The sequence below is a fragment of the Stenotrophomonas sp. 93052_Sma genome (genome assembly GCF_056481145.1).
The window spans coordinates 1,372,004-1,602,689 of record NZ_CM151134.1 but is presented as its reverse complement, the minus strand read 5'-3'; the positions used below and the strand labels follow the sequence as shown (position 1 = coordinate 1,602,689).

Genomic DNA, 230,686 nt, shown 5'->3' with positions numbered 1-230,686 from the left:
TCATGAAGGAATAGACCTGGCCGCTGACCATGCGTCCGGTGCGTGGGGCGACCGGCTGTGCTGGAGCAGCTGCGGGCGCGGATGAAGGTGTCGGCGCGACCGCTGCCGGCGTTGCGGCGCTGGCGGCAACGGCCACGGGATTGCGTTCGATGCTGGCCACCGTGGTCGGCGTCGGCCTTGGCGCGGCCACCACCGGGCGCGGCGCCGGACGGGTGTCGCGGCTGTAGCTGATGGTGCTGCAGCGCGCACCGGCCACCCGCTTGCTCACATAACTGGTGACGCCGTCAGGGCCCTGGCACTTGTACAGGGTTCCGGCGCTGGCCGGCGCAGCGGTCAGCGCAGCGATGATGATCGCCGTTGTCCCCAGTATCCCCTTCATGGCGGCGAGTGTCCCAGCTTCGCCGGGGCTTGCCAAGCGATGTGGCTCAGCCTGTGACCGACGGCACAGCCAGCACCTGGCCCAGCCCGGCCAGGCGCTGGGCCAGTTCGTCGCGCAGGCCCGGCGGCGTGGTCCACAGCGCCACCGGCACCCGGTCCAGGCTCAGGATCTGCGCCAGCATCATGCCCCGGCTCTCAGCACCCATGCGCAGCAGGCAGTGCTCGGCGCCGTCCGCCTCCAGCACTCCGCACCAGGGCGGAATGCGACCTTCCAGTTCAGCGCGGCTGCCGGCCAGACGGACGATGGCCTGCAGCGCGAACGGGGCCTGGCTGACCGCCTGCCGCACCATCACGTCCGGCGGCGCGGGGGTGCGCCGGTGCATGCCCGGCTCTGCACATTCCCGCACCGTTCCCATCCGGTCCACGCGCAGGGTACGCCAGTCCTGGCGTCCCAGATCCCAGGCCAGCAGGTACCAGCGCCGCCCGTAGTTGACCAGGTGCTGGGCCTCGACCTCGCGCAGGGTGACGGCCTCCTGCGCACTGCGGTATTCGAAGGCCAGCCGTGACGCCTGCCGACAGTACTGGGCCAGCCGCCCGAGCACGCGCGCATCGGTGGACGGAAGATCGGACAGGGTGGCGGTCGCTGCATGCACCTCGCCGGCCTGCTGGCGGCGACGGGTCGGCACCAGCGGGTCGAGCTTGGACAGCAGGCCACGCGCGGTGTCGTCAATGCCGGCGACGGTGGCCGAGGCCGCGCGCAGGGCGATGGCCAGGGTGGTCGCCTCTTCCTCATCCAACAGCATGGGAAGTACGGGTGCCCCTGCCCCCAGCTGGTAGCCGCCGCCAACCCCGGATGAGGCCTGCACCGGATAGCCCAGTTCGCGCAGGCGCTCGATGTCACGACGGATGCTGCGCCGGTCCACGCCCATGCGCTCGGCCAACTCGGCCCCGGACCACTGGCGACGGGCCTGCAGCAGGGCGATCAGGCGCAACAGTCGATGGGCGGTATGGCGCATGAAGGATCGAGGACAGAAGTCGTCCGCAATAGTGCCCCAGGATGAGCTCCAGTTCACCACCCACCGCAAGGAGCAATGCCATGACATCCCGCCAGATCACCCTGTACCACGCCGCCCGTTCACGCTCGAGCGGCGCCGTGGCCCTGCTCGAAGCGCTGGGTGCCGACTACCGCATGCAGGTGCTGGACCTGAAGGCCGGCGCCAACCTGGCCCCGGCCTACCTGGCCATCAACCCGATGGGCAAGGTACCGGCCATCGTCCACAACGGCGCACTGGTGACCGAGCAGGTGGCGATTTACCTGTACCTGGCCGACCTGTACCCGGAAGCCGGGCTGGCCCCGCCGATCGGCGACGCCCTGCGCGGCCCCTACCTGCGCTGGATGGCCTTCTACGGCGCCTGTTTCGAGCCGGCGATGATCGACAAGGCAATGCACCGCGAGCCGCCGCCGCGCCTGATGTCGCCCTACAACGACGCCGAGACCGTGCTGCAGGTGGTCGAGGCCCAGCTGGCGCAGGGGCCGTACCTGCTCGGCGAGAGGATGAGCGCCGCCGACGTGCTGTGGGGCAATGCGCTGGCCTGGACCACCGCCTTCGGCCTGGTGCAGCCGGCGCCGGCAACGGCTGATTACATTGCACGGATGAGTGCGATGACCGCTTTCGACCGTTCGCGGCAGATCGATGCGGAGCTGGCAGCGGCCTGAGGCATGCCGACGGGCGCGGCCGGGCGCTACCGGGGGGGCGGACCCGGAATTCCAGTAGATCCACGCCACGCGTGGATGACCCGCCCGCCGTGCCTGCGGGACGGAAAGCAGCCAGGCATGGCCTGGCTCTACTGGGCCGGCGCGCGCTGGGATGCGGGTAGAATTGCCCGCTTTCCCGCCACCCGAATGGATTAAGCGCCATGACCGGGACGCCAGACGTCTTTCCGCCCGCCACGCCGGGCGGTACCCCGCTCGTTGCCCTGCCCGCCGGTCCGCGCAAGCCCGACCAGGTGAAAGGCAAGCTGTACATCAAGACCCACGGTTGCCAGATGAACGAGTACGACTCGGCCAAGATGGCCGACGTGCTTGCCGCCAGCGATGGGCTGGAACTGACCGACAGCCCGGACGACGCCGACGTCATCCTGGTCAATACCTGCTCCATCCGCGAGAAGGCGCAGGAGAAGGTGTTCAGCCAGCTGGGCGTGTGGAAGGGCCTGAAGAACAAGGGCCGCGAGGTCATCATCGGCGTGGGTGGCTGCGTCGCTTCGCAGGAAGGCGAGGCAATCATCAAGCGCGCCGTTCGTCGACCTGGTGTTCGGCCCGCAGACCCTGCACCGCCTGCCGGAACTGATCCGTGCACGGCGCGAGCAGAAGCGCCCGCAGGTGGACATCAGCTTCCCCGAGATCGAGAAGTTCGACCGCCTGCCGGAACCGCGCGCCGAAGGCGCTTCGGCCTTCGTCTCGATCATGGAAGGCTGTTCCAAGTACTGCTCGTTCTGCGTGGTGCCCTACACCCGCGGTACCGAAGTCAGCCGCCCGTTCGAGGACGTGGTGGTGGAGGTGGCGCAGCTGGCTGCACAGGGCGTGCGTGAGATCAACCTGCTCGGCCAGAACGTCAATGCCTACCGCGGCCCGTATGGCGACGGCGAGTTTGCCGACCTCGGCCTGCTGATCCGCACCATCGCCGAGATCGACGGCGTCGGCCGCATCCGCTTCACCACCTCGCACCCGCTGGAGTTCAGCGATTCGCTGATCGACGCGTTCCGCGACGTGCCGCAGCTGGCCAACTTCCTGCACCTGCCGGTGCAGGCCGGCAGCGACCGCGTACTGTCGGCGATGAAGCGCGGCTACACCGCACTGGAATTCAAGTCGAAGATCCGCAAGCTGCGCGCGGTGCGCCCGGACATCTCGATCAGCTCGGACTTCATCGTCGGCTTCCCCGGCGAGACCGATGCCGATTTCGAGAAGACCATGAAGCTGATCGAGGACATCGGCTTCGACCACAGCTTCTCCTTCATCTATTCGCGCCGCCCGGGCACCCCGGCGGCCGACCTGGAGGACACGATCAGTGATGCCGAAAAGCACGCGCGCCTGTCGCGCCTGCAGGAGCGCATCAATGCGCACGCCGCCGGCATCTCCGAGAAGATGGTCGGTACCGTGCAGACCGTGCTGGTGGAAGGCCCTTCGCGCAAGAACCCGAACGAACTGACCGGCAAGACCGAGAACATGCGTTCGGTGAACTTCCCGGCGCCGGCGCGGTTGATCGGCCAGTTCGTGGACGTGGTGATCACCGAAGCGCTGACCAATTCGCTGCGCGCGCGCGTGGTGGCGGAATAAGGTTAGGGTGTGCCGACCAACGGTCGGCACCCACCGGAGTTGATGCCGGCCAGCGGCCGGCACTACCGGATGGCATGCCTCAATCCAATCGCTTGCGGAAACGCAGGATCGCCAGCGTCATCATCACCACGATGAAGGCCAGCAGCGCCAGTGCATCGTGCCACAGCTCCCACAGCGAGGCGCCGCGCAGCATGATGCCGCGCACCAGGCGCAGGAAGTGGGTCAGCGGCAGCACTTCGGCCAGCCACTGCACCGGCCGTGGCATGCCGGCGAACGGGAACATGAAGCCAGACAGCAGGATCGACGGCAGGAACAGGAACAACGTCATCTGCATCGCCTGGAACTGCGAGCGCGCGCGTTGAGATCAGCAGGCCCAGCGCCAGGTTGGCCAGCACCAGCAGCACCGCGGCCAGATAGATGTCCAGCAGGCTGCCGCGGATCGGCACCTGGAACAGCCAGGTGCCCAGCACCAGTACCAGCGTGGTCTGCAGCAGACCGATGGCCGCATAGGGCAGCACCTTGCCGACCATCAGTTCGCTGCGCGACACCGGTGTGGCGATCAGCAGTTCCATGTTGCCGCGCTCGCGTTCGCGCACCACCGCTACGGCCGTGAACATCACCAGGGTCATGGTCAGGATCACCCCGATCAGGCCCGGCACGATGTTCACCGCCGAACGCCGCTGCGGGTTGTAGAAGCTGGTCACGCTGATCGGACCACCGGCGATGCTGCCTTCGCGCAGCGGCCACGTGTTGCTGGTCGGGCGCGTATCCAGCGGCACCTGTGCCAGCTGGATCGCTGCGCTCTGTACCACGGTGTCGCTGCCGTCGACCAGCACCTGTACCGCCTCGCGTCCATCGAAGCGACGACGCTCGAAGTCGGCCGGCACCACGATGCCGACACTGATTTCGCCACGGCGCAGCGCCTGCATCAGTTGATCGGGCGTGTACGCCTCGCTGCGCGGCGTGATCACGCCGGTGGCGACCATGTCCTGCACCAGCGCGCGTGACGCCGCGCTGTTGGCTTGGTCAGCGACACCGGCGTTGAGATGGCGCAGGTTGAGATTGATCGCGTAGCCGAACAGCAGCAGCTGCATCACCGGAATGCCGACGATCATCGCCAGCGTGATGCGGTCGCGGCGCAGCTGCCGCAGCTCCTTGAGCATGATCGCCCACAGGCGGCGCAGGTTCATGCCGCCGGCTCCCGGCCACGGCCGCGGGTGGCCGCCACGAACACGTCTTCCAGGTTCGGTGCCACCGCCTCGATGCGGGCCTGCGGATCGGCGCTGGCCAGCGCGCCGCAATGCGGCGGCGTCCGCGACATCCTCGCTGCACAATACCCGCAGCTGGGTGCCGATCTGCGCCACGCTCAGCACGCCGGGCAGCTCAGACAGTGCGCGGCTGGCCTGGCGCGGCTGCGTCGAGGTGACCTGCAGCGTGCGGCCGTCCAGCCGTGCACACAGTTCGGCCGGCGTGCCGTCGGCCACCAGTGCGCCACGATCAAGGATCGCCAGCCGGTGGCAGCGCTCGGCCTCGTCCATGTAGTGGGTCGACACCAGCACCGTGGTGCCGGCATCAGCCAGCTCGAACAGGGCTTCCCAGAAATCGCGGCGCGATTCGGGATCGACCGCACTGGTCGGCTCGTCCAGGAACAGCAGTTCGGGCGAATGCACCACGGCACCGGCCAAGGCCAGGCGCTGCTTCTGGCCACCACTGAGCGTGCCACCCAGTTGTGGCTGGCGGTCCTGCAGCCGGTATTGCTGCAGCAGTTCGTCGACCCGCTGCCGGGCCTGTGCGCGCGGCAGGTCCTGGATGGCGGCGAGGAACTCCAGGTTCTCGCGCACCGACAGATCTTCATACAACGAGAAGCGCTGGGTCATGTAGCCGATGCGTCGGCGCAGCGCTTCGGCCTGCTCGGGAACCGCCAACCCCAGCACCTCGATCTGCCCTGCGCTGGGTTCCAGCAGGCCGCACAGCATGCGGATGGTGGTCGACTTGCCGGACCCGTTCGGGCCCAGAAACCCGTATACCTGTCCGCGCGGCACGGTCAGGTCGACGTTGTCCACGGCCAGAAGATCGCCGAAGCGGCGCGTCAGCCCGCGTGCGTGGACCGCGATGTCCTCGCCGGTGTTCAGAAGCGCACCTGCACCGGCAGCCCGGCCGGAAGCTTCTGCATGTCGGCGGCCACATCCACTTCGATCTCGGCCAGATAACTCAGCCGTTCGACGTCATCGCCGGTCAGTGCGTAGTACGGCGTGAACGATGGTTCGCTACGGATCGCACGTACATGCCCCTTCAGCACGGTGTTGCCGCCTTCCAGCTGTATCTGCGCGGCCTGGCCGACCTTCACCTGCAGACGCAGCGGTTGCGGCAGGTAGACGCGCGCATAGGGGCGCTCGCCGACCAGCATCACTGCCAGCGGCGCACCGATCGGTGCCTGGTCACCCTGCCGGTAGGGCAATGCATCGACTACCCCGTCGCGCGGTGCACGCAACTGCAGCTTCTGCAGGTTCACGCTCTGTACCACCTGCTGTGCCCGTGCGGCATCGGCGGCCGCCTGGCCCTGGGCGATATCCTGCACACGGCTGCCGTGCACCCGCTCCAGCCAGGCCTGCTCGGCAGCACGCACGCTGGCTTCGGCATTGCCGGCGGCGGCGCGTGCTCGATCCAGTTCAGCGGCGGCAATCAAGCGCTGCTGGGCCAACGGCTGGACCCGTCGGTAATAGGCACTTGCTTCGGCAGCCTGTGCGCGCAACGCGGCCAGTTGTGCCTTGGCCTGAGCGATCTGCTCCTGGCGTGGGCCGATCTGCAGTTCTTCCAGCTGCGCCTGCGCACGCGCCGTATCAGCCTGCGCTGCGGCGAACTGCGCGTCTCCCCGCGCCGGGTCCAGCTGCATCAGCACGGCCCCGGCCTTGACCTGCTGGCCCTCGCGCACCTCCACCGTGGCGATCACTTCGGCCGCCGGTGCCGGCACCGTGATCCGGTCCCACTCCAGCGTGCCCAGCGCAGTCGGCGTTGACTGCCCACACCCCACCAGCAGGCCGATGCCCGCCAGTCCGATTCCACGCATCCCGTTGCCGATGCCCATGCCATCCCCTCCTGCGACGGCGACACGGTGCCATGTGCCCCGTGCACCCTCAATGATTCCAATCAGCCCTGACGGTTTTTTCACCACGCGTGGGCAAGCCTTTTGCTGCAAGGCTCCGCACCACCTATCCACAGGTTGATTCGGCATCATTCCACAACCGTTGTGGAAATCCGGCACGACCTGGCGCTGTTGCTCGCCGGGCAACGAAACCTGCACTGCCATCACGATGAATGCCCCCCGCGCAGGCCCCCCGTGGCAGTGCTGCCGTAGCGACCGGCGACCATGACGCTTTTTTCACCAGGACCTCATGGGCCTTGTGGCACAAGCAGTGCGAAGGTCTATCCACAGGTTTCCGCGTGCCCCGTCCACACCGGGTGTGGAAAACGCTGTATCGACCGTCTGCTGGCCGTGTGCCCCGCACGCGCGCTACCCTTGTCCTCCCTGAATACACTGCGGTGGAAGGCGTCCGCCCCACCCCAAGCAATGAAAAGCATCGATCATCGAGACTTCACCCTGTCGCCGGAAGACAACGAGCGACTGGCCAACCTGTGCGGCCCCTTCGACGGGCACCTGCGCCAGATCGAGCTGAAGCTCGGCGTGGAGATCGCAAATCGTGGCTTCGTGTTCCGCATCAGCGGCCCCAACGAAGCCATTGTCGAGGCGCAGAAGCTGGTTGAAGCGCTGTACGCCGAAGCCGGCGAAACGACCTTCGACAACCATGCCATCCACCTGCGCCTGGCGCAGGCCAATGTCGAGCAGATCGCCGAGCGCTCCTACGAAGCGCAGGAGGTTGCGATCAAGGTCAAGCGCGGCACGGTGCGCGGCCGCGGCGCCAACCAGGGCCGTTACCTGCACCAGATCGCCACCCACGACATCAACTTCGGCATCGGCCCGGCCGGCACCGGCAAGACTTTCCTGGCCGTGGCCAGCGCGGTCGAGGCCCTGAATGAATCGCGGGTGCAGCGCCTGATCCTGGTGCGCCCGGCGGTGGAGGCCGGCGAGAAGCTGGGCTTCCTGCCCGGCGACCTGAGCCAGAAGGTCGATCCCTACCTGCGACCGCTGTACGACGCCCTGTACGAGATGATGGGCGTGGAAAAGGTGGTCAAGCTGCTGGAGAAGAACGTCATCGAGATCGCGCCGCTGGCCTACATGCGCGGCCGCACGCTCAACGATGCGTTCGTGATCCTGGACGAAGCACAGAACACCACCATCGAGCAGATGAAGATGTTCCTGACCCGCCTCGGCTACGGCTCCACCGCGGTGGTCACCGGTGACCTGACCCAGACCGACCTGCCCAAGCACGTGAAGTCCGGCCTGCGCGACGCCATCGACGTGCTGCGTGAGGTCGAGGGCGTCAGCTTCACCTTCTTCGAATCCCGTGACGTGGTCCGCCACCCGCTGGTCGCGCGCATCGTGAGCGCGTACGACCGCCGCGACCTGCATCAGATCCAACCTGGAGCAACTCCATGACCCGTGGTCCCGTGCGATTGGACGTCGCCGTCAGCTATGCCCTGCCGCGCGCCGGCCTGCCGGCGGCAGTGAGCTTCCGCAAGTGGGTGGCCGCCGCGTTGAAGGGCCGCATCCGCGAGGCCGATCTGGCCATCCGCGTGGTCGATGCCAAGGAAGGACAGTCGTTGAACCGCCATTACCGCGGCAAGGACTACGCCACCAACGTGCTCAGCTTCCCGGCCGAAGTGCCCGAAGGCCTGCCCAAGGGCGTCAAATTCCCGCTGCTGGGTGACCTGGTGATCTGTGCTCCGGTCGTGGCACGGGAGGCCGACGAACAGAGCAAGGCGCTCAATGCCCATTACGCGCATCTGACCGTGCACGGCGTGCTGCACCTGCTCGGCTGGGACCACGAGGACGACAAGGAAGCCGAGGCGATGGAGCAGCTGGAGCGGGAGATCCTGGCCGAGCTGGGCATCGACGATCCATACGCGGGCGAGCGCTGAGCGGGCCGCCGCCCGTCGCCAGGAACACGAGAGGAACAAGGATGACCTCGGGAAACGGCTCAATGATGTTTGTGATCGGCGCCACCTTGTTCGCCATGCTGCTGGTGCTGGGTGCCTATACCGTGCGCCGCGTCGGCGCCCGCGACCCCAGCGGCAGGCACTGGCTGCTGCGCAGCCTGGCCCTGCTCTCGCCCGTGTGCCTGCTGGCCGGGCTGGCGATCGGCATGATCGGCCCGCACCTCAGCGGACGGTTGGAACCGGCCCATCTCCCCGGTCTGCTTGAAACGTCGATGGTGCTGACGCTGGTGGGTGCACTGACCCTTCCGCTCCTGTGGCGGATGATCGTGCACCGCCGCCTGGGCCGCTCCGTGAACGCACTCCCGTTCTTCCACGCCAGCCGTACCTCGCTGCTGGTGCTGTTCGTGCTGGCTGTGATCTACATGAAAGTGGGCAGGACCGCCGCAGCGGAACTGATGCCCTGGCTGACCAGCCCGGGCCTATGGCCGGCGGTGGCGCGCATCGCGGGGCAATCGATGCAGGTCGCCATGCTTGCGGTCGTGCTGACCCTCTCACTGATGGTCGTGCGGCGGGCGATGACTGGTTTCCTGCGCCTTCTCACCGGGCTGTTCAGGCGCTCGCCGGGGCTATGATGGCGGCCCTTCGCCTGCGGAAACCGACCGTGTCACTGCGCTGCTGCCTGCCCCTGCTCTGTGCCCTCGCCGCTCCCTCCGCCTTCGCCACCCGCCTGGACCTGCCGGCCCTGATCGAATGCCGCCAGGGCGTGGCCGAGCAGGCCGCGCTGGCGCCGCTGCTGGCCGATCCGCTGAAGGCCGTGGCCCAGGGCCTGCAACCGCTGCCGCAGGGCAACCAGTTCATGAGCGAGTTCCGGCTGGCCAGCCCGATCACCGTCTTCGGCCAACAGACCGAGCGGGTGGCGGTGGCCGGCGCCAGCATCATGGCGGTGCTCGACCAGGCCGACCCACGCCCGCTGGCCAAACGGCTGGAATTGGAGACCGGCTACGACCAGGACGGCAAGTTCATGGCCGGCCGCGAACTGGTCAGCCGCGACGTGACCGACCCGAAGACCGGCGAGGCCCAGATCGAGTCGATCATCCTCAGCGTCTCCACCGTGGCCTCCCACCCCGGCAAGACCCTGGCCGGCTGCACCTACAGCCTGGACCTGCCCGAGGAGGAGCCGGCCCCGGCCGCCCCAACCCCGGGCACCGGCAGTCACTGACAGGCCGTCACATCCTGCTAGACTTGGGTCAACGCCCGGCCTGCCGGGTGCCTTTTTTCCAGAGATGTCAGAAGACGACAGTAGTAGCTCCCCTGCGGAGCACAGTGAAAAGAAGCGCGGCTGGCTTGAACGCCTGACCTCCGCCTTCTCCGGCGAACCCCATACCCGCGACGAGCTGGTCGCTGTCCTGCACACCGCGCAGGAAGAGGGTCTGATCGCCGCCGATACCCTGAAGATGATGGAAGGCGCCATTTCGGTGGCCGAGCTGACCGTGGGCGACGTGATGATTTCGCGCTCGCAGATGGTCTCGCTGCCGGTTGAAGCGCCCTTCCTGGAACTGATGAAGCAGGTGGTCGAATCCGGCCATTCGCGCTTCCCGGTACACGGCGAGAACAAGGACGACATCCTTGGCATCCTGCTGGCCAAGGACCTGCTGCGCGGCGTGGTTGCCGACAACGGCCCGGCCAACGTGCGCGAGCTGCTGCGCCCGGCGGTGCTGATCCCGGAAGCGAAGAAGCTCAACGTGCTGCTGAAGGAATTCCGCCTGTCGCGCAACCACATGGCCATCGTGGTCGACGAGTACGGCGGTGTCGCCGGCCTGGTCACCATCGAGGACGTGCTGGAACAGATCGTCGGCGAGATCGACGACGAGCATGACGAGGCTGAAGATCCCTCGGCGCAGATCGCCATCCAGTCCGACGGCCAGTACGTGGTCGACGCGCTGACCCCGATCGGCGACTTCAACGAGCGCTTCGGCGCGACGTTCTCCGACGAGGACTACGACACCATCGGCGGCCTGGTCACCGAGGCCGTGGGCCATCTGCCGGAAGTCGGTGACGAGCTGGCGCTGGATCGCTTCATGTTCCGCGTGGCCCGCGCCGATGCGCGCCGGGTACAGGCCTTCCACGTGACCGTGCTGCCGCCGGACGCGCAGGACGACGCTTGAAGCGCCGCGGCCTGATCCTCATGGTGTGGCTGGCACTGTGCGTGCTGGCCATGGCCCTGCCGCTGGCCGCCTTCGCGCAGCCGGTGGCAGCCAGACCTGCCGTACCCGCGACCAACGCTGAAGCCCCTGCCCCGCGCATCGGCGTGGTGACCATGCAGCCGGGCACCGTGTTCTTCGAACGCTTCGGCCACGACGCCATCGTCGTGGTCGATCCGGTCAGCGGCGAGGCAACCTCGTACAACTTCGGCTACTTCGATCCGTCCGAGGACGATTTCATCAGCCGCTTCGCACGCGGCGACATGATGTATTACCTGGTGGCGCTGCCGTTGCAGCAGGACCTGTCCTACTACGACGAGACCGGCCGTGGCGCCAGCGTGCAGTGGCTGGACCTGCGCCCGGACCAGGCGCGTGCGCTGGCCGCCGACCTGGCCGAGCGGGCCAAGCCGGAAAACGCGCGCTACCACTACGATTACTACACCGCCAACTGCGCCACGATGGTGCGCGACACGGTGGACAAGGCATTGGGTGGCGGCCTGCAGTCGCAGCTGTCGGGGCGCTCGCGCGGCAACACCTACCGCAGTGAATCGGTCCGCCTGGCGTCGCCGGCACCGTGGATGTGGCTGGGCTTCGATGTCGGCCTTGGGCCGTTCGCCGACCAGCCGCTGTCGCGCTGGCAGGAAGCCTTCGTGCCGATGCGCCTGGCCGATGCGCTGCGCCAGGCACGCAACAGCGATGGCCGTCCGCTGGTGCAGTCCGAACAGGAACTGCTGCCGCATCGTATCGATCCGGAGCCGAAGGAATTCGCGCGCCGCTGGTGGCCGTGGCTGCTGCTCGGGCTGATCGTGGCCGGCGGCGTGCTGGCGCTGCGCAACCGCCCGCGCCTGCTGGCCGGGCTGGCCCTGCCGTTCTGGCTGCTGTGCGCCCTGTTTGGTGGCGTGCTGGTGTTCCTGTGGGGCTTCAGCATCCACTACGCCGCGTGGGCCAATCGCAACCTGCTGTTGCTTTCGCCGCTGGCCGTGCTGCTGTTGCCGGGTGCAATCGCCCTGCTGCGTCGTCGCGTGCCGGGCCGCATGTTCAGGGTCGTGCTGTGGCTGCTGGCGGTACAGGCGGTGGCCGCGCTGGTACTGCACTGGCTGAGCCTGCAGGCACAGTACAACGTGCAGTGGATCGTGCTGCTGCTGCCCGTCCACGTCGCGCTGGCATGGGTGCTGGGGCGTACTCCTCACTTGTCCAAAACACAGCCCTGACGCACGATGGCGGGCATGTCATTGCCCGCCTCTGCTGCCGCGCCCGCCTCGGCCAACCCCGCCTGCGTCATCAACTGCGTCCACTACGATGACGAGGGCAAACGCCACGACATCACCCTGGATGCCATCAGCGATGTCATTGCCAGTGGCAACGGCTTCGTCTGGGTCGGCCTGTACGACCCCAATGAAGATGTGCTGTTGAAACTGCAGGAAGAGTTCTGCCTGCACGACCTGGCCATCGAGGATGCGCGCAACGCGCACCAGCGGCCCAAGGTCGAGACCTACGGCAATTCGATGTTCGTGGTGGTGACCACCGCGCAGATGGTCGACGAGCGCATCCAGTACGGCGAAACCCATGCCTTCCTCGGCCCGCGCTTCCTGGTGACGGTACGCCATGGCGCGTCGCTGTCCTATGCCCCGGTGCGTGCGCGGGTGGAACGCGAGCCGCAGCTGCTGAAGATGGGCCCGTCGTACTGCCTGTACGCGGTGACCGACTTCGTGGTCGACAACTACCTGCCCATCGTGCACCGCTTCCGCGACACCCTGGAGCTGCTGGAGAAGGACATCTTCGCCGACACCTACAAGCGCAGCACGGTGGTGCGGCTGTACGAGCTCAAGCGCGAGCTGAACAAGATGCGGATGGCGGTGGCGCCGCTGCAGGACGTGCTGGCGCAGCTGCGCCGCTACCAGGGCGAGCTGATCCCCGACGAAGTGAAGCTGTACATCCGCGACGTGCACGACCACGCGGTACGCATCAGCGATGTGATCGACACGCTGCGCGAGATGCTGGGCACCGCGCTGAGCGTGAACCTGTCGCTGGTGACGCTGGCGCAGGGCGAGACGGTCAAGCGCCTGGGCGCATGGGCTGCGCTGCTCGCCGCGCCGACGCTGATCACCAGCTGGTACGGCATGAACTTCAGTCACATGCCGGAGCTGAGCGAACCCTGGTCGTACCCGCTGATGATCGTTGGCGTGGGCGGTGTTTGCGTGGGGCTGTACCGGTTGTTCAAGCGCGCGAAGTGGTTGTAGGGCGTATCGACCAACGGTCGATACCCACCGGACAGGTAGGCCACGACCGTTGGTCGTGGCGCATGACCCGCTTCTGGTAGTGCCGGCCGCTGGCCGGCAACCGGGCAATGCCGGCCAGCGGCCGGCACTACCGTTCGGCATCAAGCCACGTAGACGGTCTTGATGTTCATGAACTCATGGATGCCGTGGTCGGCCAGCTCCCGGCCGAAACCGGACTGTTTGCTGCCGCCGAACGGCAATCGCGCGTCGCTCTTGACGATGGCGTTGACGAACGCGGCACCGCACTCCATGCGCTGGGCGAAACGTTCGCCGCGCACTGGATCGCGCGTCCACACGCTGCCGCCCAGGCCGAAGCGGGTGTCGTTGGCCACGCGCAGTGCCTCGGCCTCGTCAGCGACACGGATCACCGCAGCCACCGGCCCGAACAGCTCCTCGTCGTAGGCCGGCATGCCCGGGCCGACCTGATCGAGCACGGTGGCCGGATAGCCGGCATGTGTACCCGCAATCGGCTCACCACCCAGCAGTACCCGCGCACCCTTGGCCACGCTGGCCTGCACCTGCTTGTGCAGTTCGTCACGCAGATCGGCACGGGCCATCGGCGCCAGCGTGGTACCGCGCTCGTCCGGATCACCGTACTGGCGCTCGCCCGCGGCTTCCACGAAGCGCCGGGTGAACTCATCGGCCACCGCCTCGACCACGATGAAGCGCTTGGCCGCGATGCAGGTCTGCCCGCTGTTGTCGAAGCGCGACTTCACCGCCGCCGCCACGGTCTTGTCGAGGTCGGCATCGTCGAGCACCACGAAGGCATCGCTGCCCCCCAGCTCCATCACCGACTTCTTCAGCTGGCTGCCCGCGTTGGATGCGATCGAGCGCCCTGCCCGCTCGCTGCCGGTCAGCGTCACCGCCTTCACCCGTGCGTCGCGCAGCACCTCAGCCGCCTGGTCGTTGTCGATGTGCAGTACATCGAACACGCCGTCAGGCAGGCCACCGTCACGGCATACCGCCAGGATCAGGTCGGCGCACTGCGGCACGTTGCTGGCGTGTTTGAGCAGGGCCACGTTGCCTGCCATGAACGCCGGGGCGAGGAAACGGAACACCTGCCAGATCGGGAAATTCCACGGCATCACCGCGAACACACAGCCGATCGGCTCGTAGCGCACATAGCTGCGCTGGGCTTCGGTGTCGATCAGCTGCGGCTTGAGATAATCAGCTGCGTGGTCGGCGTAGAACTCGCAGGCCGCCGCGCACTTGTCGACCTCGGCCAGCGCCTCTGCCTTGAGCTTGCCCATCTCGTGGGTCATCGCCTGCTGCAGATCATCGCGGCGCGCACGCAGTTGGCCAGCGATCTGCTTGAGGATCGCCCCCCGCTCCTGCAGCGAGCACTCGGCCCAGCCAGGGAAGGCATCGGCTGCGGCCTGCAGGCGCTGCTCGACGTCGGCAGCACCCATCAGTTCATGGCGGTAGGTCACCTGGCCGGTGGCCGGGTCGACAATCTCGACGGTCATGGGGGATCTCCATCTGGAAGACCCCCATTGTGCGCCGCTGTCCGTGAGCCGGGTGTTGCCGACGCTGTCGACAAACCGTGTGCTCAGCCGTTGTCCTGACGTGCCAACTGCAGGTCGCGCTGGCGCCGCTTCTCGGCGCGGGCATTGATGTACCAGCCGATCACCGCGGCGATCGATACCGCCGACACCAGCAGCGTGGCCAGTGCATTGATCTTCGGGCTGATACCCATGCGCACCGAGGCGAACACCTTCATCGGCAGCGTGGTCGAGCCCGGCGTGGCGACGAAGCTGGCCACCACCACGTCATCCAGCGACAGGGTGAACGCCAGCAGCCAACCGGCCACCAGCGCCGGCGCGATGATCGGCAGGGTGATGCGCCCGAACACGGTCAGCCGGCTCGCGCCCAGGTCCATCGCGGCTTCTTCCAGCGACAGGTCCATTTCCTGCAGGCGCGAGGACACCACCACGGTGACGAAGCACAGGGTGAAGGTGACGTGGGCGATCCAGATGGTGGTCAGGCCACGCGCCGGGAAGCCGGGAATCGCACCCATCGAGGCCAGCAGCGCCATCAGCGAGAAGCCGAGGATCACGTCCGGCATCACCAGCGGCGCGGTCACCAGTGCGCCGAACAGCGGCTTGCCACGGAAGCGCTTGAAGCGCGTCATCACCATCGCCGCCAGCGTGCCCAGCACGGTGGCGGTACAGGCGGTCCAGAACGCCACCACCAGGCTGGTCCACATCGCATCCATCAGCGCGCGGTCGGCGAACAGGTCGCTGTAGGCGCGGGTGGAGAACCCGGCCCAGACCATCGCCAGCCGCGAGCTGTTGAACGAATAGAACATCAACAACAGGATCGGCAGGTACAGGAAGGCGAAGCCGAGCAGCAGCACGCCCAGCCCGAGGCCCTTTGCGCTACGCGGGCTCATGCCTGCTTCCCTTCCAGCAGGCGCTGCTGGGAACGGTTGAACAGCAGGATCGGCACCAGCAGCAACAGGATCATCGCCACCGCCATCGCCGAGGCGCCCGGCCAGTTGCGGTTGTTGAAGAACTCGTTCCACAGCTGGCGGCCGACCATCAGCGTCTCCGAGCCACCCAGCATTTCCGGAATCACGAATTCGCCGATCGCCGGAATCATCACCAGCATGCAGCCGGCGATGATGCCGGCCTTGGACAGCGGCAGGGTGATGCGCAGGAACGCCTGCCACGGCTTGGCACCGAGGTCGTAGGCAGCTTCCAGCAGGCGGTGGTCATGCTTGACCAGGTTGGCGTACAGCGGCAGCACCATGAACGGCAGATAGCAGTAGACGATGCCGATATAGGCGGCGGTCGGGGTGTCGATCAGCTGCAGTTTCGGCAGGCCCATCGACGTCATCAGCGTCTGCAGACCGGTGAACTGCAGGAACTGGTCGAGCAGGCCGTTGCGGTCCAGGATCGCCTTCCATGCATACACGCGGATCAGGAACGAGGTCCACGAAGGCAGCACCACCAGCATCATCGCCACGTTGCGCGCAGCCGGCGACAGGCGCGCGATGGCGTAGGCCATCGGGTAGCCGATCAGCAGGGTCAGGAAGGTCGAGATCGCCGCGATCTTGATCGAGCTCAGGAACGCCTGCGCATAGATCGAATCGCGGAACAGCGCCAGGTAGTTCTCCAGGTTCAGCTTCAGCGAGAAGCCGCCATCGGCGTACTGCAGCAGCCAGGTGTACGGCGGCGAGCCGACCCGGCTGAGCGAGAAGCTGATCATCAGCACGATCAGGAACGGCACTGCGAAGAACAGCAGCAGCCACAGGTACGGAATGCCGATCACCGTGGCACGCAGCCCCGGCAGCCAGCGCTTCAGGCCGGCGACGCTCATGAGGTCAGCACCACGCCGTCGTTGTCGCGCCAGTGCACCCACACGCTGTCACCCCAGGTCAGGCCATCGCTGGCCCAGCGCTGCGAGTTGGCGAAGTTGGCCAGCACCTTGGCACCGCTGGGCAGGCGCACGTGGTAGACCGAGTGGCTGCCGAAGTAGGCAATGTCCTCGATCACGCCCTGCGCCTTGTTGGTGTGCCCTTCCGGCTCGTCCTTGCCGATCATCACCTTCTCCGGGCGCAGCGCGAACGCGACCGGCTGCCCTTCATAGCCGGTGATGCCATGGGCGATGTAGATCGGCGCAGGGAACAGCGGCGAGCGCACGGTCACGTACTCCGGCAGGTCCTCGTCGATCACCCCGTCGAACAGGTTGACCGAACCGATGAACTCGGCGACGAAGCGGTTGGCCGGCTGTTCGTAGACCTCGTCCGGCTTGCCGACCTGCTGGATCCAGCCGGCATCCATCACCGCGATGCGGGTGGCCATGGTCATCGCTTCTTCCTGGTCGTGGGTGACCATCACGCAGGTCACACCCGACGATTCGATGATGCTGACCAGTTCCAGTTGCATCTGCGAGCGCAGTTTCTTGTCCAGCGCGCCCATCGGCTCGTCCAGCAACAGCAGCTTCGGCCCTTTGGCCAGCGACCGCGCCAGCGCCACGCGCTGCTGTTGGCCGCCGGACAGCTGATGCGGCTTGCGCTTGCCCAGGTGGCCCATCTGCACCAGGTCGAGCATCTCGCCGACGCGCTTGCTGATCGCGTCCTTACCCAGGCCATCCTGCTTCAGGCCGAAGGCAATGTTCTGCTCGACCGTCATGTGCGGGAACAGGGCATAGGACTGGAACATCATGTTAACCGGCCGCTGATACGGCGGCAGCGCGTCCAGGCGCTGGCCGTCGAGGGTGATGCTGCCCTTGGTGGGCGTCTCGAAGCCACCCAGGCAGCGCAGCAGGGTCGATTTGCCACTGCCGGAGCCACCGAGCAGGGCAAAGATCTCGCCCTTGCGCACGTCCAGATTGACGTCGTCAACGGCGACGAAACCGTCGAATTCCTTGCGCAGGTCACGAATGGAGAGATAGCCGGGCGCACCGGTCGTGTCGACGACGGTGGCTACCGGCTGGGCTTCAACGGGCATGGGGGCTCCGGGAGCGGGCGGTGGACAGCGGCCGCCATTCTAACGGCCGGGGGGCCCAGGGGATATGACGGCGGCAGGCGGAAGCGGCCGCTGGCCAGCCCCGGGGGCCCTGGGAGTGTCGGTTTTCCCCCGCCATGGTGGCCTGTCCGCGCAAAGGCCCGGGCTCCCCTGGACGACCCTGCGGTCGTCCCGGCCAGACACCACAGGCGACGCCTCGATCTGCAACGTTTTTCAGAACCGGATCTGTTGATGGCCCGGGGCATTCCCCGCGCAATGGCCCGGATCAAGCCCTTGCATGGACCCACCCTGGTGACTTCCCCGGACCGCCCCTCCCCTTTCCCGCCCCGCCTGCCGGGCTCCCTGCCTGCAACGCTGCCGCTGGTCATCATCGGCGCCGGCCAGGCCGGGCTGTCCCTCAGCGCGCTCCTGCAGGAAGCCGGCGTCGAGCATCGCGTGCTGGAGGCCGAAACCGTGGGCGCCAGCTGGCAGCGGCGCTGGGATTCGTTCCAGACCAACACCGCCAACGCGACGATGGCCCTGCACGACCATGCCTATGCGGGCGACGACCCGGAAGGTTTCATGGGGGCCCCCGAGGTGATCCGGCGGCTGCGCGACTATGCCGACGAACGTTCGTTGCCGATCAGCGAAGGTTGTGCGGTTCAGCGGGTCACGCCCGAATCGGGCGGCTATGCCATCGAAACCAGCCACGGATTGATCCGGGCTGGGGCGGTTGTGGTCGCTACCGGCGAATACCGGCGCGCGGATGCCCCGGGTCCCCTTCGCGCCCGCACCGGGTCTGACGGTGCTGCACTCCGGCGACTACCGCAGCCCCCGCCAGCTGCCCGACGGCGGCGTGCTGGTCATCGGCGGTGGCCAGTCCGGCGCGCAGATCGCCCAGGACCTGCGCGACAGCGGTCGCAGCGTGCACTGGTCACTGGCCCAGCGGCATTCGCATACCCGCCGGCTGCGCGGCAAGGACTCGATGACCTGGTGGGACATGGCCGGGCGCATCCACCAGCACGTGAGTGAAGCGGCCGCCGTCCTGGCGGGAGAAGCGGATGCGCTGCGCAAGGCCCGCACCGCCGAGTTCCCGCTGATTTCCGGCAAGGGACGTGCCGGCCTGGGCAGCTCGATCAGCCTGCTGGCGATGCACCGCGCAGGCATCAGGCTGCTGGGCCGGTTGCAGGAATTCAGTGGAAACACCGCCCGCTTTGCCGATGTCCGCCCGCAGCTGCGCACCGCGATCGAGGCGACACGGACCGAATATGCCTATCTCGATTCGCTGGCCAGCGCGTACTACGCCACGCGGCACGAACCGCGCACCGACGATGCCCGCTACATTCCCGAAGAGGTCTATCTGCACTGGGAGCCGGACGCCGCCCCGCGTGAACTGGATCTGCAGGCCGCAGGCATCCGCTCGGTGGTGCTGGCCACCGGCTTCGTCGCCGAATGGCCCTGGCTCGACGTGCAGGGCGTGCTGGACGCACATGGCTACCCCCTCGGCGAGTTCGGTGTTTCTCCGCGGCCGGGGCTGTTCTTCATCGGCATGCACAACCTGCAGCGGATGAGTTCGTCGTTCCTGTGCAACGGCGGTCGCGATGCACGTGACCTGTTGCCGGCGATCCTGCGGCACCTTGACCAGGGCGGCGGTACCGCGCCCGGCCAAGGATGAAGCAATCCGCCGGGCATGGCCCGGCGGCGCCAGACCGGCTTAACGGCCGGTCTTCACCTCGGTCCACAGCCGGGTGTAGAGCTTGTCGGTTTCCGGCGTGTTGATCGAATAGGTGAACATCTTGTCGGCCACGTCGGCCGGCGGGTAGATGGTCGGGTCGGTACGGATCGCCTCATCCACCAGCGGGGTCGCGGTCGGCACCGGGTTGGCGTAGTGGATGAAGTTGGTGTTGGCCGCGGCAACCTTCGGCTGCAGCAGGTAGTTGATGAACGCGTACGCGGCTTCCGGATGCTTGGCATCCTTCGGGATCGCCAGCATGTCGAACCACTGCGGGGCGCCTTCCTTCGGGATCGAGTAGGCCACGTGCACGCCATTGCTGGCTTCCTCGGCGCGGTCGCGGGCCTGGATGATGTCACCCGACCAGCCCACCACCAGGCAGGTACCGCCGTTGGCCAGCGAACCCACGTACTGCGAGGAGTGGAAGTTCTGCACGTACGGGCGGATCGACTTCAGCAGGTCGGCCGCCTTCTGCAGCTCGGCCGGGTCGCCGCTGTGCGGGTCCAGGCCCAGGTAATGCAGCGCGATCGGGATCATGTCCGCCGGCGTGTCCAGGATGGTCACGCCGCAGTCCTTCATCTTGCTGATGTTCTCCGGCTTGAACACCAGGTCCCAGCTGTTGGCGATGTCGGTGCTGCCGCCGAAGCGCTGCTTCAGCATCTCCACGTTGTAGCCGATGCCGGTGGTGCCGATCATGTACGGCACGCCGTACTGGTTGCCCGGGTCCTGGGTGGCGATGCGCTTCATCACCGCCGGATCGAGGTTGGCCAGGTTCGGGATCTTGCTCTTGTCCAGCGGCAGGAACACGCCGGCCTGGATCTGGCGACCGAAGAAGTTCAGGGTCGGCACCACCACGTCGTAGCCGCTGTTGCCTGCCAGCAGCTTGGTCTCGACCATCTCATCACTGTCGAACACATCGTAGGTCACCTTGATGCCGCTCTCCTTCTCGAAGGTCGGGATGGTGTCCTCGGCGATGTAATCGCTGTAGTTGTAGACGTTCAGGACCTGGCTGTCCTGCGCGCCGCCGTTGCCACCGCTGCAGGCGGCGAGCATGGCGGAGGCCAGGCCGAGCGTGAGGATACGCAGCTTCATCGGGTGCTCCAGAATGCGGAAAGGGGGGCCGGCGGGGCCGGCGACGGGTGCCAGCCTACCCCCCGGCGGCGGATTTTTCTATTCCAGATGCTCAGACGTTCAGCAGCAGGAACTCGCGCTCCCACGAGCTGATGACGCGGAAGAAGGTCTCATACTCCTTGCGCTTGACCGAGATGTAGGCGCGGCAGAAGCGCTCGCCCAGCAGCGCCTGCAGCTCGCTGCACTGCTCCAGCCCGTCCAGCGCTTCGCCCAGCGAGCGCGGCAGGTTGTAGCCCAGTTCCTTGGCGCTGCCGGTCACCGGCGCATCCGGTGCCAGCCGCTCGCGGATGCCGAGCAGGCCGCAGGCCAGGGTCGCCGCCATCGCCAGATAGGGATTGGCGTCAGACCCGGCGAAACGGCTTTCCACGCGCATGTTCTCCGGCGTGTCCAGCGGCACACGCAGCCCGCAGGTGCGGTTGTCATAGCCCCAGTGCACGTTGCTCGGCGAGACCTCGCCGAACACCAGCCGGCGATAGGAATTCACGTTCGGCGCAAAGAAGGCCATCGCCTGCGGCACGTACTTCTGCAGGCCGCCCAGGTAGTGGCCGAACACCGGGCTGAACTCGCCCTCGGCATGGGTCTCGCCGGCGAACACGTTGCTGCCATCGCTCACCCGCACCAGGCTCTGGTGGATGTGCATGGCGCTGCCCGGCTCGTTTTCCATCGGCTTGGCCAGGAACGTGGCATACACCCCGTGGCGCATCGCCGCTTCGCGCATGGTGCGCTTGAACAGGAATACCTGGTCGGCCAGGTCCATCGCATCGGCGTGGGTGAAGTTGACCTCCAGCTGTGCCGCGCCGGATTCGTGGATCAGCGTGTCCACGTCCAGCTTCATCGCATCGGCGTAGTCGTACATCAGGTCGAGAATCGGGTCGAATTCGTTGACCGCATCGATCGAGTACGACTGCCGCGCGGTTTCCGGACGCCCGGAGCGGCCGGCCGGTGGCAGCAGCGGGAAGTCCGGGTCGGTGTTCTTCTGCACCAGGAAGAACTCCAGCTCCGGCGCCACCACCGGGCGCAGGCCCAGCTCGGCGTAGGCCGCCAGCACGCGGCGCAGCACGTTGCGCGGTGCCAGCTCGTGCGGCTCACCGCTCTTGGTGTAGCAATCGTGGATGATCTGCGCGGTGGCATCGGCCGCCCACGGCACCATGCGCACCGTGTCCGGATCGGGGCGCAGCATCATGTCCGAGTCCGACGGCGAGGTCAGGTCGTAGTAATCGTCAGGGAACTCGCCGGTGACGGTGGTGGCGAAGATGCCTTCGGGCAGCCGCGTGCCGTAGTCGTGCGAGAACTTGTCAGCCGGAATGATCTTGCCGCGCGCGTTGCCGGTGATGTCCGGCACCAGGCACTCGACCTCGGTGATGCGCCGCTCCTTCAGCCAACGCAGCAGACTGCTTTCCTGCGGTGCGGGGGGCGTAGCCGTCTTGCGCGGGCGCGTTCGGGAACTCATCGGGAATCCAGTCGGTTCTGTTGGTGCTGCCGGCAAGCTTGGCCGAACGCACGGAAAATAGCGTGATAGAACGGCGAATCCATGACACGCCACTCCGGGTGCCACTGTACGCCGAGCACGAAATCATGGTGCAGGCTGCGTGCCGCCTCGACCAGGCCATCATCGGCCACGGCTTCGACCTGCAGCCCCTGCGCCAGACGAGCGATACCCTGCCCGTGTACCGAATTGACCTGCGTCCGGCCACTGCCGCTCCACCGCGCCAACCAGCCATCAGCGGCCAGGGTGACCGTGTGGGCCGGCCCGTACTGCACCTCCACCGGCGCCTGCGGGTCTTCGCGATGGTCGGCCAGACCAGGCACCGCGTGCACCTGCGGATGCAGGCTGCCACCCAGCGCGACGTTCAGTTCCTGGAAGCCGCGACAGATCGCCAGCACCGGCAGGTCCAACGCCAGCGCCTCGCGCAGCAGCGCGAACGCATTGGCATCACGGGCCGGGTCATGCGGATTGCCCGGCCAGCTGCGGCCGCCCTCGTAGTGCTGCGGTTCGATGTTGCTGACCGCGCCGGTCAACAGCAGGCCATCGAGCCCCTGCAGCCAGTGGCCAGCCGGCAAGGGCGGCTGCAGGCTCGGCAGTAGCACCGGGGTCACTTCGGCGGCCTCGGCCAGCGCGCGCACGTACTTCTCGCCGGCCACCGCGAAGCGGTGATGGCCGAGCACGGTGCTGTCGGTGGGCAGGCCCACCCAGGGCAGGCGGCGCATGGGAAAACTCCTTGGCGTGCCGACACGTTACCCGTCGCCCGGCGAACGCGGCAAGTCGTCGCCGTCACACCACGGCCGTCATGCATCGGCGAAACTAAGCGCGTGAACGCTGATCGCCCTCCTCCGCTCCGCCCGTCCGTACTGCGCCCGCAAGGCCTGCGATGAGCGCCGCCTTCCCGCCCAGCTGGTACGCCGCCAGCTTGCCCGAGCCGCCCGCACTTCCCTCGCTGCAGGGGAATGTGCAGGCCGATGTCGCAGTGCTTGGCGCGGGCTACACCGGCCTGACCGCAGCACTGGAACTGGCTACGCGTGGCCAGCGCGTGGTGGTGCTGGACGCGCAGCGGATCGGTTGGGGCGCGTCCGGTCGCAACGGTGGCCAGGCGCTGGTGGGCTATGGCTGCGAGGTGGACGAGCTGGAGCGCCAGCTCGGCCGCGACGATGCGCGCCACCTGTTCGACTGGTCGCGTGACGCGGTGCAGGCGATGCGCACCCGCATCGATCGCCACGGCATCGACTGCCATTGGGTGGAAGGCCATGCCAGCGTCGCCATCCGCGAACGCCATGAGCGTGAACTTCTGGCCAACTGCGAGCACCTGCAGCGCCACTACGACTACCCGATGCAATGGTGGGACCGTGATGCCCTGCGCGCGCAGCTGGACAGCCCGCGCTACCGCGCCGCGATGTTCGATCCGCTCAGCGCGCACCTGCAACCGCTGGCGTATGCACGCGGCCTGGCCGATGCGGCGCGCGGCCGGCGTGGTGATCCACGAGAACTCCGCGGTGACCCGCGTGCAGCGGGGACCACAGCCTTCCCTGCATACCGCTCAGGGCAGCGTGCGCGCTGCGCATCTGGTGGTGGCCGGCAACGCCTGGCTGCAGGGCCTGCTGCCCGAGCTGGAACGGCGGATCATGCCGGTGGGCACCTATATCGGCGCCAGCCAGCCGCTGGGTGCTGAACGCGCCCGGGCGCTGATCGGCAACAACATGGCCGTGGCCGACACCGCATGGGCTCTGGACTACTTCCGCCTCAGCCACGACCACCGGCTGCTGTTCGGCGGCCGCGCCAGCTACTCGGCCCTGCCCCCACCGGGCCTGCGCGGGGTGATGCAACGGCGCATGCACCAGGTGTTCCCACAGCTGGCCGACGTGGCACTGGACCAGGTCTGGGGTGGTTATGTGGACATTACCCGCAACCGCGCCCCGCATTGGGGCCGGCTGGACGGCAACCTGTACTTCGCGCAGGGGTTCTCCGGCCATGGGGTGGCCGCCGCCGGGCTGGCCGGCGAGGTGATCGCCGCCGCCATTGCCGGCCAGAGCGAGCGTCTGGACGTGTTCCAGCGCCTGCGGCATGCGCCCTTCCCCGGTGGCCGGCTGCTGCGCACGCCGCTGCTGGTGGCGGCGATGTCGTGGTACAAGCTGCGGGATGCGTTGTGGTAGCGGGGCCTTCCCCGCCACATAATCGGCGCAGGAGCTGGGGAGCACGTGGATGCAGTGGTGGAAAGACGGCCTGCTGGTGAGGATACGGGTCAGCCCCGAAGGGCTGGCGCTGGCGCTGCTCTATGCCCTCGCCTGCTGGGGTGCGCGCAAGCTGTCACTGGACCAGTTCTTCCTGCCTGCCGGCGTGCGGGTGGCCGCATTGCTGTTGTGCCCGCCCCGTCTTTGGCCCTACCTGCTGATTGGTGAGTACGCCTACTTCGCGCATCTGCGCATCCCCCTGATCAGCAAATACAACCTGACCTGGGTGATCCTCGCCTCGGTGTTCCTGATGCCTGCCGTGATGCTGATCGTGCGCCTGCACCGGAAGCTGCTGGCGCGCACCACGATCCTAGGCGTGATCTCCATTGCGGTATGCGCCGCGACGGTCATCAGCCTGCTCAACCTGGGAATCTCGTACCTGCTCTGGGAACCGTTGCATAACGCGTCATTTGTCACCAACCTGTTGCGCTATGCGCTGGGCGACTTCACCGGCATCCTGATCCTGGCGCCTCTGGCACTGCTGTGGATCCGCCGCGCCGAGGAACAATGGACGGTCCGGTCTGTTGCGGCCACCGTCGGAGCCGTCGGAGCCATGCTGGTCATTGGCCTGCAGGCGACTCCGGTACCTGCCTCGATCACGGCGCCTGGCTCGCTGCAGTTGTTGTTGATCCTGCCTATTCCCGCAATCGCCCTGACCTGCCTGCTGGGATGGCGCGGTGCGGCCATCGGTGTCGCCGCCGTTAACATGATTCTTGGCGTCAGCACCCCCGCCGACCATCCGACGGCATTCGACCCGGCCACTTTCGCTACCCAGCAGGCCATGGCCATCGCCAGCATCGCCCTCCTGCTGCTTGGCGCACGCATCACCCACTTCCAGAACCAGCACCGGTTGCGCGAGGAAGATGGCAGAACGGCCCTGCAGCTCGCACGGAATTCACATCTGGCCAGCGAGATGGACCTGCGTGAGCGCGCGGCCCATCTGCGCCAGTTGGGCGATGGCATGGACCTGTCGCTGAACGAAATGGTGAACTGGCTGCATGCGCAGGGCCATCACGCCGTGGCCGACAGCCTGCGGCATACCTCGGAGGTGCATTCACGCCTGTTCCGGGCCCAGGCCAGCATGATCTATCCCGCCGCCCTGGAACGGCTGGGCTTGTACGTGGCCTTGCAGGCGGGTGGAGTGCGTGAGGCTTGGGGCAATACCCACCGGATCAATCAACCCTGGTTGATGGGCGATCCCTGCGCCCTCAGCCCTGGCTTGCAGCTGGCAGCCTATCGCTCGATCGTCGAGGCAGTGTCCATCCTGCTTGGCAACGAATCCGGTCAACTCACCGTGCGAGCGCGCTGTGGCCGCCTTGGCCGACAGCAAGGAATCTTGCTCGTTGCAGCCATGCTCGATCCACGCCGACGCCTTTCGCAGGCGACGATGATCATGGCCACTGACCAGTTAGCCGGCCGCGTGCTCGCATATCGCGGCACGATTCAATGCCAAGGCAATCGCGTCCGGATCTGCCTCATCGAAGCGGTAAGCGCTCCCCAGACCGGGGCCTACCCGGTTCGTGAAGCCGGTCGGGACAACCCGCTCGACCCGATTGGCCCACCCTCACGGATCTGATACCCAAATCAGAAAACTGCGACGGACTTCACAGCCGCTTGGTGACATCCAATGGCGGCGTGTTCACGGCTGGCGAAAGACCGCCTGACGCCTCCGCCGCCTACGAGATTGCGCCCATCGGCATCAACAGATACTGTCGGGCCTGAAGGATACATTCAGTGTCGCCAGGACTGCGATAACGCGGTACGAGCAAGGGAGGCTTGGGCTTGAGTTGGTTGAAAAGTGGATTTGAACTGAGCTTCCGTATACGACCTGTCGGCCTCGCTCTTGCTGCGCTGTATGCCTTCGCCTGCTGGGGAGCCCGTCACTTCTCCGTTGATCAGTTCTTCCTGCCGGCTGGCATTCGCGTGGCCGCACTGCTGTTGTGTCCGCCCAGGCTCTGGCCGTATCTCATTCTTGGTGAATACGCCTATTTCGCGCCGCTGCGTTATCCAATGATCGAAGAGTACGGGATAAGCTGGGTCATCCTCGGATCGGCGTGTCTGATACCTGCGGTGGCGCTGATCGTCCACCTCCACCGCAAGGCAATGGCATCGACCAGTGAAAGCTGGCTGCTTTCCGTTGCAGCATCCGCAGCACTGGTCGCCAGCGCTCTCAAGCTGGGACTGTCCCACGTGCTTTGGCCGGTCCCGCCAAGCATGCCCTTCTACACGAATGCAGCGCTATTTGTGCTGGGTGACTACATCGCCATCCTGACAGTGGCACCACTTGCATTGCTGTGGCTCCGCCGTCGTGGCGGCTACGACTGGTCTACCTGGCGGCTGCGCCCTACCATCACGGCGCTCAGCGCTCTATGTGCTCTCAGCATTCTCATCGCCACGGCCGGTGCGCGTGATGATGCGGCACGAGCCATATTGCAGCTGTTGATGACCTTGCCCGTAATTGCGCTGACATGCATTCATGGATGGCGAGGTGCTGCTGTGGGCGTACCGCTGATGAACATAATTCTCAGCGTAACCATGCCCAGTACCGGACTACCGGGCTCGTTCGACCAGACAACCTTCTTCACGCAACAGATCATCGCGATCACGGGTACCACCCTCTTGGCTCTGGGCTCACGCATCACTCATCACTATCATCAGCGTGCGCCCACAACGGTTCAGCTACAGGAGCCGCAGACAGTGGTTTTCTCTCGCTCGGCCCACCTGGCCAGTGAGATGGATCTGCGCGAGCGGGCACTGGGCCTGCGCAGGGTAGCCGACGATATTGAAGCAGCCCTTGATGAAACCCTGAAGCTGCTCAGGACACATGGCCAGGAAGGCCCGGCAATCGATCTTCTGCGAACATTTTCCTCACGCTCGCGCAAGTTCCGCGAGCTGACCAGCATGGTCTACCCGACTGAGCTGGAGCACGCTGGGCTCTACGTTGCTCTTCAGGCAGGCGGGCTGAGCGAGGCCTGGGAAGAGACCCACCGAGTGGTCCGCCCCGTACTTCAGGGTGATCCCTGCCAGCTGAGCATGGGTTTACAGCTTGCCGCTTATCGCGTCCTTGCCGAGTCCATGTCTCTGTTGCTCAAGGAAGAACGGGGCCAGATCCAGCTCCGTGCACGTTGCGGACACGTGGGTCAACACAAGGGAATATTGATCACAGCTTCGCTGCTCGATCGCACGAGCACGTTGTCGTCGAGAACTGTCGATCTGGCAATTGAGCGTCTCTCAGCACGTACACAGGCCTACTCTGGCACAGTCAGCTGCCTGGATAACCGGATCCGGATGGTGATGCGTGATACCCACTACGAAATGCAAGGGGACAGCGCGCCGCCGCGAGTGGATGCTCCGATTGACATGCCGGTCAGGTACTGACTCAAAGCCCCGCCAGTTCGCATCAGCAACGGCAGCGAAGCGTACCCGCAGCGGCTCTGGACCACCGCGGGCACTCTACTTGCCATCTACGGTCTTTCACTTTTCGCTGGGGGACGTCTCGACGGACCAGATTGCTCCCTTCCCTTCACCGTGGACAGCCAACGAGAAGTCCGACGCTTGGAACACCAGATGCCTACGCGCCGTCGCCGGCATCGCCAGCCGCTGCGAAGGTAGCGAGACACGGACAGACGAATTTCCGGCCGGCAGTGTCCAGAAAGTGGAATCGATGTTGGCGATGATCAAAACCACTTGGCCCGAAGGATCATTGACCTGGTAGTAGGTCACACCATCGCGCTGAAAGGCATAGACAAACCAAGCCGGATCCAAGCTTAGATTGATGGCGACCGGCTGGCGTTCGCCCAAACCGGCGCTGGCCATCTGGACACCATTGCCCCCCGTTGTACAGCAGGATGCTGAAACCAGCATGGGCATGGATAGCAGAGCTACAGTCGTCGCCGCAACGGAAAATCGGGGAAATCTCACAGGCATCTCCATTTTTGATTGAGTTACTGCATCCGGGTAATTCCGCATTGACCGCGGCAAAAGAGCGCCATGCCACTTCATGCCCGGATAAAATCGTCCGCTGCAAGCGTCAAGGCCGGAGCATCCCCAGCATACCGAGGCCCCCACGGGGGTGCCATCGCACCGACCGGCCCCCGTGTGTATTCTCCATTTTTCCGTTGCACGGCGTGCTATCTGCCGAAGCCGCTGTGCTGTGCTGGGCAGGCCACGCATACGCGGGACCGAGCGTCCCAACCGACCCGGGAGGGTGAAGTGAGCTGGTGGAAGGATGGAATACAGGTAGACGTTCGCTTCCGTCCAGAAGGATTCGCGGTAGCGATCCTATATGCGGCTGCGTGTTTGGTGACGCGGCAACTGTCACTTGACCAGTTCTATCTTCCTGCGGGCGTGCGGATTGCTGCACTTCTGTTGGTACCTGTGCGCCTATGGCCGTACCTTCTGCTTGGCGAATACGCCTATTTCGCACAGATCCGCATGCCAATGGCGACAACCCACGGACTGGCATGGGTCATTCTTGGCTCAATTGGGCTGATGCCTCTGGCAATGCTGATCGTGCGCTTCCATCGCAGACATGTCCCTACCGCGGGCGGATTGTGGCTGCTCTCCCTGTCGTTCTCGGCAGGCATTGCAGTCAGCCTGCTGAACATGGGACTTGCGCGTCTGCTGTGGCCTGGCCCAGACCCGGAAATGATGCTCGAACGGGTGGGACGTACTTTGCTGGGCCAAACCACCGGTATCCTTACGCTTGCCCCACTGGCACTGCTCTGGCTGCGGCGTCACTCCGAACCAGGATGGAGCACCCGCTTCGTTGCTTTCACCGCCACATCCATCACGCTGATCATGGTGCTTGGATTGGCAATGAAGCTGACACCGGCTACGGCCAACACCACCCGTGAGCAACTCGTCCTGATGGCTTCGCTCCCGGCAATCGCACTTGCCTTCCTGCACGGTTGGCGCGGCGCGGCAATCGCAGTGCCGCTACTGAATCTGATCGTGCTCGCATCTACACCAAGCACTGGGCTACCCGCTTCGTTTGACCTCGGAGCCTTCTCTACGCAGCAGAGCCTTTGCGTAATAAGCGTCGCGCTGCTCGCACTGGGATCTGGTATCAGCCACTATCAACGCAAGTACCAAGAGCATGAAGATAGTGGCCGGAACACAGTAAAGCTGGCGCGCCTCGTACCTGGCCGGTGAGCAGGCTCTGCGTTCACGGGCGCTCGAGCTGAAATCAATTGGTGACGGCATGGATATGTCGGTGCAAGGTGTTGTTGACTGGCTCAAGACCCATGGTCACCACGATATCGCGGCAGATCTGGTTCAGACATCTGCAACGCATTCATGGCAATTCCGCCAACAGGCCAGCATGATCTACCCGACTGCAATTGAGCAGATCGGGCTTTACCTCAGCCTGCAAGCCAGCGGCGTACGGGACGGTTGGAACTCCACCGGCCGTATGAATCGACCACAGTTCTCCGGCGACCCCTGCCAGTTGAGCGTGGGTCTGCAACTATCAGCCTATCGCCTACTGATCGATGCAGTGCCGGTCATGCTGAGTCATGAGCCGGGGCAGATACACATCCAGGCACGTTGTGGCCGGCTCGGCCAGCGTCACGGCATCATGTTGAACATCGCACTGTTGGATCGCGATCGTCCACTGACGTCGGCCACCGAAGCTGCACTGATTGATCGGCTCGGCGGACGCCTGATTGCTTACGACGGCGTGCTGCTATGTCGTCACCATCGAATCACGATCATACTCAGCGAATCCCTGCCGTCCCTGGTCCAGGGGGGCAGAGCGCGAAGCAAAGAGTTCGCCTAGCTCCATTCTCCGCGGCATGATGTACGCCGGGCGCTGCATGAGCGGCTAAAGTTACACCCGAAACCGCCGCTATCCGTGCCGAGCCCTCCTTCGTGAGCCACCGCATCATGCCCGTCCTGCCGCAGGCCGCCGTCGATGGCGACCTGGCCGATCCGTTGCCACAGCGGATCCTGCTGGTCGAAAATTCCCGTGCGTTCACCGGCATGCTGCGCGAAGCCATCGAGCAACGCCTGGAACTGCCGGTGGTGATCGCCTCCACCCTGGCCGAGGCCGACCACCTGCTCAGCGAGGGGGGCGGCTGGTTCCTGGTACTGACCGGGCTGGTGCTCGCCGATGGCGACCGCGATGCCGTGGTCGAGTTCTTCCTCAAGCGTGACCTGCCGACCGTGGTGGTCAGCGGCGTGTACGACGAGGACCTGCGCAAGCGCGTGCTGCAGCAGCAGATCATCGACTACGTACTGAAGAACACCCCCGGCAGCATCGACTACCTGGTGTGGCTGGTGCAGCGGCTGGAACGCAACCGCCGCATCGCGGCGCTGGTGGTGGACGATTCACCGTCCGCGCGTGGCTATGCCGCCGCCCTGCTGCGCATGTACGGCCACGAGGTTCACGAAGCGGCCGATGGCAACGAGGGCCTGGCCGCGATCGAGGCGCATCCGGCGATCCGCCTGGCGGTGGTCGACCAGGAGATGCCCGGCATGCAGGGCGTGGAATTCACCCGCCGCCTGCGTACCCTGCGCTCGCGCGACAAGGTGGCGGTGATCGGCATCTCCGGCAACACCGACGCATCGCTGATCCCGCGCTTCCTGAAGAACGGTGCCAACGACTTCCTGCGCAAGCCATTCTCGCGCGAGGAATTCTTCTGCCGTGTCTCGCAGAACGTGGACCAGCTGGAACTGATCGGCACCCTGCAGGACCTGGCCACCCGCGACTTCCTCACCGGCCTGCCCAACCGCCGCTGCTTCCTGGAACAGAGCCAGCGCCAGTTGCCGCAGCTGCAGCTGCATGGCCAGTGCGTGGCGGTGGCGATGATCGACATCGATCACTTCAAGCACATCAACGACACTCACGGCCACGAGGCCGGCGATGATGCGCTGCGCGCGGTGGCCGGTGCGGTGGCCGCGCATGCACGCAGCCAGGACCTGATCGCACGCTTCGGTGGCGAGGAGTTCTGCCTGCTGGTGCCGGACATGGAACAGGACGAAGCACTGCAGTACTTCGAGGAGCTGCGCCAGCGCATCGCCGCACTGGAAGTGGACATTGGCACCGCGACGCTTCGCATGACGGTCAGCATCGGCCTGTGCTGCCTGCGCCCGCAGCGTGATGCGCTGCACCGGCTGATCTCCGAGGCCGACCGCCAGCTGTACCTGGCCAAGGCCGGTGGCCGCAACCGGGTCAGCTGCACCACGGTGGCCAGCCCGCTGCGCCCGCGCGAGCCCGCCCTGCCCTGACCGGCCCGCTTTGATCCAGATCAACGCCGCACCCGCGCGGCGGCTCTACAGTCGGCCCCGACATACGCATGAAGGGGAGCCGGGGATGGCACTACTGGTCTGGCAGGACGATCTGAACATCGGCATCGATGTGATCGACCAACAACACCGCCGCATCATCGAAATGCTCAACCACCTGCACGTGGCCCAGGCCAGCATGCAGCGTGCGGCGGTGGGTGAAGTGATCGACGAGGTGGTGGACTACACCATGTCGCACTTCGCGTTCGAAGAAGAGTTGATGGAAGAAGCGGGCTACCCGTTCTGTGCCGCGCACAAGCGCGTGCATGAGGTCTTCATCAAGCGGGTATCGGAATACCGCATGCGCTTCCAGGCCGGCGAGGACATCAGCGACGAACTGCGCACCATGCTCTCACGCTGGCTGTTCAATCACATACGCGGTGATGACCAGGCCTATGCCGAACAGGTCAAGGCGCACCTGAACCAGTTCGCCCGCGAGCACCAAGGGGGCGGTTGGCTGGGGCGTACGCTCAAGCGCTTCTTTGGTTGAGCCTCAAGGCGCGCCGGTGCAGTGCCACCAGCGCGCACAGGGTCGCCACCGCAGTCAGGCACAGGTAGTAACCCACCGCGACCAGGCCGAAGCGTTCGGCCAGCCAGGTGGCCAGGTACGGCGCCGGTGCCGCGCCAAGGATGCCGGCCAGGTTGAAAGACAGCGACGCGCCGGTATAGCGCACCTCCACCGGGTAGATCTCGGCCAGGAAGGTGCCGCAGGGGCCGTAGGTCAGGCCCATCAGGAACAGGCCCAGGCACAGGAAGCCAGTGACCAGCCACGGGCTGTGCGGCTGGAACAGCGGCGCGAACAGCACACCGAAACCGACGATCAGTACGCTGGCGACGATCATCGTGCGTCGCGTGCCCCAACGGTCGCCATAGCGCGCCGACAGCGGGATACCCAGCGCGAAGAACAGCATGCCCGCCATCTGCATCAGCAGGAACTGCTCGCGGCTGTAGCCCAGCACCGCGGTGCCATGGCCTAGACTGAACACCGTCATCAGGTAGAACAGCACGAAGGTGGCGAACGCGCCCAGAGTGCCCAGCAGCATCGGCACCGGATGGTCACGCAGTACCGTCCACATCGGCAGCCGCACCGGCGCCTTGCGCTCCAGCGCTTTCTTGAAATCGGGCGTCTCGTGGATGTTCAGGCGCACCCACAGGCCGAGGCCGACCAGCAGTGCGCTGGCCACAAACGGGATACGCCAGCCCCACTGCAGGAAGTCGTCCTGGCTCAGGCAGCGGCCGAGCACCAGGAAAATGCCGGCCGACAGCAGGAAGCCGAGCGGCGCACCCAGCTGCGGGAACATGCCGTACCAGGCGCGCTTGCCCGGCGGTGCGTTCTCGGTGGCCAGCAGCACTGCCCCACCCCACTCGCCGCCCAACCCCAGGCCCTGGCCGAAGCGGCACAGCGCCAACAGCGCGGGGGCCCACAGGCCAATCTGCGCGTGGGTCGGCAGCAAACCGATCAGCACCGTGGACAGGCCCATGGTCAGCAGCGCGGCCACCAGCGTGGCCTTGCGACCGATACGGTCACCGAAGTGGCCGAACACTGCCGAGCCCACCGGACGCGCGATGAACGCGACCGCGAAGGTCGCCAGTGACTGCAGCAGCGCCGCCTGTTCGCTGCTGTCCGGGAAGAACAGGTGTGGGAACACCAGCACCGCGGCCGTGGCGTAGATGTAGAAATCGAAGAATTCGATGGTGGTGCCGATCAGGCTGGCCAGCAGGACTCGACTGGGGGAATTCACGGACGGCGCGGCAGCGGTGATCGTCGACATCGGCAACACGGGTAACGGCGGATCGCCCGATTCTGCCACGGGCCGGTGGCCGCACGGGGCGATGGTTTCAGCCGACACCGATGCCAACGGAATTTTTCGGGCCACCCGCTAGGCTGCGCCACCGGTCCCTGCATGGATGCTTTGCCGATGACTGCAGTCGCGCTGTCGTGGTCCGATTCGCCGAAGCTGCCGCGCATGGCGGCATGGCTGATGGTGCTGCTGGTGCATGGGTTGATGGCAGTGTGGCTGCTGGGCAGTGGCAGGATGACGCTGCGCAGCGACGAAGGCGCCAGGATGACGTTGTACTGGCTGCCACCGAAGCAGCCCGTGCCGGCGCAACCGCGCCCGGCGCAGCCCACCGCAGAGGCAGCGCGCCCGGCCGCATCGACAGCGCCACGCCCGCCCCCGGCGGCACCTACGGATGCCAGTACCCCCGCGTTCGAGGAATCGCCTGCAATGGCGCCGCTGATCCTGGGCCTCCCGGCGGGCAGCATCGACGGTGGCGACGGCATCAGCGCTGCGGGTGTCGCTCCGCGCCTTATTGGTCGCCGCGAGATACACCCGGCATTCGCGCCGCGCCGCAATTACTTCCGGATCCGCCGGCAGATGACGCCGGAGCAGATCCTGCATGGCGTAGCGCAACTGCTGGGTTTGTGGCCACCGGGATACATCGTCGATCCGTGCGAGCTGGGCAAGCAGGACATGGACTATTTCCAGAACGCCGTCGAAGAAGCCGACCGCGACATGTTGCGTGTGGCAGTGCTGCAGGTGAGTGCCCGCTGCCGGTAGCTCGACGGCTATATGCTTTATGTAGAGTCGAGATCCTATGTTCGTGGTCAAGCCTGCTGGAAGCAGGCTTGACCCACCTTCAGCATGGCCGGATCGAAGTCCCGGCCGCTTTTGAAGACACCCCAGGCGATCCTGGCCAGCTTTCTGGCCAGGATGTTGAAGACGGCGGTGCTGGGGTGACCGCGTTTTGACAGCTCGTCGTAGAGCGGTTGCCCCTGGCGACACCGCTTGAGCCCCATTGCGGCCATGTAGAGCATCTGGCGCAGCACTGGCGCGCCCTGTTTGGACAGCCGACGCCGTCCCGTTCTGCCGCCAGACTCGTTGGGCCGGGGATCCAGGCCCGTGCAGGCGATCCACGCGTTGGCGTTGGCCAACGGCCAGCGCGTCATGTAGTAAATCAGGTGAGCGGCGACAGCGGGGCCGATACCAGGGATGGTCAACAGGCGCTTGTAGAGCGTGCCATGCTCTCCATCGCGACCCAAGCGCTGCAGTTCGCTTTCCAGCTCGGACAGCGTCCCAGCCAGAGCGCAGAACAGATCTGACAGCTCCCCGGGGGCACTTTTGCTTACCCCGAAGGATTGCTCCAGCCGCGCGCGTGTCTTTACCAGCGTCTGCCGCTTGCGCAGCAAATCGTGCATCTGTTGCTGCTCGTCGGTACGCGGTACGTATTCACGCAGGCGATCGTTCTCCTTCTTCACGTACCGGGCGATCGCTTCGGCGTCCATGGCGTCCGTCTTGCCACGCGAGCCCGTCGCCCGGCCGTAGTGCTTGATCAGACGTGGATTGATCACATAGACAACGTGGCCTGCCTGGCCAGCCATCCGAGCCAACAACTCGTAGTACCGCCCCGTCGCCTCCATGCCAATCCGGCATCGCTGGGGCAAGGTGTTGAGCCACTGGGCTATGCCGGCCCGGGTGTTGGCGATCCTGTCGCCGGCCTTGCGGTCGGCCACTGCCGGTACGAACTCCTTGGAGTCCACGTCCACGCCAATATCGAGAGAATCAGACATTTGTACGGCTCCCAGCTATCTTTAAGGGGCTGGGGTGGTACCGCACCGACGTTAGCTTGCCTACATCGACGATCCCCTTTGGGGGCCGTACGATCCTTTATCGACGTTCGTGTGCGGGATGGGGATCGCTCGACTCGTCTGTCGGCTAGTATCCGCAGATGCATGCTTGACGGTCCCTCCACCCTGGCTCCTACATACCTCGTAGGAGCCGGGAGGAACATACAAGCCATGCTCGACTGCTCTTCGCGAGATGCAGCCGAGCATGGCTCGGCTCTACCGAAGAACGAAAAGCAGTCGAGCAAGGCTCGACTCTACAAATAGCGAACAGCGGTCAAGCAGCCGCGTCGTTACAACTGGATCCAGGTTGCCTTGATCTCGCTGTACTTGTCGAAGGCGTGCAGCGATTTGTCGCGGCCGTTGCCGGACTGCTTGTAACCACCAAACGGTGCGGTCATGTCGCCGCCATCCCAGCCGTTCACCCAGACGCTGCCGGCGCGCAGCTGGCGCGCAACCCGATGCGCGCGGCCCAGATCGCGTGTCCAGAGACCGGCGGCCAGGCCGTAGCGGCTGTCGTTGGCCACGCGCACGGCTTCGGCCTCGTCGTCGAAACCGAGCACCGCCAGCACCGGCCCGAACACTTCCTCGCGTGCCAAGGCCTGCTCCGGGCGCACCTGGTCGAACACCGTGGGCTGCACATAGCTGCCACCCACCTCCACCTCGGCACGATGCCCGCCCAGCAGCAGGCGGGCACCTTCAGCTTCGGCGCGTGCGATATCCCGCATCACCTTGTCCAGATGCGCGGCGTCCACCAGCGCGCCCATCGGCGCGTCGGCGTCCAGCGGATGCTGCGGCTGCATGTGCTGGCCATAAGCAACCACCTGGTGCACGAAATCCTCACGGATCGAGCGCTGCACCAGCAAGCGCGACCCGGCGGTACAGACTTCGCCCTGGTTGAAGAAGATGCCCTGCGCCACGGCCTTGGCCGCCGCGTCCAGATCGGGAGCGTCGGCGAACACCACGTGCGGGCTCTTGCCGCCGCATTCCAGCCAGACCCGCTTGAGGTTGGATCGCCCGGAATACTCCAGCAACTTCGCGCCGGTGGCAGTGGAACCGGTGAACGCCAACACATCCACGTCCATGTGCAGGGCCAGCGGTTCGCCAACGCGCGCCATGGCCCGGCAGCACGTTCAGCACGCCCTCCGGCAGACCCGCCTCGGCGGCCAGCGCCGCCAGCCGCAGCGCACTCAGCGGCGACCGCTCCGAAGGCTTGAGCACCACCGAGTTGCCCATCGCCAGCGCCGGCGCGATCTTCCAACAGGCCATCAGCAACGGGAAATTCCACGGCACGATGGCCCCCACCACGCCCGCGGCTTCGCGGGTGACCAGTCCGAGTTCGTGCGGGCCAGTCGGCGCGATCTCGCCATACAGCTTGTCCACCGCTTCGGCGGTCCAGGTCAGGCACCGCACCACACCGGGCAGGTCGATACGGCGTGCGTCACGCACCGGCTTGCCCATGTCCAGGGTTTCCAGCAGCGCCAGCTCATCGGCGTGCTTCTCCACCAGCGCGGCCAGCGCCAGCAGCACGCGCTTGCGATGCGCCGGGCTCGCCTGCGACCAGTGGCCCGCCTCGAAGCTGCGCCGCGCGGCCAGTACCGCGCGTTCGACATCCTGCGCGTCGCAGTCGGCAACCGCGCCCAGCACGCGACCATCGATCGGGCTGATGCAGTCGAAGCGGGCGCCGCTGGCAGCATCGACATAACGGCCATCGATGAAGGCCTGGCCCGGCGTCGAGAGCTGAAGGGACAGCGCCTGCCAGTGGCTGCGGTCGGGGAAATCGGCCATGGGAAGCTCCAGCGGTCAACGAGCTTTGGTTATACCGGGACCGCCGCGACTCCACCGTGACGCGGCTGCGCTACATTCGTCGCATCGGACCCGATGGAGCTGGCATGAAGCGTCCCGAAAGCGACCTGCACGACCTGGCCACCCAGCGCCCCGAGTCACTGGACGCGTACTGGATGCCGTTCACCGCCAACCGCCAGTACAAGGCCGCGCCGCGCATGCTGGTACGCGCCGAAGGCATGCACTACGAGGACGTCGACGGCCGCCAGATCCTCGACGGCACCGCCGGCCTGTGGTGCTGCAACGCCGGCCACGCCCGCCCGCGCATCGTCGAGGCCATCGTCGAGCAGGCACGCACCCTCGACTATTCGCCGGCCTTCCAGATGGGCTCGCCGCCGGCCTTCGCACTGGCGCAGCGGCTGGCCGCACTGGCGCCTGCCCCGCTCAACCATGTGTTCTTCACCAGCTCCGGTTCCGAGGCGGTGGATACCGCGATGAAGATCGCGCTGGCCTATCACCGCCAGCGTGGCGAGGGCCAGCGCACCCGTTTCATCAGCCGCGAGAAGGCTTACCACGGGGTCGGTTTCGGCGGCATGGCGCTGGGTGGGCTGCCCAACAACCGCAGGGCGTTCGGCCTGCAACTGGGCGGCGTGGACTACCTGCGGCATACCCTGGACCTGCCGCGCAATGCGTTCAGCAAGGGCCTGCCACGCCAGGGCGCGGAACTGGCCGACGACCTGGAGCGACTGATCGCGCTGCATGACGCCTCGACAATCGCCGCCGTATTCGTCGAGCCCATTGCCGGTTCCGCCGGGGTGATCCTGCCCGCGCCCGGCTACCTGCAGCGCCTGCGCGAGCTGTGCGACCACCACGGCATCCTGCTGGTGTTCGACGAGGTCATCACCGGCTTCGGCCGGGTCGGCATGCCCTTCGCCGCGCAGCGCTTCGGAGTCACTCCGGACCTGCTGACCTTCGCCAAGGCGGTCAGCAACGGCGCGGTGCCGCTGGGTGGCGTGCTGGCCAGCGACGCCGTGCATGCAACCCTGATGCAGGCACCGCCACAGGCCATCGAGCTGTTCCACGGCTATACCTACTCGGGGCATCCGCTGGCCTGTGCGGCGGCGCTGGCCACGCTGGAGGTCTATGCCGAGGAGCGCCTGTTCGAGCGTGCCATCGAGCTGGGCGAATACTGGCAGGAACGGCTGCATGCGCTGCAGGGCCTGCCCAACGTGATCGACATCCGCAACTTCGGGCTGGTCGGCGCGGTCGAGCTGGCGCCGCGCCGCGATGCCCCCGGCAGCCGTGGCTACGAGGTATTCCGGCGCTGCTTCCAGGACGGCCGGCTGCTGGTGCGCTGTACCGGTGACATCATCGCGCTGTCGCCACCACTGATCGTGGACAAGGCACAGATCGACCAGATCACCGGCACCCTGGGCGAGATGATCCGGGCCACCGCCTGAGCCCGGGCCGGCGGTGGCGAGCGGGTACAATGGGCGGTTCCGCTCCTGCTCGCTGCCGTGCCCATGGATATCGTCGTCAAAGAAGAACTCAAGGCCTACATCGACCCGCTGACCGCGGACGAACATGACGCGCTGGAGCGCAGCATCCTGGCCGAAGGCTGCCGCGATGCGCTGGTGCTGTGGGGCGATGTGCTGGTCGATGGCCACAACCGTTTCGGCATCTGCCAGAAGCATGGCCTGCCCTTCAATACCGTGCAGAACACCCGCTTCCAGAGCATGGAAGACGTGCACCTGTGGATGATCGAGCAGCACCTGGGCCGCCGCAGCGTGTCCGACTTCCAGCGCGGCGTGCTGGCGCTGCGCAAGCGCGACATCCTGGCCGCCCGCAAGCAGATCGAGCAGGCGCAGCTGCAACGCGAGAGCGACGGCACCGCCGACGTCGCCGAGGATGCCGGCGAGGAGGGCCCGCCGTGGGAACCGGCACCGAAGATCAGCCGCGCCGAGCTGGCCCGCGAGGCCAAGCTGAGCACCAGCCAGGTCGGCATGATCGAACGCATCCACGCCCAGGCCGCGGCCGAGGTGGTGGAAGCGGTGAAGGCCGGCGTGATCTCGATCAGCGCTGCCGCTGCCGTGGCCGACCTGCCGGAAGACGAGCAGCGCGCCGCTGCCGCCGGTGGCAAGGATGAGCTGAAGCAGGCCGCCAAGCGCGTGCGCGAGTCCAAGCGCAAGCCGCGCGCACAGAAGCCGGAAGCAGCCGAGATGGACTTCGAGGAAGCGGACGAAGAGCAGATCGCCAGCCGCGACGCCGAGGTGCTGTCGGCGCTGGAGCAGCTGGGCGAGGATGCCCCGGCGCTGCGCCGCCGCGTGGTCGCGCTGACCCGCGAGAACGACACCCTGCGCGCGCAGCTGGCGGCGTTGCGCAAGCAGCTCGAAGCGCTCTGAACCAACGGGTAGTGCCGGCCGCTGGCCGGCAACCCCATGAACGTTCCGGGTGCGTTGCGGATGCCGGCCAGCGACCGGCACTACCAGATGCTCATGCCGTGCCGGTTAGACTTCCGGCATGACGTCTGCCAACGATCCGCGCCGCGCACAGCTGCGGCGCCTGAAAGCCCTCGCGCTGGGACTGCTGCTGTTGATGCTGGCCGGTTTCGCGGTCAGCCACTGGCAGGGCGAGCGCGGCATCTGGGCCTGGGTCTCGGCCTTCTGCGAAGCAGCGGCCGTAGGCGCACTGGCCGACTGGTTCGCGGTCGTCGCGCTGTTCCGGCGGCCGATGGGCCTGCCGATCCCGCATACGGCAATCATCCCACGCAGCAAGGAACGCATCGGCGACAGCCTGGCCCTGTTCGTGCGCGACCAGTTCCTTGAACCACAGGTCCTCTTGGCAAAGCTGCAGGTATTCGACCCGGCCAGCCGTCTCGGCAGTTGGCTGGCCGACCCTGCACGTTCGCGGATGCTGGCCGACATGGCCCGCGGCTGGGCCCTGCAGGCACTGGACTTCTTCGACGAAACCGCCGTGCGTCGGCAGCTGCACGCCTTCGTGGTGCAGCAGCTGCGGCAGTGGAATGCCGCCGCCACCGCCGGTGAGTTGCTGGCCCTGCTGACCGCCGATGGGCGCCACCAGCGCGTGCTGGACGAGGGCCTGCAGCGCTTGGGGCGCTGGCTGGAGCAGCCGGAAGTGAAGGAGCGCGCCTCGCAGCTGATCGTGCGTTACATCCAGCGCGAGTGGCCGACGCTGTCGAGCACGGTGAACTGGGTCAAGCCGATCGACGAGATCGGCGACAGCCTGGCCGAGCGACTGGCGCGGGCAGTGCTGGAAGAACTGCAGCAGGTACTGGCTGAGCCGCAGCATCCGCTGCGCCAGGACTACGAGACCTGGTTGCAGAACTACGTGCAGCGCCTGCGCGAGGACCCGGCCCTGGCCGAACGCATCGAACAGCTCAAGCAGGAAATGATCGACCACCCGGCCCTGCAGGACTACGTGCAGGGGCTGTGGGCGCGCATCCATGCCAGCCTGCGTGCTGACCTGCAGCGTGAGGATTCAGCGCTGGTCGGCCACCTGCAGCGCAGCCTGGGTTCGCTCGGCGCCAGCCTGCAGGCCGACCCGGCCCTGCGCGACGCGCTCAACCAGCATCTGCTGGAGGGCGCCCAGCGCCTCACCGGCCGCCTGCGCGAAGGCGTGACCACGCATATCGCGCAGACCGTGAAGAGCTGGGACGAACGGCATCTGGTCGAGCAGCTGGAGCTGAGCGTGGGTCGCGACCTGCAGTTCATCCGCTTCAACGGCACCCTGGTGGGTGGCCTGATCGGCCTGCTGCTGCACGCCGCGACGGTGGTGTTCAGGTTCTAGGACCCCATCCGGCAGTCGATCCATGCCCTGCGTGGAGACGGAATTCGTCACGCTTGATTAACGAAATGCGAATGCCTATCATTTGCCGATCGGTTGTACGCTTAGCCAAGCGGGGCACGGAAGCACGCACCCACCCGCCCCTTCGCCCGTGTACATCCCCCGACTACCGGGTCGCCCGCACCAAGCGGGTGGCGCACCGTCGATGGGACTCGCTGGGCGACGTGCGCGAAGCGCATGGCTGCTGTGTCTGCGCATTCCATCGCCTGTTTCGTCCTGCATGGAATCGCACCGATGGCAATGCCGTTGAACCACCCTCATCCCACTCTGCTGGCCCTGGCCGTGACCGCACTGATGATCGCCCCGCTGGCCCACGCCGACGGCACTGCCGATCCTTCCGCGCGCACGCTGGATACGGTCCAGGTCACCGCTGACGGCGATATCGTCGACAGCTATACGGTCAAGCGTGCCAGCACGGCCACCAAGCTCGGCCTGTCGCTGCGCCAGACGCCGCAGTCGATGACCGTGGTCACCCGCCAGCGCCTGGATGACATGGGCCTGTTCTCGCTGTCCGATGTGATGGGCCAGGTCACCGGCGTGGCGGTATCGGTTACCGACAGTGAGCGCATCAACTACGTCTCGCGCGGCTACAACATCACCAATTTCCAGGTCGATGGGATGCTCAACACCTTCGGTGGGTACATCAAGACCAACACCGACAGCGTGATCTATGACCGCATCGAAGTGGTGCGCGGCGCAACCGGCCTGACCACCGGTGCCGGCGATCCCTCGGGCACCATCAACTTCGTGCGCAAGCGTCCTACCGACAGCTTCCAGATGAGCGCCAACCTGACCCTCGGGCGTTGGGGCAACCAGCGCCTGGAGGCCGACCTCGGTGGCCCGGTTGCACTCGACGGCCGCATCCGCGCGCGCGTGGTGGCGGCCAAACAACAGAGTGACTCGTTCCGCGATGTCTACAAGCTGGACAAGGACGTGTTCTACGGCATCGTCCAGGCCGACATTACCGACACGACCCTGCTCGAGGCCGGCTACGAATACCAGTCGCCGCGCACCACTGGCGTGACCTGGGGCGTGGTGCCGTACTGGGGGTCCGATGGCCAGCCCGCCAACCTGCCGCGCTCAACCAACCTGTCCGCCCGCTGGAGCAGTTGGCCGATCATCGAAAAGAGCGCATTCGCACGCCTTGAGCAGCAGTTGGGCAACGGCTGGACCGCCAAGGCCGCCTATACCCGCTCCAAGCGCGAAACCGACGGTGCGGTGTGGTACGGGGCCTCCGGCTACCCGAATGCCGATGGCAGCGGCATCAGCGCCTTCGTCGGCAGCTTCGGCGAGAACGGCGATATGCAGGTGTTCGACTTCAACGTTGGCGGTCCGTTCCGGCTGTTCGGCCGGGAACACGAGCTGGTGCTCGGTTTCGGCCAATCGGTGCGCAAGGGTGAAGTGCCTGCCACCGACACTGCTGCCTACCCGGACAGCTACACCCGTGTACCGGATTGGCATCGCTGGAACGGCGACGTCGCGCCGCTGCAGGTCACCCGCCTGGGCTATCTGGCTTCTGAAGACGAACTGCGCCAGCGCGCGGCCTATCTGGCGACGCGCCTGCAGCTGGCCGATCCGTTGACCGCGGTGCTCGGCGCGCTACGGCAGCTGGGAAACGCGTACCTGGAACTACACCCATGACGCCGCCGGTCGCCTGACCGATACGCGTCGCGGCGGCTACAAGCCGGACGACTCGCTCACTCCGTATGCTGGCTTCATCTACGACTTCAACCGCTACTTCAGCGGCTACGTCAGCTACACCGACATCTTCCAGCCGCAGAACTACCGTGACCGGGACAACAACTACCTCGAACCGGTGGTCGGTGACATGTGGGAGGCCGGCGTCAAGGCCGAGTTCTTCGACGGTCTGCTGAATGCTTCCGCGGCCGTGTTCAAGGGCCACAAGGACAACGTTGCCGAGCTCGATGACTCGGTGCCGGAAAACTCGCTGCCGGGTGGGGTCAGTGCCTACCGCTCCACCGGCAAGGGCAACAAGGTCAAGGGCTGGGAGATCGAAGCACAAGGCAGCCTTGGTGAGAACTGGAACCTGGCGGCCGGCTTCACCCACACCGTCAGCCGCAATGCGCAGGGCGTGCGCCAGAACACCGTCGTCCCGGTCGATCTGTTCCGCCTCAACGCCAGCTGGCGACCGGGCGGTGCTGAAGGCCGCTTCTGGCTGGGCGGTGGCGCCACCTGGCAGAGCGGTATCTGGAGCCTGAGCAACAAGCCGCGTGCGGACTTCCTGACCAGCGGCAAGCGCGACCGCGTGGCAATCGAACAGGGCGACATCTACCTGCTCAACCTGTCGGCGGGCTATCGCTTCAACGAGAACTTCACCGCGCAGGTAAACGTGAACAACCTGCTGGACAAGAAGTATTACAACCGCGTCGGTTTCTATGACGGCGTGTTCTGGGGCGAACCGCGCAATGTGACGATGACACTGCGCTGGAAGCTCTGACCCTCGATGGATGGCACCGGTTCTGCGACCGGTGCCCGGCCACGGATGGCCAACCCCGGCGCGCTGCGGTGCGCCGGTTCCTTTTCACTGAAACCTGCAGGAACGCCGTGGACCGCTCGCCCGCAACCGCCAGCCCCCGCACCTTCTTCTCCAACCCGCGCTGGGGCGTGCTGTCACGCTCGCTGGCGGCGATCTTCGGCGGCTACGCGCTGGCTTCTGTGACCAGCGTGTTCTGCGCGGTGGCGCTGCCCGGCGCACGTGGCCAGACCGTGCTGACCGGCATGCTGCTGGCCATTCTGGTGGCCGCCTGCGCGGCGCTGTGGGCGTTCGCCACGCGCAGTGCGCTGCGTGCGTGGGTCGGCATCCTCGCCCCCACCCTGCTGATGGCAGCTATCGCGCGCATGCTGGGGGCCTGGGCATGAAGAATGGATTCCGCCAGTCGATGGCCTGGCTGCACACCTGGACCGGCCTGCTGGTCGGCTGGCTGCTGCTGCTGATTTTCATGGCCGGCACGGCCAGCTACTACCGCGAGGAAATCAGCCGCTGGATGCGCCCGGAACTGCCCTCCAGCAACGTCAGCATCGATGTGGCCGCGCAGCGTGCCGTGGACTACCTGCAGGCCAACGCTGCGCAGGCCGAGAACTGGTTCGTCACCCTGCCACAACCGCGCAACCCGGCCATGCAGATGTTCTGGCGGCTGCCGCCGGAGCTGGCCGATCCCAGTCGTGGCCGTCGAGGGGGCTTTGGCGATGCCACACTGGACCCGAACACCGGGCAGGCGCTGAAGGCCCGCGAGACCCGCGGCGGTGATTTCTTCTACCGCCTGCATTTCGACCTGCACTACATCCCGGTGCTGTGGGCGCGCTATCTGGTCGGCTTCTGCGCGATGTTCATGCTGGTGGCAATCATCACCGGCGTCATCACCCACAAGAAAATCTTCAAGGACTTCTTCACTTTCCGCAAGGACAAGGGCCTGCGTTCCTGGCTCGATTTCCACAACGTCAGCGCGGTGATGGCCCTGCCCTACCACGCGATGATCACCTACACCGGCATCGTCACGCTGATGATCATGTACCTGCCGTGGGGCGTGAAGGTGGCCTACCCGCAGGACGAGGACAAGTTCTTCAGCGAAGCTTTCGGCGGCATGCCGGAGGTGACCGCACCTGCCGAAGGCCGCGCCACCCCGCTGCCGATCGCGCAGCTGCTGGACAGCGCGCGTGCACACTGGCACGGCGTGGAAGTGGCCGGCTTCACCGTGTCCAACCCGGGCGCGGCCAATGCAGTGATCGACATCCGCCAGCGTGACGGCAAGCGCCTGTCCACCGATACCCCGGCCGTGCGCTACGACATGGTCAACGGCACGCTGCTGGAAGAAACACCGCCTTCCGGTGGCGCCACCGCCACCCGCGGCGTGCTGTACGGCCTGCATCTGGCGCGCTTCGCCGACTGGGGCCTGCGTGCACTGTTCTTCCTGTCCGGACTGGTCGGCTGCCTGATGGTGGCCAGCGGCGTGGTGCTGTGGGCGGTGAAGGAACGGCCCAAGCACGCCAAGAGTGGCCGCACAGGCTTCGGCCTGCGCCTGGTCGATGCGTTGAACATCGGTACCGTGGCCGGCCTGCCGATCGCCTTTGCAGCGTACTTCTGGGGCAACCGCCTGCTGCCGCTGGACATCGCCGAGCGCTCCAGTGCCGAGGCCAACACCTTCTTCTATGCCTGGGGTGCGGCATTGCTGGCCGCCTTCATCTGGCCGAAGCGGATGATGTGGGCCTGGCAGCTGTACCTCGGTGCGGCTGCGTTCGCGCTGGTGCCGGTGGTCAATGCACTGACCACGCATGCGCACCTGGGCAACACCCTGCACAATGGCGACTGGGTGCTGGCTGGCTTTGATCTGTCGATGATCGCGTTCGGCGCGATGCTGGCGCTGTGCGGCTGGCGCATGCAGCGCTGGACACCACCGCTGAGCGCGGCCGAGAAGAAGAAGCGTGCAGCGGCGGCGGCGGCGCCCAAGGCCCCGGTGGACGCTGCAGAAACCGCCGAAGCGGAGGCCAGCGCATGATGCTGCTGGCGTTGACCCTGTCGTTCTCTCCGTTCACCTCGCTGTCGCTGGCGATGGAGAAGCACCAGCACGACCTGCACGGCAAGGCTGCAGCCACCCCGGCACGGCGCACGCAGTGGCGGGTGCTGGGTTGGGTGCTGCTGACGGTAGCGTTCGCATTGTGCGTGGTCGACCACGGCTGGGCCATGGGCCCGGTGCTGTGGCTGGGCGTGATGACCGTGGGCGGCGTGGTGCTGTCGTTCGGGTTGTACCCGTACCGGCCGAAATGGATCGCGCCGCTGGCGATCGCGCTGCCCGTGGCCGGGCTGCTGGTGGCGTTGCTGTAACCGCCATCCACGCATGGCGTGGATCTACTGAACAGCCATCCACGCATGGCGTGGATCTACTGGACAGCCCTCCACGCATGGCGTGGATGTACCGGCCAGATATGGGGAGTGCCGGCCGCTGGCCGGCATCCCATGAACCCTCTGCGGATCTGACAACGTTGCCGGCCAGCGGCCGGCACTACCGGAATTACCCCAACCGCTTCAGTTCCCACGCGCGGTGGATGCGCGCGTTGCGCTCGAAATCCGGGCCGATGGTGCGCGCGGTGATTTCGCGGCACTGGGCGAATTCGGCGATGGCGTTCTCTTCCAGCTTGAAGCGGCGGAAGTTGTTGGAGAAGTACAGCACGCCACCCGGCGCCAGCCGCGCCACCGCCGCGCGCAGCAGCTTCAACTGCTCGCGCTGCACGTCGAAGTCATCGGCGCGTGCGGAGTTGGAGAAGGTCGGCGGATCGCAGAAAATCACGTCGTACTGGCCACGGTCGCCTTCCAGCCAGGCCATCGCATCGGCCTGCACCAGGAGGTGCTGGTTGCCGCCCTGCCCGTTCAACGCCAGGTTGTCGTAGCACCACTGCAGGTAAGTCGCCGAAAGATCGACGCTGGTGGTGCTGGCCGCACCGGCCACGGCGGCCTGCACGCTGGCCACGCCGGTGTAGCAGAACAGGTTGAGGAAACGCTTGCCACGCGCCTGTTCGGCCATCATCCGGCGCAGCGGGCGATGGTCGAGGAACAGGCCGGTGTCCAGGTAGTCGAACAGATTCACCTGCAGCAGCGCGTTGTTCTCGCGCACCACGATGAATTCGTCACGCTGCTCGAAACGGCCGTACTTGCTGCCGCCCTTGCCGCGCTCGCGCGACTTCATCGACACCTGTTCCGGCGGAACGCCGAATACTTCGCGCGGCCGCCAGCAGCTCGTTGCGGCGGCGGCGCACGTCGTTCTCCGGAATCGCCGCCGGTGCGGCGTACTCCTGCACATGCAGGAAGGTACGGCGCTTGCCACCGTCTTCCTCGTAGACATCGATGGCCGCCGCGTACTCCGGCAGATCGGCATCGTAGGCACGGAAGCAGGTGATGTCCTCGCGGGCACGCCAGCTCTTGAACTTCTTCAGGTTCTTGCGCAGGCGGTTGGCCACCATCTGCGCACCTTCGCTCAGCTCGCGCGGCTGCGCCGGGTCACGGCCCGGCACGGCGATCGGGTCGCAGATGATCAGCGCGCATTCCAGCGCACCGTTGAACATCTGGTACTTCTTGCCCGCACGCAGGCCGGTGGCAAAAGCCAGTTCGTCGTTGCCGCACAGCAGGCTGGCGCGCCACTGCGGCACCGCCTTCTGCAGGGCATTGCCGAGTGCGCGGTACAGCGCCGGGTCGGCGGCCAGGCGTTCGTCATACGGCGGGTTGCAGACCACCGCACCGATCTCCTGCTCCGGCGCGGCCAGGTCGGCCACATCGGCGCGGGTGAAGCGGATCGCGTGGGCGACACCGGCCACCTCGGCATTCTCGCGTGCCGCCTGGATCGCGGTCGGGTCGATGTCGCTGCCGTGGATGACCGGCTTCAGCGCGGCCAGGCCAGCCGATTCGCGGTCACGCGCCTCGCTCTGGATGCTCTTCCAGGCGGCCTTGTCGAAGCCCAGCCAGCGGCTCGGCGGCAGGCTGCCGTGGCGCATCAGGCCGGGCGCGACGTCGGCGGCCATCAGCGCGCCTTCGATCAGCAGCGTGCCGCTGCCGCACATCGGGTCCAGCAGGCCGCCACCGGCGGCGTGCAGCCGCGGCCACTGCGCGCAGCAGCAGCGCGGCGGCCAGATTTTCCTTCAGCGGTGCCTCGTGAGCGGCGCCGCGCCAGCCACGGCGATGCAACGGGCCGCCGCCGAGGTCGATCGACAGCGAGGCACGGCCTTTGCGCAGTGACAGGTTGACGCGCACATCCGGCAGGTCGGTGTTGACCGACGGGCGCTCCAGACCTTCATCACGCATGCGGTCGACGATGGCGTCCTTGATCCGCTGCGCGGCAAAGCGGGCATGGGTGATCTTGTCGCCGGACACGTGCGCGTCCACCGCCAGGGTCATCTCCGGCTTGATGTGCTCGTGCCACGGCAGCGCACGCACGCCGTCATACAGGGCCTGCTCGTCCGGGCAGTCGAACTCGTCGATCGGCCACAGCACGCGGCTGGCCAAGCGCGACCACATCACGATCCGCAGCGCCTGCTCCAGTTCGCCCTCGGCGTTGACGCCGGCAATGGTGGCAGTGGCCTTGCCAAGGCCCAGGGCCGACAGTTCATCGGCAAGCAGGTATTCCAGGCCCTTGGCGCAGGAGACAAAAAATTTCACGGGATCGGTTCACAGGTGGTCAGGCACGGCAGGAAGCCGGGCCATTCAAGAAGGAGGGCCGTGGACACGGCCGGCAGGCCCGCGCCGGGGGCGGCGGGGCTGCCATTGTAGTCAATGCGGGCGGGCGCGCCGTGCGCCCGGGCTTCACAGCTGGCGCAGCAGGCGCTCGAAGGCCTGTGCCGAGGCCTCAACGTGGCGTTCCAAGCGGTGGCCATCATCGACCAGCAGCAGCTGTGCCGAACGCGCCTGGGCCCAGGCGATCACTCCAGCGGCCGGCACCACATCGTCATGCCAGGCCTGGACCACGGTGGTCGGCACGGCGGCGGCGTCCAGCGCCGGCATCGGGCCCATGGTGGTCGGCGGCACCATCAGGAACAGGCCGGCCACCGGCACCTGCAGCGAGGCGATGGCAGAGATGTAGGCACCCAGGCTGGAGCCGGCCAGCACCACCGGGCCCTGCTGGGCAGCGATGGCGGTGCGTTCGACCAGGCGGCGCAGGCGGGTCGGCACGTCACCTACGCGGCTGACCTCGCTCATCGCGTCCAGGTCTGTATAGTCCGGGCGCTCATGGGTCCAGCCCAGGCGCTGCGCCACGTCGGCCAGCGCGGTGACCTTGGTCGCCTCCGGGCCGCTCTCGAAGCCATGGGACAGGATGCAGTGGCCGCGGCTCATGCGCATGCTCCGTGGGCGCGGGCCAACGAGGAAAGGGAAGGCAGGTTCATGCCGCAATGCTAGCATCGCCGGATGCCCAACCCGCTCCTGCCCGGCCTGCAACTGCAGCCCCTGCCCTACGAAGACCGTCTGCCACTGCGCGACCCGGCCACGCTGGAGATGGTGGTGATCCACTGCACCGAGCTGCCCGACCTGGCGATGGCCCGCGAGTACGGTGAGCGTGTGCTGTATGACAGCGGCGCCGGCAACAGCGGCCACTTCTACATCGACCGCGATGGCAGCGTGGCGCAGTACGTGGCGCCGGAACGCGTGGCCCACCACGTACGCGGCATGAACGCACACACGCTGGGCATCGAGCTGGTCAACACCGGCCGCTACCCGCACTGGTTCGACAGCCGCCAGCAGGCGATGGACGAGCCCTACACCGAGGCGCAGCTGCAGGCGCTGGAGCAGCTGCTGCAGGCGCTGGTGGTGCGCTATCCGTCGCTGCGGCAGATTGCCGGGCACGACCAGCTGGATCTGGAGCAGGTGCCGGCCAGCGATGACCCGACGCTGATGGTGGCACGCAAGCGTGATCCGGGGCCGTTGTTCCCGTGGGCGCGGATCCTGGCGAAGGTGCCGTTGCAGCCGGTTGGGTGAAGGTTTGGAGGGCTGCGGCCTGCACCTGGAGAAGCAAAGAAGAGAAAAAGAAGAGGGGGTTTCGGGGGGGGGGGGGGGGGGGGGGGGGGGGGGGGGGGGAGCCCCGGGCCCGGCCCAGCCGCTGGCGGCTGGGCGTTCGGGCGCTTGCGAAGCAGTGCTTCGCAAGCAGAGCGCCCTCACCCATGTAAGCTCGGTCGCGCCATCCATGGCGCTCACGCCCCCGCAACCGGACCCACCCCGCCTTCGACAGGTTCTCGCTGCTGTTGGTGGGTGCCGACCGTTGGTCGGCACGGGATCGAATCGATCGGAGGGTGCCTTTGTAGAGTCGAGCCACGCTCGACTGCTCTTTGCGTGCGAATCGGGCACGAGGGGGGTCAGAGCCGTTTTCCGTTGGAAAACGGATCCGACCCCGCGCGGCTCAGGCGCCGCTGGCCACGGGGCGGCTGCTGTCGCTGACCCAGCCGCTCCAGGAATCGGCGTAGATGCGTGCGCCGGACAGACCGGCCGCTTCCATCGCCAGCAACAGGTGGCAGGCGGTCACGCCGGAGCCGCACATCAGCACCACCTGCTGCGGATCACGGTTGCCGATCACGCCCTGCAGTTCGGCGCGCAGTTCCTGTGCATCACGCAGGCGGCCGTCGGCGACGTTCAACGCAAACGGACGGTTGACCGCGCCCGGCACGTGGCCTGCGACCGGGTCCAGCGGCTCCACTTCGCCGCGGAAGCGCTCACCCGCGCGTGCATCGACCAGCCAGCCCGGCGCGTGCTTCAGGCGTGCGCTGATTTCCTCGGCATTGGCGATCTGGGTGGTGTCGAAACGGCCCGGGTAAACCGGCAGCGCGATCACCTCATCCTGCCCCGTCGCCAAGGGATGCCCTGCGCCCTGCCATGCGGCGATGCTACCATCAAGCACGGCCACCTTGCTGTGCCCGATCAGGCGCAGCAGCCACCACAGGCGCGAGGCGGCCATGCTGCCATCGCTGCCGTCGTAGACCACCACCTGGGTGTCGGGACCGATGCCCCACTGGCCCAGTTTCGCGGCGAAGACATCGCTGTCCGGCAGCGGGTGACGGCCGTGGCCGCTGCGGGTCAGATCCGACAGGTCCCGATTGAGGTCGGCATACACCGCGCCCGGAACATGCCCCGCCAGATACTGGCCGTTACCCGCCTGCGGATCGGCCAGCGAGGAACGTGCATCGACCACGCGTACGGCGGTACTGGCAGTAGCACGTGCGTCGACCACGCGAACACCCTCGCCCAATGCAGCGGCCAGGGTGGCGACATCGACCAGGGTGGTCCACGGCGGATCGATCGGCTTCATTGCACTTGCTCCAGGCGGCGACGCAGGTTGTAGAGGATGGCGGCGGTGGCGCCCCAGATGCGCTGGCCGGGCCAGCCATATTCGAGGACGTGGCGGACGCGGCCGCGATGATTGATTTCGACCTGGTGCAGGTTGTCGGCTGCCATCAGGTAATCGAGCGGCACTTCAAACACTTCGGCCACTTCACTGGGCTGTGGCACCGGCACGAAATCCGGATCGACCACGGCCACCACCGGCGTGACCCGGTAGCCGGTGATCGTCACGAAGGGATCGAGATAGCCCAGCGCCTGCACTTGGCCGGGCGCCAATGCGATTTCCTCCTGGCTCTCGCGCAGTGCAGCGGCCAACGCATCGCGGTCATCGGGTTCGGTGCGGCCACCGGGGAAACCGACCTGGCCACCATGGGTACGCAGGGTTTCGGTGCGACGGGTGAGAATGACCTGTGCGCCGTTGGCGCGCGGCACGATGCCGGCCAGTACGGCGGCTTCCACCGGGGGCCCGGGCGGCAGCAGATCGATCAGTTCACTGCGGTTCCAGCCGTCGCCGGCCGGCGGCTCGGCCAGTGGATGCAGCGCGCATCAGGCGCTCGTGATCAGCCAGCGAGCCGCGCAGTGATTGCTGCAGCTGTTCACGCAGAGGTTGCACGCGATGCAGGATGCGGCTGCGTTCCTCGTTGCTCATCGACGACCACCGCGCGATCTCATCGATATGCCGCCCGCAGCCGGTGCATTGCCGGTGCGGATCCAGCGTGCACACTCCGATGCAGGGACTTGCGACAACACGTGCCGTTTTTTCCATTGTTTGCACCCGGCAACAGTAGCGCGATCGGGCTGAATTTGCGCGGGGTCAATATGCAGTGCACGGCAGCGTCGCGATCCGCGCAAACAAAAACGCGCCGGTGGGATCACCGGCGCGTTTCGTTTACCGCTTCGATTTACTTGACGCTGACCAGCTTGATCTCGAACTGCACAGCCACGTTCGGCGGGAACGGGGTGCGCGGGTCGGCACCGTAGGCCTGGTCCGGCGGCAGGGTGACTTCCCACTTCGAGCCAGCCGGCATCTGCAGCAGGGTCTCGCGCATGGCCTTCATTTCGACTTCGCTGACCTTGATCGACGGAATCTGCTGGGCCGGGCGGGCTTCGGTCGGGCGCTGGCCGTACGGGAACGGACCGGCCACTTCCAGCTGCACGGTGCTGGCCTGGGTCGGCTTGGCGCCCTTGCCGGCTTCAATCACCCGGTACTGGACGCCGCTCGGCAGGGACTGCACGCCGGCCTTGGCCTTGTTCGCCGCGATGAACTGATCGCTCTTGGTCTTGTTTTCGGCAGCAGCCTTTTCGTACTCGGCCTTGGCAGCCTGGGCACGGCCCTGCTCGCGCTTCTGGAACGCTTCAACAGCCGGCTTCAGCTGGTCGGCGGTGATCGCCGGCTGCTTCTTGGCGTAGGCGTCCTGCAGACCCTTCACCACCGAGTTGATGTCCAGCTGCTCACCACGACCGGTCAGCTCCGCCAGGTTGTTGCCGTAGTCGTAACCGAAGTAGTAGCTCAGCTTGCCCTTTTCGGACGAGACGTCCTGGGCGAAGGCATTGCCCGTCAGGGCCAGGGCCGCGACGGCGACCGCGATAGAACGCAACTTCATCAAACAGTTCTCCAGGGGTGGTAACTCAGGGACGTTCTGCGCCGCCCTGAGGCGACGGGTTAGGATAACGGGCACAACGTGTAACCGCTACTCACGATGCAGGCTAAGACCCGTCTGCGTTGGCGGAGTTCAATCTCACTTTTTTTTAACGTTTCAGGAGTTTCCCCGTGGCCGATGCCCTGATCGCTGTCGCCGACGACGGCGCCATCCGCACCGTGACCGTCCAGCGCCCGGACAAGCTCAACGCCTTGAATGCCGCGACCCTGCAGGCGCTGACCGAGGCGTTCAGCGCTGCCGCCGCCGACCCGGACGTGCGCGTGGTGGTGCTCACCGGTGCCGGTCCGAAGGCTTTCGTGGCCGGGGCCGACATCGCCGAGATGAACACACTCAGTGCGGTTCAGGGACGTGATTTCTCCCTGCTCGGCCAGGCCCTGATGCGCCAGATCGAGCGCATGCCCAAGCCGGTGATCGCACGCGTGAACGGCTTCGCCCTGGGCGGCGGGCTGGAGCTGGCCATGGCCTGCCACCTGCGCATCGCTGCCGATACGGCCAAGGTCGGGCAGCCGGAGATCAATCTCGGCCTGATTCCCGGCTTCGGCGGCAGCCAGCGCCTGCTGCGCCTGTGCGGCCGCGCCGCCACCCTGGAGCTGTGCCTGCTGGGTGCACCGATCAACGCCGCGCGTGCGCTGGAACTGGGCATCGTCAACGAGGTGGTGCCCGCCGATGCGCTGGACAACCGTGTACAGGACATCGCGCGCCAGCTGGCACGCTCGGCCCCGCTGGCCCTGCGTGGCCTGCTCGACGCGGTACACGTGGGTGGCGAATGCAGCCTGGAGGCTGGGCTGGAGTACGAAAGCGCGCAGTTCGGCCTGCTGTTCGCCACCGAAGACATGCGCGAAGGCACCAGCGCCTTCCTGCAGCGCCGCCCGCCGGCCTTCCAGAACCGCTGACGCCATGGCATCCCGACCCAACCCCGCGCAGCTGTTCGCCCGGGTCCAGGCAGACGATCTCGATGGCGCCCTGCAGGCCGGTCTCATGGACTACGTTGCCCGTGACGGCGACGAACAGCTGCTGCCCGGCCACCCGGACCTTCCACGACGCCTGCAGCAGGCCCAGCAGCAGCTGCACGCGGCCTGGGCCGCACGCGAACGCTACCGTGCCCGTGCCGTGCGCCTGGCGCGCCGCGAGGCCGAACGCGATGCGCGACGCACGCCAGCCCCGGCACCGGACGTGAAGCCCGCCCTGCCCCCGGCGGCCGCCGCGATTCTCGCCCGGGCCAAGGCCCGCGCCACCGGCAAGGAGCAGTAATGGCTACTGCGAAGAAGACCCCGCGCGCCGGCGCGACGCGGTGGCAGCATGCCGCGCGCCGACGTGGTGGAGATGTTCACCCGCCTGCGCGAACTCAATCCGCACCCGAAGACCGAACTGGAGTACAGCTCGCCGTTCGAACTGCTGGTGGCGGTCGCGCTGTCGGCGCAGGCCACCGACGTGGGCGTCAACAAGGCCACGCGCCGCCTGTTCCCGGTGGCCAATACCCCGGCAAAGATCCTCGCGCTTGGCGAGGACGGGCTGAAGCAGTACATCGCCACCATCGGTCTGTTCAACGCCAAGGCGAAGAACGTGATCGCCACCTGCGCGATCCTGCTGGAGAAGCACGGCGGTGAAGTGCCGCGCGATCGCGATGAACTGGAAGCGCTGCCGGGCGTGGGCCGCAAGACCGCCAACGTGGTGCTCAACACTGCGTTCGGTGAGCCGGTGATGGCGGTGGACACGCATATCTTCCGCGTCTCCAACCGTACCGGCCTGGCCCCGGGCAAGAACGTGCGCGAAGTGGAAGACAAACTGGTGAAGGTGATTCCGGCCGAGTTCCTGCTCGACGCGCATCACTGGCTGATCCTGCACGGACGTTATGTGTGCAAGGCGCGCAAGCCGGATTGCCCCGGCTGCGTGATCGCCGACCTGTGCCGGTTCAAGGAAAAGACCACGGCCGAGGCGTGAACGCGTTCGTGGTGTGACAAAACAAGGACGGCGGGCACAGGGCCCGCCGTCTTTGCTTGTAGACAAGAGTGCTTCAGGACATCAGAACGACAGGTCGCCCCAGACGCCGAACTCCTTGGTCTTGTCGTTCTTCTTGTCGCTGGCGTTGGCCAGGTGCGTGTACTTGTACACGGTCGACAGCTTGAGGTTCTTCATGACCGGGAACTCGACGCCGACGTTCCAGTACTTGTCGCTCAGGGTCGGGTCCAGCGTCTTGCTGACGTCGGTGTCATCGTAACGACCGAACACGTTGATGCCGCCGTCGGTGACGCGCACGCTGCCCCAGACCGACCAGCCGCTGGTCTTGTCGGTGGCAACGGTCATCACGTTGTTGAGGTTCTTGGCCTGGAAGTACTCGCCACCGACACGGAAGTCGCTGCTGGCGTAGGCCACCATCGCATTGGCGCGGGTGTAGGTGTTCTCGGCGCTCTGGATGTCGGTTTCCTTGCCCAGCTTGCCACTGTAGCCACCGACGGCAACCACGAAGTTCTCGTTCGGGGTATAGGCCGCGCGGCCTTCCACGTCCATGCCCTTGCTGCGGGTCGGGTTCTTGTAACCGGCGCCGGACACAACCGAGACCGCGTAGTTGAAGTTGTTGCCCAGGTTGCCGAAGCCATGCAGGCCCCAGTCGGACGAGTTGCCGTACTTCAGGCGGTCGGTCAGGGTGTTCTCGACATAACGCATGCCGTAGAACTTCTCGACGTACGGAATCCACGGCATGTCGGCGGCACCGACGCGCAGGTTGAAGGCCGGGTCGAAGCTACCCTGCACGTAGGCCTTCTTGACGAACAGTTCGGTGTTGCCGATGGCCGAGCTGTACTGGAAGTCGGTGGTCAGGTTGGCCGACCAGATGTCGTTGAACTTGTGGTCGACGGTCAGGTAGAAGCGCTTGACGTCCAGACCGGTGCCGCTGGCGGCGGTGTCCTTGCCGTTGCTGGTCTTGTCGATGTTGGTCAGGTCGAAGAACATGCGACCGCCGATCTTGTTGTCATTGACCAGCTTGGCCAGCTTGTCGACGCTGGTCTGGGTCTTCTGTGCACCTTCCAGGGCCTGGGCCTGGGTGATGTTCACTTCGGACTGCGCATCGGACTGTGCCTGCAGCGCCTGCGAATCGTTCTGCAACTGCTGGACCTGGGCCTGCAGCGCAGCGATCTGCGCCTGCAGCTGCTGCAGCTGTGCCTGGGATACGCCCGTGCTGGCGGGAGCTGCGAAGGCGTCGGCGGAAACCAGACCGAGGCTTGCAACGACCGCGGCGGCGAGCAAATGGGAACGCATTTTGGATTTCTCCAGAGGGTTGGAATGGCTTGGGCAGAACGCCACGCCGGCAGGCCGGTCAAGCGTTTTGCGAACATTCCGTTAAAACCATGACAACCGAATGACAATCTGAGCACCAACCACAGATTTCTTCGTGCGGTCATGCGTACGACTCATTTGCCGCCACATGCTTGTCGATCCCTTGCGGCATATGACGTCACGTATCAGCGTCCCGGCCCGGGCCGACCGCCGCGCAGCGATCACCTGCATTGATGGTTTCGTGTGGATGACGCGGCATCACTGCGGAATGCCAGGCGGAAACGGCATTGACGACCACACCGGGCAGGCCATCAGCGACATATAGAACGTGATCGCAACCGGGCTACGTCCGTCTCCGGCGCATTGGTCATCACGTTGCCCGCAGCACTCAGAACCTTCACGCCCCTGGCTGTGCGGGCGCCGGGCAGCGCTGTAACGGTTGCGTCATACAACGGTCCCTGCGCTGTCATCGAACCGTTATGGAATGTGCGCCGGGCGGGTAACCCCGCATCCCAATCAACCCAGGAGCCACCCCGTGATCCACGCCTTCAAGTCGCGCGTTGCCGTTGCCGTCTTCGCTGCGTCGTCCGTGTTCGCCGCCAACGCCGCTGAAATCACCGGCGCGGGCGCCTCGTTCATCTACCCGGTGATGTCGAAGTGGTCGGCCGACTACAACGCTGCCACCAGCAACAAGGTCAACTACCAGTCGATCGGTTCCGGCGGTGGTATCGCCCAGATCAAGGCCAAGACCGTTGATTTCGGCTCCTCCGATGCTCCGCTGAAGCCGGAAGAACTGGCCGCTGCGGGCCTGGCGCAGTTCCCGTCGGTGATCGGCGGCGTGGTGCCGGTCGTCAACGTGGCCGGCATCGCCCCGGGCGCGCTGAAGCTGGACGGCACCGTGCTGGCCAACATCTTCCTGGGCAAGATCAAGACCTGGAACGACCCGGCCATCGCCGCGCTGAACCCGGGCGTGACCCTGCCGAGCGCCAAGATCACCGTCGTGCACCGCTCGGATGGCTCGGGCACCACCTTCAACTTCGTCAACTACCTGTCCAAGGTCAGCCCGGAGTGGAAGAGCTCGGTCGGTGAAGGCACCTCGGTCCAGTGGCCGGCCGGCATCGGCGGCAAGGGCAACGAAGGCGTTGCCGCTTACGTGAAGCAGATCAAGGGCGGCATCGGCTACGTCGAACTGTCCTATGCGCTGCAGAACAAGCTGTCGTACACCGCGATGAAGAATGCCGCCGGCCGCTTCGTGCAGCCGAGCGACGCGTCGTTCGCCGCCGCTGCTGCCAGCGCCGACTGGGCCAGCGCCAAGGACTTCTACCTGGTGATGACCAACGCCCCGGGCGCCGAGTCCTGGCCGATCACCGCCACCAACTTCATCCTGGTGCACAAGAAGCCGAAGAACGCTGCCAACGGCAAGGCCACCCAGGAGTTCTTCCGCTGGGTCTACAAGAGCGGCGATGCCCAGGCCCGCCAGCTGGACTACGTGCCGCTGCCGGACAGCCTGGTCCGCCAGATCGAGACCTACTGGACGCAGAACCTGAAGTAAGCAAGCGCGTTCCCCCGCAGGAACGGGATCGGCGGGTCCTCTCTCCCCCGCCGATCCCACCCCGGGCGCGAGATCCTCGAGATCTCGCGCCTTTCTCGTTTGCGGCGCACGGGCGTGTAGAGTCGAGCTTGCTCGACTGCTCGCGGCGGGCATCAGTCGAGCAAGCTCGACTCTACGAAGGGCCAAAGGCAGTCGAGCAAGCTCGACGCTGCACGGCCAACCGGCGGTCATATCGGTGCGCAGATCCGGGGTCTCCGGGGGTCTCCCGGATCCCGGCCAACCCCGTAAAACCCTTGTCAGAACGTGATCCAGTACACCTCTGTCATGGGCGTAATACGGCTGTAACAAAAACATCATTTCATAGCCGCATCCGCCGACGACGTCGGCTCTACCCCGCTATGGAGTGACCATGAAACTGCACTCGGCCGGCCTTGCCGCCCTTTCCCTGGCCATCGCCCTGGGCCTGTCGGCCTGCGGTGGCGACAAGCAGGCCGCGCAGCAGCCGGCTGCCGACGGTGCCGCCGCCCCGGCCGCTGCCGGTGCCAAGGTGACCGCCGAAGTGTCCGGCGCCGGCGCTTCCTTCATCTTCCCGCTGGTGTCCAAGTGGTCGGCTGACTACAACGCCAGCACCGGGGCCAAGATCAACTACCAGTCGATCGGCTCCGGCGGCGGCATCGCCCAGATCAAGGCCGGCACCGTCGACTTCGGTTCCTCCGACAAGCCGCTGAGCAGCGAAGAGCTGGCCCAGGCTGGCCTGGCCCAGTTCCCGTCGGCCATCGGCGGCGTGGTGCCGGTGGTCAACATTGAAGGCCTGGAAGCCGGCAAGCTGCGCCTGAGCGGCGCCCTGCTGGCCGACATCTTCCTGGGCAAGGTCAAGACCTGGAACGACCCGGCCATCGTCGCCGCCAACCCGGGCGTGAAGCTACCGGACGGCAAGATCACCCTGGTCCACCGTTCGGACGGTTCGGGCACCACCTTCAACTTCTCCAACTACCTGTCCAAGGTCAGCCCGGAATGGAAGAGCAAGGTCGGCGAAGGCACCTCGGTGCAGTGGCCGGACGGCGTCGGTGGCAAGGGCAATGAAGGCGTTGCTTCGTACGTGAAGCAGATCAAGGGCTCGATCGGCTACGTCGAACTGGCCTACGCACTGCAGAACGGCATGCCGTACACCGCCATGCAGAACGCGGCCGGCAACTGGGTCGAGCCGAGCGCGGAAACCTTCGCCGCTGCAGCTGCCAGCGCCGACTGGGCCAGCGCCAAGGACTTCAACCTGGTCATCACCAACGCCCCGGGCGAGCAGGCGTGGCCGATCACCGCCACCAACTTCATGCTGATGCAGAAGCAGCCGAAGGACGCCAAGCGCAACCAGGACACCCTGGCCTTCTTCAAGTGGGCCTTCGAGAACGGCCAGGCCCAGGCCAACGAGCTGCACTACGTGCCGCTGCCGGCCGAACTGGTCAAGCAGATCGAGGCCTACTGGGCGACCGACCTGAAGTGATGGACACGGCGGTGCCCGCCCCGCGCGGGCACCGCTTCTTCCACGCCGTGCCGCCCCGCCCCTTCCTGGCCCTGCCGTCCCCATGAATGCCATCGCCCAGCCTGTAGCCGCCCCGTCCACGCGTGATGCGCGTGATGCCCGCAACGACAAACTGTTCCGATGGGTGCTGGTCGGCACCGTCATCTTCGTCCTGATCGCCCTGGCCTGCGCCGCGCTGTCCATGCTGTGGGGCGGCCGCCATGCCCTGCAGATGCAGGGCCTGAGCTTCTTCTTCTCCGCCGACTGGAATCCGGTCGAAAACAAGTTCGGTGCGCTCGCCCCGATCTACGGCACCCTGGTCACCGCCGTCATCGCGATGGTCATCGCCGTGCCGGTCAGCTTCGGTATCGCCTTCTTCCTCACCGAAGTCGCGCCGCGCTGGCTGCGTGGCCCGGTCGGTACCGCCATCGAACTGCTGGCGGGCATTCCCTCGATCATCTACGGCATGTGGGGCCTGTTCGTGCTGGTGCCGGTGATGACCGAGTACGTCACCCCGTTCCTCAACGAGACCCTGGGCGAATGGCCGATCATCGGCCCGCTGTTCCAGGGCCCGCCGCTGGGCATCGGCATGCTCACCGCCGGTTTCGTGCTGGCCATCATGGTCATTCCGTTCATCTCCTCGGTGATGCGCGAAGTGTTCCTGACCGTACCCACCCGCCTGAAGGAGTCGGCGTACGCGCTGGGCTCCACCAAGTGGGAAGTGAGCTGGGACATCGTGCTGCCCTACACCCGCTCGGCGGTGATCGGTGGCATCTTCCTCGGCCTCGGTCGCGCCCTGGGCGAGACCATGGCCGTGGCCTTCGTGATCGGCAACAGCGTGCGCCTGTCGCCGTCGCTGCTGGAACCGGGCACCACCATCGCCGCGCTGATCGCCAACGATTTCGGCGAAGCCACTGAAACCTACCGCTCGGCCCTGCTGCTGCTCGGCTTCGTCCTCTTCATCGTCACCTTCGTGGTGCTGGCCATCGCCCGCCTGATGCTGATGCGCCTGTCCCGCAAGGAGGGCAACTGATGTCCACCACCGCTGATTCGCTGTACCTGCGCCGTCGCATCGGCAACGTCGTTGCGATCACCGCCTCCTGTGCCACCGCCCTGTTCGGCCTGTTCTTCCTCGGCTGGATCCTGTTCACCCTGGCCTCGAAGGGCCTGGCCGGCATCAACTGGGATCTGTTCACCAAGATGACGCCGCCGCCGATGCAGGAAGGCGGTCTCGCCAACGCATTCTTCGGCAGTGCGGTGATGTGTGCGCTGGCGATCGGCATCGGCACCCCGCTGGGCGTGCTGGCCGGCACCTGGCTGGCCGAGTACGGCAACGCCCGCAAGGCCGGCACCGTGGTCCGCTTCGTCAACGACATCCTGCTGTCGGCCCCGTCCATCGTGCTTGGCCTGTTCGTCTACACGCTGTACGTGATGCAGACCGGCGGCAACTTCTCGGCGTTCGCCGGTGCACTGTCGCTGGCCTTCATCGTGCTGCCGGTGGTGGTGCGCACCACCGACGAGATGCTGCGCCTGGTGCCCTCGCAGATGCGTGAGGCAGCCCTGTCGCTGGGTATCCCGCAGTGGAAGGTGATCGTGCAGGTGCTGTACCGCAGTGCCTCGGCCGGCATCATCACCGGCATCCTGCTGGCGCTGGCCCGCATCTCCGGCGAGACCGCACCGCTGCTGTTCACTGCCTTCGGCAACCAGTACTGGAACAACAACATCTTCCAGCCGATGGCCTCGGTGCCGGTGGTGATGAACCAGTTCGCCGGCAGCCCGTATGAATCCTGGCAGGTGCTGGCCTGGGCCGGTGCCCTGGTGCTGACTGTCTTCGTGTTGCTGGTCAGCCTTGCCGCCCGCGGCATCCTGCTGCGCAACCGTATCTCCCATGACTGACCTTTCCGTGGATAACGCCATGAACGACCTTTCCAACGCCGTGCCGATGCAGCGCATCGCCGTGCCGTCCTCGCACGAGAGCCTGCACACGCCGTCGCCGGTGAAGCTGGCTGCGCGTGGACTGGACTTCTACTACGACAAGTTCCATGCCCTGAAGGGCATCAACCTGGAAATCCCGGAAAAGCGCGTGACCGCGCTGATCGGTCCCTCCGGTTGCGGCAAGTCGACCCTGCTGCGCATCTTCAACCGCATCTACGCGCTGTACCCGAAGCTGGAAGCGCGCGGTGAGGTGCTGCTGGACGGCGAGAACATCCTGTCGCCGAAGTACCCGATGAACCGCCTGCGCAGCAAGGTCGGCATGGTGTTCCAGAAGCCGGTGCCGTTCCCGATGACCATCTTCGAGAACGTGGCCTACGGCATCCGCCACCACGAGAAGCTGAGCAAGGCCGACATGGCCGACCGCGTCGAGCAGGCGCTGCGCCAGGGCGCGCTGTGGGACGAAGTGAAGGACAAGCTGGGGCAGAGCGCACTGGGCCTGTCCGGCGGCCAGCAGCAGCGCCTGTGCATCGCCCGTGCCGTGGCCCTGCGCCCGTCGGTGCTGCTGCTGGACGAACCGACCTCGGCGCTGGACCCGATCTCGACCAGCCGCATCGAGCAGCTGGTGGAAGAGCTCAAGCACGAGTACACCATCGTGATCGTCACCCACAACATGCAGCAGGCCGCCCGCGTGTCCGACTACACCGCCTTCATGTACCTGGGCGACCTGATCGAGCACGACCGCACCGAAGTGATCTTCTCGCAGCCGTCGCAGCGGCAGACCGAGGACTACATCACCGGCCGCTTCGGCTGATCGACGCCGTCCCTTCGCCACATGTCCCAGCCAGGCATGGCCTGGCTCTACCCGGATTGCAGACCATGAATCTTCCCAACGACCACATCGTCAAGAGCTACGACGAAGAGCAGCAGCGCCTGGTGGCCGAAATCGTGCGCATGGGTGAAATGGCCGTCGCCCAGCTCGAAGCGGCGATGGACGTGATCGAGAAGCGCGACGAGAACGCTGCCCATCGCATCATCGCCAACGACGAAGCGATCGATGCGCTGGAACAGCAGATCAGCCACGACGTGATGCGGCTGGCGCTGCGTGGCCCGATGGCGCGCGACCTGCGCGAAATCCTGGCCGGCTTGCGCATTCCGGCCGACATCGAGCGTATCGGTGACTATGCCGCCAACGTCGCCAAGCGCTCGATCGCGCTGGGCAAGGTGCCGCCACTGCCGCAGATCCAGGGCCTGCGTGCGCTGGGCCGCCTGGCCGCGCAGCAGGTCCGCCGTGCCATTGCCGCCTACCGCGACAACGACGCCGACGCCGCACTGGAACTGCGTGAGGACGACGCCCGCCTGGACGCGCAGTACACCGCGCTGTTCCGCGAGCTGCTGACCTACATGATGGAAGACCCGCGCAACATCACTCCGTGCACGCACCTGCTGTTCATGGCCAAGAACCTGGAGCGCGTGGGCGACCACGCCACCAACATCGCCGAGAACGTGTGGTTCCTGGTGCACGGAGAGCAGCCGCTGCCGCCGCGTGAAAAGCGCGACGAGACCTCCAGCACCGGCCAGCCCTGACGCTGCACTGCAACACCGGAGTCGACTCCACGGTGGCCGCTGTCCTGGTGACAGCGGCCCTTTTGTTTTGGGCGTTCCGGCCACCGGTCTCCCCCTCTGTAACAAATCTCACGAAAATTTGAGTTCTTGGCGAGGATTCGTTGAGTAGGATCGCTGCACCATCGATTCACCCCGGGCGCCTGCCCACCACCTAGGAGTAAGACCGATGAGCAGTTCCAACAAGACCCTGTCCCTGCTGACCGCTACGGCCCTGGCCGCCGGCCTGGGCATGACCGCCAGTGCCTCGGCCCTGAGCATGAGCGACCTGGCCCAGGGCTACCTGGTGGCTGGCCAGGCGGCAAAGGCTGCCGATACCAAGCACGCCGAAGGCAAGTGCGGCGCCGACGGCAAGACCGCTGAAGGCAAGTGCGGCGGTGACAAGGGCAAGGCTGCCGAAGGCAAGTGTGGCGAAGGCAAGTGCGGTGCCGACAAGGGCAAGGCTGCTGGTGCAGCCGCTGCCAAGACAGGCGACAAGAAGTCGGCTGAAGGCAAGTGCGGCGAAGGCAAGTGCGGTGGCAAGCACTGACGTCCGCGCCAGCCTCGTCCACCCGCGGTCGCCGCTTCGTGCGGCGGCCGCCGGGTTGGGCCTGCGCCGGGCGCTGCTACAGGACCTGCGTGACGCCCCGGCAGGTGACTTCGACTTCCTCGAATGTGCGCCGGAAAACTGGATCCATGTCGGTGGTCCCGCCGGGGATGCACTGGCCGAACTGGCGCAGCGCCATCCGTTGAGCTGCCACGGCCTGTCGTTGTCGCTGGGCGGCAGCGCGCCGCTGGATACGCAGCTGCTGGAACAGGTCGGCCAGTTCCTGGAAAAGCACCGCGTGCCGCTGTACAGCGAGCACCTGAGCTACTGCAGCGACGACGGTCACCTGTACGACCTGCTGCCGATTCCGTTCACCGACGAAGCGGTGCGCCACACTGCGGCACGCATCGCTCACGTGCAGGATCTGCTGGGCCGCCGCATTGCAGTGGAGAATGTGTCCTATTACCTGGCACCGGAACCGGCGATGGACGAACTGGCCTTCACCAACGCGGTGCTTGCCGAAGCCGACTGCGATCTGCTGCTGGACGTCAACAACGTCTACGTCAATGCCTGCAACCATGGCTACGACGCCGACACTTTCATTGCCGGACTGCCCGCAGAGCGCGTCGTCTGCCTGCACGTGGCCGGGCACCTGGACGAGGCGCCGGACCTGAAGATCGATACCCATGGCAGCGCGGTGATCGACCCGGTCTGGGAGCTGCTGGCGCGTACCTACGCGCGCATCGGCCCACGTCCCACCCTGCTCGAGCGCGATTTCAACTTCCCCCCATACGCCGAGCTGCAGGGCGAACTGCAGACCATCCGCCGCCTGCAGGCGACGCACGGGGGGACTGCACATGACTGACGCTCGTGGCACCCTGCGCGCAGCAGCATGCGTTCACTGCCCATCTGCGCGATCCGCAGGGCGTGCCACCGCCGGCTGGGCTGGAGGCACGCCGGGTCACGGTGTACCAACGGCTGCTGTTCAACAATCTGCTCGGCCTGTTGAGCAACGGCTTCCCGGTCTGCGTGCGCCTGCTCGGCGAGCCCGCCTGGAGCGACCTGGTGCGCCACTACTTCGCCACCCACCGCTGCCAGACACCGCTGTTCACCGAACTGGCCGCCGAATTCGTGCAGTGGCTGCAGGCACAGCCGCAGCTGCCGCACCCGGCGTTGGCCGAACTCGCTCATTACGAGTGGGTGGAGACCGCCCTGTACCAGTTGCAGGCCGAGCCGCTGCCGGCACCCGGCGACATCGATCCGCTGCAGGTACCGCTGCAGCGCTCCACCCTGGCGTGGCCGCTGCTGTACCAGTGGCCGGTGCATCGACTCGGTGCCGAGGATGCGCCAATGCAGCCGCCGGCGGAACCGACCGGCCTGCTGGTCCGCCGCGAGGCCGATGGCGAAGTGCGCTTCGCCGTGCTCAGCCCGCTGGCGGTATACCTGCTGTCCAGCGTCGGCGAACGACCCGGCCTCGATGGACATGCCTATCTGCGGCAATTGGCCGCTGCGAACGGCCTGGCTGAGGAGGCGCTGGCCGGGCCCGGTGCCGCGCTGCTGCAGCAGTTCCTGCAGGCCGGCGTGATCGGCCCGCTCATAGTCCCTGGCTGACGCCCCTTCCCCCACGGAGAACCACCGATGAACCTTCCGACCCTGGCCGCCACGCGTGGCCAGCTGGACCGTCTCGCCCCCTGGTTGGCCCCGCTCGGCCTGCGCCTGCTGCTGGCCTGGGAATACTTCGAATCCGGCCGCGAGAAACTGCGCGGCCAGAACTGGTTCGCCGACCTGCAGGACGCTTTCCCGTTCCCGTTCGACCAGCTGCCGGCCGCGCTGAACTGGCAGCTTGCGACCTGGTTCGAGCTGATTGGCGCGGCCTGCCTACTGGTTGGCTTCGGCACCCGGTTTGCCGCCGCCAGCCTGCTGGTGCTGACCGTAGTGGCCACCTATGCGGTGCATTGGCCGATGGAGTGGAACTCGCTGGCCGACCTCGCCATGGGCTACGCGATCACTGACCAGGGCTTCGGCAACTTCAAGCTGCCGATGCTGTTCATGGCCATGTTGCTGCCGCTGATCTTCACCGGCGCCGGCAGGCTGAGCGTGGATGCGTGGCTGGCGCGGTGGTCTCCCTCGGCCACGCCTGCGCGGCCAGCAGTCCGGTAATCGCCACCCCTGGTCGGCGCACCGTGTGCCAACCAAGGTTGGCACCTACCGGAATCCTGAGCGCGGTGCCCCGGTAGGTGTCGACCTTGGTCGACACACGCCCGCGCAGGGAACGCATGCACCGAGGGCTGGCCGGGCGCTCAGGGTCGCTCTGCTAGAATTCACGCATGACTGACCCCACCCCCGCACCTGCCGCCGCTCCCGATTCCGCAGTCCCCCAGGCGCAGCGCGCGATGTCACAACGCTTCCGCGGCTTCCTGCCGGTGGTGGTGGACGTGGAAACCGGCGGCTTCGACAGCCAGCGCAACGCGCTGCTGGAAATCGCCGCCGTGCCGATCGAGATGGACGAGAACGGCCTGCTCTACCCCGGCCAGACCGCCAGTGCCCACGTGGTGCCGGCCGAGGGCCTGGAGATCGACCCGAAGTCGCTGGAAGTGACCGGCATCATCCTCGACCACCCGTTCCGGCTGGCCAAGGAAGAGAAGGCGGCGCTGGACCACATCTTCAGCCCGGTACGCGCGGCCATGAAGAAGTACGGCTGCCAGCGCGCGATCCTGGTCGGCCACAACGCGCATTTCGACCTCGGCTTCGTCAATGCCGCCGTGGCGCGCACCGGCCACAAGCGCAATCCGTTCCATCCCTTCAGCGTGTTCGACACGGTGACCCTGGCCGGCATCGCCTACGGGCAGACCGTGCTGGCGCGTGCGGCCACGGCCGCCGGGCTGGGCTGGGATGCCAACGAGGCGCACAGCGCGGTGTATGACACCGAGCAGACCGCTCGGTTGTTCTGCACCATCGCAAACGCCTGGCCGCGGTAAGCCAGCCAACGGCGCAACCGCACCCACCACTCACCGGACGGTAGATCCACGCCATGCGTGGATGCGATCAACCAATGCTCGTTCGGTCGCGGCCGTCGCTCTTGGCGCGGTACAACGCGCGATCAGCGCGCTGGTACAGCAGTGCCGGGGTGCGGTCGTCGGCATCCAGCTCCACCAGCCCTGCGCTGAAGGTCACGCGCAGTCCGTCCACGCCGGCCCAGTCGGGGTGGTCATGGAACAGGCCGCGCAGGCGGCGCGCACAGCTGTGCGGCTTCCTCCAGGCGGGTGTCGTTGAGCAGCAGCGCGAACTCTTCGCCACCAGTCCGCGCCGGCAGGTCCGAATCGCGGCTGGCGGCTGCAATCAACCGCGCCACCTGCACCAGCACCGCATCACCGATGCTGTGGCTGTGGCGGTCGTTGACGTCCTTGAAGTGGTCGATATCCAGCACCACCAGGCACAGCGGATGACCGCTGCGCTGCGAACGGGCGAAGTCACGCGCCAGCGTTTCATCGAAGGCACGGCGGTTGGCCAGGCCAGTCAGTGCATCCTCGCGGGCCTGCCGTTCGAATGCCTCGGCCTGGCGTGCGAGGCGCTCGGCCAGTTCGGTCTTTTCCTGGTTCAGCGCCTGCAGGTGCACGGTCTTGGCCTGCAGGTCGAAGGTCGCCTCGTCCACGCGCCGCGCCAGGCGCAGGTTGCTGGCCTTCAGCTGCTGCAGCAGCAGGCGGTACAGCGCCACCAGCCCGGCCAGCAGCAGCAGTCCACCCAGCACCTGCACGCTGCGTCGCTGCCACCAGAACGGCTCCACGGTGAAGCTCCATACCGCTTCCTGCTGGCCCCAGCTGCCGCTCGGATGGGCAGCGGCCACGTGCAGGGTGTAGTCGCCCGGCGGCAGGCCGACGAACTCCACGCTGCGCTGCGGGCCGCGTTCGACCCACCCCGTATCCAGGCCGTCCAACCGCGTGCGGTAGCGGATCCGATCAGACATCAGGTAGCTCAGGCCGACATAACTCACCGCCAAGCGGCGGCCGCCGGGAATGTAGTTGCGGTCCGGGCCTTCCCAATGCACCGGTGCGCCATCCACCTGCACGCTTTCAATCGCTGCCGGCGGTGAAAGACGCTCGCGGAAACGCTGCAGGCGTTGCGGATCGACGGTGCTCAGGCCTCCGGCGGTGACCACCCAGAACGTGCCGTCCTGGCGCAGGATCGCCGATGGCCCGGAGCTGCCGTTGGCCTGCGCATTGGCCATGCCGTCAATCTCGTTGTAGCGCTCCACCACCACCCGGGGTGCGCGGCCATCGGCCACGGCGTTGAGGGTGCCCATGTCGGTGCGCAGCACGCCGCGGTTGCTGCTGATCCACACGTTGCCAAGGCGATCCGGCACCAGTTGGAACACCGCATCCACCGGCATGCCCTGCTCCAGCCCCACCCGTGCAAGCGTGCCGTTGCGCCAGCGGTACAGGCCGCGATCGCTGCTGATCCACATCGCGTCACCCAGCTGATGGAAGCCGAACACGCTGCGGCCACCGCCCATCGGCGCGAGGTCGATCGACTGCACGTGGTCGCCGCGCAGTACGCGGATGCCCTCGATGGTGCCGATCCACAGGTTGCCCTGGTGATCGTGCTCAAGCGCGGTGATCAGGCCGCTGGGCATGCCCGCAACGCTTGATACCTGCACGCGGTCGCCGTCGATGCGGACCACGCCCTTCTGGGTGCCGGCCCAGACCACGCCCTGCGGGTCCACGCTGATCGCGCGGATGTTGCCGCCCGGCATGCCATCGGCGGCGGCATAGTTGTGCCGCAGCCGGCCATCGGGGCCAAGACGGTAGACGCCATCACCGAACGTTCCGACCCACAGGTCACCGTCCGGACCCTGCGCCAGGCTGAGCACCGAAGGTGCCTTGCCGCCGCGGTTGTGCAGCGGCATCGCACGGAAGCGGCCATCAGCAGTCTGCAGGTCGAGGCCGCTGGCACTGCCGACCCACAGCTGGCGATCGCGGTCCTCGAACACGGTGCGCACATAGTCGCCACTGAGGCCATCGCGCTCGGTGTAGCTGCTGAACAGTGTTTCGCGCAGGCGGTACAGGCCACCGTTGGCACCCACCCAGATGCTGCCCTCGGCATCCTCGCGCAGGCTGACCACGCGCCCACCCGGCAGGTTCAGGCCCGCCGGCAGGCGCTCCAGGCCATGCGCTGAGATCCGCAGCAGGCCCTGGTTCTCGGTGCCCAGCCACAGGTCGCCATGGCGATCCTGCAGCATCGAGGTCAGGTGCAGCTGCCCCGGCAGGCGGTGCATCAGCACCAGCTGATCATCCTCCACCCGGTACAGGCGCTCGCCGGCGACGATCCACAGCGCGCCATCCGGAGCGCGGTACGGCCACGACAGGCCACTGCCGGCGCCCAGCCCCCACGCCGCGGGCGCCCGCTTGAGCACCCCGTCGTTGTCGCGCAGCACCAGTCCATCCAACGTGCCGGCCCAGACCCGGTCCTGCGCATCGACCACCAGCTTGGTGAAGCTCATCGCCATCGGCAGGTCGGCGGCCGGAGCCTGGTAGACGATGCCGGTGTCCGGCGTCAGATAGCCGATGCCCTTGCCTTCATACAGCAGCCACAGGCGGCCCTGGCTGTCCATCTGCATGGACTGGATCAGGACCTGCGGGGTATCGGCCTGGTGCTCCCAGACACGCCACTGGCCATCGTTGCCGCGATGGCTGACATTGCCCCGCGAATCACTGATCCACAGCCCACCCTGGCGGTCGACGAACAGCGCGCCGATGCCGTTGTCGCGCAGGCCCGGGCGGGTACTGCGGTCGAACACGGTGAAATCCAACCCGTTGTAACGCACCAGGCCTTCCCAGGTGGCGAACCAGAGGTGGCCTTCGGGGGTCTGCGCGATGTCGCGCAGCGAGTTGTGCGGCAGGCCGTTGCGCGACGTCCATACATCAATGGCGTAGTCGCGCAGTGGCGGAGCCCCCTCCTGCGCTGCCACCGGCAGTGCAAGGGCCAGCAGCAGCCACAGCAGGCCCTGTCGCAGCCATCGACCGATATCTGATCCGCAGCGCTCCACCCAGCGCCCGATGTCCCCCTGTCCGGCCATCAGTGCAGCGGCGGCGGCCAGGCAGGGCTGCCGGGCCTGGCAGCATGCGGGAACTGCCGGGCAGCGCGGGACGGCATGCCGGCGGGGACGGGATGGCTCATCGGGGGGGAACTGGGAAGATGCGCAGATGATAGGCCAAACCCGGCCCACGGCGTCACCATCGCCAGCCGCGAAGGCTCAGCCCGCGCGGCCCGGTGGCGTCACCTGTGCACTGGCCGGCCACTGCACTACCGCCTCCAGCCCGCCTTCGGCGCGGTTGCGCAGCCACAGCCGCGCCCCGTCTTTCTCAGCCAGGGCGCGGGCGATGGTCAGGCCCAGACCGGCGCCACCGGTTTCGCGCGAACGCGAGGTTTCCACCCGCACGAACGGGTCGAACACGGCTTCCAGCTGATCCTCGGCCAGGCCCGGGCCGTCATCGGCCACCACCACGGTGATCGCGCCACCACTACGCTCGACCCGTACCCGCACCCGGTAGGCATACATCACCGCGTTGTCCACCAGATTGGAAAACAGGCGATGCATGGCCAGCGGACGCAACATCAACACCGCTCCGCTGCCACCTTCAAAGACGACATCTCCGCCGCCCTCGGCCGTGTCTTCAACGATGCTCTCCAGCAGCGAATCCAGGTCCAGTGCGGCGCGCTGCTCGGCGCTCTCCGCGCTGCGCGCCAGCTCCAGGCCTTCGCGCACCAACGCCTGCATCGCGGCCAGATCGCCGATCAGGCGCTCGCGCAGCACCTCGTCGCTGACATTCTCCAGGCGCAGGCGCAGCCGGGTCAGCGGGGTCTGCAGGTCATGGGTGATCGCCGCCAGCATCTGCGTGCGCTCGGCCAGGTGCCGCTGCAGGCGATGCTGCATGGCGTTGAAGGCTTCGGCGGCACGCTGCACTTCGCGCGGGCCGCGCAGCGGCAGTGGATCGCGCTGCAGGTCGTCGCCCAGGTCTTCGGCGGCTGCGGCCAGTTCCTGCAGCGGCGCGCTGGCCATGCGCGCGACGATATAGGCCAGCACCGCGATCGCCAGCACCAGCAGGGTCAGGAACCACGGGTCCACGGCGAGGATGCCGTTGTGTGCCACCGCCGGCGAATCCAGCGCCAGCTTCAGCAGCGTGCCGTCGTTGAGGGTCACGTCGACCGCACGGCACTTGGGCGGGATGAACGCCGGATCACGTTCGCGCGGATGCTTGCGATGCCCCGGTGGCGGCGGGGGCAGCAGGTCCTGCAGCTTGGGAATGCAGGAGCGGAACGAAGCGAAGTGCACATGCGCGCGTGCGACCGGGCCGGGCCGGTCATCGAGTACTTCCATCAACGCGGTATCGGCCCGCCCCAGGCGTGCGCCGGGTTGCAGCGCACGTACGCTCGGCCCACCGATTTCGAGCAGGCGCTCGCGCAGTTCGGGGTTGCCGTCGAGCAGGTTGACGTAGCCCTGGAGGCGGTCGGCGATGCGGTTCAGGTTCTGCCGCTCGAACTCCTGCTGGCGTTTGGAGGTAGCCAGCATGGTCGCGCCGATCGCGGCCACGCTCATGCCCAGCAGCAGGATCACGAACAACCGCCCGACCATCGAGGACAGGAAATGGCGCAGGCGCTTCATCGCGGCTTATTCCAGGTTCACCGAGGAGGCCAGTACATAGCCTTCGTTGCGAACGGTCTTGATCAGTCCGTCCGGGCCACCGTCGTCGCCCAGCTTGTTGCGCAGCCGGCTGACCTGCAGATCAATGGCGCGGTCCTGTGCCTCGTAGTTGCGGCCGCTGCTGAGCGCGACCAACTGCTCGCGCGACAGCACCTTGTTGGCGTGGGCGATGAACACCCGCAGCAGGCGGAACTCGGCGCCGGACAGCACCACCACGCGATCGTCCGGATCGACCAGGTGGCGATGCTCCAGATCGAACACCCAGCGCGAGAAGCGCGCACGGCGCACCGCCAGCGGCTCCAGGTTCGCCGGCAGCGCCTCGGTCCGGCGCAGCACGTTGCGTATGCGTGCCAGCAGCTCGCGCGGTTCGAACGGCTTGGCCAGGTAGTCGTCGGCGCCCATTTCCAGGCCCAGCACGCGGTCGATCGGCTCGGCACGCGCGGTCAGCATGATCACCGGTGTGTTCGAGCGCGCGCAGGTCGCGGCACAGGGTCAGGCCATCCTCGCGCGGCAGGTTGAGGTCGAGCACGATCAGGTCCACGTGTTCGCGGTCCAGCAGCTGGCGCATGGCGGTGCCGTCTGCGGCCGTGCTCACCTGGTAGCCGGCCCGGCCGAGCTGTTCGGCCAGCAGGGTGCGGATGTCGTTGTCGTCGTCGACGATCAGCAGTCGATGCATCGTGTTTTCAGTCTCCATGTCGCGATCATCCCGTGTCGGCAGCTGAACCGCATCCGGGGCAATGCGTACCAGTGTATCCACCCATGGGCGGGATACCTGTGGTTACGCGTATTCACCGACAGTGTTACATAGAGACATACCCCGAGGATTGAGCCGCCCATCGCCCGGTCTTCACAATGCCCACCAACGCCGCCACCGCGGCCCCGAGAGTGAAGCCACGACGTGACGTTCCGCCTGCTGCCCGCGACCCGCCGGGGTCGCCTGATACTGATCGCCCTGCTCGCCCTTGCCGTTGCCGCAGCCGCCTGGTGGCTGCTGCGCAAGCCCGCCGCCCCGGCGGTGGCGACCACGCCCGTCAGCCGTGGTGACATCGAGCAGACGGTGGACGCCACCGGCGTGATCGACGCCTACAAGCTGGTCAGCGTCGGTGCCCAGGCCTCGGGCCAGATCATATCGCTGAAGGTGCAGCTGGGCGACACCGTGAAGGAAGGCGACCTGATCGCTGAGATCGATGCCACCACCCAGCAGAACCAGGTGCTCAATGCGCAGGCCTCGCTGGACCAGGTCACCGCCCAGCGCGCCGTGCAGCAGGCCACCCTGCGCCAGGCCGAACTGGAATTCGCGCGCCAGCAGCAGATGCTGGCCGCCGAGGCCACCTCGCGCCAGGAGTACGATGCCGCCGAGGCGCAGCTGAAGACCGCCCGTGCCCAGCTGCAGTCCTACGAGGCGCAGATCAAGGGCCGCGAAACCGAGCTGGGCACCGCCCGCGCCAACCTTGCCTACACCCGCATCACCGCGCCGATGGACGGCACCGTGGTGGCGGTGGTGGCCGAGGAAGGTCGCACCGTGAACGCCAACCAGACCGCACCGACCATCGTCATGCTGGCACGGCTGGACGTGGTCACGGTCAATGCCGAGATCTCCGAAGCCGACGTGGTGAAGATCAAGGCCGGCATGCCGGTGTACTTCACCACGCTGGGCGACCCGGATCGCAAGTACCACGCCACGCTGCGCCAGATCAATCCGGCGCCGGCCTCGATCGCCAACGAGAGTTCGTCCAGTTCCAGCAGCTCGTCCAGTTCCAGCTCCAGCAGCGCGGTGTACTACAACGCGCTGTTCGACGTGGAAAACCCGGATGGCACCCTGCGCATCGACATGACCGCGCAGGTCTCGGTACTGCTGAAGCAGGCCAAGGGCGTGCTGATGGTGCCGGCGGTGGCACTGGGGCCGAAGCGCCGTGGCGACGAGCGCACGGTGCGGGTGCTGGACGACAAGGGCCAGCCGCAGCCGCGCAAGGTCACCGTCGGCATCAACAACGGCGCCTCGGCCGAGATCCTGTCCGGGCTGGAGGAAGGCGAGCGCGTGGTGGTCGGCGAAGCCGGTGCGGCCGGTGCCAGCGCCGGCGGTGGCAACCGTGGCGGCATGCAGATGCGGGTCGGCGGCCCGGGCATGGGGCGCCGATGAGCACGACGGCGCCGCTGCTGCGCCTGCGCGACCTGCGACGCGAATTCCCGGCCGGCGACGATGTGATCGCCGTGCTGCGCGACGTCAACCTCGACATCCACGCCGGTGAGATGGTGGCCATCGTCGGCCAGTCCGGCTCAGGCAAGTCGACGCTGATGAACATCCTCGGCTGCCTCGATCGTCCCACCCGTGGCAGCTACCAGGTGGCCGGCCGCGAAACCGGGAAGATGGAGCCGGACGAGCTGGCCGAACTGCGTCGCGAGCATTTCGGCTTCATCTTCCAGCGCTACCACCTGCTGGGCGACCTCGATGCGCGCGGCAACGTGGAAGTGCCGGCGGTGTACGCCGGCAGCCCCGGCCCGGTGCGCAACGCGCGTGCCGAGCAGCTGCTGCAGCGGCTGGGCCTGAGCGACCGCATGCACCACAAGCCGGGCCAGCTGTCCGGCGGCCAGCAGCAGCGCGTGTCGATCGCACGTGCCCTGATGAACGGCGGCGAGGTGATCCTGGCCGACGAACCGACCGGCGCGCTCGACACGAAATCCGGCGAGGAAGTGATGGCGATCCTCGGCGAGCTGCACGCTGAAGGCCACACCATCATCATCGTCACCCACGACATGAGCGTGGCCGAACACGCGCAGCGCATCATCGAGATCCGCGACGGCGAGATCATCGCCGACCGCGCCAACCCGAATGCACCGACCTACCGCGCGCAGCGCGAGGCCAGCACCGGCGTCGCCCGCGGCAACAGCTGGCGGGCCGCGCGCGACCGCTTCACCGAAGCATTCCGCATGGCGTTGCTGGCGATGAATGCACATCGGCTGCGCACCTTCCTGACCATGCTTGGCATCATCATCGGTATCGCCTCGGTGGTCTCGGTGGTGGCGCTGGGCAACGGCTCGCAGCAGCAGATCCTGCAGAACATCAGCGCGCTCGGCACCAACACCATCGATGTCTACCCCGGCCGTGGTTTCGGCGACATGCGCTCGGCCCGCGTGCAGACGCTCAAAGCCAGTGATGCCGATGCGCTGGCCCGGCAGAGCTACGTCGACAGCTCCACGCCCAGCGTGTCGACCTCGGTCACCGCGCGTTACCGCAACCAGTCCTCCACCGCCCAGGTCAGCGGCGTCGGCGAGCAGTTCTTCCGGGTCAAGGGCGTGACCCTGCTCAGCGGCAGCTTCTTCGATGCCGATGCGGTGAAGGGCCTCGGCCAGGTGGCGGTGATCGACGAGAACACCCAGACCCAGTTCTTCCCCGATGTCGATCCGATCGGCCAGGTGATCCTGCTCGGCAACGTGCCGGCGCGCGTGGTCGGCGTGGCCAAGCGCCAGAGCTTCGGGTTCGGCGGCAGCACCAGCCTGAGCGTGTGGCTGCCGTACACCACGGTGATGTCGCGCATGCTCGGCCAGAGCCACGTGTCCAGCATCACCGTGCGCGTGGACGACGCCACGCCGATGGATGCCGCACAGGAAGCGATCACCCGACTGTTGACCATGCGCCATGGCACCGAGGACTTCTTCCTCAGCAACAGCGCCGAGATCCGCCAGACCATCGAGCAGACCACGCGCACGATGACCCTGCTGATCGGCGCCATCGCCGCCATCGCACTGCTGGTCGGTGGTATCGGTGTGATGAACATCATGCTGGTGTCGGTCACCGAGCGTACCCGCGAGATCGGCGTGCGCATGGCCGTGGGTGCACGGCAGAGTGATATCCGCCAGCAGTTCCTGATCGAGGCGGTGCTGGTCTGCCTGCTTGGCGGCGTGCTCGGCATCGGCCTGGCCCTGCTGCTGGGCTCGATGATCGGGCGCTTCGCCAGCGACTTCCAGGTGCTGTTCTCCACTGCCTCGATCGTTGCCGCGTTCGCCTGCTCGACCCTGATCGGCGTGGCGTTCGGCTTCCTGCCCGCGCGTAACGCCGCGCAGCTCGACCCGGTGGAGGCCCTGGCCCGCGAATGAAGATGATGACCCGACTGCCCTTCCCTGCTCCATCGCGCCTGCTGCTGGCCGGCGCCGTACTGCTCGCCCTGTCCGGCTGCGCGTCGGTGGGCCGCTATCCGGTGCAGGCCCCCGACGTGGCGGCGACTTACGGTCGTGGCGACGCCACCCTCAATGCGCCCGCCGACGATCCGCGCAGCAGCCTGGATACTCCGGGCCGCGACATCCGCCAGGACACCTGGTGGACCGGTTTCGGCGATGAACGTCTCGACCGTCTGGTGGCGCAGGCGCTGGCCGCCAACAGCGATCTTGCCGCCGCTGGCCTGGCCGTGCAGCGTTCGCGCCTGCAGGCCGGCCTGGCCAGCAACGCGCTGTGGCCACAGCCTTCGTCGTCCGGCGTCAGCGGCAATGCCAGCCGCGCCACCGACCAGGCCGACGACTGGCGCCGCAGCTATTCCACCGGCGTCTCGCTGGGCTGGGAAGTGGACCTGTGGGGCCGCCTGCGCACCCAGCGCGACATCGCCCGCTGGGAAGCCGAGGCCAGCGAGGAAGACCGGCAGAACACCGCGCTGCTGGTGATCAGCGACACCATCACCCAGTACTGGACGCTGGCTTACCTCAACCAGTCGATTGCCACCGGCCAGGCCAACCTGGAGCGCCTGGAACGCACCCGCGAACTGGTGCAGGCACGCTTCGACGCCGGTGCGGTATCGCGCCTGGAAGTACGCCAGGCGCTGCAGAACCTGCAGTCGCAGCGGTCTTCGCAGAGCGCACTGGAGCAGCAGCGGGTGGAAGTACGCAACGCACTGACCGTGCTGCTGGACGGCACGCCCTGGCCGCAGCAGGACGAACCGCAGGACCTGCTGGGCGCACGCAGCCCCAGCATCGCAGAGGGCCTGCCGACCGACCTGCTCGGTCGCCGTCCCGACCTGCGCGCGGCCGAACTGCGCCTGCGCAACAGCCTGAAGACCATCAAGGTGACCGCTACCCAGTACTACCCGGCGCTGAGCCTGACCGGCAGCCTTGGCTCCAGTGCAACGTCGCTGGGTGACGTGCTGCGCAACCCGGTGGCCACGCTGGGCGCCGGCCTGTCGCTTCCGTTCCTCAACCTGCAGCGCGCAGCTGGATACCGATATCGCCGGCACCGCCTACCAGATCGCCGCGACCAATTTCCGCAAGACGCTGTATACCGCGCTCTCGGAAGTGGACAACGCGCTGTCGGCACGCGAGCAGCTGGCGCGCCAGGTAGCGGCCTCGCAGGCCTCGTACGACGAAGCGGTGGAAGTGGAACGCGCGCAGGAAGTGCGCTACCGCGTGGGCGCCACCGATCTGCGCACCTGGCTGGAAGCGCAGCAGACCCGGCGCGATGCCGAGCTGTCGCTGGCGCGCGTGCGCCAGGGCCAGCTGAACAACGACGTGACCCTGTTCAAGGCACTGGGCGGCAGCGCGGGGTGAGGCTTTAGGAGCGCCAACCAAGGTTGGCGACTACCCGATAGGTGTCGACCTTGGTCGACACAGCCGCTGCTGCCGATCAACCGCGCTGGCGCACGGCCTCGAACAGGCTGACGCCGGCGGCGACGGAGACGTTCAGGCTCTCGATCTCGCCCGGCATCGGGATCTTGACCAGGCCATCGCAGTTCTCGCGGGTCAGGCGGCGCAGGCCATCGGCTTCGCCGCCCAGCACCAGGGCGATGTTGCCCTTCAGGTCCAGCTGGTACAGCGAGGCGGTGGCTTCGCCGGCCAGGCCGTAGATCCACACGCCCTGCTTCTGCAGGTCCTTCAGGCAGCGCGACAGGTTGGTCACCGCCACCACCGGGATGAGATCGGCGGCACCGGCCGAGGTCTTGCGCACGGTGGCATTGACCGTGGCCGACTTGTCCTTGGGGATGATCACGGCAGTCGCGCCGGCGGCAGCCGCCGAGCGCAGGCAGGCTCCGAGATTGTGCGGGTCCTGCACTTCGTCCAGCACCAGCAGCAGGGCCTTGCCCTCGGCCGCGGTGACCAGGCCTTCCAGCTCGTTCTCGCTGTAGGTGCGGGCGGCGGCATAGCGCGCGGCCACGCCCTGGTGGCGCACCGAACCGCCGACACCGTCCAGCGCCTGGCTGTTCACCTTGCGCACGTCGATGCCCTTGCGGCGGGCGTTTTCCTCGATCTCGGTCAGGCGCGGGTTCTTCGCACCGGCCTCGACCAGCACTTCGCGGACGTTCTCGGCGTCGTTCTCGATGGAGGAGGCGACGGCGTTGACGCCGACAATCCACTGGCTGTTCTTGCTCATGCGGGCGGGGACCGGAAAGGGGGCGGCTATGGTAGAGCATCGGCGCCGACCGCGCTGCGCGCTCGCCGGGCACGGCCCGGCGCTACCCGCCGCTCAGCCTTCGGCGGAGCGGCTGCGCGGCGGCCAGTGCGGGGTGTCGTGGTCGGGGTGCTGGTGGGACACGATGGTGGCCAGGAACTCCAGCGCCGCGATGTCTTCCTCGGTACGCCGCGCCGGCAGGCTGGCCAGGCTGTCGACGAAGGGCAGCTTGCGTTCGACTCCGTACTGGATGGTCGGTGGCAGGCGTTCGGGTTGGTCAAAGGCACCAGCGGCCACGGCAACGCCGTCGGGGGCTTCATAGGTCAACGGGGTACCGCAGTCGGCGCAGAAGCCACGCCGCACCACGTTGGACGACTGGAAATAGCGTGGCTGGCCGCGGGTCCAGCTGAACTGCACGCCGCGCACCGACACCAGCGGCGCGTAATAGGCACCGAAGGCCTTCTGGCACATCCGGCAGTGGCAGATCGAGCTGTCGGTCAGCTCGCCTCGCGCCTGGAAGCGGATCGCGCCGCACTGGCAGCCGCCGCTGTATTCGGGTTGGCCCTGCATGCGATGTCTCCTGGTGGTGCCGGCCGCTGGCCGGCAACCCGTCGGTGCCGAGGGTGCCATGGATGCCGGCCAGCGGCCGGCACTACCACGGTCATCAGTATTTCTCTTTCTTCCGCTTGGCCGGCTTGCCACGCTCGGGCAGCGGCGGCAGGCCATCGCCTTCATCCTCACCCTTGTGCTCGACCAGGCGGAAGTCGATCTTGCGCTCTTCCATGCTGGCCTTCAGCACCAGGATGCGCACGCGATCACCCAGCCGGTAGCTGCTGCCACGGCGCTCGCCGGTCAGCGTCTTGCGGGTCGCGTCGAACTTGTAATAGTCCTGCGGCAGCTGGGTCACATGGACCAGGCCCTGCACCTTCGACTCGTCCAGCTCCACGAACAGGCCGAAGCTGGTCACGCCGCTGATCACGCCATCGAACTGGCCGCCTACGTGCTTTTCCATCCACGCGGCGCGGTAGCGCTCGTCGACCTCGCGCTCGGCCTCATCGGCACGGCGCTCACGCTCGGAGCACTGCAGCGCCAGCGCAGCCATCTCGCGTGCGTTGTAGGTGAACTTGTCCAGCGGCTTGCCGGACAACGCGTGCTTGATCGCGCGGTGCACCAGCAGGTCAGGGTAGCGACGGATCGGCGAGGTGAAGTGCGCGTACGCCTCCAACGCCAGGCCGAAGTGACCGTGATTCTCCGGGCTGTAGATCGCCAGACTCTGGCTGCGCAGCAGCACCGATTCCAGCAACGTGGCATCAGGACGGTCGCGGATCTTCTTCAGCAGCTTGGTGTAATCGCCCGGACGCACCTTGGACCACGGCGGCAGGCTCAGCTTGAACTCCTTGAGGAATTCCAGCAGGTCGGCGTACTTGGTTTCCGGCGGCTTCTCGTGGATGCGGTACGGGGCCGGCACATGGCGCGACAGCAGGTACCTGGCCGCCTCGACGTTGGCCGCGATCATGCATTCCTCGATCAGCTTGTGCGCGTCGTTGCGCACCAGCATGCCGGCCTGGGTGACTTCACCGCGGTTGTCCAGCACGAAGCGCACCTCGCTGCTTTCGAACTCGATGGCGCCGCGCTTGGCACGTGCCTTGGACAGCACCTTGTACAGCTGGTGCAGGCGCTGCACCTGCGGCAGCAGGTCGCCCATCCAGGCCTTGGTATCGGCATCGTCCTCGCCCACCGCCTTCCACACCTGGGTGTAGGTCAGGCGCGCGTGCGAGTTCATCACCGCCTCGTAGAAGCGCGAATGCGTAACCAGGCCGTCGCGGTCGATCTGCATGTCGCAGACAAAGCACATGCGGTCGACCTTCGGCATCAGCGAGCAGATGCCGTTGGACAGCGTCTCCGGCAGCATCGGCACTACGAAGCCCGGGAAGTACACCGAGGTGGCGCGCTTCTGCGCCTCCTCATCCAGCGGCGTGCCGGGGCGCACGTAGTTCGAGACATCGGCGATCGCCACCACCAGGCGGAAACCCTCGGCATTCGGCTCGCAGTAGACCGCGTCGTCGAAGTCCTTGGCATCCTCGCCATCGATGGTGACCAGCGGCGTGCTGCGCAGGTCGACGCGGTCGCCGATCATCGCCGGCTCGACCACCAGCGGCACCGAAGCCGCTTCGTCCAGCACCTCCTGCGGGAACTCGAACGGCAGCTCGTGGCCGTGGATGGCGGTCTCCACCACCAGCGACGCGGTCAGCTTGTCGCCGAGCACGGCGATGATGCGGCCGATCGGCGGACGGCGGCTGTCCGGCGCCTGGGTCAGTTCGCAGACCACCAGCTGGCCATCGCGCGCACCACCGGTCTGGTCCGGCGGCACCTGCACGTTGCGCTGCACGCGCTTGTCGTCGGGCACCACGTAGTTGATGCCCATCTCGATGCTGAAGCGGCCGATCAGGCGGGTCATGCCGCGCTCGAGCACGCGGGCGATGCTGCCTTCGCGACGGCCACGATGGTCGATGCCGGTCACACGGGCCAGCACCTTGTCGCCGTGCATGACCTTGCGCATCTCATACGGCGGCAGGAACAGGTCGTCACCGCCCTCGACCGGGCGCAGGAAACCGAACCCTTCCGGGTTGGCGATCACCACGCCAGTGACCAGGTTCAGGGTCTGGATCGGGGCGAAACCGCCGCGGCGGTTCTGCACCAACTGGCCGTCGCGGACCATGGCACCGAGCCGGCGCGACAGCGCCTCGGCCCGGTCCGGCGCGGTCAGGCCCAGGCGCGCGCCCAGTTCCTCGGCGGTCTGCGGCCCTTCGCAGCGTTCCAGCAGGGCCAGGATGGCCTCGCGGCTGGCGATGGGCTGTTCGTACTTCTCGGCTTCGCGGGCGGCATAGGGATCGTCGATCACCTTGCCGGTCGGCGGCAGCTTGCGGCCCGGGGCCGGGCCCGGAGCGGCGGCATCGGCGCTGCGGACCTTGCGACCACGCGGTGGTGCGCCGCCTTCATTCAATTCGGGGAACCAGCCCGGCAACGGCTTGCCCGGCTTGGTGGTGCGGGCCGTGCCCGCCTTGGCGCCCTTCTTCGGGGCCTGGCTGCGGGAGGTGCTCCCGCCCTTGCTTGGTTTTTTGGTAGTCATCGCCCTACATGGTAGCCGCTGACGGCGTGCAGAACGGGTCAGCGGCTGTCTTGAAGGCCTTGCATGAAAAATATTCAGGAAGTCGTTGACAGCCTGCGGATTCATCTTCACAATTGCGCCTCTGGAACGCCCAGGTGGCGGAATTGGTAGACGCACTAGTTTCAGGTACTAGCGGGTAAAACCGTGGAGGTTCGAGTCCTCTCCTGGGCACCAACGAAAAAACTCCTCGCTTCGGCGGGGATTTTTTTTGCCTGTAGTCCGGCCCTGAGGCTCGACTCTTTCTCCCCCAGGAAGGAACTCCGACCCGGTATCGGCAATGATCTTCACAAGGGTGTTGACACCCCCGTAACAACACCCCATAATCTCGCTCCTCGACGCCCAGGTGGCGGAATTGGTAGACGCACTAGTTTCAGGTACTAGCGGGTAAAACCGTGGAGGTTCGAGTCCTCTCCTGGGCACCACGTCGAGAATGAGAAAAACCCGCGAAAGCGGGTTTTTTCATGCCCGTGATTCGGCATCGCCGCGACCGGCGGCCGGCATCAGAACAGCGGTCGCAGCACCAGCTCCAGCCCGAGCAGCAGCAGGAATCCCAGGAAGCAGACCCGGAACACCCGCGCACTGATGCGCTGCCGGATCACCTGCCCCAGCCACATGCCCAGCAATGCCGGCAGCACCGCCAGCGTACTCAGCCCCAGCTGCTGGATGCCGAATGCGCCGTGCAGCACCAGGCCAGTGGTCAGCGAAATCGTCGACACAGTGAACGCCAGTCCCAGCGCCTGCACCAGCTCCTCGCGCTGCAACCCCAGCGACTGCAGGTACGGCACCGCCGGCATCACGAACACGCCGGTGGCGCCGGTCACCACACCCGACAACGCCCCCACCAGCGGCCCCAGCCATCGCTCGCGCCGCTGCGGCACGCGGAACACCGGCGCAAGCAGGGCATAGGCCGCATAAACCACCAGCGCAACGCCCAGCGCAACACGCGACCAGGTGCGATCGACCCGCACCAGCAGCGCTGCCGAACCCAGCGTCACCACCACCACGGCCAGCATCATCGGCCACAGGCGCCGCACGATGTGGCCCAGTGAGGGGCCGGACAACAGCTGCCACGCATTGGTGACGAAGGTGGGGATGAACAGCATCGATGCCGCCGCCACCGGAGACAGCGCGCCACCGAGCAGACCCATCGCCACTGTCGGCAAGCCCATGCCGGTCACGCCCTTGACCACACCGGCCAGCACGAACACCACCACCAGCAGCACGTAGAAGTACATCGATTCATTCATGCCTTCATTGGATCGGCCGGCCGCTCGGCGCACAATGCGGTCTTCCCGGCCTCGCCTTCGGCTGATCCGAAGGCGCAGGCGTTGCGATGAGGGCATCACATGCGGATGGATATCGCCGACCTGCGCCTGTTCCTGGCCATTGCCGAAGCGGGCAGCATCACGGCCGGTGCCGCGCAGGCAAACCTGGCACTGGGCTCAGCCAGTGAGCGCCTGCGCACGATCGAAGCCGATGCCGGTACCCCGCTGTTGAACCGGCACCCACGCGGCGTCAGCCTGACCGAAGCCGGTGCCGCGCTCGCCCACCATGCACGCTTGATCCTGCAGCAGCAGGCGCAGCTGCGCGGTGAACTGCAGGCGTTCGCGCACGGTGCGCGCGGCACCCTGCATCTGTATGCCAACACCGCAGCACTGACCAACTACCTGCCTTCGCGGCTCGCACCGTGGCTGGCCGAACGCCCGCGCCTGCACGTGGAACTGCTGGAGCGCACCAGCCCTGAAGTCGTGCGTGCGATCAGTGCTGGCCAGGCCGAGGCCGGCATCATCAGCGATGCCGTCGACGCTGCCGGCCTGCAGCAGCATGTGGTCGCCGAAGATCCGCTGGTGATGCTGCTGCCCGAAGACCACCGCTTCGCATCGCGGCGCAGCGTGGCCTTCACCGATGTTGCCGGCGAGACCTTCGTCGCACTGGCCGATGGCAATGCACTGCAGACCTACATCGAGGACCAGGCGCGCGACATCGGGCGGCGCCTGGATGTACGCATCCGCATGAAGACCTTCGAAGGCGTATGCATCATGGTCGGCCACGGCATTGGTGTCGGCATCGTGCCGCGGACCATCGCCCGCCAGCATCGGCGCAGCACGCATACCGTCGCCGTACCGCTCGCCGATGCATGGGCACAGCGCCGCCTGTGCGCCTGTTTTGCCGAATGGGCGCAGTTGTCATCGGCGATGCGCAGCCTGCTGCTTCACCTAGGCGTACAGCCGCAGAAAAAGGTGTGAAATGTTGTTGACACATCTTCTGTCGCTCCCCATAATTCACCTCCTGAGTCGCCCAGGTGGCGGAATTGGTAGACGCACTAGTTTCAGGTACTAGCGGGTAAAACCGTGGAGGTTCGAGTCCTCTCCTGGGCACCATGACTCAAGATGATCAAACCCGCGAAAGCGGGTTTTTTCGTTTCCGGGGTTTGGCGAGCCTGGCATCGCATCTACCGCTGGAACTGTCGTATCTAGCACCACCCGGCAGTCGCCTGCTGCTGCATACCTCCTCCCGGCGCGTCGTTACCAGACCTTGAACGGCCTCCTTTTGGGGCGCATTTCACTTTAGCCGTTCAATTCGTACTTTTCCTAGTCGAGATTTACCCGATTCCTTTTCGGTGGAAGGCAGATTTACAGAAGCCGGTTGCAGGTGTATCGCCACGACCTGACCAGCGCCCTCCCCCTTCCCCAAAGGACGCACCCATGCAGCGCAGCATCATCTGCCCTCACTGCCATACCGGCTCGAACCACGGCGTACGCGTATGCGTGGGATGCCAGGCCGAGGTCCACTACGGCGCATCGAAGGAGGCCGTAATGCTGGTCTTTGTTGCCGCCATCATCTGCGGCGCACTGGTCGGCAGCCGATTGCAGGCCACTGCTGGCTGGCTCACATGCGGCGCCGTACTTGTGGCGGGAATGTGGGCCATCACCCGATTGTTCTGCGATCGGGTGGTGTTCAAGCGCGTCTATCGCACGCGCTGAACCTGCGCCGCGGCACGATCCCAACGGCAGGGCCCGTGCGACCCGCGGTGCACAAACAAAAACCCCGCCTTGCGGCGGGGTCAAAATACAGCACGTGTTTCCAGGGAGTTTCAGTGTCCGCCACCGGCGGCCGCACCTGCGCCTGCGCCAAACGGCGGCTTGGCCAGCCACAGGAACGCGATGATCGCCAGGAAGATCCAGCCCAGCAGGAAGAAGATGTCGTTGAAGCCCATCTGCGATGCCTGATGGTTGATCATGTTGTTCAGTACCGCTGCGCCATGTTGCAGGTCGCCCTGCCCCATCGCTGTCACCTGGTCCTGCATGCCCGGCTGATAGACCGAGATGTGCTCGGTCAGGTCGGCGTGGTGCACCTGGGTGCGCCGCGCCCACAGCCACGTCGTCAGCGACGCCGCGAAGCTGCCGCCCAGCGTACGCAGGAAGGTGGCCAGGCCTGAGCCCGCCGCGATCTCGCGTCCATCCAGGTCCGACAGCAGGATCTGCAGCACCGGCATGAAGAACAGCGCGACGCCGATGCCCATGATCAGCTGCACGCCCGCCACATGGTTGTAGTCCACCTGCAGGTTGAAGTTCGAACGCAGGAAGCTGGTCATCGACAACACAATGAACGCAATCGTAGCCAGCATGCGCATGTCGAAGCGCGATGCATACTTGCCCACGAACGGGGTCATGATCACCGGCAGGATGCCGATCGGCGCCGTCGCCAGGCCCGCCCAGATCGCGGTATAGCCCATGTCACGCTGCAACCACTGCGGAATCAGCAGGGCCACACTGAAGAACGCCGCGTAGGCCACCACCATCGCCAGCGTACCGGCGCGGAAGTTGCGATGCCGGAACAGCTTCAGGTCGACGATCGGATCCTTGTCGGTCAGTTCCCAGATCAGGAACACCGTCAGCGTGACCACGGCCACACACGCCAGCACCACGATCTTCATCGACGAGAACCAGTCCTCGTCGTTGCCCAGGTCGAGCACCAGCTGCAGCGCACCGACACCGATCACCAGGGTGACCAGGCCGACGTAGTCCATCTTCGGCTTCTCGATGTGCTCCGGGCGCCCCTTCAGCTGGTTGCCCACAACGAGCGCAGCGAAGATGCCCAGCGGCACATTGATCAGGAAGATCCATTCCCAGCTGTAGTTGTCGGTGATCCAGCCACCGAGAATCGGGCCGCAGATCGGCGCCACCACCGTGATCATCGCCAGCAGCGCCAGTGCCTGCCCGCGTTTCTCCCGTGGATAGATCGAGACCAGCAACGACTGCGTGATCGGGTACATCGGGCCGGCCACGAAACCCTGCAGCGCACGCGACAGCACCAGCATGCCCATGCTCTGCGCCAGGCCGCACAGCAGCGAGGTGATGACGAAGGCCAGCGTGGCCCAGACGAACAGCTTGCGTTCGCCGAAGCGGCGGCTGAGCCAGCCGGTCAGCGGCAGCGCGATGGCCGTGCTGACCGCGAACGAGGTGATGACCCAGGTCGCCTGCTGCGAACTGGCGCCGAGGTTACCGGCGATGGTCGGCAGCGAGACGTTGGCGATGGTGGTGTCGAGCACCTGCATGAACGACGCCATCGCCAGGCCCACGGTGCACAGGGCGACGCTGGGCGGCAGGAACCCGGAGGCCGCACCCGGCGCCGCCGGGGCACCCGGAGCACCGGGCGCGGCTGGAGCTTGTGCGGACATGGCGACCTCAGCCCACCTTCGCCTGCTGCGGCAGGTTGCCCTGGATGATCGTGTGGATCACCTCGTCGGCATCATGCAGCTGCTTGGCATACACGTCGGTGTCGAACACCGTGCCCTTGGCCGGGGTGCTCGGCAGCACTTCGCCCTTCTGGTCGCGCAGGCTCACTTCAGCCTTCATCGACAGGCCGATGCGCAGCGGATGTTCGGCCAGCTGCTTGGCATCGATGGCGATACGCACCGGCACGCGCTGCACGATCTTGATCCAGTTGCCGCTGGCGTTCTGTGCCGGCAGCAGCGAGAACGCCGAGCCGGTGCCCAGGCCCAGGCTCTGGACGCGGCCCTTGTACTTCACGTCACCGGCGTACAGGTCCGACTTCAGCTCCACTTCCTGGCCCAGGCGCATGTGGCGCAGCTGGGTTTCCTTGAAGTTGGCCTCGACCCACATCTGCTCGGTCGGCACCACCGCCATCAGGGCATTGCCCGGCTGCACGCGCTGGCCAACCTGCACCGAACGACGGGCGACGTAACCGGTGACCGGCGCGACGATGCCGGCGCGGGCATTGTTGAGGAAGGCCTGGCGCAGCTGCGCGGCGGCCGCCTGCACGTCCGGCTGGGTGGCGATCACGGTGTCGTCGACCAGCGCGCGGTTGCGCTCGACGGTCTCGCGCGAACCGGCCACGGCGGCTTCGGCAGCGGCCAGCTCGTCACGGGCATGGGCCAGTTCTTCATTGGAAATGGCGCCGGTGGCGGCCAGATCCTTGCGGCGGGCGAAATCGTCGCGCACGCGCTTCAGGGTCACCTGGCGGGCGTTCAAATCCGCCTGTGCGCCTTCCACGCTGCGGTACAGGCCACGGGTCTGGCGCACGGTCTTGGCCAGGTTGGCTTCGGCCTGCTGCAGCGCCACCGACGTGTCGGACGGGTCCAGCTGCACCAGCAGCTGGCCGCGCTCCACGCGCATGCCGTCATCGGCGTTGATGGCGACCACGGTACCGGCCACCAGCGGGGTGATCTGCACCTGGTTGCCCTGCACGTAGGCGTCGTCGGTCTCTTCGAACCAACGGCCGAACATGAAGTACCACAGCGCCAGTGCGGCAAGCAGCAGCACGACGATCACGAACAGGCCGCGCAGCAGGTTGCCGCGGCGGTTGGGGGCGGCCGGGGCCGCAGTGTCTTGGGTCTGGCTCATGGCGGAAGTCTTCAGGAATGCGAGGAATCGGAATGGGAGGCGATCGGTGCGCGGTCGGCGTCAGAGGGCTGGAAACCACCGCCCAGCGCCTTGCTCAGGCGCACCGAGGTCTGCACCTGCTGCGACTGCAGGCCGGCCAGCTGCTGCTGCGACTGCAGCAGGGTGGACTGCGCGGTCAGCACGTCCAGGTAGCTGCCGATGCCGGCGCGGTAGCGCTGCTGGGCCAGGTCGAAGGCCGAACGTGCGGTATCCACCGCCTGCTGCTGCGAATGCGCCTGCTGTGCCAGCGAACGCACCGCGTTGACCTGGTCGGCCACGTCGCGCAGTGCATCGAGCACGGTCTGGTTGTAGTTGGCCACCGCCAGGTCGTACTGCGCATCGGTGTTGTCCAGGTTGGCGCGCAGCTTGCCGCCTTCGAAGATCGGCAGGCTCAGCGCCGGTCCGATGTAGGCGAAGGTCGAACTGCTTTTCAGCAGATCGCCCACGTTCGGTGCGACGACGCCAGCCAGTGCCGTCAGGTTGAAGCTCGGGTAGAACTTGGTCCTGGCGACCTTGATCTGCTTGTCGGCCGCTTCCACGCGCCAGCGCGCGGCGACGATGTCCGGGCGACGACCCAACAGTTCGCTGGGCAGCACGCCTGGCAGCTGCAGCGCCATCGGATTCAACGCCTGCGGGCGCTGGATCGACAGGCCACGGTCCGGACCCTTGCCGACCAGCGCGGCCAGCGCGGTGCGGGCCGCATCGATGCGCTGCTGCGCGGCCTGCACCTGCTGCTGCGCGGCGGGCACGCGGGCCTCGGCCTGGCGCACCTGCAGATCACTGTCGATGCCGGCGCTGCGGCGTTGGCGGGTCAGTTCCAGCGACTTCTGCGAGCGGCCCAGCTCTTCTTCGGCCACGTCATTGAGCTGCCATGCATACGCCAGGTCGGCATAGGCCTGGGTGATGCCGGTGGACAGGTTCAGGCGTGCAGCCTGGGCTTCGACAGTGGCGGCATGGGCGCCGTCCACGGCCGCTTCCCAGGCAGCGCGCTTGCCGCCCCACAGGTCCACGCCATAGCTGAAATCAAACGCGACCTGGCTGCTGCCAGCGTAATGGCCACCCATCTCGCTGCCGGCCATCGACTCGGGCAAGCGCAGACCGGTATAGCCACCGGACACCGACAGGCTCGGCAGGCGATCGGCACGCGCGGTACCGACCTGCGACTGCGCCTGGCGCAGGCGCGCATCGGCAGCGTCCAGGCTCGGGTGGCCAGCCAGGCCCTCGGCGACCAGCGCGTCCAGCTGCGCATCGCCCAGTGCCTTCCACCAGTCCTGCGCCGGGAAGCCGGTGGCGCTCAGGTCGGTGTCGGCCAGGGTGCGTTCGCTGTGCAGGCTGTCCACGTCGAGCACGTGGCCCTGCGGGTTGAGGCCACGACTGCTGGCGCAGGCGGCCAGGGCCAGGGCCAGCGCTGATACCAGCAGCGCGCCCGGACCGGCGGAGAGTGGATTGCGGGATCGGGTTCATGGGGTCGTCAGGGAATCGCGGATTCGGGTAAGGAGGGACAGCAGCTGCGTGCGCTCGTCGGCGGAAAGATCACGCAGGGCGTAATCCATCACCGCGTCGCCACGCAGCTTCAGCCGCGCCCACAGTGCGCGGCCTTCATCGGTCAGCACGATCTGCAGCGCACGCCGGTCCTGGGCATGCGGTTCGCGGCGGACGCAGCCCAGCGACTCCAGCTTGTCCAGCAGGCGTGTCACCGCACTGGGCACCTGGTCGATGGCCTGGGCCAGCTCGTTGGCCGTGCACGGAGCCATGTTGGAAAGCACCTTCAACCCGATGTAATGGGTGAAGCCGATACCCAGGTCTTCTTCAGCCATGGATGCGTCGAGTTGACGGACCAGGCCGTCGCGCACCTGGCGCAGCAGCAGGCCGAAGCTGGGGGGAGTGGTTGCAGGACAGATCATGGGGGAGCATTCTCTTCCAAAAAAAATATTTCTCAATGGAAATATTCGATCTGGCATCGAATGCTGTGTTGCAGCAGCGGGCTGGATCAACGAAGGCGCCTACCTTAATGATCTGGTCAGGTGGCCCGGTAGTACAATTAAGCCAATGGATGACACATTTCAGCCAGCGGATATGATGAACAAGGCAGAAATCCCCCCTCCCAAGCGGTTGCTGCGCGACGACGCCCTGGATTGGTTCGAGCGCAATGACGGGCCACCGGTTGTCGCCTTCCGCTTCGACAGCCCCTTGGGCCTGGTCCGTGAAGTGGACTGGCACCACCATCGAGCGCGCAGCTGATCTGCGTCGAACGCGGCCTGTTGACCACCCGCACCTCGCACGGAACGTGGTCACTGGCGCCGGGCTCGGCCGGCTGGATGCCGCCGCTGGAGCCGCATACGGTCACCCTCGACGGCCCGCTGCGTGGCTGGGGCATGGCGCTGGCCGCACCGGCCTGCGCCACCCTGCCCGCCGATCCCTGCGTACTGGGCCTGTCCAAGCTGGCGCAGGCGCTGGCCGACCGCATCTGCGAATGGCCGCTGGGCTACGACACCACGCCCGAGCGCCAGCACATCATCGAGGTGCTGCTGGACGAGATCCGTACCGCGCCGCGCCAGCGCATGCACCTGCCGATGCCGCATGACCGGCGCCTGCTGAAGATCGCCTCGCAGCTGCTGGCCGACCCGTCCGACGAGCGCAGCCTGGCCGAATGGGCGCACTGGGCCGGGCTGTCGCCGCGCAGCCTGACCCGCCACTTCCGCGACGAGACCACGCTCAGCTTCGCGCAGTGGCGGCAGCAAGCCCGGCTGTCCGAAGCCCTGCGCCAGCTGACCGACGGCCGCAGCGTGGCCGATATCGCCCACGCGCTGGGCTTCAGCAGCGCCAGCGCCTTCGTCACCGTGTTCCGCCGCCACTTCGGGCTGCCACCGGGGCGCTACCTGGCACGGGCCGGACACGGCCTGGAAACCGGGCTGGACCCTGCGCGCGGCTTGGCATCCCCCGCCGCATCCGGATAATCACAGGATTGCGAGCGGCGACCGCCGTCGCCGCCTCCCGACAACAGGTAACAACGCCGCATGACCGAACTTGCCCGCCCCGTGTTCCACGGATTCGAACAACTGCCGCTGCGCGAGTACGCTGAACGCGCCTACCTCGACTACTCGATGTACGTGGTCCTGGACCGCGCCCTGCCGTTCATCGGCGACGGCCTGAAGCCGGTGCAGCGCCGCATCATCTATTCGATGAGCGAGCTGGGCCTGAATGCCGCGTCCAAGCCGAAGAAGTCCGCGCGCACCGTCGGTGACGTCATCGGCAAGTACCACCCGCATGGCGACAGCGCGTGCTACGAGGCGCTTGTGCTGATGGCACAGCCGTTCTCGTACCGCTACCCGCTGATCGAGGGCCAGGGCAACTTCGGCTCCAGCGACGACCCGAAGTCGTTCGCGGCGATGCGTTACACCGAATCCAAGCTGACCCCGATTGCCGAAGTGCTGCTGGGCGAACTGGGCCAGGGCACCACCGACTGGGCACCGAACTTCGACGGCACCCTGCAGGAACCGACCTGGATGCCGGCACGGCTGCCGCACCTGCTGCTGAACGGCACCACCGGCATCGCCGTGGGCATGGCCACCGACGTGCCGCCGCACAATCTCAACGAGATCGTCAGCGCACTGCTGCACCTGCTGGACAACCCCGATGCCAGCGTGCGCGACCTGTGCGAGCACGTGCAGGGCCCGGACTATCCGTCCAGCGCCGAGATCATCACCGCGGCCAACGATCTGCGGAACATCTACGAAACCGGCAACGGCAGCGTGCGCGCACGTGCGACCTTCACCAAGGAAGCACACAACATCGTGGTCACCGCGCTGCCGTTCCAGGTGTCGCCGTCGAAGGTGATCGAGCAGATCGCCGCGCAGATGCGCGCCAAGAAGCTGCCGTGGCTGGAAGACATCCGCGATGAGTCCGACCACGCCAACCCGGTGCGCGTGGTGCTGGTACCGCGTTCCAACCGCGTCGACGCCGAGCAGCTGATGGGCCACCTGTTCGCGACCACGGACATGGAACGCAGCTACCGCGTCAACCTCAACGTGATCGGGCTGGACGGCCGTCCGCAGGTGAAGAACCTGAAGATGCTGCTCAGCGAATGGCTGACCTTCCGCAGCAACACCGTCACCCGCCGCCTGCAGCACCGCCTGCAGAAGGTCGAGCGCCGCCTGCACCTGTTGGAAGGCCTGCTGGTCGCGTTCCTCAACCTGGACGAGGTGATCCACATCATCCGTACCGAGGACGAACCGAAGGCCGCGCTGATCGCGCGCTTGGCCTGTCCGACGACCAGGCCGAGTACATCCTGGAAACCAAGCTGAAGCAGCTGGCCCGCCTGGAGGAGATGAAGATCCGTGGCGAGCAGGACGAGCTGGCCAAGGAGCGCGAGAAGATCCTCGGCATCCTCGACAGCAAGGCCAAGCTGAAGAAGCTGATCCGCGACGAACTGACCGCCGATGCCAAGAAATTCGGCGACGCGCGCCGTTCGCCGCTGGTGCAGCGCCAGGCCGCCCAGGCCATCGACGAGACCGAGCTGGTGCCGAGCGAGCCGATGACCGTCGTGCTGTCGGAGAAGGGCTGGATCCGCGCCGCCAAGGGCCACGACGTCGATGCGTCCGCCCTGTCCTACCGTGATGGTGACGCCCTGCAGGGCGCGGTGCGTGCGCGCAGTACGCAGCAGGTCGCGTTCCTCGACAGCGAGGGCCGCGCCTACTCGACGCCTGTGCACACCCTGCCCTCCGCGCGTGGCAACGGTGAACCGCTGACCGGCCGCTTCTCGCCGGCCGCGGGCACCAGCTTCGTGACCCTGGCCAGCGCCGAGCCGGACACCCGCTTCGTGCTGGCCTCCACCCACGGCTACGGCTTCGTCACCCGCTTCGAGAACCTGATCGGCCGCAACAAGGCCGGCAAGGCGATGCTGAACCTGTCAACCGGTTCGACCGTGCTGACCCCGTCGGTAGTGGCCAACGTCGCCACCGACCGCATCGTGGCGGTGACCAGTTCGGGCAACCTGCTGGCGATCGCCGCCAACGACCTGCCGGAACTGGACAAGGGCAAGGGCAACAAGATCATCGAGATCCCCAAGGCCAAGCTCGCCACCGAACGCGTGGTCGCCATCGTAGCGATCAGCCCGGGGCAGACCCTGCAGGTACGCAGCGGCCAGCGCACAATGGGGCTGAAGTTCAACGAGCTCGACGCCTACCTCGGCGCCCGCGCCACCCGCGGCCACCTGCTGCCGCGCGGCTGGCAGAAGGTGGAAGGGTTGTCGGTGGAGTAAAGGCTGGGGCCTTGCTCCTGGTGGGTGTCAACCTTGGTTGACACGCCTTGCCGGAGACCAGACACGAAAAAGCCGGGGAATTCCCCGGCTTTTTCGTTGTCGGCTGGCGGGCGGTGGAGCGGCTGGCTGGCGAAAGCTGGCTGGCGATGCTCCGGTGCTGGCGGGCGACAGAACGCTGTGCTTCTTCTGGTAGACCCGACCGCTGGTCGGCTGCTTTTTGCCTCTGGTAGAGCCGACTGTTAGTCGGCTGCCGTCTGGAGAGCGGCCGACTAACAGTCGGCCCTACCGGATCGCGGTGCCGGCTCAGTGCGCCGGGGCGCCGTTGCCGTCGATCTTGCTCAGCTGGTACAGCTCCAGGCCGATGCGCTTGATCAGGCCCAGCTGCTGCTCCAGCCACCAGGCGTGGTCTTCCTCGGTGTCCTTCAGCTGCGCCAGCAGCATGTCGCGGCTCACGTAGTCACCCTTCTCTTCGCACAGCTTCATACCGGCGGCGAGATTGTTCCGAACCGCGTATTCAGTGTCGAGATCCTTCTGCAGCATTTCTTCCACGGTCTTGCCCGGCTCGGTGGCATGCGGGCGCATGTCCGGGTCGCCGCCGAGGAACAGGATCCGGCGCAGCAGCGCGTCGGCGTGCTGGGTTTCCTCTTCCATCTCGTGGTTCAGGCGTTCGTACAGCGCGAACAGGCCCTGGTCCTCATAGCGGCGGGAATGGATGAAGTACTGGTCGCGGGCAGCGAGTTCGCCGCGCAGCAGTTCCTTCAGGCAGGCGATGACGTCCGGGTTGCCTTTCATGGGGGGGCTCCTGTGAATCGATGTGACATAGGGTGCCGCATTTCAAAATACGGTGATCTAATCGGAATCAGTCGCAGTTGCGCCTGCGGCTACAATCAGCCCACGAGTTCGGAAAGGACGTGCGATGCGACGTACATGGCGTTGGGTGCTGGGTGTGTTGGTCGCCATCGTGCTGGTCACCGCACTGGCCCTGTGGCTCCTGCTGCGCGGCAGCCTGGCCGACCTGGACGGCGAGCATGCGCTCCCGGGCCTGGCCAAGCCGGTCACCATCGAGCGCGATGCGCTGGGCGTGGTCACCATCACTGCCGGCAGCCAGGCCGACGCGATGCGCGCACTCGGCCATGTGCATGCGCAGGAACGCTATTTCGAGATGGACCTGATGCGCCGCAGTGCCGCCGGCGAGCTGTCGGCATTGTTCGGGCCGAAGGCCATTGAAGCTGACAAGCGCATGCGCGTGCACCGCCTGCGCGCCCGCACCGAGGCGCATCTGGATACCGCGCTGGGCGACAACGGCGCGGTCGTGCGCGCCTATGTGGATGGCGTCAACGAAGGCCTTACCGATCTCTCCGTGCGGCCATGGGCCTACCTGCTGCTGCGGCAGTCACCGCAACCGTGGCAGGCCAGCGACAGCGTGCTGGCCGGGCTGGCCATGTACGCCGACCTGCAGGACCCGAACAACCAGACCGAGCTTGCCCTCAGCCGCATCCGTGCGGTGGTGCCGCCGGCGCTGTACGCGCTGATTGCCCACGACGGCACCGAATGGGATGCACCGCTGTTTGGCGAAGCCACCGGCAATGCGATTCTGCCCGATGCCAGCCAGCTCGATCTGCGCACATTGAAGGGAAAGCCGGGCACCGAGCAGGAGGAGGCGGACGTCATCGGCAGCAACAACTTCGCGGTGGCCGGCGCACTCACCGCCGACGGCCGCGCGATCGTCGCCGACGACATGCACCTGGGCCTGCGCGCCTGGCCTGTGGTTCCGGGTGCGCCTGCGTTACCCCGACCCGCAGGCTGCCGGCGGCCAGGTCGACGTCACTGGCTTCTCGCTCCCTGGCCTGCCGGCGGTGATCGTCGGCAGCAACGGGCACGTGGCCTGGGGCTTCACCAACAGTTACATCGACACGGCGGACTACCGCACGGAACCGGCCAACGCCACGGTGACCGTGCACGAAGAACGCATTGCGGTGGCCGGCCAGGCCGACGTGCTGTTCCCGGTACGCGAAACCGCCTGGGGGCCGATCCTGCACACCCATGCCGATGGCAGTGGCGATGCCCTGCGCTGGGTCGCACACCTGCCCGGCGCCGTACGCCTGGATTTCGCTGATCTGGCCCGCGCCGGTGACCTGGACGGTGCACTGCACTTCGCCGACCGTGCCGGCATTCCCGCGCAGAACCTGGTGGTCGGCGACCGCAGCGGACGCATCGCCTGGCGCCTGATCGGCGCCCGCCCCGACCGAGGCCCCGGCTGTGCGCCGGCCGGCTTCACGGCCGCCAGCAACCAGGACTGCGCGCCGTGGCCGATCCGCAGCGATGCCTCGCCTGCATTGATCGATCCCCCCAACCATCGCCTGTGGACCGCCAACGGACGCGTCCTCGACGGCGAGGCGCTGGCCAGCGTCGGCAACGGTGGCTATGACCTCGGCGCGCGTGCGCAGCAGATCCGCGACCTGCTCGCCATCCAGGACCGCTTCGACGAACACGACCTGCTGGCGATCCAGCTCGATGATCGCGCCGTGTTCCTGCAGCGCTGGTGGGCGTTGCTGCATGACGTCATCGAACGCAGTGACGATCCTGCGCTGAAGCGGTTGAAGTCCGTCAGCCACCAATGGGGCGGCCGGGCCTCGGCCAGCTCGGTCAGCTACCGGGTGGTGCGCGCGTTCCGCACGCAGGTGATGGATACCCTGTCCGAAGCACTGCTGGCACCGGCCAACGCACAGCTGGGCGATGACTATCTGGACCCGCGCCTGGCACAACTGGAAGGCGTGGCCTGGCCGATGCTGCAGCAACGCCCCGCCAACCTGTTGCCACCGACCTACGACAGCTGGGACGCGCTGCTGCTTGATGCCGCACGCCGCACCGAAAGCGAGCTGGCCAAGCAGGGCCCACTGGCCCAGCGCACCTGGGGAGAGCGCAACACCGCGGCGCTCTGCCACCCTATCGCGCGTGCATTGCCGGACATCGCCAAGCGCTGGCTGTGCATGCCCGCCGATCCCCTGCCCGGTGACCGTGACATGCCGCGTGTGCAGACGCCGAACTTCGGCGCCTCCGAACGCATGGTGGTCTCGCCCGGCCACGAGGCCGACGGCATCGTGCACATGCCCGGCGGCCAGAGCGGCCATCCGCTGTCGCCGTACTGGGGCGCCGGCCACGAAGACTGGGTGCATGGGCGGCCGACACCGTTCCTGCCCGGCAAGGCGCAGCACACGATGACGCTGGTACCGGCGCGGTAGCGGTAGTGCCGGCCCTCAGCCCCGGCGCCGCTCGATCAGGTTCAGCAGCGGCCCGGTCATCGCCGTGGTCACCAACGCCATGATCACCAGCACCGCGAACAGCCGATCGCCGAGCAGGCCCAGCTCGTAGCCCAGGTTGAGCACGATCAGCTCCATCAGGCCACGGGTGTTCATCAGCGCCCCCAACCGCCACGCTTCGCGCGTGGGCATGCCCGCACTGCGCGCGGCACTGAAGGTGCCCAGCAGCTTGCCGGCCGTGGCCACCGCGATCACCACCACGCACAACACGATATCGCTGGCCTGCAGCGCATCGGCGCGCATGCGCAGGCCGGTCATGGCGAAGAACAACGGCAGCAGCAGGGTCACCGCGAACGGTTCGACGCGGGCCATCAACAGGTCGCGCAGCTGCGCGTTGGACGATACCGCGACGCCCGCAGCGAATGCACCGAACAACGCGTGGATGCCCAGCATCTCGGTGATCAGCGCACTGGCCAGTGAAAGCAGCAGGATACCCAGCAACCAACGTCCCTCACGGCCCGGCGCGATCTGCTGGCGGGCAAACCACGGCTTCACCAGCCCCAGCATCAGCGCCACGAACACGACCACGCACAGCAGGTTGAGGCTGGCCGGCAACCAGCCGCTGGCCTGGGCGGCGGCGACGATCAAGGCCAGCAGGCACCAGGCGGTGGCATCGCCCAATGCCGCGCAGGCGATCGCGGTCTGGCCCAATGGCGTCTGTGTGATCCCACGATCGGCAAGGATGCGCAGCAACACGGGGAACGCGGTAATGCTCATGGAGATGCCGACGAACAATGCGAATGCAGTAAAGCCCACACCCTGCGGACCGTGCTGCGGATACAGCCAGATCGCCAGCGCCACGCCGAGCACGAACGGCACCGCGATGCTGGCATGGCTGACCGTGAAGGCGAAGCGCCGGCGACCACGCAGCGCCGCCAGGTCCAGCTCGGCACCGGCTACCAGCAGGAACATCAGCACGCCCAGCTGGCTGAGCATGCCCAGCGGACCCAGCGAGCTGGCCGGGAACAACGCACCATGCAGCTGCGGCAGCAGGCTGCCGAGCACCAGCGGCCCCATCATCAGACCGGCGGCCATCTCACCGATCACCGCCGGTTGTCCAAAGCGCTTGAGCAGCGCACCCGCGCCCTTGGCCACCAGCAGCAGCACCAGCAGCTGCAGCAGGAACAAGCCCAGCGGTGAGGCAAGGTGCTGCGCCCAGCTGCCTTCGGCGGCGGTGGCGCGGGCAACCGCCTCGGGCGCCGCCGGCCCGGCATACCGCGCCAGCAGTACGCCAGCCAGCAACGGCACCCCGGCCCAGGCCAGATAACGCCATCCCCATTTCGTGGGCGGCACGTCGCCACCTGCCTGTACGTCCATGAACATTCCCCAATGCGCAGGGGGCGATCATACAAAAAGGGGACGGAGGGGATTAAGTCGTTAGTGGCACAAACGACTTAATCCCCTCCGTCCCCTTTTTGAGGGCTTAGGCCAGTGCCTGTTCGTGCACGCCTGCGATCGCGCGGCCCGACGGATCTGCCGCCGCGGCGAAGCTGGCGTCCCAGGCAATGGCGGCCGGCGACGAACAGGCGATCGACTTGCCGCCCGGCACGGTCTCGGCCGCCGCACGGCTGGGGAAGAACTGCTCGAACAGGTGGCGGTAGTAGTACGCCTCCTTGGTCTGTGGCGGGTTGTGCGGGAAGCGCTTGTCGGCCGCCGCCAGTACACGGTCGCTCACCTGTGCTTCGGCATGCGCCTTCAGCCCGTCGATCCAGCCGTAGCCGACGCCATCGCTGAACTGTTCCTTCTGCCGCCACAGGATGCTGTCCGGCAGGTAGCCGTCGAACGCCTCGCGCAGCACCGCTTTTTCGATGCGACGCCCGCCAAAGCCGGCACCGACCATCTTGTGCGCGGCATCGAAGCGCATCGCCACATCGAGGAACTCACGATCGAGGAACGGCACGCGCGGCTCCACGCCCCAGGCCATCATCGACTTGTTGGCGCGCAGGCAGTCGTAGTTGTGCAGCGCGTCCAGCTTGCGCACCAGCTCGTCGTGGAATTCACGTGCATCCGGCGCCTTGTGGAAGTACAGGTAGCCACCAAAGATCTCATCGCTGCCCTCGCCGGACAGCACCATTTTCACGCCCATCGCCTTGATCCGCCGTGCCAGCAGGAACATCGGCGTCGAGGCGCGGATGGTGGTGACGTCGTAGGTTTCGATGTGGCGGATCACTTCCGGCAGCGCGTCGAGGCCTTCCTCGAAGGTGTATTCGAAGCCGTGATGCACGGTGCCAAGAGCCTCGGCAGCGATCGCCGCAGCCGCCAGATCGGGCGAGCCCTTCAAGCCGATCGCGAACGAATGCAGGCGCGGCCACCAGGCTTCGGTCTGCCCGCCATCCTCGATGCGGCGACGCGCATAGCGCGCGGCAACGGCCGCCACCAGCGACGAGTCCAGGCCACCGGACAGCAGCACCCCATACGGCACGTCGCTCATCAGCTGGCGCTCCACCGCATGCTCGAAGGCCTGGCGCAGTTCGGCCAGGTCGGCCTGGCGGCCCTGCACGTCGGCGTAGTCGCGCCACGGCTGCTGGTAATAGCGCACCAGCTCACCGCTGGCACTGTCGAAGTAGTGACCCGGCGGGAACTGTGCGACGTCGGCACAGGTGTCGACCAGCGCCTTCATTTCCGAGGCCACGCGTAGGCGCCCCTGGGCATCGTGGCCCCAGTACAGCGGCACCACGCCCACCGGGTCACGCGCCACCAGCACGCGCCCGCTGTCGCGGTCCCACAGCGCGAAGGCGAAGATGCCGTTGAGCTGTTCCAGCCACTGCGCCGGCGAACTGCCCTGGCGATACAGCGCGTTGATCATCTCGCAGTCCGAGCCGGTCTGGAAGTCGTAGGCGGTGGTCAGCGCCGCCTTCAAAGCCTGGTGGTTGTAGATCTCGCCGTTCACCGCGAGCGCCAGCTGGCCATCGGCCGACAGCAGCGGCTGCGAACCACCGGCCGGGTCGACGATGGCCAGCCGCTCATGGACCAGCAGCGCACCTTCGTCGAGGTACACGCCGCTCCAGTCCGGGCCACGGTGGCGCTGGCGCTGCGACAGTTCCAGCGCATGGCGGCGCAGGGCGGGAAGATCGTCACCGGCCTGCAGGCCGAAGATTCCGAAGATCGAACACATGGGAGAGCTCCTGTTGGGGGATTTCACGGGTGGGAGGGTGTTCGACCGGCCATCCAGGCCCGGGTGGGGCTGCGCCCGGGCACAAAAAAACCCGCATCGGCTGATGCGGGTTTTCTGGTGTCCGGGCGTGTGTTGCTGTCTATCTACCCAGGGCGCAGTCCCGCATCGGCCGCGCACGATTATTCGCGCGCAGATTATTGCGGTTGTTGTTATTGACGGCGGTGGCCAGGCGGATCGACATGGCATCGACCCTACCCCGGTTTCCGGCACGGCGCAACCGTTGCGTTGGCAACCACTCCCCGGCGCGCATAATGGCCCGCCGTGAAACGTGTAATGGAAATGCAACACCGCACTGGACGCAACGCGGCGCTGGCCGCCCTGCTCTGCCTGGGCCTGGCCGCCTGCCAGACCCTGCCTCCGCCCTCCACGCTGCCGCTGGCGCAGCAGCAGGCACTGGAGCGACGCGGCACCGACGGCAGCTTCGACGGAGCCTGGGACACTGCGCAGACCTTCGAACGTTTCAACGATCCGCGCGCCGTCGCCTACTACGAGCGTGCTGCCGCGATCACGCCCTGGACCTTCCACAACACCAAAGCGGAAGAAGCACTGGGCCGGATCTGGATCTCCGGCAGGCTGCAGCATGCCGGCAGCCCCCACATCAACCCTGCACCTGTCCTGCGCGCGTCCTGGCGACGTGGCGAACGCGCGTATCTGGCGGCTGCCAATCACGGCAATCCCTATGCGTTCTACGGGCTCGCCAAGGCCTACCGCCAGCGAGGCGACGCGCAGCAGGCGCTGCGCTGGGACCTGCGCGGAATGATCTACAAGCGCTACCCGAGTTCGTCGTCGCGACTGCCGGATGCGGTGGCCGCACAGGGTGACACCGTGCATCCGCTGGTGGCGCAGATCCAGCGTCGTGCCGAGCACGGCGACGCCGAAGCGCAGGTCGACCTGGGCGCGCTGCTGGAGAAAGGCATGGGACTGCCGCGCGATCCGGCGCGTGCGCTGCAGCTGTACCAGCGCGCCGGTGAGAAGGGCAATGTGTTCGGCCAGTACTTCGCCGGTCTGCTGCTGGGCCGCAGTGCGCCGGGTGTGGAGAAAGACACCGACGCGGCGGCGCGCTGGTTCGCCAGGGCCGAGGCGCAACACTTCTACATGGCCGCGCCGAGTTACTGGAAGAAAGCGGTCGAGCCGCCGTTCTTCATTTTTTCAGAATAGAGAAGCGGCCCCGGCGGGAGGCGTGCCGACCAACGGTCGGCACCCACCTCGCGGAATTCATTCCGTCATGGGGTTCCCACCAGCAGCCGTTCCACCAGCCGCTGGTAGAGCCCCGGCAATGCCTCCAGATCGTCCACGCGCACGTTCTCGTCCACCTGGTGGATGCTGGCGTTGACCGGCCCCACTTCGATGCACTGTGCACCCAGTGGTGCGATGAAGCGTGCATCTGACGTGCCGCCGCCGGTGCTTTCTTCCGGCGCACGGCCGATGTGCTCGGCCAGCACCGCACGCGCGGTGGCGCGCAGCGTGCCTTCCGGGGTGTAGAACGGCTCGCCGCTGCGGTGCCACTTCAGCGTGTACTGCAGGCCATGGCGGCCCAGCAATGCGGTGATCTCCGCCTCCAGCTTCGGTGCATCCCAGTGCGGGTTGTAGCGGATGTTGAAATCCACCTCCAGCTCGCCGGGAATCACGTTGTTGGCACCGGTGCCGGCATGGATGTTGGAGACCTGCAGGCTGGTCGGCGGGAAACTCTCGTAGCCGTCATCCCAGCGCCGCGCGCTCAGTTCGGCCAGGGCCGGAGCAGCCTGGTGAATCGGGTTGCGCGCCTTATCCGGGTACGCCACGTGGCCCTGTACGCCCTGCACGCGCAGCTTGGCCGACAGGCTGCCACGACGCCCCACGCGCAGCAGGTCACCCAGGATCGCGGTCGACGACGGTTCACCGGTAATGCACCAGTCGATGCGTTGGCCGCGCTCGGCGAACAGCCGTGCAACGTGACGCACACCATCGATGGCATCGCCTTCCTCGTCGCTGGTCAGCAGTACCGCCAGCGTGCCAGGGTGATCGGGATGTGCGGCGACGAACTGCTCGGCGGCGACCACGAACGCCGCCACGCTGCCCTTCATGTCGGCGGCGCCACGGCCGTACAGCACGCCGTCACGGATCTGCGGCGTGAACGGGTCGCTGGCCCAGGCCTCGCGCGGGCCCGTCGGCACCACGTCGGTATGGCCCAGCAGCACCAGCACCGGCGCGCCCTGGCCATGGGTCGCCCACAGGTTGTCGACCTCGCCCAGGCGCAGGTGATCGCACTGGAACCCGGCCTGCTTCAGGCGTGCCGCCAGCAGTGTCTGGCAGCCAGCATCATCCGGCGTCACCGAGGGTCGTGCGATCAGTTCGCAGGTCAGGTCGAGGACCGCACTCATGCGTCACCCACGCTGAAGCGGGCCTTGAAACCGTTGTCGCTGAAGCCCTGGCTGACCGTGCCATCGGCCGTGACCACCAGCGGACGCTTGATCAGCTGCGGGTATTCACGCAGCAGCAGCTTCCATTCGGCCTCGGAGTCGGCGGCCTTGCGGTTGTCCGGCAACTGCCGCCAGGTGGTGGACGACTTGTTCACCATCGCGGCCAGGCCCCCCAGCTGCCCAGCCCACGCCAGCAGTGTTTCCGGGCTCGGCTTGTTCTCGCGGTAATCGACGAAGGTGTAAGGCACGCCGAAGCGGTCCAGCCACTTGGTCGCCTTCTTGCAGGTATCGCAGTTCTTCAAACCGTAGACAGTGGTGCTCATGGCCATCTGTGATGCTGGAAAACAGAGGGCCAGAATCTCACAACAGGCGCTCGGACACGACCCGGAACGGCACCCTTGGCAGCCGGAAGACCAGCCCCTCGTGCAGCGCCACGCCCATTGCCTGCAGACGCGGGCACTGCGGTTCGCCTTCCAGCTGCAGCGGTTGCAGCTGCGCGATCTCCACCGGCAGCACGATGCGGGTGCTGGCCCAGCGGCCATCGCAGGTACGGGCGATGGCCTCGTCCTGGCAGGTGAGGAAACGCAGCAGGGCCTGGTGGCCGCCGAAGGCCGCCGACCACGCCGCCGCATCCTCCCAGCCCGCAGCGGCCTGCCACTGCAGGTGCAGCGCAGGCGCACTGCCCTGCCCGCCTTCGATCAGGGTGTGCCCATCGCCATCGGTGCGCACCACATGCTCGAAGCGGGTGGACAGATGCGGCTGCATGGCATCGCTGAAAACGCGCGCCGGCGACGAAGGCCAGCTGGTCCATCACGTTGCGATCAAACAGCACCACCGGCGTCCCGTCCGGATGGTCGTCACGACGCAGGTACCAGCGCCAGTTGCTCTGCCGTGGCGACGGCATCAGGGAACGCAGCGGCCCAGCCAGCGCGGGCCCGAAGTGGCCGTGACGGTAGCTGAGGATGGTGTAAGGCGTGCGTCCGGCATGGACCACGTAGTGATGGCCTGGTGGTGGCATCGGCCAGCGCCGCGACAGTGCACGGCGCAGCCGGGTCCAGCGCGGGGCGTGCAGCAGGCGCGGCAGCATCCGCCCGACCAGGGTGTCGGACGGATGCCGGTAGATCGCGGACTGCGCCAGATCCTCCGGCGCAGTCATCTTCAGTCGGCCAGGCCGCGCAGCAGGTCGTTGACGCTGGTCTTGCTGCGGGTCTTGGCATCAACCTGCTTGACGATCACCGCGCAGTACAGCGAATGGGTACCGTCCTTGCTCGGCAGCGAGCCGGACACCACCACGCTGTACGGCGGGATGTAACCGTAGGTGATTTCGCCGGTGGCACGGTTGTAGATGCGGGTGCTCTGGCTGAGGAACACGCCCATGCCGATCACGCTGTGGTGGCCGACCACCACGCCTTCCACCACTTCCGAGCGCGCACCGATGAAGCAGTGGTCCTCGATGATGGTCGGGCTGGCCTGCAGCGGTTCCAGCACGCCACCGATACCGGCGCCGCCGGACAGATGGCAGTGCTGGCCGATCTGGGCGCAGGAGCCGACGGTGGCCCAGGTATCGACCATGGTGCCTTCGCCGACGTAGGCGCCGATGTTGGTGAAGCTCGGCATCAGCACCACGTCCTTGCCGAAGTAGGTGCCGCGGCGGGCGATCGCGCCCGGCACCACGCGCACGCCGCCACGGCGGAACTTCGCCTCGTCATAGCCGGCGAAGCGCGATTCGACCTTGTCCCAGAACGGCGCCGGACGGGCGTCGACCACCGCCATGTCATTGACACGGAAGTACAACAGCACGGCCTTCTTCAGCCACTCGTTGACCTTCCAGCCACCCTGGCCGTCCGGCTCGGCAACACGGAACTCACCGCTCTCCAGGCCGTCAATCACGCGGTTGACCAGCGGCTTGGTCGAGCCTTCCAGCTCGTGCAGGGTCAAGGTAGCGCGGCGCTCGAAGGCACTCTCGATGCCGAACTTCAGCTCTTCCACGCCCGGGGCCGACGGCTTGCGCAGCGACTTGCGGGCGATGGTTTCGGCGCGAACCGCTTCGGCACTCTTGGCCGGCGCCGGCTTCTTCACAGCACGCTTCACCGCAGCCGCTTTCTTCGCCGGGGCCTTCACCGCAGCGGCCTTCTTCGGCGCTGGGGTCTTCTTCGCGGCCGGTGCGACAGCAGCAGGTTTCCGGGCCGCTGCGCTCTTCGGGGTCGCGGCGGTCTTCTTGGCGGGCTTGGTGGCCATCAGGCGGGGTCTCCGGCGTTTCGATCAGGGTCCAGGCAGGCCAGCATCGCGTCATGCAGCTGCTGCCGGGCAGGTTCAGTCAGGGGGAGGTCGTGTTCGTCACTGATCACGAAGGTGTCTTCGGCGCGTTCGCCGAACGTGGCAATGCGCGCATCATGCACGCGCAGGCCCTGGTTGCGCAGCACGAACGCCACGTCGGCCAGCAGGCCGGGGCGGTCGGGTGCGACCAGGGCGAATCGGGTTGCGCCCGGCTCATCGCGGAACTCGATGCGCGGGGCGAAGCGGAAGTGCCGCAGCTGCCGCGGCACCACCCGGCGTGACGGCCGCAGGCGCGACAGGTCACCGCTGAGTGCCTCGCGCAGGGCCGTTTCCAGGTTGGCGCTGCTGCCGTCGGCGAAGGTGTCGGCCGGGTTCACCTCGAAGGTATCGAAGATGGTGTCGGCCGGACCGTCCAGCACGCGTGCGCGATGGATGCCGTAGCCCTTGCGGTCCAGGGTCATCACGATCGCGGCGAACAGGCCGTCGCGGTCGGGCGAATGCACGAACACTTCCAGCGCCGGGTCGTCGACGCTGATCCGGCGTACCTTCACCAGCGCCTGGCCCTGCTTCACCGGTACCAGTGCGGCGGCCTGCCAGGCCAGCTGCTCCGGGCGCAGGCGGATGAAGCCCTCATCAGGCATCACCGCGAACTGACGGTCGATGGTGGCATCGTCGTAGCCCTGCTCGCGCACCAGCGCGCGTACGCTGTCACGCGCCTCGGCCACGCGCTCGGCAGCCGGTACCGGGTGCTCCAGGCCCTCGCGCAGCGCGCCGGGTAGCGAAGTACAGATCGGCCAGCAGTCGATCCTTCCAGGCATTCCACAGTTTCGGGCTGGTGCCGGCGATATCGGCACAGGTCAGCAGGTACAGGTAGTCCAGGCGGTCGCGGCTGCCGACCAGGGTGGCGAAGCGATGGATCACCTCCGGGTCGGCGATGTCCTGCTTCTGCGCGGTCACCGACATGCGCAGGTGCTGTTCGACCAGCCACGCCACCAGTTCGGTGTCGGACGTGCTCAGCGCATGCGCCTGGCAGAACGCGCGCGCGTCCACCGCGCCCAGCTCCGAATGGTCGCCGCCACGGCCCTTGGCGATGTCATGGAACAGGCCGGCCAGCAGCAGTAGTTCCGGCTTGCGCAGGCGCGGCCACACTTCGTGCGCGATCGAGAAGCGCTCGTCGGCGCGACTGCTGGCGAACAGGCCGATGTTGCGCAGGACCATCAGCGTGTGCTGGTCGACGGTGTAAACATGGAACAGGTCGAACTGCATGCGCCCGCTGACCTGGGCGAACGCGGGAATCCACTGGCCAAGCACGCCCAGCCGCGCCATGCGCGAGAGCGTATCGACCGGGCGCTGGCCGCGCAGCAGCGCCAGGAACTGCTCGCGTGCATCGGCATCAGCCTGGTCGTAGGCCGGCAGCAGCGGCAGCGCTTCGGCCAGCGCACGCGCGGTCAGCGAATGCAGGCCGCGCACCTGCGGATTGTTGGCCCAGCTGGCAAACAGCGCGAACACCTGGCCGATATCGCCGCGCGGCCAGTCGGCCTCGTTGGCCGCCAGGTAGCCACGGCGCAGGGAAAAACCCACGGTCAGCGGCTCCGGCTGCGCCTCGCCATCGAACTGTTCCTCGAAGCGCTGCAGCAGGCGGTCGCTGATCCGGCGCACGACCAGCGCGGCGCGGTAGAACCCCTGCATCATCTTCTCGACACCGAGGTTCTCGGCATCGTCTTCAAAGCCCAGGCGTGCCGCCAAGGTCTTCTGGTAATCAAAACGCAGGCGCTCTTCCGGGCGACGCGCGACCAGATGCAGGCCAAAGCGCAGCCGCGCCAGCACCGCACGTTCGCGCTTCAGTGCTGCCGCTTCGTCTGCGCCCAGATGGCCGAGCCCGACCAGCGCCTCCAGGTCACGCACGCCGAACGCACGCAGTGCCATCCAGCCCAGCGTGTTGAGATCGCGCAGGCCACCGGGGCCATCCTTCAGATCCGGCTCCAGGTTGTCGGCGGTGTCGCCGAAGCGCTGGTGTCGGTTGCGCAGCTCTTCCAGCTTGGCCAGGAAGAAGGTGCGCGCCGGCCACAGTTCACGATCGTCGACGGCCTCGCGCAGCGCGCGGCGCGCCACATCATCGGCCAGGATCGGGCGCGCCTCGATCAGCGCGGTCAGCACGGTCTGGTCCGCTGCCGCCTCGCGGCACTGCGATGCAGAACGCACCGCATGGCTGACGGCCAATCCGCAGTCCCACAGCAGCGCGAACAGGCGCGCCAGCGCCGCCTCATGGGCCAGCTGTGCCGGCGGATCGCCGAACACCAGCAGGTCGATGTCCGAACGCGGAAACAGTTCACCGCGGCCATAGCCGCCGACCGCGAACAGCGACAGCCCGCTGTCGGCCGGCAGGCAGCGCTGCCAGGCCAGGCGGATCAGATGGTCGGCAGCGCGCGCCCGCAGCGCCAGCAGGCGCTCGATGTTGTCGCCCTGGTCGAAGCGGCGGTACAGGCGCGCGTCGGCCTGCTGCAGCGCCTGGCGCGGCAGCAGCCCAGTCCGGGTCGTTGAGCGACGCGGCCGGCGTGTCCAGCAGCGAACTCGCCGGCAGCATCCTCAGGAGACCTGCGACTCGCCCGGCGACAGGGTCAGCACGTCCACGCCGGTCTCGGTGACCGCGATCATGTGCTCCCACTGTGCCGACAGCTTGCGGTCCTTGGTCACCACGGTCCAGCCGTCCGGCAGCACCTTGTTGTAGCGGGTGCCCTCGTTGATCATCGGCTCGATGGTGAAGGTCATGCCCGGCTGCAGCACCAGGCCCTGGCCCGGGCGGCCGTAATGCACCACCTGCGGTTCATCATGGTAGACCTTGCCGATGCCGTGGCCGCAGTACTCGCGCACCACGCTGAAACGCTCGCCTTCGGCATAGCTCTGGATGGCATGGCCGATGTCGCCCAGGGTCGCGCCCGGACGCACCGCGCGGATGCCGCGCCACATGGCTTCGTAGGTGGTTTCCACCAGGCGGCGGGCCATCACCGACGGGGTGCCGACGAAGTACATGCGGCTGGTGTCGCCGTGCCAGCCATCCTTGATGACGGTGACGTCGATGTTGATGATGTCGCCATCCTTGAGCACCTTCCCTTCGCTGGGGATGCCATGGCAGATGACGTTGTTGACCGAGGTACACACGGTCTTCGGGAAGCCGCGGTAGCCGACGTTGGCCGGAACGGCGCCCTGCACGTTCACGATGTGGTCGTGGCAGATGCGGTCCAGTTCCTCGGTGGTGACACCGGGCTTGACGTGGGGGGTGACGATGTCGAGCACTTCGCTGGCCATGCGGCCGGCGATTCGCATCATCTCGATTTCCTGCGGGGTTTTCAGATTCACGCTCATGGCCCCCATTATCGCCGATCCGGCCACAATCTGAACGAACGCCACCCAACTGGCGATCCGGGCCATGCACGGTTCCGGCAAGGAAAGTGAAAGCGTGATCGCCGCCCCCCTTTCGTCTCCCTGTTTATCACGGAATACAGACACTTACGCCTCCTAAGCTGGGGTCAGCGTCGCCGAAGCGGTGCCGAACGTGCCGCCTTCGCCTTGTTCAACGGACCTTCGGGTCAGGGAGGTTGTCCATGCGATCCGCGCTTCGTTCCCCGCTTGCCTGGGCCTTGGCCGGGGTCCTGCTGTCCGGCCCGGCCCTGGCCGCAGACACCACCACCTTCAATGTCACCCTGGTGGTGACCAAGGCCTGCACGATCACGGCTGCTGCCGCCACCAACGTTGACTTCGGCACGGCGGCCTCGACCACCGCGACCCCCACCCTGGGTCAGGGCACGGTGACCGCCCAGTGCTCGGCACTGACCCCGTACATGATTTCACTGAATGCGGGTGCCAATGCCAGCACCGCGAATGACGTCACCACTCGCCGGATGAAGAACACCAACGCCGCGGTGACCGCCAACAACTACGTCGGCTACCAGCTCTACCAGGACGCCGCGCACACCCTGGTCTGGGGTGCCACCTCCGGCACCAACACCCAGGCTGGCATCGGCACCGGCCTGGCCGTGCCCTACATCGTCTACGGCCAGATCCTGAACCTGAGCACCAACAACCCGGCGACCGGCAACTACCTGGATACGGTTACCGCCACGATCACCTATTGATGGAGCACGCCCGCATGGCCGGACCCCGCCCGTGGCGCGCCACCGGCGTGGCGCTGCTCGTCCTGAGCCTGGTATTCGCCGCCCCGGTCGAAGCCACCAGCCTGCAGGTCGCCCCGACCAGCCTGCAGCTGGAAGCGCGCCAGCGTGCCGGCGAGCTTTGGCTGACCAACAGTGGCACCTCGCCGGTGAAGCTGCAGGTTCGGGTGTTCCGCTGGGTGCAGCAGGACGGCCAGGAGCAACTGTTGCCCACCGATGAACTGGTGGTCACCCCGCCGATGCAGGAACTGGCTGCCGGGCAGCAGCAGCTGGTCCGGGTGATGCGTCCGGACAGGACGCCACCGCCGGCACAGCAGTACTACAGGCTGATTGTCGACGAGGTGCCCGACCTGGCCACCCGCGCCGACGGCATGCAGTTCGTGCTGCGCTATTCGATACCGGTGTTCGTGCAGCCCGCCGCCGGCAAGCTTGCGCCGCAGCTGCAGGCCCGCCTGGTGCAGTTGCCCGATGGCCGCAACGGCGTCGAGGTGGCCAACGCAGGCAACAGCTATGCGCAGATCGCCGATCTTGCGCTGGGCAGCCCCACGCGCCCACGCATCGTGCATCCCGGACTGCTGGGTTACGTGCTGCCCGGGCAGGTGATGCGCTGGCCGATCGAGCGCACGGCGATCGACCGCGACAACGACCAGATCACGGCCAAGCTCAATGGCGAGTCGGAACAGACGCCGCTGTCGCCCCCATCGGCTCGCTGAGGCGTTGATGGGCGCGCTGCTTGCTGCCCTGGCTCCTGCGGCGACCCAAGCCGCCGATGTGTCCGGTGCAGCGGCTACCGCCACCGCCGATGTATCAGGCATCTCCGCCGATGCGATGCTGCCACCGCCCACACCGTTGACCGCCAACCAGACGCTGTACCTGGACGTTTCGCTCAACAGCACCCCACGCGGACTGCTGCCTTTCATCGAGAACCGTGGCCGCCTGCAGGCCAGCCCCGACGTACTGCGCCAGCTCGGCTTCAACGCCCACGGCGATGCACCGGTGTACCTGGACCAGATCAGCGGCGCGGTGGTGCGCTATGACGCACGCCTGCAGACCCTGGCGCTGGACGTGCCACTGGACCAGCTGACCCTGCCAACCACCGTGCTCAGCCGCCCGCAGACACGCGCGCCCGCAGGCAGTGCCTCACCCGGACTGCTGCTCAACTACGACGTGTATGGCAGCCGGGTGGATACGCTGGGCAACCTCAGCCTGAGCTCCGAACTGCGCCTGTTCGGCGTCGGCAACGGCACCTTCGAAAACACCGCGGTCAGCAGGCGCTACCAGCAGCCTGGCGACCGTCGCTGGCGAGGGGAGAGCGTGCGCCTGGATACGCGCTGGAGCCTGGATTTCCCCGACCAGGCGATGACGCTGGAGGTCGGCGATTTCTACAGCGGCTTCGTCGACTGGACCCGTCCGGTGCGCCTGGGTGGCCTGCAGATCGGTCGCAACTACAGCCTGCAGCCCTATCGCGTGCTGACCCCCACGCCCAGTTTCCTCGGCCAGGCGGTGGTGCCGTCCACGGTCGAGCTGTACGTCGATGGCCTGCGCCAGTACAGCGGCCAGGTCCCGGTCGGCCCGTTCCAGCTGGCCGCACAGCCGGGGATCAGCGGCACCGGCAGCGCACAGGTGGTGGTGACCGATGCGTTCGGCCGCATGCAGACCCTGGATTTCAGCTTCTATGGCACCCAGCAGCTGCTGGCCAAGGGCCTGTCGGACTGGTCCGCCGGCATCGGCCACCTGCGTGAGGACTTCGGCCAACGCTCCTTCGCCTACGACGACCGCACCGTGGCCAGTGCCAGCTGGCGCGGTGGCATCAGTGACACGTTCACCGGCGAGGCTCATGCCGAAGGCGGTGGTGGCCTGGCCCAGGCCGGCATCGGCGGCTGGTGGCTGCTGGGTGGCGCGGGCGTGTTCAACGCCGCCTATGCGCACAGTGACTACCAGGGCCTGCAGGGCGGGCAATGGGCACTGGGCTACAGCTGGAACAACCGCCGACTCAACGTCAATCTGCGCACCGTGCGCAGCCATGGTGATTACCGCGACCTGGGCGCACTGCAGGGCAACCTGCCGCCGAGCATCAGCGAACAGGCCACGGTCGGCGCCGACCTGCTGCGGCTGGGCACGCTCAGCGCCAGCTACCTGCGCCTGCGCTACCCCGATGGCGAAGACAACCGCTACGCCAGCCTGTTCTGGTCGCGGACCTGGAGCCAGCGCTGGTCAGCCTACCTCTCGGTGAACCAGAACCTGGACCAGAGTGATGACCGCAGCATCTATCTGTCGGTAACCGCCAGCCTGGGCAACAACCGCCAGGCCAGCCTGTCCAGCCAGCGCAATGGCGACAGCCAGACCTGGGTGGCCGACGTCACCCAGCCGGTGCCCGGCGATGGCAGTGCAGGCGGCATCGGTTGGCGCGCAGGTGCGCCACGGCGAGGACGGCAGTGGCGGCCTGGCCGAAGTCGGCATCCTCAATGACGTCGGCCGCTACTCCTTCGGGGCCTCGCGCCAGGGCGGGCTCAACTATGCCTACGGCAGCGCCAGTGGCAGTCTGGTCTGGATGGGCGGGCACGCGTTTGCCACCCGCGAGGTCTCCGATGCATTCGCGGTGATCAGCACCAATGGTGTCGGTGGCGTGCCGGTGCGGCTGGAGAACCGCCTGATCGGCGTCACCGATGATCGTGGCCTGTTGCTGGTCAGCCCGCTGCTGTCCTGGCAGCGCAACCGGGTCTCGATCGACACCCTGGACCTGCCCGAGGACATGCGTGCCGACCGCATCGAGGACTGGGTGACGCCGCGCCAGCGCGCTGGGACCCACGTGACATTCCAGTTGCGCTCGCGGCCCTCTCTGAGCCTGACGCTGCAGAGCATGGACGGGCAGCCGCTGGAAGTGGGCAGCGAAGTGCAGTTGCCCGGCGGACGCCAGGCCACGGTGGGCTATGACGGCCTGCTGTATCTGGAAGACGTCGCTGCCGGCAGCGTGCTGTACATCACCACCAGCCGCGGCCAGTGCCGGGTGAAGGTACCCGAGCAGCCCAAGGTAGTGGCGTCCGGCGCCCGGCCGAAGCCGGCTCCGCTGCCGTGCATCCCGGAGGTGGCGCCATGAGAGTGCTGCTGCTCGGCATGCTGCTGTTCGCCGGCCTGCTCGCGGCACTACCGGCCCAGGCGACAGCGGTCTGCACGGCAACCGCGAACCCGACCCTGCCGTTCGGCAACATCAACAGCAACGCTCCCGGCCCTACGGCGGCGACGCTGAACATCACGGTGACCTGCACCACCGCCGCACTGAGCCTGCTGGCCACCACCGGCGTCCGCGTCTGCGTGGGTGTCGGCGCAGGCAGTGGCGGCGGCAGCAGCTCCACCTTCCGCACGATGTCCACTTCCACCAGCGACACCATGAATTTCCAGCTCTACAACAACGCCAGCTACGGCCAGGTCACCGGCCTGGTGCCACGCGGCACGCCGCCGGCGCAGGAACTGACCATGAGCTACAACGTGCCGCTGCTGACCGGCGGCAGCGGTGCGCAGTCCGTGCAGCTGTTCGCGCAGATCCCCGCCAACCAGATCCTCGCTTCGGGTGCTTACAGCAGCACCTTCAGTGGCGCCAACGTGGTGCTCACCTGGGCCTGGAACGAAGTCCTGCTCGGCAACGCCACCGTGCCGGCCGCCTGCAACGGCGGCGCAACCGGCACCAACAGCGCCAGTGCGGCCTTCAGCTTCACTGCCACTGCCAACGTGCTGCCGCAATGCGGCAGCTACGTCACCACCAACATGGACTTCGGCAACGTCACCGGCAGCATTTCCGCCAACATCGACCGGACCGCCACGCTCACGCTGACCTGCCTGAAGAACACCGCCTACCAGATCAGCCTCAACAACGGCCAGAACAACCCCGCCGCCTCCACCACCCGGCGCATGGCCACCACCATTGGCAGCGGCACCTACTACCTCCCCTATGAGCTGTACCGCGACGCCGCGCGCAGCCTGCGCTGGGGCAATACCCTCAATGTCGATACCGTTGGCGGCACCGGAAGTGGCAGCGCGCAGCAGCTGACCATCCATGGCCGGGTGCCGGCGGTCACCGGCCAGCCCCCGGCCGGTACCTACAACGATCTGGTGCAGGTGACGATCACTTACTGACCTGTGTGCCGACCAACGGTCGGCATCCACCGGGATGGATTGGAATGGTCGGCATCCACCGGGGTGGGTTCCGGTAGATCCACGCCGTGCGTGGATGCGCGCATCATTCCTGCGCCAGGACCAGTCGACTGGCAGTCGACCCTACAGATTCGGCCGATCCGGCCGATACCGCGCAACGGGTCCTACAGTACGGTGGATGGCAGGTGGTTCGCGCACTTCTGATCGGGGCGATGCTGGTCGCCAGTATGCCCGCGTGGGCCGATCCCGGCAGCACCTCCCTGCAGATCCGGCTGACTGTGGTCGAGGGCTGCAGCAGTGATGCCGGCAACACCCGATGCGCGGCACCGCACCGGAGCAGCGACGCGCCCGAGCTTCCGCAACAGATCCGCGACCTCGCGCCGCCGGCCGACAGCGACGACGCGGCGCCTGCCGTGACCCTCATCTACTGATGCGCATCCTGCTGAGCCTGCTGGCACTGCTGCTGGCACTGCCCGCTGCGGCACTGGACCTGGTGCCCACCACCCTGCAGCTGCCCGCCGAAGGGGGGCACGGCGAGCTGTGGCTGTACAACCCCGGGCCCGGCCGCTGGCAGGGCGAGGTTCGGATCCTGGCCTGGGAACAGCAGGTCGATGCGGAAAAGCTGCGGCCCAGCGACCAGATCCTGGCCAGCCCCTCCCGGCTCGACCTCCCGCCCGGCACCCGTCAACGCATCTGGCTGCTGCCTCGGGAGACGTCGCCCGTTGCCGTCGAGCAGGCCTACCGGGTGATCCTGAGCCCCAGCGGACCGGACCTGCCACGCTACTCGCTGCCCTTGTTCCGGGGGCATGCGACGCCCCTGGCGCGGCCGGACCTGCATGTCGGGATCGAGCCCGGCACGTCGCAGCCTCTTCTGCGACTGCGCAACGCAGGTTCCGTTCACGCCCGCCTGCACGATCTTGCGTTCGTCGCCGGCGATGGACGCCGCACCCTGCTGCTGCCGGGACTGGCCGGCTACCTGCTGGCGGGCCGGGAACGCCGCTGGGCCCTCCCCGTCCATGCCGACGGCTATGCCGGTGGCCATTTCCAGGCCCGGCTGCAGGACGGCCGCGTGGTCGATCTGACCGCGCCGGACCCGGCAATTGCAGCGAGCGCTCCCAGCGGGCTATAATCGACCGGATTCCTGCCGCCTGCGTGCGCGGGAGACCGTCCACACCGGACGTCACCGGTGAATCCACACCTGCTGCCCCCATCCGTGCCGGGGTGCTCCGCAAGGAGTTCGGCCACGGAGGCAACAGGGAAGCCCAACCCCGGAACCATCCGCGCTTCCACGCGTCCCGCATACCTATCCCGCGGGCGGAATCGCCGGTTCCATATCAGGAGTATTGCAATGCCCCAGGTCACCATGCGTCAGATGCTGGAAGCCGGCGTCCACTTCGGCCACCAGACCCGCTACTGGAACCCGAAGATGGCTCCGTACATCTTCGGCGCCCGCGGCAAGATCCACATCATCAACCTGGAAAAGACCGTCCCGCTGTTCAATGATGCGATGAACTTCATCTCGTCGGTTGCCCAGAAGCGCGGTACCGTCCTGTTCCTGGGCACCAAGCGCAGCGCCCGCGAAACCATCAAGGAAGAAGCCGAGCGTTGTGGCATGCCGTTCATGAACCAGCGTTGGCTGGGCGGCACCCTGACCAACTTCCGTACCGTCAAGCAGTCGGTTGCCCGCCTGAAGGAACTGGAAGCCGGTGAAACCGACGGCACCTTCGAGAAGCTGGTCAAGCACGAAGTGCTGGGCCTGCGTCGCGAGCGCGACAAGCTGGAAGCCTCGCTGGGCGGCATCAAGGACATGAACCGTCTGCCGGACGCCATCTTCGTGATCGACATCGGCCACGAAGACATCGCGATCAAGGAAGCCAAGAAGCTGGGCATCCCGGTCATCGCCGTGGTCGACACCAACTACAACCCGGAACTGGTGGACTACGCCATCCCGGGCAACGACGACGCCATCCGCGCTGTGCAGCTGTACGCCCGCGCCGCTGCCGACGCCGTGCTGGAAGGCAAGGCTGCTGCGCCGCACGCTGCTTCGGTGCGTGAGGAAGAGTTCGCCGAAGCTGCTGCCGAAGGCGAAGAGAAGCCGGCCCGCCGCGCTCCGGCCAAGAAGGCTGCCAAGAAGGGCGACGACGCCCAGGCCTGATCCAGGCCCCGGGGTGGACGCCCGGCGTCCACCCTCCCTGCGCGCAGCCTTTGGCGCGTGACAGGACCGTGTCACACGGGCCGGCCACCATGCCGGCCCAACCCCTTTCTTTCGTGAGGTAATCCCGTGGAAATCACTGCTTCCCTGGTCAAGGAACTGCGCGAGCGCACCGGCGCCGGCATGATGGAATGCAAGAAGGCTCTCACCGAAGCCAACGGCGACATCAACGCTGCTGCTGAAGCCATGCGCAAGTCCGGCGCTGCCAAGGCCGACAAGAAGGCTGACCGCGTGGCCGCCGAAGGCCGTCTGGGCCTGGCCCAGGATGGCGGCAAGGCCGTGCTGGTCGAAGTCAACTCGGAAACCGACTTCGTCGCCAACGATGACAACTTCAAGTCCTTCGTCAATGCCGTCGCCGCTGCCGCCCTGGCATCGGGCGCCAACGACGTCGAAGCCGTGAAGGCTGCCAAGCTGGCCGATGGCCGCACCGTTGAAGAAGCCCGCGCCACCGCCGTGCAGACCCTGGGTGAAAACATCCAGATCCGTCGTATGGTGAAGGTTGATGGCAACAACACCATCGGCGCCTACGTCCACACCAACGGCAAGGTTGGCGTGCTGGTCGACCTGGTCGGCGGCGACGTCGAGCTGGCCCGTGGCCTGGCCATGCACGTGGCAGCCCTGAAGCCGCCGCACAACAAGGCTGCGGACGTCCCGGCCGAGTTCGTCGAGAAGGAAAAGGAAATCGAGCTGGCCAAGATGTCCGAAAAGGACAAGGCCAAGCCGGCCGAGATCCTGGAAAAGATCATCAGCGGCAAGATCAACAAGATCGTCAGCGACGTGACCCTGTACGGCCAGACCTACGTGCTGGGCGACACCACCGTCGAGCAGGTGGTCAAGGCCGCTGGCGCCGACGTGGCGGGCTTCAAGCTGCTGATCGTCGGCGAAGGCATCGAGAAGGTGGTGGAAGACTACGCCGCTGAAGTTGCCAAGGCGATGCAGGTCTGATTCCAGCCTTCCGGCTGTGAAGCGACCAGAAGGAGCCGCGGGAAACCGCGGCTCTTTTTTTATGTATGGGCCAAGGGATGAACCCATGCCCCATCGGCGGGTGCGCACCGTTGGTGCGCACAACCGGCACCTTTGCGTTGCGCGCGAATCAAGCCGATACTCGGCGCAGGGAATCCACAGTCACATAGCAGGAACGAAAATCGCGGACTGTGATGCATTCCTAGGTATTCTTGTCCCAATGGAATTGAACGACCCGACATGCCTCCCGAGCTGACAGCTGCCCTGGCGCTCTGCCGCAACCTGCCCTCGCCACCCGGTATTGCCCTGCGCATCATCGAGCTGGCCCAGGACCCGGAAGCGGATATCGCCACCGCCGCCGACATCATCGCCATCGACATGGCGCTGAGCGCTCGCATGCTGCGCATCGCCAATTCGCCGCTGTACGCCAGCCGCCGCCGCATCGAGAACCTCGGCCAGGCGCTGACCATGCTCGGCCTGAATGCCACGATCAGCCTCGCCCTCGGCTTCACCGTCACCCAGGGCCTGACCGGTGGCGGCGGTGCCGACCACGACCTGCGCCAGCGCGTGGAAGCGCAGCATTCTCAGCGCCCTGGCCGCCAGCCAGCTGGGCCAGGCACGCGGCCTGCGTCGGCTGGAGGAACTGATGCTGGCCGGGCTGCTGCAGGACCTGGGCGTGCTGTGCCTGGCCCAGGCCGAATCGGAGCGCTACCTGCCACTGCTGCGCGAAGCCCGTGACAATACCGATCTGGTCGCACGCGAGCGCGAGGAACTGGGCTGCAGCCACGCCGATGTCGGCGCCTGGGTGGCCGAACAGTGGGGCCTGCCGCGCTACCTGGTGGAAAGCATCAGCCACAGCGAGGACGACGACGCTGCCGATTCGCCGTTCCAGGGCTGCGTGCAGCTGTCCGGCGCTGTTGCCGACATCTGGCTGGACGAAGACGCCGATGCCGCCCGCGAACGCGCCCTGCACCAGGTGCATGACCGGCTGGAGCTCGACAGCGCCCGTTTCGATCAGGTGCTGACCCGCATCAGCGATGCCCTTCCAGATATCGCCAGCCTGTTCGAGGCCGGCCTGAACTCGCCCTCGCGGGTCCGGGAGCTGATCGACCACGCGCAGGAGCTGGCCACCCTGCGCAACCTGCGCGAGCTGCAGGATGCCGATCAGGCACGCCGCCGCGCCGACGAATTCGAGGCGCGGGCCAAGCGCCTGGCCGACCAGGCCCACCGCGACGCCCTGACCGGCGTGCTCAACCGCCGCCAGCTGGAGGCGGTGCTGGAACAGGAGTTCCTGCGCGCCGGGCGCCAGGGCTGGCCGCTGTCGGTGGCCTTCATCGACCTGGACGACTTCAAGAAGATCAACGATGCCCACGGCCACCTGACCGGCGACGAGGTGCTGCGCGCCTTTGCCGGCAAGCTGCAGGGCCAGCTGCGCAACAGCGACACCGTGGCCCGCTTCGGTGGCGAGGAATTCGTCGCGCTGCTGCCCAACACCAGTGAATCGGTGGCGCTGGACGTGATCCGGCGTGTGCTGGCCAACATCGTCGCCACGCCGATGGCCGAACTGGAGGGAGGCCCGCTGTTCGTCACGTTCTCCGCCGGCGTGGCCACCCAGGGCGGCTACGAACGCTTTGCCGACGTGCAGGACCTGCTGCGCGCAGCCGACGATGTGCTGTACCGCTCGAAGAACCTGGGCCGCAACCGGGTGATCGCCCGCTCCCCCGGCGCCCTCGGCCACGACGAGCTTTCAGCCACCGCCGGCGCCGAGCTGGGCTGAACGGGACGCCCCGCGTGAGCGGGGCGGACGGCAGGATTTCGCGCCGCAGTGCACAAAACACTTTGGCCCAACGCCGCATGCGCGTAGAATCGCCCGCGATTTCCACGCACCCGAGGTCCCTATGTCCAAGCTCGCCTATCGCCGCATCCTTCTGAAACTGTCCGGGGAGGCGCTGATGGGAGATGAGGACTACGGCATCGACCCGAAGATCATCAATCGCCTGGCCCGTGAGGTCATCGAAGCCCAGCAGGCCGGTGCCGAAGTGGCGCTGGTGATCGGCGGCGGCAACATCTTCCGCGGCGCCGGCCTGGCCGCCGGCGGCATGGACCGGGTCACCGGCGACCAGATGGGCATGCTGGCCACGGTCATCAACGCCCTGGCCATGCAGGACGCCCTGGAAAAGCTGGGCGCCAAGGCCCGCGTGATGAGCGCGATCAAGATCAATGACGTGTGCGAGGACTACATCCGCCGCCGCGCCATCCGCCACCTGGAAAAGGGCCGCCTGGTGATTTTCGCCGCCGGCGTCGGCAGCCCGTTCTTCACCACCGACTCCGGCGCCGCGCTGCGTGCGATCGAGATCGGTGCCGACCTGCTGCTGAAGGCCACCAAGGTCGATGGCGTGTACGACAAGGACCCGAACAAGCACAGCGACGCGGTCCGTTTCGACAGCCTGAGCTACGACGAAGTGATCCGCCGCGGCCTGGAAGTGATGGATACCGCGGCCTTCGCACTGGCCCGAGACAGCGACCTGCCGATGCGCGTGTTCGACATGGGCCAGCCGGGCGAGCTGCTGAAGATCCTCAGCGGCGCGAACATCGGCACCCTGGTCCAGGGCCGCGACCCGGCCTGAGCCTGAGCGCCAGGCGAGCTGCGGGCCGATTCTGGCCCGGCAGCGTCCCGTATTCGCCTATAATCGCCCGATTCCAGTTACACCCAGGACCGGGCGATGCTCAACGACATCAAGAACAACGCGCAGACGCGCATGGCCAAGAGCATCGACGCTCTGAAGCACACCCTCACCTCGATCCGCACCGGCCGCGCCACCCCGGCCCTGCTGGACCGCGTCACGGTCAGCGCCTATGGCAACGCCAGCACCCCGCTGAACCAGGTCGCATCGATCTCCAACGCCGACGCCCACTCGCTGCTGGTCACGCCGTTCGACAAGAGCATGATCAAGGAGATCGAAAAGGGTCTCTACAACGCCGAGTTCACCCCGAACACCCTGGGCACCGCGATCCGCATCAACATGCCGCCGCCGACCGAAGAGCGCCGCAAGGAGCTGGCCAAGCAGGTGCAGAAGGAAGGCGAAGGCGCCAAGATCGCGATCCGCAACATCCGTCAGGACGCGAACAAGGAAATCGCCAAGCTGGTCAAGGACAAGGCGATCAGCGAAGACGAGAAGAAGCGCGGTGAGGACGACATCCAGAAGTTGACCGACACCAACATCAAGGACGTCGACAAGGTCGTTGCCGACAAGGAAAAAGAACTGCTGTCGGTCTGAAGTCGATGCCTTCAGTCCCGCCTCCGTTGCCGGCCGCCCTGCCCCGCCACATTGCCATCATCATGGATGGCAATGGGCGCTGGGCACAGCAGCGCCGTCGTCCGCGCGTGATCGGCCACCGGGCTGGCGCGCGTGCGGTCAACCGCACCATCGAGCGCTGCCTTGAACTGGGCATTCCGGCGCTGACCCTGTTCGCGTTTTCCAGCGAGAACTGGGGCCGGCCGCAGGAAGAAGTCGATGCGTTGATGAAGCTGTTCCTCGGCGCGCTCGACCGCGAAGTGGACGAGCTGCATCGGCGTGGCGTGCGCGTGCGCTTCATCGGCGAGCGCGAACGCTTCGGTGCCGGGCTGGTCAGCCGCATGCAGCTGGCCGAGCAGCGCACCGCAGACAACACCACCCTGACCCTGTCGATCGCCGCCAGCTACGGTGGCCGCCAGGACATCGCCCGTGCCGCGCGCGCGCTGGCCGCTGAAGTCGCCGCCGGCCGCCTGCTGCCCGAACAGATCGACGAATCGCTGCTGGGCAGCCAGGTCGCCCTGGCCGACCTGCCGCCACCGGACCTGTTCATCCGCACCGGTGGCGACACCCGCATCAGCAACTTCCTGCTGTGGCAGCTGGCGTACACCGAGCTGTGGTTCACCGAGGCGCTGTGGCCAGACTTCGATCCCGCCCTGCTGCAGCAGGCGCTGGACGCCTACGGCAGCCGTGAGCGTCGTTTCGGCCTGACCAGCGCCCAGATCGCCGCACTGGCCACCGAGACTTCCAGCCCATGACCAAGACCCGAGTCCTTGCCGCGCTGATCATGGCGCCGGTCGCCATTGCCGCGATCCTGCTGCTGCCGACCCAATGGCTGGCAGCGGCGGCCGCTGCGGTGCTGCTGATCGGCCTGTGGGAGTGGCTGAAGCTGGCCGGCATCGAAGACACCCTGGCGCGCACCGTGCTGCTGGTACTGAACCTGCTGCTGATGGTGCTGCTGGTATGGGCCGATGGCAGCACGCTGGTGCTGTTCCAGATCACCACATTGGCCGGTGTTGCCTGGTGGTTGGCGGCGCTGGTCTGGCTGCGCTTCTTCAATTTCGGCGCGCAACCGTCGGCACCCTCGCGCATCGTGAAGATGCTGGCCGGTACGCTGGCCATCGTTCCGGCCTGGGCCGCGCTGGTGCTGATCCATGCCGGCGGCGATCCGCCGGGCAAGCAGGGCCACCTGTGGCTGCTGGCTGCGCTGGCACTGGTCTGGGCGGCCGATTCGGGCGCCTATTTCGCCGGCCGTCACTTCGGCAAGCACAAGCTGGCCCCGCGCATCAGCCCCAACAAGACCTGGGAAGGCCTGTTCGGCGGCCTGCTGGCCGGTGTCGCCGTGGCCGTCGGCCTGGGCTGGCTGGCCGGCATCGATACCGCACACCTGCCGGGCCTGCTGATCACTTCGGTGGTGGCCGTGTTCGCCTCGGTGCTGGGTGATCTGTTCGAAAGCCTGATCAAGCGCCACGCGGGCGCCAAGGACTCGGGCCACCTGATTCCGGGCCATGGTGGCGTACTCGACCGTGTCGACGGCGTTCTGGCTGCAGTGCCGGTGTTCGCACTCGGCAAGGAAATCTTCGGGTTCTGACCATGAATGCTGTCGCAGACCTGCGCCGGGTCGCCGTATTCGGCGCCACCGGCTCGATCGGTGCCTCCACGCTGGATGTGATCGCCCGCCACCCGCAGCGCTACCAGGCCACCGTGCTGGCCGCCGGTCGTCAGGTGCAGGCGTTGCTGGCACTGTGCCGCCAGCACCGGCCCGCCCACGCGGTGATCGCCGACGAATCGCTGTTCGCTGAGCTGCGCGATGGCCTGCGCGATGCCGGACTGGCCACCGAGGCGCATGCCGGCCATGCCGCGCTGGACCAGCTGGCCGCCAGCGATGCCTGCGACACCGTGGTCGCCGCCATCGTCGGTGCAGCCGGGCTGTCTTCCACCCTGGCCGCCGCCGCCGCGGGCAAGCGCATCCTGCTGGCCAACAAGGAATCGCTGGTGCTGGCCGGTGAGCTGCTGACCCGCACCGCTGAACGCGCCGGCGCCGAGATCATCCCGATCGACAGCGAACACAGCGCGATCTTCCAGTGCCTGCGCTCGCGCGATGCCAGCGTGGATGGCGCCGGCGTGCGCCGCATCCTGCTGACCGCCTCCGGCGGCCCGTTCCGTGGCCGCAGCCGCGCCGAACTGGCCCAGGTCACCCCGGCCCAGGCCGTTGCCCACCCGAAGTGGTCGATGGGGCCGAAGATCTCGGTTGATTCGGCGACGTTGATGAACAAGGGCCTGGAAGTGATCGAGGCCCACCACCTGTTCGGCATCCCCGGTGAGCGCATCGAAGTGCTGGTGCACCCGCAGAGCCTGGTCCACTCGCTGGTCGAGTTCGTGGACGGCTCGACTCTGGCGCAGATGGGCCTGCCGGACATGCGCACCACACTGGCCGTTGGCCTGGGCTGGCCACAACGCATTGAATCGGGCGTATCCGGGCTGGATCTGCTGGCCCAGGGCCGGCTCGATTTCGAGGCCCCGGACACCGACGCCTTCCCCTGCCTGGCCCTGGCCTGGCAGGCGATGCAGGCCGGCGGCACCGCCCCGGCGGTGCTGAACGCTGCCAATGAAGAGGCGGTTTCAGCGTTTCTTCAGGGCCGGATCGGTTTCCTGACCATCCCGGAGCTGGTTGCTAACGCTCTTTCAACACTGCCGACCCAGCCAGCCGATACACTGGAGGTCCTGTTGTCCGCCGACCAGCGGGCACGCCAGCTGACCCTGAACGCCATCGACGCCGCCTGAACGACCGCCTCGCCCAGCATGACGACGCCGCCCCTGCCCGCCACTGTGAGCCTGCATGACTGACTTCATCGGATCGGTCTGGTGGATGATTGTCAGCCTCGGGCTGCTGGTCACGTTCCACGAGTTCGGGCATTACTGGGTCGGGCGCCTGTGCGGGGTCAGGATCCTGCGCTTCTCGGTCGGCTTCGGCCGGCCGCTGTGGTCGCGCCGGGACAGGCACGGCACCGAGTTCGCCATCGCCGCCATCCCGCTGGGTGGCTATGTGAAGTTCCTGGACGAGCGCGAGGTCGAAGTGCACCCGCACGAGCGCGGCCAGGCCTTCAACCACAAGACCGTCTGGCAGCGCATCGCCATCGTCGCCGCCGGACCGATCGCCAACCTGCTGCTGTGCATCCTGCTGCTGTGGGCGATGTTCGTGATCGGCAAGCAGGATTATTCGCCGACCATCGGCCGTGTCAGCGGCATCGCCGCCAGCGCCGGCCTGACCAGCGGCGACCGCGTGCTGCGCGTGGACGAGCGCCCGGTGGTCACCCTTGGCGAGGCCAGCATGGCGCTGACCGCCGCCGCGATGGACCGCCGCGACGTGAAGCTGGAAGTGCTGGACCCGGCCGACCAGGTGCGCGTGCGCAGCCTGCCGCTGTCGCAGCTGCCCCCCGGCTTCGATGAACGGCGCGTGCCGATCCTGGCTGGCCTGTACTGGCAGTCGTGGCTGCAACCGGCGCTGGTCGAGTCGCTCACCGCGGACTCCGTGGTGGCCGGGCAGCTGCAGCCGGGCGATCTGATCGTAGCGATCGACGGCCAGCGCATCGACGGCGCCGACCAGGTCATCGGCGAGATCCAGACGCTGGGCCGCGCCGGCGGCCCGGGCATGATCGAGGTCCTGCGGGGCGGCGAGCGCCTGGCGCTGGAAGTCACCCCGCGCCAGGGCAAGGATTCAAAGGGCGAGCCGATCTGGCAGATCGGCGTGCAGTTCCCGACCTCGTTCAGCCCTCCCTACGACACCCTGCTGCGCTATGGCCCGCTCGACGCGGTCACCGTGGCCGTGCGCGAAACCGGCCGCCTGGCGGCCGATTCGCTGGGCATGATGGGCCGCATCGTCACCGGCAAAGCCTCGCTGCAGAACGTTTCCGGGCCCGTCACCATCGCCCGGGTAGCCAACATCTCGGCCAAACGCGGCCTGGACTGGTTCCTGCAGTTCCTTGCCCTGCTGTCACTCAGCCTGTGCATCATCAACCTGTTGCCGATCCCGATCTTGGACGGCGGCCACCTGCTGTATTACCTTATCGAGTTGGTCAAGGGCAGCCCGCTGAGCGAGCGTGCCATCGCCGCCGGCCAGTACATCGGCCTGGCGTTGCTGGCCGGGCTGATGGGGTTGGCGTTCTACAACGACATCCTCGGCCTGGTCCCGCGATGAACTTTTCCACGTTGTTGCCGTCTACAGCGTCGGCATCCCGCACCAATGAAATCGACCTTCCTACCGGACGTGACATGACGCGACTCCCCAATCGCCGCCTGCTGGCCCTCGCCCTCGCCGCCGTCACCGGCGCTCCCGCCCTGGCCCAGGCAGCCGAGCCCTTCACTGTCAGCGACATCCGCGTGGATGGCCTGCAGCGCATCAGCTCGGGCACGGTATTCACCTACCTGCCGGTGGAGCGTGGCGAGACGGTCACCGACAACAAGGTCGGCGAGACCATCCGCGCCCTGTACAAGACCGGCTTCTTCGAAGACGTGCAGCTGGACCGCCAGGGCAGCATCCTGGTGGTGACCGTCAAGGAACGCCCGGCGATCAACAAGCTGACCGTGACCGGCAACAAGGACATCAAGTCCGAGCAGCTGCTCAAGGGCCTGTCCGACATCGGCCTGACCGAGGGCGGCACCTTCGATCGCCTGAGCCTGGATCGCGTGACCCAGGAACTGCGCCGCCAGTACAACGACCGCGGCAAGTACAACGTCGAGATCACCCCGACGGTGAGCCCGCTGGACCGCAACCGCGTGGACATCGCGATCGCCATCAAGGAAGGCAAGGCGGCCAAGATCCGTCACGTCAACCTGGTCGGCACCGAGAAGTTCGAGAGCAAGGACATCCTGGAGACCTGGGAGTCCAAGGAGCACAACTGGGCATCGTGGTACCGCCGTGACGACCAGTACTCCAAGGAAAAGCTGTCCGGCGACCTGGAAAAGCTCAATTCCTGGTACCTCGACCGCGGCTATGTCGACTTCAGCATTGATTCGACCCAGGTGTCGATCAGCCCCGACAAGCGCGACATGTTCCTCACCGCCGGCGTGACCGAAGGTGCGCAGTACAAGATCTCCGAGATCAAGGTCAGCGGCGACACGATCCTTCCGCAGGAGGACGTCGAGCGCATGGTGATCCAGAAGTCCGGCGACACGTTCTCGCGTGCGCTGCTGGAATTCAGCTCGGACACCATCACCAACTCGCTGTCCAACATCGGCTACGCGTTCGCCAAGGTGAACCCGATCCCGACCACCAACCGCCCCGAGCAGACCGTGGCGATCAACATGCAGGTCGTGCCCGGCCCGCGCGTGTCGGTGCGTCGCATCCTGTTCCGTGGCAACACGCGTACGTCCGACGAAGTGATGCGTCGCGAAATGCGCCAGTTCGAGAACAGCTGGTACTCGCAGGCCGCGATCGACCGCTCCAAGATCCGCCTGCAGCGCCTGGGCTACTTCGAGTCGGTGGACGTTGAAACCCCGGCCGTGAGCGGCAGCAACGACCAGGTCGACGTCGTCTACAACGTCAAGGAAACCACGTCCGGCAGCTTCGTGTTCGGCCTGGGCTACTCGCAGTCCTACGGCATGACCACCTCGGTGCAGCTGTCGCAGAACAACTTCCTCGGCGGCGGCAACCGCGTGTCGGTCGAAGCCTCGCGCAGCAGCTACCTGCAGCGCTACGGCTTCAGCTACACCAACCCGTACTTCACCGATGACGGCGTGTCGCTGGGCTACAACCTGTCCTGGCGCGAACTGGACTACTCCGACTTCAACACCGCGCAGTACAACAGCACCAATGGTTCGGCGCAGGTGGTGTTCGGCGTGCCGATCACCGAGACCGATACCGTCTCGCTGATGTTCGGCATCGACAGCAACCAGATCACCACCTACCAGGGCTCGACCCCGCAGTCGATCATCGACTACATCAACGCCGTCGGTAAGCGCACGTTCCATGCATGGCGCACCGAGCTGGGCTGGGCGCGTGACTCGCGCAACGACTACTTCATGCCGACCCGCGGTACCTACCAGCGCATCGGCCTGGAAACCACGCTGCCGGGTTCGACCATCGAGTACTACAAGCTGAACTACCAGATCAGCAAGTACTGGCCGATCATGCCGTCGCTGGTGATCAACACCCGTGCCGAAGTGGGCTACGGCGATGCCTATGGCAACGACTACACCCGCACGCTGACCAACCCGGACGGCACCACCCGTACGGTGACCGCCAGCGGCCTGCCGTTCTTCGAGAACTTCTACGCCGGCGGTACCAACTCGGTGCGCGGCTTCGAAGACAACACCCTCGGCCCGCGCGAAGTCACCAACGGCTACCCGGAAGGCCAGCCGCTGGGTGGTTCGCTGAAGACCGTCGGTTCGGTCGAAGCCTACTTCCCGCGCCTGTTCGACAGCCCGTCGGCACGCGTGTCGGCCTTCGTCGACTTCGGCAACGTCTACACCGGCGTGGACAACTTCAAGGCCAACGAACTGCGCGTGTCCACCGGTGTGGCCCTGCTGTGGCGCGCCCCGGTCGGCCCGATCTCGATCAGCTACGCCTTCCCGCTGAAGAAGGAAGACGGCGACAAGATCGAGCGGCTGCAATTCACGTTCGGTGGCCAGTTCTGAGGAACGTCGTTCCTCAGAACTGATCCACCTCCGGTGAATTGCCCGTGCATTTCACCTATCCCCCGCGCCGTTACGCATGCCATCCATGGCATGCGCCCTTCGGGCCGTTGCATGGCAACGTTGGGAATCGCTCCTGCGATTCCCAGCGGCGCGCCCCCCCCTTAACAGAAGGGGGGCTCTCCACCAGACGGGATGCGAAGCGCCGGGCTCTGCCCGGCGTTTTCGTTTGGCCTGGATGCCGGAAGCGCCCGCTCTGCTTTTGATCTTTTCTGTTTTTCCGTGGCTGGCACTCGCGCCACGCCCTCGGAGGTCGGACGGGGTGGGGCTGCGGGGGTGTGAGCCGCATGGATGCGGCGACCAAGGCTACATGGACGTACTTGCGCCGCCCCCCGCAGCCCCGCCCCGTCCGACCCAGCCCATGACACTGGCTCTGCCGGCCGCGAGGGGCCCTGCCGTTGGCTGCATGACCGCCCCGCATGACCGCAATGCCGTCACACGTTAAACTCCCGCCGTGAATACTCCCACCTACACCGCCCAGCAACTCGCCGAGCAGTTCGGCCTGCAGGTCCATGGCGACCCCGCCACCGCCATCCATGGCGTGGCCACCCTCGCCCATGCCGGTCCTGGCCAGCTGACCTTCCTCGCCAACCCGCGCTACCGCGCCCAACTGGCCGACAGCCAGGCCTCGCTGGTGGTCCTGCGTGCCGACGACGCCGAGGCCGCCCCCGGCGCCGCGCTCGTGGCCAAGGACCCGTACACCACCTTCGCCAAGATCGCCGCGCTGTTCGACATCGCGCCGACGCGCCCGCCGGGCATCCACCCCAGCGCCGTCATCGATCCCAGCGCGCAGGTCGCCGCCAGCGCGCATATCGGCCCGTTCGTCTCCGTCGGCGCACGCAGCGTGGTCGGCGAAAACTGCATCATCGGCACCGGCAGCGTGATCGGCGAAGACTGCAGCCTGGACAACGGCTGCGAACTGATCGCGCGGGTCACCCTGGTCACCCGGGTCAAGCTCGGCAAGCGGGTTCGTGTGCATCCCGGTGCCGTGCTCGGCGCCGATGGCTTCGGCCTGGCCATGGACGCCGGCAAGTGGATCAAGGTGCCGCAGCTCGGCGGCGTGCGCATCGGCGATGACTGCGAGATCGGCGCCAACACCTGCGTCGACCGTGGTGCGCTGGAAGACACCGTGCTGGACGAAGACGTGCGCCTGGACAACCTGGTGCAGATCGCGCACAACGTGCAGATCGGTGCGCACTCGGCCATTGCCGGCTGCACCGGCATCGCCGGCAGCGCCAAGATCGGCCGCTACTGCCTGCTCGGCGGCCACGTTGGCGTGGTCGGCCACCTCGAGATCTGCGACAAGGTCGTGATCACCGGCAAGTCGGTGGTCCGCAATTCCATCCATGAGCCGGGCGAGTACTCGTCCGGCACCCCGTTGACCGACAACCGCACGTGGCGCAAGAACGCCGCGCGCTTCAAGCAGCTGGACGCATTGGCTCGCCGCGTCCTGGCTGCTGGCAAGGAGAAAGAATGAACGACACGCTGCAGCTTCCGATCGACGTCTGCCAGATCCAGGAACTGCTCCCGCACCGCTACCCGTTCCTGCTGGTGGACCGGGTGCTTGAGCTCGACATCGACGCCAAGCGCATCCTTGCGCAGAAGAACGTCAGCATCAACGAGCCGTTCTTCCAGGGCCACTTCCCGGGCCGCCCGATCATGCCCGGCGTGCTGATCATCGAAGCGCTGGCGCAGGCCGGTGGCGTGATGACCCAGCTCACGCTCGGCCGTGACTCGCAGTCCAAGCTGTTCTACATGGTCAAGGTGGAAAACGCCCGCTTCAACAAGCAGGTCGTTCCCGGCGACGTGCTGATGCTGGATGTGCAGATGAAGCGCCTGATCCGCAACATGGGCTGGTACTACGGCGAAGCCAAGGTCAACGGTGAAGTCGTTGCCTCGGCCGAAGTCATGTGCGCCGGCGCCAAGGGCTGATCCACTGGAGGCAGGAATGACTGACAACGCACCGCGGATCCACCCGACCGCCGTCATCGACCCGGCCGCGCGCCTGGCCGATGACGTCCAGGTGGGCGCGTTCACCCTGATCGGGGCCGATGTGGAAATCGGTGCCGGCACGGTGATCGGCCCCCACTGCAGCATCCACGGCCCGACGAAGATCGGCCGCGACAACCGCTTCATCGGCCACGCAGCCGTCGGTGGCGAACCGCAGGACAAGAAGTATGCAGGGGAGCGCACCGAGCTGGTGATCGGCGACCGCAATGTGTTCCGCGAGTTCGTCACGCTGAACCGTGGCACCGGCGGCGGCGGCGGCATCACCACCATCGGCGACGACAACTGGATGCTGGCCTACACGCACGTGGCGCATGACTGCCATGTCGGCAACTTCTGCGTGTTCTCCAACAACACCACCCTGGCCGGCCACGTGACCGTGGGTGACTACGTGATCATCAGCGGCTTCGCCGGGGCCCACCAGTTCTGCCGGATCGGCGCGCATGCCTTCCTCGGCATGGGCGCGCTGACCAATGGCGATGTTCCGCCGTTCACCATGGTCGGCACCGATTCGTTGGGCCGCCCGCGCGGCATCAACAGCGAAGGCCTGAAACGCCGCGGCTTCGACGCCGAGCGCATTTCCGCCATCAAGCGTGCCTACCGCACGCTGTACGTGGCGGGCCTGCCACTGGCCGAAGCCAAGGTGCAGCTGACCGAACAGGCGCGCGACAGCGATGACGTGAAGGCCATGCTGGACTTCATCGAGCACGCCGAGAGGCCCTTGCTGCGATGAGCAGCACGACCGGCCAGGCGCCGGCCGGCGCCGCCGTGATTCCGCTGGCCTCGATGGCCGGCAGCGTCCCCGCGCAGCGGGTGCTCAGCGAGCGCCCGTTGCGGATCGCGCTGGTGGCCGGTGAGGCCTCCGGTGATCTGCTGGGTGCGGGCCTGGTGCGCGAACTGAAGGCACGCTTTCCAAATGCCGAATTCGCCGGCATCGGTGGCGATGCCATGCGTAGCGCCGGCTGCCTGACCTGGCACGATGCCAGCGAGCTGGCGGTGATGGGCCTGACCGAAGTACTGCGCCACCTGCCACGCCTGCTCAAACTGCGTTCCGCGTTCCGCCAGCGTGCGCTGGAATGGCAGCCGGACGTGTTCATCGGCATCGACGCGCCCGACTTCAACCTGGGCATCGAACGCTGGCTGAAGCAGCGCGGCGTGCGCACCGTGCACTACGTCAGCCCCTCGGTCTGGGCCTGGCGCGAGAAGCGCGCCGAGAAGATCGGCAGCAGCGCCGACCTGGTGCTGTGCCTGTTCCCGATGGAGCCGCCCATCTATGCCAAACACGGCATCGACGCGCGTTTCGTTGGCCATCCGATGGCCGATGACATCCCCCTGCAGGGCAACCGCGAGGAAGCGCGCCGCGCTTGGCCTGCCGACATCGGCCAAGGTGCTGGCGGTGTTGCCAGGCAGCCGCCTGGGTGAAATCTCGCGCCTCGGTGAACCCTTCTTCGAAGCCGCCTGGCAGGTCTCCGAGCGCATCCCCGGCCTGCACGTGGTGGTGCCTGCCGCCAACCCCGCATGCAAGCGGCTGATCGAAGAGCAGCTGTCGCGCTCGGCGCTGCCGGTCGCGTACTCGCATGTGCTCGACGGCCAGGCGCGCAACGCCATGATCGCGGCCGACGTGGTGGTGCTGGCGTCCGGTACCGCGACCCTGGAGGCCATGCTGGTGAAGCGGCCGATGGTGGTCGGCTACCGTGTCAACGAGCTGACCTACCGTCTGGTCAAGGCATTCGGCCTGATCAAGGTCGACCGCTTCGCCCTGCCCAACATCCTGGCCGGCCAGGACCTGGCACCGGAGCTGATGCAGCATGACTGCACGCCGGACAAGCTGGCTGCGGCCATCCAGCAATGGTTCGACCACCCGCAGCGGGTGACCGACCTGCAGGACACCTATGCCCGCCTGCATGAGCGCCTGCGCCGCAATGCGTCGGCACGTGCCGCCGACGCCGTCGGCGAGCTGCTGATGCGCGACCAGGCCCAGGCATGAGCCGCCGCCATGCCGCAGCGGCCAGCCTGACCCTGTTCGATGGCGCGGCGGTGGTCGAGCCGGAGCGCCTGGTCGCCGGCGTCGACGAAGCCGGTCGTGGCCCGCTGGCCGGGCCGGTCGCGGTGGCGGCCGTGGTGTTCGACCCGGCACGGCCGCGCATCAACGGCCTGGACGATTCCAAGCAGCTGACCGCGGCGCGCCGCGAGCAGCTGCATGACCGCATCATCGAGCGCGCCCTGGCCTGGCATGTGGTGCTGGTGGACGTGGACACCATCGACCGTCTGAACATCTACCAGGCCACCCTGCAGGGCATGCGCGACGTGGTCGCAGCGGTCGCCCACGTGGCCGGCTTCGCGCGCATCGATGGCAACGTGGTGCCCAAGGGGCTGGTACTGCCGGCGCAGGCGCTGGTCGGCGGCGATGGCATCGACCGCGCGATCATGGCCGCCTCGATCCTGGCCAAGGTCTCGCGCGACCGCTACATGCAGGAGGTGCATGCCCGCCATCCGCAGTACGGCTTCGAGCAGCACAAGGGCTACGGCACCCCGGCCCACCTGGCCGCCCTGCGCGAGCACGGCCCCTGCGTGGAGCACCGGCGCAGCTTCGCCCCGGTGCGCGAGTGCCTGGAAACAGCGCCAGCCCCCGCGATCACAGCCATCGCTTGAACAACGGCTGCCGGGTATCGTCCGGCGCTTTCACGGCAATGTGAACGCCTCCGCTGGCGCCGGGCCATGCCCGGCGACATTCGCGCAATCGGCGCACCGTCAAGTCCTTGTCGCTTCCCCCTGCCCTCGCTACCCTGACCGGGCACTCCAGCGCATCCCGACCCCGGCGACGATCTTCCGTCAGCACCCGGGGCCCGCGCGCTCCAACCTGGTCCGGCATGTCCAACTCCCGCTTCGTACATCTCCACGTCCACACCGAGTTCTCGCTGGCGGACTCGACCATCCGCGTGCCGGCCAAGCCCGACCAGGCGGACCCGAAGAAGGCCAAGCAGGCCAACCTGCTGTCGCGCTCGGTCGAGCTCGGCCTGCCCGCGCTGGCGGTGACCGACCTCAACAACCTGTTCGCCCTGGTCAAGTTCTACAAGGCCGCCGAAGGCGTGGGCATCAAGCCGATCGCCGGCGCCGATGTACTGATCGCCGAGGAAGGCCAGGACCCGTGGCGGATGACCCTGCTGTGCCGCGACCGTGAGGGCTACCTGAGCCTGTCGCGGCTGCTAACCCGCGCCTGGATGGAAGGTCATCGTCCGGAAGGCGGTGTGGCCGTCCACCCGGACTGGCTGAAGGCCGGCAACGCCAACCTGTTCGCACTCGCTGGCCGGCAGAGCCTGGCCGGGCGCCTGGCGTTGGACGGCAAGCATGAACTGGCGGAGCAGCAGCTGGCCGACTGGCAACGCGTGTTCGGCGACGGCCTGCACCTGGAGCTGACCCGCACCGGCCGCGAGGGCGAAGAAACCTTCAACCAGTTCGCGCTGATGGCCGCCGGCCAGCGTGGCCTGCCGGTGGTGGCCAGCAACGACGTGCGCTTCCTGTCGCCGACGGATTTCAGCGCGCACGAAGCGCGCGTGTGCATTTCCACCGGCCGCGTGCTGGACGACCCCAAGCGCCCGCGCGAATACAGCGACCAGCAGTACCTGAAGTCGGCCGAGGAGATGTGCGCGCTGTTCGCCGACATCCCCGATGCGATCGACAACACGCTGGCGCTGGCCGAGCGCTGCAACATCGAGATGCGGCTGGGCACCTACTTCCTGCCCAACTACCCGGTGCCGGACGACGAGACCCTGGACACCTGGATCCAGAAGATGTCGCGCGATGGCCTGGAAGAGCGCCTGGAGAAGAATCCACTGGCGCCGGGCAAGACCCGCGAAGAGTACTTCGAGCGCCTGGAATTCGAGCTCAACACCATCATCAAGATGGGCTTCCCGGGCTACTTCCTGATCGTGGCCGACTTCATCCAGTGGGGCAAGAACCAGGGCATTCCGATCGGCCCCGGCCGTGGTTCGGGTGCCGGTTCGCTGGTGGCGTGGGCGCTGAAGATCACCGATCTGGACCCGCTGCCGTACAACCTGCTGTTCGAGCGATTCCTCAATCCGGAACGCGTGTCGATGCCCGACTTCGACATCGACTTCTGCATGGACCGCCGCGACGAGGTGATCGACTACGTCGCGCGCAAGTACGGGCGCGAGCGCGTCAGCCAGATCATCACCTACGGCACCATGGCCGCCAAGGCGGTGGTGCGCGACTCCGGCCGCGTGCTCGGTTTCCCGTACGGCCTGGTCGACGGTGTCTCCAAGCTGATCCCGAACATCCTCGGCATCCACCTGAAGGATGCGCTGGGCAAGGGCAAGGAAGGCCCGAGCTCGGAAATGGCGTCGGCCGAACTGATCCAGCGCTACGAGACCGAGGACGATGTCCGCGACCTGATCGATCTGGCGCTGCAGCTGGAAGACCTGACCCGCAACGCCGGCAAGCATGCCGGTGGCGTGGTGATCGGGCCGGAGCCGCTTAGCGAGTTCTGCCCGCTGTACGCCGAACACGACGAGAACGGACTCGGCAAGAACCCGGTCACCCAGTTCGACAAGAACGACGTGGAAGAAGTGGGCCTGGTGAAGTTCGACTTCCTTGGCCTGCGCACGCTGACCATCATCGACTGGGCGGTGAAGGCGATCAACAAGCGCCATGAGCGCGCCGGCATCCCGCCGGTGGACATCGCCGCGATCCCGCTGGACGACACGCCCACCTACAAGGACATCTTCGCCAACGGCAACACCGGCGCGGTGTTCCAGTTCGAATCCTCGGGCATGCGCCGCCTGCTGAAGGACGCGCGCCCCGACCGTTTCGAAGACCTGATCGCGCTGGTGTCGCTGTACCGACCCGGCCCGATGGACCTGATTCCGTCCTTCAACGCGCGTAAGCACGGCCAGGAAGAAATCATCTATCCCGATCCGCGCACCGAAGCGATCCTGAAGGACACCTACGGCATCATGGTGTACCAGGAGCAGGTGATGCAGATGGCGCAGATCGTCGGCGGCTACTCGCTGGGCGGCGCCGACCTGCTGCGCCGTGCGATGGGCAAGAAGGTGCCGGCCGAAATGGCCAAGCACCGCGAGATCTTCCGCGAAGGAGCGGCCAAGGACGGCGTGGACGAAGCCAAGGCCGACGCGATCTTCGACCTGATGGAGAAGTTCGCCGGCTACGGCTTCAACAAGTCGCACGCCGCCGCCTACGCGCTGGTCAGTTACCAGACCGCATGGCTGAAACGCCATTACCCGGCCGAGTTCATGGCGGCCACGCTGTCGTCCGATCTGGACAACACCGACAAGGTGGTCGGCTTCCTCGACGAGGTGCGCAACCTCGGCCTGACCGTGCTGCCGCCCAAGGTGAACCAGTCGGCCTTCATGTTCGAAGCGGTGACCCCGGACACCATCCAGTACGGCCTCGGTGCGATCAAGGGCGTCGGCCAGGGTGCCTGCGAGGCGGTGGTCGAGGAGCGACTGAAGGGCGGCCCATTCAAGGACCTGCTCGACTTCTGCACCCGCGTCGGCTCGGCCAAGCTCAACCGGCGCACGCTGGAAGCGATGATCAACTGTGGTGCGTTGGACGAGCTTGGCCGCAACCGTGCCTCGCTGATGCTGCAGCTGCCGGAGGTGATCAAGGCTACCGACCAGATGGCCCGCGAGCGCGCTTCGGGACAGAACTCGCTGTTCGGTGGCCCGGACCCGAGCGCGACCACGATCCAGCTGGACCTGCCCGAAGCCGAAGAATGGCCGCTGCTGCAGCGCCTCAACGGCGAGCGCGACACGCTGGGCTTCTATCTCAGTGGCCACCCGTTCGATCCATGGCGCGACGATGTACGCGATCTGGTCGGCAACGACCTGGGTTCGGTGGAGAAGATCTGGAGCGCCAACAGCGGTGGTGGCGGCGGCGGCGAAAAGCGCTGGCGCCCGGAAGTACAGACCGTGCTGGCCGGCCAGGTGGTCGGTGTGCGTCGCAAGGGCGAGAGCCAGATCTTCATCCAGCTGGAAGATGGCCGCGGCCGCGTCGAGTGCAGCGCGTTCTCCGACGCGATGGCCGAGTTCGGGCACCTGATGACCAAGGACCGCATCCTGGTGGTCAAGGGCGGCCTGCGCGAGGACGAGTTCAACGGCGGCTACGCATTGCGCATCCGCCAATGCTGGGACTTCGACGAAGTCTGCGCCAACTACGCCACGCGGCTGTCGCTGCGCCTGGACCTGCGCCAGCAGCGCCCGGTCTGGGAGCGCGTCAATGCGCTGCTGGACCGCCATCGCCCGGGGCGCACGCCGCTGCGCCTGGACCTGCTGCTGAAGGGCCCGCACGGCGGCGTCGCCGGCATGCTCGATGTTTCCGGGCAGAGCGCGGTGCGCATCGATTCCAAGTTGATGGAGGCGCTGCGCGCCGACCCCGCCGTGCGCACGCTGAAAGTGCGCTACAGCCCACCGTGGGCCAGCTGAGGTCGGCTCCTCCGTATTCCTGTTTTTCCCGTTCCAGTCATCAAGGACGATTGCCAATGAAGACCCTGCTGTTCCCGTTCGCCGCCGCGCTGGCCCTGGCCGCCTGTTCGCCCTCGAAGGTCGAGTTCCAGATCGACAACCCGACCGACACGCCGCTGGCACTGAGCATCGATGGCAAGGACCTGCCGGTGGCCGCACAGGGCTCGCGCCCGATTTCGCTGGCCGTCGGCGAACATCGCCTGCACACCGAAAAGCTCGGCGACGTGCGCTTCATCGTCTACGTCGACGGTCGTGGTGGCCTGATCAACCCGACCCTGAGCGAGTACGTGATCGCCCGCGAGATCTACGTCACCGACGAGAGCAAGCTGAAGAACTTCGGCACCGGCAAGGCCGGCATCGAGCTGGGCGGCGTCGACTTCGAAGGCCCGTTCGAGAAGCGCCACGACCTGTTCATCGACAAGACCTGGACCTACGGCGTGCGCGAACCGTTCCCCAAGGAAAAGGTGGTCGCCCACGTCGATTCCAGCGGCGGCCAGATCGTGGCCAAGGTGTTCACCGCGCCGGACTTCATCGCTTACGTGGAAGAAGGCATGGGCGAGCCCGGTGCGTTCAAGCGCGAGCAGCCGGCCGGCTACGTGGCCCCGGCGTTCAGCCTGGAACCGGCCCCGGCCAGCCTGCCGGCGCTGGTGCCCGCCTTCGAGGCGCATGCCGCGCCGCTGCGCGAGGTCTATGCGCGCTGGCTGAAGGCCACCACCGCCGATGAACAGAAGGCCCTGCGCAAGCAGGACTTCGCCGCGCAGATGGCCTTCACCTCGGCCACCGCCACCCTGGGCAGCGGGCTGGGCCGGGAGGCCAACGAGGCCTACAACGACTTCGTTTCCCAGCGCAGCCAGCTGATGGGCCGCAGCGCCCTGGTAGTGCCCTGAGCTGACTGGCGCGCCCTGCCCGGCTGCGCTACCGTCGCCTTCCAGACGAAGGCGTACGGGTGGTTTGCACGCATTCGGCTAGAATTCCCCTCTTCTTTACACGACGGCTTCCGATGAATCCGAACTACCTCGACTTCGAGCAACCCATCGCCGACCTGGAAGCCAAGATCCAGGAACTGCGCAACGCCAGTGCCGGGCCGGCGGTCAATGTCGAGGCGGAAGTGCACGCGCTGCAGGACAAGCTGCGCATGCGCACCGCGCAGATCTTCCGCAACCTGACCTCGTGGCAGGTGCTGCAGCTGGCCCGTCATCCGTCGCGTCCGTACACCGCCGACTACCTCCGCGTCATGTTCGATGAGTTCCAGGAGCTGGCCGGCGACCGTGCCTTCGCCGACGACAAGGCGATCATGGGCGGCCTGGCCCGCATCAACGGCCGTGCGGTGATGGTGATCGGCCACCAGAAGGGCCGTGACACCAAGGAAAAGATCAAGCGCAACTTCGGCATGCCCAAGCCGGAGGGCTACCGCAAGGCCCTGCGCCTGATGAAGATGGCCGAGCGCTTCGGCCTGCCGGTGCTGACCCTGATCGACACCGCCGGCGCCTGGCCGGGCATCGATGCCGAATCGCGTGGCCAGTCCGAAGCGATCGCACGCAACCTGATCGAGATGGCCGAACTGAAGGTGCCGATCATCTGCACCGTGATCGGTGAAGGTGGCTCCGGCGGCGCGCTGGCGCTGGGCGTGGGCGACCGCACCGTGATGCTGGAGTACTCGGTGTACTCGACCATTACCCCGGAAGGCTGCGCCTCGATCCTGTGGAAGGATGCCGGCAAGGCCAAGGATGCCGCCGAACAGCTGGGCCTGACCGCCCCGCGCCTGAAGAGCCTGGGCCTGGTCGACAAGGTCGTGCGCGAGCCGACCGGCGGCGCCCACCGCAACCCGACGCAGATGGCCAAGCGCCTGAAGGCGGTGCTGCTGAACGAGCTGGACGCGCTGGACAAGCTGTCCACCGAGCAGCTGCTGGAACAGCGCTACGCCCGCCTGCGCAGCTACGGCACGTACGAAGCGGCCTGATTCATCGGCTTGTTACTTTCTTGCTCGTGCAAGAAAGTAACCAAAGAACACGCCGCCGAACGCGAGCCGGTGCCTTGCACCGGTTCCCTGCGCTTCTCGGTGAATCAGGGGACGGCGCCGAACTCGCTGCGCTCAAACATCGGCGCCTCTTCGCCCCTGTTTCACCTGCGATGCTCGGCTCGCTCATGGCGGACCTGAACATCAAAAGCCACAGCTGCACCCAGTAGATCCACGCCACGCGTGGATGCCTCTGCTTTGGCGAAGAATCACGCGAACCCGTAGAGCCAAGCATGGCTCTACGGATAGCGGGATCTCAGAATGGCTTGGCCAGCACCAGCCACACGATCGGAATGAACGCCAGCAACGGGATCTCGTTGATCCAGCGCAGCGCGCGACGACGGCAGCGCCCTGCCCTTGGCCACGCCCTTGAGCAGGCGCCCGATCCAGCTGAAGTACACCAGCAGCAGCACCACCAGCCCCAGCTTGGCATGCAGCCAACCGGCGCCGCCCGAGGCAACCATCGTCGGGAAATCCGGAATGACCTTGTAGCCCAGCCACAGCACCAGACCCAGCAGGAATGCCAACCCGAACATCGAGTGGCCGAAGCGGTACAGGCGCAGGCCCATCAGCTGCAGGCGCTCGGTCACCGCCGGCTGGCCTGCGGTCTCGGCCAGATTCACCAGGATGCGCGGCAGGTAGAACACCGTGGCCATCCACGCCACCACGAACACGATGTGGAAGGTCTTGACCCAGTAATAGCTCTGCATGCGCTCGCTCCGGCGGCTGGCGTAGGTTGGCGGCCATTCTCGCATGCCGTGGCAAGGCCGCCGCAGGCACGCACGCCGCGACACATCGACGCATGGCACGCCGCAACGCCGTACGATAAGCGCCGTTTTCCCCGATCGTGCACCGCCCCATGGACAAGACCTACGACGCCGCCTACTTCCAACGCTGGTACCGACGTGCCGACATCGGTGGCAGCGCCCGCCTGGCACGCAAGGTGGCATTGGCTGTGGCCAGCGCCGAGTACTACCTGGAGCGACCGATCCGCAGCGTGCTGGATATCGGCTGCGGCGAAGGCGCCTGGCGCGCCGCTGCTGAAGCTGCGTCCGAAGGTCGAATACCTCGGCTTCGACAGCAGCGAGTACGCTGTGCGCCGCTACGGGAGGACCCGCAACCTGCACCTGGCCCGCTTCGGCGATTTCGCCTGGCTGCGGCCCTGCGCCCCGGTCGACCTGCTGGTCTGCTCGGACGTGATGCACTACGTGCCCGACCGTGAGCTGCGTGCCGGACTGGCCGGCGTGGCGGAGCTGACCGGCGGCGTGGCCTTCCTGGAGACCTTCGCCGCCGAGGACGCGTTCGAGGGCGACCACGAGGGTTTCCAGGCCCGCCCGGCGCGCTGGTACCGGCGGACGCTGGCCCGGCATGGCCTGCAGCCGGTAGGGTCGCATTGCTGGCTCGGTCCCGCCCTGGCAGGCGATGCGGCCGCGCTGGAACGGATGTGAATCCGGATTCATTATTTTCAGCCAACTTAACCTGCGGGACACCCGGATGGGATATGCTGCGCGGCAACATATGACCATACATATTCGGTCGTCATGCTCTATCAACTGCACGAACTGACCCGCAACCTGCTCGCCCCCTGGGTGCACCAGGCCCAGGCCAACGCCAGGTTCTTCGCCAACCCGGGCCACTGGTGGTCGCAGATGCCCGGCGCTGATCGCCTGGCGGCGGTCAATGAACTCTTCCATCGCATCGGCAAGGATTACGAGAAGCCCGAGTGGGGCATCAACGAAATCGACGTCGAGGGCGAGCGCGTGCCGATCGTCGTGCACGAGGAAGTGAGCAAGCCGTTCTGCAAGCTGCTGCGCTTCAAGCGCCACAGCAATGAGGCCGACCAGCTGCACACGATGCTCAATCAGCCGTTCGTGCTGGTGGTGGCGCCGCTGTCCGGCCACCATGCCACGCTGCTGCGCGATACCGTGCGCACGCTGCTGCGCGACCACCGCGTGTACGTCACCGACTGGATGGACGCGCGCATGGTGCCGTCCAGCGAAGGCGAGTTCGGCCTGGATGACTACATCGCCTACATCCAGGAATTCATCCACCACCTCGGCGTGGAGCGCCTGCACGTGGTGAGTGTGTGCCAGCCGACCGTACCGGTGCTGGCTGCGGTTTCGCTGATGGCCAGCCGTGGCGAGCCGACGCCGCGCACGCTGGTGATGATGGGCGGCCCGATCGATGCACGCTGCAGCCCGACCGCAGTGAACAACCTGGCCACGCAGAACCCGCTGTCGTGGTTCGAGAACAACGTCATCCACACCGTGCCGGCCAGCTATCCCGGCGCCGGCCGTCGCGTGTACCCGGGCTTCCTGCAGCACGCCGGTTTCCTGTCGATGAACCCGAGCCGCCACTTCAGCTCGCACTGGGACTTCTACACCGACCTGGTCAAGGGCGACCTGGAAGACGCCGACGCGCACCGTCGTTTCTACGACGAGTACAACGCGGTGCTGGACATGCCGGCCAAGTACTACCTCGATACCATCCGCGTGGTGTTCCAGGACTTCCTGCTGCCGCGTGGCGAGTGGGTGGTCAACGGCGAGAAGGTCGATCCGTCGGCGATCCGCGACACCGCGCTGCTGAGCATCGAAGGCGAGCTGGACGACATCGCCGGCCTCGGCCAGACCGAAGCGGCGCAGGCGCTGTGCACCGGCATCGACGCTGACCGCCGTGAGCATTTCATTGTCGAAGGTGCCGGCCACTACGGCATCTTCAGCGGCCGTCGCTGGCGCGAAGTGGTGTACCCGAAGGTGCGCGACTTCTTCGCCGCGCATGCCGATGCACCGGCGGCGAAGGTCACGAAGAAGAAGAGCAACGTTACCCCGTTGCGGCGAAAGGCGGGGTAACTCGCCCAGGGTGGGTGCCGACCTTGGTCGGTACGCCCTGGTAGATGCCAACCTTGGTTGGCGCTCTACCCTGAATCCCGGTATCTGAAGGATTGTGCCAACCAAGGTTGGCACCTACCAAAGCGAATTCCGCCAAGCGCCCCTGCACTGATGGATCGTGCCAACCAAGGTTGGCACCTACCAGAGCGAAGCCTACCGAAGCGTGGATTCCCGCTTACAACCGCACCAGCAGGTTCTTGGCGATCAGTCCGTGCAGCTTGCCGATGCCGCGTGCCAGGTGCATCGTCAGCAGCAGCAGCAACGCGCCCACGGCGGCAACCACGATCGCCACCAGCGGCGAGGCCGCCATCGGCAGCACGTTCACGCCGTCGACGTACACGCCCGGAATGTCACCACTGAAGATCGCTGCGACCGGCGCCCAGATCAGGCTCAGCGACAGCGACAGCAACGTCACCGCGATGGTGAAGTAGATGACGCCCAACGGCAGCATCAGCACGAAATACAGCAGGGTCAGCCAGGTGCGGCCATCGGTGAACATGTCGCCGATGCGCTGCAGCCACGTGCGGCTGCGGTCGGTGTAGCGCGGGCGGCGCGGCATGCGCTCGCCCAGCAGCGCTTCCACCAGCCGCCCTTCCAGCAGCGCCAGCCCGCGCACCGAGCCGAAGAACAGCACGGTCAGCGGAATGCCGATGATCAGGATCAACAGGCCCAGCGACAAAGACAGGCCGGTCACCACCCAGGTGAAGAAGAAGATGCCGGTGGCCAGCGACAGCAGCATGTAGAACAGCGCACCGTAGGTGTGCGGGTCGGTCACCACGCCAAAGAAGCGCGCCAGCAGGGAGCGCTGCACCGGCGCCGGCGGCGGCGCGGCCGGCTCGACGCCACTGGCTTCCGCCGCAGCACGCAGCACCGGCGTGGTATCCGCACGTGGCGTGCGCAGCGCGCGATTCACCGTCACTTCGGTCTCGCGGTAGATCTCGGCCACTTCTTCCGGCGCACCGTAGCTGCCGGCAACGTCGGCGATCACCTCGGCCTCGCTGCGGCCGGGCTGCGCCGCCAGCTCCGAGCGCAGGTATTCCTCGGCGTCGTACAACGCGTCCTGCACCATCGCCGGATCGGCACCTTCCAGCGCAGCGCGCAGCTGCGCCAGGTACTGCGGAATGGTGGTCGGCAGGGCGCGGCCTGCCAGGCTCGGGTCGTTCATTGCGGTACCCCCTCCAACACGGAATCGACGGAATCACGGGTGGCCTGCCACGCCTGGCGCCACTGCGCCAGCACCTCGCGGCCACGTTCATTGATGCGGTAGTAGCGCCGCGGCGGCCCGCTGCTGGACGGCTCCACATGGCTTTCCAGCAGGCCGGCGCCCTCCAGATTGCGCAGCACCGGGTACAGCGCGCTCTGCTTGCCGCTCAGCACGCCCTCGCCCACCCGCTCCAGCTCCTTGGCGATCAGGTAGCCGTACAGCGGCTCCCCAGCCCGGGCCAGCACCGCCAGCAGGGCCAGCGACACCGTTCCAGCGCTGAGTTCCTTCTGGAACTTCTTCAGGTGGACATCGTCCTCGGACATGGCCGGTCCTCCACTACGTTGAACTCCACAGTAGTGCGAAGTTCGGTATAGCGAATGTGTCGTTAGTCACTCTGCCGGTTGGCGTGACCGAATTGCTCGCGCAGAATCGAAGCCTCGTTCATGTTCCGGGGTTCCCATGCCGCACCGCCGTCGCCTTGCCCTGACCGCCCTCGCCCTCGCCTGCCTGCTGCCCGCCATGGCCAGCGCGGCCACGCCTTACCGCAGCCCGCAGCAGATCTTGGACGTCTCGCCGGCCAGCGACTGGCGCACCCCGGACCCGGCCAACCTGCTGTACATGGACCTGCCGGCCGGGCGGGTGATCATCGAGCTGGCGCCGCAGTTCGCCCCGCGCCATGTCGCCAACATCCAGACCTTCGCCCACGAGCACTTCTGGGACGGCACCAGCATCTACCGCTCGCAGGACAACTTCGTGGTGCAGTTCGGCGATGCCGACGCCGATGACGCAGCCAAGGCCAAGCCGTTCGGCAGTGCCGCGCGCAAGCTGCCGGCCGAGTTCGAGCGCGCCAGCGCCGGCCTGAAGGTCAGCGTGCTGCCGGACCGCGATGGCTGGGCCGCGCAGACCGGATTCGTCGACGGCTTCCCGGTCGGCCAGGACCCGCAGGCCGGCAAGGCCTGGCTGGCGCACTGCTACGGCATGCTCGGCGCCGGCCGCAGCAATGAAGAAGACAGCAGCATCGGCGCCGAACTGTACGTGGTGACCGGCCAGTCGCCGCGCCAGCTGGACCGCAACATCACCCTCGTCGGCCGCGTGCTGAAGGGCATGGAGCTGCTCAGCGCGATCCCGCGCGGACCGGCGCCGATGGGCTTCTACACCGACCCGAAGCTGCGTACGCCGATCGTGTCGATCCGCCGCGCCAGCGATGTGCCGGCGGCCGAGCGCACGCCGATCCAGGTGCTGCGCACCGATTCAAAGACCTTTGCCGATACGGTCGAGGCGCGACGCAATCGCGTGGATGATTTCTACAAGCGCCCGGCGGGGCACATCGATCTTTGCAATGTTCCGGTGCCGGTGAAGTAACGCCGTTGCGGGTTCTGCACGTGGCGCGTGCTGAAGGTGCTTCATCGTTCATGGGCGTCACTTTTCTTTTCGCGCGAAAAGAAAAGTAACCAAAAGAAACGCGCCGCCAGGTCGCGAGCCGCCGTGCTTCGCACGCCGGTCCCCTGCGCTTCTCGGTGAATCAGGGGACGGCGCCGAACTCGCTGCGCTCAAACATCGGCGCCTCTTCGCCCCTGATTCCCCTGCGATGCTCGGCTCGCTCAAGGCGGACCCAGATCAAAGGCCGCAGCTGCACCCAGTAGATCCGCGCCATGCGTGGATGCTTTTGCGGTTGATCTTGACCTTCCAGTCCGCCTTGAGCGAGCCGAGCACCGCAGGTCCGGCGAGGGCGAAGAGGCGCGGGTGTCTGAGCGCAGCGAGTTCCCGCGCCGTCCCTCGACGGGCCGAGGAGCGCAGGGCACCGATGCGCAACGCGCATCGGCTCGTGACCGGCGGAACGTTTCTTTTGGTTACTTTTCTTTGCGTACAAAGAAAAGTAACGCCCATGAACAATGAAGCACCCTCAGCACGCGCCACGCGCTAAACGCCTCAGCCCTTCTGACTCACCGCCACGCTACCCAGGATCAACACACCGGCAATCAGCATCTGCAGCGTCACCGGCTCACCCAGGAACAACCACGCAAACGCCGCACCGAACAGCGGAATCAGGTAGGTCACCGTCGACGCACGCGACGGTCCGATACGCCCGATCAGGCGATAGAACATCAGGAACGCCAGCCCGGTGCAGGCCACGCCCAGGGCAATCGCCGCGCCCCAGGCCTTGGCCGGAATCGCCGCCTGCGGCCAATGGCTGACCGCCATCGGCAGCATCCACAGCGAGGCACACGACAGCGTTGCCGCCGCCGCCGCCGCCGACGGCAGGCCGGTCATGTGCCGCTTCACCAGGTTGACGCCCAGACCGTACAGCAGCGAGGCCGCCGCACCGGCCAGCACCGCGGTGCCGATGCTCAGGCCCGACACCTTGGCCGTGGCCAGCACGACCACGCCGGCAAAGCCGACCAGCAACGCGCCAGCGCGGCGCATGCCGATCTTCTCGCCAAAGAACAGGAAGGCGATCAGCGCAGCGAACAACACGGTCATCGCATTGCAGATCGCGCCGATCGCAGCAGGGGCCCGCTCCGCCGCATAAGCGAACAGCACGAACGGCAGCGCCGAGTTGATCAGGCCGATCGGTGCCAGCCACAGCCAGCGCGGCGGCGGGAACTGCGCGCGAGCGCGCCACAGGAATGGCAGCAGCACCAGCGCGCCCAGCACCAGCCGTACCTCGACCAGCGCGAACGGGCCGAACGACGGCACCGCCACCCGCATGAACAGGAACGAGCAGCCCCAGATGGCGCCCAGCAGGGCCAATTCCAGCGGTGTGCGCCAGTCGCGCTCGGCCGCCTGTGGGACCGCATTCATGCCCTGCCTCCGTCCATCGTCTTTTCCTCGTCAAGGCAGACAGGATCAGGCGCAGACGCCTGCCGCACAAGCGCGTAGTATCGCTGCCAGCCACAAATATGGTTTGAGGCTCGACATGCAGCTACGCCCTTCCCTGCTCCCCGCACTGGCCGTGTTCGCGGTCGCCGCGCGCCACCAGAACTTCGCCCAGGCCGCACAGGAGCTGCACCTGACCGCCAGCGCGGTCAGCCACCATGTGCGCCGGCTGGAGGAGGTGCTGGAAACCCGGCTGTTCCTGCGCCACGCCCGCGGCGTGCGCCTGACTGCCGAGGGCCGGCAGCTGGCCGACGCCGCCAGCGCCGCCTTCTCCGATGTCGCGGCCGTCGCCCATCACCTGCAGCCGGATGCCGACAGCGTGCCGCTGCGGATCACCACGCTGCGCTCGCTGTCCTACTGCTGGCTGCTGCCACGGCTGCCACGCTTCACCCAGGCCCATCCGCACATCCGCATCGAACTGCACACGGGCAGCGGGCTGGATCGCTACGACGACAACGGCCCGGAAGTCGGCATCCGCTATGGCCTGGGCCAGTGGCCGGGCCTGCGTGCACAGCACCTGATGGATGACTACCTGTTCCCGGTGGCCTCGCCGGCGCTGGCCGGGGTTGAAACGCTGGTCGATCCGGCGCGCATCGCCGACCTGCCACTGCTGACCGATCTGTCGCCGCAGGGCTGGCGCGACTGGTTCCGCCACGCGGGCGTGCGTCCACCGTCGCCGCTGCCGCCGATGCATACCTTCGCCGACAGCACCGATGCAATGCGTGCCGCGGTGTACGGCATGGGCGCGGTGCTGGCACGTACCCATATCGCGCAGCCCTACCTGCAGCGCTACGAGGTGGTACGCCTGCCTGGCCCGGCGCTGAAGGCGCGCTACGCGTATCACGTGGTGCATGCCGAAGGGCAACCGCCGAGCCACGCCGCGCGCCTGTTCATCGACTGGTTGCTGGAGCAGGCGCAGGACGAACGCACACCGATTCCCGCATTGCCGGAAAGCCTGCTCGGGCGCCCGGCCACGCACGGCTGACTGCGCCCTCACCCGTTCTTTGCTTCACGCTGGCTAGGCTGCAGGCAACCCCACACCGTATCGACGCCATGGCCATGCTGCGACTGCGCATCACCGGAACCGAAGACGACGCCCGTGCCATCAGCGACCTGCTGCTCGGCCTGGACGGCATCGAACATGTCGAGGAAACCGACGACCTGATGCCGCACATGGACGACGACGATTCCAGTTCGGCCGGGCTGTCCGATGACATCGGCCCGGGCATCCACGAACTGGAGGTGGAAGTCGGCAACGAAAGCACCGCGCAGAAGGTGCGCGATGCGGTGCAGGAACTGGCGCTGGAGCTGGATGTGTTCGTCGAGTACGAGACCGACGAGGGCTGATGCCGGCGGGTTGCCGGCATCAACCTTCACCTCAGAGGCTGGGCGGCAGCCTGCGGCGGCGGCGACGCCACCACGCCCGCGCACCCCATGCCACGATCAGGGCCAGCACCGCCACCGGCAGCAGCGCGGCCGCGGCACGAATCAGGAACGCAATGCTGGTGCTGAGGATGCTGCCCGATTCACTCAGCGCCTCGCCGATCTCGCTGCGGCTGCGCTGGCCCGAAGTGGTATCGAAGTGCATCGTGACCAGCTGGGTATCGATGCGCCGGCGTTGCTGCGCTGAATCCTTGTTGGCCTGTTCGACCCCGGCTTCGATTTCCGACAGGCGCGTGGTGATCGCCATCAGGTCCTCGATCTTCAGGTCCTTGCGGTCCTGGTAGGACAGCAACCGCGCGTGTTCCTTCTCCAGCCGCGCCTTGGTCAGTGCGGTGTCTGCCACCTCCTGCGCCAGGTCCTCGGCGCGCGTATTGCGCGCCTGCGGCGTGCCGCCTTCACCGGCCATCGCGATCAGCGGCTCGGTACCCTTCGGCGCGATGCGTACCTTGACCTCGCCGCTGGGCTGCTCGCCACTGCGCTGGTCGACCTGCAGCACCGCGCAGTCACCGAACTTCGCGCTCTGGCAGGCCTGCGCCACCTGCTGGATGCGCGGTGCAATCTGCGCCGCTTCCAGCTGCACCTGCACGTCGTGTTCGTAGGCGAGGAATGCGCCTTCCGGCGAAGCGACAGCAGCATCGGCAGCGGCGGCACCCGCCTCCTGCGCCCTCTCGCTGTTCTTGGCACAGGCCGCCAGCGCCAGCAGCAGCACCGGCATCGCCACCACGCGCGTCCACGCGCGCACCGGCGTCACAGTGCCGCTCCGTCGTAGGACATCACCGCCAACGTGGCCAGATCCACCTGCGGTACGCAGCGCACGTTCACCGCTACCATCGGCGTGCCGGTGCGCGGGTCCACCGCTTCGCTGTAGGGGGCAACGCCGCACTCGCGGCAATGGTGATGATCGATGTAGGCCTTGTTGAAGTGGTAGGTGGCCACGTCCGCGGGATTGGTGCTCAGCTGGAACGCCGCACGCGGGGCGAACCACAGCAGGCTGCCGCGGCGACGGCACATCGAGCAGTTGCAGTCGATGACGTCGCTGATCGGCGCCTCGGCCTGTACGGTGAATGCGATCCTGCCGCAATGGCAGCTTCCCTGGTATTCCATGTCCTGCGCTCCGCTGGAGGGCCTTGTCAGTGCCCATGGTAATCCTATGGCACGGGGACAAAGCAGCCCTGGGGCCCTATGCTCGGGGTTTGACCCTGTACAGGAACGCCGATGCGCCCGCATCTTCTTGCCCTCGCCCTGGTCGCCGCCCTGGCCGGTTGCCAGCCGGCCGACGCCCCGACCAACGGTTCCACCCCGGCCGCCAGCCAGCAGGCCGGTGACGCGGCGGTCGATGCCGCCTTCGCCGACCTGTCCAAGCGCGCCCTGGACACCTGGATGCAGCTCTCGCCGGTCAGCGCCACCCAGATCGGTGACCACCGCTACGACAGCGAGCTGGATGACCTGAGTGCCGCCGGCCAGCAGAAGACCGTGGCCGCCTACAAGGCATTGCTGGGCGAGCTGGACAAGATCGAGGTGGCCAAGCTGGGCCGCGAGAACCAGGTGGACGCAGCGATCCTGCGCAACCAGCTGCAGTCGGAAATCTGGAACGCCGAAGTGCTGCAGTCCGGCAAGTGGGACCCGCAGCTGTACAACGGCATCGCTGGCAGCGCGATCTACGGCCTGATGGCGCGCGAGTTCGCGCCGCTGCCGGAGCGCCTGAAGTCGGCCACCGCACGCATGGAAAAGCTGCCGGCGATCTTCGCTCAGGCCCGCGAGAACCTGGACCCGGCCCGTGTGCCGAAGATCCATGCCGAGACGGTGGCCAAGCAGAACAAGGGCATCCTGAGCATCGTCGATACCTTCATCACCCCGCACATCGGTGAACTGCCGCAGGCCGACCAGCAGCGCCTGCAGGCCGCCATCGATGGGCTGAAGAAGGCGGTGGACGAACAGCAGACCTGGCTGGACAAGACCCTGGTGCCGAACGCCAAGGGCGACTTCCGCATCGGTGCGGAAAAGTACGATCAGAAGCTGAAGTTCGCGCTGAACTCGTCGCTGTCGCGCCAGGAGATCGGTGAGCGAGCACGCGCCGAACTCAAGCGCGTGCGCGAAGACATGTACGGCATCGCGCAGACCGTGCTGAAGGACAAGCCGGGCGCACCGGAGATGCCGGCACAGCCGACCGACGAGCAGCAGCAGAAGGCGATCGAGGCCGCGCTGGAGCTGGCCTACGCCAACAAGCCAGCGCGCGACAAGGTCGTCGACGATGCCAAGGCCGCACTGGAGCAGTCCACCGCATTCGTGCGCGAGCACGATCTGATGACGCTGCCCGACGCGCCGGTGGACATCATCCTGATGCCGGAATTCCAGCGTGGCGTGGCCGTGGCCTACTGCGATTCGCCGGGCCCGCTGGACAAGAACCTGAAGACCTTCTACGCCGTGTCGCCGATTCCGGACGACTGGAACGACAAGCAGGTCGACTCGTTCCTGCGTGAGTACAACTCGCGCATGATCCACCTGCTGAGCATCCACGAAGGTACTCCGGGCCATTACCTGGAAGGCTGGCACTCGGCCAAGTTCCCCTCCACCCTGCGTGCGGTGCTGCGTTCGGGCCTGTTCGCCGAAGGCTGGGCGGTCTACACCGAGCGCATGATGCAGGAGCAGGGTTACCTCAACAACGACCCGCTGTTCCACCTGGTGCAGCTGAAGTTCTACCTGCGCACGATCTCCAACGCGATCCTCGACCAGGGCGTGCACGTGGACAACTGGGATCGCGCAAAGGCGATGCGCCTGATGACCCATGATGCCTTCCAGCAGGAGAGCGAAGCCTCGGGCAAGTGGGTGCGCGCGCAGCTGACCTCGGCACAGCTGCCGACCTACTTCGTCGGTGCGCAGGAACACTTCGACACCCGCAAGGCGATGCAGGACAAGCTGAGTGACAAGTTCAACCTCAAGGCCTATCACGACCAGATGCTGTCCTATGGCGCCCCGCCGGTGCGCTTCGCACGCCAGCTGATGCTGGACCAGCCGATCGAGTGATCGCGCAGGTGTGAGTTGGAAACGGAACGGCCCGGGGAAACCCGGGCCGTTTTCTGTTCTGGCAGTTGCGAGCTGCCATCCTGGTGGGTGCGAACATTGGTCCGCCCCGCTTCTGACGCCACTCAATCAGACGATGTGGATATACAGCTTCCTCGAGTTCAGTCTCAAATCGAGGAAGTACTCCACACCACACCCGCGGCAGGCAGCGGGACAATCCTCATCGCTCCCACGCTGGTTCTCCGAGGCATCGGCCACCACCGGATATCCACAATCAAAACACGTAAAGGCAATGTTGCTGCCATGGGGATCCGCCCATATTTCATCTCCATCACCGTCCATTACAAGAAAGTCCGTGATGTTCATGACTCACCGAGATCGCTTGATTGATCGCTGGAGACTACCCGATTCCGGGCATACGGGGCGCGAAGCGGCTTCCGCCTCATCATAATGCGACGCTGCCATCCATCCCGGATTCAAGGTGAATGCAGCAGGTTCTTGAACTGCACTTCACTGCAACCCGACGGCCCACAGCCCGGCAGCGCCAGCTCCACCCGCCCCGGCGGCTGCGCGTCGGTCAACGGGATAGCACCACGCAGCTGCTCGCGCGTGGGATGGACATACACCAACCGATAACGCGCTTCGCCGGCCCCACGATCACGCCAGCGTTCAAACTGCAGCAGGCCGCCGATCGGCGTCTTCTCGTACTGGCCCGGCAACGTGTAGTCCGTGATTCCCAGCGCCGCCAGCACGGAACCGATGTTGGAATCGTGGCCGACCAGCAGGCTCACATTCGGCGCTGCCGGGTCCTCGAACAACGCATTCACTCTTGCCAGCAGTGGCGCGGACACGTCACGCGCCACCTCGGGTGTTCCGAACAGGATGTCCTGGTAGCCGTTGCGGATCTGCGCCAGCGCCTGCCATTGGGTCTCCGTGTTCAATCGGCCCCAGCCTTCGCGGGGAATGCCACTGCCCTGGTAGTGCTCCATCAACAAGGCATCGACCAGCCCGCTGGCCAGAGCCAGTGAACCGGAAATACGCGGTTCCCTGCCCGGCTCTGCGCTGAAAATGGAATCGGCCGGCGTCAGGTCGCATTCGCTGCGACCTGCGCACGCAGCCGACTGCGGGTAGCGGGTGATCGCCTCCACCGCCGCCAGCGCCGGTGCCAGATCCGATGCGGCCTGCGCCTGTTGCATCGCCGACAGCGCGCTCGCGGAAGAGCGTGTCTCTGTTGTGGATCACCGGATTGAACAAGGGATCCATCGTGCCCAGCGGCATGCGCTGCTCGATCGCAACGTGGCAGCCCGGGAAGGCACCTGCAACGAAGAACTGTGCGGTCGCCTGGGTGCGCTGCAGGCTGTTGGCATGGGCGTGGAAATCCGCCGGCTGCGGGCAGCCTGATACCGGCAGCAGCTGTGCGTGGCGCAGCCACTGGCCGATGTAACGGCCCATGTAGACCTCCAGCACGCCGCCCTTGGTGGTCAGCTCGCCGGCGCCTACGTCCCAGCTCGGCCAGCGCTCCGGAGTCGCATTGGCCAACGCGCCCGATGCCACCACCGGTGCGCGCAGGTTGTGGCGGCTGAGAAGGATGACCTGCTCGAGGGCTTCGCCGTGCACGGGGGCTGGCGCGGCTGCCGCAGCTGAACTGACCAGGGCAAGCGCGAGCAGCAAAGGGCGTAGCGGGTGGATCATGCGGGTCTCCGGAAACACACTGGGGTCAGAGCTCTTTCCTGCGGAAAGGGATCCGACCCCAAGGGATGCATCCACGCATGGCGTGGATCTACTGGTCGGCAGCCACAAAACCACCGGTCTGCCGCGCCCACAACCGCGCGTACAGGCCACCGGCCGCAATCAATTCGGCGTGGCTGCCGGTCTCGACGATGCGGCCCTGGTCCATCACCACCAGCCGGTCCATGCGTGCGATGGTCGACAACCGGTGCGCGATCGCGATCACCGTCTTGCCGCCCATCAGCTGGTCCAGGCTGTCCTGGATCGCCGCTTCCACTTCCGAGTCCAGCGCCGAGGTCGCCTCATCCAGCACCAGGATCGGTGCGTCCTTCAGCAGCACGCGGGCGATGGCGATGCGCTGGCGCTGACCACCGGACAGCTTCACGCCGCGCTCGCCCACGTGCGCGTCGTAGCCACGCCGGCCCTGCCCGTCCACCAGCGTATCGATGAAGGCTGCGGCGCGCGCCTTGGCCACGGCGGCATGCAGCTGCTCGTCAGTGGCATCGGGGCGGCCATACAGCAGGTTGTCGCGAATCGAACGATGCAACAGCGAGGTGTCCTGGGTGACCACCCCGATCTGCTGGCGCAGGCTTTCCTGCGTAACGTACGCAATGTCCTGATCATCGATCAGGATACGGCCGCTTTCCAGGTCGTACAGGCGCAGCAGCACGTTGACCAGAGTCGACTTGCCGGCACCGGACGGGCCGACCAGGCCAATCTTCTCACCCGGCTTCACCACCAGATCGAGGCCGGCAATCACACCGCCCTTCTTGCCGTAGTGGAAGTGGATGTCCTGGAAGTGCACGCCACCACGGGTCACCTGCAACGGCACTGCATCCTCGCGGTCCTGCACGGTCAGCGGCTGGGCAATGGTGGTGATGCCATCCTGCACCGTACCGATGTCCTCGAAGATGCCGTTGATGGTCCACATGATCCAGCCGGACATGTTGTGGATGCGGATCACCAGGCCGGTCGCCAGCGTGATCGCACCGACGGTGATGTGACCGCCATTCCACAGCCACAGCGCGAGCCCACAGGTACCGGCAATCAGGAAACCGTTGACGATGGCGATGGTCAGGTCCATGCCGGTGGTGATGCGGGTCTGCGCACGGTGCTTGACCGCCAGTTCCTGGATCGACTCGGCCACATAGGCCTGCTCGCGTCCGCCATGGGCGAACAGCTTCAACGTGGGAATGTTGGTGTAGCCATCAACGATGCGGCCCATCGCCTTGGAACGCGCTTCGGAGGCGATCCATGCGCGTTCCTTCGCGCGCGGAACGAAGTAGGCCAGGATCACTGCATAGGCCAGCAGCCACAGGATCAACGGCACCATCAGCCGCCAGTCGGCCTGCGCGAACAGGTACAGCGCGGTGCCGGTGTAGACCACGATGTACCAGAGCGAGTCGACCATCTGCACTGCCGATTCGCGCAGCGAGGTACCGGTCTGCATCACCCGGTTGGCCACGCTGCCGGCGAAGTCGTTCTGGAAGAAGTTCAGGCTCTGCCGCACCACGTAGTTGTGCATCAGCCAGCGCGAGCGGTTGCTCAGGCCAGGCACGATGGCCTGGTTGACCAGCAGGTTGTGCAGGCCGACCAGGATCGGCCGCGCGATGACCGTGATGAACAGCATCCAGCCCAGCTCGTTGGCATGGCGCTTGAAGAAATCGGCCCCCGGCTGCTCGGCGACCATGTCGACGATGCGGCCCAGGTAATCGAACATCGCCACTTCCACCAGCGCCAGCAGCAGGCCGGCGATCAGGGTGGCCAGCAGCACCGGCCACACCGGGCGCAGGTAGTGCAGGTAGAACGGCAGCACCTTGCGCGGCGGCATGCGCCCGTCCACGGGCGGGAACACCGGAATCAGGGATTCAAACCAACGGAACATCGCATTCCCTCGCCATCAATAGCCGGCGGAGTATCCCACGCCGCGTGTGTACGCCAGCCGATGATCACCGCGGTTCCGGTAGTGCCGGCCGCTGGCCGGCCCCCTCGTGACGTTTCCGGGGATCATCAGGTTGCCGGCCAGCGGCCGGCACTACCGATGGGATTCGTCAAACGGCAGCGCCGGGCCACGCCCGGCGGCGTCATTTCACCGGGGTGAACAGCAGGTCCTGGAAATCGAAGCTGAAATCGGTCAGGTCGGAGATCGACTGCATGCGCACCTCGCGCACCTTGCCGTCCGGATCCAGGCTGAAGTTCACGAACGCGTCGGCGTTGAGCGAACGGTCGTCCCAGCGCACGATGAAGGTGTCATGCTGCCAATGCTCCAGGCGCCCGCTCAGCTGCGCGGTCTTCATGAAGCGCAGGCGCAGAGCCTTGCCCTCGGCACTGACCTGCATGTCGCCATACCAGCGGTCGCGGAACGTGCCGGTGTAGCCGGCCAGTGCCAGCGATGGCTTGCTGCCCTTGTCGCGCGCTCTGGTGCTTGGCCCAGGCCTCGTCGGCCTTGTCCTGGCCCTTGGCCACAGCCTTGGCATAGGCGTCCACCCAGTCGTGCTTCTCACCGCCCAGGTAAGCATCAAGCACGCTCAGGGTGATCGCGTTGAATGCCGCGCCTACTTCCTGGTTGGTCAGCACCACCACGCCCAGCTTCTCGCCTGGCACCAGGGTCAAACGCGAGACCATGCCCGGCCAGCCACCGGTATGCCAGACCAGTTTCTGGCCGCGGTAGTCGCTCAGGCTCCAGCCTTCGCCATAGCCGGCAAAGTTGGCCCGCGCCGGTGCCAGCTCCGGCACGCTCGGCGCCGGAATCGACTGCGGCGTGATCATCCGCCACATCTGCTGCTGGCTCTTGTCGCTGAACAGCGCGGTGCCATCGGCCAGCTTGCCTTCGTCCAGCTGCACCTGCATCCAGCGCGCCATGTCGTGCGCACTGGAATAGATGCCACCGGCGCCGGCATTGTTCGACCAGGTCAGCGGTGCAACGGTACGCAGGTCCTTGAAATCGTACTTGGCGTGGCCGACCGCGGCCTTGTCGCCCGGCTTCAGGTGATCGGCGTTGTAGCGTGTGCCGGCCATGCCCACCTTGTCGAAGATGCGGCTCTGCAGGAACTGCTGGTAACTCATGCCGGAGACATGCTCGATCACCTGCTGGGTAACCGCGTACAGGATGTTGTCGTACGCATAGCTCTCGCGGAACCCGCCCTTCAGCGGCACCTTGCCCAGCCGCTGCACCACTTCGGCATTGCTGTAGGAGGTGGTCGGCCAGAACAGCAGGTCACCTGCGCCCAGGCTCAGCCCGCTGCGATGCGACAGCAGGTCGCGGATCGTCATCTGCCCGGTCACGAACGGATCGGACATGCGGAACGACGGCAGGTGGTCGATCACCTTGTCGTCCATCTTCAGTTTGCCGTCCTCGGCCAGCAGGTTCAGCGAGGTGGCGGTGAACGCCTTGGTGTTGGAAGCAATGGCGAACAGCGTATCGGCCTGCACCGGCTCCGGCTTGCCCTGCTCGCGCACGCCCCAGCCGCGTTCCAGCACCACCTCGCCATCCTTGACCACGGCCACGGCAATGCCGGGCACGTCGAACTGCGCGCGCACGCGCTCGACGGTCGCATCCAGGTCCTGCAGCTGCGCCGGGGTGGCAGCACTCGCCATGGTCGTGCACGCCAGCAGCACGGCTCCTCCAATCCAGGGTTTCATCCAGCACGATCTCCGAACAGGGGTGGCGGCCATGTGCAGGCCGTCACCGGGGTTTCGCGCGATGGTAACGGTCTGCGGCGCACCCTGCCCTGTGCCATAGGAGGGGTGTCATGGGCGGGAACGGCCAACCGAGCAACGGCTCCACCATCATTCCGTGCCTGCGCTATCGCGACGCGCAGGCCGCCATCGACTGGCTGCAGCGCGCCTTCGGCTTCCATGCCCAGGCCGTCTACGCCGATGGCGATACGGTCTTCCATGCACAGCTGACCTTCGGCACCGGCATGATCATGCTCGGCTCGGCCGACAAGGAAAGCGAGTGGAACCAGCATGCGGCGATGCCTGATGAGGTCGGCGGTCGCCAGACCCAGAACGCCTGCGTGATCGTCACCGATGCCGATGCGCACTATGCACGGGCCAAGGCCGCCGGTGCCCGCATTGTCATCGACATCGCCGACCAGGACTATGGCGGACGCGGCTACGCCTGCGCCGACCCGGAAGGCTATCTGTGGTGGTTCGGCAGCTACGACCCGTGGCGCTCGGACCACGGCCAGTGACCGCGACCGCCCGTCCGGCGGAGATCCGCTGCGGCATCGGTGGCTGGGTGTTTCCCGAATGGCGCGGCGGCGTTTTCTACCCCGTGGGCCTGCCGCAGCGTGAAGAACTGGCCCACGCCAGCCGCGCCCTGCGCTGCATCGAAATCAACGGCACCTTCTACCGCACGCCAACAGCGGCGCAGTGCGCGCAGTGGGCCGCACAGACACCCGACGGTTTCCGGTTTTCGATGAAGGCACCACGCTACCTGGTGCAGCGCCGCGACCTTTCCAGCACGGTGGAAGCGGCCGCGCCCTTCCTGCAGGCAGCACTCGCGCTCGGTGACCGGCTTGGCCCGTTGCTGTGGCAATTCGATCCACGCCATCCGGCCGATGCCGATGCATTGGGTGCCCTGATGGCGCGGCTGCCGAAACAATTGGACGGGGTGACGCTGCAGCATGCGCTGGAGGTCCGCAACGCCGAGGCACATGGCCCGGCACTGGTCGACGCCGCGCGCCGCCACGGCGTGGCGCTGGTGATCGAGGACAGCGACGAGGCGCCTTTGCACGGCGATGTCAGTGCCGGCTTCGTCTACGCGCGGATCAAGCGCAGCCAGGCCCGCTTGAACGAGGGCCTGCCGGCGCCCGTGCAGCAGCGCTGGGCCGAACGCGCACGCCGCTGGTCACGCGGCGAACCGGTGGACGACCTGCCCTGCCTGGCCGCGCCGGCACCGTCAGAGCCGCGCGAGGTCTACCTGCTGTGCATTGGTGCGGGCAAGGCACGCAACCCGGCGGCGGCGATGGCCCTGCAGCGGCGGGTAGATGGGGCCAGCAAATCCTCACGCGGATAGCGCTGCGGTCATCGCCTTGCCTCACAATAGGCGGATGAGCACACCCGACACCCGCAAAGCGCTGTGGCAGATCCACTTCTGTGTCCTGCTGTGGGGCGTCACCGCCATCCTCGGCAAGTTGATCACCCTGCCGGCGCTGCCGCTGGTGTGGTGGCGCATGCTGCTGGTGACGGCGATGCTGGCGCTGCTGCCGCGGGTCTGGCGCGGATTGCGCACCCTGCCACTGCGCCTGATGGCGGGCTACGCTGGCATCGGCGCGCTGGTCGCCCTGCACTGGCTGACCTTCTACGGCGCGGTGAAGCTGGCCAACGCCTCGGTGGCCGCCACCTGCATCGCGCTGGCGCCGGTGTTCACCTCGATCATCGAACCGTGGGTCGCCAAGCGACCGTTCCAGCTGCGTGAGCTCGCCTTCGGCCTGGCCGTGCTGCCGGGTGTTGCACTGGTGGTCGGTGGCGTGCCCGATGGCATGCGCCTGGGTGTGTTGATCGGCGCGATATCGGCGCTGCTGGTGGCGGTGTTCGGCTCGCTCAACAAGCGCATGGTCAGCCACGCCGATCCGCTTACAGTCACCGCACTGGAGCTGGGCGCCGGCACCCTCACCCTGACCCTGCTGGCGCCACTGATGCCCTACCTGCTGCCGGCGCTGGCCAGCCCGCTATGGATGGTTCCGGACCTGCACGATGGCATCCTGCTGCTGGTACTGGCCGGGTTCTGCACGCTGCTGCCGTTCGCCCTGGCCCTGGTCGCGCTACGCCACCTGAGCGCCTACACGGTGCAGCTGGTGACCAACCTGGAACCGGTCTACGCGGTGGTGCTGGCGGTGGTGCTGCTGCGCGAGCAGCACGAGGTCACGCCGTGGTTCTACCTGGGCGTGGCGATCATCGTCGGCGCGGTGTTCCTGCATCCGTTGTTGAACCGCCGCAAGCCGGTGCAGCATCCGGAAATTCTTGGCACGGCCGAGGCGCGCAACATCGCCGATTGAGTGCCTCCGCGCAGGGTGCGAATCGCCTTGTCAGCGCTGCGGCCAGTGCCATGCCGGGGCATCCAGCAAGCCCTGCCCGCTCAACAGCGTGCGGCCCTGTTCCTTGTGCAGGTGCAGCGAATGACAGCCGGGCGCCTGCTCCAGTGCTGCGATCAGTCGGCTGGCGTGTGAGACCACCCACACCTGGCTGCGCGCACTGGCCGCGATGATCAGCCGCGCCAGCGCCGGCAGCAGGTCCGGATGCAGACTGGTCTCCGGTTCGTTGAGCACCAGCAGCGGCGGCGGGCGCGGCGTGTGCAGTGCCGCGGCCAGCAGCAGGAAGCGCAGCGTGCCGTCGGACAGCTCGGCCATCGACAACGGCCGCAGCAGCCCCGGCTGGTGGAAGCGCAGGGCCAGCCGGCCATCCAGTTCCTCGAACCCCACCGTGGCGCCCGGGAACGCATCCTCCACGCTGCGCGCCAGTGCGCCCGGATCACCGATCTCGAGGATGGTCACCCAGGCCGCCGCCAGATCGCGACCGTCGTGATGCAGCACCGGCGTGCGCGTGGCCATCGCCGGTTGCCGTGCCGGGGCATCGGCGTCGCTGCGGAAATGGTCGTAGAAGCGCCAGCGACGGATGTACTCGCGCAGGGCGATGGTTTCCGGCATGCGCTGCGGATCGCCAACCTGGGTGAACAGACTGTCGAACAGCGACAACCGGTCATCGACCAGATCCCAACCGCGCGCATGGCGTTGCCGCACCATTGCCCCACGTCGGTCGACCAGCAGGTTGGCGCTGCGCAGGAACGGCCCGGCCCAGATCGCCTCGGCCTTGATCTGCGGGTCCAGTGCGAAGGCCGAACGGCTGGGCGGTGGGTAGCCCAGGTCGATGGCATAGCCGAACTCGTCGGTGGTGAAGCCCAGCTTCAATCCCACCGATTCCTGACGCGGGCCGCCCTGCAAGGGGATTTCACCGGCAGCAACCCGACGGTCCATTTTTTCCGGCCCCGCCCACAGCGCCGAACCGAGCCCACCTTCGCGGGCCAGAACCGCCGCGACGCCGCCCTGCGCGGTCTCCGCCAGCAGGCGCAGCGCGCGGTACAGGCTGGACTTGCCACTGCCGTTGTCACCGGTCACCACATTCAACTGCTGCAGCGGCAGTACCAGCCCGTGCAGCGAGCGATAGTGGGCGATGGCCAGGGTCTGCAGCATGGTTGTGTCCGTGGGAACAGGGACGGCATGGTGCAGCACGTGGATCGCAGGGAATGCGACGCGCACGGCCTTCGAATGGATTTTTCATCCACGCGTGGCGTGGATCTACCTGGGGCTTCAGCCCGCCCGTTCCACCCGGTTGCGACCGTTGCCCTTGGCCCGGTACAGCGCCTTGTCGGCGCGCCAGCATGTCATCCACGCTTTCACCTGGCTGGTGCTGGGCAACACCGATGCTGACCGTGACCGGGAATCCAAGCGGCAGGTCAGCCACGGCCAGGCGCAGGAACTCGCATTGCAGTTCGGCCGTGTGCAGGTCGGTGCCCGGCATTACCGCCACGAACTCTTCGCCGCCATAGCGCGCCGCCATGCCACGGCCAGCGAAATGCGAGCGCAGCAGCACGCCCAGCTCGGCCAGCACCCGGTCGCCGGTGGCGTGGCCCTGGAAATCGTTGATGTGCTTGAAATGGTCGATGTCCAGCAGGGCCACGCAGGCCACGCCCGGTTGCCCCTCGATCTCCGCCACCGCCTCTTCCAGCGCTGCCGCCATCGCGCGGCGGTTGGGCAGGCCGGTCAACGCATCGGTGCGGCTCTGCTCGGCCAGGTCGGCATTCTGCGCCAGCAGCAGGTCCTGGTACTCCGCCAACAGGCGCTCGTAGTCATCGCGTTCCAGCATGTGCTTCTGGATGTCGAGCGCGAAACGGCGCAGTTCCATCACCAGCATCACCTGCCGTGACAGCGCGGCCAGTGCCTCGGCCTTGTCGCTGGGCAGGTGCTGCGGATGTGCATCGAACACGCACAGCGTGCCCAGAGGCAGGCCATCGGAACTGATCAGTGGCGCACCGGCGTAGAAGCGGATGTGCGGGTCGCCGGTCACCACCGGGTTGTCATGGAAGCGGATGTCCTGCAACGCGTCCTCGACCACCATGATTTCCTGTGGCTGCAAGATGGCGTGGCCACACATCGATTCGCTGCGCAGGTTTTCCGCCGCGTCGATGCCCTGGATCGACTTGAACCACTGCCGTTCGACGTCGATCAGGGTCACCGCCGCCATCGAGGTACCGCAGACCGCCTTGGCGATCGCGACCAGGTCGTCGAAGGATTTCTCACGCTGCGAATCCAGGATCCGGTAGCGGTACAGCGCCTCGAGCCGCAGGGCTTCGTTGGCAGGCTTGTCGGGCTTGATCATGCAGCGTCACGTTCCGGCAGGTCACTGCGGAGTCTAGCTGATGCCGGTGCGCAATCCGCACAACGGGGAGTGCCGGCCGCTGGCCGGCATCCCGCACTCATTCGATGCCTGGAGCAGCCGGCCAGCGGCCGGCACTACCGCGCGTTACCAGTCCAGCTGCTTCGGCAGCAGGCCCTGCAGTTCCTGCTCGGTCAGGTTGCGCCACTGGCCCGGCTTCAGCGCGCCGATCTTGATGTTGTCGATGCGCACGCGGCGCAGCTGGGTCACGCGATAGCCGAATTCGGCGGCCATCAGGCGGATCTGCCGGTTCAGGCCCTGCTGCAGGGTGATGCGGAAGCCGAACTTGGCGATGCGCGAGGTCTTGCACGGCAGCGTCATCTGGTCGTGGATGCGCACGCCGCGCGCCATGCCGCGCAGGAACTCATCGGTGACCGGCTTGTTTACCGCCACCAGGTATTCCTTCTGGTGGCCATTTTCGGCGCGCAGGATCTGGTTGACGATGTCGCCGTTGCTGGTCATCAGGATCAACCCCTCGGATTCCTTGTCCAGGCGGCCGATCGGGAAGATGCGCTGTTCGTGGCCGACGAAGTCGACGATGTTGCCCTTGACCGAAGTTTCGGTCGTGCAGGTGACGCCTACCGGCTTGTTCAATGCGATGTAGACGTGGCGGCGGGCGCCGGGCTTGCGTGCCACGCGCGCGCGCAGCGGCTGGCCGTCGACCAGCACCTGGTCTTCCTCGCCCACCACCGCACCGGTGCCGGCCGCGTGGCCGTTGACGGTGACGCGGCGGGCGGCGATCAGGCGATCGGCCTCGCGGCGGGAGCAGAAGCCGGTGTCGGCGATATGTTTGTTGAGTCGGGTGGTCATCGGTCCATTATCCGGCATCGCCGCCCGCTGCGCTTCATGCCGGGGCCGGCGGATCGAGCTCTTCGCCGTCGAACACCCGGTTGCGACCCGCCCGCTTGGCCACGTACATGGCATGGTCGGCCCGCCGCAGCAGCCCGGCCAGGTCATCCTCACCCGGCCGCCACTGCGCCAGTCCGATGCTGGCGGTCACTTCCAGGCCCGGCACCTGCAGGGCCTGGCCGGCTTCGGTGATGCGCTGGCGCAGGCGGTCCAGGCGCGCCGACGCCGCCTCGCGCGGCATGCCCGGCATCAGCAGCAGGAATTCCTCGCCGCCCATCCGCACCACTTCGTCCTGGCTGCGCACCGCGGCGCAGTGCGCGTGCCACCGCCACCAGTACCTGATCACCTACGGCATGGCCGTGGCGGTCATTGATGTCCTTGAACAGGTCGATATCGAGGAAGCCGATCACCAGCGGGCCGCGCTCACGGTCAACCTGTGCCAGGTGACGGGCCAGCTGCTGCAGGCCGGCGCGGCGATTCGGCAGTCCGGTCAGGCCGTCGGTTTCGGCCAGCTGGCGCAGTTCATCGCGCTGCTGGCGCAGCCGGCCCAGCCGCTGGTTCATGGCATAGGCGGCCATCATCAGCAGCCAGGTCACCGACAGCTGCAGTGCTTCCACCCGGTACTCCAGCAGCCACCCCGCACTGCTGGCATCGGCTGCGATCATCACCAGCAGTGGCACCAGCGCCGCCAGGCCCGCCAACGCCCAGCAGTCACCGCGCAACCAGGCACGCATGCCAGCGGCCAGTGACAACAGGCAACCGAGGATGAAGGTCAGCTGCAGGCTCTGCGCGACCAGCGCCAGGGTTTCCCAGCGCAGCCACGGCACCAACGCGGCTAGGCCCATCAAGCCCCACAGCACAGCCTGCTGTGCCGGCCGCGAGCGTGGCAGCAAGCGGTCCCCGCCGTTGAGGCGCCACAGAGCGGGCAGTACCAGCGCCTGGGTCGCAGCGGTCAGCGCCAGCAGCCACCATGCACCGCGCTCGCCCACCGGCAGCCACGGTTCGGGGTAGCCGCTCAAGCCGCCAAGAACCGCCTGCCACACCACCACCACGATCGTCGCGCCGATGTAGACCAGGAAGCTGCGGTCACGGGTGGTCAGGTAGGCCATCAATGCCGACAGCGCCAGCGCGATCGCGACCGCGATGCAGGCCGCGCGCACCAGCAGGCGGGCGGTATCGTTCTGCTGGACCGGACTGGGCGCCCCCAGCCGCAAGGTTGGCACCCAGCGCGCTTTCAGCGGCGCCTGCCACGACACCAGGAACGGCTCATGGCTGCCTGCCGCTGGCACCGCCACCAGGCCGATGCCGGCGCGGAAGCGCGAATCACGGGTGCGCGCATCGTGCATGTTGCCGCAGATCTCGCGGTCACCATGCTGTACGCGGACTTCGCCAGCGAACACGTTGAACACATCCAGCGCCTGGGGTTGCCCCGACCAGCCCCCGGGCGGCGCCGGTACCTCTACCTGCTCGCGCGGCCCGGCCAGCATCGCGGGCGTACAGCCACGATGGGGTGTCGGTTCGTCCGTCGGTGCGCCAACCAGCAGGAAATCCCGGCCGGCCTCGGCCAGGCGCGCGTGCACCAGACCGGGAAGCAACACTCCCATCAGCAGGACGACCAGCAGCGCCCCTGTTTCGTACCGCCACTGCCTGACACCCACGCCACATCCTGTTCCTGCTTACGTCCGCGCCCACTGCGCGTCGCCCCTGGCGCGCATTATCGCAGCCGGGCACGCCGCGCATGTGTAGACCAAAGTCGCCGTGCGCCGTTCAGCCAGCGGCCGGAGGCCCCTTCACCGCCACCAGGCGGACCGGCCTCAGGTCACTCAGGGTCATCCGTTCCAGCGGCTGCGGCCGCTCGATCGCGTAGCCCTGCAGGCCCTGCACGCCGAGCCGGGTCAGTGCGCCAGCCACCTCGGCGGTTTCCACCCATTCGGCCACCACCTCCATCTGCAGTTCCCGCCCGAGCTCGCTGATCGCCCGCACCGTGGCGTGGCTGACCGGGTCGGTGTCCATGTCACGCACGAAGGTGCCGTCGATCTTCAGGATGTCCGCCGGCAACTGGCGCAGGTAGCCGAAGGAAGACAGGCCGGAGCCGAAGTCATCCAGCGCCATCCGGCACCCCCGTGCCTTCACCGCATCGATGAAGGCGCGGGCCTGGCTGAGGTTGCTGATCGCCGCGGTCTCGGTGATCTCGAAGCACAACTTGGAGGCCAGCGCGCGGTTGCGCTCGAGCAGGTCGCAGACGAAGGCGAGGAATCCGGGCTCGGCGATCGACTGCGCCGAAACGTTGACGTTGCACAGGCCCAGCTGGCGCACGTGTGCCGGGCAGACCTGCAGGTGGCGGAACAACAGCCCGAGCACGTGCCGATCCAGCGCCACCGCCATGCCGTATCGCTCCACCGCCGGCATGAACTGACCGGGCAGGTGCAGGCTGCCATCGGTACCGCGCATGCGCACCAGCACTTCGTAGTGCAGGTAGGACGGATCGCCCACGCGGGCGATGCGCTGCGCGTAGAGCAGCATGCGATTCTCCGCCATGGCCAGGCTGACACCCTGCAGACGCTCGGCCTCCTGCCGCCGCTCCTCCAGCGCCATGCGGTTCTCGTTGAAGCAGTGCACGCGGTTGCGACCGGCCTGCTTGGCGGCATAGCAGGCGCTGTCGGCAGCGCTCATCAGCCAGTTCACATCGGGGGCGTCGGCACTGACCTCGACCACGCCGATGCTGCAGCTCAACTGCGGGCTGCCCTCGCTGATCGGGAACGTGGCCTGGCCCAGGTTGCGGATCACCCGCTGCAGTACCCGCTTGGCTTCATCCTGGCCGGCGTGGGCGAGAAACACCGCGAACTCATCGGCCCCCAGGCGGCCGACCCAATCGCCATCACGCACCGCCGCCACCAGATAGTCGGCGAAACCGCGCAGCATCTGGTCGCCGGCGGCATGACCGAAGCTGTCGTTGACCAGCTTGAAGTGGTCCAGGTTGATGTAGCACAGCGCATGCGTACCACCGTCGGTCCGGACCTGCAGCAGCGCGTTCCAGCAGGCGTTCGATCTCGCGGCGGTTGATCAGGCCGGTCAGCGGATCGTGGCTGGCGTGATGCTCGATCTCGCGCGCCAGTGCATGGTTCTGGCTGACATCCTCGATGATCGCGAACACCGACAATCCACCGCCCGAGCTGCGAACCGCGGTACCGCTCCAGCGTCCCCAGACGAGGCTGCCATCGCGCCGGCGGAAACGCAGCTCGCTCGGCCGCAGCTGCCGGTCCCAGTCGATGCGGCCGACACCATCGAGGACCAGTTCCCCCTCCATCAGCAGGTCACCCAGCAGCATCTGCAGCAGCACATCGCGCCGATAGTCGAGGATATCCGCCATCGCCTGGTTGGCCTCGACCACGCGGCCATCGGTGTCGAGCTTCAGCATGCCGACATTGGCCTGGTAGAACGCCGCGCGGAAGCGGCTCTCGTGCTCGGTCAGGTCCTTGCCGACACGACGCGCCAGCGCCACTGCCATCAGGCTGATCACCAGCACCGACAGGCCACCAACCATCAGCGTGGCGATCCGGACCATGGTGGCCATCCTCAGCAGCGCCTGCGAGAACGCCTGGGCCTGCACCTGCAGGCGGCGGTCGAGATCCCGCAGCTGCTGCAGGTAGCGATTGCGGTCGGCCACGGGCAGTTCACCTGCCGCATGCCTCCGTTGCAGCTCGGCGACCAGGGCCTGCACAGCCTCCAGATCACCATCGGTCTGCCGCCACAGTGCAGTGGCTTCGCGGAATGCTCCCAGGTCACGGGCGTAGCGGAACGAGAACACCAGGCGTGGAATATCGGCGCGCGCGTTGCCGCCCTGCAGGAAACCCTGCCGGGCCTTCTCCTCGTCCGGTACCGCCTGTTCCAGCGCCAGCCGGGCCTGCAGATCCCCCAACGGAATCCGCAGGGCCTGGCGCGCGTCATCCAGGTCCTGCGCATCGCCACGCGCCAGGTAGCGGCTCAGCGCAGCGGTCGCATCCTGCTGCCCCCGCGACCAGTAGCCCTGGCCGGCAATCCAGGCCGTCGAGGCCGCCTGCAGTTCCTGGATCAACGCGGACAGCGCGACCAACCCGATCGCCATGCCCGTCAACAACGCAAAGCGCAATCCCAGGCCACGGGTCATCGGCACCCGCCGGCTCTGCTGGTCCGTGCCACTTCTACCCATCCCGGATCCCCCCGAATGTGCTGCGGTGACAACCTCCCTTGGAACCGGCCCAGCCTATGACCGGCAATGTGTTTGCCATGCGAAAAGGGGACGGAGGGGATTAAGTCGTTTTCGGCATAAGCGCACTGCCGGGCATAAACGACTTAATCCCCTCCGTCCCCTTTTCCAGGCCCATAACGGACAACGCCAGCCCGGAGGCTGGCGTTGTTCAGGACCGCAGGTGCGGCTTAGAAGCTGCGCGGGCCGCGCGGCTTGAAGCCGTCACGACGCGGCGGGCGGCTGTCGCGGTCACCGCCGCGGTCGCCACCGTGGCCACCCGGACCGCCCGGGCCACCGCGACGCGGGCCACCCGGGCCGCCCGGACCACGCTTGTCGAAGCGCGGCTTGAACGGACGCGGGGCCGGGTTGGTGTCTTCACCCGGGGCCAGCGCACGCATCTGCAGCTGCTGGCCGGACACCCACACCTTCTGCAGGTGCGACAGCACGTCCGGCGGCATCTGTGCCGGCAGGTCCAGCAGCGAGAAGTCGTCGTGGATGTCGATGCGGCCGATGAAGCGGCTTTCCAGACCGGCTTCGTTGGCAATGGCGCCAACGATGTTGGCCGGCTTCACGCCGTGCTGGTGGCCGACCGAAATACGGTAGGTCTCCATGCCCTGCTCCGGCGCACCACGCGGCGGAACCTCACGGCGCGGACGCTGCTCGAAGCCACCTTCGGCGTCGTCGCGGCGCGGGCCACGCTCGAAGCGCGGACCACGCTCGTTGCGGTCGAAGCGATCGCCACGTTCCGGGCGGTCACCACGGTCGAAGCGTTCGCGCGGTGCGCGCTCTTCACGCGGGGCACGCACCGGCGGCTGCAGCAGGAACGGGGTGTCACCCTGCAGCATCTTGGCCAGTGCGGCAGCCACTTCGATGGCCGGCACGTTCTGCTCGTTCTCGAAACGCTCCAGCAGCTGGCGGTAGAAGTCCAGGCCACCGGCGCCGAGGGTTTCGCTGATGCGCGAGGTGAACTTGTTGATGCGGGTGTCGTTGACCGCTTCCACGCTCGGCAGCTGCATCTCTTCGATCGGCTGGCGGGTGGCGCGCTCGATCTGGCGCAGCATGCCCTTCTCGCGCGGGGTGGCGAACAGGATCGCCTCGCCGCTGCGGCCGGCACGACCGGTACGGCCGATGCGGTGCACGTAGCTTTCGGTGTCGTACGGGATGTCGTAGTTCAGCACGTGGCTGATGCGCTCCACGTCCAGGCCGCGGGCAGCCACGTCGGTGGCGACCAGGATGTCCAGCTTGCCTTCCTTCAGCATGGCGATGGTGCGCTCACGCTGGGCCTGCTGCATGTCACCGTTGATGGCGGCAGCGGCCAGGCCACGGGCCTGCAGCTTGCTGGCCAGTTCTTCGGTGCCGGCCTTGGTGCGCGCGAAGATGATCATCGCGTCGAACGGCTCGACTTCCAGGATGCGGGTCAGCGCGTCCAGCTTGTGCATGCCGCTCACCCACCAGTAACGCTGGCGGATGTTGGCCGAGGTGGTGGTCTTGGCCGCGATGGTCACTTCCACCGGGTCCTGCAGGTAGGTCTGCGCGATGCGGCGGATCTGCGGCGGCATGGTGGCCGAGAACAGGGCCACCTGGCGCTGCTCCGGCAGCTTCTTCAGCACGGCTTCGACGTCGTCGATGAAGCCCATGCGCAGCATTTCATCGGCTTCGTCCAGCACCAGCGTCTTCAGCTCGGACAGGTCCAGGGTGCTGCGGTCCAGGTGGTCGATCACGCGGCCGGGGGTACCGACCACGATGTGCACGCCGCGGCGCAGGGCCGACAGCTGCTGGCCGTACGGCTGGCCGCCGTACACCGGCAGCACGCGGAAGCCCGGTATCTTCGACGAATAGGACTGGAACGCCTCGGCAACCTGGATGGCCAGTTCGCGGGTCGGTGCCAGGATCAGGGCCTGCGGCTTGATCTGCTGCAGGTCGATGTTGGACAGTACCGGCAGCGCGAACGCTGCGGTCTTGCCGGTGCCGGTCTGGGCCTGGCCCAGCACGTCGCGACCTTCCAGCATCGCCGGGATGGTAGCGGCCTGGATCGGCGACGGGGTTTCGTAGCCGATGGCGGTGACCGCCTGCATCACGGGCTCGGACAGGCCGAGCTGCGCGAACTGCAGCGGCGCTTGGGAATCTTGGGACATGGGGAACTCCGAAGACACTGCCGTCTTCCTGGCAGTGCGATAAAAAAGGTGATGGTCCGCGCTTTGGGCGCCCTTCTTATCGCGTGCCCTGGCGCTGCTCGGTTGGAGGAGATTTCACTCGCTCAGAGCGGAATCATACCGCATTGATCCTGAACAAGGCGTACAGCTTGCCGTGCGCGTACCGTCATGCCCCAAGCTGGCGCACAATACGCGCCCTCTTCACCGGCTCGGCCGCTGGCTGCGCCCTTCCCCAGGAACCCCGCTCCATGCAGATTCTCGAATTCGACCTCGACGGTGACTACGTCGAACTCAAGCAGCTGCTCAAGCTGGCCGACCTGGTCACCAGCGGCGGCGAGGCCAAGATGGTCATCGGTGACGGCCAGGTGCGGGTCGACGGCGAAGTCGAACTGCGCAAGGCCTGCAAGATCCGCGCAGGCCAGGTGGTCGAGTTCGCCGACAGCCAGATCCGGGTACTGGCCGCCGGCTGATCTGAACGGGCTGATCTGAACCGGTTCAGGCCACGCGCTGGGTCAGGTGCGAGGCGATCAGCTGCCTGAACGGTGCCACGCCTTGTGCCAGACGCAGGCCCGCCGCGCGCAGCAGCCGCGCCGGGCGGCGATCGTCCGTATACAGGCTGGCGATGGCATTGGTGGCCTCGTACAGCGGCCGCGACGCCAGCTGGTGACCCCGCTGGTAGCTAGCCAGCATTCCGGCCGCGGCAATGTCGGCTCCACGTCGCTGCTGCGCGACGATGCCCTGTGCGAGCCGCTGTGCGCTGGCCAGTCCCAGGTTGAAGCCATGTGCGGTGACCGGGTGCATGCCGACGGCGGCATCGCCGATCAGCGCCGAACGCTCACCGACGAAACGGTGCGCGTACACACCCACCAGCGGATACGCCTGCGGCGTGGCCACTGGCTGCATGCGGCCAAGACGGTGTTCGAAGCAGGCACCGATGGCCTCACCGAAGGCCACCTCGTCCATCGCCAGCAGTTCTTCAATCTGCCGCGGTGGCAGCGTGATCACTGCTGATGCCTGGCCTTCGTTGAGCGGCAGCAACGCCATCGTGCGGCCGTAGCCGAACCATTCCCAGGCAGTGTGGTGATGATCACGCTCAACCTGCATGCGGCACACCAGCATCGACTTGCCGAAGTCGCGCATCTGCGCGCCGATGCCGAGCATGCGGCGGGTTGCGGAGAAGCGGCTGTCAGCGGCGACCAGCAGGCGCGCATGAAGTTGGCTGCCGTCATCGAGTTTGACCACGTGGCCCTGCGCATCGGCCTGCACGCCCAGCACCTTGCGCCCGTCGAACAGCTCCAGGCCGTCCTGCCCCTGCACGGCATCCCATGCAGCGCGGCGGATCAGATGGTTGGGCACCAGCCAACCCAGCGGCTGACCGTCCACCTGGCTGCTGGCGAAGGTCAGCGCGAACGGCGAGCCGCCGTTCATCACCTTGGCATCGCGCAGTTCAGCGACTTCGGCCTGCGGCAGGCGCTGCCACAGCCCCAGCTGCTCCATGCTCTGCCGCGAGGCATGGGTCAGCGCGATCTCACGGCCATCGAAGGCGGCCTCGGCAAGGGCCTGGCGCGGTTGAACTTCGACCAGCCCGACCTGCAGGCCGCTACCGGCCAGCGCACGCGCGAAACACAGCCCCGCCGGTCCGGCGCCGACCACCACCACGTCCATCCTGCGCATGCGCGCCTCCTGCCGTTGATTCAGTCCGCGCCAGCATAGCGCCGCGCACCTGACCGGCCTTGATCTGGATCAGGCCGGGATCACAACAACGTGAACACCAGCGCCAGGATCGACAGCAGCGACACTGCCCAGACCAGGCTGCGCACGTAGGGCACGCCCGCGGCATACAGCGGCAGGTAGACCACGCGCGCCCAGAAGTAGGCCTGCGCCGCCAGCGCCGTGGTGTCGTTGCCGCGCCCGGCCACGACCACTGCGATGGCGGCGGCAGCGAAGAACGGGAACGTCTCCAGGAAGTTGGCCTGCGCACGCTGCAGGCGCCCGGCCAGCGGGCTGAGTGGCCTGGCTTCGCCATCACGCGCCGAGGCATTCCACTTCATCCCGCGCTCGCGGGTGACCACGGTGGAGGTAGCGAAGATGTAGACAAAGCCCAGCAGCACCGACCAGGCCAGCATCGTCAGTTCAGTTGCCATCGATCATCTCCTCAGGGTGCCGACGCACGCAGGCTGTAACCGGCCAGGCGCCACACCTGGTCCTCGTCGAAACGGAACGAGACGAGCTCGCGTACCGGCTGCGCGCTGTTGGCGAAACGGGTCGGGAAGCTGACGTTGATGTACAGCCCCTCCGGCACCGCGGCACCGGCGCTGTACTTGACCCGGGTGATGGTCGGCTGGCCACGCCCGGCCAGCGCGCCCAGGCGCGTGCGCTCGGCAGTCAACTGGCTGACGAAGGCAGCCTTCGGTACTGCACGGCGCGCGACGGCCGAAGCGCCATCCCACAACTCGCCTGCGCGGTTGGCATCGACCAGCTGCGCCGCCTTCACTGCGGCCGCGCCCATTTCCGCATCCTGCTTCTGCACCTGCGCCTGCTGCGCGGCAGTCAACGCCGGAGCGCCGGCCGTGGCCGGTTTCGCAGCCGCCGGCGATGCTGGTGCGGGGCGCGCGGGTGCCGGTGCAGGCGTGGCCGGCGCGGGTGCCTGCGCCAATGCGGTCAGGGGCAGCAGGGACAGCAGCAGGAGCACGCGCTTCATGGACACCGCCGGTTCTCGGGAAAGAACCGCAGTCTACGCCAGCGCGGTGAGCTGTTCGTCAGCGCGCGTGGGCGCTGCCTTCCACCGCTGCGGCATCGGCCTGCGCGGCAGGCGTGCCGGCGTCTGCTGGCGCCTGTTCGGCCACCGGCGGTGGCTCCGAAGGCGCAGGCGGCAGCGTTGCCACATCGATCTCCGACAGCGGGCTTTCTTCCGGGCACACCGCATCGGGGAAGCCGAAGCGCTGCTTCAACGCCTGGCCGCAGCTGTTGATCGATTCCATGTCGGCGCCTTCGCGCTTGCACTGCTGGTCGAAAGCGATCAGGAACGCATCCTTGCGCTGCACGAAGTCATCGCCGCAGGCGCGCATCTGCTTGATCCGCTCCAGGTCGTCCTGCACCGCGTTGGTGCCGTCCAGGCCGTACTGGCGCAGTTCGTCCGGCGTCAGCAGGCGCAGGCTGCGATTGGGCACCGTCATCATCAGGTCGGCCACGCCCACCGCCACGCCGTTGCGCTGCAGATAGTCCTTCACATTGTCGTAGACCTCGTGCAGCTCGCGGTTGAGCTCAGCGCGCGAAGTCGCCTTGGAACTGATGCGCATCATGCGGTGGATGCCGACCTTGCCCGACAGCAGGCGGTTGTCACCGGCGGCCAGCACGAACACGCAGGCGCTATGGCAGATCGAGCCTTCGCGCACCCAGATGGTCCAGCCCGATTCACCGATGCTGTCACCGGCGACGATCGCCGATTCCACCTGACCGCCGCTGGAGTCCAGATCGAGGATGCGCTTGTGGATCTTCTGTTCATCGGCGACCACGGCAAGTCGCCACATCATTTCGGCGAAGCCCGGATTGATCTTGCCGGCGTAACGCACACGCATCAGGCCACGCTCGGCACACGGCGCCAGCGCCTGACTGATCTGGTCGCGCTGCAGCCCTTCCAGCTCGGTGCCGTCGCCGGCATCGCCGGCATACTCGGTGCTGCAGCTGACCCAGGCGCGGCCATTCTCCAGCTGCGCCTGCGGCCACGGCCGATCCGCCCGGCTGCGCGGCGGCGCCGGCGGTGGCGGTGCGTCAGCCGCATTGATCGACACCATGTTCTCGCCATCACTGGCCGGCGCCCGCGCCGCCTTGTCGGCAGCGGTCACATTGCCCGGATTCTCCAGCTGACTGCAGCCCGCCAGGGCCAGGCACAACAGGGGCAACCAGCGGAATTTGGCGGACATCGGGCAACCGGGATTCGCGGGGGGCAAGAGCCACAGTCTACCCGTCCAGGCCGCGCATTCAGCGCGTGGCACTGAACCCCTTCTGACCCTTGGGAAAAAGCGTGTCGACCAAGGTCGACACCTACCAACAGCAAAAGCGTGCCGACCAACGGTCGGCACCCACCAACTGCAGCGACCAACTGTCAGAGGTGGGGCGGTGTGGGCTGACAGGACCGTTGGCGCCATGGATGGCGCCATCGAGCCCCCATGGACGGGTTTACGGCGTGTCCTGACAGCCCACACCGCCCCGCCATCCCACGGACTGCCAGCTTTTGATTGAGACGTTGACGTTGACGTTGCGGGTGCAGGGCGCAGCCCTGCCAGAACCCCCTCCAGCATCCATGTCCGAATCCGGCGAGTATCCCCGCCCTCACACGCCTAGACTGGCGCCATGGACACCGCCCTCGCCCTCGACACCGCCGCCTGCGACCGCGCCCGCCTGGCCCGCGACGCACGCTTCGACGGCGTGTTCTTCACCGCCGTGCGCAGCACCGGCATCTATTGCCGCCCCGTGTGCCCGGCACCGCCGCCGAAGCCGCGCAACATCACTTACTACCCGACCGCGGCCGCGGCTGCGGCAGCCGGTTACCGCCCGTGCCTGCGCTGCCGCCCCGAGCTGGCACCGCAGGCGCAGCAGGCATTGGCCGGGCAGACCGTGCAGCGCGCACTGGCCCTGATCCATGGCGGCTTCCTGCAGGAGCAGCCGGTAGCCGACCTCGCAGAGAAGATCGGACTCAGCGCGCCAGCTGCAGCGCCTGTTCGTCGAACATCTGGGCGCAACGCCAGGGCAGATCCACGCCACCCATCGCCTGCTGCTGGCCAAGCAGCTGCTGACCGAGACCACGCTGCCGGTGACCGACGTCGCGCTGGCCGCCGGCTACAACAGCCTGCGCCGTTTCACTACGGCCTTCCTGCAGGGCTGCGGCATGGCACCGACAGCACTGCGTCGCCAGCACCAGCCGCTGGCCGCCGACGATGGCTGCCTGGTACTGCGTCTGGCATACCGGCCACCACTGGATTTCCCACGCATGCTGGCCTTCCTGCACAAGCGCAGCCTGCCCGGCATCGAGCTGATCGGCGAAGACAGCTACCAGCGCGTGCTCGGCACACCCGAGCGCCCCACCCTGCTGCGCGTCACTGCCGACCCCAAGCGCCCGGAACTGCGCCTGCAGCTGGGCGCGGTCGATCCGCGCCTGATCCCGGACATCGTGCGCCGCGTACGTCGCGTGTTCGATCTGGACGCCGACCTGCAGCAGGTACACGCCGCGCTCGGCGAAGAGCCGCTGCTGGCGCGCGGCATTGCCGAGCGTCCCGGGCTGCGCGTACCGGGCGGCTGGGATGGCTTCGAAGTGGGCGTGCGCGCGGTGCTCGGCCAACAGGTCAGCGTGGCCGCGGCCACCACCTTCGCGCGGCGGCTGGTGGATGCCTATGGCGCGCACCTGCCGGGCATGCCGCCGGAGTTCGATCGCCAGTTCCCGGCGCCCGAGGTACTGGCCGAGGCGCCACTGGAATCAATCGGCCTGCCGCGCAGCCGCGCCGCCACCGTGCGTGCGCTTGCCGCCGCCTGTGCCAGTGGCGCGCTCGACTTCGGCCCGGGCCAGGCGCTGGAAGAGTTCGTTTCCCGCTGCGTGGCACTACCCGGCATCGGTCCGTGGACCGCGCAGTACATCGCCTTGCGCGGGCTCGGCCAGCCCGATGCCTTCCCGGCCGGTGACCTGGTACTGCAGCAGGTGCTCGGCCATGCGCAGGGCCAGCGCCTGAGCGAACGCGCGACCGAAGCGCGCTCGCAACCGTGGCGCCCCTGGCGTGCCTATGCCGTGCTGCACCTGTGGCACCTGTCCGGCACTTTCGTTGGAGAACCGACATGACCTTGTTGTTCGACCGTTTCGACAGCCCGATCGGCGTGCTGACCATCGCCGGTGACGAGCGTGGCCTGTCCCACGTGCTGTTCCCGGAAAACCGCCACCCGGCACGCGGCCGCGACGACTGGCACTACGCGCCGGATGCGCTGCCGGAAGCGCGCGAGCAGCTGCTGCAGTTCCTGCACGGCGAACGCAGCAGCTTTGACCTGGAGCTTGCGCCACGCGGCACGCCGTTCCAGCTGCGTGTGTGGCAGGCGCTGGCGCTGATCCCGTTCGGCCAGACCTGGAGCTACCTGCAGCTGGCGCAGCACCTGGGCCAGCCCAGTGCGACCCGCGCCGTCGGCGCTGCCAACGGGCGCAATCCGCTGCCGATCATCCTGCCCTGCCATCGAGTGATCGGCAGCAACGGGGCACTGACCGGCTTCGGTGGCGGCCTGGAAACCAAGGCCGCACTGCTGCGACTGGAACAACGCCAGGCCCCGCTGTTCGCCTGAGAGGGCTGGCCGGGCTGCGCCCGGCACCCGCCGTAACCTGGTAGGTGTCGACCTTGGTCGACACGGTAGATCCACGCCATGCGTGGATGGAAGCATCGGGAACATGTCTGGAGAAAAACCCCCTTCTTGTTGAAGGGGGCGCGCCGACAGGCGCGGGGATAAGGAAAAATGCGCGGACACGCTGCGCCCTTCGGCGCAGCGTGTCTTGGGGTGGTCATTGCACCGGCTTATCATGGGCGGATGACTTCCGTACGCCTGACCTGCGCGCTGGCGCTGCTGCTGCCATTGGCCGCCTGCACCACCGCGCCCGCCCCTTCCGCCTCCGCTCCCACCGCTGTCGCTGCGGCTGCGCCGCCGAAGCTGCTGCTGATCTCCATCGACGGCCTGCGCGCCGATGCGCTGGACCGCGGCCTGACCCCGAACCTTCAGCGCCTGATCGACGGCGGCGTGCGTGCACGCTGGATGACCCCGTCCTATCCGTCGCTGACCTTCCCCAACCACTACACCATCGTCACCGGCCTGCGCCCGGACCACCACGGCATCGTCAACAACAGCATGGACGATGAAGCCCTAGGGCGGTTCGAGCTGAGCAACCGTGAGGCGGTCACCACCAGCGGCTGGTGGGGCGGCGAACCGATCTGGGTCGGCGCCGAGAACGCCGGGGTGCGTTCGGCCACCACCTCGTGGCCGGGCAGTGAATCGGAAATCCGCGGTGTGCGCCCAAGCCAATGGCGCGTGTACGACGGCAAGGAACCGCTGGAACAACGCGCGGGCACCGTGCTGGACTGGCTTGCACAGACCGATGCCGACGCCCCCCGCCTGACCACGCTGTACATGGAGCACGTGGACAAGGCCGGCCACAACTACGGCCCCGAATCGAAGCAGTACGCCGACGCCATCGTGCGCGCCGACCAGATCATCGGCCAGGTGCTCGATGGACTGCAGCAGCGCGGCCTGGCCGCGACCACCAACGTGATCGTGGTCTCCGACCATGGCATGGCCAGCGTCCCGGTCGGCCAGGTGATCTCCACCGAATCAATGGCCGCCCCGGCCATCGCTCGCAACGTCAGCCAGGGCCAGTCGGTGGGTTTTGCGCCGTTGGCCGGTCACGAAGCCGCAGCCGAGCGCGCCCTGCTCGGTCGTCACGCGCACTACGAGTGCTGGAAGAAAGAGAACCTGCCGTCGCGCCTGCACTACGGCACCCACCCGCGCATTCCCGCCATTGTCTGCATGATGGATGAAGGCTGGGATGCCCTGCACCAGGAGAAGATCGCCAAGCGAGACCATCAGGATCGTGGCTCGCATGGCTACGACAATGCCCTGCCCTCCATGCGCGCGGTATTCGTGGCCAGCGGCCCGTCGTTCCGCCAGGGCCTGGTGATCGATGGCTTCGACAATGTCGACGTCTACCCGCTGCTGGCGCACCTGCTGCAGGTGCCGGCCGCACCGAACGACGGCAATCCGGAAACGCTGAAGAAAACCCTGCGCTGATCGTACGTCTTCCGCCGGGCATGGCCCGGCGAACGCAGCAAGCGGAACGACGAGCACAAAAAAACGCGGCGCCAGGCGCCGCGTTTTTCGTTGAACCGGTCCAGGCCGGATCAGGCCTTGGCGACGGCCTTCTTCGCCACAGCCTTCTTCGCCGGAGCCTTGGCCACGGTCTTCTTGGCAACCGGAGCAGCGGCGCCTACGGCGACCTTGCTCGCGGTGTGCGAACGGGCGTTGCCGTAGCTGGCGTTGTAGCGCTTGCCCTTGGCGGTCTTGCGGTCACCCTTACCCATGTCTTCAACTCCTCAAATGTGAAATCTGGTTACCCCGTACTGACACGGGTTCGGCGGGGCCGCCTTGCTGGGCGCCCCCGCGCACGATCGAAAATCCTATCACGGAGCGCCTAGTGCGCGCAGCTGGCGTCGTGCACGTGACCGTGGTTGAGGCGCAGGTTGACCAGATGGGCGACCCCCACCAGCAGGCCGCCGATGGTCATCACCACCGCGTGTGGCACCGCATTGTGGTGCAGCGGGTCGTACAGCACGCCGGCCCACAACGCGACCAGGCCGGGAATCAGGAAGCCCAGCGCACGCAGCGCACCATGCCGGCGGTAGCCCCAGACCAGGCTGAACAATCCGAGCAGGGTGACGAACACCACCAGCGCCTGTTCCACCCCATCGCTCAGCCAGAACGACAGGCCCAGCGACGGCGCCGCGGCCAGCAGCACGGGGATCACCGCGCAGTGCACCGCGCACAGCATCGAACCAGTGGCGCCGAAACGGTCGAGCAGGTGGCGCAGGCGTGAGGACAGGGACATGACTTCCAGCAGGGTCGGCGAATCGTTATGGAATAATATAACATCCCTCCCCGACCCGCACGGTTTCCCTCCCCCTGTCCCGCTGACGGGATTCGTGCGCCCAGCGATTGATACAGTGTAACAAAGGACCCACCGATGCCCGCCCGTACCCCGCGGTTGAAGCCGCATTCCCTCGCCCTGGCCCTGACCGCCCTGCTTCCGACCGCTGCCTTCGCCGCCAGCGAAGACGATTCCCATCGTGACCGCCACCTGACTGAACTGTCGTCGGTGCAGGTCACCGCGTCGCCGCTGCAGGGCGATGTCGAATCGCTGGCGCGCCCGGTGGACGTGCTGGCCGGTGAGCGCCTGGACGAGCAGAAGGCCGGCACCCTCGGCGATACCGTGGCCAAACTGCCCGGCGTGCAGAGCACCTTCTTCGGCCCTGGCGTCGGCCGCCCGATCATCCGCGGCCAGGAAGGCCCGCGCGTGGCCGTGCTGTCCAATGGCATGGGCAACATGGATGCCTCCACCGTCAGTGCCGACCATGCCACCAGCATCGAGCCGTTCCTGGCCGACCAGATCGAAGTACTGAAGGGCCCGGCCACGCTGCTGTTCGGCAGCGGCGCCATCGGTGGCGCGGTCAATGTGGTGGATGGCCGCATCGCCCGCGAGCTGCCGGAGCGCCCGCTCAGCGGCCGCGCCGAGCTGCGCGGCAATTCGGTGAACAACGAGCGCAGCGGCATGTTCCGCCTCGATGGCGTCAGCGGCAATGTCGTGCTGCACGTGGATGGACTGGTCCGCAACGGCGACGACTACCGCATTCCCGGCTATGCAGTGATCGACAGCCTTGAAGACCATCACGATCACGACCATGAGCACGCGGGCGAGGAAGGCGAAGAGCCGCGCCGCGGCCGCCTCGACAACAGCTCGATCCGCACCCGCGCCGGCGGCGTCGGCGCAACGTGGCTGGGCGACGGCGGCTACTTCGGCGTATCGGCCAGCACCTATCGCACCAACTACGGCATTCCCAATGGCGCGCACGTGCATGCCGATGGCGATGATCATGGCCATGACCACGGCCACGACCATGGCGATGAAGAGGAAGGCGGCGACGAGCATGACGTGCGCATCGACATGGTGCAGAACCGCTTCGAGACCAAGGCCGGCATCTACAACCCGGTCTCGTTCCTGAAGAACATCAATGCACGCGTGGCCTACACCGACTACGAGCACGTGGAGCTGGAAGCCGGCACGCCGTCCACCCGCTTCACCAACCGTGGCATCGAGGCGCGCCTGGAAGCAGTGCAGCAGCAGATCGGTGGCTGGGACGGCGCGTTCGGCCTGCAGTTCGGCAACAGTGATTTCGGTGCCAAGGGCGAAGAGGCGTTCGTTCCGGATACCGGCACCAAGAACATCGGACTGTTCGTACTGCAGGAAAAGCAGTTCGGCCCGTTCAAGCTGGAACTGGGCGGCCGCCACGACCAGGTCAAGCTGGACCCGACCGGTGACTATCGCCGCCGCACCTTCGGCGCCACCAACCTGTCTGCGGCCGGCATCTGGAAGCTCAACGACACCGTCGACCTGCGCATCGGCGTGGACAGCTCCGAGCGTGCACCGACCAACGAAGAGCTGTATGCCGCCGGCGCGCACATCGCCACCCGCTCGCTGGAAATCGGCGACGCCAACCTGAAGACCGAGCGCGGCCAGCGCATCGAGCTCGGCATCCACACCCACAGCGAACGCCTGGACTTCTCCGCGTCGGTCTACCAGACCAGGTTCAAGGACTTCATCTACCTGGCCGACACCGGCGTTACCGAGGGCCTGCCGGTTCGCGCCTGGACGCAGCAGGATGCGGTGTTCCGCGGTGCCGAAGCCGAAGCGCTGGTGCACCTGTTCGAAGGCGGCGCCGGTGACTGGGACCTGCGCGTGTTCGGCGACTACGTGAAGGCCAAGCTGGATGGCAACGGCAGCCGCAACCTCGACATCGCCGTGCCGCATGGCGACCACAACCACAACTACAGCGTGGAGCTGGCCAACACCGGCTACCTGCCGCGCATCGCCCCGGCCCGCGTCGGCGCCGACCTGCGCTGGTCGAAGGACGGCTGGCGCGCCTCGGTCGGTGCGGTCCGCTACAGCCGCCAGAAGGATGTCGCCCAGAACGAAGCGCCGAGCGACGGCTACACCCTGGTCGACGCGCATCTGGCCTACCGCTGGGATCGCAACGCGAGCAACAGCTACGAGGTGTTCCTGGATGGCAGCAACCTGACCAACCGCGAAGTGCGTCCGCATACCTCGCTGCTGCGTGATTACTCGCCGCTGCCGGGCCGTGGTGTCGCATTCGGCATCCGCGCGTTCTTCTGATCGCGTAGTGGAGTCGGATCCCATTCCAGAGGAATGGGTTCTGACCCCAGCCTCAGCCCACGCATGGCGTGGATCCAATGCAAGCAGATCCGATGGGGGCCTTCTGGCCCCCATCTCTTTGTGCAGCATCCATCACGCATTCGTCACAAAGATGTGCGTACCACAACAAGCGGACAATCCCGTCACTCAAAGTCTCGCCAATCGGACACTTTTGTCCGAAAATAATTCCATGACTGCCCAACGTGCCGATGCTGCTGCCCGCCGTGCCCTCATCCTTGACGCCGCCGATCATGTGTTCGGCCAACACGGTGTCACCGCCCCGCTGGACCTGGTGGTCGAACGCGCCCAGGTGGGCCGCGCCACCCTGTACCGCAACTTCCCCGACCGCACCGCGCTGATCCAGGCACTGCTGCAACGCACGGTTGATCGCATCCGCCGCCAGGTCGAGCAGCTCGGCGACCGCGACGATGCCCTGTTCGAAGTGTTCGAGGGTATGGCCCAGCGCATCATCGATTCGCCGGCACTGGCCGATTACTGGCGTGCAGTCGATTCGGACGTGCCGGCCATGCGCACCGCGCGCGAGACCGTGCGCGATCTGCTGGAAGCACCGATCGCCCGTGCCAAGGCCGCCGGCCTGTGCCGTGCCGACCTGGAGAAGACGGACATTTCACTGATCTCGGGCATGCTGGGCGCGGCCCTGCGCGGCAAGACCCGCGACGAGCGCGCCCACCTGGCCGGGCGTGCCCTGCAGCTGCTGCGCGGGGGTCTCCAGGGAGCAACCAGCGAGGCCCGCTGATGGTCCAGCCGTATCTGAAGCCGGTTCCGGATTGGGAGGAGCACGAGAAGCCGACCATGCCCGGTTCGGCGTCGATGCCCTGGCACCCCCCTATCGACGCGTGGCCTATGCACTGGTGTCGCTGCTGGTGGCGATCACCGGTGGCCTCGGCAATGCGCTGGTCACCGCCAACCTGCCCTTCCTGCAGGGCCAGCTGGCACTGACGCCGACCCAGGGCAGCTGGCTGGTGGCGGCCTATGCAATGGTCAACGTCACGGCCAACCTGCTGGCCTTCAAGTTCCGCCAGCAGTACGGCATCCGCCTGTTCGCCGAGATCGGCCTGGGCCTGTACGCAGCACTGGCGGTGCTGCACCTGTTCGTTGGCAGCTTCGAGACCACGATGCTGACCCGTGCCGCCAGCGGCTTCGCCGGCGCGGCCTGTTCGACACTGGGCACGCTGTACATGCTGCAGGCGCTGCCGCGCCGCTTCACCGGCAACCTGCTGGTGGTTGGTGTCGGCCTCTCGCAGCTGGCGGTGCCGATTGCCTGGATCGTCTCGCCGGGCCTGGTCGATACCGGCCAGTGGCACCAGCTCTACTCGTTTGAAGCCGGGCTGGCCCTGTGCGCTTTCGCGGCAGTGGTGGTGCTGAAGCTGCCGCCCGGCATCCAGGTGAAAGCCTTCGAGCCGCTGGACTTCCTCACCTTCGCCCTGCTCGCACCGGCCGTCGCGCTGCTGGTGATCGTGTTGGCGCAGGGCTACACCCGCTGGTGGCTCAACACACCGTGGCTGGGCTGGGCACTGGTCGCATCGATCGTGCTCTCCACCACTGCCTTCATCATCGAACACTACCGGCGCAATCCGCTGCTGCAGATCCGCTGGCTGTCGAAGCTGCCGGTGCTGCACTTCATCGTCGGCGCGTTCCTGATCCGCTTCCTGACCACCGAGCAGTCCTATGGCGTGGTCAACCTGATGCGCACGCTGGGCATGGGCCCGGACCAGATGCGCCCGCTGTTCGTGGTGATCCTCGCGGGCGTGGTCACCGGCATCGCCGGTGCCTCGCTGACCTTCGGCCCGAAGCGGCTGATCGCGCAGCTGCTGATGGCGATCCTGCTGCTCGGCGCTGCCGCCTTCTTCGATCAGCACCGCACCAGCATGGATCGACCGCACGATTTCTATGTCAGCCAGTTCCTGGCCTCGGTCGGTGCCGGCATGTTCATGGGCCCGTTGATCATGCTCGGCATTTCCGCGGCGCTGAAACAGGGCGTGGACCACATGATCACCTTCCTGGTGACGCTGTCGATCACCCAGACCCTGGGTGGCCTGGCCGGTTCGGCGGTGCTGGGCACCTTCCAGCTGCACCGCGAGCAGCTGTACTCCAGCGCATTGACCAGCCAGCTCGACCCGGCCGACCCGGTGGTGGCGCAGCGCCTGCGCCTCCAGCAGCAGCTGTACAGCGCACAGATCACCGACCCGGTGCTGCGCAGCGCGCAGGGCAGCGCGCAGCTGGCGCAGACCACGCGCCGCGAAGCCAACGTGCGAGGCTTCAATGACGTGTTCACGCTGAGCGGATGGCTGGCGATCGGCTTCCTGTGCTGGTTGCTGCTGCTGTCGCTGCGCACCGCCGTGCTCAAGCAATGGCGCAAGCGCCACCCCACTTCCCCCGCTGCGGTCACGCCGGCCGCGCCCCGCTGAGTCCTCCTCCATGCCTCCCGTCCCGCCCCGACCCGACGACACCGACAACGTGACCCCTCCGCCACCGACCGATGCGGCGCCTGCGCCCACGCCCGCGGCACCGGCTGCCGCGCCGAAGTACCTCAAGCCCAGCGCGCAGCGTGGTGGTGATGGTGGTGGTGGCCTTGCTGGGCATCGCGTTGATCCTGCGTGCCTGGCACCTGTGGCCGTTCACCAGCAGCGTGATGGTGACCGACAACGCTTATGTACGCGGACAGATCACGGTGATGGCGCCACAGGTGAACGGTTACGTGACCGAAGTTCTGGTGAAGGACTTCCAGCACGTGACGGAGGGCGAGCCGCTGCTGCGCATCGATGACCGCATCTACACGCAGCGTGTCGCCCAGGCGCAGGCGACCCTGGACAGCGCACGCGCGGCACTGGCCAACTCGGACCAGTCGCAGGCGCAGAACCGTGCGCAGATCGCCTCCGCGCACGCCACATTGTCGGCCGGCCAGGCGGAACTGCAACGCTCGCGCAACGAGCTGAAGCGCTACGAGGAACTGGCCTCGCAGCAACTGGTGTCGGTCAACGACCGCGACAAGTTCCGCACCACCCAGGCCTCGGCACAGGCCAGCGTGCAGCAGTCGCAGGCGCAGATCCGCATCGCCGAGGAAACGCTGGTGTCGACCCAGGTGGCGCGCAAGAGCCTGGAGGCCCAGGTGGAAAGTGCACAGGCACAACTGGAACTGGCGCGCATCGACCTGGCCAACACGGTGATCCACGCACCGCGCGACGGCCAGATCAGCGAAGCCAGCGTGCGCGTGGGCCAGTACGTCGCCGCCGGTTCGCAGCTGCTGTTCCTGGTGCCTGACACGCTATGGGTGGTGGCCAACTACAAGGAAGGCCAGACCTGGGGCATGGCGATCGGTCAGCCGGCCACGTTCTCGGTGGACGCGTTCCAGGGCCAGGTGCTGCGCGGCCGCGTGCAGGAGATCGCACCCGCCACAGGTTCGGAGTTCAGCGTGCTGCGCCCGGACAACGCCAGCGGCAACTTCACCAAGGTGGTGCAGCGGCTGCCGGTGCGGATATCGATCAATGAAGGTCAGACGCTGGCCGCGCAGCTGCGGCCCGGCATGTCGGTGATCGTGCGGGTGGATACCCGGTCCAAGCCGATGGACTAGGGTGCAGGCTGCTGACTGCCTTCACCCCATTGATCCGCTACCGTTGCGGATCTGGATCAGGATCGCTGGAAGACGATGAAATTCACGACACTGGCCAGGCGGGCGGCCAAGGACATGCTGGAAGCGGAAGATCTGATCGCCTTCGTGCAGGAGCACGGCGCCGAAGGTGGCGAGGAGATTGAGCGGCTGCGGATACTGCACGGTTGGCCGGATGATGGCCTGCTGGGCGATGGTAGCCGGGTCGTACCGTTCGGCGGCTGGGCCAAGGCCTGCACCGTCTGGGGACGCCAGGGCATTGAGGGCCTGCGCGATATGCTGGGCGACCCCCAGCTGGCAGTGTTCGCGCTCGGCACACTGGCCGATGTGAGTGGCCCCGCCGCCGTTGCCATCCTGCTGGACTTTGCCGAACGCGCTGACTGGTCGCGTGCGGGCACACCGCGTGATCTGCCCTGCCAGGCGCTTTACTGCCTCAATACCGCGCTTTCGGGGAAGACCAGCGTTGAGGTTACACCCGGCATGCAGGCGTCGATGCTGCGTATCGCCAAGCTCATCTGGGACGCCAGGGAGCCCAATGTGCATTTCCTGGCACAGGCACTGTATTTCGTGCGCCGTGCCGACCCGGTACCAGCGCTCGCCTGGGTCGAGCAGTTGCGGGTGGACGACCCTGTGCTGGTCGACGCACAGCGCAGCGTCCTGACGCGTCTGAAAGAGCACGCCGCCCGGGACTGAGCGAGCGGCCCAGTCCGGGTACGCGCCGCGACTCAGCCCGCGCAGCGCGCAGAGGCCGTGCACTTCCAGGGTCTGCGCCTGCGGCTGGAAGCCCAGCTCCTTGGCGCGCTTCTCCAGCTGGGTGACGATCTCGCGGTCTTCCAGCTCCACCGCGCTGTGGCAGCTGTTGCAGATCAGGAACGGCACCGAGTGCGCGGCACTGCTGGGATGGTGGCAGGCCACGAAGGCATTGACCGATTCCAGCTTGTGCACGAAGCCATTGGCCATCAGGAAGTCCAGCGCACGGTAAACGGTGGGCGGGGCATCTGCGCCCACGCCCTTGCCGTTGCGCACCCATTCCAGCAGCTCGTAGGCCTTGACCGGCTTGCCGGCCTCGGCGATCAGCTTCAGCACATTGGCGCGGATCGGGGTCAGGCGCAGCCCGCGTTCGCGCGAGACACGCTCGACCACCGCCACGAAATCCGACGCGTCGTGGACGTGGTGGTGCGGGGCGGTGCAGGCAGTGGCGGTCTTGGCGGGCATGCGTGTTCTCCGGTTCGGGCCTGGCAAGGATGCCTCAGGCCGTTGCTACCTTGGTGATGGCCACATCAATGCGTTTCAAGGCCTGCTCGCGGCCGGCCAGGTACACGGTATGGGAAATGTCAGGACTGACCTGGGTGCCGGTGATGGCCACGCGCAGCGGCTGGGCGACCTTGCCCATGCCGATCTCCAGCGCGGCGGCGACGTCGTGCAGGGCCACGCCCACCGATTCGGCGGTCCACTCCGGCAGCGCCGCCAGCAGTTCGCGGGCCTTGCCCAGCGCCACCTCGGCACCGGCCTTGAAGTGCTTGGCCACCGCCGCTTCGTCGTACTCGGTCAGCGGCTGGTACCAGACCATGGCCTTCTCGGCCATTTCCTTCAGGGTCTGCACGCGTTCACGCAGGGCGATCACCACGTCCTCCGGGGCGGGGCCGGCGGCCACGTCCAGGCCCAGCTTCTGCAGCTGGTAGACCAGGTGCGGCACGATCGCGGCCACGTCCTCGGTCTTCAGGAAGTGCTGGTTGACCCAGCCCAGCTTGGCCATGTCCAGGCGCGAGGCCTTGGAGTTGCAGTCCTTCACGTCGAACAGGTCGATCAGCTCCTGGCGGCTGAACAGCTCCTGGTCACCGTGCGACCAGCCCAGGCGGGCCAGGTAGCTCAGCAGCGCGTCCGGCAGGTAGCCGGCGTCCTTGTACTGCATCACGTCGGCCGCGCCGGTGCGCTTGGACAGCTTGGCGCCCTGCTCGTCGAGGATCATCGGCATGTGGCCGAACTTCGGCACCGGCGCGCCGATGCCTTCGTACAGGTTGATCTGGCGCGGGGTGTTGTTGATGTGGTCGTCGCCGCGGATGACCTCGGTGATGCCCATGTCCCAGTCGTCCACCACCACCGCGAAGTTGTAGGTGGGGTAGCCGTCCGGGCGGAAGATGACCATGTCATCCAGCTCGCTGTTGGCGATCTCGATGCGGCCCTTGATCAGGTCGTCGAACACCACCGTGCCTTCCAGCGGGTTCTTGAAGCGGATGACGCGGTTCGGGTCGTCCTTGCGCGGCAGGCCCAGTTCGCGTGCAGCGCCGTTGTAGCGCGGCTTCTCCTGCCTGGCCATGGCGGCCTCGCGCATCGCGTCCAGCTCTTCGCGGGTCTCATAGGCGTAGTACGCCTTGCCGTCGGCCACCAGCTGCTCGGCCACTTCCAGGTAACGGGCGACGCGGTCGGTCTGGTAGATCGGGCCTTCGTCATAGTCCAGGCCCAGCCACTCCATCGCCTCCAGAATCGCGTCGATCGCGTCCTGGGTGCTGCGTTCACGGTCGGTGTCCTCGATGCGCAGCACGAACTCGCCGCCACGGTGGCGGGCCTCCAGCCAGCAGTACAGCGCGGTGCGGGCACCGCCGATGTGCAGGTAACCGGTGGGGCTGGGGGCGAAGCGGGTGCGGCAGGTCATGGACGGCTCGAGGAACGGGAATCCCCCGATTTTACCAGCCCGCCGCCCCCGACGGAAAAAGGGGACGGAGGGGATTAAGTCGCGATTGCCCAGCCGCTGGGCCTGCAACCGGGAAACGGAGGGGAGAAACGACTTAATCCCCTCCGTCCCCTTTTACGGTTCTGCCTTGCGCGGGAAGGACTGCTCGCGCATCGCGGCGTTGTAGGCGAACGAGGCGACGATGGCTGCGGCCTGCTTCAGGTCTTCCGGTTCGGCGTGGTCCCAGGTGTCCAGGTGACTGTGGTGGACATTGGTGAAGTAGTCCAGCCGGTCCTGGATGAACTGGAAGCCCGGCAGGCCGATGCGGTCGAAGCTGATGTGGTCGGTGCTGCCGGTGTTGCGGGTGGCCACGGTGGTGGCGCCGACGTCATGGAACGGCGCCAGCCAGGCTTCGAAGATCGGCATCGCCGCCAGGTTTTCCTGTGCATAGATGCCACGGAAGCGGCCCGAGCCGTTGTCCATGTTGAAGTAGACCTGGAACTTGCCGTAGTCGCGGGTCTTCTGCAGCGCGCCGGTCGGCTCGCGCAGCGAGGCCGGCAGCGCCTTCTGCGCCGGGTCGGTGGGTTCCGGGAAACGGCCGAAGTGCTTGGCCACATAGGCCTGCGAGCCGATCAGGCCCTGCTCCTCGCCGCTCCACAGCGCCACCCGGATGGTGCGCCTGGGCTTGGCGCCGGTGGCCTTGAGGATGCGCATCGCTTCCATCATCACCGCCACGCCGGCCGCGTTGTCGGCCGCACCGGTACCACTGTGCCAGGAATCCAGGTGCGCGCCGATCATCACCACTTCATCGGGCCTGCTGCTGCCGCGGATCTCGGCCAGCGTGTTGTAACCCGGCTGGTCGGCCTCGTCGGTGAAGCGCGCAGCCACATCCACGCGCAGGCGCACGGTCTGCTTGGCCTCCAGCGCGCGCACCAGCGGATTGAAGTGTTCGCTGATCATCGCCAGTTCGGGGATGCCCACCGATTCACCGGCCTTGCGCGAGCCGCCACCGGCAACGCGGATGATGCCGTTGTCCCAGCTGCTGATGCTGATCGAGGCCAGCGCGCCTTCTTCCACGAAGAACGCATTGACCCTGGTCGCCAGCTGCTGGCGTTCCTGGTATTCCTTGACCCGCTTCGCACGCTCGGCGGTGGCGTCCTTGTCCTTGGGCAGGGTGAACTCCTGCAGGCCCTCCAGCGAGGTGGCGTCGTGGCGGTGCGAATCCGCCTCGGTGCCGCGCTTGTACTCGCGCGCCTCGCCCAGCAGCAGGATCTTGCCGCGCAGCTTGCCGCGGTACTTCTCGATGTCCTCGGGCTTCTTGATCTCGACCTGCACCAGTTCGCCTTCAACCGGTCCCTTGGTGCCCGGCGTCCACGCCTTCGGCAGTGCATGCAGCGGCTGTACACGGTCCCCCAGCATCTCCACGCTGGCCGAGGTGAACTCCCAGCCGCGCCCGAAGTCGTCGAAGGCTTCGTCGTGGACGTTGTCCAGCTTCCATTCGTTGAACTTGCCGCGGGTCCACGCATTTGCGCGGCCCATCGCCGGCGAGTTGGTCAGTCGCGGGCCGATGCGTTCGGTGAGGTAGCTGAAGGTGTCCATCACCTGCGAACGGTGGAAGGCCTCCTGGCGGATGCGGCTGACCATGTCCAGGTCCACCGGCTCGCGCTGCTGCGCGCCTGCATTGCCACCCATCGCCAGCGCTGCGGCCAGCATGCCCCACTTCAACACATCGCCCCCCTGCCCTTCGGCTCGATCATCAACCCATTGAGTCTAGCCAGCAGGGGCGCGCCGATACCGTCCCATCGGTCATGGACAGCGACAGTAGATCCAGGCCGTGGATGAACAACCGATTCACCCACTCCATCCCAGCCACAACTGCGCCCGTTCCGGCAGCAGCAGCAACCAGTGCCGCCGGTCGATGCTGCTGCAGCCGTACACCGCCGCATGCGCGGGCCAGTCCTCGGGCAGGCCGCCGATGCCGATCTCGGCCAGCGCCTCCGCCCCGGCCTTCCATGGCCGGTAGCGCGGCACCCGGCCAGCCAGCGCGCCGCGTCCCTGCCGCGCGCCGTGCAGCCAGGCCAGTCCCTGGCCCTGCAATCCCTCGCAGGTCACCGCTGCCAGCTGGAAGCGGACCAGACCGGGGGCGATCCGTGCCCCCGGCAGGGCCGCCAGCACGCCATGTGCCTGCAGCAGTGCATCCACTTCCAGCAGGGCCGGAATGCCCTGCCGTGCCCGTTGCCGCAATCCCTGGCGCCAGCTCATGGCGTACTCCTTACTTCAGGTCCGCGCCGAGCGCGTACCAGTCCACCCGGCGGGTCACCCACATCGCCAGCGCCAGGATCACGAACAGCAGCAGCGAACCCATCAGCAGCGCGTTGTTCTCCGACACCAGCAGGCCATACAGCGCGCCATACAACACGGTCAGCAGCGCAGCGAAGCCGAGGCCGCGCTTCCAGTGGCCCAGCACGTTGGCCAGGTACACCGCCTGCAGGCCGATACAGGCCACCGCCGAAACCAGGTAGGCCTTCCAGAACGCGATGTGCTCGGACAGGCTGATCAGCAGCAGGAAGAAGATCGCCAGCGCCAGGCCCACCATGAGGTACTGCAGCGGGTGGATGCGCAGTGACCTGATCAGCTCGAACAGGATGAAGCCGACGAAGGTGAGCAGCACGAACAGCACGCCGTATTTCGAGGCACGGTCGGCCTGGGTGTAGGCATCGACCGGATCAACCAGCGACACCGTCACCGCCTGCGACTCGACCGCACCATCATTGCGCAGCTGTCGTTGTGCATCGGAGGCCAGCGAAGACACCGCCCAGCGCGCATCGAAGCCCTGTGCGTCGACACGGCGCTCGTTGGGCAGGAACGCACCGCTGAACGACGGATGCGGCCAGCTCGAACGCAGCGCGATGTGGGTGTCATCGCCCACCGGCACCACCGACAGCATGCGGCTGCCATCCAGGCGCAGTTCCAGTTCAACGGTGCTGGCAGCCAGCGTGCCGCCCTGATCCGCAGCGAAACCGGCCACCGGTGCGTGCAGGCCTCGCCCCACCTCGCTGGCCGCACCAACCCCCGGCAGCAGGCGCAGCTGCTTGCCATCCACGCGCAGGTTCGGCGTACCGACCAGGCCACGCACATCGGAAATGCCCACCGCCACATACGGCTGGCCGTAGCTGCGGCCGGCCTTCACCGGATAGTCGTCTGCAGCGAACGTCGCCTTCATCTGGCCGTTCCAGCTGTATACCGGCACCTTGAACAGGCCGACCTCACGCTGGCTCGGCAGCATCTCGCCGCCCACCTCCAGCGACGCCGGCATCTGCAGCCAGTGCCCCTCGGTGACCTGCACCTCGGTCTTCTTGACGCCCAGCGGGTCAACCAGTTCAACCTGCTTGCGTTCCACCCACGGCACCACCCGCACCGGGCCCACCAGCTGCTGTGCACCGGCGCGGCTGTCGGCCACCCGTGAGAAGGCCTCGTCGCGGTACGCGCTACGTTCGTTGATGACCCCGCGGATCATCGTCAGCGGCACCAGCAGCAGCAGGATCAGCCCGCCGACAATGGCGAACCGCAGCAGCATCTTCAGGGATTTCATGGTCCATCCTCGTTGGAGAGGGCTGCAGGATGGACCGCCGCAGTGAGCAGGGTTTGTGGCGAATTTGAAGCGAGTGTGAAGTCAGCGGCGCGGGCGCTGGCCCGGCGCACTCAACGGCAGCCACAGGCTGGCCACGGTGCCGCCGCCCTCGCGGATATCCACGCTGGCACGCCCATCATGCAGGCGCGCGACCTCCTGCACGAAGGGCAGGCCCAGGCCGGAGCTGCGACGCCCGCTGCCGGGCCGCGCCAGCGAATAGAAGCGTTCGAACACCCGCTCACGCGCGTAGTCGGGAATGCCGGCGCCACGGTCGGCCACCTGCAGGCGCACGCCCTGCCCGTCCACCTCGGCCTGCAGCGCGATCTCCGCGCCGGCTGGCGAGAAGGCAATCGCGTTGTCGATCAGGTTGTGCAGTGCCTGCCGCAGCAGGTAGGCGTCGCCTTGCACCCGCAGGTCGGGCACGCTGCCGATGCGGACCTGCACGCCGGCCGCCTGCGCGCGCACCTGCGCGGCCGCCGTCGCATCGGCCAGCAATGCCGGCAGCGCGATCGGGTCACGCGTCTGCAGCCAGCCGTGCTGTTCCACTTCGGCCAGCGCCAGCAGCTTGTCGATGGTCTCGGTCAGCCGCTCCTGCTGGTCGACGATGCTGCGCGCGAAATGCACGCGGTCGGCCTCGGGCAACGGCTCCTGCAGCAGCTCGGCGGCACCGCGGATCGCCGCCAGCGGGCTCTTCATCTCGTGCGTCAGCGACTGCACGTAATGCTCGACGTAGGCCTTGCCTTCGAGCTTCTGGCGCATCGTTTCCAGCGCCTGGCCGAGATCGCCGATCTCGTCGCGGCGGCGCCGTGGTGGTGGCACCGGTTCGCCCGCGCTGACCGCGCGTGCATAGCGGCTGAGCTGGCCGAGGCCCGTGGTCAGCCACATCGTCACCAGCACGCCGACCAGCGCCGACAGCCCGATCAGCCACGCACCCCGCTCGATGATGGCGCGCTGGCTGGCGGCGATGAACGGATCGATGCTGCGGTTGGGCTGGGCCAGGCTGAGCACGCCGATCAGCGTGCGGCCGTCGGCCGGGTCGTACACCGGCGCCGCCACATGCATCACCGTATCGCCCTCTTCGCCGGCAATCTCGGGGCTGGAACGTGCGCCGTACTCACCGCGCAGGGTGCGGTAGACATCGTTCCAGCGCGAGTTGTCGCGGCCGAGATCACGGCCCAGCGAATCGTAGATGACGATGCCCTTGGCGTCGGTGATGGTCACCCGGTAATCCAGCGAGCGCTTGGGGAAACGCCAGACCATCGCCTTCAGGTCGCGCTGCCGCGCCTTGGCCAGGTTGCGGGTGAAGCTGCCGCTGCGGATGGTGCCGTCCTTGACGTCGGCGGCGGCCATCTCGGCCAGCACGTTGGCCGCATCGACCAGGGTCGATTCCATCGCCTGGCGCACACCGGGCTTCACCTCGTTGACGAACACGCGCATCACGAAGAACGCGGCGATGCCGGTGATCAGGAAGAAGCCGAGGAACAGCTTCAGCACCAGGCGCATCGGCTAGACCTCCAGCGCGTAGCCGAGGCCACGGTGGGTACGGATCGGATCGTCGCTGGCACCGGCCGCGCGCAGCTTGGCGCGCAACGTCTTTACATGGGTGTCGACGGTGCGGTCGGCACTGTCGGCACTGCTGTCCCAGCCCCGGTCCATCAGCTGCGCGCGGCTGAGGATGGCACCCGGGCGCTGCAGCAGCGCTTCCAGCAGTGCGTACTCATAGCGGGTCAGGTCCAGCGCATGGCCGCGGAAGCGGATGCGCCGGCCCTCGCGGTCAATGGCGAACGCGCCATGCTCCTGCCAGCCCGCATCGGCGCTGGGCGCTGCGACGACCGGCGCCGCGCGGCGCAGGCGCGCACGCACCCTTGCCACCAGTTCGCGCGGCGAGAACGGCTTGGTCATGTAGTCGTCGGCGCCCAGCTCCAGGCCGAGCACGCGGTCCACTTCGTCGTTGCGCGCGGTCAGGAAGATCACCGGCAGCTGCGCCGCCGGCCCCGGCTGTGCACGCAGCCGCCGGCAGACCTCGAAGCCGCCGAGATCGGGCAGGCCCACGTCCAGCACCAGCACATCGATATCGCCGGCCTGCAGCCGCTGGAGGGCCTCACCGCCCAACAGGCAGTGACTGGCGGCATAGCCCTCGCTGCGCAGCGCATAGAGCACGGTTTCGGCGATGGCGGCTTCGTCCTCGACCACCAGGACATGGGCAACAGGAGCTGTCATGGCGCGCAGCATAGCCGCTGCGGCCGCCGCCCCGTACACTGCCGCCCATGAACTATCGCCACGCCTTCCATGCCGGCAACCACGCCGATGTGCTCAAGCACATCGTGCAGCTGGCCCTGATCGACAGCTTCAAGCGCAAGGACAGCCCGTTCTTCGTGCTCGACACCCACGGCGGCGCCGGCCGCTACCTGCTGGCCAGCGAAGAGAGCCGCAAGACCCTCGAGGCTGAATCCGGGATCATGCGGCTGATGGCCCAGCCCAAGCTGCCGGAGGTGGTCGAGCGCTACCTGAAGGCGGTGCAGGCCGACAATCCGGTCGGCGCGCTGACCAACTACCCCGGCTCGCCGCTGTTGAGCGCGCAGGCGATGCGCGCGCAGGACCGCATGGCGGTCTGTGAGCTGCAGGAAGCCGAAACGGCCACGCTGAAGGCCCTGTTCGCCCATGACAGCCGCGTCGACGTGCGGGCGGGCGATGGCTATGCGCTGCTGCGTTCGCTGCTGCCGCCGAAGTTCAACGGCAGCAAGATCGGCCGTGGCCTGGTGCTGATCGACCCGCCCTACGAAGCCCAGGATGCCGAATACCAGGCGGTCCTGGCCGCCCTGGCCGAGACCCTGGCGCGCTGGCCGCAGGCCACCTGTGCGGTCTGGTTCCCGATCAAGCAGCGCCGCACCATCCTGCATTTCCTGCGCAAGGCCACCGCCCTGCCGGTGAAATCGGCGATGACGATCGAGTTCCTGGTGCGCCCGGACGACTCACCGCTGCGCCTCAACGGCAGCGGCATGCTGCTGCTCAACCCGCCCTGGCAGTTCGACCGGGTGGTCGGCCCGGCCCTGCCGGCGCTGCGCCAGCACCTGGGTGAACCCGGGGCCAGCACCCGCCTGGATTGGCTCAAAGCACCCGAATAACGGCCTTCACGAGGCTGTACCGCCGTGAGCCTTTCGTTCACGGAATGCAGCCCCGGTGATGCCACAATCGATGGACCACCAAGGAATCACCCGGTATGGCCACTCGCAACCGCATGCCGCCCTGGCATGAGATCTTCAAGGCTCCCAGCGGCCACGAGCTGCTGATCCGCCCCATCCGCCCGGAAGATGGCGCACCGCTGCAAGCGGCGTTCAGCCTGTTCGGGCCGGAAGAAATCCGTGATCGTTTCCTGCAGGCGGTGACCGAGCTGTCGCCGGAAACCACCCAGCGCCTGACCCACCCGAATCCCAAGACCGAGATCACCCTGGTCGCTGCCGAATCCCTGCCCGCTGGCGAAGCGGTGGTCGGCGCGGTCGCCCGGGCCTCGATCATCCCCGGCACCCGTGAAGCCGAGTACGCGATCCTGATCAGCCGCTTCCTGATCGGCCAAGGCCTCGGCCGGCAGCTGATGCGCAAGCTGGTGAAGTGGGGCCGCGGCAAGTACCTGGACCGCCTGTACGGCGACGTTGCCGCCGAGAACGAGCCGATGAAGCAGCTGGCCGCCTCGCTGGGCTTCAAGCCGGTGCCGCACCCGACCGGTGCCGAAGGCCTGGTGCGGATGGTGCTGGAGCTGGACAACTGATGGATTCGCCGGGCGTGCCCGGCCATGCCTCCCGGTAGTGCCGGCCGCTGGCCGGCATTGTGTTCCCCCAACGGCACGTGAGGCCGTCGGCCAACGGCCGGCATGACCCACCGGGCTTCGATCGGGCTTCTGCTAAAATCCGGGGTCCATGTCGCGTACCTCATACCCCGCCCCGCCGCTGCCGCGCGCCGGCCAGCTCCGCGCCTGGTGGCGCGCCCCCGCATCGCCGACCGCCCTGGCCTGGTACCTGGCCCAGGCCGCGCGTGCGCACGACGCCCCGCTGCTGGTGATCGCCCGTGACAACCACGGTGCCAACCAGCTCGAAGCCGACCTGCAGACCCTGCTCGGCGGTGACCCGGCCCTGCCGGTGGTGGCCTTCCCGGACTGGGAAACCCTGCCCTACGACCGCTTCAGCCCGCATCCGGACATCATTTCGCAGCGACTGTCCGCCCTGCACCGCCTGCCCACGCTGAAGCGCGGCCTGGTGATCGTGCCGGTGCAGACCCTGCTGCAGCAGCTGGCCCCGCGCAGCTACGTGATCGGTGGCAGCTTCGACCTGAAGGTCGGCCAGCGCCTGGATCTGGAAGCCGAGAAGCGCCGCCTGGAAAGCGCCGGCTACCGCAACGTACCGCAGGTGATGGACCCGGGCGATTTCGCCGTGCGTGGTGGCCTGCTCGACGTGTTCCCGATGGGCGCCGACGAGCCGCTGCGGGTGGAACTGCTGGACGAGGACATTGATTCGATTCGTGCGTTCGACCCGGAAAGCCAGCGCTCGCTGGACAAGGTCGAGTCGGTGCACATGCTGCCCGGCCGCGAAGTGCCGATGGACGATGCCAGCATCGCCCGCGTGCTGGCCACGCTGCGCGAACGCTTCGATGTCGATACCCGGCGCAGCGCGCTGTACCAGGATCTGAAGTCCGGGCTGGCCCCGGCCGGCGTCGAGTACTACCTGCCGCTGTTCTTCGAACGCACCGCGACCCTGTTCGACTACCTGCCCGACGGCAGCCTGCCGGTGGTCTGCGCCGGTGCCGGCGAAGCCGCCGAGGCGTTCTGGGCGCAGACCGGCGAGCGTTACGAGCAGCGCCGCCACGATGTGGAACGGCCGCTGCTGCCGCCATCGGCGCTGTACCTGTCGCCGGAACTACTGCGCGAGCGTCTGAACGATGCCCCGCGCATCGAAGTGTGGTCGGCTGACCACGCGCGCATCGCCGATGCCCATGCGTTGGGCGACCAGCCGCTGCCGCCGCTGCCGGTGGCCGCGCGCGAGGCCCCCGCTGGCGACGCGCTGAAATCCTTCCTCGGCCATTATCCGGGCCGGGTGCTGATCGCCGCCGATTCGCCCGGGCGTCGCGAGGCCCTGCTGGAAGTGCTGCAGGCCGCCGAGCTGAAGCCGCCGGTGGTGGCCGACCTGCCCAGCTTCCTCGCCGACGATGCGCGCTTCGCGATCGCGGTGGCGCCGCTGGAGGATGGCTTCGCACTGGACGATCCGCGCATCGCGGTGCTGACCGAGCGCCAGCTGTTCCCCGAGCGCGCCGGCAGCACCCGCCGCACGCGCCGTGCCGGCCGCGAGCCGGAAGCGATCATCCGCGACCTCGGCGAACTGACCGAGGGTGCGCCGATCGTGCACGAGGACCATGGCGTCGGCCGCTACCGCGGCCTGATCGCGATGGACGTCGGCGGCATGCCCGGCGAGTTCCTGGAAATCGAATACGCCAAGGGCGACCGCCTGTATGTGCCGGTGGCCCAGCTGCACCTGATCAGCCGCTACTCCGGCGCTTCGGCGGAAACCGCGCCGCTGCATTCGCTCGGTGGTGAGCAGTGGAGCAAGGCCAAGCGCAAGGCCGCCGAGAAGGTGCGCGACGTCGCCGCCGAGCTGCTGGAGATCCAGGCCCGCCGCCAGGCGCGTGCCGGCCTGGCACTGCAGGTGGACCGCGCGATGTACGAGCCGTTCGCGGCCGGCTTCCCGTTCGAGGAAACGCCGGACCAGCTGGCCGCGATCGACGCCACCCTGCGCGACCTGGCCAGCAGCCAGCCAATGGACCGCGTGGTCTGCGGCGACGTCGGCTTCGGCAAGACAGAGGTGGCGGTGCGCGCCGCGTTCGCCGCCGCCAGTGCCGGCAAGCAGGTGGCCGTGCTGGTGCCGACCACGCTGCTGGCCGAACAGCACTACCGCAACTTCCGCGACCGCTTCGCCGATTACCCGCTGAAGGTCGAGGTGCTGTCGCGCTTCAAGACCACCAAGGAAATCAAGGCCGAGCTGGAGAAGGTCGCCGCCGGCACCATCGACGTCATCGTCGGTACCCATCGCCTGCTGCAGCCGGACGTGAAGTTCAAGGACCTGGGCATGGTCATCGTCGACGAGGAGCAGCGTTTCGGCGTACGCCAGAAGGAAGCGCTGAAGGCGCTTCGCGCCAACGTGCACCTGCTGACCCTGACCGCCACGCCGATTCCGCGCACGCTCAACATGGCCATGGCCGGCCTGCGCGACCTGTCGATCATCGCAACGCCGCCGCCGAACCGGCTGGCGGTGCAGACCTTCATCACCCAGTGGGACAATGCGCTGCTGCGCGAAGCCTTCCAGCGCGAGCTGGCGCGTGGTGGCCAGCTGTACTTCCTGCACAACGACGTGGAAAGCATCGGCCGCATGCAGCGCGAGCTGTCCGAGCTGGTGCCGGAGGCGCGCATCGGCATCGCCCACGGGCAGATGCCCGAGCGCGAGCTGGAAAAGGTGATGCTTGATTTCCAGAAGCAGCGCTTCAACGTACTGCTGTCGACCACGATCATCGAATCGGGCATCGACATCCCCAACGCCAACACCATCATCATCAACCGCGCCGATCGCTTCGGCCTGGCCCAGCTGCACCAGCTGCGTGGCCGCGTCGGTCGTTCGCACCACCGCGCCTACGCCTACCTGGTGGCGCCCGACCGCCGCTCGATCACCCCGGATGCGGAAAAGCGCCTGGAAGCGATCGCGTCGATGGACGAGCTCGGTGCCGGCTTCACCCTGGCCACGCACGATCTGGAAATCCGCGGTGCCGGTGAACTGCTGGGCGAGGACCAGAGCGGGCAGATGGCCGAGGTCGGCTTCAGCCTCTACACCGAGCTGCTGGAGCGCGCGGTGCGCAGCATCAAGCAGGGCAAACTGCCCGACCTGGATGCCGGCGAGGAAGTGCGCGGTGCCGAGGTCGAGCTGCATGTGCCGGCGCTGATTCCGGAAGACTACCTGCCGGACGTGCACACCCGCCTGACCCTGTACAAGCGCATTTCCAGCGCGCGACAGTGATGCGCTGCGCGAACTGCAGGTGGAGATGATCGACCGCTTCGGCCTGCTGCCGGATGCGGCCAAGCACCTGTTCGCCATCGCCGAGCTGAAGCTGAAGGCCAACACCCTCGGCATCCGCAAGCTGGACCTGGGCGAGAACGGTGGCCGCATCGTGTTCGAGTCCAAGCCGAACATCGACCCGATGGCGGTGATCCAGCTGATCCAGAAACAACCCAATCTCTACGCCATGGAAGGGCCTGACAAGCTGCGCATCAAGCACCCGCTGCCGCTGCCGGAAGACCGCTTCAATGCGGCCCGCGCCCTTCTGACCACCCTCGCCCCGGGTTGATCGCCCCCCCGAACACCCCGCACCGGTCCCCACCCGGTGCGGGCGGATGACCATGTTTCCTGACGCCGTACCCGCCCCCGACCTGCTGCACGCACAGGCCTGCCTGATCGATGCCCTCTCGATGTCGCTGCAGATGCGCGACGCCTACACCCGCCACCATTGCGACCGCGTTGGCCTGCTCGCGCAGCGCCTGGCCACGCACTGCGATCTCGACGACGATGCCTGTTCGCAGATCGGCCTGGCCGCGCGCTTCCATGACATCGGCAAGATCGGCATTCCCGACGATGTACTGCTGACACCGCGTCGGCATACCGACGAGGAACGCGCGATCATGCGCGAGCATCCGGTGCGCGGCGAACACATCTTCCTGGCCACCGGCCGCAGCGATGCAGCACCGGTCGCGCGACTGATCCGCGCCCATCACGAAGCCTTCGATGGCAGCGGCTATCCCGACGGCCTGCGTGGCGAGAGCATTCCGCTGGGCTCACGCATCGTCACCGTTGCGGATGCCTACGATGCCATGACCAGCGTACGCCCCTACCGCGCGGCGATGGAACGCGAGACTGCGTTGCGCATCATCGACGAGCAGTCCGGCGGCCTGATCGATCCCTATGTGCTGCAGCGCTTCCATCGCATGCTGGCGCAGGAACCAGCGCTGGCCTGAGATCCGCCGGGCATGGCCCGGCGCTACCGATCAGACAAACAAAAGGCCCGGCATTCGCCGGGCCTTCTGCATCACGCATCACGGATGATCGATTACCAGATCACCACGCGCTTGTCGTCGGCACGCACCATCGCGTCGCCGGCCTTGCACTGGAACGCAGCGGCATACGACGGCATGTTCGACGGCGCGCCGTTGGCACGGAAGTTGGCCGGGGCATGCGGGTCGGTGTTCAGGCGCACACGCAGCTCACCATCGGTGAAGTTGCGGCGCCAAACGGTGGCCCAGTTCATGAAGAAGCGCTGGTCCTGGCTGTGGCCGTCGACTTCCACGTTCGCCTTCGGGTCTTCCTTCAGCGCCATCTGCAGCGCGTCGTAGGCCACGGTCAAGCCGCCCAGGTCGCCGATGTTCTCGCCCAGGGTCAGCTTGCCCTTCACGAACACGCCCGGCACCGATTCATAGCCATCGAACTGCGCGACCAGCTGGTCGGTACGTTCGGTGAAGGCCTTGCGGTCGGCGTCGGTCCACCAGTTGTCGAAGTTGCCGTTGGCAGCGAACTGGCTGCCCGAGTCGTCGTAGCCGTGCATCATCTCGTGGCCGATGACCGCACCGATGCCGCCGTAGTTCAGCGCCGGATCGGCCTTGGCGTCGAAGAACGGCGCCTGCAGGATGGCGGCCGGGAACACGATCTCGTTCTTGGTGGCGTTGTAGTAGGCGTTGACGGTCTGCGGGGTCATGCCCCACTCGGTCTTGTCCACCGGCTTGCCGATCTTGTCCAGCATGTAGCGATAGTTGAACGCGCGCGCAGCCTGCATGTTGCCCAGGTAGCTGTCACCGTTGGTCTGCAGGCCCGTCCACTCACGCCACTTGTCCGGGTAGCCGATCTTCGGGGTGAAGCTGGCCCACTTCTCCAGCGCCTTCTTCCTGGTCTCTTCGCCCATCCACGGCAGCTGCTCCAGGCGCGCCTTCAGCGCCACCGAGAGGTTCTCCACCAGGTGCTGCATGGCCACCTTGGACTCGGCTGGGAACACGGCGTCGACGTACAGCTGGCCCAGGGCTTCACCCATGCCACCGTTGACCGACTCCAGCACGCGCTTCCAGCGCGGCTGCATTTCCTTCTGGCCACGCAGGGTGGTGCCATAGAAATCGAAGTTGGCCTTCTCGAACTGGCTGCTCAGGTACGGCGAGGCGTCGTCGATGGTGTGGAAGCGCAGGTAGGCCTGCCAGGTGCTGGCCGGCACATCGGCGAGCATCTTGTCCATTTCACCGAAGAAGCCCGGCTGCGCCAGCGAGAACTTCTGCGCGGCCGGCACCTTCAGGGTGTCGAACAGCGCGGTCCAGCTGAAGTTCGGGGTCAGCTTGTCGGCGTCAGCCGCGCTGAGCGGGTTGTAGCGCTTGGCCGGGTCGCGCATTTCGATGCGCGACATCGAGGCCTTGGCCAGGCGGGTTTCGAAGGCCATCACGGCCTTGGCCTGCTCGGCGGCCTGCGCCGCGTCCGCGCCGGACAGGGTCAGCACCAGCGCGATGTAGGCCACGTAGGCGTCGCGGATCTTGGCCTGCGCGTCATCGAAGTAGTAGCCCTTCTCCGGCAGGCCCAGGCCGCCCTGGCCGACATAGGTGATGACGTTGGCCGAATCCTTGTAGTCGGCATTGGCGAACAGCGAGAACAGCACGCCCTTGCCCTCGGCCTGGCTGTCGCGCAGGTACTGGGTGATGGCGGCGGTATCGTTCAGCGCGGTGATCTTGTCCAGCTGCGGCTGCAGCGGCGCCAGGCCGGCGGCTTCGATTTTGGCTTCATCGTTGCCGGTCTTCCAGATGTCACCGATCTTGGCTTCCACCGAGCCGGCCTTGGCCTGGCTGGCCGCGGCCTGCTGCACCAGTGCGTGCTGCACTTCCAGCGAGCGCTCGCGCAGGATCTCGAAGCTGCCCCAGGTGGTCTGGTCGCCCGGCACCGGGTTGGCCTTCAGCCACTTGCTGTTGACGAAGCCGTTGAGGTCGGTACAGGCCGAGATGGACGGATCCAGGTCGGCGCTGTTGAGCGAGATCAGCGGCGTCTTGATCTGCGACAGGTCGAAGGCCGGCTTGGCGTCGGCGCTGGCCGCCGGCGCGGTTTCATTCTTGCCACAGGCCGCCAGCGAGGCAGCGATGGCGATGGTCAGGCCCAGCGGGACCAGGTTGCGGACGTTCATGAGGCTCTCCTGCGGGTAATTTCACAGGGTAGCCGGGGAGGCCTGCGGTGGGACCGGCCAAAGGTCACAGGACGCGCTTATGTAGAGTCGAGCCATGCTCGACTGCTCTCCGTTCCGGGTTTATTGTCCTTGCGGCAAGAGGCCAACAGCAGTCGAGCATGGCTCGACTCTACAAAAAGCGAAGGCCGGCTTGCGCCGGCCTTCTGTTTTATTTCGCCTTGCCCTGGTTGGCCACGGCTTCAGCGGCCTTGCGCGCTGCTTCCGGGTCGCCCAGGTAGCGGAACGACTTGACCGTCAGGTCGTCGTTCAGCTCGAACAGCAGCGGGATGCCGGTCGGGATGTTCAGCTCGAGGATTTCCTCGCGCGAGACGTTGTTGAGGTACTTGTACAGCGCGCAGCGAATTGCCGTGGGCGGTGACCAGCACGGTCTTGCCGTCCTTCAGCTGCGGCGCGATGGCGTCGTGCCAGTACGGCAGCACGCGGTCCAGCGTGGTGGCCAGCGATTCGGTGCCCGGCAGCGCGTTGCGGTCCAGGCCAGCGTAGCGGCGGTCATGGATCGGGTGGCCCGGATCCTCCAGGTCCATGGCCGGCGGCGGGATATCGTACGAACGACGCCACACCTTGACCTGGTCCTCGCCGTGCTTGGCGGCGGTCTCGGCCTTGTCCAGGCCCTGCAGGCCGCCGTAATGGCGTTCGTTGAGGCGCCAGGACTTGTTCACCGGCAGCCAGTCCTGTTCCAGCTCGGCCAGGGCACCCTGCAGGGTGTGGATGGCGCGCTTGAGCACGGAGGTGTGGGCAACGTCGAACTGCAGGCCTTCCTCGCGCATCAGGCGACCCGCAGCGGCCGCTTCCCGGCGCCCCTGCTCGGTCAGGTCGACATCGACCCAGCCGGTGAAGCGATTGTCCAGGTTCCACTGGCTCTGGCCATGGCGCAACAGTACGAGTTTACGGGTCACTGCAGGGTCTCCAACGCGAGGAAAGGCAGGCCGCCATTGTAGCCCCGGGCGCCGCTCACCGGGCCGTGGCACCGCGCATGCGATGCTGTGACCAATGAATACGGTGATCGACCCCGGGCGCTGGGAAGGCAGCGTCGCTGCGGCACGCAAGCAGCAGATCCAGCTGGCTGGCCGCGTGGAGCGCCAGGACCGGCTGCCACGCAACGTGCGCTGGCTGGCCGGGCTGGATGTCGGCTTCGAGGACGATGGCGCCATCACCCGCGCCGCGGCGGTACTGCTGGACGCAGAAACGCTGCAGCCCGTGGCGCAGGAGATCGCGCGCATCCCCACGGTGATGCCCTATATCCCCGGCCTGCTCAGCTTCCGCGAGCTGCCGGCATTGCTGGCCGCACTCGCGCTGCTGCCACGCACGCCGGACCTGGTGTTCGTCGATGGCCATGGCATCAGCCACCCGCGCCGGCTGGGGGTGGCCGCTCACCTCGGTGTGGTCACCGACCTGCCAAGCATCGGCGTCGCCAAGTCGAAACTGGTGGGCCGGTTCGTCGAACCGGGCGCCGAGGCCGGTGCGCATACGCCGCTGCTGGATGGCGATGAGCAACTGGGCTGGGTGCTGCGCAGCAAGCTGCGCTGCAAACCGCTGTTCGTGGCCGGTGGCCATCGGGTCAGTGCGGATACCGCGCTGGACTGGGTGCAGCGCACGCTGCGCGGTTACCGGCTGCCGGAGCCGACCCGGCTGGCGGATCGGCTGGCCTCGCGGCGGGGTAGAGTCGACTGTTAGTCGACTGCTCGTCGGCAAGGTCGCGAAAAAGCCCGCGCTGCGCGCGATAGTCGACTAACAGTCGACTCTACCAAGCCGGCTTCATCCAGGCGGCTTGACCCGATCGACGCCCCTGCATTCTCGATCAGCGATGCACGTGGCCGCGATGGCCCTGCGCGTCCTCGCCGTGGTCATGGCCTTCATGGCCCTCGTGCTCGCCGCCCTTGGCCGGCGCCGGCTCACCACAGGCTTCGCCGCAGTGGTCCGCTTCGATCTGCAGTGTCACGTGCTCGATGCCGAAGTCATCGTGCAGGCGCCCGCCCAGATCACGACGCAGCGCATCGGCATCGGTGCCGTCGCGCATCACGATGTGCGCGGTCAGCGCCGGGGTGCTGGAGGCCAGCGCCCACACATGCAGGTCATGCACGTCCAGTACCGCAGCGTGGCCGGACAGGCTGTCGCGCACCTTGGCCACGTCCATGCCCTTGGGCACGCCTTCCAGCAGCACGTTGATCGCTTCGCGCATCAGCACATAGGTGCGCGGCAGTACCCACAGGCCGATCAGCACCGCCAGGATCGGGTCGATCGGCTTCCAGCCGGTCCACTTGATCAACAGCGCGCCAGCAATCACGGCCACCGAGCCGAGCATGTCTGCCCACACTTCCAGGTAGGCACCCTTCACGTTGAGGCTCTCGCCGCTGCCGGCCTGCAGCAGGCGCATCGAGATCAGGTTGATGACCAGGCCCGCCGCGGCAATCACCAGCATGCCCGACGAGGCAATCTCCTGCGGCTCGCGGAAACGTCCAATGGCCTCCCACAGGATATAGCCGGCGACCACGAACAGCATCGCGCCATTGATCATCGCGCCCAGCGCTTCCAGGCGTGCATAGCCGTAGGTGCGGCGCGCGTCCGGCGGGCGCCGGCTCAGCCGCACCGCGACCAGCGCGATCATCAGCGCTAAAGCGTCGGTAGCCATGTGCGCCGCGTCGGACAGCAGCGCCAGGCTGTTGGTCCAGAACGCGCCCACCACCTCGACGACGAGGAAGGTGGAGGTCAGGCCGAGCGCCCACCACAAGGGTTTCTCGTGGCGGATCTCGGATGGCAGGTGATCGTGGTCGTGGCCCATGGCAACAGCTCCTTTGCGATGGGAGGCAGGCTACGCCGGAGGGCGTTGGGAAACTATCACGGTGTTTATAACATTGCAGGCCACGCGGTCCCTCACCGGGCATGGCCCGGCGCTACCGGAGCGCGGCCGGCAACGCCAGGCCACGCCTGGCGGACGCAGCGGACCGACGTCCGCCTGCGGTCAGAACCCGAAGCGCAGGCTGGCCCAGTACGCGCGGCCCGGCTCGTTGTAGGTCGCCGCGCCGGCATCGCTGCTGTTGGCCTCGCGGAACAGGCGCTTGTCGGCCAGGTTGTTCACGCCGAAACCGAAGCTGACCGTCTCGGTCACCTTGTAGCGCGCTCACGCCCCAGATGTTGTACGCACCACGGTCCTGCAGCGCGATCGACGGATCGCAGGTGCCGGTGCAGCGCGGATCATTGTTGATGTTGGTGGTGGCCGGCTTCTGCTTGCCGTAGAAGGTGCCGGTCAGCAGCAGCGACAGCTTGTCGGTGGCCTGCCAGTCCAGCATCGTGTTGACGGTGTACTTCGGAATTACCGACAGCGGCTGGCCGGTGCTCTTGTTCTCGTTCTCCACCATGTAGGTGAAGTTGTTGCTCCACTTCAGGCGGTTGCCCTGCTCGCCCAGCAGCGGGACCACCAGGTTGCCTTCCAGACCCTGCACGATCGCCTTGGGTGCGTTCTCCCAGCGGAAGATGCGGCCCTTGGTGTCGGCGGTCAGCCCGATCTGGTTGTACCCGGCCTGGATCTTGTCCTTGTAGTCGTTGTGGAAGTAGGTCAACGACGCTTGCCAGCCGCTCTGCGGTGCCCACTCGATACCCAGTTCCTTGTTCAGGCTGGTTTCCGCCTTCAGGTCCGAGTTGCCGCGCATGTAGCAGCCGGCGCCCAGGCTCGGCAGTGCATTCGGGCAGCCATTGCCCCGGGTGTAATACAGATAGTCCGGATTCGACTGGTACAGGTTCGGCGCCTTGAATGCACGGGCGATACCGCCCTTCACCACCCAGTCGCTGTTGATGCGGAACTGCGCGTTGAGGCTGGGGCTGGTGTTGTTGCCGAACTGGCTGTGGTGGTCGAAGCGCAGGCCCGGGGTGACGATCCAGCGCTCGCCCAGGTAGATGTTGTCTTCCACGAACACGGCGGTGGTCTGCGCGTCGGACTTGCCGCGTGCGCGATCGGCCGACAGCCCCGGGATGCCGCCGCCGCTGCTGCTGGACTGGCTCATCGAGTACGGGTCGGTCAGGCGGCTGTCCAGGTATTCAAAGCCCAGCGTCCAGATGTTCTCGGCACCACCCAGCGTGGTCGGGAAACTGACTTCGCCGTCCAGCTGGTAGTTGCGCAGGCGCGAGGTCGACCAGTCGGTGCCGTTGAAGCTGCCCTCCGGGCCACCGGCCAGGCCTTCGTTGATGCGCGAGTTGTTCACCGCCTCCACTGCAGCCGTTACCCGCGAGGTCACATCACCCCAGCGGCCGCGATGGGTGATCGCGCCGGTGTTGCGGTACATGCGGTTGGTCTCGGCCTGCTGCTCGGCCAACGCCCCCAGATCGATCGGTGTCGAGGTACCGGTGGTGCTGACCGCGCGGTCGCCAGCATAGATGTTGCCCTGGCGACTGGTGCCGGCTTCGAATTCGACCACCTGGTTGGCGGTCACGTCCCAGCGCAGCAGCGCGTTGACATCGCGGTTCTTGACGCCCTCGCGACCGGCCGGCGGCACCGCGTTCGGATTCGTCGCGAAGTCACGATTGAGTTCCAGCGAATCGGCGTCGGTCTTGTTGAGATTGCCGTACAGGCGGAACGACAGGGTGTCGGTCATCGGCCCGCTCAGCTGCAGGCCGACGCGCTCGCTGCCGCCTTCGGCGCTGTGCTCGGGCACCAGGCCATACAGGTCGACCGCGCCGGTCAGGTCGCCGGTCGGGCGCTTGGTGATGATGTTGACCACGCCACCGGAAGCACCCGAGCCATAACGTGCCGCTGCAGGGCCACGCAGCACTTCGATGCGCTCGATCATTTCCGCCGGCACCCAGTTGGTATCGCCGCGGGTATTGCGCTCACCGCTGCGGCCCATGCGCACGGCGTCACGCGCACCGATGCGCTTGCCGTCGACCAGGATCAGGGTGTTTTCCGGGCCCATGCCACGCAGATCGATCTGGCGGTTGTTGCCGTACTGGCCCGAGGCACTGTTGCCGGTCAGGTTGACGCCGGGCATGGTGCGCAGCAGCTCGGCGATGTCGTTGGCCGGCGGGCGCCTGGCGATGTCCTCTGCGGTGATGGTGGAGGTACCCAGGGCCTGGCGCGCGATCTGCGAGGCGGTGACGTGCACCGTGTCGATATCGGTGGCGTCGGTTTCGGCGTGGGCGGTCAGAGCGCTGCCGGCCAGCAGGGCGGCAACGGCAAGCGCCAGCGGGCGCGGCGAAAGGACAACGGCAGGGGACATGATCAGGACCTTCTGGCAGGGCTACGGGGCCTCTGGCAAAGGGCTTGAGGCAACGACGAGGGGGAGGCGGAGCAGTCCTGCAGCAGGCACCTGCAGCCCGTTCCGTGCGCGCATTCTCCCATCAATGCGATTGATTCTCAAATGCGTTCACTCATTACCGCAGCGGCGCCGATGTGGTTTGCGCACCGTGCAACCCTGCACCGCGCGTAAACTGGCCGGCTAACCCGCCATCAACCGTATGCCGCCGCGGCCGATACCCGTGGTTTGCCGTACGCAGTCAGAGATCGACGTGGAACCACCCCAATTGGACGATGCCAGCCAGCCGCTGGCCGAGGCCTGGCAGCAGTGCCTGCTGCAGGCCGGCCCTGCCGCCACCGCGCTGCTCAAGGCCGCTGCTACCGATGCCCCACCCGCGCTGGCCCAGCGCTTTTACGAAGTACTGCTGCAGGACACCCGTGCGCGCCGTTTTCTGTCCCACGACCAGGTCAAGCAGCGCCTGCAGCCGGCCATGCAGCGCTGGCTGGCGCAGCTGCTGACCACTGATGCCAGCGGCATCGCCAACACCGTGGCCTCGCAGCGGATCATCGGCGACGTGCACGCCCGCGTCGGCATTCCGGTCGACCTGGTTACCCGCGGTGCGCGTGTGCTCAAGCACGAACTGTTCGTGCGCCTGCGCGACGATGCACCGGACAGCGACACCGCATTTGCCGCCATCGACTGCCTCAGCGCGATCATGGACATCGCCATGGAAGGCATGACCCTGGCCTACACCCACGCGCGCGAGCGCTCCACCCGTGCCGACGCCGCCTACCGGCTGTTCTCGCTGGTACAGAACGTTGGTACCGAACGCGAGCGCCAGCGCGCACTGCTGCTGGACTGGGAAAACGCCCTGCTCTACGCGTTGGCCGGCCACGTGCAGGCCAGCGACAACGCCAGCCTGGCTACCTCGGAGTTCGGCCTGTGGTTCACCCACAAGGGCATCCCCAGCTTCGGCGAAAGCAGCGAAACGCAGCAGGTGGGCCAGTTGATGGCCCGCATTGATGGCCACCTGCAGCGCGCGAGCGGCGATGCTCCGGCGCAGCGACTGGCGGTGCTGCCGGCCATCCGCGAGGACCTGGCCGCCATCCGCACCCTGATGACACTGCTGTTCGAGCGCATCGGCGAACTGGATGCCGGCAGCGACGCGCTGACCAACCTGCTCAACCGTCGCTTCCTGCCCACCGTGCTGCGCCGGGAAATCGAGCTGGCCACACGCAACCGCACACCATTCTCGCTGCTGCTGCTCGACCTGGATCACTTCAAGGCAATCAACGATGGCCACGGCCACGATGCCGGCGACCGCGCGTTGCAGCACGTCGCCGGCCTGCTCGGCCAGCTCACGCGCGGCAGCGACTACCTGTTCCGCTATGGCGGCGAAGAATTCGTGGTGGTACTGGTGGCTGCCAGCGAATCGCAGGCGACCGTGATCGCCGAGAGCCTGCGGCGGCAGATCGCACAGTCGCCGGTGGCACTGGCCAACGGCCAGGTGCTGGCACTGACCGCCAGCATCGGCGTGGCCGGCCACGACGGCCATCCGGACTACGAGCGGCTGATGGCCCGTGCCGACGCGGCAATGTACGAGGCCAAGCGCAGCGGCCGCAACCGCGTGGTGGTGGCCAGTGCGGACCTGCAGGAAGCGCCGGGACGGCGCGCACTGCAGCGATGACGGCAGGACAGGTAGAGTCGACCGCGGGTCGACTATCGCGCGCACCGCGGGGTTTTTCGCACGCAGGGCGAAGAGCAGTCGACTGACAGTCGACTCTACTGACAGCCGGCACTACCGATACGGCCGCCGGCCGCTGCTTTCACCGCCACCACCCGCCACGCTGCCCACCAGAGCAGCGCCAGCAACGCGATGCCCGCCCCCAACAGGCATACCGCCGGCCAGCCATGGCGCGCCTGCATCCACGGCCCGGCCGCTGCACCGGCACCACTGCCCACCGCATAGAACAGCATGTACAAAGCTACCAGGCGTCCATGCTGTTCAGCCGGCGCTGCAGCAGCAATGCCTGGTTTGATACGTGCAGTGCCTGCCCACCCAGGTCGAGCACAATCACGCCCAACAGCAGCAACGACAGCGACTGCGGCAGGCCCAGCAAGGGCCACCACGCAACCAGCATCAACAACAGCGCACCGACGCTGACCGGATGCGCGAAACCACGGTCCATCCAGTGCCCTACCCGCGCCGCCAGCAGCGCACCGATCACCCCGGCCAGGCCCAGTGCACCGATGGCGGCGGTCGACCAATGCAGCGGTGGCGCCGAGAGCGGCAAGGGTGCCGCCGCCCAGAACACATTGAGGCCGGCAAACAGCAGCAGTGCCAGCGGCCCACGTTCGCGCAGCGTTCGATCGCGGCGCAGCATGCCCAGCATCGAGCCCAGCAGCTCGCGCCAGCGTGGGGGAACCGACGGCACCGGTACTGGGGGCAGGCGCCGCCACAGCAGCGCCGCCAACCCCGCCATCACCATCGCTGACAACAGGTAGACCATCTGCCAGCCAAAGGCCGCCGCCACCGTACCGGACACCACGCGCGCCAGCAGCAGGCCGATGAACACGCCGCCCTGCACCACACCGACCACGCGACCGCGCTGCTCGGGCGGTGCCAGCATGGCGGTATAGGCGATCAGGCCCTGGGTCAGCGCCGTGCCCAGCAAGCCGGCCAGCAGCATGCCCGACAACAGCCAGCCCGCCGTGCGTGACGCTGCCAGCCACAGCAGCGCCAGCACCAATGCGATCAACTGCAGCCGCAGCAGGCGTCGCCGGTCACCACGGTCCGCCAGCGGCAGCAGGCCAAGCAACGCCAGCACGCTACCGGCCTGGGTAGCAGCCAGCACCGCGCCAGCCACGGCCCGCTCCAGCGCAAAGGCGCGTGCAAGCTGATCCAGCAGCGGCTGCGCGTAATAGACGTTGGCAACGCTGGCACCTGCGGCAACCGCGAGCAGGACCAGCAGCGGGCGGGGAAGCGATATGGCACTCATGATGTGGTTGCAATTTGAAACTTGATGCAGGCTACTGCCATTGGTTTTAAACTGCAACCACATCAGAGAGGTCCCCCATGCACGCCGACAGCCCCTGCCCCGTCGCCCGCAGCGCCGATCTGCTCGGTGACCGTTGGGCGCTGCTGGTCATCCGTGATGCCTTCGATGGCGTCACCCGTTTCGGTGATTTCCAGCGCAGCCTCGGTGCGGCGCGCAACATCCTCAGCGACCGCCTGCGCCGGCTGGTAGAGGCCGGCGTCCTGCAGCTGCAGCCGGCCTCCGATGGATCGGCCTACCAGGAATACGTGCTCACCGCCGCTGGCCAGGAACTGTTCCCGCTGCTGGTCGCGCTGCGCCAATGGGGTGAACGCCATCGCTTCGAGGCCGGTGAAGCCCATTCACAGCTGATCGAATCGGCGACGCGGCGGCCGCTGCCCTACATGCAGCCGCGCGGGCGCGACGGCCAGCCACTTCAGCCCACCGCCACCCGCGTGCGCAAGCTCAGGGACGGCGGGCGCGACACCTGATCCGCCCATTCGCGCACACCGACGAACACCCGCGCCGGTTAGCATCGGGTCTTTCCGCCACTGGATGCCGCCGATGTCGCGCGATCGCCCTTCCCTGCTGACCGCCCTGCTGTTGCCGCTGCTGGCCTGCGCCACAGCAACCACGCAGGCCCGCGAGGTTGCCGCGCCCGCCGACCACGTGCAGGCCGATGGCCCCTATATGTTCCGCCAGGGCGACCAGCTGCAGGCCAAATGGATCTGCGACGACAAGGTCGAGTCGCACACGCTTGCCACGCAGGCCGCAGGTACCGACATCGCCCCGCGCTGCGGCTACGAGCACACGGTGCACGTGGCTGCCCCGAATGCGCCTTCGGTTTCCGTGCTGCCGGCCGTGCCGCGCATCGTTGCGCTGTCCGACATCCATGGCCAGTACGGGTTGCTGGTGCGCCTGCTGCGCGCCCACCAGGTCATCGATGCCCAGGATCGCTGGGCGCTGGGCAAGGACACGCTGGTCATCGCCGGCGATGTGTTCGACCGCGGCCCGCAGGTGACCGAGGCCTTCTGGCTGCTGTATGGCCTGCAGCAGCAGGCGGCCGCCGCCGGCGGCGCGGTGCACTTCGTGCTCGGCAACCACGAAACCATGGTGCTGTACGACGACCTGCGCTACGTCAACCCGAAGTACCTGCGCAGCGCGCAGCTGCTCGGCCGCAGCTACCCGCAGCTGTACGGTGCCGATTCGGTGATCGGGCAGTGGCTGCGCACCCGCCCGGTGCTGCTGAAGATCGGCGACACCCTGTTCCTGCACGGCGGCATTTCGCCCGAGGCAGTGCAGCTGGCGCTGGACCCGGCGCGCACCAATGCGGCCTACCAGGCGTCACTGGGCCTGCCAAAGGCCGAAGTAAAGGCCGACCCGGCCACCGCACCGCTGTATGACGGCAAGACCAGCCCGATCTGGTACCGCGGCTACTTCGATGGCCGCCTCGACACCGCGGGGGTGCAGACCGTACTCGACCGCCTGCAGCTCAAACGCATCGTGGTCGGCCACACCTCGATGCCACACGTCAGCAGCTTCCATGGCGACCGCGTGATCGCCATCGACAGCAGCATCAAGAACGGCGAGAACGGCGAACTGCTGTTCATCGAAAATGGCAGGCTCAGCCGTGGCCTGCTGGATGGCTCGCGGGTGCCGCTGGCGCTCGGTGAGCCGGGCCTGCAGGACTGAATGGAGGGACAGCGCGACGGTGCCGGGAGGTGCCGACGCGCTCCACCTGCAGCCGGTTTGCGGCTACCCTCGGCAGCCGAGAGGCCCACCCCGTCCATCCGGTGGGCCTGACCGTTACAGGAGCCCCCGCGCATGCGCGTTCTGATTGCTGAAGACGACCCGGATATCGCCTCCGGCCTGTGCGCCTCGCTGCGCCGGCAGGGGCACGTGGTTGACCACGTCGACAACGGCGCGCACGCCGACGCGGCACTGGGCTCGACCCAGTACGCATTGCTGGTGCTGGACCTGGGCCTGCCTCAGCTGGATGGCCGCGATGTGCTGCAGCGCCTGCGTCAGCGCGGCGATGGCCTGGCGGTGCTGGTGGTGACCGCCCGCGACGGCCTGGCCGAGCGCGTGCGCGTGCTCGACCTGGGCGCCGATGACTACCTGGTCAAGCCGTTCGCGCTGGACGAGTTCGAAGCACGCGTGCGTGCGCAGCTGCGGCGGGTCACCAGCAATGGCAACCCGGACCTGCGCATCGGCCGCCTGCGCCTGGACCTGGCCGGGCACCGCGTGTGGATCGACGACCAGTCGCTGGAACTGACCGCGCGCGAGTTCGGCCTGCTGTCGGCACTGGCGGTACGCGCCGAGCGCATCGTGTCGCGCGCAACTGGTGGAGGCGCTGTGCGACTGGGGCCAGGACCTCACCGACAACGGCCTGGACATCGCCCTGCACCGCCTGCGCCGCAAGCTGCAGCCCGGCGGCATGGGCATCCGCACCGTGCGCGGGCTGGGCTACATGCTGGAAGACGCGCAGGACGAAAGCACGCCGTGATCAGTGGCCCGCCCAGCCTGCGCCGGCGCCTGCTCGCCTTTCTGGCGTTGCCGATGCTGGGCCTGCTCACCTTCAACACGATCCTGGCCTACTACGTTGCGCTGGACTATTCCAACCGCATCCACGACCGCAACCTGATCGACGACACGCATTCGTTCGCGCAGATGCTGAGCACCATGCCGGTGACCAGCGACCTGTCTCCGCAGGCGCGCTTCCTGATCGAGTACGACCCCGACGGCCATCGCTACTTCAACGTCGACAGCAGCCGCATGGGTACGCTCAGCGGCAATGCAGACTTCAGCCCGTACGCCCCTTCGCAGGACTGCACCGGTGTGCATCCGGCGCTGTACGACGGCAACCTCAATGGCCAGCAGGTGCGCATGGCCACCGTCTGCACGCAGGCGATGAACGATCCGCAGGACCAGCTGGCGGTGACCGTGGCCGAGAGCATGGCCGACCGCCGGCAGCGTGCGCGCGAGATCCTGATGATCATCATCCCGCTGATGACCATGCTGGCGCTGGGTACCGCAGCGCTGGTCTGGTTCGGCGTGACCTATGGCCTGCGCATCCTGACCCCGCTGAGGACCCGCCTGGCCCAGCGCCGCGGCGAACTGGCGCCGATCTCCGATGCCGACGTGCCCGAGGAGATCCAGCCACTGATCAGCACCATCGATGATCTGTTTGCCCGCCAGGCGGAAATGATCACCCTGCAGAACCGTTTCATCGCCGATGCCGCGCACCAGCTGCGTTCGCCGCTGGCGGGCATGGCCCTGCACGTGGACCAGGCGCTGGCACATGGCGACCCCGATACAGTGCGCGAGGCGCTGCAGCACATCCGCCGGCTCAACCAGCGCACCGCGCGGGTCAGCACCCAGCTGCTGGCACTGAGCCGGGCGCAGACCGTGCCCGATACCGTGGAGGCACTGGACCTGTGCGAGCTGGTACCGCAGTGGGTCGGCATGCGCGTACCGGAGGCGATCCGCGATGGCATCGATCTGGGCTACCGCGGCAGTCCCCATCCGCTGCGTGTACTCGGCAACGGCGCCATGCTGCAGGAAGCGCTGGACAACCTGATCGACAACGCCCTGCGTTATGCCGGCCGCAATGCAACCGTCACGGTGGGCGTGCACGCGCTGGACGACAATGATGTCGAACTGTATGTGGAAGACAACGGCCCTGGCGTGCCCGACGACGTGATGCCACGGCTGGGCGAGCGCTTCTTCCGGGCGCCGGGCACCGCTGCCAGCGGCACCGGCCTCGGCCTGGCCATCGCGCACGAGGCGGTGGAGCACTTCGGCGGCCGCCTGAGCTTCCTGAACCGCCCAGGTGGCGGACTGAAGGTCGCCATCACGCTGCCGCTGCTGAAGGCGCCCTGACCCGGCCCGGGGCGCTGAAAGGCTGGCGAAAATCGCGCTTGCGATCCTGCCATCCCCACTGCCGTCCCGGAGCCGCCAGGTGACCGAATCGCACGACTTCTTCCTCCCCGGTGGCCCACAGGGCGTGCTGCTGGTCCATGGCCTGACCGGCACCCCGGCGGAAATGCGCATGCTGGGCAAAGGGCTGAACAACGCCGGTTTCACCGTGCACGGCGTGCAGCTGCCCGGCCATTGCGGCAGCGTGGATGACCTGCTGGCGACCACCTGGGAACAGTGGTACCAGGGCGTGGAAGATGCGGCGGCAACCCTGCGCGGCAAGGTCGACCAGCTGTTCGTCGGCGGCCTGTCGATGGGCGCGGTGCTGTCGCTGGCACTGGCTGCACGTCGCCCCGAGTGGGTGTCCGGGGTTGGCGTATACGGCGCCACCTTCCGCTATGACGGCTGGAACATCCCCGCCGTGGCCCGCTTCTCGTTCCTGCTGCCGTGGTTCAAGCGCTTCAACATCGGCCGCGACCGCATGTTCATGGAAGAACCGCCGTACGGCCTACGTGACGAGCGCCTGCGTGCACAGGTCAGTGCCGCCATGCTGTCCGGCGACAGCGCCGCCGCCGGCCTGCCGGGCAACCCCTGGCACGCCCTGGCCGAAATGCGCGCCCTGAGCAACTGGACCCGCCGCCACCTGCACCAGGTCACCGCGCCGTGCCTGGTGATGCACGCCCGCGAGGACGACGTGGCCAGCATGGGCAACGCCGAGCTGGTGATGTCGCGGGTCAGCGGCCCGAAGGAACTGGTGGTGCTGGAAGACAGTTACCACATGATCACCATCGACCGCGAACGCCGCGATGTGATCCGCCGCAGCGCGCTTCTTCACCGAAATCGGTGAACGCACTGGCGTGCTCAAGGCGGTGGCCTGACATGGGGGCGCTTGCCACGCTGCTGTGGCTGGCCAATGTCGTGCTCGATACCGGTGGCCAGCTCGCCTTCAAGGCCGCCGCCAGCGACCCGCAGGAGGGCGAAGGACTGCAGCGCTGGAAACACATGCTCAGCCGTCCCTGGCTGTGGATCGGCATCGCCTGCTACGTGCTTGAGTTCGTCGCCTGGATCGCGTTCCTGTCGCTGGTGCCGCTGTCCAAGGGCGTGCTGCTGGGCTCGATCAACATCGTCGCGCTGATGATCGCCGGCCGTTTCCTGTTCCGCGAGAAACTCACGCCGCTGCGGGTGACCGGCATGCTGCTGGTCACCGCCGGCGTAGCCGTGGTGGGGGCCGGCTCATGAGGCGCCTGTATGTGATCGGCTTCCCGCTGCTGATGGCTTTCGACACGCTGGCCCAGCTGTGCTTCAAGTACGCCGGTGACGCCGCGTTGCCGGTCGAGGCCAACACCGCCTGGCTGCTGCGCGTGCTGTCGCAGCCGTGGGTTTACGGCGCCATCCTCGGCTACGTGGGTGCATTCTTCACCTGGATGAGCCTGCTGCGCCATGCGCCGATCGGTCCCGCCTTTGCTGCCTCACACCTGGAAGTGATCAGCGTGCTGCTGCTGTCGGCGTGGCTGTTGAACGAGCCGCTGACCCTGCACCATCTGCTCGGTGCGGTACTGATCGTGGCCGGCATCGTCTGCCTCGGCCGCGCCGAGGCGGACGACCCACACAGCCCTGCCGAAACCACGACGTGAGCACGCTGCAATGAGCCTGTTCGCGCGCGAACTGCCACCAACCGCCGGCCTGCCGATGCAGGCCAGCGATTTCCTTCCCGGTGGCGGCGACCTGCGTGACATCCTGGCCAGCCAGCTCGGCACACCGCCGCTGCAGCTGACCTGTTCCGGCACGCACGCGCTGCTGATCGCCCTGCGCACGCTGCGCAAGCGTGCGCCAAAGCGCGACACCGTGATCATGCCGGCCTATACCTGCCCGCTGGTGCCGATCGCGGTGCACAGCCTGGGCCTGCGCGTGCAGTTGTGCGATACCCGGCGCGGTCATTTCGACTTCGACCCCGGCCAGCTCAAGCGGCTGGCCGATGCGCGCACGCTGGCGATCCTGCCCACCCACCTGGGCGGGCGCATTGCCGATGTCGAGCTGGCCTGCGAAGTCGCCCGCAACGCCGGCACCTGGGTGATCGAAGATGCCGCGCAGGCACTCGGCGCACGGGTCGGCAACAGCAGTGTCGGCCTGCGCGGCGATATCGGATTCTTCAGCCTGGCCGCCGGCAAGGGGCTGAGCCTGCATGAAGGCGGCCTGCTGGTCAGCCGCGATGACGAACTGCGTGCTGCGCTGGCCGAACATGCCGTCCAGCACGTTCGCTCCAGCCTGCGCTGGGAGCTGCTGCGCAGCGTGCAGTTGCTGGGCCTTGCTGCCTGCTATCGCCCTTCGCTGCTGTCACTGGTGTATGGCAATCCACTGCGCAATGCGCTTCAGCGTGACGATCTGGAAGATGCGGTCGGTGACATTTTCCCGCTGGATATCCCGCAGCACCGGGTCAGCCAGTGGCGGCAGAACATCGGCGCGCATGCCGCGCGGCGCTTGCCGGCATTCCTTCAGGCCGGTCGGCTGCGTGCGTTGCAGCTGCGGGTGCAGCTGGCACAGCTGCCTGCCGTTGAGGTGGTCGATGGGCTGGCCGGTAGCGGTGGCACCTGGCCACTGTTGATGCTGCTGCTGCCCAGCCAACGCGCCCGCGATGCAGTACTGAAGGACTTGTGGCCACGCGGGCTTGGCGCCAGCCGCATGTTCATCCATGCCCTGCCCGGCTATGCCTACCTGCGCGGCATCGTGCCGCAGGACGACATGCCCAACGCACGCGACTTCGCCGCACGCATGCTGACCCTCGGCAACAGCGCCTGGCAGACCCGTGAAGAGACCGCCGAAATACTGCGGGCACTGGCCCGCGCGTGACGCCAGGACGCACGGATGGAGTGCGCCCCGCGCATTCATCCATGCACCTTCCTGAACGCTTTCCGCGCCCTGCAATGCAGGCTTTCAACAGGAAAGGAACGAGAAAGGCTGCCTGCCTACATTGAGCCTGGCCCGGCATCGCGCCGGACGTTCCTTTCATCGACGGACCTGCCCATGCACTGGAGCATCCTGTGTGACTTCGACGGCACCATCAGCCTCGAAGATGTCATCGACTCGCTGCTGGAGAAATACGGCCAGCCGGGCTGGCAGGAACTGGAAGACCAGTGGAAAGCGGGAAAGATCGGCTCGCGCGAATGCATGCAGGGCCAGGTCAGGCTGCTGAAGCTGGACCCGGCCACGCTCGACGCCCACCTGGACCAGGTGCAGATCGATCCGGGCTTTGCCGCCTTTGTCAGCCGTGCCGAACAGCTGGGCGTGCCGCTGCGCATCGTCAGCGACGGCCTGGACCATGCGATCCACCGCATCCTCGCCAACCACGGCCTGTCGCAACTGCCGGTGGTGGCCAACCACCTGCGCTGGTGCGATGACCACTGGGAACTGGAATCGCCCTACCAGGCCGAAGGCTGCCGCAGCGGCACCTGCAAGTGCACCTGCGCTGCGCAGGCGCGCCAACGAAGCACCGCGTGTGCTGATGATCGGCGATGGCAGTTCGGATTTCTGCGTCTCCGAAGATGCCGACTTCGTGTTCGCCAAGCGTCGCCTGATCACCCATTGCACCCATGCCGGCATCGAGCATGCCGCCATCGATACCTTCCACGATGCAATCGCACTGCTGCCGCGCCTGCTCGATGGCAGCCTGCTGCAGCCACGTCGTATCGACGCCAGCCCGCAGCCCGCCGTACTGCCCCTGCTGCTGGCCACCGCCTGAGCACTCCCTTCCAAGCACGCCCCCGCTACCTCTTTCGAACGTCCTTCACGGAACCGAACTGCATGAACATTTTTGACAAGAACGCCAACGCCGCCGCCTCCGACGCGCAGCTGCTGGCCGACGAAGCCCGTTACAGCTCCTTCGGCGATACCGTCCACTACGTCGACCCGCCGAAGATCTTCCAGCGCGGCGAAGGCAGCTACATGTTCGACGGTGCGGGCGTGCCCTACCTCGACCTGCAGATGTGGTACTCGGCCTGCAACTTCGGCTACAGCAACAAGCGTCTGAACGATGCGCTGAAGGACCAGATCGACACCCTGCCGCAAGTCGCCAGCCAGTACCTGCACCCGACCCGCGTGCAGCTGGCCAAGACCATTGCCGTGGACATGCATGAGAAGTTCGGCCTCGACGGCCGCGTGCATTTCAACGTCGGCGGCGCGCAGGCCATTGAAGACTCGCTGAAGATCGTGCGCAACGCGCGTGGCGGCAAGAGCCTGATGTTCGCCTTCGAGGGTGGTTACCACGGCCGTACCCTGGGTGCGTCGTCGATCACCTCCAGCTACCGCTACCGCCGCCGCTACGGCCACTTCGGCGAGCGCGCGATGTTCATTCCGTTCCCGTACCCGTTCCGTCGCCCGAAGGGCATGACCCCGGAAGAGTATTCCGACCATTGCGTGTGGCAGTTCGAGCGCCTGTTCGAAAGCGAATACAACGGCGTGTGGGATCCCAAGGTCGGCCAGGCGGAGTACGCCGCGTTCTATGTCGAGCCGATCCAGGGCACCGGCGGCTACGTCATCCCGCCGCGCAACTTCTTCACCGGCCTCAAGCGCGTGCTGGACAAGTACGGCATCCTGATGGTCGTCGATGAAATCCAGATGGGCTTCTGGCGCACCGGCAAGCTGTGGGCCATCGAGCACTTCGGCGTGACCCCGGACGTGCTGGTGTTCGGCAAGGCGCTGACCAACGGCCTGAACCCGCTGTCGGGCCTGTGGGCGCGCGAAGAGCTGATCAACCCGACCGTGTTCCCGCCGGGCTCTACCCACTCCACCTTCAACTCCAACCCGCTGGGCACCCGCCTGGGCCTGGAAGTGCTGAAGCTGGGCAAGGAAATGGATTACGAGCGCACCGTGCCGGAGAAGGGCGCGTACTTCCTCGACGGCCTGCGTGGCCTGCAGAAGCGCCACCCGGAAATCGGCGACGTCGACGGCCTGGGCCTGGCCCTGCGCGCGGAAATCTGCCAGACCGACGGCTACACGCCGAACAAGGAACTGCTGGATCGCATGGTCGACATCGGCTTGGCCGGTGACCTGCTGCACGACGGCAAGCGCATGGGCCTCGTGCTCGACGTGGGTGGCTGGTACAAGAACGTGATCACCTTCGCGCCGTCGCTGGACATCAGCTACGAAGAGATCGACCTGGCGATCACCCTGCTTGACCAGGCGCTGACCAAGGCCAAGGGCTGAGGTCCGATGCGCTGCCGGTTCCCGTGCCGATGGAAATGACGTCACGCGCGTCCAGCACCGCGCTGGAACCGGCCGCGCTGCTGGAGGGCTTCCTGGCCCACCCGCCGCTCGGATTCGAGGCAGGCCGCCTTCCCAGCGGCCTGCCGACCTTCCGTGCGCCACTGGACCTGACCACGACGATGGATGACGGGCTGCGCGGCAAGCTGCTTGGCCTGCCGCTGTCGCGCCTGTGGCGGCCGTGGATCACCTGGAAGACCCGCTTCGTCGGTGCCACCAGCACCGAGTACACCCCGCTGCCCGCGCACGTCGCACCAGAAGCATTGGCTGAGGACGTGACGCGTCACGCGATCGGCGATACGCGCCTTCTGGTGGTCAAGGACCTGGCGATCGATTCGCCGCTGCTGGACGACGCGGCCAACGCACACAGCGGTGCCTTCCTGCAGGCATTGCTGGCACGCGGCTTCGTCGAACTGGAAGGCATGCCGCTGGCCTGGGTGGCGATCGATTTCGATTCGATCGATGGCTATCTCGGCCGCCTGTCGTCTTCGCGCCGCAAGAACATCCGGCGCAAGCTGCGCTCGCGCGACGACCTGCAGATCGACTGCATCGCCACCGGCGATCCGGCCCTGGCCGACCCGCAGCTGCAGGCCGAACTGTATGCCTTGTACCTGGGCGTGTACGCGCAGAGCGCGGTGCATTTCGACCAGCTCGACCTGCCCTACTTCCAGCATCTTCTGGCCGACAGCCAGGGCCAGGGACGGATGTTCCTGTACCGCCACCAGGGCCAGCTGATCGGCTGGAACCTGTGTTACGTGCATGCGGGCAAGCTGGTGGACAAGTACATCGGCCTGGCCTATCCGCAGTCCCGCGAGCACAACCTGTACGCGGTGAGCTGGATGCACAACCTCGAATACGCGCTGCAGCACAGCCTGAGCCACTACGTGGCCGGCTGGACCGATTCGCGGATCAAGGCCGAACTGGGTGCCCGCTTCACCTCCACCCGGCATGCGATCCACGCCCGTTCCCCGCTGCTGCGCGCCCCCCCGCGCAGGGGCGCCCCGCACCCCCAGGGAGAACCCCAGAGAGGGGCGGCCCCGCCCCCCCGGCGCCCCCCCCGCCCCCCCGGCCCCGGGGGGGGGGCGCCCCCCCCCCCGGAGCCCCCCCCCCCCCCCCCCCCCCCCCCCCCCCCCCCCCCCCCCCCCCCCCCCCCCCCCCCCCCCCCTTCGCCACTGAAGTGCTGGCACCGTTGCCGGCCCCGCTCGGCACGGTCATGCTCGGCAGTGGCGACTTCCATCACCTCAGCCTGCCGCTGCTGCAGCGCATGCGCACGCAGGCGCCGTTCCAGCTGGTGGTGCTGGACAACCATCCGGACAACATGCGCTTCCCGTTCGGCATGCACTGCGGGTCGTGGGTGAACGCCGCCAGCAAGCTGCCGCAGATCTCGCACATCCACGTGCTCGGCATCACCTCCAGCGACATCGGCCTCGGCCATGCCTGGGAGAACCACTGGCGCCCGCTGATCGGCGGTCGCCTGACCTACTGGTGCATGGACGTGGACGTGGGCTGGGGGCATCGCCTCGGCATGGGCCACGCCTTCCGCCGTTTCGAGCATCCCGAAGCGCTGGTGGCCGCGTTCGCTGCCGAGCAGGCCAAGTCGCCGCAGCCGACCTACCTGTCGATCGACAAGGATGTGTTTGCCGAGGACGTGGCCCGCAGCAACTGGGATCAGGGCCGCTTCCAGCTGGAACACGCGCTGGTGGTGATCGAAGCCCTGCGCGCCGGCGGCCTGGTCGGCAGTGACATCACCGGTGAGGTGTCGCTGGCCAACTACCAGAGCCGCTTCAAACGCTGGCTGTCGTCGCTGGATGGCCAGCCTGACGTCAGCGCCGGGGATCTACCGCTGTGGCAGGCGCGGCACCAGCAGGTGAACCGCGAGCTGCTGGCGGCGATGGCCGCCGTGCCGACCGCCTGCTGACCGCGTCGGTAATGCCGGCCGTTGGCCAGCGTGGCTTCGGTAGTGCCGGCCGCTGGCCGGCAATGCCAACCAAGGTTGGCAACTACCAGACCCAGGCAGCGTCGGTCGTGCCGGACGCTGGTCGGCAACCTCATTGTTCCCGGGCTCACGGGGATGCCGGCCAGCGGCCGGCACTACACTGGACGCCTGCCCCAGGAGCCCTCGCCATGCCCCAGACCGTCATCCCCCAGCTGCGCATGCGCCACGCCGACACCACCCTGCCGTTCTACGTGCAGGGACTGGGCTTCGTGGTTGACTGGGAACACCGCTTCGAACCCGGCTTCCCGCTGTTCGCCCAGCTCACCCGCGACGGCCAGACGATCTTCCTCACCGAACACAGCGGCGACTGCGAGGTCGGCGGCGCGGTGTACTTCATCGTCGAGGACGTCGACGCCCTGCACTGCGCCTTCAGCGCCGCAGGCGTCCCCATCGAACAGCCGCCGCATGACACCGAATGGGGCAGCCGCGAGATGCTGCTGGTCGACCCCGACGGCAACCGTCTGCGCTTCGCCACCGACGCCAGCTGAACCGCCCGGCCTTGAGTTGTATATACGAAATATATACGCTTCGTATATCCACTCCACCAGGACCGCCCATGGGCATCGTCAACATCGATGACACCCTGCACGACCAGCTGCGCCGTGCCTGTACCGTCTCCAGCCGCTCGATCAACGCCCAGGCCAACTTCTGGATCCGGGTCGGCATGCTGTGCGAGCTGAACCCCACGCTGAGCTTCCAGGACATCGTCGCCAGCGAGCTGCGCGCGGCCGGCGTGCAGCCCCCGTTGCTGCCGCCGGGCCAGGTCTGAGCCAATGGGCATCATCAAGCGCCCCGACGAGATCGCGCTGATGGCCGAATCGGGTCGCCTGCTGGCGCAGGTGTTCGCCGCGCTCGACCAGCTGCCGTTGCAGGGCCGCAGCACGATGGAGATCAACGATTTCGTCGAACGCATGATCGTTGATGAGCTGCAGGCGAGGCCGGCCAGCAAGGGCCAGTACAGCTTCCCGTACGTGCTCAACACCTCGATCGACAACGTTGTCTGCCACGGCGTACCCAGCACCACCGACGTGCTGCGCAACGGCCAGATCGTCAACCTCGACATCACCCTGGAGAAGAACGGCTACATCGCCGACTCCAGCACCACCTATCTGGTCGGTGAGGTCGACTATGCCGCGCGCAGGCTGGTGCAGACCACCTACCAGGCGATGTGGAAAGGCATTGCCGCCGTGCGTCCTGGTGCGCGGCTGGGCGACATCGGCCACGCCATCGCCCGCCACGCGCGCAGCCACGGCTACAGCGTGGTGAAGGAATACTGCGGCCACGGCATCGGCCAGGAGATGCACGAGGAACCGCAGATCCTGCACTACGGCCATCCCAACACCGGCATGGTGCTGGAAGAAGGCATGGTGTTCACCATCGAACCGATGCTCAACCAGGGCAAGCCGGCCATCCGCCAGCAGCCGGACGAATGGCCGGTGTACACCCGCGACGGCAAGCTGTCGGCGCAGTTCGAGCATACGGTGGCGGTCACCCGCACCGGCGTGCGGGTACTGACCCTGCGCCCCGGCGAGACGCCGTTGTGCGCGGTGGATGCCGCCTAGAGTGGCCGTTGCTGCATCCCGGCACCCTCGTGCACGGCGCGCTTCCGTACCGTCAGCGGTTCGCGTACCCGCTGTGCCACATAGCCGACGCTGGCTGCGAGAATGAAGGTGTAACCAAGGAGTTCGGTGGTCTCCTCGATGGTGTTCTTGAACACGCGGATGTACTGGTCACCCAGCAGTCCGGTCCACAACGACGTCATGCCGATCAGACGCGAATAGAACAGCAGCAGAACCAGGCCGATCGTCATCACGGTACCCGGCCGGGATACGAGAAAACGCACCAGCGCCGGCATGGCCCGGCGCCAGTCGCGGCTGGCCCAGGCCAGTGAACCGATGATCAGCACGGCCACCGGGTACTTCCAGAAGCCGTGTGCGATCAGGTCCAGCGCCTCATCCATTTCACGCAGGAGCATGCAGGCGAACAGCGCGGCCGCCAGAACGGCAAAGGCCCGATCATCGGCACGTCGCAATGCAAGCCGGACGAAGGCAGCCACGCTGGCGACCAGGAAGCCTTCCTGGGTCAGTTCGACCAGCGACCACTCGCCGACTGCATTGCCCAGCCAATGGATGTCGAGCCAGGCCAACGCAGGCGGAAGCGCCATCATCAGGCCGAACAGGAAGGTGCGCCCCAGGTGGGACAGGAGCAGCTGTAGATTGTCTTTCATGCAACACCGATGCCGCGCCGTGGCGGTCGTACAACGAGAACACAGGCAACCGGGGGGCTGCCGAACGACGGCATGCGCGGCGGGGTCGCGACCAGGCGCGCATTATCCGCGCTGTATCCGGCCACGTGAACCGTACCGGTGGAACACATACGCAACACCGGCGTACGTCACGCACTCATGGCGATAAAGGACGCAGCAGCAACAACGTCGCCAGGCAGAACATGAAGATCGCCACGCCTGCATCCAGCACACGCCAGGCGCCCGGCCTGCGGAACACCGGCTGCAACAGGCGCGCCATAGCCCAGCGTGCAGAACCAGACCACACTGGCAATGCAGGCACCGGCGGCGAAGGCCCAGCGCAGATCGCCCGGGTAACGCGTGGACAGACTGCCCAGCAGCACCACGGTATCCAGATAGACGTGCGGGTTGAGCAGGGTGAAGGCCAGGCAGGTCAGCAGTACCTGCCGTCCGCTGCCGCCCTGCGCCTCGGCGGCGGCCAGCGCACTGCCACCGCGCCGTGCGCGCAGCCCCGCCTGCAGGCCATACCAGAGCAGGAAGCCCGCACCACCGAAGCGCAGCACCTGCAGCAGCAGGGGCCACTGCAGCACCAGCGCGCCCATGCCGCCGACGCCGGCCAGGATCAGCACGATGTCCGCGCCGGCACAGGCCAGCACCACCCTGCCCACATGGCGCTGCTGCAGGCCCTGGCGCAGCACGAAGGCGTTCTGCGCACCGATGGCGATGATCAGGCCGGCACCTGCGAACAGGCCGGCGGCGGTAGCGGCGATCCACATCAGGACAGACCAGGCAGCGAGAGGACGCGCAGGGTGCGGCCGCTGACCCTGTTTAGACAATCTGATTTTTCTTTATCCTGTGCAGGAAAACTGAAGAGGCACCGGCATGGATCTGGTACATCCGCAACTGGCCGCGTTTGCTGCGGTGCTGGAAGAAGGCAGCTTCGACGCCGCGGCACGCCGCCTGTCGATCAGCCCGTCGGCCCTGTCGCAACGGATCAAGGCGCTGGAGGACAGGCTCGGCCAGGTACTGGTGGTACGTCAGGCACCGTGCCGGCCCACCGCCGCAGGCGAAGCGCTGCTGCGCCGGGTCCGGCCGATGCAGGCGCTGGAGGCCGAGGCATTGGCCGAACTGCTGCCCGAACGCGGCAGCGATGCCGCGCGCACGCCGATCCCGTTGGCGGTCAACGATGACTCGCTCGATACCTGGTTCGTGCCGGCCATCGCCGAACTGCACCAGCGCCATGGCTACCTGTTCGACCTGCGCATGGATGACCAGGACCATACCCTGCAGCTGCTGCGCGATGGCAGCGTGCTCGGCGCGGTCACTGCCGAAAGCCAACCGGTGAAGGGCTGCAACGTGCATCCGCTCGGCGCCATGCGTTACCACGCCATCGCCTCGCCCGGCTTCGCCCGCCAGTACTTCCGCGACGGCATGCAGGCCACGGCCCTGGCGCGCACCGATGCTGGTGTTCAACCGCAAGGATGAACTGCAGTGGCGCTTCGTGCGGCGCCTGACCCGCGCCCGCCTGCAGCCACCGCTACACTACCTGCCCTCCTCCACCGGTTTCGTCGAAGCCGCTGCGTGCGGACTCGGCTGGGGCATGGCCCCGGAAACCCTGGTCGCGCCCGCCGTGCGCGCCGGCCGCGTGGTGGTACTGGAACCCCGCCGCTGGCTCGATGTGCCGTTGTACTGGCAGCATGCCGCCGTACGCTCAAGCACGCTGCAGCACATCACCCAGGCGCTGCGCACTGCGGCCAGCAGCACCCTACGATGAGGACAATCCAATGACCGCAGACCCGGGCTTCACGCCGCACGCACTACCGTTTGCGCACTTCTTCACCATTGGGACGGCATGGGCGTGATCGGCCGACGTACAAGGATGCACGGCGCGAAGGCCGCGCTGGCGCTGGCAGCCTGCCTGCCACTGGCTGCAGCGGCGCAGACTCTCACCGATGCACCCGCATTGGACTGGGAACAGGCGCGGCAGCGGCTGGAGCAGGTCTCCGACGCACTGGCCGCCGCTGATGCAGCGGTGCGCAACAAGCAGGACCTGCAGGACGCCACCCGCCTGCTGCGCCTGCCGGAGATCACCGGCGAAGTGCGCCGGCTGCAGTTCCAGAAGACCCTCACCCTGCCACTGGGTTCGCTGGCACCGGTGGCCGAGGCCTATGGCATCGACTCGCCGCTGTCGTTCACCGAACGCGACTGGCGTACCCGCCCGGTGGTGACCGCGGTGCTGCCGCTGTACACCGGCGGCGTGATTCCGGCTGCGCAACGTGCGGCCAGCGCCGCCCACGAACAGGCCAGTGCCGAGCGCGAGGCTCAGCGCCAATCGCTGACCGTACAGCTGGCCCAGGCCTATTTCGGCCAGCGCCTGGCCGAGCAGGCGGTAGATGTGCGGCGCGACGTACGCGATGGCCTCAACCGCCACCTGTCCGACGCGGAGAAGCTGGAACGCGAGGGCTTCGCCACCCGCGCCCAGCGCCTGCAGGCCACCGTGGCCCGCGACAAGGCCGAGCGCGAATACCAGAAAACGGTGAACGACCTGGCCACGCTGAAGGCGGCGCTGGCCACGCTGCTGCGCAGTGGTGGCGAGGTGCAGCCGGTGTCGCCGTTGTTCGTGCAGCGCGTGCCGCTGGAACCGGTGGCCAGCTTCGAGCGTACTGCGCAGGCACGCCAGCCGCAGATCGCACGCCTGCGGGCGATGGTGGCACAGGCCGAACAGGGCGTGCGCGTGCAGCAGGCCAAGCTGAAGCCACAGATCTTCGCCTTCGGCCAGTACGACTTCCGCCGCCGTGACGAGATGTTGACCGATCCGGACTGGGCATTCGGCATCGGCCTGAAGTACACCTTCCTGTCGCCGAACTCGCGGCCGGCGCAGATCAGCGCCGCGCGTGCACAGCAGGAACAGGCCGAAGCAGGCCTGCGCGAGGCCGAGAACCAGGTCGCGCTGGGCGTGCGCAAGGCCTGGAACGAGTTGGAAACCGCGCGCCAGCAGTACGTGCTGCTCGACAGCAGCATCGCCCAGGCACAGGAAAACCTGCGCCTGCAGGAGCTGGCGTTCCGCGAAGGCCAGGCGACTTCGCTGGATGTGATCGACGCGCGGCTCGGCCTCGGCGGCGCCCGCGTCGAGCGCGCACAGGCCGCCTACCAATACGATATTGCGCTGGCACAGTTGCTGGAGGTCAGTGGACAGATGGACCGTTTCGAAGAGTTCCGGCGGCGTGCGGACGAGGTGATCGACCATGAGTGATGTGCTGCACGACGATGCAACGACGCCCCCGGCCAAGCGCCGCCTGGGCCCGATCCTGATAGTGGTGCTGCTGGTCGTGGTGGTGCTCGGCCTGTGGCTGGCCTGGCGCAGCCCCGCCGACCAGATCCAGGGCATGGCCGATGCGGACACGATCAACGTGGCCGCCAAGATCACCGCGCGCGTGGCCGAGCTGAAGGTGCGCGAGGGCGACCGCGTGCAGCTCCGGGCAGGTGCTGTTCCTGCTCGACAGCCCCGAAGTGGCCGCCAAGGAACAGCAGGCGCACGGCGCATTGGCCGCCGCGCAGGCGGTGGCCGACAAGGCCGACGAAGGTGCGCGCAGCGAAGACATCCGCGCCGCCGAAGCCAACTGGAAGCGGGCTGAAGCCGGTGCGACGCTGGCTGAAGCGACCTACCAGCGCGTGCAGAACCTGTTCAACGAAGGGGTGATGACCCGGCAGAAGCGCGATGAAGCGCATGCCCAGGCCGCCAGTTCGCGCGAACTGGCGCGTGCCGCCCGCGCGCAGTACGACATGGCCTTGGCCGGCGCACGCGAGCAGGACAAGCGTGCCGCGCAGGGCCAGGTGGAGCAGGCACAGGGCGCGGTGGCCGAGGTCAACGCAGCGCGCGTCGAAGTGGAAGGGCGCGCCGGTGGCCGGCGAGATCAACAAGCGCATGGCCGACCCGGGCGAACTGGTGCCAGCGGGCTATCCGGTGTTCACCCTGGTCGACATCGACCGCATGTGGGTGGCGATGAACCTGCGCGAATCGCAGATGCAGGGCCTGAAGGTCGGCAGCAAGCTGCGGGGCAGCGTGCCGGCGCTTGGCCAGGACGGCGAGTTCGAGGTTTATTTCATCAATCCGGCCGGTGACTATGCGACCTGGCGGACCACCCGCCAGTCGTCCGGCTACGACGTCCGCAGCTTCGAGGTGCGGGTGCGCCCGGTACGCCGCATCGAGGGCTTCCGCCCCGGCATGAGCGTGCTGTTCGCATGGCCCCAGCACTGAGCCCCGACAGCAGCAGCTTCGCCGCCAGCTGGCGGCGTGAGCTGCGGTCGCTGCGCGGCAACCGCGCCGACCTGCTGCTGGTCACCCTGCTGCCGCTGCTGATGCTGGCCGTGATGGCGTGGATGTTCACGCCCTCGGTGATGCGCGACATCCCGATCGCCGTGGTCGACCTCGACCACAGCAGCGACAGCCGCCTGCTGCTGCGCATGCTCGATGCCAGCCCCGGCGTGCGCATCGCCAGCCAGCCTGCGGACATGCAGGACGCACGTTCGCAGCTGCGTCGGCTGGATGTGTTCGCCATCGTGCTGGTGCCGCGCGATGTCACCCGGCAGGCGTTGCGTGGGCGCCAGGGCACGGTGTTCGCCTATTACAACGCCACCTACATGACCACCGGCCAGTCCGCGGCGCGCGATATCGGCGACGCGGTCTCGGCCTGGAACGCACGCCTGCTGCGCGAGCGCATCGGCCTGCAGGTCGGCCCGGGCAAGCTGCGTGCGGCACCGATCGCGGTGCAGTCGGACATCCTGTACAACCCGGCGCGCAGCTACGAGCTGTTCCTGCTGCCGCTGATCTTCCCGGCGGTGTTGTCGCTGGTGCTGGCACTTGCGGTGGCCGGCAGCCTCGGCCGAGAAATCCGCGACGGCACCCTGCCCGCCTGGCTGGGCCGCACGCCGTGGCTGGCGATTGCCGGCAAGGTCGCGCCGTACATCCTGCTGTTCTCGCTGTATGGCGCGCTCGGCATCGGCTACCTGGCCTGGCTGCGCGGTGATGGTGTGGCCGGCAGCGTGCTCCTGCTGCTGCTCGCTCAACCCCTGTTCTATCTGGCCACCGCCGCCTACGCGCTGTTCTTCGTCGGCGTCACCCGCGACATGGGTACCGCACTGTCCGCGGTCGGCCTCAGCATCGGTACTGCACTGGCATTTTCCAGCGCCACCTTCCCGGTGCTGGACGGGCCGCTATTCACCCGCGTCTGGCATCAGCTGCTGCCGCTCAGCGCCTATATCAAGCTGCAGACCCAGCAACAGTTCATCGGTTCGCCGCTGCAGGTTTCGGTATGGCCGCTGGCCACGTTGCTGCTGATGTCAGTGGTGCCTGGCGGCATCGGTGGGCTGCGCCTGATCGCCTTCGCGCGTACGCCCGAAGCCGCGCAAGCGGCGGGGGCCGACGCATGAGCGCACTCTGGCGCAGCCTGCGGCAGACCCTGATGGCGGTGCTGTGCGACCGCTATGCGATCGTAGTGATGGTCGGCGCGGTAATCCTGTACTCGTTCTTCTACCCGGCCGCGTATCGCCACCAGGTGGCCGGCAACCTGCCGGTACTGGTGGTGGATGAAGACCACAGTGCCACCAGCCGCGAGCTGCTGCGGAAGCTCGACGCGTTGCGGGTCGCACGCGTGGTCGGGCAGCCTGCGGACATCGACAGCGCGCCAGCAGCTGGAAGCCGGTCATGCCGAAGGCATCGTGCTGATCCCGGCCAACCTGGAGCGCGACATCCTGCGCGGCCACCCGGCCAAGCTGGTGCTGCTCGGCAACGGCGCCTACCTGGGCCGCGCCAGCTGGGTGCTGGGCAGCGTGGCCGATGCACTGGGTGCGTTCGGACGTGATGCCGTGGTCGGCCAGGCCGCCTTCATGGGCGCACCGCAGGCACCACCGGTCACGCTGGTGCAGCGCCCGCTGTACAACACCCAGGAAGGCTACGGCAGCGCCATCGTGCCCGGCGTGGCCGAGCTGATCGTGCACCAGACCCTGCTGATGGGCATCGGCGTCCTGCTCGGTGGCCGTCGTCTCGCACTCGGCCGGCGCCTGCGCTTCGACCTGCCGACCCTGGCCGGTATGGCACTGGGCTTCGGCCTGATCGGCCTGTTTGGCCTGTTCTATTACGCCGGCTTCACCGCCTGGGTGCAGGACTACCCGCGCGGCGGCAATCCGCTGGGCCAGCTGCTGGGCGGCACCTTGTTCATCGCCGCCACCGTGGCCTTCGGGCTGTTCGTCGGCAGTTTCTTCCGCACCCGCGAACGCGCCTTCCAGTACATCATCGCCACCTCGATCCCGCTGTTCTTCCTGGCCAACCTGTCGTGGCCGGCAGTGATGACGCCACCACCGCTGGTCTGGCTGGCGCAGCTGCTGCCCACCACCTCGGGCATCAACCTGATGGTGCGCCTGAACCAGATGGACGCCCGCCTGGCCGAAGTCAGCCACGAACTGGTCACCCTCACCGCCCTGCTGCTGCTCTACGGCAGCCTCGCCAGCTGGCGCCTCCTCGCAAAAAAGGGGACGGAGGGGATTAAGTCGTAAACGGCAGATTGGGGGATTGCGACTTAATCCCCTCCGTCCCCTTTTTCCGTAACGACGAACGCCGGCGCTGGGCCGGCGTTCGAGTACTGCGGTGTGGAAGGGGAAGCGGGGTCTGGCTGCGATCGATCAGCGGTAGACGCGTTCGCAGCGGCGTTCCACCACGCGGTCGCCGTTCTTCTGCTGGCTGTTGCCCTGGATCTGGCGACCGGCTGCACCACCTGCAACGGCGCCTGCCACGGTGGCCAGCTTCTTGCCGTTGCCGCCGCCTACCTGGTTGCCGAGCAGGCCACCGATCACGGCGCCGGTGGCGGTACCCGTGATGCGGTTCGGATCGCGCGAGTTGCGCTGCACTTCCACGTTCTTGCAGACCACGCGGCTGCCGTCGTTGAACTTGCGTCCCTCATCGCGCGGGCCATAGGTCTGCGCGCCGGCCACCGACGAAGCCGCCAGCAGGGTGCCCAGCACAAGCAATCGGGTCGAGGTCTTCATGGCCATCTCCTGAGTTCCGGTATGGCGCCAGTGTCCTCCCGCAGTTGGCAACCGGAAGTGAAATGCGCGTGTCCGCCACTTCATCGGCCATCGCACGTTCAGGAAGAAAATCCGCGCCCATCGCGACCAGCCGTCGCGATGGGCGCCGTCTCCCTGCCGGCCTTGCCCTCTTCTAGAACTCTTCCCAGCCACCCGCATTGGCAGCCAGCGTCGGCTCGATCCGCGGCGACAGCACCGCGGGCCGGCGTACCGGCGCAACCGATGCCGCCACGGCAGCCAGCGCCGGGCGCACCGCGGCGGCGGCGGTCACCGCCCCCGTGCGGAACACCGAAACCGCCTCGGCCAGCAGGTTGGCCTGCTCCTCCATCGAGCGCGCTGCAGCACTGGCTTCTTCGACCAGCGCCGCATTCTGCTGCGTGGTCTCATCCATCTGCACCACCGCCTGGTTGACCTGTTCGATGCCCGAGCTCTGCTCCTGGGAGGCAGCAGAGATATCGGCCATGATGTCGGTCACGCGCTGCACCGAGGCCACGATCTCGCCCATCGTGGTGCCCGCCTGGCGGACCAGCGCCGAGCCGTCGGCGACCTTGCCGACCGAATCCTCGATCAGCCCCTTGATCTCCTTGGCCGCACCCGCCGAGCGCTGCGCCAGCGTACGCACTTCGCTGGCCACCACTGCAAAGCCCCTGCCCTGCTCGCCGGCACGCGCAGCTTCGACCGCCGCGTTCAGCGCGAGGATATTGGTCTGGAAGGCGATGCCATCGATGACGCTGATGATCTCGGCGATCTTCTTCGACGATGCCTCGATGGCCGACATCGTGGTGACCACCTGGCCCACCACTTCACCGCCCTGGGAAGCAACACCATGCGCGCCGATGGCCAATTGGTTGGCCTGCCGTGCATGCTCGGCATTCTGCTTCACGGTGGAGGTCAGTTCCTCCATCGATGCTGCCGTTTCTTCCAGGTTCGCCGCCTGCTGTTCGGTACGCCGCGACAGGTCGGTGTTGCCCGAAGCAATTTCACCTGCGGCCAGATTGATGCTGGAGGCGCTGGACTGGATGCGGCCGACGATCTGCTTGAGCTGGTCGACGGTGGCATTGCAGTCATCACGCATGCGCGCGAACACGCCATGGAAATCACCCTGCATGCGCACGGTCAGGTCGCCGCGCGAGATGGCCTGCAGCAGGGTCGAGACCTGCACCAGGTTCTCGTCGGTGGTCTGCATCAGGCGGTTGAGCCCGGCCACCATGTCGCGGAAATCATAGGCGAAGCGATCTTCGTCGCCGCGCAGGCTGAAGTCGCCTGCCGCAGCCGCTGTCGCCAACCGACGGATCTCGCTGTTGATCGCCGACAGGCTGGACTTGGTTTCGTCCATCGCCTGGGTGATCGCCGCCTTCTCGCCGGGCAGCGGGTCCATGTCCACCGACAGATCGCCGCGTGCGTAGTGTTTCATCACCTCGATCAGCCGGTTCTGTACCTGCACGTGCGATCCAACCAGCGCATTGGTCTCATGCACCATGCGCCCGTAGTCACCGGGGAACGCGCTCTCGTCCATGCGGTAGCTGAGGCTGCCGGCATCGTGCTGGCGGGCCAGCTCCGCCTGTGCCGCCATCACCGACTGCAGCTGTGCCTGCATGCGCTGCATCGACTTCAGCAGCTGGGTCACCTCGTCGTTGCCGGTGGCGTCGATGCTGCTGTCCAGGCGGCCACTGGCGATGCCGTCGGCCAGCTTCACCGCTCCTTCCAGCGGGCGGGTCAGGCTGCGGGTGATCGCCCAGGCCGCCAACGTCCCCAGCAACAGGCTCAGTGCCCCGAACGCGATCGACAGCGTGCCGGTCCACGATTCGGTTGCGCGGTACTCTTCGCGGCTGCGTTCGGTCAGTGTTTCCTGGTGGCGCAGCAGGGCCGAAATGGATTCATTCCAGGCCGTTGCCAATCCGTGCTCGGCCAGCAGCTCCTTCGCTGCACCATCGAAATCCCCCGCCTTCATGCGCTCATGCAATTGCTGGGTTGATGCATCGGTGGCCTTGCGAGCCGCCTCGATGCGCGCGACCAGGGTATCGCCGGTAGCGTCACGCGGAATCTTGATGTACTTGGCCCAGATACCGTCATAGGTCCGCGACAACTCCTGGGCACGCTGGTAATCCTTGTCGAACTCGTCACCCCGCTTGATCACCATCAGGCGACGATGCATCAGCACCGCGTTGTTGGTATCAAGCATGTCATTCAACAGGCGCATCTTCACCATGTTGACGTCCACCACTTTCTCGAACTGGGCGGATTTCAGCTGATTCCCATACAGCACCAGACCGACGATGGCCATGATGAACAGCAGCAGCAGACCGAAGCCGGCGCCAAGCCGGGATCCCACACGGAGATTACGTAAGGCAAGCATCTCAATTCCCTTGATCGTGGCCGTACGTTCGATGGCGGCGCAGCGGAGGGAAACTTTACGGGACTTTATATATGGACCGATCCAAATATATGGAACTGTGCAGGCAGTCAGAAAATGCGGCGACCGATAATGGCGCCATATCCTTATCGAATACCGCTGCCACGCCAGCGCCCGATGAAAATCACGCAGGATTAACACCATAATAACGCCACCCCATCCAGGGCGGTCCGGATTATCTGCGCCGGACACAACCGTCGCCCAGGAGCGCTACAGTCTGCAGATGACACGGATCCTGCACATCGAAGGCGCGTCCATCAACGACATCGCCAGCCTCTACGTGGAAATCAATCGTGTATTCATGGCCGACGAAGACTGGCGGCTGGGCGCAAGCCTGGACGCGCTTGATGACCTGCTGCACGGGGGCTACGGCGCTCGCCGGTCATGCCACCGCCACGGTGGTGTGGCGCGACATCGCCCACAGCCGCGAGGCACTGGGCCGCGAGACCACACGCGCCTGGCTGCAGTCGAAACTCGATCAGGGCGGCAGGTTCAACGGTCCGGCCATCCACGCTCAGTTGACGGCACTGTCACTTGGCCAGGGACAGACCTACTTCGAGATCGTCATGGAGATCTTCGGCAGCCATCCGCAGATCACCCTGGTGCCAGGCTGAGCACTCTGCAGCAACCAGCCGCATCAACTCAAAGCTTGGCCAGGGCCTCGCCCAGCCGGCGTGGGAACGCCACTTCGCTGGCCAGGTGCCATGCGCGTGCATTGGCGCCCAGCCGGCTCCACTCGGCCTCATCCATCGCCAGCGCACGCTCGACGGCCTGTTCCAGCGCCTTCTCATCCACATGCCAGGTCCTGGACAGATGGCAGGGCTCGCCCTCGTGCGCGGCAACCAGGATGCCGCGGCTGTCGTCGATCATCTGGTTCATCGGCGCGCCGTCGCAGGTGATCACCACCGCCCCGCAGCTCATCGCTTCCACCAGGTAATGGCCCCAGCCTTCGGTCTGCGACAGGCACAGGTGGAACGCATGTTCGTTCTGCAGGCGCTGCACCTCCTGGTCGGGCAGGCGCTCGCGGACGATCCGCAGGTTCGCGGCCCCGCCCTCATCTTCGTCCGAAGGGCCGCCGCGCAGGATGGTCAGCAAGGGCCACTCTGGGTGCCGCTTCCAGACATTGACGAGTGCAGCCGTCCCCTTCATGCGACTGGTACCAGCTGCATGCAGGAAGCTGCGCGGTCTGCGCGGCACCGCCGGGTCGTAGCGGTCACGGCTGCAGAAACCGACTTCCAGCGCGCATGCCCAGCGCATTGAAGATGCGCGTGGCGTCTTCGGTCTTGGTCAACAACGCATCGAACCGCGGCAGGATCCGCAGGCTGCGTGCGGACACCCATTCCGGATTCGGAATCAACAGATTGACCTCGGCCAGTCCGAAGCTTGCCGGCCGGACATGCTCCAGCGAGATGTTGATGTCGAACCGGGCCGGCGTGCGCCCCAGGCTCAGCCACGAGGCCAGCAGCCTGCGCAGGCGCATCCCGCGGAGCTTCCAGGCCCCCCCATTGCGCACCGCGTCCAGACGGCTGACCGTCACCGTGTGCCCGAGCTGCTGCAACGAGCGCTCGATCACCTGGATGTCATGGGACAGGCCACGCTGGTTGTCGGCGGCCAGCAGGTGGATATGCGCCATCAGGAGGGACTCCCTGGCCGGCGCAGGTCGCGCGCAGGCAAGGCGGTCGCCAGCATGAAGCCCAGCACCAGGTAGAAATAGAACGAATGCGGCATCGCCCGGTAGAACACGTTGTCCGTGAACGCCGACAGCGCATAGACGATGACCACGGCAAGTCCGGCGGTGGCGATCATCGCGGTGATGTCGTCGGCGTGGCCGAGACGTCGCACGAAATGAATGCCGGGCAGGATGAAGACCAGCAGCATGATCAGCAGCAACGGCACGCCACCGGTCACCGCCGCTTCCAGGTACTCGTTGTGCGGGTGGTTGTAGCGGAAGATCGACTCGGACACCTCGCCGCGGGCGATGCCCTCACGTGCATAGGTACCGAACTGGTTCAGGCCCACCCCTGCCACGGGATGCTCGGCGAAGGCGTCGACCGCCACGCCCCACATAGCGATGCGCTCACGGACCGAGCCGACCTCGTTTTCCTGGTTGAAACCGGAGATCTCGCCACTGACCTCACCGAAGCGCTGGATCACCTCATGGTTCAGCACCGAGGTGGCACCGACCACGCCAATGACCAGGGCACCGACGAAGGCCAGTGCCCCCCGCCAGCGCCGGGTGCGCCGGACGTGCACCGCAATCACCATCAGCATGGCGGGAATGAACGCCAGGATCGGCCCGCGGCTCTGCGCCAGGATCGAACCGTAGACGCCAACGGCGATGGCCACGCCGTGCAGCCAGCGTTCGGCCGGATGCACATTGGGCTGGATCAACCGGATGACCGAGAACAACGCCATGCACAGCGTCACCATGGTGAACTCGATCGCCGTCCATTCGCCGCCACTGAAACCGTGCGCGCTGTTCAAGGCCCATCACGTGGTGCTGCACGATGCACGACCCGCCGAAGACCAGGGTGGACACGGCGAAGATCTTCCAGATCAGGCGCCAGTCCAGCGCAGTGGCGAACACGGCAGCGGTACCCAGGTAGAGCAGTGTCTGCGCCGGCAGATCCAGCTCGTTCCAGCGCAGCCCGTGCCAGAGGATGCTGTAGAAGGCATAGGCCAGGCGCAGGAAGCAGACGATCACGATGAACCGGGCGATGCGGTAGCGCAGGCGGACATCGGGCTGGCGGCGGATCAGAACCACGCCGGTGACCAGCAGGGCCAGCAGCAGCACCGCCTTCAGCAAGGTGTAGGGTGCGGAGCCGGCAAGCGGAACGATGGCGACCAGGATGCTCAGCAGGACGGTACGCCAGGTGTAACGAGGTTCGGCGGCCATGCAGGCTGCAGTCATGCTTGTTCTTTCCATCAACGCCCGCCCGGGGGATAAGTCGCCCCGGTTTCCATGGAGGCCGCTTGGCGGAAATCGCCGGGGCTGACACTACCGTGGGCCCCTGGGGAAATCAACCAAAGTGCCGGCGCAGGGGCGCAGGCGTTGGCACACGGACAGCCCCCGGGCCCAGCACGGGTGCCGCGGATCATCGACCTCCCCAGGTCGCTACACTAATGGCCTCTCCGGCCATGCCTGCGCGTGGCCACGCCCCGACGCCCTGCCAAGACGCGAAACGCCCCAAGTGACTGATACAAAAGACAACACCAGCAACGCCAAGGCGTCCAAGGAACACACCCCGCTGATGAAGCAGTTCTTCGCGGCCAAGTCCGATTACCCGGACCTGCTGCTGTTCTTCCGCATGGGTGACTTCTACGAACTGTTCTATGACGACGCCCGCAAGGCGGCGCGCCTGCTCGACATCACCCTGACCCAGCGCGGCAGCTCCGGCGGCGCACCGATCCCGATGGCCGGCGTGCCGGTACATGCCTATGAAGGCTACCTGGCACGGCTGGTGGCGCTGGGCGAGTCGGTGGCGATCTGCGAGCAGATCGGCGACCCGGCGCTGGCCAAGGGCCTGGTCGAGCGCAAGGTGGTGCGCATCGTCACCCCCGGCACGGTCACCGACGAGGCGCTGCTGGATGAACGCCGCGACACCCTGCTGATGGCCCTGTCGCGCAGCAAGCAGGGCTACGGCCTGGCCTGGGCCGACCTGGCCGGCGGCCGCTTCCTGGTCAACGAGGTGGAAACCGACGACGCGCTGGAAGCCGAACTGGCACGGCTGGAACCGGCCGAGCTGCTGGTGCCCGATGAAGAGAACTGGCCGGAGTTCCTGCGCCAGCGCACCGGCGTACGTCGCCGCGCGCCGTGGCTGTTCGATGCCGACAGCGGCCGCCGCCAGCTGCTGAATTTCTTCAAGCTGCATGACCTGAGCGGCTTCGGCATCGACGACAAGCCGCGCGCCACCGCTGCGGCCGGTGCCCTGCTTGGCTATGTCGAGGAAACCCAGAAGCAGCGCCTGCCGCACCTGACCTCGATCGCGATGGAAACCGCCGGCGAGGCGATCGCGATGAACGCCGCTACCCGCCGCCATCTGGAACTGGATACGCGTGTTGATGGCGACACCCGCAATACGCTGCTGGGTGTGCTCGACAGCACGGTGACGCCGATGGGCGGGCGCCTGCTGCGGCGCTGGCTGCACCGCCCGCTGCGCCTGCGCGAGGTGCTCGTACAGCGCCACCATGCGGTGGAAACCCTGATCGATCGCGGCAGCGATGCGGACATCCGCGAGCAGTTCCGCCGCCTCGGTGACCTGGAACGCATCCTCACCCGTGTCGCGCTGCGTTCGGCGCGGCCGCGCGATTTCTCCACCCTGCGCGACGGCCTGGGCCTGCTGCCGGCGGTGCGCGAGGTGCTGGCACCACTGGATTCGCCGCGCCTGCAGACGCTGCATGCGGCGCTGGGCGAACACGACGAGTGCGCGCAGCTGCTGGCCAGCGCCATCGCCGAAATGCCGCCGCTGAAACTGAGCGACGGCGGCGTGCTCGCCGATGGCTTCGATGAAGAGCTGGACGAGCTGCGCCGCCTGTCCACCCATGCCGACCAGTTCCTGGTCGACCTGGAACTGCGCGAGCGCGAGAGCAGCGGCATTCCCACCCTGAAGGTGGGCTACAACCGCGTGCACGGCTACTACATCGAAATCAGCAAGGGCCAGTCCGACCGTGCGCCGGTGCACTACACCCGCCGCCAGACGCTGACCAATGCCGAGCGCTACATCACCGAAGAACTGAAGGCGTTCGAGGACAAGGTGCTGTCCGCGCGTGACCGCTCGCTGTCGCGCGAGAAATACCTGTACGAGCAGCTGCTGGATACCCTTGGCACGCAGCTGGAACCGCTGAAGCAGTGCGCCGCTGCGCTGAGCGAACTGGATGTGCTGGCCGCCTTCGCCGAACGCGCGCAGGCGCTGGACTGGGCGCGCCCGGAGCTGCAGGCAGAGCCGTGCCTGAAGATCGAGCGCGGCCGCCACCCGGTGGTCGAGGCGGTACGCGAGCAGCCGTTCGAACCCAATGATCTGGACCTGCATCCGGACCGCCGCATGCTGGTCATCACCGGCCCGAACATGGGCGGCAAATCGACCTATATGCGGCAGAACGCGCTGATCGTGCTGCTGGCCCACATTGGCAGCTTCGTGCC

The 230,686-nt window shown here is 67.0% G+C and carries 160 protein-coding genes, 3 tRNA genes and 45 pseudogenes (2 of these 208 cut by a window edge); 124 read left to right on the top strand and 84 right to left on the bottom strand.

What is annotated here, in order from left to right:
- A protein-coding gene (locus ACZK2V_RS07470) for a lytic transglycosylase domain-containing protein (protein WP_486323067.1) crosses the window boundary here: on the bottom strand, positions 1–379 show its start. It extends 548 nt beyond the left edge of the window; only the first 379 of its 927 coding nucleotides appear in the window; its start codon is at positions 377–379; the stop codon falls past the left edge of the window.
- A 46-nt stretch (positions 380–425) separates the two neighbouring features.
- Positions 426–1,394: a helix-turn-helix transcriptional regulator gene (locus ACZK2V_RS07465; protein WP_049423265.1), complete on the bottom strand. Its 969-nt coding sequence runs from the start codon at positions 1,392–1,394 to the stop codon at positions 426–428.
- An 80-nt stretch (positions 1,395–1,474) separates the two neighbouring features.
- Here ACZK2V_RS07465 and ACZK2V_RS07460 point away from each other — a divergent pair, with 80 nt between their 5' ends.
- Entirely contained in the window at positions 1,475–2,095 is a 621-nt protein-coding gene (locus ACZK2V_RS07460; RefSeq protein WP_049423267.1) for a glutathione S-transferase family protein, read from the top strand.
- A gap of 200 nt (positions 2,096–2,295) precedes the next feature.
- A pseudogene (miaB, locus tag ACZK2V_RS07455) lies at positions 2,296–3,712 on the top strand (tRNA (N6-isopentenyl adenosine(37)-C2)-methylthiotransferase MiaB).
- A gap of 79 nt (positions 3,713–3,791) precedes the next feature.
- Here the strand turns inward: miaB and ACZK2V_RS07450 are convergent.
- The 3 genes and pseudogenes from ACZK2V_RS07450 to ACZK2V_RS07440 form a co-directional block, all read right to left on the bottom strand.
- A pseudogene (locus ACZK2V_RS07450) lies at positions 3,792–4,902 on the bottom strand (ABC transporter permease).
- A pseudogene (locus tag ACZK2V_RS07445) lies at positions 4,899–5,826 on the bottom strand (ABC transporter ATP-binding protein). Before ACZK2V_RS07445 ends, ACZK2V_RS07450 begins: the two co-directional pseudogenes overlap by 4 nt.
- A gap of 14 nt (positions 5,827–5,840) precedes the next feature.
- A complete protein-coding gene (locus tag ACZK2V_RS07440) occupies positions 5,841–6,797 on the bottom strand; it encodes an HlyD family secretion protein (RefSeq protein ID WP_486323066.1) in 957 nt (318 codons plus the stop codon).
- Positions 6,798–7,280: 483 nt separating this feature from the next.
- Between ACZK2V_RS07440 and ACZK2V_RS07435 the strand changes: the two genes are divergently transcribed.
- The 7 genes from ACZK2V_RS07435 to ACZK2V_RS07405 all read left to right on the top strand — a co-directional run bounded on the left by ACZK2V_RS07435 (position 7,281) and on the right by ACZK2V_RS07405 (position 13,208).
- On the top strand, positions 7,281–8,267 hold the full coding sequence (locus ACZK2V_RS07435) for a PhoH family protein (RefSeq protein ID WP_019337148.1): 987 nt from the start codon (positions 7,281–7,283) through the stop codon (positions 8,265–8,267).
- Complete coding sequence (gene ybeY, locus ACZK2V_RS07430) at positions 8,264–8,749, top strand: rRNA maturation RNase YbeY (protein WP_049399905.1); 486 nt, start codon at positions 8,264–8,266, stop codon at positions 8,747–8,749. Before ACZK2V_RS07435 ends, ybeY begins: the two co-directional genes overlap by 4 nt.
- Positions 8,750–8,790: 41 nt before the next feature.
- Positions 8,791–9,399 carry a hypothetical protein gene (locus tag ACZK2V_RS07425; RefSeq protein WP_201118617.1) on the top strand — a complete coding sequence of 203 codons (609 nt, stop codon included), beginning with the start codon at positions 8,791–8,793 and terminating at the stop codon, positions 9,397–9,399.
- Positions 9,399–9,986, top strand: a complete 588-nt coding sequence (locus ACZK2V_RS07420; protein ID WP_193391264.1) for a hypothetical protein — start codon at positions 9,399–9,401, stop codon at positions 9,984–9,986. Before ACZK2V_RS07425 ends, ACZK2V_RS07420 begins: the two co-directional genes overlap by 1 nt.
- Positions 9,987–10,050: 64 nt before the next feature.
- Positions 10,051–10,932, top strand: a complete 882-nt coding sequence (locus tag ACZK2V_RS07415) for a CorC family transporter (protein WP_005408827.1) — start codon at positions 10,051–10,053, stop codon at positions 10,930–10,932.
- Positions 10,929–12,179 carry a lipoprotein N-acyltransferase Lnb domain-containing protein gene (locus ACZK2V_RS07410; protein WP_486323065.1) on the top strand — a complete coding sequence of 417 codons (1,251 nt, stop codon included), beginning with the start codon at positions 10,929–10,931 and terminating at the stop codon, positions 12,177–12,179. The genes ACZK2V_RS07415 and ACZK2V_RS07410 overlap by 4 nt, the downstream gene beginning before the upstream one ends.
- 6 nt (positions 12,180–12,185) lie before the next feature.
- Positions 12,186–13,208, top strand: coding sequence for a magnesium and cobalt transport protein CorA (locus ACZK2V_RS07405; RefSeq protein WP_180844490.1), 1,023 nt, complete (start codon positions 12,186–12,188; stop codon positions 13,206–13,208).
- A gap of 140 nt (positions 13,209–13,348) precedes the next feature.
- Here the strand turns inward: ACZK2V_RS07405 and ACZK2V_RS07400 are convergent, their stop codons facing one another.
- From ACZK2V_RS07400 to ACZK2V_RS07385, 4 genes are all read right to left on the bottom strand, one after another.
- Positions 13,349–14,713, bottom strand: a complete 1,365-nt coding sequence (locus tag ACZK2V_RS07400) for an NAD-dependent succinate-semialdehyde dehydrogenase (protein ID WP_486323064.1) — start codon at positions 14,711–14,713, stop codon at positions 13,349–13,351.
- Between the two features lie 83 nt (positions 14,714–14,796).
- Positions 14,797–15,639, bottom strand: coding sequence for an ABC transporter permease subunit (locus tag ACZK2V_RS07395; protein WP_008267688.1), 843 nt, complete (start codon positions 15,637–15,639; stop codon positions 14,797–14,799).
- A complete protein-coding gene (locus ACZK2V_RS07390; RefSeq protein WP_049399899.1) occupies positions 15,636–16,568 on the bottom strand; it encodes an ABC transporter permease subunit in 933 nt (310 codons plus the stop codon). Before ACZK2V_RS07390 ends, ACZK2V_RS07395 begins: the two co-directional genes overlap by 4 nt.
- Positions 16,565–17,701 carry an ABC transporter ATP-binding protein gene (locus tag ACZK2V_RS07385; RefSeq protein ID WP_094000136.1) on the bottom strand — a complete coding sequence of 379 codons (1,137 nt, stop codon included), beginning with the start codon at positions 17,699–17,701 and terminating at the stop codon, positions 16,565–16,567. The genes ACZK2V_RS07390 and ACZK2V_RS07385 overlap by 4 nt, the downstream gene beginning before the upstream one ends.
- A gap of 273 nt (positions 17,702–17,974) precedes the next feature.
- On the opposite strand from ACZK2V_RS07385, the pseudogene ACZK2V_RS07380 reads away from it, so the two are divergent.
- Positions 17,975–19,373 (top strand): annotated as a pseudogene (locus ACZK2V_RS07380) (flavin-containing monooxygenase).
- Positions 19,374–19,412: 39 nt separating this feature from the next.
- Here the strand turns inward: ACZK2V_RS07380 and ACZK2V_RS07375 are convergent.
- The 3 genes from ACZK2V_RS07375 to ACZK2V_RS07365 all read right to left on the bottom strand — a co-directional run bounded on the left by ACZK2V_RS07375 (position 19,413) and on the right by ACZK2V_RS07365 (position 22,769).
- On the bottom strand, positions 19,413–20,522 hold the full coding sequence (locus ACZK2V_RS07375; protein WP_032127877.1) for a polyamine ABC transporter substrate-binding protein: 1,110 nt from the start codon (positions 20,520–20,522) through the stop codon (positions 19,413–19,415).
- 91 nt (positions 20,523–20,613) lie between these two features.
- Positions 20,614–22,011 (bottom strand): glutamine synthetase family protein, encoded by a 1,398-nt coding sequence (locus ACZK2V_RS07370; RefSeq protein WP_032127878.1) that lies wholly within the window; start codon positions 22,009–22,011, stop codon positions 20,614–20,616.
- Positions 22,008–22,769: a gamma-glutamyl-gamma-aminobutyrate hydrolase family protein gene (locus ACZK2V_RS07365; RefSeq protein WP_329810191.1), complete on the bottom strand. Its 762-nt coding sequence runs from the start codon at positions 22,767–22,769 to the stop codon at positions 22,008–22,010. The genes ACZK2V_RS07370 and ACZK2V_RS07365 overlap by 4 nt, the downstream gene beginning before the upstream one ends.
- A gap of 161 nt (positions 22,770–22,930) precedes the next feature.
- Between ACZK2V_RS07365 and ACZK2V_RS07360 the strand changes: the two are divergent.
- From ACZK2V_RS07360 to ACZK2V_RS07350, 3 genes and pseudogenes are all read left to right on the top strand, one after another.
- Positions 22,931–24,206, top strand: a pseudogene (locus ACZK2V_RS07360) (NAD(P)/FAD-dependent oxidoreductase).
- A gap of 49 nt (positions 24,207–24,255) precedes the next feature.
- Positions 24,256–25,860: an MASE1 domain-containing protein gene (locus tag ACZK2V_RS07355; protein WP_049423291.1), complete on the top strand. Its 1,605-nt coding sequence runs from the start codon at positions 24,256–24,258 to the stop codon at positions 25,858–25,860.
- Between the two features lie 206 nt (positions 25,861–26,066).
- A complete protein-coding gene (locus tag ACZK2V_RS07350; RefSeq protein ID WP_053091061.1) occupies positions 26,067–27,662 on the top strand; it encodes an MASE1 domain-containing protein in 1,596 nt (531 codons plus the stop codon).
- Between the two features lie 96 nt (positions 27,663–27,758).
- On the opposite strand, the gene ACZK2V_RS07345 is transcribed toward ACZK2V_RS07350, so the two are convergent.
- Positions 27,759–28,100 (bottom strand): hypothetical protein, encoded by a 342-nt coding sequence (locus ACZK2V_RS07345; protein WP_223224650.1) that lies wholly within the window; start codon positions 28,098–28,100, stop codon positions 27,759–27,761.
- 396 nt (positions 28,101–28,496) lie between these two features.
- Between ACZK2V_RS07345 and ACZK2V_RS07340 the strand changes: the two genes are divergently transcribed.
- The 4 genes from ACZK2V_RS07340 to ACZK2V_RS07325 all read left to right on the top strand — a co-directional run bounded on the left by ACZK2V_RS07340 (position 28,497) and on the right by ACZK2V_RS07325 (position 32,061).
- On the top strand, positions 28,497–29,438 hold the full coding sequence (locus ACZK2V_RS07340; protein WP_486323063.1) for an MASE1 domain-containing protein: 942 nt from the start codon (positions 28,497–28,499) through the stop codon (positions 29,436–29,438).
- 49 nt (positions 29,439–29,487) lie between these two features.
- Positions 29,488–30,063: a hypothetical protein gene (locus ACZK2V_RS07335; protein WP_486323062.1), complete on the top strand. Its 576-nt coding sequence runs from the start codon at positions 29,488–29,490 to the stop codon at positions 30,061–30,063.
- A gap of 107 nt (positions 30,064–30,170) precedes the next feature.
- Positions 30,171–31,514 carry a diguanylate cyclase gene (locus ACZK2V_RS07330; RefSeq protein ID WP_486323313.1) on the top strand — a complete coding sequence of 448 codons (1,344 nt, stop codon included), beginning with the start codon at positions 30,171–30,173 and terminating at the stop codon, positions 31,512–31,514.
- Positions 31,515–31,599: 85 nt separating this feature from the next.
- Positions 31,600–32,061, top strand: coding sequence for a bacteriohemerythrin (locus tag ACZK2V_RS07325; RefSeq protein WP_004151683.1), 462 nt, complete (start codon positions 31,600–31,602; stop codon positions 32,059–32,061).
- Here the strand turns inward: ACZK2V_RS07325 and ACZK2V_RS07320 are convergent.
- On the bottom strand, positions 32,042–33,343 hold the full coding sequence (locus tag ACZK2V_RS07320) for an MFS transporter (RefSeq protein WP_032127882.1): 1,302 nt from the start codon (positions 33,341–33,343) through the stop codon (positions 32,042–32,044). The genes ACZK2V_RS07325 and ACZK2V_RS07320 overlap by 20 nt on opposite strands.
- 147 nt (positions 33,344–33,490) lie before the next feature.
- Here ACZK2V_RS07320 and ACZK2V_RS07315 point away from each other — a divergent pair, with 147 nt between their 5' ends.
- The gene (locus ACZK2V_RS07315) at positions 33,491–34,132 is read left to right on the top strand and encodes a hypothetical protein (RefSeq protein ID WP_486323061.1); all 642 of its coding nucleotides are present in this window, start codon (positions 33,491–33,493) and stop codon (positions 34,130–34,132) included.
- Between the two features lie 47 nt (positions 34,133–34,179).
- Here the strand turns inward: ACZK2V_RS07315 and ACZK2V_RS07310 are convergent, their stop codons facing one another.
- Both ACZK2V_RS07310 and ACZK2V_RS07305 read right to left on the bottom strand, forming a co-directional pair.
- Entirely contained in the window at positions 34,180–35,085 is a 906-nt protein-coding gene (locus ACZK2V_RS07310; RefSeq protein WP_486322547.1) for an IS110 family transposase, read from the bottom strand.
- Positions 35,086–35,489: 404 nt separating this feature from the next.
- A pseudogene (locus ACZK2V_RS07305) lies at positions 35,490–36,984 on the bottom strand (aldehyde dehydrogenase).
- A 104-nt stretch (positions 36,985–37,088) separates the two neighbouring features.
- On the opposite strand from ACZK2V_RS07305, the gene aptA reads away from it, so the two are divergent.
- The 8 genes from aptA (at position 37,089) to ACZK2V_RS07265 (ending at position 45,685) form a co-directional block, all read left to right on the top strand.
- Complete coding sequence (aptA, locus tag ACZK2V_RS07300) at positions 37,089–38,441, top strand: omega-aminotransferase AptA (RefSeq protein WP_486323060.1); 1,353 nt, start codon at positions 37,089–37,091, stop codon at positions 38,439–38,441.
- 63 nt (positions 38,442–38,504) lie between these two features.
- Entirely contained in the window at positions 38,505–39,383 is an 879-nt protein-coding gene (locus ACZK2V_RS07295) for a hypothetical protein (protein WP_049423308.1), read from the top strand.
- Between the two features lie 118 nt (positions 39,384–39,501).
- A complete protein-coding gene (locus ACZK2V_RS07290; protein WP_049423310.1) occupies positions 39,502–40,788 on the top strand; it encodes a DUF445 domain-containing protein in 1,287 nt (428 codons plus the stop codon).
- A gap of 291 nt (positions 40,789–41,079) precedes the next feature.
- Complete coding sequence (locus ACZK2V_RS07285; RefSeq protein ID WP_486323059.1) at positions 41,080–42,486, top strand: TonB-dependent siderophore receptor; 1,407 nt, start codon at positions 41,080–41,082, stop codon at positions 42,484–42,486.
- A 13-nt stretch (positions 42,487–42,499) separates the two neighbouring features.
- Positions 42,500–43,303 (top strand): TonB-dependent siderophore receptor, encoded by an 804-nt coding sequence (locus tag ACZK2V_RS07280; RefSeq protein ID WP_486323312.1) that lies wholly within the window; start codon positions 42,500–42,502, stop codon positions 43,301–43,303.
- A gap of 107 nt (positions 43,304–43,410) precedes the next feature.
- The gene (locus tag ACZK2V_RS07275; protein ID WP_049423314.1) at positions 43,411–43,725 is read left to right on the top strand and encodes a DUF3649 domain-containing protein; all 315 of its coding nucleotides are present in this window, start codon (positions 43,411–43,413) and stop codon (positions 43,723–43,725) included.
- A complete protein-coding gene (locus ACZK2V_RS07270; protein ID WP_049423316.1) occupies positions 43,722–45,359 on the top strand; it encodes a PepSY-associated TM helix domain-containing protein in 1,638 nt (545 codons plus the stop codon). The genes ACZK2V_RS07275 and ACZK2V_RS07270 overlap by 4 nt, the downstream gene beginning before the upstream one ends.
- On the top strand, positions 45,356–45,685 hold the full coding sequence (locus tag ACZK2V_RS07265) for a DUF3325 domain-containing protein (protein ID WP_486323058.1): 330 nt from the start codon (positions 45,356–45,358) through the stop codon (positions 45,683–45,685). Before ACZK2V_RS07270 ends, ACZK2V_RS07265 begins: the two co-directional genes overlap by 4 nt.
- A 187-nt stretch (positions 45,686–45,872) precedes the next feature.
- Here the strand turns inward: ACZK2V_RS07265 and rlmKL are convergent.
- Positions 45,873–48,007, bottom strand: a pseudogene (rlmKL, locus tag ACZK2V_RS07260) (bifunctional 23S rRNA (guanine(2069)-N(7))-methyltransferase RlmK/23S rRNA (guanine(2445)-N(2))-methyltransferase RlmL).
- 144 nt (positions 48,008–48,151) lie between these two features.
- Positions 48,152–48,679, bottom strand: coding sequence for an alpha/beta hydrolase (locus tag ACZK2V_RS07255; protein ID WP_049431244.1), 528 nt, complete (start codon positions 48,677–48,679; stop codon positions 48,152–48,154).
- Positions 48,680–48,751: 72 nt separating this feature from the next.
- On the opposite strand from ACZK2V_RS07255, the gene ACZK2V_RS07250 reads away from it, so the two are divergent.
- Positions 48,752–49,318, top strand: coding sequence for an N-acetylmuramoyl-L-alanine amidase (locus ACZK2V_RS07250; protein WP_486323057.1), 567 nt, complete (start codon positions 48,752–48,754; stop codon positions 49,316–49,318).
- Between the two features lie 418 nt (positions 49,319–49,736).
- On the opposite strand, the gene ACZK2V_RS07245 is transcribed toward ACZK2V_RS07250, so the two are convergent.
- The 3 genes and pseudogenes from ACZK2V_RS07245 to ACZK2V_RS07235 form a co-directional block, all read right to left on the bottom strand.
- Positions 49,737–50,639: a sulfurtransferase gene (locus tag ACZK2V_RS07245; protein WP_486323056.1), complete on the bottom strand. Its 903-nt coding sequence runs from the start codon at positions 50,637–50,639 to the stop codon at positions 49,737–49,739.
- Positions 50,636–51,437, bottom strand: a pseudogene (locus ACZK2V_RS07240) (CoA pyrophosphatase). The gene ACZK2V_RS07245 and the pseudogene ACZK2V_RS07240 overlap by 4 nt, the downstream one beginning before the upstream one ends.
- 136 nt (positions 51,438–51,573) lie before the next feature.
- Positions 51,574–52,275 carry an FKBP-type peptidyl-prolyl cis-trans isomerase N-terminal domain-containing protein gene (locus ACZK2V_RS07235; RefSeq protein ID WP_032127896.1) on the bottom strand — a complete coding sequence of 234 codons (702 nt, stop codon included), beginning with the start codon at positions 52,273–52,275 and terminating at the stop codon, positions 51,574–51,576.
- A 167-nt stretch (positions 52,276–52,442) separates the two neighbouring features.
- On the opposite strand from ACZK2V_RS07235, the gene ACZK2V_RS07230 reads away from it, so the two are divergent.
- The 3 genes and pseudogenes from ACZK2V_RS07230 to nth all read left to right on the top strand — a co-directional run bounded on the left by ACZK2V_RS07230 (position 52,443) and on the right by nth (position 54,273).
- Positions 52,443–53,225 (top strand): enoyl-CoA hydratase/isomerase family protein, encoded by a 783-nt coding sequence (locus ACZK2V_RS07230; protein WP_032127897.1) that lies wholly within the window; start codon positions 52,443–52,445, stop codon positions 53,223–53,225.
- A gap of 4 nt (positions 53,226–53,229) precedes the next feature.
- Positions 53,230–53,583 (top strand): hypothetical protein, encoded by a 354-nt coding sequence (locus tag ACZK2V_RS07225; RefSeq protein ID WP_107432510.1) that lies wholly within the window; start codon positions 53,230–53,232, stop codon positions 53,581–53,583.
- A pseudogene (nth, locus tag ACZK2V_RS07220) lies at positions 53,583–54,273 on the top strand (endonuclease III). Before ACZK2V_RS07225 ends, nth begins: the two are co-directional and overlap by 1 nt.
- An 81-nt stretch (positions 54,274–54,354) precedes the next feature.
- Here nth and ACZK2V_RS07215 read toward each other — a convergent pair.
- Positions 54,355–55,587 (bottom strand): porin, encoded by a 1,233-nt coding sequence (locus ACZK2V_RS07215; protein ID WP_032127900.1) that lies wholly within the window; start codon positions 55,585–55,587, stop codon positions 54,355–54,357.
- Between the two features lie 553 nt (positions 55,588–56,140).
- Here ACZK2V_RS07215 and pstS (ACZK2V_RS07210) point away from each other — a divergent pair.
- The 11 genes and pseudogenes from pstS (ACZK2V_RS07210) (at position 56,141) to rnt (ending at position 65,732) form a co-directional block, all read left to right on the top strand.
- On the top strand, positions 56,141–57,157 hold the full coding sequence (gene pstS / locus ACZK2V_RS07210; protein ID WP_049421598.1) for a phosphate ABC transporter substrate-binding protein PstS: 1,017 nt from the start codon (positions 56,141–56,143) through the stop codon (positions 57,155–57,157).
- 409 nt (positions 57,158–57,566) lie between these two features.
- Positions 57,567–58,655 (top strand): phosphate ABC transporter substrate-binding protein PstS, encoded by a 1,089-nt coding sequence (gene pstS / locus ACZK2V_RS07205; RefSeq protein ID WP_100471789.1) that lies wholly within the window; start codon positions 57,567–57,569, stop codon positions 58,653–58,655.
- A gap of 82 nt (positions 58,656–58,737) precedes the next feature.
- Positions 58,738–59,706 (top strand): phosphate ABC transporter permease subunit PstC, encoded by a 969-nt coding sequence (pstC, locus tag ACZK2V_RS07200; RefSeq protein ID WP_201118578.1) that lies wholly within the window; start codon positions 58,738–58,740, stop codon positions 59,704–59,706.
- Entirely contained in the window at positions 59,706–60,569 is an 864-nt protein-coding gene (gene pstA, locus ACZK2V_RS07195) for a phosphate ABC transporter permease PstA (RefSeq protein ID WP_032127902.1), read from the top strand. Before pstC ends, pstA begins: the two co-directional genes overlap by 1 nt.
- 19 nt (positions 60,570–60,588) lie before the next feature.
- Positions 60,589–61,419: a phosphate ABC transporter ATP-binding protein PstB gene (pstB, locus tag ACZK2V_RS07190; protein WP_005408788.1), complete on the top strand. Its 831-nt coding sequence runs from the start codon at positions 60,589–60,591 to the stop codon at positions 61,417–61,419.
- A gap of 65 nt (positions 61,420–61,484) precedes the next feature.
- Positions 61,485–62,192, top strand: a complete 708-nt coding sequence (gene phoU / locus ACZK2V_RS07185) for a phosphate signaling complex protein PhoU (RefSeq protein ID WP_014036547.1) — start codon at positions 61,485–61,487, stop codon at positions 62,190–62,192.
- Between the two features lie 205 nt (positions 62,193–62,397).
- Positions 62,398–62,757 (top strand): HvfA family oxazolone/thioamide-modified RiPP metallophore, encoded by a 360-nt coding sequence (locus ACZK2V_RS07180; RefSeq protein WP_049421602.1) that lies wholly within the window; start codon positions 62,398–62,400, stop codon positions 62,755–62,757.
- Positions 62,744–63,619, top strand: a complete 876-nt coding sequence (locus ACZK2V_RS07175) for an HvfB family MNIO-type RiPP peptide maturase (RefSeq protein ID WP_049421603.1) — start codon at positions 62,744–62,746, stop codon at positions 63,617–63,619. The genes ACZK2V_RS07180 and ACZK2V_RS07175 overlap by 14 nt, the downstream gene beginning before the upstream one ends.
- Positions 63,612–64,365, top strand: a pseudogene (locus ACZK2V_RS07170) (HvfC family RiPP maturation protein). The gene ACZK2V_RS07175 and the pseudogene ACZK2V_RS07170 overlap by 8 nt, the downstream one beginning before the upstream one ends.
- Before the next feature lie 27 nt (positions 64,366–64,392).
- Positions 64,393–64,914, top strand: coding sequence for an HvfX family Cu-binding RiPP maturation protein (locus ACZK2V_RS07165; protein WP_049421605.1), 522 nt, complete (start codon positions 64,393–64,395; stop codon positions 64,912–64,914).
- Positions 64,915–65,081: 167 nt separating this feature from the next.
- Positions 65,082–65,732 carry a ribonuclease T gene (gene rnt, locus ACZK2V_RS07160; protein ID WP_414577569.1) on the top strand — a complete coding sequence of 217 codons (651 nt, stop codon included), beginning with the start codon at positions 65,082–65,084 and terminating at the stop codon, positions 65,730–65,732.
- Between the two features lie 67 nt (positions 65,733–65,799).
- Here rnt and ACZK2V_RS07155 read toward each other — a convergent pair.
- The 3 genes and pseudogenes from ACZK2V_RS07155 to ACZK2V_RS07145 form a co-directional block, all read right to left on the bottom strand.
- Positions 65,800–68,827, bottom strand: a pseudogene (locus ACZK2V_RS07155) (two-component regulator propeller domain-containing protein).
- 177 nt (positions 68,828–69,004) lie between these two features.
- Positions 69,005–70,414, bottom strand: coding sequence for an ATP-binding protein (locus tag ACZK2V_RS07150; protein WP_049421607.1), 1,410 nt, complete (start codon positions 70,412–70,414; stop codon positions 69,005–69,007).
- A gap of 6 nt (positions 70,415–70,420) precedes the next feature.
- Positions 70,421–71,147: pseudogene (locus ACZK2V_RS07145) on the bottom strand (response regulator).
- Between the two features lie 204 nt (positions 71,148–71,351).
- On the opposite strand from ACZK2V_RS07145, the gene ACZK2V_RS07140 reads away from it, so the two are divergent.
- From ACZK2V_RS07140 to ACZK2V_RS07130, 3 genes and pseudogenes are all read left to right on the top strand, one after another.
- Entirely contained in the window at positions 71,352–72,593 is a 1,242-nt protein-coding gene (locus tag ACZK2V_RS07140) for an efflux RND transporter periplasmic adaptor subunit (protein ID WP_486323055.1), read from the top strand.
- Positions 72,590–74,548 carry a MacB family efflux pump subunit gene (locus ACZK2V_RS07135; protein WP_032127910.1) on the top strand — a complete coding sequence of 653 codons (1,959 nt, stop codon included), beginning with the start codon at positions 72,590–72,592 and terminating at the stop codon, positions 74,546–74,548. Before ACZK2V_RS07140 ends, ACZK2V_RS07135 begins: the two co-directional genes overlap by 4 nt.
- Positions 74,545–75,982: pseudogene (locus ACZK2V_RS07130) on the top strand (efflux transporter outer membrane subunit). Before ACZK2V_RS07135 ends, ACZK2V_RS07130 begins: the two are co-directional and overlap by 4 nt.
- A gap of 76 nt (positions 75,983–76,058) precedes the next feature.
- Here the strand turns inward: ACZK2V_RS07130 and rlmB are convergent.
- The 3 genes from rlmB to rnr all read right to left on the bottom strand — a co-directional run bounded on the left by rlmB (position 76,059) and on the right by rnr (position 79,950).
- Positions 76,059–76,802, bottom strand: a complete 744-nt coding sequence (gene rlmB, locus ACZK2V_RS07125) for a 23S rRNA (guanosine(2251)-2'-O)-methyltransferase RlmB (RefSeq protein WP_005408775.1) — start codon at positions 76,800–76,802, stop codon at positions 76,059–76,061.
- Between the two features lie 93 nt (positions 76,803–76,895).
- A complete protein-coding gene (locus ACZK2V_RS07120; RefSeq protein WP_049399494.1) occupies positions 76,896–77,390 on the bottom strand; it encodes a GFA family protein in 495 nt (164 codons plus the stop codon).
- Positions 77,391–77,484: 94 nt separating this feature from the next.
- Positions 77,485–79,950, bottom strand: a complete 2,466-nt coding sequence (gene rnr, locus ACZK2V_RS07115) for a ribonuclease R (protein ID WP_049421611.1) — start codon at positions 79,948–79,950, stop codon at positions 77,485–77,487.
- Between the two features lie 128 nt (positions 79,951–80,078).
- Here rnr and ACZK2V_RS07110 point away from each other — a divergent pair.
- Both ACZK2V_RS07110 and ACZK2V_RS07105 read left to right on the top strand, forming a co-directional pair.
- Positions 80,079–80,163 (top strand) — tRNA-Leu (locus ACZK2V_RS07110).
- A gap of 163 nt (positions 80,164–80,326) precedes the next feature.
- Positions 80,327–80,411 (top strand) — tRNA-Leu (locus ACZK2V_RS07105).
- 78 nt (positions 80,412–80,489) lie between these two features.
- Here ACZK2V_RS07105 and ACZK2V_RS07100 read toward each other — a convergent pair.
- Complete coding sequence (locus ACZK2V_RS07100; protein WP_329810211.1) at positions 80,490–81,236, bottom strand: sulfite exporter TauE/SafE family protein; 747 nt, start codon at positions 81,234–81,236, stop codon at positions 80,490–80,492.
- A gap of 99 nt (positions 81,237–81,335) precedes the next feature.
- Here ACZK2V_RS07100 and ACZK2V_RS07095 point away from each other — a divergent pair, with 99 nt between their 5' ends.
- The 3 genes from ACZK2V_RS07095 to ACZK2V_RS07085 all read left to right on the top strand — a co-directional run bounded on the left by ACZK2V_RS07095 (position 81,336) and on the right by ACZK2V_RS07085 (position 82,973).
- Positions 81,336–82,235: a LysR family transcriptional regulator gene (locus tag ACZK2V_RS07095; RefSeq protein ID WP_277778643.1), complete on the top strand. Its 900-nt coding sequence runs from the start codon at positions 81,336–81,338 to the stop codon at positions 82,233–82,235.
- Positions 82,236–82,285: 50 nt separating this feature from the next.
- A tRNA-Leu gene (locus tag ACZK2V_RS07090) sits at positions 82,286–82,370 on the top strand.
- Positions 82,371–82,694: 324 nt separating this feature from the next.
- Positions 82,695–82,973 carry a hypothetical protein gene (locus ACZK2V_RS07085; protein ID WP_049461950.1) on the top strand — a complete coding sequence of 93 codons (279 nt, stop codon included), beginning with the start codon at positions 82,695–82,697 and terminating at the stop codon, positions 82,971–82,973.
- A 110-nt stretch (positions 82,974–83,083) separates the two neighbouring features.
- On the opposite strand, the gene emrB is transcribed toward ACZK2V_RS07085, so the two are convergent.
- The 4 genes from emrB to emrR are packed head-to-tail and all read right to left on the bottom strand — an operon-like array spanning position 83,084 to position 87,799.
- The gene (emrB, locus tag ACZK2V_RS07080; RefSeq protein WP_032127920.1) at positions 83,084–84,670 is read right to left on the bottom strand and encodes a multidrug efflux MFS transporter permease subunit EmrB; all 1,587 of its coding nucleotides are present in this window, start codon (positions 84,668–84,670) and stop codon (positions 83,084–83,086) included.
- Between the two features lie 7 nt (positions 84,671–84,677).
- Positions 84,678–85,856 carry a multidrug efflux MFS transporter periplasmic adaptor subunit EmrA gene (gene emrA / locus ACZK2V_RS07075; RefSeq protein WP_049399501.1) on the bottom strand — a complete coding sequence of 393 codons (1,179 nt, stop codon included), beginning with the start codon at positions 85,854–85,856 and terminating at the stop codon, positions 84,678–84,680.
- Positions 85,857–85,867: 11 nt separating this feature from the next.
- Complete coding sequence (gene emrC / locus ACZK2V_RS07070) at positions 85,868–87,316, bottom strand: multidrug efflux transporter outer membrane subunit EmrC (RefSeq protein ID WP_486323311.1); 1,449 nt, start codon at positions 87,314–87,316, stop codon at positions 85,868–85,870.
- A gap of 39 nt (positions 87,317–87,355) precedes the next feature.
- Positions 87,356–87,799 carry a multidrug efflux system transcriptional regulator EmrR gene (emrR, locus tag ACZK2V_RS07065; protein WP_032127923.1) on the bottom strand — a complete coding sequence of 148 codons (444 nt, stop codon included), beginning with the start codon at positions 87,797–87,799 and terminating at the stop codon, positions 87,356–87,358.
- Positions 87,800–87,971: 172 nt separating this feature from the next.
- On the opposite strand from emrR, the pseudogene ACZK2V_RS07060 reads away from it, so the two are divergent.
- Both ACZK2V_RS07060 and parC read left to right on the top strand, forming a co-directional pair.
- Positions 87,972–88,852: pseudogene (locus ACZK2V_RS07060) on the top strand (helix-turn-helix domain-containing protein).
- A 60-nt stretch (positions 88,853–88,912) separates the two neighbouring features.
- A pseudogene (gene parC / locus ACZK2V_RS07055) lies at positions 88,913–91,155 on the top strand (DNA topoisomerase IV subunit A).
- 303 nt (positions 91,156–91,458) lie between these two features.
- Here parC and bfr read toward each other — a convergent pair.
- Entirely contained in the window at positions 91,459–91,947 is a 489-nt protein-coding gene (bfr, locus tag ACZK2V_RS07050; RefSeq protein WP_004151115.1) for a bacterioferritin, read from the bottom strand.
- 124 nt (positions 91,948–92,071) lie between these two features.
- Here bfr and ACZK2V_RS07045 point away from each other — a divergent pair.
- Positions 92,072–94,397, top strand: a pseudogene (locus tag ACZK2V_RS07045) (penicillin acylase family protein).
- 15 nt (positions 94,398–94,412) lie between these two features.
- Here ACZK2V_RS07045 and ACZK2V_RS07040 read toward each other — a convergent pair.
- Positions 94,413–95,798, bottom strand: a complete 1,386-nt coding sequence (locus tag ACZK2V_RS07040; RefSeq protein WP_201118565.1) for a cation:proton antiporter domain-containing protein — start codon at positions 95,796–95,798, stop codon at positions 94,413–94,415.
- A gap of 100 nt (positions 95,799–95,898) precedes the next feature.
- A complete protein-coding gene (asnB, locus tag ACZK2V_RS07035) occupies positions 95,899–97,590 on the bottom strand; it encodes an asparagine synthase B (RefSeq protein ID WP_486323054.1) in 1,692 nt (563 codons plus the stop codon).
- Positions 97,591–97,929: 339 nt separating this feature from the next.
- Between asnB and ACZK2V_RS07030 the strand changes: the two genes are divergently transcribed.
- Entirely contained in the window at positions 97,930–98,808 is an 879-nt protein-coding gene (locus tag ACZK2V_RS07030; RefSeq protein WP_201118561.1) for a tetratricopeptide repeat protein, read from the top strand.
- 65 nt (positions 98,809–98,873) lie between these two features.
- Here the strand turns inward: ACZK2V_RS07030 and dapE are convergent, their stop codons facing one another.
- From dapE to map (ACZK2V_RS07000), 6 genes and pseudogenes are all read right to left on the bottom strand, one after another.
- Positions 98,874–100,010, bottom strand: coding sequence for a succinyl-diaminopimelate desuccinylase (gene dapE, locus ACZK2V_RS07025; protein ID WP_134952040.1), 1,137 nt, complete (start codon positions 100,008–100,010; stop codon positions 98,874–98,876).
- The gene (locus tag ACZK2V_RS07020) at positions 100,007–100,378 is read right to left on the bottom strand and encodes an arsenate reductase (RefSeq protein WP_486323053.1); all 372 of its coding nucleotides are present in this window, start codon (positions 100,376–100,378) and stop codon (positions 100,007–100,009) included. Before ACZK2V_RS07020 ends, dapE begins: the two co-directional genes overlap by 4 nt.
- Before the next feature lie 31 nt (positions 100,379–100,409).
- A pseudogene (locus ACZK2V_RS07015) lies at positions 100,410–101,205 on the bottom strand (hypothetical protein).
- A gap of 2 nt (positions 101,206–101,207) precedes the next feature.
- Positions 101,208–102,287 carry a 2,3,4,5-tetrahydropyridine-2,6-dicarboxylate N-succinyltransferase gene (gene dapD / locus ACZK2V_RS07010; protein ID WP_486323052.1) on the bottom strand — a complete coding sequence of 360 codons (1,080 nt, stop codon included), beginning with the start codon at positions 102,285–102,287 and terminating at the stop codon, positions 101,208–101,210.
- Positions 102,287–104,892 (bottom strand): annotated as a pseudogene (locus ACZK2V_RS07005) ([protein-PII] uridylyltransferase). The gene dapD and the pseudogene ACZK2V_RS07005 overlap by 1 nt, the downstream one beginning before the upstream one ends.
- 20 nt (positions 104,893–104,912) lie before the next feature.
- Complete coding sequence (gene map / locus ACZK2V_RS07000) at positions 104,913–105,755, bottom strand: type I methionyl aminopeptidase (protein WP_080355365.1); 843 nt, start codon at positions 105,753–105,755, stop codon at positions 104,913–104,915.
- A gap of 173 nt (positions 105,756–105,928) precedes the next feature.
- Between map (ACZK2V_RS07000) and ACZK2V_RS06995 the strand changes: the two genes are divergently transcribed.
- From ACZK2V_RS06995 to ACZK2V_RS06880, 24 genes and pseudogenes are all read left to right on the top strand, one after another.
- Positions 105,929–106,459: a Csu type fimbrial protein gene (locus ACZK2V_RS06995; protein ID WP_189719828.1), complete on the top strand. Its 531-nt coding sequence runs from the start codon at positions 105,929–105,931 to the stop codon at positions 106,457–106,459.
- Positions 106,459–107,208, top strand: a complete 750-nt coding sequence (locus ACZK2V_RS06990; RefSeq protein WP_049399527.1) for a fimbrial biogenesis chaperone — start codon at positions 106,459–106,461, stop codon at positions 107,206–107,208. The genes ACZK2V_RS06995 and ACZK2V_RS06990 overlap by 1 nt, the downstream gene beginning before the upstream one ends.
- A 7-nt stretch (positions 107,209–107,215) precedes the next feature.
- A pseudogene (locus ACZK2V_RS06985) lies at positions 107,216–109,592 on the top strand (fimbria/pilus outer membrane usher protein).
- The gene (locus ACZK2V_RS06980; protein WP_154352167.1) at positions 109,589–110,626 is read left to right on the top strand and encodes a Csu type fimbrial protein; all 1,038 of its coding nucleotides are present in this window, start codon (positions 109,589–109,591) and stop codon (positions 110,624–110,626) included. The pseudogene ACZK2V_RS06985 and the gene ACZK2V_RS06980 overlap by 4 nt, the downstream one beginning before the upstream one ends.
- A gap of 230 nt (positions 110,627–110,856) precedes the next feature.
- Positions 110,857–111,075 (top strand): hypothetical protein, encoded by a 219-nt coding sequence (locus ACZK2V_RS06975; RefSeq protein WP_154353600.1) that lies wholly within the window; start codon positions 110,857–110,859, stop codon positions 111,073–111,075.
- The gene (locus tag ACZK2V_RS06970; RefSeq protein WP_486323051.1) at positions 111,075–111,773 is read left to right on the top strand and encodes a fimbrial biogenesis chaperone; all 699 of its coding nucleotides are present in this window, start codon (positions 111,075–111,077) and stop codon (positions 111,771–111,773) included. The genes ACZK2V_RS06975 and ACZK2V_RS06970 overlap by 1 nt, the downstream gene beginning before the upstream one ends.
- A gap of 219 nt (positions 111,774–111,992) precedes the next feature.
- Positions 111,993–112,799 (top strand): 30S ribosomal protein S2, encoded by an 807-nt coding sequence (rpsB, locus tag ACZK2V_RS06965; RefSeq protein WP_005408748.1) that lies wholly within the window; start codon positions 111,993–111,995, stop codon positions 112,797–112,799.
- 126 nt (positions 112,800–112,925) lie between these two features.
- On the top strand, positions 112,926–113,801 hold the full coding sequence (tsf, locus tag ACZK2V_RS06960; protein ID WP_032127939.1) for a translation elongation factor Ts: 876 nt from the start codon (positions 112,926–112,928) through the stop codon (positions 113,799–113,801).
- 258 nt (positions 113,802–114,059) lie between these two features.
- Positions 114,060–115,596: pseudogene (locus ACZK2V_RS06955) on the top strand (HDOD domain-containing protein).
- Between the two features lie 121 nt (positions 115,597–115,717).
- On the top strand, positions 115,718–116,446 hold the full coding sequence (gene pyrH / locus ACZK2V_RS06950) for a UMP kinase (protein ID WP_032127941.1): 729 nt from the start codon (positions 115,718–115,720) through the stop codon (positions 116,444–116,446).
- 96 nt (positions 116,447–116,542) lie between these two features.
- Positions 116,543–117,097, top strand: coding sequence for a ribosome recycling factor (gene frr, locus ACZK2V_RS06945; RefSeq protein WP_032127942.1), 555 nt, complete (start codon positions 116,543–116,545; stop codon positions 117,095–117,097).
- 5 nt (positions 117,098–117,102) lie between these two features.
- On the top strand, positions 117,103–117,870 hold the full coding sequence (uppS, locus tag ACZK2V_RS06940) for a polyprenyl diphosphate synthase (RefSeq protein WP_032127943.1): 768 nt from the start codon (positions 117,103–117,105) through the stop codon (positions 117,868–117,870).
- Positions 117,867–118,703, top strand: coding sequence for a phosphatidate cytidylyltransferase (locus ACZK2V_RS06935; RefSeq protein ID WP_010486331.1), 837 nt, complete (start codon positions 117,867–117,869; stop codon positions 118,701–118,703). Before uppS ends, ACZK2V_RS06935 begins: the two co-directional genes overlap by 4 nt.
- A gap of 2 nt (positions 118,704–118,705) precedes the next feature.
- Positions 118,706–119,896 carry a 1-deoxy-D-xylulose-5-phosphate reductoisomerase gene (locus ACZK2V_RS06930; protein ID WP_049399539.1) on the top strand — a complete coding sequence of 397 codons (1,191 nt, stop codon included), beginning with the start codon at positions 118,706–118,708 and terminating at the stop codon, positions 119,894–119,896.
- Positions 119,897–119,951: 55 nt separating this feature from the next.
- Complete coding sequence (rseP, locus tag ACZK2V_RS06925) at positions 119,952–121,310, top strand: RIP metalloprotease RseP (protein WP_197614916.1); 1,359 nt, start codon at positions 119,952–119,954, stop codon at positions 121,308–121,310.
- Positions 121,311–121,384: 74 nt separating this feature from the next.
- Entirely contained in the window at positions 121,385–123,748 is a 2,364-nt protein-coding gene (bamA, locus tag ACZK2V_RS06920; protein WP_201118544.1) for an outer membrane protein assembly factor BamA, read from the top strand.
- Between the two features lie 511 nt (positions 123,749–124,259).
- A complete protein-coding gene (gene lpxD, locus ACZK2V_RS06915; protein WP_010486339.1) occupies positions 124,260–125,282 on the top strand; it encodes a UDP-3-O-(3-hydroxymyristoyl)glucosamine N-acyltransferase in 1,023 nt (340 codons plus the stop codon).
- Positions 125,279–125,737, top strand: coding sequence for a 3-hydroxyacyl-ACP dehydratase FabZ (fabZ, locus tag ACZK2V_RS06910; RefSeq protein ID WP_032128326.1), 459 nt, complete (start codon positions 125,279–125,281; stop codon positions 125,735–125,737). The genes lpxD and fabZ overlap by 4 nt, the downstream gene beginning before the upstream one ends.
- A 16-nt stretch (positions 125,738–125,753) precedes the next feature.
- Positions 125,754–126,545: an acyl-ACP--UDP-N-acetylglucosamine O-acyltransferase gene (gene lpxA, locus ACZK2V_RS06905; protein WP_032128327.1), complete on the top strand. Its 792-nt coding sequence runs from the start codon at positions 125,754–125,756 to the stop codon at positions 126,543–126,545.
- Between the two features lie 53 nt (positions 126,546–126,598).
- Positions 126,599–127,799 (top strand): annotated as a pseudogene (gene lpxB / locus ACZK2V_RS06900) (lipid-A-disaccharide synthase).
- Positions 127,796–128,464, top strand: coding sequence for a ribonuclease HII (locus ACZK2V_RS06895; protein ID WP_049461544.1), 669 nt, complete (start codon positions 127,796–127,798; stop codon positions 128,462–128,464). The pseudogene lpxB and the gene ACZK2V_RS06895 overlap by 4 nt, the downstream one beginning before the upstream one ends.
- Positions 128,465–128,682: 218 nt before the next feature.
- Positions 128,683–132,273, top strand: coding sequence for a DNA polymerase III subunit alpha (gene dnaE / locus ACZK2V_RS06890; RefSeq protein WP_486323050.1), 3,591 nt, complete (start codon positions 128,683–128,685; stop codon positions 132,271–132,273).
- A gap of 56 nt (positions 132,274–132,329) precedes the next feature.
- Complete coding sequence (locus ACZK2V_RS06885) at positions 132,330–133,199, top strand: hypothetical protein (protein WP_049461546.1); 870 nt, start codon at positions 132,330–132,332, stop codon at positions 133,197–133,199.
- Positions 133,200–133,312: 113 nt separating this feature from the next.
- Complete coding sequence (locus tag ACZK2V_RS06880; protein ID WP_032128332.1) at positions 133,313–134,272, top strand: acetyl-CoA carboxylase carboxyltransferase subunit alpha; 960 nt, start codon at positions 133,313–133,315, stop codon at positions 134,270–134,272.
- A 313-nt stretch (positions 134,273–134,585) separates the two neighbouring features.
- Here ACZK2V_RS06880 and ACZK2V_RS06875 read toward each other — a convergent pair.
- Positions 134,586–135,039, bottom strand: a pseudogene (locus ACZK2V_RS06875) (CopD family protein).
- A 149-nt stretch (positions 135,040–135,188) separates the two neighbouring features.
- Here ACZK2V_RS06875 and ACZK2V_RS06870 point away from each other — a divergent pair.
- Both ACZK2V_RS06870 and ACZK2V_RS06865 read left to right on the top strand, forming a co-directional pair.
- Positions 135,189–135,777: pseudogene (locus ACZK2V_RS06870) on the top strand (class I SAM-dependent DNA methyltransferase).
- A gap of 93 nt (positions 135,778–135,870) precedes the next feature.
- A complete protein-coding gene (locus tag ACZK2V_RS06865; RefSeq protein ID WP_486323049.1) occupies positions 135,871–137,178 on the top strand; it encodes a polyhydroxyalkanoate depolymerase in 1,308 nt (435 codons plus the stop codon).
- A 214-nt stretch (positions 137,179–137,392) separates the two neighbouring features.
- Here the strand turns inward: ACZK2V_RS06865 and ACZK2V_RS06860 are convergent, their stop codons facing one another.
- Complete coding sequence (locus tag ACZK2V_RS06860) at positions 137,393–138,382, bottom strand: sensor domain-containing protein (RefSeq protein ID WP_049421665.1); 990 nt, start codon at positions 138,380–138,382, stop codon at positions 137,393–137,395.
- Positions 138,379–138,744: a PadR family transcriptional regulator gene (locus tag ACZK2V_RS06855; protein WP_004150914.1), complete on the bottom strand. Its 366-nt coding sequence runs from the start codon at positions 138,742–138,744 to the stop codon at positions 138,379–138,381. Before ACZK2V_RS06855 ends, ACZK2V_RS06860 begins: the two co-directional genes overlap by 4 nt.
- A 136-nt stretch (positions 138,745–138,880) precedes the next feature.
- On the opposite strand from ACZK2V_RS06855, the gene ACZK2V_RS06850 reads away from it, so the two are divergent.
- On the top strand, positions 138,881–139,783 hold the full coding sequence (locus ACZK2V_RS06850; RefSeq protein ID WP_486323048.1) for a peptidylprolyl isomerase: 903 nt from the start codon (positions 138,881–138,883) through the stop codon (positions 139,781–139,783).
- Between the two features lie 160 nt (positions 139,784–139,943).
- On the opposite strand, the gene ACZK2V_RS06845 is transcribed toward ACZK2V_RS06850, so the two are convergent.
- The gene (locus tag ACZK2V_RS06845) at positions 139,944–140,075 is read right to left on the bottom strand and encodes a hypothetical protein (RefSeq protein WP_486323047.1); all 132 of its coding nucleotides are present in this window, start codon (positions 140,073–140,075) and stop codon (positions 139,944–139,946) included.
- Between the two features lie 275 nt (positions 140,076–140,350).
- Positions 140,351–141,223, bottom strand: coding sequence for a DMT family transporter (locus ACZK2V_RS06840; protein ID WP_486323046.1), 873 nt, complete (start codon positions 141,221–141,223; stop codon positions 140,351–140,353).
- Positions 141,224–141,338: 115 nt separating this feature from the next.
- On the opposite strand from ACZK2V_RS06840, the gene ACZK2V_RS06835 reads away from it, so the two are divergent.
- Together ACZK2V_RS06835 and ACZK2V_RS06830 are read left to right on the top strand one after the other, a co-directional pair.
- Positions 141,339–142,283 (top strand): LysR substrate-binding domain-containing protein, encoded by a 945-nt coding sequence (locus ACZK2V_RS06835; RefSeq protein ID WP_188488558.1) that lies wholly within the window; start codon positions 141,339–141,341, stop codon positions 142,281–142,283.
- A 68-nt stretch (positions 142,284–142,351) separates the two neighbouring features.
- A complete protein-coding gene (locus tag ACZK2V_RS06830; RefSeq protein WP_005415831.1) occupies positions 142,352–142,645 on the top strand; it encodes a hypothetical protein in 294 nt (97 codons plus the stop codon).
- A gap of 31 nt (positions 142,646–142,676) precedes the next feature.
- Here the strand turns inward: ACZK2V_RS06830 and ACZK2V_RS06825 are convergent, their stop codons facing one another.
- Together ACZK2V_RS06825 and ACZK2V_RS06820 are read right to left on the bottom strand one after the other, a co-directional pair.
- On the bottom strand, positions 142,677–143,456 hold the full coding sequence (locus tag ACZK2V_RS06825) for a DUF4349 domain-containing protein (protein ID WP_486323310.1): 780 nt from the start codon (positions 143,454–143,456) through the stop codon (positions 142,677–142,679).
- Between the two features lie 32 nt (positions 143,457–143,488).
- Entirely contained in the window at positions 143,489–143,845 is a 357-nt protein-coding gene (locus ACZK2V_RS06820; RefSeq protein ID WP_486323045.1) for a GFA family protein, read from the bottom strand.
- A gap of 111 nt (positions 143,846–143,956) precedes the next feature.
- Here ACZK2V_RS06820 and ACZK2V_RS06815 point away from each other — a divergent pair, with 111 nt between their 5' ends.
- Positions 143,957–145,765 carry a DUF885 domain-containing protein gene (locus tag ACZK2V_RS06815; RefSeq protein ID WP_486323044.1) on the top strand — a complete coding sequence of 603 codons (1,809 nt, stop codon included), beginning with the start codon at positions 143,957–143,959 and terminating at the stop codon, positions 145,763–145,765.
- 126 nt (positions 145,766–145,891) lie between these two features.
- Here ACZK2V_RS06815 and ACZK2V_RS06810 read toward each other — a convergent pair whose 3' ends face one another.
- The 4 genes and pseudogenes from ACZK2V_RS06810 to ACZK2V_RS06795 form a co-directional block, all read right to left on the bottom strand.
- A complete protein-coding gene (locus ACZK2V_RS06810) occupies positions 145,892–146,128 on the bottom strand; it encodes a hypothetical protein (RefSeq protein ID WP_049424597.1) in 237 nt (78 codons plus the stop codon).
- A gap of 110 nt (positions 146,129–146,238) precedes the next feature.
- Positions 146,239–147,454, bottom strand: a pseudogene (gene agp, locus ACZK2V_RS06805) (bifunctional glucose-1-phosphatase/inositol phosphatase).
- 88 nt (positions 147,455–147,542) lie between these two features.
- Entirely contained in the window at positions 147,543–149,375 is a 1,833-nt protein-coding gene (gene smrA, locus ACZK2V_RS06800) for a multidrug efflux ABC transporter SmrA (protein WP_049424593.1), read from the bottom strand.
- A 199-nt stretch (positions 149,376–149,574) separates the two neighbouring features.
- Positions 149,575–151,132, bottom strand: a pseudogene (locus ACZK2V_RS06795) (serine hydrolase).
- Between the two features lie 110 nt (positions 151,133–151,242).
- Between ACZK2V_RS06795 and ACZK2V_RS06790 the strand changes: the two are divergent.
- From ACZK2V_RS06790 to ACZK2V_RS06780, 3 genes are read left to right on the top strand one after another with little or no spacing between them, the layout of a single operon-like run.
- Positions 151,243–151,686 carry a VOC family protein gene (locus tag ACZK2V_RS06790; protein WP_049424589.1) on the top strand — a complete coding sequence of 148 codons (444 nt, stop codon included), beginning with the start codon at positions 151,243–151,245 and terminating at the stop codon, positions 151,684–151,686.
- Positions 151,683–152,513 (top strand): DUF72 domain-containing protein, encoded by an 831-nt coding sequence (locus ACZK2V_RS06785; RefSeq protein ID WP_486323043.1) that lies wholly within the window; start codon positions 151,683–151,685, stop codon positions 152,511–152,513. The genes ACZK2V_RS06790 and ACZK2V_RS06785 overlap by 4 nt, the downstream gene beginning before the upstream one ends.
- A 34-nt stretch (positions 152,514–152,547) precedes the next feature.
- Complete coding sequence (locus tag ACZK2V_RS06780) at positions 152,548–153,495, top strand: DMT family transporter (protein ID WP_486323042.1); 948 nt, start codon at positions 152,548–152,550, stop codon at positions 153,493–153,495.
- Positions 153,496–153,525: 30 nt separating this feature from the next.
- Here ACZK2V_RS06780 and ACZK2V_RS06775 read toward each other — a convergent pair whose 3' ends face one another.
- From ACZK2V_RS06775 to ACZK2V_RS06750, 6 genes and pseudogenes are all read right to left on the bottom strand, one after another.
- Positions 153,526–154,686: an AAA family ATPase gene (locus ACZK2V_RS06775; RefSeq protein ID WP_032128350.1), complete on the bottom strand. Its 1,161-nt coding sequence runs from the start codon at positions 154,684–154,686 to the stop codon at positions 153,526–153,528.
- Positions 154,687–154,803: 117 nt separating this feature from the next.
- Positions 154,804–155,872: pseudogene (locus ACZK2V_RS06770) on the bottom strand (sensor domain-containing diguanylate cyclase).
- 144 nt (positions 155,873–156,016) lie between these two features.
- Entirely contained in the window at positions 156,017–156,739 is a 723-nt protein-coding gene (locus tag ACZK2V_RS06765) for a pseudouridine synthase (RefSeq protein ID WP_049424580.1), read from the bottom strand.
- Between the two features lie 34 nt (positions 156,740–156,773).
- Positions 156,774–158,436, bottom strand: a pseudogene (locus tag ACZK2V_RS06760) (sensor domain-containing diguanylate cyclase).
- A 109-nt stretch (positions 158,437–158,545) separates the two neighbouring features.
- Positions 158,546–160,967, bottom strand: a pseudogene (locus tag ACZK2V_RS06755) (putative bifunctional diguanylate cyclase/phosphodiesterase).
- 227 nt (positions 160,968–161,194) lie between these two features.
- The gene (locus tag ACZK2V_RS06750; protein ID WP_032128355.1) at positions 161,195–163,141 is read right to left on the bottom strand and encodes a DEAD/DEAH box helicase; all 1,947 of its coding nucleotides are present in this window, start codon (positions 163,139–163,141) and stop codon (positions 161,195–161,197) included.
- Positions 163,142–163,407: 266 nt separating this feature from the next.
- Between ACZK2V_RS06750 and ACZK2V_RS06745 the strand changes: the two genes are divergently transcribed.
- Positions 163,408–163,629 carry an RNA-binding S4 domain-containing protein gene (locus ACZK2V_RS06745; protein WP_010486399.1) on the top strand — a complete coding sequence of 74 codons (222 nt, stop codon included), beginning with the start codon at positions 163,408–163,410 and terminating at the stop codon, positions 163,627–163,629.
- Between the two features lie 25 nt (positions 163,630–163,654).
- On the opposite strand, the gene ubiM is transcribed toward ACZK2V_RS06745, so the two are convergent.
- The 4 genes from ubiM to ACZK2V_RS06725 all read right to left on the bottom strand — a co-directional run bounded on the left by ubiM (position 163,655) and on the right by ACZK2V_RS06725 (position 167,082).
- Complete coding sequence (gene ubiM, locus ACZK2V_RS06740) at positions 163,655–164,833, bottom strand: 5-demethoxyubiquinol-8 5-hydroxylase UbiM (RefSeq protein WP_486323041.1); 1,179 nt, start codon at positions 164,831–164,833, stop codon at positions 163,655–163,657.
- Between the two features lie 80 nt (positions 164,834–164,913).
- Positions 164,914–165,303, bottom strand: a complete 390-nt coding sequence (locus tag ACZK2V_RS06735; protein ID WP_486323040.1) for an MAPEG family protein — start codon at positions 165,301–165,303, stop codon at positions 164,914–164,916.
- 11 nt (positions 165,304–165,314) lie between these two features.
- On the bottom strand, positions 165,315–165,860 hold the full coding sequence (locus ACZK2V_RS06730) for a DUF4019 domain-containing protein (protein ID WP_032128358.1): 546 nt from the start codon (positions 165,858–165,860) through the stop codon (positions 165,315–165,317).
- Between the two features lie 58 nt (positions 165,861–165,918).
- Positions 165,919–167,082, bottom strand: coding sequence for a COG3904 family protein (locus ACZK2V_RS06725; protein ID WP_201118505.1), 1,164 nt, complete (start codon positions 167,080–167,082; stop codon positions 165,919–165,921).
- Positions 167,083–167,462: 380 nt separating this feature from the next.
- On the opposite strand from ACZK2V_RS06725, the pseudogene ACZK2V_RS06720 reads away from it, so the two are divergent.
- The 3 genes and pseudogenes from ACZK2V_RS06720 to ACZK2V_RS06710 all read left to right on the top strand — a co-directional run bounded on the left by ACZK2V_RS06720 (position 167,463) and on the right by ACZK2V_RS06710 (position 170,968).
- Positions 167,463–168,989: pseudogene (locus ACZK2V_RS06720) on the top strand (AlkA N-terminal domain-containing protein).
- Positions 168,986–169,477, top strand: a complete 492-nt coding sequence (locus ACZK2V_RS06715; protein ID WP_012510484.1) for a methylated-DNA--[protein]-cysteine S-methyltransferase — start codon at positions 168,986–168,988, stop codon at positions 169,475–169,477. The pseudogene ACZK2V_RS06720 and the gene ACZK2V_RS06715 overlap by 4 nt, the downstream one beginning before the upstream one ends.
- A gap of 240 nt (positions 169,478–169,717) precedes the next feature.
- Positions 169,718–170,968, top strand: a complete 1,251-nt coding sequence (locus tag ACZK2V_RS06710; protein WP_486323039.1) for an alkaline phosphatase family protein — start codon at positions 169,718–169,720, stop codon at positions 170,966–170,968.
- A gap of 110 nt (positions 170,969–171,078) precedes the next feature.
- Here ACZK2V_RS06710 and ACZK2V_RS06705 read toward each other — a convergent pair whose 3' ends face one another.
- On the bottom strand, positions 171,079–171,258 hold the full coding sequence (locus ACZK2V_RS06705; RefSeq protein ID WP_004150462.1) for a 30S ribosomal protein THX: 180 nt from the start codon (positions 171,256–171,258) through the stop codon (positions 171,079–171,081).
- 110 nt (positions 171,259–171,368) lie between these two features.
- Positions 171,369–171,782 carry a MerC domain-containing protein gene (locus ACZK2V_RS06700; RefSeq protein ID WP_008264835.1) on the bottom strand — a complete coding sequence of 138 codons (414 nt, stop codon included), beginning with the start codon at positions 171,780–171,782 and terminating at the stop codon, positions 171,369–171,371.
- A gap of 135 nt (positions 171,783–171,917) precedes the next feature.
- Between ACZK2V_RS06700 and ACZK2V_RS06695 the strand changes: the two genes are divergently transcribed.
- From ACZK2V_RS06695 to ACZK2V_RS06675, 5 genes and pseudogenes are all read left to right on the top strand, one after another.
- A complete protein-coding gene (locus tag ACZK2V_RS06695) occupies positions 171,918–174,122 on the top strand; it encodes a TonB-dependent receptor (RefSeq protein ID WP_486323038.1) in 2,205 nt (734 codons plus the stop codon).
- Between the two features lie 229 nt (positions 174,123–174,351).
- Positions 174,352–174,918, top strand: a complete 567-nt coding sequence (locus ACZK2V_RS06690) for a TetR/AcrR family transcriptional regulator (RefSeq protein ID WP_010483118.1) — start codon at positions 174,352–174,354, stop codon at positions 174,916–174,918.
- Positions 174,918–176,590 (top strand): annotated as a pseudogene (locus ACZK2V_RS06685) (MFS transporter). Before ACZK2V_RS06690 ends, ACZK2V_RS06685 begins: the two are co-directional and overlap by 1 nt.
- A 71-nt stretch (positions 176,591–176,661) precedes the next feature.
- Positions 176,662–177,753, top strand: coding sequence for an HlyD family secretion protein (locus ACZK2V_RS06680; RefSeq protein WP_486323037.1), 1,092 nt, complete (start codon positions 176,662–176,664; stop codon positions 177,751–177,753).
- A gap of 75 nt (positions 177,754–177,828) precedes the next feature.
- Positions 177,829–178,482, top strand: a complete 654-nt coding sequence (locus tag ACZK2V_RS06675) for a hypothetical protein (RefSeq protein ID WP_486323036.1) — start codon at positions 177,829–177,831, stop codon at positions 178,480–178,482.
- 32 nt (positions 178,483–178,514) lie between these two features.
- Here the strand turns inward: ACZK2V_RS06675 and ACZK2V_RS06670 are convergent.
- The 7 genes and pseudogenes from ACZK2V_RS06670 to creB all read right to left on the bottom strand — a co-directional run bounded on the left by ACZK2V_RS06670 (position 178,515) and on the right by creB (position 186,323).
- A pseudogene (locus ACZK2V_RS06670) lies at positions 178,515–179,004 on the bottom strand (transcriptional repressor).
- Positions 179,005–179,038: 34 nt separating this feature from the next.
- Positions 179,039–180,442, bottom strand: coding sequence for a glutamate--tRNA ligase (gene gltX / locus ACZK2V_RS06665; protein ID WP_486323035.1), 1,404 nt, complete (start codon positions 180,440–180,442; stop codon positions 179,039–179,041).
- A 153-nt stretch (positions 180,443–180,595) separates the two neighbouring features.
- Complete coding sequence (locus ACZK2V_RS06660) at positions 180,596–182,173, bottom strand: M20/M25/M40 family metallo-hydrolase (RefSeq protein ID WP_486323034.1); 1,578 nt, start codon at positions 182,171–182,173, stop codon at positions 180,596–180,598.
- 138 nt (positions 182,174–182,311) lie between these two features.
- Positions 182,312–182,722, bottom strand: a complete 411-nt coding sequence (locus ACZK2V_RS06655) for a hypothetical protein (RefSeq protein WP_049399601.1) — start codon at positions 182,720–182,722, stop codon at positions 182,312–182,314.
- A gap of 10 nt (positions 182,723–182,732) precedes the next feature.
- Positions 182,733–184,052, bottom strand: a complete 1,320-nt coding sequence (creD, locus tag ACZK2V_RS06650; protein ID WP_049424550.1) for a cell envelope integrity protein CreD — start codon at positions 184,050–184,052, stop codon at positions 182,733–182,735.
- Between the two features lie 81 nt (positions 184,053–184,133).
- Positions 184,134–185,594, bottom strand: a complete 1,461-nt coding sequence (gene creC / locus ACZK2V_RS06645; RefSeq protein WP_486323033.1) for a two-component system sensor histidine kinase CreC — start codon at positions 185,592–185,594, stop codon at positions 184,134–184,136.
- Between the two features lie 3 nt (positions 185,595–185,597).
- The gene (gene creB / locus ACZK2V_RS06640; protein ID WP_080355454.1) at positions 185,598–186,323 is read right to left on the bottom strand and encodes a two-component system response regulator CreB; all 726 of its coding nucleotides are present in this window, start codon (positions 186,321–186,323) and stop codon (positions 185,598–185,600) included.
- 35 nt (positions 186,324–186,358) lie between these two features.
- On the opposite strand from creB, the gene ACZK2V_RS06635 reads away from it, so the two are divergent.
- From ACZK2V_RS06635 to ACZK2V_RS06620, 4 genes and pseudogenes are all read left to right on the top strand, one after another.
- Positions 186,359–187,216, top strand: a complete 858-nt coding sequence (locus ACZK2V_RS06635; protein WP_024958156.1) for a 23S rRNA (adenine(2030)-N(6))-methyltransferase RlmJ — start codon at positions 186,359–186,361, stop codon at positions 187,214–187,216.
- Between the two features lie 95 nt (positions 187,217–187,311).
- On the top strand, positions 187,312–187,857 hold the full coding sequence (locus ACZK2V_RS06630; RefSeq protein WP_004150340.1) for a GNAT family N-acetyltransferase: 546 nt from the start codon (positions 187,312–187,314) through the stop codon (positions 187,855–187,857).
- A gap of 148 nt (positions 187,858–188,005) precedes the next feature.
- A pseudogene (gene mfd / locus ACZK2V_RS06625) lies at positions 188,006–191,468 on the top strand (transcription-repair coupling factor).
- A 46-nt stretch (positions 191,469–191,514) separates the two neighbouring features.
- Positions 191,515–192,132 (top strand): HD-GYP domain-containing protein, encoded by a 618-nt coding sequence (locus ACZK2V_RS06620; RefSeq protein ID WP_032127517.1) that lies wholly within the window; start codon positions 191,515–191,517, stop codon positions 192,130–192,132.
- 92 nt (positions 192,133–192,224) lie between these two features.
- Here the strand turns inward: ACZK2V_RS06620 and ACZK2V_RS06615 are convergent, their stop codons facing one another.
- Complete coding sequence (locus ACZK2V_RS06615; protein WP_486323032.1) at positions 192,225–194,318, bottom strand: M13 family metallopeptidase; 2,094 nt, start codon at positions 194,316–194,318, stop codon at positions 192,225–192,227.
- A gap of 208 nt (positions 194,319–194,526) precedes the next feature.
- A pseudogene (gpmA, locus tag ACZK2V_RS06610) lies at positions 194,527–195,274 on the bottom strand (2,3-diphosphoglycerate-dependent phosphoglycerate mutase).
- Between the two features lie 94 nt (positions 195,275–195,368).
- On the opposite strand from gpmA, the gene nfi reads away from it, so the two are divergent.
- Positions 195,369–196,052 carry a deoxyribonuclease V gene (gene nfi, locus ACZK2V_RS06605; RefSeq protein WP_486323031.1) on the top strand — a complete coding sequence of 228 codons (684 nt, stop codon included), beginning with the start codon at positions 195,369–195,371 and terminating at the stop codon, positions 196,050–196,052.
- 124 nt (positions 196,053–196,176) lie between these two features.
- Here nfi and ACZK2V_RS06600 read toward each other — a convergent pair whose 3' ends face one another.
- Both ACZK2V_RS06600 and ACZK2V_RS06595 read right to left on the bottom strand, forming a co-directional pair.
- Positions 196,177–197,157 (bottom strand): cation diffusion facilitator family transporter, encoded by a 981-nt coding sequence (locus ACZK2V_RS06600; RefSeq protein WP_032127521.1) that lies wholly within the window; start codon positions 197,155–197,157, stop codon positions 196,177–196,179.
- A gap of 180 nt (positions 197,158–197,337) precedes the next feature.
- A pseudogene (locus tag ACZK2V_RS06595) lies at positions 197,338–199,585 on the bottom strand (TonB-dependent siderophore receptor).
- 289 nt (positions 199,586–199,874) lie between these two features.
- Between ACZK2V_RS06595 and ACZK2V_RS06590 the strand changes: the two are divergent.
- Positions 199,875–201,290, top strand: a complete 1,416-nt coding sequence (locus ACZK2V_RS06590; RefSeq protein WP_049399641.1) for a GGDEF domain-containing protein — start codon at positions 199,875–199,877, stop codon at positions 201,288–201,290.
- Between the two features lie 95 nt (positions 201,291–201,385).
- Here the strand turns inward: ACZK2V_RS06590 and ACZK2V_RS06585 are convergent.
- Positions 201,386–202,602: pseudogene (locus ACZK2V_RS06585) on the bottom strand (MFS transporter).
- Between the two features lie 77 nt (positions 202,603–202,679).
- Here ACZK2V_RS06585 and ACZK2V_RS06580 point away from each other — a divergent pair.
- The 15 genes and pseudogenes from ACZK2V_RS06580 to map (ACZK2V_RS06510) all read left to right on the top strand — a co-directional run bounded on the left by ACZK2V_RS06580 (position 202,680) and on the right by map (ACZK2V_RS06510) (position 215,370).
- Positions 202,680–203,129 carry a winged helix-turn-helix transcriptional regulator gene (locus tag ACZK2V_RS06580; RefSeq protein WP_049399611.1) on the top strand — a complete coding sequence of 150 codons (450 nt, stop codon included), beginning with the start codon at positions 202,680–202,682 and terminating at the stop codon, positions 203,127–203,129.
- Between the two features lie 73 nt (positions 203,130–203,202).
- Complete coding sequence (locus tag ACZK2V_RS06575) at positions 203,203–204,330, top strand: metallophosphoesterase (RefSeq protein WP_486323030.1); 1,128 nt, start codon at positions 203,203–203,205, stop codon at positions 204,328–204,330.
- 132 nt (positions 204,331–204,462) lie between these two features.
- A pseudogene (locus ACZK2V_RS06570) lies at positions 204,463–205,144 on the top strand (response regulator).
- Positions 205,141–206,520, top strand: coding sequence for a sensor histidine kinase (locus ACZK2V_RS06565; protein WP_005412674.1), 1,380 nt, complete (start codon positions 205,141–205,143; stop codon positions 206,518–206,520). Before ACZK2V_RS06570 ends, ACZK2V_RS06565 begins: the two are co-directional and overlap by 4 nt.
- Before the next feature lie 79 nt (positions 206,521–206,599).
- Positions 206,600–207,434 (top strand): annotated as a pseudogene (locus ACZK2V_RS06560) (alpha/beta hydrolase).
- Between the two features lies 1 nt (position 207,435).
- On the top strand, positions 207,436–207,795 hold the full coding sequence (locus ACZK2V_RS06555; protein WP_012479558.1) for an EamA family transporter: 360 nt from the start codon (positions 207,436–207,438) through the stop codon (positions 207,793–207,795).
- Positions 207,792–208,190, top strand: a complete 399-nt coding sequence (locus ACZK2V_RS06550) for a DMT family transporter (RefSeq protein ID WP_049424527.1) — start codon at positions 207,792–207,794, stop codon at positions 208,188–208,190. The genes ACZK2V_RS06555 and ACZK2V_RS06550 overlap by 4 nt, the downstream gene beginning before the upstream one ends.
- A 10-nt stretch (positions 208,191–208,200) precedes the next feature.
- Positions 208,201–209,403 (top strand): DegT/DnrJ/EryC1/StrS family aminotransferase, encoded by a 1,203-nt coding sequence (locus tag ACZK2V_RS06545; RefSeq protein WP_486323029.1) that lies wholly within the window; start codon positions 208,201–208,203, stop codon positions 209,401–209,403.
- 174 nt (positions 209,404–209,577) lie between these two features.
- Positions 209,578–210,292: pseudogene (locus ACZK2V_RS06540) on the top strand (MtnX-like HAD-IB family phosphatase).
- 62 nt (positions 210,293–210,354) lie between these two features.
- Positions 210,355–211,755: an aspartate aminotransferase family protein gene (locus ACZK2V_RS06535; RefSeq protein ID WP_201118482.1), complete on the top strand. Its 1,401-nt coding sequence runs from the start codon at positions 210,355–210,357 to the stop codon at positions 211,753–211,755.
- Between the two features lie 29 nt (positions 211,756–211,784).
- Positions 211,785–212,843: pseudogene (locus ACZK2V_RS06530) on the top strand (GNAT family N-acetyltransferase); the annotation flags it as partial.
- Between the two features lie 134 nt (positions 212,844–212,977).
- Positions 212,978–213,730, top strand: a pseudogene (locus ACZK2V_RS06525) (arginase family protein); the annotation flags it as partial.
- 206 nt (positions 213,731–213,936) lie between these two features.
- Positions 213,937–214,296, top strand: a complete 360-nt coding sequence (locus tag ACZK2V_RS06520; RefSeq protein ID WP_486323028.1) for a bleomycin resistance protein — start codon at positions 213,937–213,939, stop codon at positions 214,294–214,296.
- A gap of 68 nt (positions 214,297–214,364) precedes the next feature.
- Entirely contained in the window at positions 214,365–214,577 is a 213-nt protein-coding gene (locus tag ACZK2V_RS06515) for a ParD-like family protein (protein WP_005412680.1), read from the top strand.
- 10 nt (positions 214,578–214,587) lie between these two features.
- On the top strand, positions 214,588–215,370 hold the full coding sequence (map, locus tag ACZK2V_RS06510) for a type I methionyl aminopeptidase (protein WP_193391273.1): 783 nt from the start codon (positions 214,588–214,590) through the stop codon (positions 215,368–215,370).
- Here map (ACZK2V_RS06510) and ACZK2V_RS06505 read toward each other — a convergent pair.
- A complete protein-coding gene (locus ACZK2V_RS06505; protein ID WP_049424509.1) occupies positions 215,367–216,035 on the bottom strand; it encodes a hypothetical protein in 669 nt (222 codons plus the stop codon). The genes map (ACZK2V_RS06510) and ACZK2V_RS06505 overlap by 4 nt on opposite strands.
- 175 nt (positions 216,036–216,210) lie before the next feature.
- Positions 216,211–216,829: pseudogene (locus ACZK2V_RS06500) on the bottom strand (LysE/ArgO family amino acid transporter).
- 106 nt (positions 216,830–216,935) lie between these two features.
- Between ACZK2V_RS06500 and ACZK2V_RS06495 the strand changes: the two are divergent.
- The 5 genes and pseudogenes from ACZK2V_RS06495 (at position 216,936) to ACZK2V_RS06475 (ending at position 222,605) form a co-directional block, all read left to right on the top strand.
- Positions 216,936–217,827, top strand: a pseudogene (locus ACZK2V_RS06495) (LysR family transcriptional regulator ArgP).
- Positions 217,828–217,905: 78 nt separating this feature from the next.
- Complete coding sequence (locus ACZK2V_RS06490) at positions 217,906–219,306, top strand: TolC family protein (RefSeq protein WP_486323027.1); 1,401 nt, start codon at positions 217,906–217,908, stop codon at positions 219,304–219,306.
- A pseudogene (locus tag ACZK2V_RS06485) lies at positions 219,299–220,311 on the top strand (HlyD family secretion protein). Before ACZK2V_RS06490 ends, ACZK2V_RS06485 begins: the two are co-directional and overlap by 8 nt.
- Positions 220,296–221,483, top strand: coding sequence for an ABC transporter permease (locus ACZK2V_RS06480; RefSeq protein ID WP_486323026.1), 1,188 nt, complete (start codon positions 220,296–220,298; stop codon positions 221,481–221,483). Before ACZK2V_RS06485 ends, ACZK2V_RS06480 begins: the two are co-directional and overlap by 16 nt.
- Positions 221,480–222,605 (top strand): annotated as a pseudogene (locus ACZK2V_RS06475) (ABC transporter permease). The gene ACZK2V_RS06480 and the pseudogene ACZK2V_RS06475 overlap by 4 nt, the downstream one beginning before the upstream one ends.
- 126 nt (positions 222,606–222,731) lie before the next feature.
- Here ACZK2V_RS06475 and ACZK2V_RS06470 read toward each other — a convergent pair.
- Complete coding sequence (locus ACZK2V_RS06470) at positions 222,732–223,100, bottom strand: glycine zipper 2TM domain-containing protein (RefSeq protein WP_032127541.1); 369 nt, start codon at positions 223,098–223,100, stop codon at positions 222,732–222,734.
- Between the two features lie 166 nt (positions 223,101–223,266).
- A complete protein-coding gene (locus ACZK2V_RS06465; RefSeq protein ID WP_486323025.1) occupies positions 223,267–225,489 on the bottom strand; it encodes a methyl-accepting chemotaxis protein in 2,223 nt (740 codons plus the stop codon).
- 280 nt (positions 225,490–225,769) lie between these two features.
- Here ACZK2V_RS06465 and ACZK2V_RS06460 point away from each other — a divergent pair.
- Positions 225,770–226,160: pseudogene (locus ACZK2V_RS06460) on the top strand (barstar family protein).
- Positions 226,161–226,188: 28 nt separating this feature from the next.
- On the opposite strand, the gene ACZK2V_RS06455 reads toward ACZK2V_RS06460, so the two are convergent.
- Genes ACZK2V_RS06455 through ACZK2V_RS06445 form a run of 3 tightly spaced genes read right to left on the bottom strand, consistent with a single transcriptional unit; the run spans position 226,189 to position 227,961 of the window.
- Positions 226,189–226,803, bottom strand: a complete 615-nt coding sequence (locus ACZK2V_RS06455; protein ID WP_486323024.1) for a glycosyltransferase — start codon at positions 226,801–226,803, stop codon at positions 226,189–226,191.
- The gene (locus ACZK2V_RS06450; RefSeq protein ID WP_486323023.1) at positions 226,760–227,179 is read right to left on the bottom strand and encodes a hypothetical protein; all 420 of its coding nucleotides are present in this window, start codon (positions 227,177–227,179) and stop codon (positions 226,760–226,762) included. The genes ACZK2V_RS06455 and ACZK2V_RS06450 overlap by 44 nt, the downstream gene beginning before the upstream one ends.
- Positions 227,179–227,961, bottom strand: a complete 783-nt coding sequence (locus ACZK2V_RS06445; RefSeq protein WP_486323022.1) for an O-antigen ligase family protein — start codon at positions 227,959–227,961, stop codon at positions 227,179–227,181. The genes ACZK2V_RS06450 and ACZK2V_RS06445 overlap by 1 nt, the downstream gene beginning before the upstream one ends.
- On the opposite strand from ACZK2V_RS06445, the gene ACZK2V_RS06440 reads away from it, so the two are divergent.
- The gene (locus tag ACZK2V_RS06440) at positions 227,942–228,493 is read left to right on the top strand and encodes a hypothetical protein (RefSeq protein ID WP_486323021.1); all 552 of its coding nucleotides are present in this window, start codon (positions 227,942–227,944) and stop codon (positions 228,491–228,493) included. The genes ACZK2V_RS06445 and ACZK2V_RS06440 overlap by 20 nt on opposite strands.
- Before the next feature lie 304 nt (positions 228,494–228,797).
- On the top strand, positions 228,798–230,686 hold the 5' portion of the coding sequence (gene mutS, locus ACZK2V_RS06435; protein WP_049424489.1) for a DNA mismatch repair protein MutS. The gene runs 667 nt beyond the window's last position; 1,889 of the gene's 2,556 nt are visible here — the first part of the coding sequence; it begins with the start codon at positions 228,798–228,800; its stop codon lies beyond the right edge, outside the window.

Coding starts and splice junctions, on each gene's coding strand:
- ACZK2V_RS07465 (WP_049423265.1), bottom strand. CDS start 1,394: ATGCGCCATACCGCCCATCGACTGTTGCGCCTGATCGCCCTGCTGCAG.
- ACZK2V_RS07460 (WP_049423267.1), top strand. CDS start 1,475: ATGACATCCCGCCAGATCACCCTGTACCACGCCGCCCGTTCACGCTCG.
- ACZK2V_RS07440 (WP_486323066.1), bottom strand. CDS start 6,797: ATGGGCATCGGCAACGGGATGCGTGGAATCGGACTGGCGGGCATCGGC.
- ACZK2V_RS07435 (WP_019337148.1), top strand. CDS start 7,281: ATGAAAAGCATCGATCATCGAGACTTCACCCTGTCGCCGGAAGACAAC.
- ybeY (WP_049399905.1), top strand. CDS start 8,264: ATGACCCGTGGTCCCGTGCGATTGGACGTCGCCGTCAGCTATGCCCTG.
- ACZK2V_RS07425 (WP_201118617.1), top strand. CDS start 8,791: ATGACCTCGGGAAACGGCTCAATGATGTTTGTGATCGGCGCCACCTTG.
- ACZK2V_RS07420 (WP_193391264.1), top strand. CDS start 9,399: ATGGCGGCCCTTCGCCTGCGGAAACCGACCGTGTCACTGCGCTGCTGC.
- ACZK2V_RS07415 (WP_005408827.1), top strand. CDS start 10,051: ATGTCAGAAGACGACAGTAGTAGCTCCCCTGCGGAGCACAGTGAAAAG.
- ACZK2V_RS07405 (WP_180844490.1), top strand. CDS start 12,186: ATGGCGGGCATGTCATTGCCCGCCTCTGCTGCCGCGCCCGCCTCGGCC.
- ACZK2V_RS07400 (WP_486323064.1), bottom strand. CDS start 14,713: ATGACCGTCGAGATTGTCGACCCGGCCACCGGCCAGGTGACCTACCGC.
- ACZK2V_RS07395 (WP_008267688.1), bottom strand. CDS start 15,639: ATGAGCCCGCGTAGCGCAAAGGGCCTCGGGCTGGGCGTGCTGCTGCTC.
- ACZK2V_RS07390 (WP_049399899.1), bottom strand. CDS start 16,568: ATGAGCGTCGCCGGCCTGAAGCGCTGGCTGCCGGGGCTGCGTGCCACG.
- ACZK2V_RS07385 (WP_094000136.1), bottom strand. CDS start 17,701: ATGCCCGTTGAAGCCCAGCCGGTAGCCACCGTCGTCGACACGACCGGT.
- ACZK2V_RS07375 (WP_032127877.1), bottom strand. CDS start 20,522: ATGAAGCTGCGTATCCTCACGCTCGGCCTGGCCTCCGCCATGCTCGCC.
- ACZK2V_RS07370 (WP_032127878.1), bottom strand. CDS start 22,011: ATGAGTTCCCGAACGCGCCCGCGCAAGACGGCTACGCCCCCCGCACCG.
- ACZK2V_RS07365 (WP_329810191.1), bottom strand. CDS start 22,769: ATGCGCCGCCTGCCCTGGGTGGGCCTGCCCACCGACAGCACCGTGCTC.
- ACZK2V_RS07355 (WP_049423291.1), top strand. CDS start 24,256: ATGCAGTGGTGGAAAGACGGCCTGCTGGTGAGGATACGGGTCAGCCCC.
- ACZK2V_RS07345 (WP_223224650.1), bottom strand. CDS start 28,100: ATGGCCAGCGCCGGTTTGGGCGAACGCCAGCCGGTCGCCATCAATCTA.
- ACZK2V_RS07335 (WP_486323062.1), top strand. CDS start 29,488: ATGGATATGTCGGTGCAAGGTGTTGTTGACTGGCTCAAGACCCATGGT.
- ACZK2V_RS07330 (WP_486323313.1), top strand. CDS start 30,171: ATGCCCGTCCTGCCGCAGGCCGCCGTCGATGGCGACCTGGCCGATCCG.
- ACZK2V_RS07325 (WP_004151683.1), top strand. CDS start 31,600: ATGGCACTACTGGTCTGGCAGGACGATCTGAACATCGGCATCGATGTG.
- ACZK2V_RS07320 (WP_032127882.1), bottom strand. CDS start 33,343: ATGTCGACGATCACCGCTGCCGCGCCGTCCGTGAATTCCCCCAGTCGA.
- ACZK2V_RS07315 (WP_486323061.1), top strand. CDS start 33,491: ATGACTGCAGTCGCGCTGTCGTGGTCCGATTCGCCGAAGCTGCCGCGC.
- aptA (WP_486323060.1), top strand. CDS start 37,089: ATGAAGCGTCCCGAAAGCGACCTGCACGACCTGGCCACCCAGCGCCCC.
- ACZK2V_RS07295 (WP_049423308.1), top strand. CDS start 38,505: ATGGATATCGTCGTCAAAGAAGAACTCAAGGCCTACATCGACCCGCTG.
- ACZK2V_RS07290 (WP_049423310.1), top strand. CDS start 39,502: ATGACGTCTGCCAACGATCCGCGCCGCGCACAGCTGCGGCGCCTGAAA.
- ACZK2V_RS07285 (WP_486323059.1), top strand. CDS start 41,080: ATGGCAATGCCGTTGAACCACCCTCATCCCACTCTGCTGGCCCTGGCC.
- ACZK2V_RS07270 (WP_049423316.1), top strand. CDS start 43,722: ATGAAGAATGGATTCCGCCAGTCGATGGCCTGGCTGCACACCTGGACC.
- ACZK2V_RS07265 (WP_486323058.1), top strand. CDS start 45,356: ATGATGCTGCTGGCGTTGACCCTGTCGTTCTCTCCGTTCACCTCGCTG.
- ACZK2V_RS07255 (WP_049431244.1), bottom strand. CDS start 48,679: ATGAGCCGCGGCCACTGCATCCTGTCCCATGGCTTCGAGAGCGGCCCG.
- ACZK2V_RS07250 (WP_486323057.1), top strand. CDS start 48,752: ATGCCCAACCCGCTCCTGCCCGGCCTGCAACTGCAGCCCCTGCCCTAC.
- ACZK2V_RS07245 (WP_486323056.1), bottom strand. CDS start 50,639: ATGAAGCCGATCGATCCGCCGTGGACCACCCTGGTCGATGTCGCCACC.
- ACZK2V_RS07235 (WP_032127896.1), bottom strand. CDS start 52,275: ATGAAGTTGCGTTCTATCGCGGTCGCCGTCGCGGCCCTGGCCCTGACG.
- ACZK2V_RS07225 (WP_107432510.1), top strand. CDS start 53,230: ATGGCATCCCGACCCAACCCCGCGCAGCTGTTCGCCCGGGTCCAGGCA.
- ACZK2V_RS07215 (WP_032127900.1), bottom strand. CDS start 55,587: ATGCGTTCCCATTTGCTCGCCGCCGCGGTCGTTGCAAGCCTCGGTCTG.
- pstS (WP_100471789.1), top strand. CDS start 57,567: ATGAAACTGCACTCGGCCGGCCTTGCCGCCCTTTCCCTGGCCATCGCC.
- pstC (WP_201118578.1), top strand. CDS start 58,738: ATGAATGCCATCGCCCAGCCTGTAGCCGCCCCGTCCACGCGTGATGCG.
- pstA (WP_032127902.1), top strand. CDS start 59,706: ATGTCCACCACCGCTGATTCGCTGTACCTGCGCCGTCGCATCGGCAAC.
- pstB (WP_005408788.1), top strand. CDS start 60,589: ATGAACGACCTTTCCAACGCCGTGCCGATGCAGCGCATCGCCGTGCCG.
- phoU (WP_014036547.1), top strand. CDS start 61,485: ATGAATCTTCCCAACGACCACATCGTCAAGAGCTACGACGAAGAGCAG.
- ACZK2V_RS07180 (WP_049421602.1), top strand. CDS start 62,398: ATGAGCAGTTCCAACAAGACCCTGTCCCTGCTGACCGCTACGGCCCTG.
- ACZK2V_RS07165 (WP_049421605.1), top strand. CDS start 64,393: ATGAACCTTCCGACCCTGGCCGCCACGCGTGGCCAGCTGGACCGTCTC.
- rnt (WP_414577569.1), top strand. CDS start 65,082: ATGACTGACCCCACCCCCGCACCTGCCGCCGCTCCCGATTCCGCAGTC.
- ACZK2V_RS07150 (WP_049421607.1), bottom strand. CDS start 70,414: ATGAAGCGCCTGCGCCATTTCCTGTCCTCGATGGTCGGGCGGTTGTTC.
- ACZK2V_RS07135 (WP_032127910.1), top strand. CDS start 72,590: ATGAGCACGACGGCGCCGCTGCTGCGCCTGCGCGACCTGCGACGCGAA.
- rlmB (WP_005408775.1), bottom strand. CDS start 76,802: ATGAGCAAGAACAGCCAGTGGATTGTCGGCGTCAACGCCGTCGCCTCC.
- ACZK2V_RS07120 (WP_049399494.1), bottom strand. CDS start 77,390: ATGCAGGGCCAACCCGAATACAGCGGCGGCTGCCAGTGCGGCGCGATC.
- rnr (WP_049421611.1), bottom strand. CDS start 79,950: ATGACTACCAAAAAACCAAGCAAGGGCGGGAGCACCTCCCGCAGCCAG.
- ACZK2V_RS07100 (WP_329810211.1), bottom strand. CDS start 81,236: ATGAATGAATCGATGTACTTCTACGTGCTGCTGGTGGTGGTGTTCGTG.
- ACZK2V_RS07095 (WP_277778643.1), top strand. CDS start 81,336: ATGCGGATGGATATCGCCGACCTGCGCCTGTTCCTGGCCATTGCCGAA.
- ACZK2V_RS07085 (WP_049461950.1), top strand. CDS start 82,695: ATGCAGCGCAGCATCATCTGCCCTCACTGCCATACCGGCTCGAACCAC.
- emrB (WP_032127920.1), bottom strand. CDS start 84,670: ATGTCCGCACAAGCTCCAGCCGCGCCCGGTGCTCCGGGTGCCCCGGCG.
- emrA (WP_049399501.1), bottom strand. CDS start 85,856: ATGAGCCAGACCCAAGACACTGCGGCCCCGGCCGCCCCCAACCGCCGC.
- emrR (WP_032127923.1), bottom strand. CDS start 87,799: ATGATCTGTCCTGCAACCACTCCCCCCAGCTTCGGCCTGCTGCTGCGC.
- bfr (WP_004151115.1), bottom strand. CDS start 91,947: ATGAAAGGCAACCCGGACGTCATCGCCTGCCTGAAGGAACTGCTGCGC.
- ACZK2V_RS07040 (WP_201118565.1), bottom strand. CDS start 95,798: ATGTTCATGGACGTACAGGCAGGTGGCGACGTGCCGCCCACGAAATGG.
- asnB (WP_486323054.1), bottom strand. CDS start 97,590: ATGTGTTCGATCTTCGGAATCTTCGGCCTGCAGGCCGGTGACGATCTT.
- ACZK2V_RS07030 (WP_201118561.1), top strand. CDS start 97,930: ATGCAACACCGCACTGGACGCAACGCGGCGCTGGCCGCCCTGCTCTGC.
- dapE (WP_134952040.1), bottom strand. CDS start 100,010: ATGAGTGCGGTCCTCGACCTGACCTGCGAACTGATCGCACGACCCTCG.
- ACZK2V_RS07020 (WP_486323053.1), bottom strand. CDS start 100,378: ATGGCCATGAGCACCACTGTCTACGGTTTGAAGAACTGCGATACCTGC.
- dapD (WP_486323052.1), bottom strand. CDS start 102,287: ATGGCCACCAAGCCCGCCAAGAAGACCGCCGCGACCCCGAAGAGCGCA.
- map (WP_080355365.1), bottom strand. CDS start 105,755: ATGGCCCGGATCGCCAGTTGGGTGGCGTTCGTTCAGATTGTGGCCGGA.
- ACZK2V_RS06995 (WP_189719828.1), top strand. CDS start 105,929: ATGCGATCCGCGCTTCGTTCCCCGCTTGCCTGGGCCTTGGCCGGGGTC.
- ACZK2V_RS06990 (WP_049399527.1), top strand. CDS start 106,459: ATGGAGCACGCCCGCATGGCCGGACCCCGCCCGTGGCGCGCCACCGGC.
- ACZK2V_RS06980 (WP_154352167.1), top strand. CDS start 109,589: ATGAGAGTGCTGCTGCTCGGCATGCTGCTGTTCGCCGGCCTGCTCGCG.
- ACZK2V_RS06975 (WP_154353600.1), top strand. CDS start 110,857: ATGCTGGTCGCCAGTATGCCCGCGTGGGCCGATCCCGGCAGCACCTCC.
- ACZK2V_RS06970 (WP_486323051.1), top strand. CDS start 111,075: ATGCGCATCCTGCTGAGCCTGCTGGCACTGCTGCTGGCACTGCCCGCT.
- rpsB (WP_005408748.1), top strand. CDS start 111,993: ATGCCCCAGGTCACCATGCGTCAGATGCTGGAAGCCGGCGTCCACTTC.
- pyrH (WP_032127941.1), top strand. CDS start 115,718: ATGTCCAAGCTCGCCTATCGCCGCATCCTTCTGAAACTGTCCGGGGAG.
- frr (WP_032127942.1), top strand. CDS start 116,543: ATGCTCAACGACATCAAGAACAACGCGCAGACGCGCATGGCCAAGAGC.
- uppS (WP_032127943.1), top strand. CDS start 117,103: ATGCCTTCAGTCCCGCCTCCGTTGCCGGCCGCCCTGCCCCGCCACATT.
- ACZK2V_RS06935 (WP_010486331.1), top strand. CDS start 117,867: ATGACCAAGACCCGAGTCCTTGCCGCGCTGATCATGGCGCCGGTCGCC.
- ACZK2V_RS06930 (WP_049399539.1), top strand. CDS start 118,706: ATGAATGCTGTCGCAGACCTGCGCCGGGTCGCCGTATTCGGCGCCACC.
- rseP (WP_197614916.1), top strand. CDS start 119,952: ATGACTGACTTCATCGGATCGGTCTGGTGGATGATTGTCAGCCTCGGG.
- bamA (WP_201118544.1), top strand. CDS start 121,385: ATGACGCGACTCCCCAATCGCCGCCTGCTGGCCCTCGCCCTCGCCGCC.
- fabZ (WP_032128326.1), top strand. CDS start 125,279: ATGAACGACACGCTGCAGCTTCCGATCGACGTCTGCCAGATCCAGGAA.
- lpxA (WP_032128327.1), top strand. CDS start 125,754: ATGACTGACAACGCACCGCGGATCCACCCGACCGCCGTCATCGACCCG.
- ACZK2V_RS06895 (WP_049461544.1), top strand. CDS start 127,796: ATGAGCCGCCGCCATGCCGCAGCGGCCAGCCTGACCCTGTTCGATGGC.
- dnaE (WP_486323050.1), top strand. CDS start 128,683: ATGTCCAACTCCCGCTTCGTACATCTCCACGTCCACACCGAGTTCTCG.
- ACZK2V_RS06885 (WP_049461546.1), top strand. CDS start 132,330: ATGAAGACCCTGCTGTTCCCGTTCGCCGCCGCGCTGGCCCTGGCCGCC.
- ACZK2V_RS06880 (WP_032128332.1), top strand. CDS start 133,313: ATGAATCCGAACTACCTCGACTTCGAGCAACCCATCGCCGACCTGGAA.
- ACZK2V_RS06865 (WP_486323049.1), top strand. CDS start 135,871: ATGCTCTATCAACTGCACGAACTGACCCGCAACCTGCTCGCCCCCTGG.
- ACZK2V_RS06860 (WP_049421665.1), bottom strand. CDS start 138,382: ATGAACGACCCGAGCCTGGCAGGCCGCGCCCTGCCGACCACCATTCCG.
- ACZK2V_RS06855 (WP_004150914.1), bottom strand. CDS start 138,744: ATGTCCGAGGACGATGTCCACCTGAAGAAGTTCCAGAAGGAACTCAGC.
- ACZK2V_RS06850 (WP_486323048.1), top strand. CDS start 138,881: ATGCCGCACCGCCGTCGCCTTGCCCTGACCGCCCTCGCCCTCGCCTGC.
- ACZK2V_RS06845 (WP_486323047.1), bottom strand. CDS start 140,075: ATGGCGCGGATCTACTGGGTGCAGCTGCGGCCTTTGATCTGGGTCCGC.
- ACZK2V_RS06840 (WP_486323046.1), bottom strand. CDS start 141,223: ATGAATGCGGTCCCACAGGCGGCCGAGCGCGACTGGCGCACACCGCTG.
- ACZK2V_RS06835 (WP_188488558.1), top strand. CDS start 141,339: ATGCAGCTACGCCCTTCCCTGCTCCCCGCACTGGCCGTGTTCGCGGTC.
- ACZK2V_RS06830 (WP_005415831.1), top strand. CDS start 142,352: ATGGCCATGCTGCGACTGCGCATCACCGGAACCGAAGACGACGCCCGT.
- ACZK2V_RS06825 (WP_486323310.1), bottom strand. CDS start 143,456: ATGCCGGTGCTGCTGCTGGCGCTGGCGGCCTGTGCCAAGAACAGCGAG.
- ACZK2V_RS06820 (WP_486323045.1), bottom strand. CDS start 143,845: ATGGAATACCAGGGAAGCTGCCATTGCGGCAGGATCGCATTCACCGTA.
- ACZK2V_RS06815 (WP_486323044.1), top strand. CDS start 143,957: ATGCGCCCGCATCTTCTTGCCCTCGCCCTGGTCGCCGCCCTGGCCGGT.
- ACZK2V_RS06810 (WP_049424597.1), bottom strand. CDS start 146,128: ATGAACATCACGGACTTTCTTGTAATGGACGGTGATGGAGATGAAATA.
- smrA (WP_049424593.1), bottom strand. CDS start 149,375: ATGTTCCGTTGGTTTGAATCCCTGATTCCGGTGTTCCCGCCCGTGGAC.
- ACZK2V_RS06790 (WP_049424589.1), top strand. CDS start 151,243: ATGGGCGGGAACGGCCAACCGAGCAACGGCTCCACCATCATTCCGTGC.
- ACZK2V_RS06780 (WP_486323042.1), top strand. CDS start 152,548: ATGAGCACACCCGACACCCGCAAAGCGCTGTGGCAGATCCACTTCTGT.
- ACZK2V_RS06775 (WP_032128350.1), bottom strand. CDS start 154,686: ATGCTGCAGACCCTGGCCATCGCCCACTATCGCTCGCTGCACGGGCTG.
- ACZK2V_RS06765 (WP_049424580.1), bottom strand. CDS start 156,739: ATGACCACCCGACTCAACAAACATATCGCCGACACCGGCTTCTGCTCC.
- ACZK2V_RS06750 (WP_032128355.1), bottom strand. CDS start 163,141: ATGTCCCAAGATTCCCAAGCGCCGCTGCAGTTCGCGCAGCTCGGCCTG.
- ACZK2V_RS06745 (WP_010486399.1), top strand. CDS start 163,408: ATGCAGATTCTCGAATTCGACCTCGACGGTGACTACGTCGAACTCAAG.
- ubiM (WP_486323041.1), bottom strand. CDS start 164,833: ATGCGCAGGATGGACGTGGTGGTGGTCGGCGCCGGACCGGCGGGGCTG.
- ACZK2V_RS06735 (WP_486323040.1), bottom strand. CDS start 165,303: ATGGCAACTGAACTGACGATGCTGGCCTGGTCGGTGCTGCTGGGCTTT.
- ACZK2V_RS06730 (WP_032128358.1), bottom strand. CDS start 165,860: ATGAAGCGCGTGCTCCTGCTGCTGTCCCTGCTGCCCCTGACCGCATTG.
- ACZK2V_RS06725 (WP_201118505.1), bottom strand. CDS start 167,082: ATGTCCGCCAAATTCCGCTGGTTGCCCCTGTTGTGCCTGGCCCTGGCG.
- ACZK2V_RS06715 (WP_012510484.1), top strand. CDS start 168,986: ATGACCTTGTTGTTCGACCGTTTCGACAGCCCGATCGGCGTGCTGACC.
- ACZK2V_RS06710 (WP_486323039.1), top strand. CDS start 169,718: ATGACTTCCGTACGCCTGACCTGCGCGCTGGCGCTGCTGCTGCCATTG.
- ACZK2V_RS06705 (WP_004150462.1), bottom strand. CDS start 171,258: ATGGGTAAGGGTGACCGCAAGACCGCCAAGGGCAAGCGCTACAACGCC.
- ACZK2V_RS06700 (WP_008264835.1), bottom strand. CDS start 171,782: ATGTCCCTGTCCTCACGCCTGCGCCACCTGCTCGACCGTTTCGGCGCC.
- ACZK2V_RS06695 (WP_486323038.1), top strand. CDS start 171,918: ATGCCCGCCCGTACCCCGCGGTTGAAGCCGCATTCCCTCGCCCTGGCC.
- ACZK2V_RS06690 (WP_010483118.1), top strand. CDS start 174,352: ATGACTGCCCAACGTGCCGATGCTGCTGCCCGCCGTGCCCTCATCCTT.
- ACZK2V_RS06680 (WP_486323037.1), top strand. CDS start 176,662: ATGCGGCGCCTGCGCCCACGCCCGCGGCACCGGCTGCCGCGCCGAAGT.
- ACZK2V_RS06675 (WP_486323036.1), top strand. CDS start 177,829: ATGAAATTCACGACACTGGCCAGGCGGGCGGCCAAGGACATGCTGGAA.
- gltX (WP_486323035.1), bottom strand. CDS start 180,442: ATGACCTGCCGCACCCGCTTCGCCCCCAGCCCCACCGGTTACCTGCAC.
- ACZK2V_RS06660 (WP_486323034.1), bottom strand. CDS start 182,173: ATGCTGGCCGCAGCGCTGGCGATGGGTGGCAATGCAGGCGCGCAGCAG.
- ACZK2V_RS06655 (WP_049399601.1), bottom strand. CDS start 182,722: ATGAGCTGGCGCCAGGGATTGCGGCAACGGGCACGGCAGGGCATTCCG.
- creD (WP_049424550.1), bottom strand. CDS start 184,052: ATGAAATCCCTGAAGATGCTGCTGCGGTTCGCCATTGTCGGCGGGCTG.
- creC (WP_486323033.1), bottom strand. CDS start 185,594: ATGCGCCTGGTGCTGAAGCTGTTCCTCGGCTTCTTCCTGATCACCGGC.
- creB (WP_080355454.1), bottom strand. CDS start 186,323: ATGCTGCGCGCCATGACAGCTCCTGTTGCCCATGTCCTGGTGGTCGAG.
- ACZK2V_RS06635 (WP_024958156.1), top strand. CDS start 186,359: ATGAACTATCGCCACGCCTTCCATGCCGGCAACCACGCCGATGTGCTC.
- ACZK2V_RS06630 (WP_004150340.1), top strand. CDS start 187,312: ATGGCCACTCGCAACCGCATGCCGCCCTGGCATGAGATCTTCAAGGCT.
- ACZK2V_RS06620 (WP_032127517.1), top strand. CDS start 191,515: ATGACCATGTTTCCTGACGCCGTACCCGCCCCCGACCTGCTGCACGCA.
- ACZK2V_RS06615 (WP_486323032.1), bottom strand. CDS start 194,318: ATGAACGTCCGCAACCTGGTCCCGCTGGGCCTGACCATCGCCATCGCT.
- nfi (WP_486323031.1), top strand. CDS start 195,369: ATGAATACGGTGATCGACCCCGGGCGCTGGGAAGGCAGCGTCGCTGCG.
- ACZK2V_RS06600 (WP_032127521.1), bottom strand. CDS start 197,157: ATGGGCCACGACCACGATCACCTGCCATCCGAGATCCGCCACGAGAAA.
- ACZK2V_RS06580 (WP_049399611.1), top strand. CDS start 202,680: ATGCACGCCGACAGCCCCTGCCCCGTCGCCCGCAGCGCCGATCTGCTC.
- ACZK2V_RS06575 (WP_486323030.1), top strand. CDS start 203,203: ATGTCGCGCGATCGCCCTTCCCTGCTGACCGCCCTGCTGTTGCCGCTG.
- ACZK2V_RS06555 (WP_012479558.1), top strand. CDS start 207,436: ATGGGGGCGCTTGCCACGCTGCTGTGGCTGGCCAATGTCGTGCTCGAT.
- ACZK2V_RS06550 (WP_049424527.1), top strand. CDS start 207,792: ATGAGGCGCCTGTATGTGATCGGCTTCCCGCTGCTGATGGCTTTCGAC.
- ACZK2V_RS06545 (WP_486323029.1), top strand. CDS start 208,201: ATGAGCCTGTTCGCGCGCGAACTGCCACCAACCGCCGGCCTGCCGATG.
- ACZK2V_RS06535 (WP_201118482.1), top strand. CDS start 210,355: ATGAACATTTTTGACAAGAACGCCAACGCCGCCGCCTCCGACGCGCAG.
- ACZK2V_RS06520 (WP_486323028.1), top strand. CDS start 213,937: ATGCCCCAGACCGTCATCCCCCAGCTGCGCATGCGCCACGCCGACACC.
- ACZK2V_RS06515 (WP_005412680.1), top strand. CDS start 214,365: ATGGGCATCGTCAACATCGATGACACCCTGCACGACCAGCTGCGCCGT.
- ACZK2V_RS06505 (WP_049424509.1), bottom strand. CDS start 216,035: ATGAAAGACAATCTACAGCTGCTCCTGTCCCACCTGGGGCGCACCTTC.
- ACZK2V_RS06490 (WP_486323027.1), top strand. CDS start 217,906: ATGGGCGTGATCGGCCGACGTACAAGGATGCACGGCGCGAAGGCCGCG.
- ACZK2V_RS06480 (WP_486323026.1), top strand. CDS start 220,296: ATGGCCCCAGCACTGAGCCCCGACAGCAGCAGCTTCGCCGCCAGCTGG.
- ACZK2V_RS06470 (WP_032127541.1), bottom strand. CDS start 223,100: ATGGCCATGAAGACCTCGACCCGATTGCTTGTGCTGGGCACCCTGCTG.
- ACZK2V_RS06465 (WP_486323025.1), bottom strand. CDS start 225,489: ATGCTTGCCTTACGTAATCTCCGTGTGGGATCCCGGCTTGGCGCCGGC.
- ACZK2V_RS06455 (WP_486323024.1), bottom strand. CDS start 226,803: ATGCGCTGGGCATGCGCGCTGGAAGTCGGTTTCTGCAGCCGTGACCGC.
- ACZK2V_RS06450 (WP_486323023.1), bottom strand. CDS start 227,179: ATGGCGCATATCCACCTGCTGGCCGCCGACAACCAGCGTGGCCTGTCC.
- ACZK2V_RS06440 (WP_486323021.1), top strand. CDS start 227,942: ATGACCGAGAACAACGCCATGCACAGCGTCACCATGGTGAACTCGATC.
- ACZK2V_RS06445 (WP_486323022.1), bottom strand. CDS start 227,961: ATGGCGTTGTTCTCGGTCATCCGGTTGATCCAGCCCAATGTGCATCCG.